This window comes from Komagataeibacter europaeus (assembly GCF_002173515.1).
GTDB lineage: Bacteria > Pseudomonadota > Alphaproteobacteria > Acetobacterales > Acetobacteraceae > Komagataeibacter > Komagataeibacter europaeus.
Map to the genome: position 1 here is coordinate 468,701 of NZ_CP021467.1, position 230,686 is coordinate 699,386.

198 protein-coding genes, 1 tRNA gene and 1 riboswitch (1 of these 200 only partly in view) are annotated in these 230,686 nt (G+C 62.1%); of the genes, 99 read left to right on the forward strand and 100 right to left on the reverse strand.

Annotation, left to right across the window (positions count from 1 at the left end; translation table 11 throughout):
- The first annotated feature begins 167 nt into the window (after positions 1–167).
- The 3 genes from S101446_RS02005 (at position 168) to ppk2 (ending at position 2,562) form a co-directional block, all read left to right on the forward strand.
- On the forward strand, positions 168–1,103 hold the full coding sequence (locus tag S101446_RS02005) for an AEC family transporter (RefSeq protein ID WP_010507513.1): 936 nt from the start codon (positions 168–170) through the stop codon (positions 1,101–1,103).
- 331 nt (positions 1,104–1,434) lie between these two features.
- Positions 1,435–1,599: a hypothetical protein gene (locus S101446_RS17945; protein ID WP_162136452.1), complete on the forward strand. Its 165-nt coding sequence runs from the start codon at positions 1,435–1,437 to the stop codon at positions 1,597–1,599.
- A gap of 39 nt (positions 1,600–1,638) precedes the next feature.
- Entirely contained in the window at positions 1,639–2,562 is a 924-nt protein-coding gene (ppk2, locus tag S101446_RS02010; RefSeq protein ID WP_053323746.1) for a polyphosphate kinase 2, read from the forward strand.
- Between the two features lie 240 nt (positions 2,563–2,802).
- On the opposite strand, the gene S101446_RS02015 is transcribed toward ppk2, so the two are convergent.
- Complete coding sequence (locus tag S101446_RS02015) at positions 2,803–4,158, reverse strand: inorganic phosphate transporter (protein ID WP_087607448.1); 1,356 nt, start codon at positions 4,156–4,158, stop codon at positions 2,803–2,805.
- A gap of 144 nt (positions 4,159–4,302) precedes the next feature.
- Positions 4,303–4,530, reverse strand: a complete 228-nt coding sequence (locus S101446_RS02020) for a hypothetical protein (RefSeq protein ID WP_010507520.1) — start codon at positions 4,528–4,530, stop codon at positions 4,303–4,305.
- Between the two features lie 255 nt (positions 4,531–4,785).
- On the opposite strand from S101446_RS02020, the gene pstC reads away from it, so the two are divergent.
- The 8 genes from pstC to S101446_RS02060 all read left to right on the forward strand — a co-directional run bounded on the left by pstC (position 4,786) and on the right by S101446_RS02060 (position 12,234).
- Complete coding sequence (gene pstC / locus S101446_RS02025) at positions 4,786–5,763, forward strand: phosphate ABC transporter permease subunit PstC (protein WP_010507522.1); 978 nt, start codon at positions 4,786–4,788, stop codon at positions 5,761–5,763.
- Between the two features lie 8 nt (positions 5,764–5,771).
- Complete coding sequence (gene pstA, locus S101446_RS02030; protein ID WP_010507523.1) at positions 5,772–6,671, forward strand: phosphate ABC transporter permease PstA; 900 nt, start codon at positions 5,772–5,774, stop codon at positions 6,669–6,671.
- Complete coding sequence (pstB, locus tag S101446_RS02035) at positions 6,668–7,465, forward strand: phosphate ABC transporter ATP-binding protein PstB (RefSeq protein ID WP_010507524.1); 798 nt, start codon at positions 6,668–6,670, stop codon at positions 7,463–7,465. Before pstA ends, pstB begins: the two co-directional genes overlap by 4 nt.
- Before the next feature lie 17 nt (positions 7,466–7,482).
- Positions 7,483–8,178: a phosphate signaling complex protein PhoU gene (phoU, locus tag S101446_RS02040; RefSeq protein WP_026018717.1), complete on the forward strand. Its 696-nt coding sequence runs from the start codon at positions 7,483–7,485 to the stop codon at positions 8,176–8,178.
- A 202-nt stretch (positions 8,179–8,380) separates the two neighbouring features.
- Entirely contained in the window at positions 8,381–9,802 is a 1,422-nt protein-coding gene (locus S101446_RS02045; protein ID WP_087607449.1) for an FAD-binding oxidoreductase, read from the forward strand.
- Positions 9,803–10,057: 255 nt separating this feature from the next.
- On the forward strand, positions 10,058–10,840 hold the full coding sequence (locus S101446_RS02050) for an ABC transporter permease (RefSeq protein WP_167376452.1): 783 nt from the start codon (positions 10,058–10,060) through the stop codon (positions 10,838–10,840).
- The gene (locus S101446_RS02055; RefSeq protein ID WP_087608802.1) at positions 10,837–11,586 is read left to right on the forward strand and encodes an ABC transporter ATP-binding protein; all 750 of its coding nucleotides are present in this window, start codon (positions 10,837–10,839) and stop codon (positions 11,584–11,586) included. Before S101446_RS02050 ends, S101446_RS02055 begins: the two co-directional genes overlap by 4 nt.
- A 45-nt stretch (positions 11,587–11,631) precedes the next feature.
- Positions 11,632–12,234: a nitroreductase family protein gene (locus S101446_RS02060; RefSeq protein WP_087607451.1), complete on the forward strand. Its 603-nt coding sequence runs from the start codon at positions 11,632–11,634 to the stop codon at positions 12,232–12,234.
- Between the two features lie 216 nt (positions 12,235–12,450).
- On the opposite strand, the gene S101446_RS02065 is transcribed toward S101446_RS02060, so the two are convergent.
- The 4 genes from S101446_RS02065 to S101446_RS02080 all read right to left on the reverse strand — a co-directional run bounded on the left by S101446_RS02065 (position 12,451) and on the right by S101446_RS02080 (position 17,088).
- Positions 12,451–14,049, reverse strand: coding sequence for a tetratricopeptide repeat protein (locus tag S101446_RS02065; RefSeq protein WP_087607452.1), 1,599 nt, complete (start codon positions 14,047–14,049; stop codon positions 12,451–12,453).
- An 89-nt stretch (positions 14,050–14,138) separates the two neighbouring features.
- A complete protein-coding gene (locus tag S101446_RS02070; RefSeq protein WP_010507537.1) occupies positions 14,139–14,537 on the reverse strand; it encodes a DUF4112 domain-containing protein in 399 nt (132 codons plus the stop codon).
- A 64-nt stretch (positions 14,538–14,601) separates the two neighbouring features.
- Complete coding sequence (locus S101446_RS02075; RefSeq protein ID WP_010507538.1) at positions 14,602–14,895, reverse strand: SelT/SelW/SelH family protein; 294 nt, start codon at positions 14,893–14,895, stop codon at positions 14,602–14,604.
- Positions 14,896–14,985: 90 nt separating this feature from the next.
- Positions 14,986–17,088 carry a catalase gene (locus S101446_RS02080; RefSeq protein WP_087607453.1) on the reverse strand — a complete coding sequence of 701 codons (2,103 nt, stop codon included), beginning with the start codon at positions 17,086–17,088 and terminating at the stop codon, positions 14,986–14,988.
- 185 nt (positions 17,089–17,273) lie between these two features.
- Between S101446_RS02080 and S101446_RS02085 the strand changes: the two genes are divergently transcribed.
- The 3 genes from S101446_RS02085 (at position 17,274) to S101446_RS02095 (ending at position 20,057) form a co-directional block, all read left to right on the forward strand.
- A complete protein-coding gene (locus S101446_RS02085) occupies positions 17,274–18,101 on the forward strand; it encodes a creatininase family protein (RefSeq protein ID WP_087607454.1) in 828 nt (275 codons plus the stop codon).
- A 52-nt stretch (positions 18,102–18,153) separates the two neighbouring features.
- A complete protein-coding gene (locus tag S101446_RS02090) occupies positions 18,154–19,308 on the forward strand; it encodes a YncE family protein (RefSeq protein ID WP_087607455.1) in 1,155 nt (384 codons plus the stop codon).
- Between the two features lie 239 nt (positions 19,309–19,547).
- Positions 19,548–20,057 (forward strand): methylated-DNA--[protein]-cysteine S-methyltransferase, encoded by a 510-nt coding sequence (locus tag S101446_RS02095; RefSeq protein WP_087607456.1) that lies wholly within the window; start codon positions 19,548–19,550, stop codon positions 20,055–20,057.
- A 13-nt stretch (positions 20,058–20,070) separates the two neighbouring features.
- Here S101446_RS02095 and S101446_RS02100 read toward each other — a convergent pair whose 3' ends face one another.
- Complete coding sequence (locus S101446_RS02100; RefSeq protein WP_208620543.1) at positions 20,071–20,688, reverse strand: acetate uptake transporter; 618 nt, start codon at positions 20,686–20,688, stop codon at positions 20,071–20,073.
- A 445-nt stretch (positions 20,689–21,133) separates the two neighbouring features.
- On the opposite strand from S101446_RS02100, the gene S101446_RS02105 reads away from it, so the two are divergent.
- From S101446_RS02105 to S101446_RS02115, 3 genes are read left to right on the forward strand one after another with little or no spacing between them, the layout of a single operon-like run.
- Positions 21,134–22,708 carry a flavin monoamine oxidase family protein gene (locus tag S101446_RS02105; RefSeq protein WP_087607458.1) on the forward strand — a complete coding sequence of 525 codons (1,575 nt, stop codon included), beginning with the start codon at positions 21,134–21,136 and terminating at the stop codon, positions 22,706–22,708.
- 29 nt (positions 22,709–22,737) lie between these two features.
- Positions 22,738–23,163, forward strand: coding sequence for a c-type cytochrome (locus tag S101446_RS02110; protein WP_019086363.1), 426 nt, complete (start codon positions 22,738–22,740; stop codon positions 23,161–23,163).
- Positions 23,163–23,672 carry a RidA family protein gene (locus S101446_RS02115; RefSeq protein ID WP_087607459.1) on the forward strand — a complete coding sequence of 170 codons (510 nt, stop codon included), beginning with the start codon at positions 23,163–23,165 and terminating at the stop codon, positions 23,670–23,672. Before S101446_RS02110 ends, S101446_RS02115 begins: the two co-directional genes overlap by 1 nt.
- 75 nt (positions 23,673–23,747) lie before the next feature.
- Here the strand turns inward: S101446_RS02115 and S101446_RS02120 are convergent, their stop codons facing one another.
- The 6 genes from S101446_RS02120 to S101446_RS02145 all read right to left on the reverse strand — a co-directional run bounded on the left by S101446_RS02120 (position 23,748) and on the right by S101446_RS02145 (position 29,945).
- Complete coding sequence (locus tag S101446_RS02120) at positions 23,748–24,206, reverse strand: c-type cytochrome (protein WP_087607460.1); 459 nt, start codon at positions 24,204–24,206, stop codon at positions 23,748–23,750.
- Positions 24,207–24,540: 334 nt separating this feature from the next.
- Complete coding sequence (locus S101446_RS02125; RefSeq protein ID WP_048851740.1) at positions 24,541–24,816, reverse strand: hypothetical protein; 276 nt, start codon at positions 24,814–24,816, stop codon at positions 24,541–24,543.
- Between the two features lie 132 nt (positions 24,817–24,948).
- Positions 24,949–25,311 carry a hypothetical protein gene (locus S101446_RS02130; RefSeq protein ID WP_019086359.1) on the reverse strand — a complete coding sequence of 121 codons (363 nt, stop codon included), beginning with the start codon at positions 25,309–25,311 and terminating at the stop codon, positions 24,949–24,951.
- 73 nt (positions 25,312–25,384) lie between these two features.
- Positions 25,385–27,385: an FUSC family protein gene (locus S101446_RS02135; protein WP_087607461.1), complete on the reverse strand. Its 2,001-nt coding sequence runs from the start codon at positions 27,383–27,385 to the stop codon at positions 25,385–25,387.
- A 252-nt stretch (positions 27,386–27,637) separates the two neighbouring features.
- Positions 27,638–29,230, reverse strand: coding sequence for a carbohydrate porin (locus tag S101446_RS02140; RefSeq protein ID WP_087608803.1), 1,593 nt, complete (start codon positions 29,228–29,230; stop codon positions 27,638–27,640).
- 196 nt (positions 29,231–29,426) lie between these two features.
- A complete protein-coding gene (locus tag S101446_RS02145) occupies positions 29,427–29,945 on the reverse strand; it encodes a hypothetical protein (RefSeq protein WP_019087333.1) in 519 nt (172 codons plus the stop codon).
- A gap of 167 nt (positions 29,946–30,112) precedes the next feature.
- On the opposite strand from S101446_RS02145, the gene S101446_RS02150 reads away from it, so the two are divergent.
- From S101446_RS02150 to S101446_RS02185, 6 genes are all read left to right on the forward strand, one after another.
- Entirely contained in the window at positions 30,113–30,655 is a 543-nt protein-coding gene (locus S101446_RS02150) for an iron transporter (RefSeq protein ID WP_019087332.1), read from the forward strand.
- A gap of 37 nt (positions 30,656–30,692) precedes the next feature.
- A complete protein-coding gene (locus tag S101446_RS02155) occupies positions 30,693–31,829 on the forward strand; it encodes an ABC transporter substrate-binding protein (protein ID WP_087607462.1) in 1,137 nt (378 codons plus the stop codon).
- Positions 31,816–32,919, forward strand: coding sequence for a FecCD family ABC transporter permease (locus S101446_RS02160; protein WP_087607463.1), 1,104 nt, complete (start codon positions 31,816–31,818; stop codon positions 32,917–32,919). Before S101446_RS02155 ends, S101446_RS02160 begins: the two co-directional genes overlap by 14 nt.
- Positions 32,916–33,710: an ABC transporter ATP-binding protein gene (locus tag S101446_RS02165; RefSeq protein WP_208620544.1), complete on the forward strand. Its 795-nt coding sequence runs from the start codon at positions 32,916–32,918 to the stop codon at positions 33,708–33,710. The genes S101446_RS02160 and S101446_RS02165 overlap by 4 nt, the downstream gene beginning before the upstream one ends.
- On the forward strand, positions 33,653–33,898 hold the full coding sequence (locus S101446_RS18315; protein WP_244184394.1) for a transposase: 246 nt from the start codon (positions 33,653–33,655) through the stop codon (positions 33,896–33,898). The genes S101446_RS02165 and S101446_RS18315 overlap by 58 nt, the downstream gene beginning before the upstream one ends.
- A 1,508-nt stretch (positions 33,899–35,406) precedes the next feature.
- On the forward strand, positions 35,407–35,907 hold the full coding sequence (locus tag S101446_RS02185) for a MucR family transcriptional regulator (RefSeq protein WP_010511846.1): 501 nt from the start codon (positions 35,407–35,409) through the stop codon (positions 35,905–35,907).
- Between the two features lie 548 nt (positions 35,908–36,455).
- Here S101446_RS02185 and S101446_RS02190 read toward each other — a convergent pair.
- Both S101446_RS02190 and S101446_RS02195 read right to left on the reverse strand, forming a co-directional pair.
- Positions 36,456–38,450 carry a M1 family metallopeptidase gene (locus S101446_RS02190; RefSeq protein ID WP_087607466.1) on the reverse strand — a complete coding sequence of 665 codons (1,995 nt, stop codon included), beginning with the start codon at positions 38,448–38,450 and terminating at the stop codon, positions 36,456–36,458.
- 92 nt (positions 38,451–38,542) lie between these two features.
- Positions 38,543–39,328 carry a sulfite exporter TauE/SafE family protein gene (locus S101446_RS02195; RefSeq protein ID WP_010510987.1) on the reverse strand — a complete coding sequence of 262 codons (786 nt, stop codon included), beginning with the start codon at positions 39,326–39,328 and terminating at the stop codon, positions 38,543–38,545.
- A 369-nt stretch (positions 39,329–39,697) separates the two neighbouring features.
- Here S101446_RS02195 and S101446_RS02200 point away from each other — a divergent pair, with 369 nt between their 5' ends.
- The 7 genes from S101446_RS02200 (at position 39,698) to S101446_RS02235 (ending at position 47,341) form a co-directional block, all read left to right on the forward strand.
- Entirely contained in the window at positions 39,698–40,021 is a 324-nt protein-coding gene (locus tag S101446_RS02200) for a hypothetical protein (RefSeq protein ID WP_019086901.1), read from the forward strand.
- A 432-nt stretch (positions 40,022–40,453) separates the two neighbouring features.
- The gene (locus tag S101446_RS02210; protein WP_244184397.1) at positions 40,454–40,660 is read left to right on the forward strand and encodes a hypothetical protein; all 207 of its coding nucleotides are present in this window, start codon (positions 40,454–40,456) and stop codon (positions 40,658–40,660) included.
- Positions 40,661–40,729: 69 nt separating this feature from the next.
- Positions 40,730–42,016, forward strand: coding sequence for an Hsp70 family protein (locus S101446_RS02215; RefSeq protein WP_087607467.1), 1,287 nt, complete (start codon positions 40,730–40,732; stop codon positions 42,014–42,016).
- A 175-nt stretch (positions 42,017–42,191) separates the two neighbouring features.
- Positions 42,192–44,123 (forward strand): CocE/NonD family hydrolase, encoded by a 1,932-nt coding sequence (locus tag S101446_RS02220; RefSeq protein WP_375138757.1) that lies wholly within the window; start codon positions 42,192–42,194, stop codon positions 44,121–44,123.
- An 11-nt stretch (positions 44,124–44,134) separates the two neighbouring features.
- Positions 44,135–45,622, forward strand: a complete 1,488-nt coding sequence (locus S101446_RS02225) for a peptide MFS transporter (protein WP_087607469.1) — start codon at positions 44,135–44,137, stop codon at positions 45,620–45,622.
- A gap of 12 nt (positions 45,623–45,634) precedes the next feature.
- A complete protein-coding gene (locus S101446_RS02230; protein ID WP_244184398.1) occupies positions 45,635–46,378 on the forward strand; it encodes a CDP-diacylglycerol diphosphatase in 744 nt (247 codons plus the stop codon).
- A 162-nt stretch (positions 46,379–46,540) separates the two neighbouring features.
- Positions 46,541–47,341: an SDR family NAD(P)-dependent oxidoreductase gene (locus S101446_RS02235; RefSeq protein WP_026018806.1), complete on the forward strand. Its 801-nt coding sequence runs from the start codon at positions 46,541–46,543 to the stop codon at positions 47,339–47,341.
- A 20-nt stretch (positions 47,342–47,361) separates the two neighbouring features.
- Here the strand turns inward: S101446_RS02235 and S101446_RS02240 are convergent, their stop codons facing one another.
- The 3 genes from S101446_RS02240 to S101446_RS02250 all read right to left on the reverse strand — a co-directional run bounded on the left by S101446_RS02240 (position 47,362) and on the right by S101446_RS02250 (position 49,998).
- Entirely contained in the window at positions 47,362–47,850 is a 489-nt protein-coding gene (locus tag S101446_RS02240) for a DUF3574 domain-containing protein (protein WP_087607471.1), read from the reverse strand.
- A gap of 84 nt (positions 47,851–47,934) precedes the next feature.
- On the reverse strand, positions 47,935–49,479 hold the full coding sequence (locus S101446_RS02245) for an FAD-dependent oxidoreductase (protein ID WP_087607472.1): 1,545 nt from the start codon (positions 49,477–49,479) through the stop codon (positions 47,935–47,937).
- Between the two features lie 132 nt (positions 49,480–49,611).
- Complete coding sequence (locus S101446_RS02250; protein ID WP_087607473.1) at positions 49,612–49,998, reverse strand: VOC family protein; 387 nt, start codon at positions 49,996–49,998, stop codon at positions 49,612–49,614.
- 175 nt (positions 49,999–50,173) lie between these two features.
- On the opposite strand from S101446_RS02250, the gene S101446_RS02255 reads away from it, so the two are divergent.
- On the forward strand, positions 50,174–50,860 hold the full coding sequence (locus S101446_RS02255) for a YfdX family protein (RefSeq protein WP_087607474.1): 687 nt from the start codon (positions 50,174–50,176) through the stop codon (positions 50,858–50,860).
- Between the two features lie 53 nt (positions 50,861–50,913).
- Here the strand turns inward: S101446_RS02255 and S101446_RS02260 are convergent, their stop codons facing one another.
- Positions 50,914–51,381, reverse strand: a complete 468-nt coding sequence (locus S101446_RS02260; protein ID WP_019087539.1) for a hypothetical protein — start codon at positions 51,379–51,381, stop codon at positions 50,914–50,916.
- A 174-nt stretch (positions 51,382–51,555) separates the two neighbouring features.
- Complete coding sequence (locus S101446_RS02265) at positions 51,556–51,921, reverse strand: hypothetical protein (protein WP_157684795.1); 366 nt, start codon at positions 51,919–51,921, stop codon at positions 51,556–51,558.
- Positions 51,922–52,163: 242 nt separating this feature from the next.
- On the opposite strand from S101446_RS02265, the gene S101446_RS02270 reads away from it, so the two are divergent.
- Positions 52,164–52,697 carry a DUF4142 domain-containing protein gene (locus tag S101446_RS02270; protein ID WP_087607476.1) on the forward strand — a complete coding sequence of 178 codons (534 nt, stop codon included), beginning with the start codon at positions 52,164–52,166 and terminating at the stop codon, positions 52,695–52,697.
- Between the two features lie 172 nt (positions 52,698–52,869).
- Here the strand turns inward: S101446_RS02270 and S101446_RS02275 are convergent, their stop codons facing one another.
- Positions 52,870–53,160, reverse strand: coding sequence for a hypothetical protein (locus tag S101446_RS02275; RefSeq protein WP_048852091.1), 291 nt, complete (start codon positions 53,158–53,160; stop codon positions 52,870–52,872).
- A 249-nt stretch (positions 53,161–53,409) separates the two neighbouring features.
- Here S101446_RS02275 and glgP point away from each other — a divergent pair, with 249 nt between their 5' ends.
- The 10 genes from glgP (at position 53,410) to S101446_RS02325 (ending at position 71,105) form a co-directional block, all read left to right on the forward strand.
- The gene (gene glgP, locus S101446_RS02280; protein WP_087607477.1) at positions 53,410–55,917 is read left to right on the forward strand and encodes an alpha-glucan family phosphorylase; all 2,508 of its coding nucleotides are present in this window, start codon (positions 53,410–53,412) and stop codon (positions 55,915–55,917) included.
- 227 nt (positions 55,918–56,144) lie between these two features.
- On the forward strand, positions 56,145–57,767 hold the full coding sequence (gene glgA / locus S101446_RS02285; RefSeq protein ID WP_087607478.1) for a glycogen synthase GlgA: 1,623 nt from the start codon (positions 56,145–56,147) through the stop codon (positions 57,765–57,767).
- 65 nt (positions 57,768–57,832) lie between these two features.
- A complete protein-coding gene (glgB, locus tag S101446_RS02290; RefSeq protein WP_048852066.1) occupies positions 57,833–60,052 on the forward strand; it encodes a 1,4-alpha-glucan branching protein GlgB in 2,220 nt (739 codons plus the stop codon).
- Positions 60,049–62,163, forward strand: coding sequence for a glycogen debranching protein GlgX (gene glgX, locus S101446_RS02295; protein ID WP_087607479.1), 2,115 nt, complete (start codon positions 60,049–60,051; stop codon positions 62,161–62,163). Before glgB ends, glgX begins: the two co-directional genes overlap by 4 nt.
- The gene (gene treZ / locus S101446_RS02300; protein WP_087607480.1) at positions 62,160–63,941 is read left to right on the forward strand and encodes a malto-oligosyltrehalose trehalohydrolase; all 1,782 of its coding nucleotides are present in this window, start codon (positions 62,160–62,162) and stop codon (positions 63,939–63,941) included. Before glgX ends, treZ begins: the two co-directional genes overlap by 4 nt.
- Positions 63,934–66,021 carry a 4-alpha-glucanotransferase gene (gene malQ, locus S101446_RS02305; RefSeq protein WP_087607481.1) on the forward strand — a complete coding sequence of 696 codons (2,088 nt, stop codon included), beginning with the start codon at positions 63,934–63,936 and terminating at the stop codon, positions 66,019–66,021. Before treZ ends, malQ begins: the two co-directional genes overlap by 8 nt.
- On the forward strand, positions 66,018–68,762 hold the full coding sequence (treY, locus tag S101446_RS02310) for a malto-oligosyltrehalose synthase (RefSeq protein ID WP_087607482.1): 2,745 nt from the start codon (positions 66,018–66,020) through the stop codon (positions 68,760–68,762). Before malQ ends, treY begins: the two co-directional genes overlap by 4 nt.
- A 163-nt stretch (positions 68,763–68,925) precedes the next feature.
- Positions 68,926–70,167, forward strand: a complete 1,242-nt coding sequence (locus S101446_RS02315; RefSeq protein ID WP_029335336.1) for an FAD-dependent oxidoreductase — start codon at positions 68,926–68,928, stop codon at positions 70,165–70,167.
- On the forward strand, positions 70,167–70,619 hold the full coding sequence (locus S101446_RS02320; RefSeq protein WP_048852071.1) for a c-type cytochrome: 453 nt from the start codon (positions 70,167–70,169) through the stop codon (positions 70,617–70,619). Before S101446_RS02315 ends, S101446_RS02320 begins: the two co-directional genes overlap by 1 nt.
- 255 nt (positions 70,620–70,874) lie before the next feature.
- Positions 70,875–71,105, forward strand: a complete 231-nt coding sequence (locus S101446_RS02325; protein ID WP_231289887.1) for a hypothetical protein — start codon at positions 70,875–70,877, stop codon at positions 71,103–71,105.
- A 104-nt stretch (positions 71,106–71,209) separates the two neighbouring features.
- On the opposite strand, the gene S101446_RS02330 is transcribed toward S101446_RS02325, so the two are convergent.
- Positions 71,210–71,515, reverse strand: a complete 306-nt coding sequence (locus tag S101446_RS02330) for a hypothetical protein (RefSeq protein ID WP_010508472.1) — start codon at positions 71,513–71,515, stop codon at positions 71,210–71,212.
- 428 nt (positions 71,516–71,943) lie between these two features.
- Between S101446_RS02330 and S101446_RS02335 the strand changes: the two genes are divergently transcribed.
- The 4 genes from S101446_RS02335 (at position 71,944) to S101446_RS02350 (ending at position 76,436) form a co-directional block, all read left to right on the forward strand.
- The gene (locus S101446_RS02335; protein ID WP_231289888.1) at positions 71,944–72,699 is read left to right on the forward strand and encodes a glycosyltransferase; all 756 of its coding nucleotides are present in this window, start codon (positions 71,944–71,946) and stop codon (positions 72,697–72,699) included.
- A 118-nt stretch (positions 72,700–72,817) separates the two neighbouring features.
- Positions 72,818–73,126, forward strand: coding sequence for a hypothetical protein (locus S101446_RS02340; protein ID WP_087607483.1), 309 nt, complete (start codon positions 72,818–72,820; stop codon positions 73,124–73,126).
- Between the two features lie 94 nt (positions 73,127–73,220).
- Positions 73,221–73,688 (forward strand): hypothetical protein, encoded by a 468-nt coding sequence (locus S101446_RS02345; RefSeq protein ID WP_048852075.1) that lies wholly within the window; start codon positions 73,221–73,223, stop codon positions 73,686–73,688.
- 402 nt (positions 73,689–74,090) lie between these two features.
- Complete coding sequence (locus S101446_RS02350) at positions 74,091–76,436, forward strand: mechanosensitive ion channel family protein (RefSeq protein ID WP_087607484.1); 2,346 nt, start codon at positions 74,091–74,093, stop codon at positions 76,434–76,436.
- 104 nt (positions 76,437–76,540) lie between these two features.
- Here S101446_RS02350 and S101446_RS02355 read toward each other — a convergent pair whose 3' ends face one another.
- Positions 76,541–77,920 (reverse strand): Nramp family divalent metal transporter, encoded by a 1,380-nt coding sequence (locus tag S101446_RS02355; protein ID WP_087607485.1) that lies wholly within the window; start codon positions 77,918–77,920, stop codon positions 76,541–76,543.
- A gap of 403 nt (positions 77,921–78,323) precedes the next feature.
- Complete coding sequence (locus S101446_RS02360; protein WP_087607486.1) at positions 78,324–79,493, reverse strand: acyl-CoA dehydrogenase family protein; 1,170 nt, start codon at positions 79,491–79,493, stop codon at positions 78,324–78,326.
- A gap of 360 nt (positions 79,494–79,853) precedes the next feature.
- On the opposite strand from S101446_RS02360, the gene S101446_RS02370 reads away from it, so the two are divergent.
- Complete coding sequence (locus tag S101446_RS02370) at positions 79,854–80,900, forward strand: aldo/keto reductase (RefSeq protein ID WP_053323068.1); 1,047 nt, start codon at positions 79,854–79,856, stop codon at positions 80,898–80,900.
- Positions 80,901–81,120: 220 nt separating this feature from the next.
- A complete protein-coding gene (locus tag S101446_RS02375; protein WP_026018670.1) occupies positions 81,121–82,461 on the forward strand; it encodes a hemolysin family protein in 1,341 nt (446 codons plus the stop codon).
- Positions 82,462–82,472: 11 nt separating this feature from the next.
- Here the strand turns inward: S101446_RS02375 and S101446_RS17950 are convergent, their stop codons facing one another.
- From S101446_RS17950 to S101446_RS02385, 3 genes are all read right to left on the reverse strand, one after another.
- Complete coding sequence (locus tag S101446_RS17950; RefSeq protein WP_010508482.1) at positions 82,473–82,673, reverse strand: hypothetical protein; 201 nt, start codon at positions 82,671–82,673, stop codon at positions 82,473–82,475.
- Positions 82,674–82,748: 75 nt separating this feature from the next.
- Positions 82,749–86,927 carry a hypothetical protein gene (locus S101446_RS02380; RefSeq protein WP_244184401.1) on the reverse strand — a complete coding sequence of 1,393 codons (4,179 nt, stop codon included), beginning with the start codon at positions 86,925–86,927 and terminating at the stop codon, positions 82,749–82,751.
- A 97-nt stretch (positions 86,928–87,024) separates the two neighbouring features.
- Positions 87,025–87,990, reverse strand: a complete 966-nt coding sequence (locus S101446_RS02385; RefSeq protein WP_087607488.1) for a hydrogen peroxide-inducible genes activator — start codon at positions 87,988–87,990, stop codon at positions 87,025–87,027.
- A 144-nt stretch (positions 87,991–88,134) separates the two neighbouring features.
- Between S101446_RS02385 and ahpC the strand changes: the two genes are divergently transcribed.
- From ahpC to S101446_RS02400, 3 genes are all read left to right on the forward strand, one after another.
- Positions 88,135–88,698: an alkyl hydroperoxide reductase subunit C gene (gene ahpC, locus S101446_RS02390; RefSeq protein WP_010508485.1), complete on the forward strand. Its 564-nt coding sequence runs from the start codon at positions 88,135–88,137 to the stop codon at positions 88,696–88,698.
- Between the two features lie 76 nt (positions 88,699–88,774).
- Positions 88,775–90,358, forward strand: a complete 1,584-nt coding sequence (gene ahpF, locus S101446_RS02395) for an alkyl hydroperoxide reductase subunit F (protein WP_010508486.1) — start codon at positions 88,775–88,777, stop codon at positions 90,356–90,358.
- 232 nt (positions 90,359–90,590) lie between these two features.
- The gene (locus S101446_RS02400; RefSeq protein WP_087607489.1) at positions 90,591–91,982 is read left to right on the forward strand and encodes an NAD-dependent succinate-semialdehyde dehydrogenase; all 1,392 of its coding nucleotides are present in this window, start codon (positions 90,591–90,593) and stop codon (positions 91,980–91,982) included.
- 44 nt (positions 91,983–92,026) lie between these two features.
- Here the strand turns inward: S101446_RS02400 and S101446_RS02405 are convergent, their stop codons facing one another.
- From S101446_RS02405 to S101446_RS02420, 4 genes are all read right to left on the reverse strand, one after another.
- On the reverse strand, positions 92,027–93,481 hold the full coding sequence (locus tag S101446_RS02405) for a glucoamylase family protein (RefSeq protein WP_408884641.1): 1,455 nt from the start codon (positions 93,479–93,481) through the stop codon (positions 92,027–92,029).
- A gap of 241 nt (positions 93,482–93,722) precedes the next feature.
- Positions 93,723–95,237 carry an efflux transporter outer membrane subunit gene (locus S101446_RS02410; RefSeq protein ID WP_232272598.1) on the reverse strand — a complete coding sequence of 505 codons (1,515 nt, stop codon included), beginning with the start codon at positions 95,235–95,237 and terminating at the stop codon, positions 93,723–93,725.
- A 5-nt stretch (positions 95,238–95,242) separates the two neighbouring features.
- Entirely contained in the window at positions 95,243–96,778 is a 1,536-nt protein-coding gene (locus S101446_RS02415) for an MDR family MFS transporter (protein ID WP_087607491.1), read from the reverse strand.
- Positions 96,775–97,938 carry an HlyD family secretion protein gene (locus S101446_RS02420; RefSeq protein ID WP_087607492.1) on the reverse strand — a complete coding sequence of 388 codons (1,164 nt, stop codon included), beginning with the start codon at positions 97,936–97,938 and terminating at the stop codon, positions 96,775–96,777. The genes S101446_RS02415 and S101446_RS02420 overlap by 4 nt, the downstream gene beginning before the upstream one ends.
- 116 nt (positions 97,939–98,054) lie before the next feature.
- Between S101446_RS02420 and S101446_RS02425 the strand changes: the two genes are divergently transcribed.
- A complete protein-coding gene (locus S101446_RS02425; RefSeq protein ID WP_087607493.1) occupies positions 98,055–98,696 on the forward strand; it encodes a TetR/AcrR family transcriptional regulator in 642 nt (213 codons plus the stop codon).
- A 33-nt stretch (positions 98,697–98,729) separates the two neighbouring features.
- Here the strand turns inward: S101446_RS02425 and S101446_RS02430 are convergent, their stop codons facing one another.
- The 4 genes from S101446_RS02430 to S101446_RS02445 form a co-directional block, all read right to left on the reverse strand.
- On the reverse strand, positions 98,730–99,338 hold the full coding sequence (locus tag S101446_RS02430; RefSeq protein ID WP_087607494.1) for a YceI family protein: 609 nt from the start codon (positions 99,336–99,338) through the stop codon (positions 98,730–98,732).
- Positions 99,339–99,393: 55 nt separating this feature from the next.
- Positions 99,394–100,224: a DODA-type extradiol aromatic ring-opening family dioxygenase gene (locus S101446_RS02435; RefSeq protein WP_087607495.1), complete on the reverse strand. Its 831-nt coding sequence runs from the start codon at positions 100,222–100,224 to the stop codon at positions 99,394–99,396.
- 239 nt (positions 100,225–100,463) lie between these two features.
- A complete protein-coding gene (locus S101446_RS02440; protein ID WP_010508498.1) occupies positions 100,464–101,627 on the reverse strand; it encodes an OprO/OprP family phosphate-selective porin in 1,164 nt (387 codons plus the stop codon).
- Positions 101,628–101,809: 182 nt separating this feature from the next.
- Positions 101,810–103,744, reverse strand: a complete 1,935-nt coding sequence (locus S101446_RS02445) for an N-acyl-D-amino-acid deacylase family protein (protein WP_087607496.1) — start codon at positions 103,742–103,744, stop codon at positions 101,810–101,812.
- Positions 103,745–103,974: 230 nt separating this feature from the next.
- On the opposite strand from S101446_RS02445, the gene panS reads away from it, so the two are divergent.
- Positions 103,975–104,895, forward strand: coding sequence for a ketopantoate/pantoate/pantothenate transporter PanS (panS, locus tag S101446_RS02450; protein WP_087608804.1), 921 nt, complete (start codon positions 103,975–103,977; stop codon positions 104,893–104,895).
- An 18-nt stretch (positions 104,896–104,913) separates the two neighbouring features.
- Here panS and S101446_RS02455 read toward each other — a convergent pair whose 3' ends face one another.
- Positions 104,914–105,102, reverse strand: a complete 189-nt coding sequence (locus S101446_RS02455) for a hypothetical protein (RefSeq protein WP_010508502.1) — start codon at positions 105,100–105,102, stop codon at positions 104,914–104,916.
- A 17-nt stretch (positions 105,103–105,119) separates the two neighbouring features.
- On the opposite strand from S101446_RS02455, the gene S101446_RS17585 reads away from it, so the two are divergent.
- Complete coding sequence (locus S101446_RS17585; protein ID WP_157684797.1) at positions 105,120–105,410, forward strand: hypothetical protein; 291 nt, start codon at positions 105,120–105,122, stop codon at positions 105,408–105,410.
- 99 nt (positions 105,411–105,509) lie between these two features.
- The gene (locus S101446_RS02460; protein WP_087607497.1) at positions 105,510–106,526 is read left to right on the forward strand and encodes an LLM class flavin-dependent oxidoreductase; all 1,017 of its coding nucleotides are present in this window, start codon (positions 105,510–105,512) and stop codon (positions 106,524–106,526) included.
- Between the two features lie 144 nt (positions 106,527–106,670).
- Here the strand turns inward: S101446_RS02460 and S101446_RS02465 are convergent, their stop codons facing one another.
- From S101446_RS02465 to S101446_RS02505, 9 genes are all read right to left on the reverse strand, one after another.
- Positions 106,671–107,600: a 2-hydroxyacid dehydrogenase gene (locus tag S101446_RS02465; RefSeq protein ID WP_087607498.1), complete on the reverse strand. Its 930-nt coding sequence runs from the start codon at positions 107,598–107,600 to the stop codon at positions 106,671–106,673.
- A 31-nt stretch (positions 107,601–107,631) separates the two neighbouring features.
- Entirely contained in the window at positions 107,632–108,387 is a 756-nt protein-coding gene (locus tag S101446_RS02470) for a 2-keto-4-pentenoate hydratase (RefSeq protein WP_087607499.1), read from the reverse strand.
- A gap of 175 nt (positions 108,388–108,562) precedes the next feature.
- A complete protein-coding gene (locus tag S101446_RS02475) occupies positions 108,563–109,570 on the reverse strand; it encodes an ABC transporter ATP-binding protein (protein WP_167376411.1) in 1,008 nt (335 codons plus the stop codon).
- Positions 109,567–110,598, reverse strand: a complete 1,032-nt coding sequence (locus S101446_RS02480) for an ABC transporter ATP-binding protein (RefSeq protein ID WP_087607501.1) — start codon at positions 110,596–110,598, stop codon at positions 109,567–109,569. Before S101446_RS02480 ends, S101446_RS02475 begins: the two co-directional genes overlap by 4 nt.
- The gene (locus S101446_RS02485; protein WP_087607502.1) at positions 110,588–111,559 is read right to left on the reverse strand and encodes an ABC transporter permease; all 972 of its coding nucleotides are present in this window, start codon (positions 111,557–111,559) and stop codon (positions 110,588–110,590) included. Before S101446_RS02485 ends, S101446_RS02480 begins: the two co-directional genes overlap by 11 nt.
- Complete coding sequence (locus tag S101446_RS02490; RefSeq protein ID WP_048851904.1) at positions 111,556–112,557, reverse strand: ABC transporter permease; 1,002 nt, start codon at positions 112,555–112,557, stop codon at positions 111,556–111,558. The genes S101446_RS02485 and S101446_RS02490 overlap by 4 nt, the downstream gene beginning before the upstream one ends.
- Before the next feature lie 365 nt (positions 112,558–112,922).
- Positions 112,923–114,251: an AGE family epimerase/isomerase gene (locus S101446_RS02495; protein WP_087607503.1), complete on the reverse strand. Its 1,329-nt coding sequence runs from the start codon at positions 114,249–114,251 to the stop codon at positions 112,923–112,925.
- Positions 114,244–115,104, reverse strand: a complete 861-nt coding sequence (locus tag S101446_RS02500) for a glucose 1-dehydrogenase (RefSeq protein ID WP_010508514.1) — start codon at positions 115,102–115,104, stop codon at positions 114,244–114,246. The genes S101446_RS02495 and S101446_RS02500 overlap by 8 nt, the downstream gene beginning before the upstream one ends.
- 66 nt (positions 115,105–115,170) lie before the next feature.
- Complete coding sequence (locus S101446_RS02505) at positions 115,171–115,572, reverse strand: hypothetical protein (protein WP_053323055.1); 402 nt, start codon at positions 115,570–115,572, stop codon at positions 115,171–115,173.
- A gap of 252 nt (positions 115,573–115,824) precedes the next feature.
- Here S101446_RS02505 and S101446_RS02510 point away from each other — a divergent pair, with 252 nt between their 5' ends.
- Positions 115,825–116,304 carry a GAF domain-containing protein gene (locus tag S101446_RS02510; RefSeq protein ID WP_053323054.1) on the forward strand — a complete coding sequence of 160 codons (480 nt, stop codon included), beginning with the start codon at positions 115,825–115,827 and terminating at the stop codon, positions 116,302–116,304.
- Between the two features lie 59 nt (positions 116,305–116,363).
- Here the strand turns inward: S101446_RS02510 and S101446_RS02515 are convergent, their stop codons facing one another.
- The 6 genes from S101446_RS02515 to S101446_RS02540 form a co-directional block, all read right to left on the reverse strand.
- Positions 116,364–116,696 carry a hypothetical protein gene (locus S101446_RS02515; RefSeq protein WP_087607504.1) on the reverse strand — a complete coding sequence of 111 codons (333 nt, stop codon included), beginning with the start codon at positions 116,694–116,696 and terminating at the stop codon, positions 116,364–116,366.
- Between the two features lie 164 nt (positions 116,697–116,860).
- The gene (locus tag S101446_RS18585; RefSeq protein WP_010508518.1) at positions 116,861–116,995 is read right to left on the reverse strand and encodes a hypothetical protein; all 135 of its coding nucleotides are present in this window, start codon (positions 116,993–116,995) and stop codon (positions 116,861–116,863) included.
- Positions 116,996–117,339: 344 nt separating this feature from the next.
- The gene (locus S101446_RS02520; protein WP_019085467.1) at positions 117,340–118,368 is read right to left on the reverse strand and encodes an MYG1 family protein; all 1,029 of its coding nucleotides are present in this window, start codon (positions 118,366–118,368) and stop codon (positions 117,340–117,342) included.
- A gap of 497 nt (positions 118,369–118,865) precedes the next feature.
- Positions 118,866–120,323 carry a phosphomannomutase gene (locus S101446_RS02525; protein ID WP_087607505.1) on the reverse strand — a complete coding sequence of 486 codons (1,458 nt, stop codon included), beginning with the start codon at positions 120,321–120,323 and terminating at the stop codon, positions 118,866–118,868.
- A gap of 291 nt (positions 120,324–120,614) precedes the next feature.
- Positions 120,615–120,980, reverse strand: a complete 366-nt coding sequence (locus tag S101446_RS02535) for a hypothetical protein (protein ID WP_019090861.1) — start codon at positions 120,978–120,980, stop codon at positions 120,615–120,617.
- Between the two features lie 279 nt (positions 120,981–121,259).
- The gene (locus tag S101446_RS02540) at positions 121,260–121,961 is read right to left on the reverse strand and encodes a pirin family protein (protein ID WP_053323052.1); all 702 of its coding nucleotides are present in this window, start codon (positions 121,959–121,961) and stop codon (positions 121,260–121,262) included.
- Between the two features lie 188 nt (positions 121,962–122,149).
- On the opposite strand from S101446_RS02540, the gene S101446_RS02545 reads away from it, so the two are divergent.
- Positions 122,150–123,067 (forward strand): LysR family transcriptional regulator, encoded by a 918-nt coding sequence (locus S101446_RS02545; protein ID WP_087607507.1) that lies wholly within the window; start codon positions 122,150–122,152, stop codon positions 123,065–123,067.
- A 22-nt stretch (positions 123,068–123,089) separates the two neighbouring features.
- Here S101446_RS02545 and wrbA read toward each other — a convergent pair whose 3' ends face one another.
- From wrbA to S101446_RS02575, 6 genes are all read right to left on the reverse strand, one after another.
- Positions 123,090–123,689, reverse strand: coding sequence for an NAD(P)H:quinone oxidoreductase (gene wrbA / locus S101446_RS02550; protein WP_087608805.1), 600 nt, complete (start codon positions 123,687–123,689; stop codon positions 123,090–123,092).
- 135 nt (positions 123,690–123,824) lie between these two features.
- A complete protein-coding gene (locus S101446_RS02555) occupies positions 123,825–124,511 on the reverse strand; it encodes a phosphoribosyltransferase (RefSeq protein ID WP_244184405.1) in 687 nt (228 codons plus the stop codon).
- Positions 124,512–124,603: 92 nt separating this feature from the next.
- Positions 124,604–124,891, reverse strand: a complete 288-nt coding sequence (locus S101446_RS02560) for a hypothetical protein (RefSeq protein WP_220464761.1) — start codon at positions 124,889–124,891, stop codon at positions 124,604–124,606.
- 200 nt (positions 124,892–125,091) lie between these two features.
- Positions 125,092–125,295: a TOBE domain-containing protein gene (locus tag S101446_RS02565; protein ID WP_010508531.1), complete on the reverse strand. Its 204-nt coding sequence runs from the start codon at positions 125,293–125,295 to the stop codon at positions 125,092–125,094.
- A gap of 156 nt (positions 125,296–125,451) precedes the next feature.
- Entirely contained in the window at positions 125,452–126,258 is an 807-nt protein-coding gene (locus S101446_RS02570; protein ID WP_087607509.1) for a family 1 encapsulin nanocompartment shell protein, read from the reverse strand.
- A gap of 1 nt (position 126,259) precedes the next feature.
- Positions 126,260–127,297, reverse strand: coding sequence for a Dyp-type peroxidase (locus S101446_RS02575; protein WP_039794233.1), 1,038 nt, complete (start codon positions 127,295–127,297; stop codon positions 126,260–126,262).
- 320 nt (positions 127,298–127,617) lie between these two features.
- Between S101446_RS02575 and S101446_RS02580 the strand changes: the two genes are divergently transcribed.
- A complete protein-coding gene (locus S101446_RS02580; RefSeq protein WP_087607510.1) occupies positions 127,618–128,340 on the forward strand; it encodes an aspartyl/asparaginyl beta-hydroxylase domain-containing protein in 723 nt (240 codons plus the stop codon).
- A gap of 357 nt (positions 128,341–128,697) precedes the next feature.
- Positions 128,698–129,894, forward strand: a complete 1,197-nt coding sequence (locus S101446_RS02585; RefSeq protein WP_087607511.1) for an MFS transporter — start codon at positions 128,698–128,700, stop codon at positions 129,892–129,894.
- 90 nt (positions 129,895–129,984) lie between these two features.
- On the opposite strand, the gene S101446_RS02590 is transcribed toward S101446_RS02585, so the two are convergent.
- Positions 129,985–132,081 carry an acyltransferase family protein gene (locus tag S101446_RS02590; RefSeq protein ID WP_087607512.1) on the reverse strand — a complete coding sequence of 699 codons (2,097 nt, stop codon included), beginning with the start codon at positions 132,079–132,081 and terminating at the stop codon, positions 129,985–129,987.
- Positions 132,082–132,374: 293 nt separating this feature from the next.
- Between S101446_RS02590 and S101446_RS02595 the strand changes: the two genes are divergently transcribed.
- The gene (locus tag S101446_RS02595) at positions 132,375–133,157 is read left to right on the forward strand and encodes an alpha/beta fold hydrolase (RefSeq protein WP_087607513.1); all 783 of its coding nucleotides are present in this window, start codon (positions 132,375–132,377) and stop codon (positions 133,155–133,157) included.
- Between the two features lie 14 nt (positions 133,158–133,171).
- Here the strand turns inward: S101446_RS02595 and S101446_RS18320 are convergent, their stop codons facing one another.
- The gene (locus tag S101446_RS18320) at positions 133,172–133,330 is read right to left on the reverse strand and encodes a hypothetical protein (protein ID WP_010508539.1); all 159 of its coding nucleotides are present in this window, start codon (positions 133,328–133,330) and stop codon (positions 133,172–133,174) included.
- 222 nt (positions 133,331–133,552) lie between these two features.
- Entirely contained in the window at positions 133,553–134,218 is a 666-nt protein-coding gene (gene tmpT / locus S101446_RS02605; RefSeq protein WP_087607514.1) for a thiopurine S-methyltransferase, read from the reverse strand.
- A 255-nt stretch (positions 134,219–134,473) separates the two neighbouring features.
- On the opposite strand from tmpT, the gene S101446_RS18325 reads away from it, so the two are divergent.
- From S101446_RS18325 to S101446_RS02630, 5 genes are all read left to right on the forward strand, one after another.
- Positions 134,474–135,421: a hypothetical protein gene (locus tag S101446_RS18325; RefSeq protein ID WP_244184407.1), complete on the forward strand. Its 948-nt coding sequence runs from the start codon at positions 134,474–134,476 to the stop codon at positions 135,419–135,421.
- A 188-nt stretch (positions 135,422–135,609) separates the two neighbouring features.
- Positions 135,610–136,665: an NAD(P)-dependent alcohol dehydrogenase gene (locus S101446_RS02615; protein WP_087607515.1), complete on the forward strand. Its 1,056-nt coding sequence runs from the start codon at positions 135,610–135,612 to the stop codon at positions 136,663–136,665.
- 78 nt (positions 136,666–136,743) lie between these two features.
- Complete coding sequence (locus tag S101446_RS02620; RefSeq protein ID WP_087607516.1) at positions 136,744–138,126, forward strand: MFS transporter; 1,383 nt, start codon at positions 136,744–136,746, stop codon at positions 138,124–138,126.
- Complete coding sequence (locus S101446_RS02625; protein ID WP_087607517.1) at positions 138,123–139,094, forward strand: AraC family transcriptional regulator; 972 nt, start codon at positions 138,123–138,125, stop codon at positions 139,092–139,094. The genes S101446_RS02620 and S101446_RS02625 overlap by 4 nt, the downstream gene beginning before the upstream one ends.
- 198 nt (positions 139,095–139,292) lie before the next feature.
- On the forward strand, positions 139,293–140,246 hold the full coding sequence (locus tag S101446_RS02630) for a DMT family transporter (RefSeq protein ID WP_048849899.1): 954 nt from the start codon (positions 139,293–139,295) through the stop codon (positions 140,244–140,246).
- A 28-nt stretch (positions 140,247–140,274) separates the two neighbouring features.
- On the opposite strand, the gene S101446_RS02635 is transcribed toward S101446_RS02630, so the two are convergent.
- From S101446_RS02635 to S101446_RS02645, 3 genes are all read right to left on the reverse strand, one after another.
- Entirely contained in the window at positions 140,275–140,865 is a 591-nt protein-coding gene (locus tag S101446_RS02635) for a cupin (protein WP_167376453.1), read from the reverse strand.
- Positions 140,866–140,956: 91 nt separating this feature from the next.
- Positions 140,957–141,598 carry a Crp/Fnr family transcriptional regulator gene (locus S101446_RS02640; protein WP_087607519.1) on the reverse strand — a complete coding sequence of 214 codons (642 nt, stop codon included), beginning with the start codon at positions 141,596–141,598 and terminating at the stop codon, positions 140,957–140,959.
- Between the two features lie 264 nt (positions 141,599–141,862).
- Positions 141,863–142,516 (reverse strand): TetR/AcrR family transcriptional regulator, encoded by a 654-nt coding sequence (locus S101446_RS02645; protein ID WP_220464760.1) that lies wholly within the window; start codon positions 142,514–142,516, stop codon positions 141,863–141,865.
- 892 nt (positions 142,517–143,408) lie between these two features.
- Between S101446_RS02645 and S101446_RS02650 the strand changes: the two genes are divergently transcribed.
- Positions 143,409–144,221: an HpcH/HpaI aldolase family protein gene (locus S101446_RS02650; RefSeq protein WP_087607520.1), complete on the forward strand. Its 813-nt coding sequence runs from the start codon at positions 143,409–143,411 to the stop codon at positions 144,219–144,221.
- Between the two features lie 408 nt (positions 144,222–144,629).
- Here S101446_RS02650 and S101446_RS02655 read toward each other — a convergent pair whose 3' ends face one another.
- The 6 genes from S101446_RS02655 to S101446_RS02680 all read right to left on the reverse strand — a co-directional run bounded on the left by S101446_RS02655 (position 144,630) and on the right by S101446_RS02680 (position 152,400).
- Positions 144,630–145,898, reverse strand: a complete 1,269-nt coding sequence (locus S101446_RS02655; protein ID WP_244184410.1) for a c-type cytochrome — start codon at positions 145,896–145,898, stop codon at positions 144,630–144,632.
- A 2-nt stretch (positions 145,899–145,900) separates the two neighbouring features.
- Positions 145,901–147,676, reverse strand: coding sequence for a GMC family oxidoreductase (locus S101446_RS02660; RefSeq protein WP_019085439.1), 1,776 nt, complete (start codon positions 147,674–147,676; stop codon positions 145,901–145,903).
- 62 nt (positions 147,677–147,738) lie between these two features.
- Positions 147,739–148,464, reverse strand: a complete 726-nt coding sequence (locus S101446_RS02665; RefSeq protein WP_087607522.1) for a gluconate 2-dehydrogenase subunit 3 family protein — start codon at positions 148,462–148,464, stop codon at positions 147,739–147,741.
- A gap of 207 nt (positions 148,465–148,671) precedes the next feature.
- A complete protein-coding gene (locus tag S101446_RS02670) occupies positions 148,672–149,859 on the reverse strand; it encodes an SMP-30/gluconolactonase/LRE family protein (protein WP_244184413.1) in 1,188 nt (395 codons plus the stop codon).
- Positions 149,860–149,955: 96 nt separating this feature from the next.
- Positions 149,956–151,326: an MFS transporter gene (locus S101446_RS02675; protein ID WP_019085436.1), complete on the reverse strand. Its 1,371-nt coding sequence runs from the start codon at positions 151,324–151,326 to the stop codon at positions 149,956–149,958.
- Positions 151,327–151,491: 165 nt separating this feature from the next.
- Complete coding sequence (locus tag S101446_RS02680) at positions 151,492–152,400, reverse strand: LysR family transcriptional regulator (RefSeq protein WP_087607524.1); 909 nt, start codon at positions 152,398–152,400, stop codon at positions 151,492–151,494.
- A 150-nt stretch (positions 152,401–152,550) separates the two neighbouring features.
- Here S101446_RS02680 and araD point away from each other — a divergent pair, with 150 nt between their 5' ends.
- The 4 genes from araD (at position 152,551) to S101446_RS02700 (ending at position 156,664) form a co-directional block, all read left to right on the forward strand.
- A complete protein-coding gene (araD, locus tag S101446_RS02685) occupies positions 152,551–154,314 on the forward strand; it encodes an L-arabinonate dehydratase (RefSeq protein ID WP_167376454.1) in 1,764 nt (587 codons plus the stop codon).
- A gap of 166 nt (positions 154,315–154,480) precedes the next feature.
- On the forward strand, positions 154,481–155,350 hold the full coding sequence (locus S101446_RS02690; RefSeq protein ID WP_244184415.1) for a DoxX family protein: 870 nt from the start codon (positions 154,481–154,483) through the stop codon (positions 155,348–155,350).
- A 291-nt stretch (positions 155,351–155,641) separates the two neighbouring features.
- Positions 155,642–156,121: a GlcG/HbpS family heme-binding protein gene (locus S101446_RS02695; RefSeq protein ID WP_232272556.1), complete on the forward strand. Its 480-nt coding sequence runs from the start codon at positions 155,642–155,644 to the stop codon at positions 156,119–156,121.
- A gap of 57 nt (positions 156,122–156,178) precedes the next feature.
- On the forward strand, positions 156,179–156,664 hold the full coding sequence (locus tag S101446_RS02700) for a GlcG/HbpS family heme-binding protein (RefSeq protein WP_087607527.1): 486 nt from the start codon (positions 156,179–156,181) through the stop codon (positions 156,662–156,664).
- A gap of 234 nt (positions 156,665–156,898) precedes the next feature.
- On the opposite strand, the gene S101446_RS02705 is transcribed toward S101446_RS02700, so the two are convergent.
- From S101446_RS02705 to S101446_RS02725, 5 genes are all read right to left on the reverse strand, one after another.
- Positions 156,899–158,215: a carbohydrate porin gene (locus S101446_RS02705; protein ID WP_235450240.1), complete on the reverse strand. Its 1,317-nt coding sequence runs from the start codon at positions 158,213–158,215 to the stop codon at positions 156,899–156,901.
- A gap of 631 nt (positions 158,216–158,846) precedes the next feature.
- Positions 158,847–159,626, reverse strand: a complete 780-nt coding sequence (locus S101446_RS02710) for a glucosamine-6-phosphate deaminase (RefSeq protein ID WP_087607528.1) — start codon at positions 159,624–159,626, stop codon at positions 158,847–158,849.
- Positions 159,617–160,747 (reverse strand): anhydro-N-acetylmuramic acid kinase, encoded by a 1,131-nt coding sequence (locus S101446_RS02715; RefSeq protein ID WP_208620545.1) that lies wholly within the window; start codon positions 160,745–160,747, stop codon positions 159,617–159,619. The genes S101446_RS02710 and S101446_RS02715 overlap by 10 nt, the downstream gene beginning before the upstream one ends.
- A 179-nt stretch (positions 160,748–160,926) precedes the next feature.
- Positions 160,927–161,859, reverse strand: a complete 933-nt coding sequence (locus S101446_RS02720; protein ID WP_087607530.1) for an N-acetylmuramic acid 6-phosphate etherase — start codon at positions 161,857–161,859, stop codon at positions 160,927–160,929.
- 96 nt (positions 161,860–161,955) lie between these two features.
- Positions 161,956–163,140: a serine hydrolase domain-containing protein gene (locus S101446_RS02725; RefSeq protein WP_087607531.1), complete on the reverse strand. Its 1,185-nt coding sequence runs from the start codon at positions 163,138–163,140 to the stop codon at positions 161,956–161,958.
- Between the two features lie 265 nt (positions 163,141–163,405).
- Here S101446_RS02725 and S101446_RS02735 point away from each other — a divergent pair, with 265 nt between their 5' ends.
- Positions 163,406–164,869, forward strand: coding sequence for a sodium:solute symporter (locus tag S101446_RS02735; RefSeq protein ID WP_087607533.1), 1,464 nt, complete (start codon positions 163,406–163,408; stop codon positions 164,867–164,869).
- Between the two features lie 31 nt (positions 164,870–164,900).
- Here S101446_RS02735 and S101446_RS02740 read toward each other — a convergent pair whose 3' ends face one another.
- Positions 164,901–166,646, reverse strand: a complete 1,746-nt coding sequence (locus S101446_RS02740; RefSeq protein ID WP_087607534.1) for an oleate hydratase — start codon at positions 166,644–166,646, stop codon at positions 164,901–164,903.
- A gap of 243 nt (positions 166,647–166,889) precedes the next feature.
- Between S101446_RS02740 and S101446_RS02750 the strand changes: the two genes are divergently transcribed.
- Positions 166,890–168,314, forward strand: coding sequence for a DUF2252 domain-containing protein (locus tag S101446_RS02750; protein WP_087607536.1), 1,425 nt, complete (start codon positions 166,890–166,892; stop codon positions 168,312–168,314).
- 58 nt (positions 168,315–168,372) lie between these two features.
- On the forward strand, positions 168,373–168,726 hold the full coding sequence (locus S101446_RS02755) for a hypothetical protein (protein ID WP_157684798.1): 354 nt from the start codon (positions 168,373–168,375) through the stop codon (positions 168,724–168,726).
- Between the two features lie 44 nt (positions 168,727–168,770).
- On the opposite strand, the gene S101446_RS02760 is transcribed toward S101446_RS02755, so the two are convergent.
- Entirely contained in the window at positions 168,771–168,956 is a 186-nt protein-coding gene (locus S101446_RS02760) for a hypothetical protein (RefSeq protein ID WP_087608807.1), read from the reverse strand.
- Positions 168,957–169,260: 304 nt separating this feature from the next.
- Positions 169,261–170,238 carry a ribonucleotide-diphosphate reductase subunit beta gene (locus S101446_RS02765; RefSeq protein WP_010510467.1) on the reverse strand — a complete coding sequence of 326 codons (978 nt, stop codon included), beginning with the start codon at positions 170,236–170,238 and terminating at the stop codon, positions 169,261–169,263.
- A 360-nt stretch (positions 170,239–170,598) separates the two neighbouring features.
- Here S101446_RS02765 and S101446_RS02770 point away from each other — a divergent pair, with 360 nt between their 5' ends.
- Positions 170,599–171,651, forward strand: a complete 1,053-nt coding sequence (locus S101446_RS02770) for an NADP-dependent oxidoreductase (protein WP_087607538.1) — start codon at positions 170,599–170,601, stop codon at positions 171,649–171,651.
- Between the two features lie 74 nt (positions 171,652–171,725).
- Here S101446_RS02770 and S101446_RS02775 read toward each other — a convergent pair whose 3' ends face one another.
- Positions 171,726–172,973 carry an alpha/beta hydrolase gene (locus S101446_RS02775; RefSeq protein ID WP_244184420.1) on the reverse strand — a complete coding sequence of 416 codons (1,248 nt, stop codon included), beginning with the start codon at positions 172,971–172,973 and terminating at the stop codon, positions 171,726–171,728.
- A gap of 535 nt (positions 172,974–173,508) precedes the next feature.
- On the opposite strand from S101446_RS02775, the gene S101446_RS02780 reads away from it, so the two are divergent.
- A complete protein-coding gene (locus S101446_RS02780) occupies positions 173,509–174,405 on the forward strand; it encodes a fructose bisphosphate aldolase (RefSeq protein WP_019087524.1) in 897 nt (298 codons plus the stop codon).
- A 243-nt stretch (positions 174,406–174,648) separates the two neighbouring features.
- Here the strand turns inward: S101446_RS02780 and S101446_RS02785 are convergent, their stop codons facing one another.
- Positions 174,649–176,094, reverse strand: coding sequence for a helix-turn-helix domain-containing protein (locus S101446_RS02785; RefSeq protein ID WP_048851982.1), 1,446 nt, complete (start codon positions 176,092–176,094; stop codon positions 174,649–174,651).
- Positions 176,095–176,358: 264 nt separating this feature from the next.
- Here S101446_RS02785 and S101446_RS02790 point away from each other — a divergent pair, with 264 nt between their 5' ends.
- The 8 genes from S101446_RS02790 (at position 176,359) to S101446_RS02825 (ending at position 185,142) form a co-directional block, all read left to right on the forward strand.
- The gene (locus S101446_RS02790) at positions 176,359–177,285 is read left to right on the forward strand and encodes an AMP-binding protein (RefSeq protein WP_087607540.1); all 927 of its coding nucleotides are present in this window, start codon (positions 176,359–176,361) and stop codon (positions 177,283–177,285) included.
- 367 nt (positions 177,286–177,652) lie between these two features.
- Positions 177,653–177,841, forward strand: a complete 189-nt coding sequence (locus S101446_RS18730) for a hypothetical protein (RefSeq protein WP_157684799.1) — start codon at positions 177,653–177,655, stop codon at positions 177,839–177,841.
- A gap of 281 nt (positions 177,842–178,122) precedes the next feature.
- Positions 178,123–178,578, forward strand: a complete 456-nt coding sequence (locus tag S101446_RS18170) for a hypothetical protein (protein WP_157684800.1) — start codon at positions 178,123–178,125, stop codon at positions 178,576–178,578.
- A gap of 107 nt (positions 178,579–178,685) precedes the next feature.
- Entirely contained in the window at positions 178,686–180,050 is a 1,365-nt protein-coding gene (locus tag S101446_RS02805) for a neutral/alkaline non-lysosomal ceramidase N-terminal domain-containing protein (RefSeq protein WP_244184425.1), read from the forward strand.
- Positions 180,051–180,107: 57 nt separating this feature from the next.
- Positions 180,108–180,326, forward strand: a riboswitch (cobalamin riboswitch).
- Between the two features lie 119 nt (positions 180,327–180,445).
- A complete protein-coding gene (locus tag S101446_RS02810) occupies positions 180,446–182,545 on the forward strand; it encodes a TonB-dependent receptor plug domain-containing protein (RefSeq protein ID WP_087607543.1) in 2,100 nt (699 codons plus the stop codon).
- A 13-nt stretch (positions 182,546–182,558) separates the two neighbouring features.
- A complete protein-coding gene (locus tag S101446_RS02815) occupies positions 182,559–183,383 on the forward strand; it encodes an ABC transporter substrate-binding protein (protein ID WP_087607544.1) in 825 nt (274 codons plus the stop codon).
- Positions 183,384–183,415: 32 nt separating this feature from the next.
- On the forward strand, positions 183,416–184,387 hold the full coding sequence (locus tag S101446_RS02820) for a FecCD family ABC transporter permease (RefSeq protein WP_087607545.1): 972 nt from the start codon (positions 183,416–183,418) through the stop codon (positions 184,385–184,387).
- Positions 184,384–185,142: an ABC transporter ATP-binding protein gene (locus tag S101446_RS02825; RefSeq protein ID WP_087607546.1), complete on the forward strand. Its 759-nt coding sequence runs from the start codon at positions 184,384–184,386 to the stop codon at positions 185,140–185,142. Before S101446_RS02820 ends, S101446_RS02825 begins: the two co-directional genes overlap by 4 nt.
- A gap of 144 nt (positions 185,143–185,286) precedes the next feature.
- Here the strand turns inward: S101446_RS02825 and S101446_RS02830 are convergent, their stop codons facing one another.
- From S101446_RS02830 to pxpB, 6 genes are all read right to left on the reverse strand, one after another.
- A complete protein-coding gene (locus S101446_RS02830; protein ID WP_048851976.1) occupies positions 185,287–186,489 on the reverse strand; it encodes a pyridoxal phosphate-dependent aminotransferase in 1,203 nt (400 codons plus the stop codon).
- A gap of 136 nt (positions 186,490–186,625) precedes the next feature.
- Complete coding sequence (locus tag S101446_RS02835) at positions 186,626–187,804, reverse strand: MFS transporter (RefSeq protein WP_157684861.1); 1,179 nt, start codon at positions 187,802–187,804, stop codon at positions 186,626–186,628.
- Between the two features lie 149 nt (positions 187,805–187,953).
- Positions 187,954–188,877 carry a DMT family transporter gene (locus S101446_RS02840; RefSeq protein WP_019085520.1) on the reverse strand — a complete coding sequence of 308 codons (924 nt, stop codon included), beginning with the start codon at positions 188,875–188,877 and terminating at the stop codon, positions 187,954–187,956.
- Between the two features lie 174 nt (positions 188,878–189,051).
- Positions 189,052–189,819, reverse strand: coding sequence for a LamB/YcsF family protein (locus S101446_RS02845; RefSeq protein ID WP_087607548.1), 768 nt, complete (start codon positions 189,817–189,819; stop codon positions 189,052–189,054).
- Positions 189,816–190,826, reverse strand: a complete 1,011-nt coding sequence (locus S101446_RS02850; RefSeq protein WP_087607549.1) for a 5-oxoprolinase subunit C family protein — start codon at positions 190,824–190,826, stop codon at positions 189,816–189,818. Before S101446_RS02850 ends, S101446_RS02845 begins: the two co-directional genes overlap by 4 nt.
- The gene (pxpB, locus tag S101446_RS02855; protein WP_087608809.1) at positions 190,823–191,503 is read right to left on the reverse strand and encodes a 5-oxoprolinase subunit PxpB; all 681 of its coding nucleotides are present in this window, start codon (positions 191,501–191,503) and stop codon (positions 190,823–190,825) included. The genes S101446_RS02850 and pxpB overlap by 4 nt, the downstream gene beginning before the upstream one ends.
- A 356-nt stretch (positions 191,504–191,859) precedes the next feature.
- Here pxpB and S101446_RS02860 point away from each other — a divergent pair, with 356 nt between their 5' ends.
- The 5 genes from S101446_RS02860 (at position 191,860) to S101446_RS02880 (ending at position 196,651) form a co-directional block, all read left to right on the forward strand.
- A complete protein-coding gene (locus S101446_RS02860) occupies positions 191,860–192,615 on the forward strand; it encodes an SDR family oxidoreductase (protein WP_087607550.1) in 756 nt (251 codons plus the stop codon).
- A gap of 5 nt (positions 192,616–192,620) precedes the next feature.
- Positions 192,621–193,058, forward strand: coding sequence for an acetyl-CoA carboxylase biotin carboxyl carrier protein (locus S101446_RS02865; protein WP_053323028.1), 438 nt, complete (start codon positions 192,621–192,623; stop codon positions 193,056–193,058).
- Positions 193,055–194,422 (forward strand): acetyl-CoA carboxylase biotin carboxylase subunit, encoded by a 1,368-nt coding sequence (gene accC, locus S101446_RS02870; RefSeq protein WP_087607551.1) that lies wholly within the window; start codon positions 193,055–193,057, stop codon positions 194,420–194,422. Before S101446_RS02865 ends, accC begins: the two co-directional genes overlap by 4 nt.
- On the forward strand, positions 194,419–194,877 hold the full coding sequence (locus S101446_RS02875; protein ID WP_087607552.1) for a biotin/lipoyl-containing protein: 459 nt from the start codon (positions 194,419–194,421) through the stop codon (positions 194,875–194,877). The genes accC and S101446_RS02875 overlap by 4 nt, the downstream gene beginning before the upstream one ends.
- 283 nt (positions 194,878–195,160) lie before the next feature.
- Positions 195,161–196,651, forward strand: coding sequence for an aspartate ammonia-lyase (locus S101446_RS02880; protein ID WP_244184427.1), 1,491 nt, complete (start codon positions 195,161–195,163; stop codon positions 196,649–196,651).
- A 5-nt stretch (positions 196,652–196,656) separates the two neighbouring features.
- On the opposite strand, the gene S101446_RS02885 is transcribed toward S101446_RS02880, so the two are convergent.
- Complete coding sequence (locus S101446_RS02885; protein ID WP_010509378.1) at positions 196,657–197,595, reverse strand: LysR substrate-binding domain-containing protein; 939 nt, start codon at positions 197,593–197,595, stop codon at positions 196,657–196,659.
- Positions 197,596–197,970: 375 nt separating this feature from the next.
- Between S101446_RS02885 and S101446_RS02890 the strand changes: the two genes are divergently transcribed.
- Positions 197,971–200,451 (forward strand): TonB-dependent receptor plug domain-containing protein, encoded by a 2,481-nt coding sequence (locus S101446_RS02890; RefSeq protein WP_026019808.1) that lies wholly within the window; start codon positions 197,971–197,973, stop codon positions 200,449–200,451.
- Positions 200,452–200,549: 98 nt separating this feature from the next.
- On the opposite strand, the gene S101446_RS02895 is transcribed toward S101446_RS02890, so the two are convergent.
- Positions 200,550–200,855, reverse strand: coding sequence for a plasmid stabilization protein (locus S101446_RS02895; RefSeq protein WP_087607554.1), 306 nt, complete (start codon positions 200,853–200,855; stop codon positions 200,550–200,552).
- Between the two features lie 464 nt (positions 200,856–201,319).
- Between S101446_RS02895 and S101446_RS02900 the strand changes: the two genes are divergently transcribed.
- Complete coding sequence (locus S101446_RS02900) at positions 201,320–202,918, forward strand: B12-binding domain-containing radical SAM protein (protein WP_087607555.1); 1,599 nt, start codon at positions 201,320–201,322, stop codon at positions 202,916–202,918.
- A gap of 162 nt (positions 202,919–203,080) precedes the next feature.
- Here S101446_RS02900 and S101446_RS02905 read toward each other — a convergent pair whose 3' ends face one another.
- Both S101446_RS02905 and S101446_RS02915 read right to left on the reverse strand, forming a co-directional pair.
- Positions 203,081–203,851, reverse strand: coding sequence for a CatB-related O-acetyltransferase (locus S101446_RS02905; RefSeq protein ID WP_010509383.1), 771 nt, complete (start codon positions 203,849–203,851; stop codon positions 203,081–203,083).
- Positions 203,852–204,346: 495 nt separating this feature from the next.
- Positions 204,347–204,421: transfer RNA gene (locus S101446_RS02915), tRNA-Val, on the reverse strand.
- 194 nt (positions 204,422–204,615) lie between these two features.
- Between S101446_RS02915 and S101446_RS02920 the strand changes: the two genes are divergently transcribed.
- Positions 204,616–205,461 carry an N-formylglutamate amidohydrolase gene (locus S101446_RS02920; protein WP_087608810.1) on the forward strand — a complete coding sequence of 282 codons (846 nt, stop codon included), beginning with the start codon at positions 204,616–204,618 and terminating at the stop codon, positions 205,459–205,461.
- A 38-nt stretch (positions 205,462–205,499) separates the two neighbouring features.
- Here the strand turns inward: S101446_RS02920 and S101446_RS02925 are convergent, their stop codons facing one another.
- From S101446_RS02925 to S101446_RS02945, 5 genes are all read right to left on the reverse strand, one after another.
- Positions 205,500–205,862 (reverse strand): YidB family protein, encoded by a 363-nt coding sequence (locus S101446_RS02925; RefSeq protein ID WP_019085504.1) that lies wholly within the window; start codon positions 205,860–205,862, stop codon positions 205,500–205,502.
- A 216-nt stretch (positions 205,863–206,078) separates the two neighbouring features.
- Positions 206,079–206,765, reverse strand: coding sequence for an NUDIX domain-containing protein (locus S101446_RS02930; RefSeq protein ID WP_087607556.1), 687 nt, complete (start codon positions 206,763–206,765; stop codon positions 206,079–206,081).
- Between the two features lie 45 nt (positions 206,766–206,810).
- Entirely contained in the window at positions 206,811–209,762 is a 2,952-nt protein-coding gene (locus tag S101446_RS02935; protein ID WP_087607557.1) for a glycosyltransferase, read from the reverse strand.
- Positions 209,763–209,812: 50 nt separating this feature from the next.
- Complete coding sequence (locus S101446_RS02940; RefSeq protein WP_010509390.1) at positions 209,813–210,319, reverse strand: aminoacyl-tRNA deacylase; 507 nt, start codon at positions 210,317–210,319, stop codon at positions 209,813–209,815.
- Between the two features lie 93 nt (positions 210,320–210,412).
- Positions 210,413–211,105 (reverse strand): YoaK family protein, encoded by a 693-nt coding sequence (locus S101446_RS02945; RefSeq protein WP_244184428.1) that lies wholly within the window; start codon positions 211,103–211,105, stop codon positions 210,413–210,415.
- 914 nt (positions 211,106–212,019) lie between these two features.
- On the opposite strand from S101446_RS02945, the gene S101446_RS02950 reads away from it, so the two are divergent.
- Both S101446_RS02950 and S101446_RS02955 read left to right on the forward strand, forming a co-directional pair.
- Positions 212,020–213,369, forward strand: coding sequence for an amidohydrolase family protein (locus tag S101446_RS02950; protein ID WP_053323023.1), 1,350 nt, complete (start codon positions 212,020–212,022; stop codon positions 213,367–213,369).
- A 159-nt stretch (positions 213,370–213,528) separates the two neighbouring features.
- Positions 213,529–214,677: a BMP family ABC transporter substrate-binding protein gene (locus S101446_RS02955; RefSeq protein WP_087607559.1), complete on the forward strand. Its 1,149-nt coding sequence runs from the start codon at positions 213,529–213,531 to the stop codon at positions 214,675–214,677.
- Positions 214,678–214,805: 128 nt separating this feature from the next.
- Here the strand turns inward: S101446_RS02955 and S101446_RS02960 are convergent, their stop codons facing one another.
- From S101446_RS02960 to S101446_RS18335, 5 genes are all read right to left on the reverse strand, one after another.
- Complete coding sequence (locus S101446_RS02960) at positions 214,806–216,173, reverse strand: amidohydrolase family protein (protein ID WP_087607560.1); 1,368 nt, start codon at positions 216,171–216,173, stop codon at positions 214,806–214,808.
- A gap of 298 nt (positions 216,174–216,471) precedes the next feature.
- The gene (locus S101446_RS02965) at positions 216,472–217,047 is read right to left on the reverse strand and encodes a cupin domain-containing protein (RefSeq protein WP_087607561.1); all 576 of its coding nucleotides are present in this window, start codon (positions 217,045–217,047) and stop codon (positions 216,472–216,474) included.
- A gap of 53 nt (positions 217,048–217,100) precedes the next feature.
- Positions 217,101–218,234 (reverse strand): PQQ-dependent sugar dehydrogenase, encoded by a 1,134-nt coding sequence (locus S101446_RS02970; protein WP_053323019.1) that lies wholly within the window; start codon positions 218,232–218,234, stop codon positions 217,101–217,103.
- A gap of 29 nt (positions 218,235–218,263) precedes the next feature.
- Positions 218,264–220,759: an HWE histidine kinase domain-containing protein gene (locus S101446_RS02975; protein WP_244184436.1), complete on the reverse strand. Its 2,496-nt coding sequence runs from the start codon at positions 220,757–220,759 to the stop codon at positions 218,264–218,266.
- A complete protein-coding gene (locus S101446_RS18335) occupies positions 220,756–221,070 on the reverse strand; it encodes a hypothetical protein (RefSeq protein ID WP_231289923.1) in 315 nt (104 codons plus the stop codon). The genes S101446_RS02975 and S101446_RS18335 overlap by 4 nt, the downstream gene beginning before the upstream one ends.
- Positions 221,071–221,245: 175 nt before the next feature.
- On the opposite strand from S101446_RS18335, the gene S101446_RS02985 reads away from it, so the two are divergent.
- Positions 221,246–223,801: an EAL domain-containing protein gene (locus S101446_RS02985; RefSeq protein ID WP_019091839.1), complete on the forward strand. Its 2,556-nt coding sequence runs from the start codon at positions 221,246–221,248 to the stop codon at positions 223,799–223,801.
- 350 nt (positions 223,802–224,151) lie between these two features.
- On the opposite strand, the gene S101446_RS02995 is transcribed toward S101446_RS02985, so the two are convergent.
- Entirely contained in the window at positions 224,152–225,468 is a 1,317-nt protein-coding gene (locus S101446_RS02995; protein ID WP_244184438.1) for a serine hydrolase domain-containing protein, read from the reverse strand.
- Between the two features lie 174 nt (positions 225,469–225,642).
- Here S101446_RS02995 and nagA point away from each other — a divergent pair, with 174 nt between their 5' ends.
- From nagA to S101446_RS03025, 5 genes are all read left to right on the forward strand, one after another.
- Complete coding sequence (gene nagA, locus S101446_RS03000) at positions 225,643–226,749, forward strand: N-acetylglucosamine-6-phosphate deacetylase (RefSeq protein ID WP_010509416.1); 1,107 nt, start codon at positions 225,643–225,645, stop codon at positions 226,747–226,749.
- A 323-nt stretch (positions 226,750–227,072) separates the two neighbouring features.
- On the forward strand, positions 227,073–228,401 hold the full coding sequence (locus S101446_RS03005) for an ATP-dependent DNA helicase (protein WP_087607563.1): 1,329 nt from the start codon (positions 227,073–227,075) through the stop codon (positions 228,399–228,401).
- A gap of 127 nt (positions 228,402–228,528) precedes the next feature.
- Positions 228,529–228,771 carry a hypothetical protein gene (locus S101446_RS03010; protein WP_010509420.1) on the forward strand — a complete coding sequence of 81 codons (243 nt, stop codon included), beginning with the start codon at positions 228,529–228,531 and terminating at the stop codon, positions 228,769–228,771.
- Positions 228,772–229,874: 1,103 nt separating this feature from the next.
- On the forward strand, positions 229,875–230,501 hold the full coding sequence (locus S101446_RS03020) for a helix-turn-helix domain-containing protein (protein ID WP_087607565.1): 627 nt from the start codon (positions 229,875–229,877) through the stop codon (positions 230,499–230,501).
- A 23-nt stretch (positions 230,502–230,524) separates the two neighbouring features.
- Positions 230,525–230,686: the beginning of an EAL domain-containing protein gene (locus S101446_RS03025; RefSeq protein ID WP_087607566.1), read on the forward strand. 2,160 nt of this gene lie beyond the right edge of the window; 162 of the gene's 2,322 nt are visible here — the first part of the coding sequence; it begins with the start codon at positions 230,525–230,527; its stop codon lies beyond the right edge, outside the window.

Sequence of the window (230,686 nt, forward strand, 5' to 3'; positions counted from 1 at the left end):
AATATAAGGTACGCATTTTTTATCCGCCTGCCACCGCACCTTTCCCGCATGGGGAAGTGGCCTGCGCCATTATCAGGACCACCCGTGCCGCGCGGCAGTCGCCATCGCCATTCATGCCCGTTTTTTCCTACCGCACCCATCCGTAAGCCACGGGATAATCAAACTGTATGCTTTCGACCATCATTGCCGCCATGCTACCCCTCGTCGTGGTTTTCCTGCTGGGCTACCGTGCCGGATGGCACCATGACTTCAATGGGGAGCAGGTGTCCGTCCTGAACCGGATGGTCATGCTCTACGCCTTTCCCCTCAACCTGTTCGTGGGCATCGCGGGCATGCCGCGCACCATCCTTGCGGGGCAGGTGCCGCTGGCGGCATCGGTATTCGGGATCATGTGTGGCAGTTTCGGCGTGGCATATATCCTGTCGCGCCACGTGTTCCGGCGCGATGCGGCGGCGTCAGCCCTGCAGGGACTGGCCATGGGGGCGCCATCGGTTCCCTTCATCGGGTCGGCCATGCTGCCGGTACTGGTGGGGCATGCGAGTACATCCGTGGCCATTTCAGCCGCCGTGTTCGCCATGGTTCTGGTCCAGACGCCGGTCTGCATGGTCATGCTGGCCAAAAGCACACATGCGGGACCACCCGAGCAGGCGCGGCTCTGGCCGCAGATCATTGCATCATGCAAGGAGCCTATTGTCTGGGCCCCGATTGTCGCGACCCTTCTGGTCGTATCGGGTATCCACCTGCCCGGATCGCTGCTCAGGGCAGGGGAACTGCTGGGCAATGCGGCGGCGGGGGTTGGCCTGTTCGCATCGGGGATCGTACTTTTCCTGCAGCGGGTTTCGGTAACATTGCCGGTGGTGGCCACTGTTGCGGTCCGGAATATTGTCATTCCCGCCCTGTCGTGGCTGCTGCTGACAGCGCTGGGTCTGCCGCATGAGGCGATCCGTACCGCCGTGCTGGCCCTGTCCATTCCGGTGGGGACGGTCGTCGTCATTCTTGCGGTACGTTTCGGAACGGATGAGCAGGAAGCCGCATCGACCCTGTTCCTCAGCGCCGTGGTGTCGGTCCTGACGATGGCGCTGTTCATTGCCTGTGTAGGATAGGGATGGAAAGCGCGGCTATTCCTTATGGATAGGGACGTGGCTGCGAATTGTCCGGCTTCCACAAAATCACCGATCACAGGAACCGGATGGTCAATGCGGTTCTCATCTTCAGATATTCTGCAATCATAAGAAAGTTTTTGGTGAAGCTTCTTTCAAAAAGTTTCAAAGAACACTGCCTGTTTGAAAAAAAAGGCAGCACCCGGAAACTTTCGTTTTTATTTATACTTGATCGCAATGCAATTTAATCAAATATTCATATTATATGTCATGTGCTGTTCTATACCTTTCCATGCCTATGATCTGAATAGGCATCTGGACAGGAATGGAGATCATGAAACAGGATTCCGAACCGAAGTCGCCGCATATTCATGAAGAATGGCAGCCTGCGCTTGTCCTAGTGTGGAAAGATACACGGGGACAGGCAAAGCGGGCATTACCGTCCGCCCCACCTGAAATAATGGAAGAAGACGAAGATTATATCCATGATGAATTCTGATGTTCTTCCTCCCTTTCATTATCAGGAAACCAGATGGCAATGACCCCCGACATGACCGAACTGCCCGCCAGTGACAAGGCATCATGGGAACGCAACCGCCTGCGTGCGGAGGTTCTGGATGATATTGATGAAGAAATAGAACTTGAACTGGATGATGCCCGCCTGGGTTCGGACAAGGACAACGGCACGCCTGATTTCCGGCGGGCCTATTTCCGTGAACTGCTGTCCCTGCAGGGGGAACTGGTCAAGTTGCAGGACTGGGTCAAGGAAACCGGGCACAGGCTGGTGGTGATCTGTGAAGGACGGGACGCGGCGGGCAAGGGGGGCGTGATCAAGCGTATTACCCAGCGGCTGAACCCGCGCATATGCCGTGTCGCCGCCCTGCCTGCCCCCAATGACCGGGAACGCACACAGTGGTATTTCCAGCGTTATGTCAGTCACCTGCCGGCAGCGGGGGAAATCGTGCTGTTTGACCGTAGCTGGTATAACCGCGCGGGCGTCGAGCGGGTCATGAATTTCTGTACCGATGATGAATACGAGGAATTCTTCCGCTCCGTTCCCGAATTTGAACGCATGCTGGTGCGTAGCGGGATACAGATTGTCAAATACTGGTTTTCCATTTCCGATGATGAACAGGAACTGCGTTTTCGCGCCCGTATGGAAGATCCGCTGAAGCAGTGGAAACTCAGCCCCATGGACCTGGAAAGCAGGCGGCGGTGGGAATCCTATACGCTGGCCAAGGAAATCATGCTGGAACGTTCAAATATTGACGAAGCACCATGGTGGATCGTTCCGGCTGATGACAAGAAGAAAGCGCGGCTTAACTGCATAAGCCATCTTCTGTCACAGGTGCCCTATCATGACGTAAGCAAGCCCGAAGTGCGGCTGCCCGAACGTGTGTACAGTCCGGACTATATTCGCCAGCCCGTGCCTGACACCATGATCGTGCCGCAGAAATACTGAATGCGGGCATAAAGCATAATAAAAGTTCCCTGATGCCGCCTTTTTTCAAAAAGGCGGCGTTCTTTGAAGATTTTTGAAAAAAACCGTCACCAAAAACTTCTTTATGATTGCTGAATGTTTTCCGGGCCAACTTTTCAAACAGTCCCTAAGGGACGCAAGTTCCTTATTCTGTTGCTGATATAAAAAACCGGGGCTGCGCATCATGCGGCCCCGGTTCTTTTTTGCCTGTGTCAGGCAGGATCATGCATTGAGAATATAGAACAGTCCGGCCGCAAGTGTGATGGTCACCGGCAGGGTGCAGACCCATGCCAGTGCGATCTTGACCAGCATGCCACGATTGATGCCTGAACCGGACCCCAGCATGGTGCCCGCGATACCGGCGGTGATGATATGTGTCGTGCTGACCGGCAGGCCGGTATAGCCCGCGGTTGCGATCAGGCCGGCCCCCACCAGTTCGGCGGACGCGCCCTGTGCTGGCGTCAGGTGTGTATTGCCGATTTTTTCACCCAGCGTATGCACGATCCGCTTGTAACCGATCATGGTGCCGATACCCAGGCACAGCGCGCTGAGCAGACGCACCCACCACGGCGCGTATTCCACCACCGGACGCATCTGGTTGCCCAGCACCTTGGCCTGTGCGCGTTCATGGGTCGAGGCGGACGGGTTGGCTGATACGGCCTTCAGTCCCGCGACGACTTCATACATGTCCGCGCGCAGGACGGAGGGGACAACATGCGCCGCATCGGTCCGGGACAGGCGACCCACCGCGGCAATTGCCTCGTCACGCAGGCCGTCATGGTCATACTGTTCGATCAGTGGCGCGGCGCTGGTGGCGTATTCCGCGACATGGGGAATACGCGGCGTGCTGTCGGGGGCCAGGGCGAAGGTGGTGGGCAGGATGCCGATGATGGTCAGCATGATCAGGCCGATGCTTTTCTGCCCGTCATTGCTGCCATGGGAAAAGCTGACGCCGGTGCAGGTCAGGATCAGTAGGCCCCGGACCCAGCCGCGTGTCGGTTTGTCACCCTGTGGCGGCTGGTAGAGTTCGGGATCATGGACAAGATGCTTGATGATGAAATACAGCCCACCCGCGCCAACCAGTCCCATCAGGGGGGAAATGGCCAGTGCCCGCAGGATTTTCCATATCTGTGACCAGTCAACGCTGTTGCCCAGGTCACGCGTATGCAGCAGTGCATCCCCGATGGCGATCCCGATCAGCGCGCCGATGACGCAATGGGAACTGGAATTCGGGATGCCGAACCACCATGTAAACAGGTTCCACGCCAGCGCCGTGCCAAACAGCGAAATAAGCATCGGCACGGCCGGGTCACCATTGGGGGGCGAAAGAACATCCGCCGGCAGCAGTTCAACCAGCCCGTAGGCCACGCTGATCCCGCCCACCAGCACGCCGACAAAATTCATGCACCCCGACCAGATGACGGCGGTGCGGGGCCTGAGTGATCTGGTATAGATGACGGTCGCAACGGCATTGGCCGTATCATGGAAACCGTTTACGAATTCAAAGATGCAGACAAGCGCAAAGCATATGACCAGTGCGATGATGGAAAAAGCCGAATAGGGCGCGAAGTGGAGCATGAAACAATACACCAGTAAGTTATTGCTTTGCGCACCATAGATAACAATAAATAAAAATATAATATGTATTGTACTTATTTAATATAATATTCACATTTCAATAAAAAATGGAAATATCGCCTGCAATCCACGCGGGGAAGGGCTTCAGGCCCGCAGGCGTGTGGTTTCCATCGTGCGCGTGGCCTTGGTGCGACCAAGTCGGAAGCGGCTGCGGGCCTGCGCCACGGCAGCTTCGAACGTGGGCAGGATATCTCCGTCCATTTGCGTTACACGTTCATGCATGGCACGGAATTCATAGGGCTCATCGGGACCGTTGTGGAAAACGATACCAACAAAGATCCCATCGATTTCAATAACGCTGGATTCAAACATAAGGCTGATTCCTGCCTGTTTTCCCATAAGAGCGGGTGTGTGCAACACCGTCCCGATGTGGGTGCTATGCAGTAGTTCGCGTGCGCGGGCAACCGGAAATAGATGAACTTTATATGACATGCGCAAATATACATATTGGCGTGCATGTAATGGTGGGTGTCATAAAAACTTCATACAAAACAGATCAGGTTATTATTGCCATCGTTCGCCATGGCGGCCTAGTTCTGCTGTTGTGTCATATACATCAGGAATTACATGATGGAACTTCCATCCACCATTACGCCCGGCGATGGCGCCGCAATGGACAGGAGTGCGCGCGGGCGGTTGGGCGACCTGGTTTTTGGCATGATCGCCCGCCTGGCCGGATGGTTCATCCTGCTGGTCATGGCGGGCATTGTCATTGTGCTGGTCAGCGGGGGATGGCGGGCATTTTCCACCTTTGGCCCCGGCTTTTTCACCAGCACGGCATGGAACCCGATTTCAAACCATTTTGGCGCAGCGACCTCCATTTTCGGCACTCTGGTCACCACCCTGATCGCCCTTGTCTTTGCCGTGCCGTTTGCATTCGGCGTGGCGTTCTGGCTGGTGGAAATGGCCCCCCCGGCACTGGCGCGGTTTATCGAAACCGCCGTGCAGCTTCTGGCCGCCGTGCCTTCCATCATATTTGGCATGTGGGGTTTTTTCATCGTGGTGCCGTTCATGGCCCATTACATTGAACCCACGGTCACGCGTTACCTAGGCCATGTGCCCGGCATCGGCCTGCTGTTTCGCGGTGCGCCCTATGGCACCGGACTGCTGAGTGGCGGGCTGATCCTGGCCATCATGATCACGCCCTTCATCTGTTCGGTCATGACGGATGTCTTCGTCTCCATTCCCGCCGTGCTGAAGGAAAGCGCCTTCGGCCTTGGCGCCACACGGTGGGAGGTAATGCGCCAGGTCGTCCTGCCGTGGTCGCGGCAGGCGGTCATGGGCGGCATCATGCTGGGCACCGGGCGCGCATTGGGTGAGACGATGGCCGTGACCTTCGTCATTGGCAACAGCAACCGTATGGGCTGGTCGCTGTTCGCGCCGGGCAACACCATCGCCTCGCTGATCGCGCTGGAATTTCCCGAAAGCGCGGCAGGCAGCCTCAAGCTGTCCGTCCTGCTGGCTCTTGGCGCGATCCTCATGATCATTTCATTCATTACCCTGGCCTGTTCGCGCATTTTTCTGCAGCGCGGCACGGCGAACTGAGGAAGTCCATGATGGCATCCCCGAAATCGCAATCTATTGACGCCGGCGGGTGGCAGCGCGGCGGTGCGCAGGCCGTGCGGCGCAGGCTGGTTGAACGGTTTGTCAGCCTGCTGTGCAATCTGGCGACGGTTATCGTGCTGTTCGTGCTGTTTTCAATTTTATGGACACTGGTGACGCGTGGGGCAGGGGGGCTGTCGCTGCCGACCTTCCTGCATAGTACGGCCGCCCCCGGCAGCGGTGGCGGCCTGGCGAACGCCATTATCGGCAGTTGCGAACAGACCGGCCTTGCCGCCCTGATCGGCACGCCGATCGGCATGATGGCGGGGATCTACCTGTCGGAATTCGCCCAGGATGGGCGGATTGTCTCACTGGTCCGGTTCGTGTCCGACATGCTGCTGTCGGTGCCGTCCATTCTGGTTGGGCTGTTCATCTATCTGATCTTCGTGGAACCGGCAGGGCATTTTTCCGGCATGGCGGGCACGCTGGCGCTGGCGGTCCTGTTCATTCCCATCGTCGTCCGCACGACGGAGGACATGCTGCGCCTTGTTCCCCGCGCCATGCGTGAAGCGGCCTATGCGCTGGGCGCGCCGGGGTGGCGGGTGATCCTGAATGTCTGCCTGCGTTCGGCACGGGGCGGCATCATGACCGGCATCCTGCTCGCACTGGCGCGGATATCGGGCGAGACGGCGCCCCTGCTTTTTACCTCCCTTGGCAACCTGAACTGGTCCACCAGCCTCAATGCGCCAATGGCCAGCCTGCCGGTCACGATCTACCAGTACGCCGGGTCGGCCTATGATGACTGGGTGCAGATGGCATGGACCGGAGCGTTGCTGATTACTGTCGCGGTGCTTGCGACAAACATCCTTGCCCGCTGGTGGCTGACGCGTAATGGATCTGCACAACAATGAACAAAATCATCATGGATGACACGACGGGCCGCGATACGCTGCAGCCGGCGCTGGCGATACGCAACCTGAATTTCTGGTACGGCAGCAACCACGCGCTGAAGGACATATCGCTGGATTTCCCGATCCATCAGGTCACGGGCATGATCGGGCCGTCGGGCTGTGGCAAGTCAACGCTGCTGCGTATCCTCAACCGCATGTATGACCTCTATCCCGGCCAGCGCGCGACGGGGGAGGTGCTGTTTGACGGGCGCAACATCCTCTCGCCCGGTCTGGATGTGAACGTGCTGCGTTCGCGCATTGGCATGGTGTTCCAGAAACCCACGCCGTTTCCCATGTCCATCTACGACAACATCGCCTTTGGCGTGCGGCTGCATGAACGCCTGTCGCGCACGGAGATGGACCAGCGCGTAGAGGGGGTACTGCGGCGCGTGGCGTTGTGGAACGAGGTCAAGGACCGGCTCAATGCCTCCGCCGCCGCCCTGTCGGGCGGGCAGCAGCAGCGGCTGTGCATTGCCCGCACCATTGCGACACGGCCCGAGGTCATCCTGCTGGATGAACCGACCAGCGCGCTCGACCCGATTTCCACCGCGCGGATCGAGGAACTGCTGGATGAACTGAAGCAGGAATTTTCCATCGCCATCGTGACGCACAACCTGCAGCAGGCAGCGAGATGCGCGGACCGCGTCGCGTTTTTCTACATGGGCGAACTGGTGGAGGTGGACACGGCGGACAAGATGTTCACCGCCCCTCATGCCAAACGCACCCAGGATTATATTACCGGCCGCTTCGGCTGAGAGCGAAAGCAGTAACGATGCCACATGAATCCGTACATACGGTCCAGAGTTATGAACAGGAACTGGAACAGCTCCGTTCGCTGGTAAACAAGATGGGTGGGCTGGTGGAACGGCAGGTGGCGCAGGCCATTACCGCCGTGGTCGAACATGATGAGGAAGCGGCCCTCGACGCGCCCGAAATGGACCCGCAGGTTGACGAACTGGAACGCGAGACCGAGGCACTGGTCATTCGCCTGCTGGCGCTGCGCGCGCCGATGGCGGGCGACCTGCGCGAGGTTGTGGTCGCGCTGAAAATATCGGGTGATCTTGAACGCATCGGGGACTGCGCCGCCTCCATCGCGCGCCGCGCCATGCGCAATGAACTGCTGTCCTGCCCCATTTCGCTGACGGGATTGCACAGCATGGGGCGCCTGGTGCAGGAAAATCTGCGGCGCACCATTGATGCGATGGACCAGCGCGACCCGGAACTTGCGCGTATTGTCTGGCATTCGGATACGGCGGTGGATGAACTGTATGTCTCTCTGTTCCGTGAACTGGTGACCTATATGATGGAAGATCCGCGCAATATCGGCCCGTGCGCCCATCTTTTGTTCATCGCCAAGAACCTTGAGCGCATTGGCGACCATGCCACCAATATTTCAGAACGCGTCTATTACGCCGTAACCGGCAACATCCTGCCGATCGTGCGGCCGCGTGGGAAAACGTTTGACTGAGAACAGTCGGCGTCATGGCGGCGGGACAATGCTGGCGGGTCGGGGGAAGCCGCCCTGCGTTCCATGATGGGTACAGATCCTGCCGCTGCTCCCGCCTATGTCATGTGCGGCATGTGCCACAGGGGCGCAAGGGGGCATGGTCATTGCCGTATGTGTTGTTACAATGGCATTTTGCTGTGTTCTGACCGGATGGTTCCCTCGCATGACTGACTGCCCTTCTTCCCCCGCTGACCGTCTTGACGGCGTGCTGGCCACCCTGCGTGAAAATGGCCTGGCGGCGCGTATCAGCACGTCTCCCTCCGTGCTGGAAGCCCATAGCCATGGGGAGGCCATGGACGCCGCGCGCCTGCCTGCCGCCGTGGTATTCGCGGAATCGACGGATGATGTCGCAACCGTGTTGCGGGCCTGCCATGCCCACCGGGTGCCTGTCGTGGCCTTTGGCGCCGGGACATCGGTGGAAGGGCACGTCACCCCGGCGGAACATGGCATAAGCCTTGACCTGTCGGGCATGACGGACATCGTGGAACTGAATGCCGAGGACCTTGACTGCCGCGTGCAGGCCGGTCTGACCCGTCAGGCCCTGAATGCGCAGATCCGCGATACGGGCCTGTTCTTTCCGGTTGACCCGGGGGGCGAGGCCACGCTGGGCGGCATGTGCGCGACCCGGGCATCGGGCACGGCGGCGGTGCGCTACGGCACGATGAAGGAAAATGTCCTTGGGCTGACGGTCGTGCTGGCGACGGGGGAGGTGATCCGTACCGGTGGGCGCGTGCGCAAGTCCTCCACCGGATATGACCTGACATCCCTGTTTATCGGGTCGGAAGGCACGCTGGGTATCGTAACCGAGGTCCAATTGCGCCTGCATGGCCGGCCCGAAACCATTTCCGCTGCCGTCTGCCAGTTTTCCGACCTGAATGACGCCGTGCAGACGGCCATTGAAATCATTCAGTGCGGCATTCCCATTAGTCGCGTTGAACTGCTGGATGATGTGCAGATGGCTGCCTCCATCCGTTATTCCGGCCTGACCGGGTATGAACCGCTGACCACGCTGTTCTTTGAATTTGCGGGGGCACCCGCCGCCGTGGCGGAACAGGTCACGCAGACCGAGGCGATCGCCCTGTCCAATCACGGCCTGTCCTTTGCCTGGGCTGACACGGCGGAAGAGCGCACGCGGTTGTGGAAAGCCCGGCATGACGCGTTCTGGGCAGCCAAGGCGATCGAACCGACCGCGCGCGTCATTTCCACTGACTGCATCGTGCCCATTTCCCGCCTGGCGGAACTGATTGCGGGCGTGCGGGAAGATATTGCCCGATCCGGCCTGCGCGTGCCCCTGCTGGGGCATGTGGGGGATGGTAATTTCCATGCCCTGATCATTACGGACCATACGCCAGAGGGTTATGCCCGCGCACTGGATCTGGACCGCAAGATCGTGTTCCGCGCCCTGGCGCTGGGTGGATCATGCAGCGGGGAACATGGCGTGGGCATGGGCAAGCTGGAATTTCTGGAAACCGAACATGGTGATGGCACGCTGAGTGTCATGCGCGCGCTGAAGAACACCATGGATCCCCACCATATTCTTAATCCCGGCAAGCTGCTGCCGCCGGGGCGTGTGTATCAGGGCTGATGCAGGCTGCCTCCCTTTCCCTGTCATTGGGGGAAGGGCGGTGAAAGTCGTATTTAACGATATTAAATGTGGAATATAAAAACACGAATTGATCATATAATTCCATATAAACACAAAAATAGTTGTATTAATCGTATTTTCCTTCATATTGCGGGGATTGGGTGAGGCCGTTTCGCACGCCCATTGCATGAAGGATCGGCGCATATGCCCGTCACTGTCATTCCCTCCGCATCCGTCCCGTGGCATGGGCGCACCATGCTTCGCCATGTGGATGCGCACACCTTGCTGCGTTATGCCTCACCGGTCATTCTGGTGCTGTTGTGGCAGGGGGCGTGTTCCACCGGGATGGTGTCCACCCGGCAGGTGGCGTCCCCCATGCAGGTCATCATGACGGGGTGGGGCCTGCTGCGTGATGGCACGCTGGGTGCAAACCTTGGCGTATCCCTTGTCCGCGCGGCGACCGGCCTTGCCATTGCCGTGGTTCTCGGGGTGGGATTTGCGCTGATATCGGGGCTGTCGCGACTGGGCGAGGATATTGTCGATGCCCCGCTACAGATCCTGCGCACGCTGCCCGCCCTTGCCATGGTGCCGCTGTTCATCCTGTGGTTCGGCATTGGGGAGGTGCCCAAGATCGCCCTTGTCGCACTGGGGGCGACCTTTCCCATCTATCTCAACCTGCACAAGGGGATCCGTTCGATTGATCCCCGCCTGCTGGAAATGACCCGTACGCTCGGCCTGTCGCGCCTGCAGACCATCCGCGACGTGATCCTGCCCGGTGCGCTGCCCGACCTGCTGGTGGGGCTGCGTTTTGCGGTGGGCATGTCATGGCTCATGCTGGTGGTGGCGGAACAGGTGAACGCCGAAAGCGGGATTGGCCACATGATGATGGAGGCACAGGATTTCCTGCGCACGGACATCATCATGGTGGGATTGGTGATCTACGGCCTGCTGGGCCTTGTGTCGGATCAGGTCGTGCGCCTGATGGAGCGTGCGTTGCTGTCATGGCGGCCGGTTCACCAGCGGGGGCAGGGGGCATGAACGCCGTGGTCATGCCGGACGGGATGCGTGATGGCGTCGCCCCCGCGAATGGCGTTGTTGCCATAAATGGCCTGACACGCCGTTTCGGGCGCGGGCCTGCGGTGCTGGACAGTCTTGACCTGACCATTGCGCCAGGGGAATTCATGGCCTTGCTGGGTCATAGTGGTTCGGGCAAATCCACCCTGCTGCGCACGCTGGCCGGTCTTGATCCGGTCAATGAAGGCACGTTGTCCCGTCCCGATGCGGTTTCGGTCGTGTTTCAGGACGGACGCCTGCTGCCATGGAAGCGGGTGTGGGAAAATGTCGTGCTGGGGCAGACGGGGGCGGACCGACGCGATCGGGCGATTGCGATGCTGGAGGAAGTCGAACTGGGCCACCGCGTGGATGCATGGCCGCTGACGCTGTCGGGTGGGGAAACACAGCGTGCCGCGCTGGCGCGCGCGCTGGTGCGCAGGCCAGCCTTCCTTATGCTGGATGAACCGTTTGCCGCCCTTGACGCGCTGGCACGGCTGAAGATGCAGCGGCTGGTGTCGCGGTTATGGGCACGCCACGGCTGCGCGGTGCTGCTGGTCACGCATGATGTGGATGAAGCCCTGATGCTGGCTGACCGTGCCATTGTGCTGGACCGTGGCCGCATCCGCACCGATATGGCCATTGCCCCTGAACGCCCGCGCCATCATGCCGATCCGGGTTTCATCCACCTGCGTGGCGTATTGCTGGATGCGCTGGGTGTGCAGGATGATTAGGCGCGCCCGCATGCTTCCACCCCTTTTTAACCATACAGGCCTGACATGACCAAAGCTCCCGAACGTGTATCCAATACCCCCGTGGACCGCCTGATCCTTGATCGCTGGTCCCCGCGCGCCTTCACGCCTGCCCCGATTGACGAAGCGACGCTGCTGTCCTTCCTTGATGCCGGGCGGTGGGCGCCATCCGCCTATAACGCGCAGCCATGGCGTTTCATTTACGCCCGCAGGGATACGCCGGACTGGGAGCGTTTCCTGTCATGGCTGATCCCGTTCAACCATGCCTGGGCGCAGAATGCGTCGGCGCTGGTCTACGTCGCATCCCATACCGTGACCGGCGGTGGTGCTGCCGAACCCGTGCCTGCGCCCACCCATTCATTCGATGCGGGTGCGGCAGCCGTGCTGGTGCAGCTTCAGCTTAGCCAGGCCGGATGGGCGGCCCATCCCATCAGCGGGTTTGATCATAAACAGGCACGTTCCGGCCTGGAACTGCCCGATGATTATGCGCTGAATGCGGCCCTCGTCATCGGACGGCAGGGGCAGGCCGCCAGCCTGCCTGAATCCCTGCGCGCGCGGGAAGTCCCGTCCACCCGCAGGCCACTGACGGAAATCGCCTTTGCCGGGCGCTTTCCTGAATCCACACCCTGAAGTGACTGTTCCATGCCTGTTCCACCGACAGATGAAGTCGGAGGAACAGGTTCCAGTCCGTATCCACCTGATCTGTAGCCGTAACATGGGTCATTCCCATAATGCCCATGACAAGCATCAACCTAGAATAACATCCTATTAACAGTATTCAACACATTAATATTATAATACCGGATCCGGTAGCATGGAACAGGTGGCCGTAGCCATGTCATGCCGTTATCCGGTAACCGGGTGATTGTTTCCCCGCCGCGCGGGTGGGAAATCGCGCTTGGCCAGCACGCTGCATAACCGGTGGACCACGTCGTCCCACATTCCGCTGTTGATCTGGCGTATGATGCGCAGGGTGGGATACCACGGACTGTCCGTGCGGTCCGAAAGCCAGCGCCAGCAGTTATCGAACCGGTCCAGCAGGATGACGGGACACCCCGTCGCACCCGCCAGATGGGCCACCGACGTATCAACCGAAACCACGACATCCAGCCCCGCGATCAGGGCAGCCGTGTCATCCATGTCCCGCACGCTTTCCATCGGGTCATACAGGCGCATGCCTGCGGGCATGTCGTGCATCTGCCGGGCGTAGACGCCTTTCTGCAGGCTGACCAGACTTATGCCCGGCATTCCGGCCAGCGGCGCGAATTTGCGCAGCGGGATCGACCGGCGGCGGTCCATGGCATGGGCGGCGGGCACATCCGGGCGGCTGGCCCCACCCCAGACCAGTCCCACGCGCAGGTCCGTGCCGGTGGGCAGGAACGGCGCCCATTGCCGCACCAGTTCGGGACTGGCGCGCAGGTAGGGCACGTCCGCCCCCGCATGGCCAGGCGTGTTGCGCAGGACATGCGGCAGGCTGAGGAAGGGACAATACCAGTCATGCGGTGGCAGGGACACCTGTTCACTGAACACGCGCCGTATCCCACCCATGCGCCGTATCAGGCCGTGCAGTGTCTCGGGCGCCTGGATGCTGACCTGCGCGCCCATGCCCACCAGCACGGGCACGAAGCGCAGCATCATCAGCATGTCTCCCAGTCCCCCTTCGCGGGTAATCAGGATGGAGCGGCCATGCAGGTCGGCATCCGGTGGCAGGACAGGCAGCATTTCATGTTCGGGCAGGCGCTGGCGACCGGGCATTTTCCGCCGCCATTCATATTCCGCCCAGCCTTCGGCCATGCGGCCACTTTTCAGCAGTGTCAATGCATGGTTCATGCGCAGGCGCGCATCATCCGGGCGCAACGCCAGCGCGCGCGAATGGGCCTGCAATGCCGCATCCAGCCGGTTCCATGCCCCCAGCAGGTGGGCAAGGTTGGCCTGCGTCATGGCGCTGTCGGGATGGTGTTGCACGATGTAATGCAACAGGTCGTGCGCCGCCGCGAATTCGCCCTGTTCCATCAGGGTTATGGCCATGAGGTTGCCGGTACTCAGCTGCGCGGGTGACAGGGCCAGACCTTCGGCCAGCACTTCCTGCGCTTCAGCCGTCCGGCCGCGCTGCAGCAGCAGTTCCCCCAGCATGTCATGCGTGCGGATATCCTGCCGCGCGCGCTGCCGGACGGCGCGCAGGACCGCTTCGGCTTCATCCACCCGGTCGTGTGGCAGCAGCAGGGCCAGCATATCGTATGCCGGGTGGCGTGCGCCGGGATTGGCTACGGCCTGGCGGCACAGCAGGCGGGCGGCTTCCTGCACGCGGTTGCATCCCGCATGGGCATGGGCCAGCAGGATCTCGACACGGGGGGAGGCGGGGCAGTCCTCCAGCATGGCGCGGGCATGGGCGAACTGTCCCCGCCGCAGCAGGTCGAATGCAAGCGTCAGCGTATGGTCAGCCATGACGGATGGAAAACCGGAGCGGGGAAAAATGGATCATGCCATGTTGTGTATTATATCAGGCCCGGCATGCAAGTGGCCGCCCGCCACGGTCATGGCGTCCGGGGTGTGGACAGGCCGAAATGCTGTTCCAGCAGGGCGACATTACGCAGGTCGGCCTTGAAGGCGGTGTCAAACACATCCCCCAGAACCGGCACGAGGTCGGCCAGGGCTTCCACGATGATATTGCCCATCATGCGCGCAAGTACCGGTCGGCCCACGCCCAGATGCCAGCTTTTCCACACGATATAAAGCGAGGGCAGGAGCATGATCACCGTTCCGCCCACCGGCAGCAGCCCGATCAGCGTATCCAGTCCCCAGCGCGCCTTCGTGCCGGGAATGCGAAAGGCGGCGTCCAGCAATGTTGCAAGCCTGCGCAGGCGCGCCACTTCCTGACGGATATCATGGGCGTTGGCGCCATGCGTGGCATTGGGGGCGTATGATGTGATCATACCCGTTATTATGGGGTGGGCAGGGGGGCGTTACAATGCGCGGCAAGGGGGTCGAGGAGCGTTTTTAGCGGTCGACATGGCCCATGTCGCGATCCGGCGCGATGATGTCACGCACGCGCTGCTTCAGCTCCTTCGGGCCCGGAAAACCGCCGTCGCGCTTGCGTTCCCACACGCTGTGGCCATCAACCGTGATTTCAAAATGACCGCCGCCGCCGGGGACAAGGGTCACGCTGCCAAGATCCTGACCGAAAGTGGACAGCAGTTCCTGCGCCATCCACCCCGCCCGCAGCAGCCAGTTGCACTGCGTGCAGTACGTGATGGAGACATGGGGACGATGGACGGCTGGGGCGTCGGTCATGGGGCGGGCTCCTGCTTGTGGCAAGGCCGGGCTGGATCTGCCCGGCTGCCCCTTCATTGTGGGGGTGTGGGGCAGCCGGGCGCAAGGGGGTCAGATGGCGTGGACGTGACCCTCGCGTTCCCACAGCCGCAGTGCGCCGCAGGTCTGGATGAAACCGGCCGCGTCCTGTGCGCCATGCACGGCGATCACGCCCCTGTCGCGTGCCTTGGGGTGCAGTCCCGCCGCGGCCAGCACGATTTCGGCGGCATCGTTATGCGCAATGAACTTGGCATGGGCGAAGGCGTCGGAAATGAAGTCGCGCATGGTGGCCTCGTGGCGCAGGACATTGGCCCCTTCGACCGTGGGCAGCAGGGCCACGGCGTCATACAGAACGGACGGACCGCCATTGATCTTCTGCTGCGCGGTCAGGTCGTGGCCCGCGCTGTCCTTCAGGCCCCCCACGGTGGGGGCGATCAGTTCGACCGTGGCCCCCGCATCCTCGGCGGCGTCGCGCAGGGCGGCCAGCAGGGTGGCATCGACCCCGTCCGTTACGACAATGCCCAGCTTGCGACCGGCAAAGCTGTCCGGTCCGTTTTTCAGGATGCTCAGCGCGGGTGATGGCTCCAGCCCCTCGACCACGGGCCGCGCGGCGGGTGCCGGTGCGGGCAGGGGCGACAGGCCCAGCCCCTTCGCTACCCCCTTGGCCAGTTCCTGATCGACATGCAGCAGATGGCTGACCATGCGGGCGCGGATGGCGGGGGTTTCCACCTTGCTCAGCTCAAACACGAACGCATCGCGGATATGCGTCTGTTCCACCGGGGTCTGGCTGATGAAGAACTGGCGCGCCTGGCTGTAATGGTCGGCAAAGGATTCCGAACGCTGGCGGACTTTCTGGCCCGACACCATATCGGGGTACGACCTGTAACCATCCACGCTTTCACGCGGGCCACCGACGGGCTGGGACCATGAATTGGGTTCGTAATTGGCCCGGCCCTTCGGGTTGTGCATGGCCATGTGCCCGTCCTGCTGGAAATTGTGGAACGGGCATTTGGGCGCGTTTATGGGGATATGTGTGAAGTTGGGGCCGCCAAGGCGCTTGGTCTGGGTATCAAGGTAGGAAAAATTGCGCCCCTGCAGCAGCGGGTCATTGGTGAAGTCGATTCCGGGCACGACATTCTGGGTGCAGAAGGCGACCTGTTCGGTCTCGGCAAAGAAATTGTCCGGCATCCGGTCCAGCACCAGCCGACCCACGCGGCGGACGGGTACCAGTTCCTCGGGTATCAGCTTGGTGGGGTCGAGGATGTCAAAGTCAAAACTGTCGGCAAAGTCATCATCAAACAGTTGCACGCCCAGTTCCCATTCCGGGAAATTGCCGCTGCTTATGGCCTGCCACAGGTCACGGCGATGGAAATCGGGATCGGCGCCATTGATCTTCAGCGCTTCGTTCCACACGACCGACTGCAGGCCCAGCTTCGGCTTCCAGTGGAACTTGACGTAGGTTGAACGGCCTTCGTCATTGACCAGCCGGAAGGTATGCACCCCGAAGCCTTCCATGAAGCGGAAGGAACGCGGGATGGCCCGGTCCGACATGGCCCACATGACCATGTGCGTGGCTTCGGGCGACAGGGATACGAAATCCCAGAAATTGTCATGCGCCGTCTGCGCCTGCGGGAAATCGCGATCCGGTTCCTGCTTGGCCGCGTGGACGAAATCGGGGAACTTGATGGCGTCCTGTATGAAAAAGACGGGAATGTTGTTACCCACAAGGTCCCAGTTGCCCTGTCCTGTATAAAGCTTGACGGCAAAACCGCGCACGTCGCGCACCACGTCCGCCGATCCCTTGTTGCCCGCAACGGTGGAAAACCGGACGAAGGCGGGCGTGCGTTCGCCCACGTTGCCAAAAATATCGGCCTTGCAGACATCGCTCAGGCTGTCGGTCAGTTCGAAATAGCCATGCGCGCCATAGCCACGGGCATGGACCACGCGCTCGGGGATGCGTTCATGGTCAAAATGGAAGATTTTTTCCCGGAAATGGAAATCCTCCATCAACGCCGGGCCACGGGCGCCCGCGCGCAGGGTGTTCTGGTCATCCGATACCGCGACACCCTGCTGGGTGGTCATGACGGGGGTATCGCCGCCTGCCGTCTGGTGGGTTTCACCCCCCGCGCCGGTATGCGTGGTGGAGGAGGTGGGGGAATGGGGTGTCTTTGCCATGGCGTGGGTACATATCCGTGCAGGTGAGTGCGGGAAAAAACAGGGGTGAGGGAGAAGGTACGGTTTTTCCAACGGGCATGGGCGGACAGGGTTTCATTCCCCCGCGCCATGACAGTTGCCAACTGCCTGCGTACAGGGCAACAGGAGCGGCATGTGTCATGCATCGTTGTGGGGATGGCTGCCGTATGCGTATGTTCTCTGGTTTCCTGTCCGGGCTTTCGCTGGCGCTGGCGTTGCATGCCGGCGCGACCGCGCATGCGGCGGCGCCCGACACGGTCGATTTCGCCGACCTGACATGGACCGAAATCCGCGACGCCATCCACGGGGGTGACACCACCATCATCATTCCCGTCGGCGGCACGGAACAGAGCGGCCCCTATATCGCGGTAGGCAAGCATGACGTGCGTGCCATGATCCTCGCGCGGCGCATTGCCCGTGATGCCGGTCATACCCTTGTCGCGCCAGTGGTGGCGTACGTACCCGAAGGCGGCACGTCGCCGCGCACGTCCCACATGCGTTTTCCCGGCACGATCAGCATTGCCCCCGCAACCTTCCGTGCATTGCTGTCGGATGCGGCGGAAAGCTTCCGGGTGCAGGGATTCAGGCGCGTGGTGCTGATTGGCGACCATGGTGGCTACCAGAAGGACCTGCGCACGGTGGCGGATACGCTCAACCGCCGGTGGCATGGGCAGGGCGCGCATGTCCTGTATGTCGCGGGTTATTATGACGTGGTGCCCGGCGCCTATGCCACCTGGCTGCGCCAGCATGGCCATGCGGCGGAGGTGGGAATGCATGCCGACCTGTCCGATACATCGCTCATGCTGGCGCTGGACCCTGATCTGGTGCGTACGCAGGCCCTGCGGGCGGCGTCCCTGCCCACCGCGGCGCAGGGGGTGTATGGCGGTGACCCGCGACAGGCCAGCGCGGCGTTGGGGCAGGCAGGGGCCAGCATGCAGGTGGCGGCGGCCGTGGCGGCCATGCAACACGACCCAACAGGACAGAATCCGCACTGATTGCACCAGCGGCATGGCGTGCTATAGGGGCCGCAAGAAACAGGATCACACTATGATACAAAAGAAAAAGCTGCCGGTTCTGGGGCTGGGCATGCTCCTGCTGCTGGGTGGCAGCGCACTTGCGCAGGTCGTGGATACTATTCCGGGGATGCCCCCCGTGGTGGACCCGACCAACATCTATACCGAAACCCGGGCCGGGAACCTGAATCCCGAAGTGGCGAAGGATCCGCCGCGCATCTACGTGCCCAACCTGCGGTCAAACAATGTATATGTGATCGATCCGCAGACGTATAAGGTCATCGCGCGGTTCAAGGTGGGCAAAAGCCCGCAGCATGTCGTCCCGTCATGGGACCTGCGCACGTTGTGGGTCACCAACAATGCGGAAGGCACGACCGAGGGCAGCCTGACGCCCATCGACCCGCGCACCACGCAGCCCCTAGCCAATGTGGCGGTGGATGATCCGTACAACATGTATTTCACCCCCGATGGCAAATCCGCCATTACGGTGGCCGAGGCCCGTCAGCGGCTGGATTTTCGTGACCCGCATACAATGGAAATGCAGGGTTCGGTGTCGGTCCCGCAGTGCAGGGGGGTCAATCATGCCGATTTTTCCATTGACGGGCGCTATGCCATTTTCACCTGTGAATTTGGCGGCTATCTGGCCAAGGTCGATACCGTCAATCGTACGCTGATCGGATACCTGAAGCTGTCGCGTGGCGGCATGCCGCAGGATATCCTGACCGCGCCGGACGGCCACAAATTCTATGTGGCGGACATGCATGCCGATGGTGTGTTCGTGATCGATGGCGATACCTTTCGTGAAACGGGTTTCATTCCCACCGGTATCGGCACGCATGGCCTGTATCCCAGCCGTGATGGCACAAAGATGTACGTGGCCAATCGGGGATCGCACAAGATCCATGGCCCGCCGCACAGCAAGGCTGGTGGTGTCAGTGTGATTGATTTCGCAACGGACAGGGTCGTGGCCAACTGGCCCATTCCCGGTGGCGGCAGCCCCGACATGGGTAATGTCAGCAATGACGGCAGGACGCTGTGGCTGTCCGGCCGGTTTGATGATGTCGTCTATGCCATCGATACCACCACAGGCGCCATGCGTAGCATCCCCGTGGGGCTGGAACCGCATGGTCTGACCGTGTGGCCGCAGCCGGGGCGGTATTCCGTCGGGCACACCGGTATTCTGCGCTAAGGGACCGTTTATAAAAATCATTGTTAAATGGAAGTTTCTGGGTGCCGCCTTTTTTCAGAAAGGCGGCATTCTTCGAAGCTTTTTGAAAACAGCCTCACCAAAACCTTCCGGATGACGCGACGGTTCAGGGATGACCTGTTCCAGGCACGTCATCCCTGTTGTATCCTTGGGCGTGGATGCGATAGGGTCGTGTCCTACAGGGAGGTCTCCCGGTCATGAAACCAGCGTCGCCCGCCGCCATGCCTGCCCGGCTTGTCATGGGCCAGTCCGCCCTTGGGGCGGTGCTGGTGGCGATGGGGGACGAAGGCATTGTCGCCATCATGCTGGGTGATGATCCGGAATCCCTCCATCACGCGGCATTGGCCAGCTTTCCGGGTGCCCGCCCGGTGCATGACCGGATGGCGGATCGTACCCTTGCGGCAGTGCTGGCATGCATTGATACGCCATGGACGTCGCCTGACCTGAAGCTGCATATCCAGGGCACACCATTCCAGCAGCAGGTATGGCAGGCGCTGCGTGCCATACCGTGCGGGAGTACCATGACCTATACGGAACTGGCGGCACGGATCGGCAGGCCGGGCGCGGTACGGGCCGTGGCGGGGGCATGTGCCGCGAACAGGCTGGCGGTGGTCGTACCCTGCCATCGCGTCATACGCAGTGATGGCAGTCTGTCAGGGTATCGCTGGGGTGTCGGGCGCAAGCAATGGCTGCTGGAACGTGAACGGGCCGGAATGCCACCTGACAGGTAAATCCGGTCGGCGTTCAGGAAATATGAACCACGAGATCGTCCTTGTGCGGGATCTCGCCGGGGGCGTGCGGCAACCCGACCGGCAGGACGGCGTGGCCAAACTGGATTTCAAGAATCTCGCTGGCCGCCAAGTATATCGCACTCAGGCCACAGAGCAGCCCATCATATCCCGCGACAATGCCCAGCATGGGTCGGCCAGATATCTCCGCACAGCCAAGCAGGACAAACAGCAGCGTCAGGCTGAAGAACACGACCTGATGCATGCGTGAGGCCGTCAGTGACCCAACCGCTATGATGGCCGTGAACAGCGCCCATACCCACATGTAGCTGCCCATCAGCGCAGGGGAGGATTCAGGTGCAAGCCCCCAGTGTGGCAGGAACAGCAACACAGCCAGCGAAATCCAGAATGCCCCATAGGCCATGAAGGCCGTCATGCCAAACGTATTGCGGTTGCCATATTCCAGCACCCCGGCAATGAACTGCGTCATGCCGCCAAAGATCAGGCCCATGGCCATGATGGCTGAACCCATTGGCACGATCTGCGCATTGTGCAGGTTGAGCAGGACAGTGGTCATGCCAAATCCCATAAGCCCCAGTGGGGCGGGACTGGCGTTTGCGTGGTTGGGCGCCATGCCGGTTTTCCGTTCCAAGATGGATGAATTATGACAAACCATGTCACTACCGTCAGGGCGGGGATATTAAAATATGGCTTACCCTTCGCCGGTCATGAACGGCATGCCAATGCGCGGCGGCGGACAGGGTTCCCTGTCCGTGAAAACATGGACATGAAATTACAAACATGACTTTAGGGATTTCATATTTCATATCCGGCATAACCGAATACAATAAAATGTTCCGGATATGAAAAAACATTTATTATTTTGCGTTTACTGCATATGAAATCAGGAAATATAATATAAAATATCAGGATAAATCATATTTTTAAAAACAATCAGTATTGTATATAAAGCAAAGACATTGTGTTTCGGCCGGGGATCGTTCCGGTCGGGATATGGTGCAGCCGGAAAGGGCTGTTAAGACAGGCTATTGTTTTCGTTGATTTCCTGGGATTGATTGATGACAGACTCCCATCCGCCCAAGACCCCCACGCGCAGGCAGCTCCTGACCCGGATCGGCACGCTTGCCGGTAGCGCGGCACTGTATCAGGCCATGACCACCATGGGGCATGCGCAGGGGACGGATTTCACGGCGCCACCAGTCCTGTCGGGTGCCAGACGCGGGACGCGCGTGCTGGTGCTTGGCGCGGGACTGGCCGGAATGCTGTCCGCCTACGAACTGCGCAAGGCGGGTTACGCGGTACAGGTCCTGGAATTCCAGGGGCGAAGCGGGGGGCGCAATATCAGCCTGCGTGGCGGCGACACGGTGACCGAACTGGGTGGCGCCGTGCAGAAGGTCGGTTTCGCATCGGGCAACTACATCAATCCCGGTCCATGGCGCATCCCCTATCACCATCAGGGCCTGTTGCATTACTGCCGGGAATTCGGGGTGGAACTGGAACCGTTTGTGGAACTGAACCATAATTCATGGCTTCATTCCTCCACTGCGTTTGACGGAAAACCGGTCCGCTACCGTGAATTTTCAAGCGATTTCACCGGCTTTACGACCGAACTGCTGGGCAAGGCGATCGACCAGCACAAGCTGAATGACGTGGTGGACGCGGATGAACGCGAACACCTGCGCACCGCCATGGAACAGTGGGGCGGGCTGGACCCGGATCTGACCTACCGCAAGGGCGACACCAGTTCCCAGCGTCGTGGATATACCCGGCCGCAGGGTGGCGGTATTGACGGCGCGCCGATCCCCTCCGACCCGTTTGCGCGCAGGGATGTGCTGCGTTCGGGGCTGTGGACCTGGATGGCTTTCCACGAACGCCTTGAAATGCAGACGACCATGTTCCAGCCCGTGGGTGGCATGGACATGATCGGCAAGGGGTTCAACCGCCAGGTGCATGATCTGATCACCCTGAACTGCAAGGTTACATCCATACAGCAGGACGAACACGGCGTGCGGGTCATGTATGATGACATGAACCATGGCGGCGTGGCGCGGCAGGCGCAGGCCGATTACTGCGTCTGCACCATTCCGCTGTCCATCCTGTCACAGATGGATGTGCAGGTCAGCGCGCCGCTCAAGGCCGCGATCATGGCGGTGCCCTATGCCTCTTCGGTCAAGATGGGAATGGAGTTCAGGCGTCGCTTCTGGGAGGAAGATGACCAGATCTACGGCGGCATCAGCTTTACCGACCAGCCGATCAGCCAGATTTCCTATCCCAGCCATGGCTATTTTTCCCGTGGGCCAGCGGTCCTGCTGGGGGGCTACATGTTTGGCCCCGCCGCCTTCGACTTCGCGGGCATGACGCCACAGGCACGCCTGGAACAGGCGCTGGCACAGGGCGAGGTCCTGCATCCCGGCACGTATCGCAAGGAATTTTCAAACGGCGTCAGCCTTGCATGGAGCCGCGTGCCCTGGGCGCTGGGCTGCTGTTCAATGTGGAGCGAGCAGGCCCGCAAGACCCATTACAAGACGCTGTGCACAATGGATAACCGCATCGTGCTGGCGGGCGAACATGCATCCTATGTCGGATGCTGGCAGGAAGGGGCCATCCTGTCCGCGCTGGATGCCGTAACCTAACTGCATAAACGGGCACAGGGGGCCAGCTGATGCGCCGGATCATATGCCTTTCCACCCTGCTTGCCCTGCCGCTGCTGGCCCCGTCCGGTACGGCGCATGCCGACAGCGCCAGCGCGTTCGAAGGCACTGTCCAGCCCATGGCGACGGGAGAGGACGTGTACCACCACGTCTGCCAGGGCTGCCATATGCCCGATGGCAGGGGCGCCGTGGGGGCGAGCGCGCGGTTCCCGGCACTGGCCGGTAACGCCAGGCTGCAGGTCAGCGCCTATCCGATCTATGTCATCATGAATGGGTATGGCGGCATGCCATGGTTTTCGGAAATGTTGACGGACCAGCAGATTGCCGGTGTCGTGGGCTATATCCGCACGCATTTTGGCAATAACTATACCGATCCCGTGACCCCGGCTGATGTAACGCCCCAGCGGCCAGCCATCCCGCCCAAGGAGATATATTGATGCCTGACATGAAAACAGCCCTTGCCGCACTTGCGCTCATGACTGGCGTGGGGGCTGCGCTGCCCGCGCATGCGGCGGATGGCATCGTGCGCCACCCGGAAAAGGATTTCCCCATTTCCACCGTGATCGAGGTGCCGGCAGGGGCCTCGACAATTTATCTAAGCGGTGAGGGCGCGCCAATACAGGATAAAAAGGCCGACCCGCATACAATCGCGGCCTATGGCGATACACGCACCCAGACCCGCGCCGCCCTGGAATCCATTCAGGGCGAACTGAAAAAGCTGGGTCTGGATCTGGGCGATGTGGTCCAGATGCATGTTTACATGGTTGAGGATCCCAAACTGGGCAAGCTGGATTTTGACGGGATGATGAAGGCCTATACCCAGTTCTTCGGTACGGCGAAGCAGCCGAACCTGCCCGTCCGTTCCGCTTTTGGCGTGGCCCATCTGGGCAACCCGGGCTGGCTGGTTGAAATCGAGGTCACGGCCGTGCGCGCGCCGGGCCGGTAAAGCCGCCTTCGGCCCCGTGCCACGGCATGGGTAACAGAAAGGGGGACCAAGTCATGGTCCCCTTTTTCATATCTGTCAGGGCAGCGGATGCTGTGCCTCAAGCGCCTTGCGCTTTTCCACCATGGCGGATGGGGTGATGGACTTCTTCCGGCCCGCAACAACGTCATCCACACTGAAAATCGTGGCATCCGTCCCACCCGGCAGCCCCGCCACATGGTTGAGGATGGCGGCGATCTGGTCATCGGGCAGCATCTTGAAGGATGGCATGAACCCGCTATAGGCATTGCCCCCCGCCGTAATCGGCCCCATGAGGCCATTCAGCGCAACACCCACGATGTACTGTTTGCCCTCCGGCGTACTGGCAATCCTGTCCACCCGTCCGGCCAGTGATGGAAACTGCCCCGGCACGCCCAGTGCATTGGCCTGGTGGCATACGCTGCAATTTGCCAGGAAAAGCGTCGCGCCATCGGCGGCCAATGCGGACCCTGTCGGCATGGACAGCCAGAATATCACAGCCAGCAGTCGTTTTTTCATGGGGCATTCCCTGATCTATCCCGTTTCCGGCAGCTTATCCTACCGCATGGGGCCGACATATCCCCGGTGGGCAATGAATGAAAAAAAGACGGGGCAGTCAGTCATGCCTGCTGTTCATGGCTTCATGCAGGGAAATATGAAGCGGTAGGGCGCGGCAGATAAAAAAAGGACGCCCCGCCGAAGCGGGACGCCGAGTTTAGGGATTGGGAGACGTTGTGGTGTCACGAGATCCACATCCCATTAACTGCACTTGCGGATAATAGTTTTCCTAAAACCAAATTAATGAAGAAAATATTTTGTGCATGATATGTTCTGTACTGGCGAACATCACGCATCATGTCCCGTGCAGCATGACAAACTGCCGGGCGAAAGGCAGCATGACCGCAATGCTCAGCAGCCCGAATATAACGGTCATCCCGGCAAAGGTCGCCATGTGATGGGGATAATCCTCGGTATATAACAGGCCGCAGACCCAGAACACCACGGCTTCCACCGCCAGGCCAGTGCCCAGTACCGGGACATGGAAAAACGACCCGGCCAGCCACCATGCGATCGCCCCCATCACAACGACACCCATCGTCGCACGGAACAGGAACTGGATTGCACGCATGTCTGTCGCCGGGCCTTGTGATCGGGAAGGAAACGTCACGTAACCGTGATTCAGGGCACAGGATGCCCGTTTCCATGCCGATGGGCAACCGCAGGCAGCAGGCATGGCCGACTGCCTGCGGGGCAGGCGTGATTACTGCGCGGCGGGGGCGGCGGCCGGTGCCGTGCCCGCTGCCGGGTTATCGGCCGTCATCTTGCCCGGCGTGGTCGAATGTTCGACGTCATACGCGGTGGCCTTGGCTTCATAGTTGCCCTTGGCGCCGGGGTGTTCCTGATCATACAGGGCGGCCTTCGCCTTGGCTTCCTTGCGGTATTCGTGACGCTTGTACATGCCCGTCACGCAACCGGCGGCGGCGCCGAGTACGGTGTGGTGGTTGGCCACATGCCCGCCGACCGCACCGACGGCGCCGTATTTCAGGCAGCCACCGGGTTCGGCATGGGCGGCGGTAGCACATGTGATGGCCGCGACAGCACCCAGAAGAGCGATTTTACGCATTGATGTCATCCTTTTTACATACAGGTCGGTCTGATATTCAGGGCATATCCGATACGAAATATTTTGTCACCTTTTACGCCATGATATCCGGATTTTCGTGCAGGCCGGCGGTAATGATATGCAGGCAGGCCAGCACTTCCGCCATCTGCGCCCTTGCGGGCGGGGTTGTGGCGCGTGCCTGTTCGTGCTGCGTCCAGGCCAGTACATACGGGATCATGGCGGTCGCCTGTCCCCTGTCCCATCGCGCCAGGAACAGGGTCACGATCCGTTCGACACGCGGGGATAACCGACCGTCACGGACCAGTTCACGCAGACGGATGACATAGACGCCAACCGTCATGGACGTGATCTGCCGCGCGACACAGGCGCCCAGAACGGGTGGGGGCAGGGCATTGGCCTGAAACAGGATGCGTACCAGGCTGGTGGCACAGCTGGCCAGCCAGGCGGTCGCATCCGTGCGCGTGCCCGTCCGCGCCAGGTGACGCAGGCGCAGGCTGACCCATGCCTCCGTCCGGCGGACATGCACATCCATGCGGAACGGTACGACCAGCCGGTAGGTCAGGAGTACGAAAATGATACTGGCCAGAAACGCCATGGTATTGTTCAGGAACGAGACTTCATCAAACCGTCCCTGATTGATCGGCCCGATCAGCACCGGCAGGAACATGTTGAAGGAAAAGGCATAACCCGCAAGCTGCGGCCTGCGGGCCGCAAGTCCCCCGACCGTCATGGGCACCAGCAGGACCATCAGCAGGATCTCCGGCGCGGTAATGGCTGGAATGACCCATAACGTAAGTACCGCCGCCGTGGCAGCGCACCACAATCCCCCTTTCAGGAACGGGGTGGTGGCGACCAGCGGGTTTTCGCGCGTCGCCATCAGGCCGTAAATCAGGGCGACAAAGGAAATGAATGCAGGCCCGTGATGCCATGCGGTAATTTCCCATGCAAGACACGCCCCCATGATGGCAGCCGCCGCGCGGAGGCCGTTGTTGACCGCCTCACGCATGTGGCGGCGCGATGTCAGGCTGAAACGGAACCGGTCCCCGCGTGGCGCGGTAGTGCAGGCGGTTATCTCGCTCCTGACCCGTGTGGCTTCCGACAGCAGTGCCGTGGTTACCGGCTGCCATTCCGGGCTGTCCGCCGTATCGGTGGCGGGCCTGGGGGCATTATTGCGGATCCATGCGGCAAGGGCCTGTTCGGGTCGCGCGTCGTCGCCGTGCGGCGGCGCGGTCATGCGGGGATGCAGGATCTGCAGCGCGCGCGCCTGCGCCAGCATGACCAGCATCCCCGCCAGTGCGCGCCGGGCATGGTCGCCCACGTGGTTGCGTGGCCCCAGTTCCAGCGCGCTGAATTCGATCTGTCCACTAAATGTCACGATCCGTTTCAGCAGGGTGCCGGTCACGGCCTGCTGTTCCGGGTCGGCCGATGCGCCGGGGTGCCGGGTGATCGTGGCACAGGTGGCGCGGAATGTATCGGCCAGACGGTCCAGAAGCTGCTGGCGGGCGCGTTCCACCATGCGGGGCATGAACAGGACCGCCAGAACCGCTTCGCACAGCACGCCCAGTATGATGTAGCTGCTGCGCGCGACACTTATGGCAAAGACATCATCAGGTTGCGCAATGGCCCCCGTGGCGATGATGGCGGATGTAAATCCCGTCAGTACCAGTCCGTAAGCCCGGTACTGGTCCAGCAGCGTCGCCAGTGCGCAGCACAGCCCGATCCACAGGGAAAGGCAGGCAAAGAACAGTCCCGGCGCCTGCGGGAAAGCCGCCATCAGGGTAATGGCCGCGACACTGCCCACCAGCGTGCCGAAAATTCGCCACCGCGCCTTGGACAGGCTTTCCCCGCGTGAGGACTGCGCCACGACCCATACGGTCAGTGGGGCCCATTGCGGGCTGTCCAGTTCCATCCACATCGCGATCAGCAGCGAAATGATGGCGGCGAACGCTGTGCGTACCGCAAACGCCAGATCAGGCAGGGCTGGCGCATAAATCCACGAAACGCGCCTTACTTGATGCATCAGCACGCTGGTAATGCGCTCAGGCAGGGGTAAAGTTGCGGTCCGGGCCCCCATTTCGTTCAGCCTTTTACATCATGGTCAGGATGCGCATTGCCCATGCGGGCTTTGCCGTGGCGGAACATGGCGGCGGCGGGGCCGACGGGTCCAATCGTTTGTTATGATATTTTGATAAGTAATATTTATGAAAAAGCCCCTGACGGGATTCAGGGCATGGATCATGCGGCGTATGACGGATACGGGGGCCGTATAACCGTCATGCGATGCGGAACCGTATGGTGTCAGCCTGCCATGGGAACAGGCGGGTATTCAGAATGTAATATTGCTGTGCAGGCCGAAGATCGCCTCGTCGCCGGTGCGGCGGTATGGGAAGGACGGGTCGGCACCGCCGCCGGCGGGGTGCCAGACGTACTGGAAGTCGGGCTGCATGACCAGCCATGGCGTGACCTGCGCCTGATAGGTCAGTTCAAGGTGGTTTTCGTTGCCCTGCACCAGCGAATGGCTGTCGCGGTCGAACTGGCGCTGCCCCGAACTGGCGCGGCCGATGCCCCAGCCCAGCCCGATCGTGTCGTTGTCGCGTCCCCTGAACGGGGCCTTCAGGTTCAGCCCCGCGTCGATGGCGAAGCTGATCATGTTGCGGTCGCCCCCGTTGCCCGTGGCGCGCACGAATGCACCCAGCGAGCGGGGGGATGTCAGCGAAGGCCGCCAGATCATCTGGTCGATGATGCCATAGACCATCCAGTTGCCCCGGTCCCATCGCGGGGTCAGGTCGGCCTGCGTGGCGCTGGCGTTCAGCGTGGCCGCCCCCAGTGAACCGCCGCGCTGGTTGTAGCGGTAGTCGGCGAATTTCGCGGTATCGTAGTATCCACCCAGCTTGTACACCCCCGGCAGGCCGGGATTTTTGGTCACGTTGGACATGTCGGCCGGCTGCGGGTTGAGCGCGTACTGCAGTTCGGTGATCAGCAGCGCGCCGTTGCCCATGTTGAAGTTCGTGCCGTTGGCGCCGTCATAGGTCTGGCTGGTGGGATCGGAACTGAAGCCGCTGCCAGACCCGGTGGCCTGCTGGATGGGCAGGGAATTGTAGCGGTTGCCGGGCGGGTTGTCGTCGGCTGCGGCGAACATGAAGGTGAATTTCTCGCTGGGGCGGTAGCGGATGCGGATGGCGGGCGAGGACAGCGGCCATGACGGCCCGCCGCCATACAGGTTGACCGAAGGGGCCATGGGCCAGCCGAAATTGGCGTTCAGGTACAAAGACGCGTAATCACTGACCAGGAATTCGGTATCAAGGTCCTGCTGGCCGATCTTCACGTCCAGCTTTCCCTTGAGGAAGGACTGCTGGTACCACAGTTCGAACAGGCGGGTGGAGCGGTCGGCCTCGAACCCGCTTATGGGGTTGAAGTTGTTCAGGTGGTCCTGCGAGATCGAGCGCCCGCGCGTCTGCAGCGCGCTGACGTTGAACAGGCCGCCCTTCAGCCCGAACAGCTTTTCGGTATCGATGGTCAGCGTCGGCATGGTGACGCCGTCATAGGCGGGGCCGGTGCCCGAACCCTGCCCGTCGCCATTGGTGCTGGGCGTGCCGCCGGTGCCGTTGCCCCAGACCTCATCGACTTCCTGTATGTCGAAGGTGATGCCGTGTTTGTAAAGCCACGGCCGCGCGCCCCACATGTTGCCCAGCAGGTTGCCGCTGGTGTCCAGCCTGTCCTCGCCCCCTGCCGCGACCGCGGCCTTTTCTTCCGTATCGGCCTGCGCGCGTTCCGAATCACGCACCGTGGCCGGGTCGATCTGCTGGATCAGCGGGGTGGAATTGCCCAGTCGGGCGCGGTCTTCCTCAATCTGTGTCTGGACCTGTGCAAAGCCTGTCGCGGGCAGGGCCAGCCCGAAACATACGATACATGATCCCATGCGCAGACGCCGCCGGGCGGTGCTGAAGGAAAGGGCGGGAACGAAAAAGCTCGATCCCCTTAATATATGCCGTGAATGGGAAAGGGTCATGATATCCGCCGCAACTGAGAATCAGTATCAATAAGAATGACTCTCAATTACATTTTGACGCAAACCCGTCAATCACAAGCATCATGCGTATTTTGCAATGCTGATCTCAGCGCAAGAAAACTTTTGGTACACCTTCACTATTCAGGCATGACATGATCATAACGCCTGTCCATAGGGACAGCGAAATACTTGCCCCGACCCGGCCACGTAGTGAAATGACCGGATTCCCCCTGAGTACCGACAGGTAAACCGAACGGTGGCACCACATGGCGTTCAGCATGGCCAGCGTGATCAGCAGCAGCTTGGGTGTCAGATACGCCCGGCTGCCGATATGTACGGGATCGTAGAAGAACAGCACGATACCCGTGACCATGGCGATGGCGAAGGCAATGTGCAGCGGACGCACCATCAGTTGCGCCGTGGGGGCCAGACGGGGCGCCATGCGGGGATTGAGGATCCCGAGGTCAAACAACATGTCCATCCCGAAAAACAAGGCCATGCTGACAATGTGTACGATGCGGATCAGGTAATGGACCGGCTGCAGCCAGAAGTGCAGCATCCGGCTGTCCATTGCGATCAGGACCGCATAGGGCAGTCGCATAAACGCGAGGGGATGGCTGATCATGGCAGGTAGTCTCCGTGTGTATCGCACAGCACATACCATCCGTTGACAGTGATAACAATTATCATTATCAGATTTGTGAAATCAGCCGGAAGGGGATCTGTAATCTGGTCATGGGATTACTGAAGGTTAAAAAATAAAACAGGCGCCCTGACCTGATGTTCAGATATATGGAAACAGTCATCATGAAGAAAAAGTGTTCTATACTGGCGCTGGCCATCGCGGCCCTGCCTGTCGGTGTCACGGCGGCACAGGCGCGTGAATATCCCATCGGTGGCCCCGTTCAGGCGCATGACATGGAAATCGCGTCCAGCTACCTGACGGGTATCATGGTGGATCCCATGCCCGCCGGCATGACCGACAATACCAAACCCGACACCATCCATCTTGAAACCGACGTCCACGCCACCGCTGATAACGTATGGGGATATCCCGATGGCGCATGGGTGCCGTATCTTACGATCGGTTATTCACTGACCAAGGACGGCACGCCGTGGAAGGCTGAAGGCACGATGCACTTCATGACCGCCAAGGACGGCCCGCATTATGCCGATAACGTGCAGATGGACGGCCCGGGCCGCTATACGGTCGTGCTGACCTATTCCTCACCCGAACAGAGTGGCTTCCTGCATCACGTGGACAAGGAAACCGGCACGCCGGGGTTCTGGAAGCCGTTTACCGAGAAGTTCAATTTTGCCTATCCCCAGAAATGATGTCCCTGGGGGTAATCATATAGATCGGAGCAGGGTGATGGGACGGATACTGGATAACTGGCGTGTGCTGGCATGCGGGGTGGTGGCGGTCATGGGCCTGTCGACGGGACTGCCTGCGGCACGGGCTGAAACCGTGACCGACCTTGCCGGCCGCAAGGTGGACATTCCGGCCAGTGTCCACCGCATCATCCTGGGGGAAGGGCGTCTGGTCTATGCCCTTGCCCCACTGGAAAAGCAGCACCTGTTTGACCGGATCGTGGGATGGCAGGGAGAATTCCGCGGCGCGGATACCCAGAGTTACGATCAGTACGTCGCAACCTTCCCACAGGCGGCCAGGGTGGCGCTGATTGGCAAGACCACGGCGGATACGGTCAGTCCCGAACGCGTGCTGGACCTGCACCCCGACCTTGCGATCCTGACGGTGTCCGGCCATGGGCCGGGGGCGGCGAGCGAACTGGTCGCGCAACTGGAAAGTGCGCATGTGCCGGTCGTCTTTGTCGATTTCCGCGCCGACCCGCTGCATGACACCGTCGCATCCATGCAGATACTGGGCCGGGTGCTGCACCGGGAGCAGGAAGCCGCGGATTACCTGTCCTTCTACCAGTCGCACCTGAAACACGTGACCGACCGGGTGGCGTCATTGCCTGAAGCGCAGCGGCCCCGGGTCTTTATCGAAATGCTGGCCGCCATGCGCGAAAGCTGCTGCCATACGGCGGGCAAGGGCAACATGGGCGCGTTCATTACGGCGGCCGGTGGCCAGAATATCGCAGCGCCCCTGCTGCCGGGATATATCGGGGACATTGATCTGGAAAAGGTCATTTCCGCTGACCCGGACATATACATAGCCGACGGCACCAAGGGGCCGAAGGCCAGCGGGCCGGGCCTGCGCATGGGGGCGGAGGTCACGCCGGAAGTCGCGCGCGCGTCCCTGCGGCGTGTAACCGACCGTCCGGGCATTTCCAGCCTGCGTGCGGTCACTACCGGGCATGACTACGGCATCTGGCATTCATTCTATGATTCGCCGTACAACATCCTTGCGGTCGAGGTCATGGCGAAGTGGTTCCATCCGGACCTGTTTGCCGACCTTGATCCCGATGCGACGCAGAAGGAACTATATGACCGCTTTCTCCCCGTCAGGCAGGAAGGGACATTCTGGATCAATGCGCATCCCTGATGACGTACCGGCAAGCACGCCCACCCTCCCGTCTTCCGACCTGTCGGGTTATGCCCGGCAGGTGCGTGGCGCCTATCGCATACTGCTGCGACGGCGGTTGGGAATCCTGGCGGTCATTGCCCTGTGTATCGTCGCTTCGGTCGTGCTTGATTTCTGTCTGGGGCCATCCGGGCTGTCGGTGGGGGCGCTGATCCATACGCTGCTGCACGCGCGGGATGTATCTGCCGGGCAGAGTGTCATTGTCTGGCAGATCCGCCTGCCTTACGCGCTCATGGCCGTATGTGTGGGGGCGGCGCTGGGGCTGGCCGGGGCGGAAATGCAGACCGTGCTGGCCAATCCGCTGGCCAGTCCGTTTACGCTGGGGGTTTCGGCCGCGGCGGCGTTCGGGGCCTCACTGGCCATTATCCTGCAATGGCGTCTGCCCGGCGTGCCGGATGCATGGGTAGTGTCGGCCGATGCCTTCGTGTTCGCCATCGGTTCCGTCCTGCTGCTGGATATGGTGTCACGCAGGCGCAACGCGGGAACGGGCACGGTTGTGCTGTTTGGCATTGCCCTGGTATTCGCGTTCCATGCACTGGTTTCCCTGTTGCAGTTTGTCGCCAATGAAGACGCGCTGCAGGATCTGGTGTTCTGGACCATGGGCAGCCTGACGCGGGCGACGTGGCCCAAGCTGGGGCTGCTGGCGGCGGCCTGCGTGGTGGTGGCGCCGCTTTCCTTTCGCGCCGCATGGAAACTGACCGTGCTGCGCATGGGGGAAGAACGCGCCGCCAGCCTCGGGGTGGACGTGCCACGCGTGCGGCGGGGTGCGTTGCTGCGGGTCAGCATCCTGTCGGCGCTGGCGGTGTCCTTCGTGGGAACAATCGGGTTTGTCGGACTGGTCGCACCCCATATCGCCCGTCGCCTGCTGGGGGAGGACCATCGTTTCTATCTGCCCGGCAGCATGTTTGTTGGTGCGCTGGTCATGTCGCTGTCTTCGGTGGCGGCGCGCAACATCATGCCCGGCGTGGTGATCCCGACCGGTATCGTGACGGCGCTGGTGGGCATTCCGTTCTTCCTTACCATTATCCTGCGCCGGCAGGGGCTTTCATGATGGATGGCCTGTTCGCGGAACATGTAACCGTAAGATATGGCCGACGCACCGTTCTGGATGACCTGACGGTCGGCCCGTTTCCCACGGGAAGGGTATCTGCCCTGCTTGGTCCCAATGGCAGTGGCAAGTCCACCCTGCTGCGTGCCATGGCGGGATTGGGGGAGGCGACGGGCCGGATCATGCTTGGCCCGGATGAACTTTCGCGCATGTCGCTGGCGCAGCGGACACGGCGTTGCCTGTATTTGCCCCAGACCCTGCCGGCCACTGTGCATCTACAGGTGCTGGAATCGCTTCTGGCTGCCCGGAATGCCACGGGCGTAATGCCCGGGGTTTCGGGCGGGGATGAAATCGACGCGGCGTTGCGCATGCTGGACATATTCGGCATCGCGGATCTGGCCATGCGGTACATGGATGAACTGTCGGGCGGGCAGCGCCAGCTTGTGGGGCTGGCGCAGGCCCTGGGGCGGCATCCCGACGCCCTGCTGCTTGATGAGCCGCTCAGCGCGCTTGACCTGCATCACCAGTTTGCTGTCATGGAGGTGCTGCGGCGCGAGACGGAACGGCGCAACATCGTAACGGTCATGGTATTGCATGACCTGAATATTGCCGTACGCATGACGGATTATGATGTCATCCTGCGCGCGGGTAAAATCATCGCGGCCGGGGGGCCGTGTGATGTCATTACACCCGATACATTGCGCCAGACCTATGACATTGTCGCCCGCGTGGAAACATGCAGCCGGGGACTGCCGCATATCATGGTGGATGGACTGGCGCCTGTAAATCACTGACCGCGAGGCAGAACCAACAGTGGCCATTCTCGATAGCCGGACCTTGCGCCCGACGCCGGAAGGCGGACCATCGCGCCGGATATGATGGGGGCAAACGCAAAAAGGGATCAGAGTTGCATATGGCGGTGGACACGCTGGGGCACCTGCTGGCCCTGCATATGACGTCAGCCAATCGGGATGGCCACTGACGATAGCGTTGAACAGGCTTATGTTGATCTGGGCCATACAGGCAAAAAGCCTGTCGAGGCAGCACGGGTCCACGATATCGCCGTTGAGGTCATGAAGTTGCCCAAGGCTAGACGTGGCTGCGTCCGGCTGACACGCCTATGGGTTGTCGAGCGATCTTTCGCATGCGTCACTTGCTGTCACAAGGTCATCACGAATTGCGAGCGTTATGCTTCAGCATTCGAAGGATGTAATATTCAGGTTCCATTCGTCCCTTCGGCACGACACTGTTGTACGATTTTCGGCAAGCTTCCAGCGTCATGAAATCGGCATGACGTGGCAGCGTATTCCCGTCGAACCAGGGGAAGGCCATGCAGCCTGTGGGCAATGGCTGACAGGGTATGCCCCAGATGCTTTCCGGTACGGATCCGGAACATGGGGGCCGGTCAGATATTTCCATAAACAGGCGGGATGTAATCAAGGACTGTCGCAATATAATAACATGAAAAGATGGCTACCGCGTTCGTGGCTGCCATTTCCATTGCGACCAGTTGAAAACTGGACCGGTTGTCAACAGGGTCAGGGCTGACAGCCACATTGTCCATGGAGCAGGAATGGAAAAAGCAGGATGGAATGACATCATCCTGCTTGTTTTGTCTATTCATGCATCATCATACGGGTATTGGAATTGGCGTATAGGCCACCTGCCACAGTCTGTTACTTTCGACTGGGGTTGGCCGACATATCAGCCAGACCGGAACATGGCGAACAGATATGCATGATAACATATACACAACCACGGCGTGTATTTCTGAAATAAATGCAATGATGGCGAGGTCTGGTTCTGCAATAACGGAATGACAGCATGTATTATGATGCAGATGCGTGCGGGATATGGTCCGTAGGATTCATGCCATGCAGTTGCGGATCATGCTGGAGGACGCATGGTAAGCGCCAGGCCAGAATATGAATATACATTTAAAATAATATGTAATTATAGAAAAGTTACTGGTTTTGTCGCGTTTTATTTTAATTATTATTTATAAAATCATGCACATAAATATATATTTGTATAAAAATAAAAATTAAATGACTTCATGTAATTCAAATTCCGCAGGTTATTTACTTCTGCCTATAAGGTTTGTTTTTATTTTTTCCATCGAGCATGATCGATGAACAGGTCGGATATTCTATATGATGTGCTTATAAAACAATGAAAATTCATTAACAAAAATCAGTAAATTAGGGATCTGAAATGCTATTTTTTCCAACTCTCCAAACAAAAAATTGCATATGATCCGTGAATGCGATAATGGGTGGATTTATTATTGGGAAACCGTGCTTGTCCGAACACAGAAAGGCGTACTGATATGTAACCCATGCAGGCATTGCTGCGTATGTGCGTGTAATGGGTATGATATAAAAAATATGCATCAAAAGGCTTTGTTGTGGTTGCATAATAGACGCATGATTATTACTGATAGGGCAGATATGTCCCTGGACGGCAATCTACAGAGGAAAGATACAGACATTGGATAATAAAGATCTCCCGCATACCGAACTGGTATCCATGACGACAGAGATCGTGGCCGCGCATACCAATCATAATACCGTTGGCATCGAGCAGATCCCCACCCTGATCGAGACGGTTTATACTGCGCTGAAGGGGCTGGGCGCCGAAAAGGCGGTTGAACCCGCCCCGCTGCAGCCGGCCGTGCCGATCAAGAAATCAGTATTTCCTGATTACGTGATCTGCCTGGAAGACGGCAAGAAGCTGAAGATGCTCAAGCGTCACCTTCAGACGGCATATGGCATGACGCCGGAGCAGTATCGTGAAAAATGGGGCCTGCCCGCCAATTATCCGATGACCGCGCCCAATTATGCCGCGCATCGCTCATCCCTTGCACAGAAGATCGGTCTGGGTCGCAAGGTTGTGGTTGAGCCGGAACCCGAAGTCGCGGCGGAAGCCCCGGCAAAGCCCGCGCGCAAGACCCGTGCGCGTCGCAAGAAGGGCGCTGACGCACAGGCGTAATGGATACGCCGCATGATCACAAACACCCAGCCTGTTCGCAGGCTGGGTGTTTGTATTTTCAGGGAAGATAAAGATATTTCGCCATATGTAATGACAGGTGAAATATTGCATTTCCAACCTGTCATGAATGCATGTCGTTGTCCCGCCGTCCACGGGGCCGGGCCAATCATCCCCGTATAAAGCGCGATCCTGTGGGTGAAGACCATCATGCAGGGCAGGGGCATGATGGCGTCTGTATTGGCATGTATATTGTAACGATATGATACACGGTACAAAAGACTGTTTGAAAAGTTAGCCCGGGAAACATTCAGCAATCATAAAGAAGTTTTTGGTGAAGCTTTTTTTAAAAACTTCGAAGAATGCCACCTTTTTGAAAAAAGGTGGTAACCAAAAGTTTTTATTATTTTTTATCAATGATTTGTTTTCAAACAGTCTCTAATTACCGTCTGGCCATGTCATGTTTGTGGCGCGTGCAATAAGCCGGTCGGGAAACAGGTATTCGGTCAGCGGAATGTTGTATCATCGTGCCCGGCTGGTCGTGCATTATCTTATTTCAGACGGCGTATGTTATCGCTGCGGTCCGGGTCGGGCAGGATATGGTCGGGATCAAGGATGACCCTGTCGACAGCCGGACCGCCGGGGAAGGTCGCCGTCACGGTATCGGTCAGGTGCCAGCTTTCCGTTGGGATGACCTGATCGAGATGCGTGCCGTCAACATATTCCAGCCGTAACGTGACAGGCAGCATGAGCCTGCCCTTCGTGCGTATACGGACCTGTGTACCCTGGCGGGCATCATTATTGACATGGGACAGGCCGGATATACCGTAATCCGGCCAGTCGTTTTCAAAATACCAGCCACGCCAGAACCAGCCCAGATCTTCCCCGGCTTCACTTTCCATCAGCCGGAAGAAATCCGACGGGGTCGGGTGATGGTATGCCCATGCCTGGATATAACGGCGGAAGGCGGTATCAAACCGTTCCGGCCCCAGTATCTGTTCGCGCAGCAGCATCAATCCGTACGCGCTTTTGAAATACGTGACCGGATGCCGGTATTCTTCTGGCACCAGTTCCGCAGGTGTCATAAGGGGCGGTGCCTTCGGGTCTTTCAGCACCGCAATGATGTCGTCGGCGGGCCTGCCGGTCAGGGGCGCGAATTCCGCGTCATGCTTGGGCGCGTATTCCCCATGGTTGAAATGCCGGGAAGCATAGGCGTCGATGAAGGTATTGAACCCTTCATCCATGAATGCGTCACGCCGTTCATTACTGCCCACGATCATCGGGAACCAGTCATGGCCCAGTTCATGCGTGGTGATCCAGAACAGCGTATCGTTCCGGTCTTCCCACCCGTCAAAGACAATGCCGGGATATTCCATGCCCGCCCCGTGGCCCCCCACATTGACGGCATTGGGCCAGGGATAGGGGAACCACTGGTTGGAAAAGTATTCAATGGCATGCTTGACATATTCGGTGGAACGGTCCCATGCCTGCGGCCCGCTGCCTTCACGCGGGTAAACCGACATGGCCAGGCGTGGCACGGGCTTCCTGCCCGGTGCCGGATGCACGGGGGGCAGGTCAATGCGCGCCGCATCCCACAAAAAGGCAGGGGAGGCGGCAAAGGAGACATCACGCGTATTTTCCATATGGAAATGCCATGTCTTTTCCCCCGTACGGGCCGCATGGCTTGTCGGGTCCGTCACGTCGTGCGCCGTGCGGATCATGACGGTCCGGTCGCTGCGGGCCGCCTGCGCCAGACGGGCGCGTTCGGTCCGGGTCAGGACGTCACCCGGGTTGAGCAGCGCGCCGGAACCGACCACCGTGAAATTCCACGGCACCGTGACGCTGTAATCAAAATCGCCGTATTCCAGATAGAACTCCTGCCCCAGATAGGGCAGCGTGTCCCATCCCCGATGACTGTCATAAACGCACATGCGGGGATACCACTGCGCGATTTCGTACATTTCGCCATCCCGGGCGGGTGTCACCGCCGTGCGGCCGCCCCATGGGCCGGGAACAGTGTAATGCCAGCGGATGCGGATCCGGACCTTCTGTCCATGCGTCAACGCCATATCAGGCAGGACAAGCTGCATGCGGGTATCGGATATGCGCGGCGGCAGTGGGATTTCGTGCCCGTGGCGCATGATGGCGACGGAATCGATCACCATGCCCCCTGTCGTATGGGGATGGCGTTCGGGATTGGCGAAGCCCGCGCGGGAATGGGGCCGATAGATGTTCTGGTCCAGTTGCAGCCACAGCGTATCAAGGCTGTCGGGGCTGTTATTGGTGTAGGTCAGCGTTTCCTCACCCGACAGGACATGGGTGGATGTATCGATACGGGCATGGATCATGTAATCCGCCCGGTTCTGCCAGTAATCCGGCCCCGGCAGGCCGGAACCCGAATTGTAGCGGTTGGGCGCGGCAGGCAGGGACAGCGGGGCGAAGACCTGTCGCATGTCCGTTGCGGCCGGCGCAGGGGCCGCCTGCGCCCCGATGACCGCACAGCACCCTGCACAGGTCAGGATGATCGCCAGCTTTCCGTATGCCATTACCCTGCCTTCCGCCTGTTATGGTTGCGGTAGGGTAATGGATGGTGCCCGAAGCGCAAGGTGCTGGGGGGCACCGTGCGTGGCGCAGGCCCTCAGATAACCTTCAGGCCAACTGTAACAAGGATCGCGGCCAGTATGATGCGCTGCACCCGGTCGGGAACAAGCCCGATGCACAGGCTGCCCAGTATGATGCCCGGAATGGATCCGCACAGCAGCGAAGTCAGCAGCGGGATATCAATATCCCCGATCCACCAGTGCCCCATGCCCGCGATGGCCGTAAGGGGTACGGCATGGGCAATGTCGGAGCCCACCAGCCGGCGGATTTCCAGCGTGGGATACAGAAAGATCAGCGCCGCCATGCCAATGGCCCCCGCACCGACCGAAGACAGCGTGACCATGACACCCAGCACCGCACCCAGCAACGTGGTCAACTGGCCGGTCATGGCGGGGGAAACGCTGCCGGCCTTCTGTCGCGACAGCATCTGCAGGCGGTGGCGGAACAGCACACTGGGGGCCGTGATCAGCAGCGCTATGCCCAGCGCCACCGAAATCACATGTGTCACCTGCGCCGACGGACTGCCCGCCCAGTGCAGGGCTGCGATCGTAAGCAGGGTGGCGGGTATGCTGCCCAGCGCCAGCCGTCCCACCACGCGCCATTCCACCGACTGGCTGCGGCCATGCACCAATGTGCCCACCGTCTTGGTCAGGGCCGCATACAGCAGGTCCGTGCCCACGGCGGATTGTGGATGGACCTTGAACAGCAATATGAGCAGCGGGGTCATGAGCGACCCGCCCCCAACGCCGGTCATGCCAACAAGAAAGCCGACCCCGAGGCCAGACAGCACATAAAGCAGGTTGATCGATTCAGTCAGATGCATGATGGGGGGCTTCATGGTCCAATGGTTGCGGGTCTGGGGTATATGCAGTCCGGCCGCCGCGTCGGGGGCGCCTGTCTATCCGTTCCTGCTCGTTTTGCATCTAAATTATACTAAAAAATTAAGTGATTTATGTCGGGTAGTTGCAATTGTTTATGTGTAATTTTCATGAAGCACAAGCCGGTTTGGTGATATGGAGCGGCCATATTTTTGCATATAACCCGAAAAAATACGCAAAATCCCTGTTATGCGGCAAAGGAGAGATAATTTGCGGAGGCCGGTTGGATAATCCGGCCGGAAAATGTCTTCCGTGTCGTCGCAACCTGCCTTCATCATGCCCGTTGCATGGGGAACCATTCAGGAAAACATGCCATGTTCAGCAGACAGATAATGGCGTCCCCCTGGAATTCCGTTCCGGCGCGCCCGCCCGCAAACATGCCGCCACCCGTGGATGATCCCGATCATGGTGAACCCGATGAGAAGGAACCACTGGACCGGCCGGAAAAACATTTTCCCGATTATGATGAGGACGAACCCATCGACCCTGACAAGGACACGCTGGTCGAACCGCTGGAACCCGATGAGGAGGATGAAGGCCCTGTCACGGACCGTGTCCGTACGGTGATGTGCGCTTGGCTCCATGCTCCATGCAGGGGCAGGACGTACCGCTGGGGAATGCCGGATACGCTGCGTTGAAAATGCAATGCCCCGCTGTGCCACCGTGCGGAATACACGCAGCATCTGCAGGCCGCTCCGGCAATCTGCCCCTGAAAGTTGTCCTGCCGCCGGACGCGTCGCGTATGATGCACCGTAGCGGATATGACAGATGCGACGGACGGGAAAACGCGCCATGTAAGACAGTTTCCTTCGTGGCCGCACATTATACAACCGGATAGAGGCATTCTGTCGTTATTGATCAGCAATAAACAACATGAAGAAAAAAGGAAAATACTGGCGCCCACGACCCCGCCCCGTTACGGCCCGTGGCTGCGGACGGCGCCCCGACGTGGCGGATGGCTTCCAACACGGGCGGTCCTGGGGTACAGCAGGCAGGCATTCCCATGCGCGGGACATGGCTTACGGGTGGTGAAAAGGCGAGGTCACATGATGGAACAGAAACTCCGGCAGATGAACGGGGACCGAACATTGCTGATGAACGCGGGCGCCTTCGCGTGTGTCGTCGCGATGCTGGGAATAGCGAACCTGGTCTGCCGTTTCGTGCTGCATACGGATGTGGTGTTCCTCATGCCATGGCTGGTGGCGGCCACGGGGCTGTATTTTTTCCTGCCGGCACTCATGCTGTGGCTCATTACGGGCCGTCCGTCCGGTTCCTGAACCGGGCACGGCGTGCAAAACAGGGCCAGACGGATGGACATGCAGCAGGCACATGCCTATTGAGACGGTATGTCTTCCATCGGATCCAACCGGAGCGTGCGGCTCGGTATAGATTTCGGCACGACCAATACCGTCGTGGTCGTGCTGGATGCGCAGGGGCGGCCCATGCCCGCGCGTTTTTCCTTTCCCCATCATCCCCCATCCGAAACATGCCGGTCGCTGCTGTGCCTGTGGCGTGAGGAAGGCATGCCGGGGCGGTCATCCCTGCAGGAGGCGATCGGGGCGGCGGCGATCGACGCCTATCTGGAAGACCCGGCGGACAGTCGGCTGATCATGTCCATGAAATCCTATCTGGCGCAGGCGTCTTTCCGGCAGACCCGGCTTATGGGACAGGTCATGACGCTGGAAATGCTGATCGCCAGTTTCCTGGCATGCCTCATGCGCACGATCGACGTTGACCCGGCCGATGTCACCGCAACGGTGGGCCGCCCCGTGCATTTCGCGGGTGAACGGCCCGATGATGCGCTGGGTGAACAGCGCCTGCGTGACAGCTTCCGTGCGGCGGGCTTCCATCATATCGACGTGGCGCTGGAACCCGAGGCCGCGGGCTGGCATTTCGCCCGGCGGCTGGATGCGCCCGCGACCGTACTGGTGGGGGATTTTGGCGGCGGCACGAGTGACTTTTCCATCCTGCGCTTTGACCCGGCCAACCTGCGCAACGCCACCCCGCTGGGATATGCCGGTGTCGGCATTGCGGGCGACCAGTTCGATTACCGTATCATCGATAATGTCATTGCACCCGAACTGGGCCGCCATGCCACCTATCGCGTCATGGGCGGGCAGCCGCTGCCGGTTCCGGCCGAATGGTATGCAAGCCTTGGGCGCTGGCACCGCCTGGCGCTGATGCGCACCCCCCAGACCCTGCGTAACATCGCCGATGTCGCCCGCACCGCGTCCGAACCCGACAGGCTCCATGCCCTGATGCGCATCATTGATGAACAGCAGGGACAGGCGCTGTATCGCGCGGTGGGGGCGGCGAAACGGGACCTGTCCACCGCCGGGCGCACGGTCCTGCGCTATGACCACGGTGACGTGCATATAAACCGGGAAATCACGCGTGCTGAATTCGAAGGCTGGATCGCACCCGACCTGAAGCAGTTTGACGATGCCGTGGGGCTGGCGCTGGAACGGGCGGAACTGCCCGCCACGGCCATTGACCGCGTCTTCCTGACTGGGGGCACATCGTTCGTGCCCGCCGTGCGTGACCTGTTCAACCGGCGTTTCGGGGCGGAGCGCGTGGACATGGGCAATGAATTCGTCTCGGTCGCGGAGGGGCTGGCCCTGATGAATGCCTGATGGCAGCCGCCTGCCGCGTATTCCCGTCATTGTGTGTGTTTACAACTGTTTCCGCCCTCACTTATTGTTATCAAGCAGTAACAAACAGGACCGCGCTTGGCGGTAGTGGAGTGGAATTGACGTGAAACGACTTTCCTGGCGGCATGTACCTTCCCTTGCGATCATGCTCGCCACCATGGCGTCGGGCGCACCGGCGGGACAGGCCCATGCGGCACGGGACGCGGGGGCTGCCCCGCAGGCGGCCGATCCGTCCGCGCTGAGCGTGCAGACCGGCAGCGACATCCCCGCCCATGTGACCTTTCCCACCAGCGCGCGCAATTACATCAAGCGCGATGTCATGATCCCGATGCGCGATGGGGTGAAGCTGCATACGGTCATTGTCATTCCGCGTGACGCCACGAACGCGCCCCTGCTGCTGACCCGCACGCCCTACCATGCGTCCGAACGGGTGAACCGCATTACGGACGCGCCCGATATCCGTTCCATCCTGCCGCAGGGTGATGATGCGTTTGTCGAGGCAGGCTATATCCGCGTATTTCAGGACATCCGCGGCAAATACGGATCGGAAGGGGACTATGTCATGACCCGTCCCCCGCGTGGCCCGCTGAACCCGACCCGCACGGACGAGACGACGGATGCGTGGGATACCATCGAATGGCTGGTCCATAACGTGCCGCAGGGAAACGGGCGGGTGGGGATGCTCGGCTCGTCCTATGAAGGGTTCACGGTGGTCATGGCCCTGCTGGACCCGCATCCCGCGCTGAAGGTGACTGCCCCTGAAAGCCCCATGGTCGATGGCTGGATGGGCGATGACTGGTATCATTACGGTGCGTTCCGCCAGGGCGGCCTTGATTATTTTCCCGAACAGATGACCGAACGCGGCGAAGGCCATACCATCCCGCGTGTGGGTCAGGATGATTACAGCAATTTCCTGTCCGCCGGGTCGGCGGAACAGTTCGCGCATGATGCGGGTCTGGATCAGTTCCCATGGTGGCAGCGTATGCTGGCCCATCCGGATTACGATGCGTTCTGGCAGCAGCAGGCCCTTGATCAGCTTCTGGCGCGCCACAGGCTGACCATCCCGACATTATGGGTGGAAGGGCTGTGGGACCAGGAAGACATGTGGGGCGCGATCCACGCATGGCAGGCGGTGCAGGCCACCCATCCCACGGTCCCCAATGTCATGGTCATGGGGCCGTGGCGGCATAGCCAGGTCAATTACGATGGCTCATCCCTGGGGCCATTGCACTGGAATGGCGATACGGCGTCGCAGTTCCGCCACGACGTGCTGCGCCCGTTCTTTGACCAGTATTTGCGCGCCAACGCGCCGGCGGTCCACCTGCCGCAGGCCATCCTGTACAACACCGGGCAGAACCGGTGGGATTACATCGACCACTGGCCGCAGGCCTGTGACGGGCAGTGCGCGCATCCGCTCCAGCCCCTGTTCGTGCAGGCGGATCACGGACTGTCCACCCATAAGCCCGGACAGGGGGCGCAGGCATCAGACCGTTATGTGTCCGACCCGCAGCATCCGGTACCGTTCCTGGCCCGGCCCTTTTCCTTTGTAACCGATGGGGACCGCTGGAAGACATGGCTGGTGCAGGACCAGCGATCGGCAGAAAGCCGTCCCGATGTCCTGACCTATGAAACCCCGGTCCTGACCACGCCCGTCCGGGTCAGTGGCGTGCCGGTGGCGGACCTGTATGCCGCCACCACCGGGTCGGATGCGGACTGGGTGGTGAAGGTGATCGACGTCAACCCGCCCACCACCGCCGACCGCCCCGAAATGGGGGGGTATGAACTGCCGGTATCCATGGATATCTTCCGTGGGCGGTACCGCCATGACTTCGCGCACCCGACCGCCATTACCCCCGGTCAGGTGGAGCGCTACCGCTTCACCCTGCCGGTCATCAACCACGTCTTTCAGCCGGGGCACCGGATCATGGTCCAGATCCAGTCCAGCCTGTTCCCGCTATATGACCGCAACCCGCAGAAATTCGTGCCCAGCATCCTTCAGGCGCGCCCGCAGGATTATGTCGCGGCGACACAGGACATCTATCATGACCCCGACCATCCTTCCGCCGTCTGGCTGCCCGTACTGCCCTGAGGTCAGGCTGGATGCATGATCCCGACGCCACACTGTCCCGCGTGGACCGTTCCGCGGCGTTTGGCGTCGTGCTGGCCATGGAAACATGGGAACGGTTCGGCTTTTACGGCATGCAGGCGATCCTGCTGCTGTACATGGTCCAGAAACTGGGCCTGCACGATACGCAGGCCAACATGTTGTGGGGCAGTTTTTCCGCCCTGACCTATGCGGCACCCGTGGCGGGCGGGTGGCTGGGCGATCGGGTCACGGGATCGCGGCGCACGATGGTGGCCGGTGGCATTGTCCTTGCCCTGGGGTATCTGCTGCTGGGGACAGCGGGGGGCAGTGCGCGCGCGCTCTATCTCGCCATGGGGGTGATCGTGGTCGGCAACGGCCTGTTCAAGCCCAATTCGTGCAACATGGTGACCATCATATACCGTGGGCAGGACCAGAAGCTGGATGTGGCCTTCACGATCTATTACATGGCGATCAATGTCGGTTCGACATTTTCCCTGTTCCTGACACCATGGCTGCAGCAGGCCTATGGCTGGGGGGCGGCGTTCGTGTCCTGTGCCGTGGGGCTCGGGCTGGGTACGGGCTGTTACTTCCTGCGTCGTGCGCGGCTGGCCCGTACCGGAACGGACCCGGATTTCCGTCCCGTGCCGGCGTGGCGCGTGCTGGCGGTGATTGCGGGAACGGGGGCTGCTGTCGAACTGGCGGCGCGTGTTTTTGCATCCACCTCCATTCAGGGGGGACTTGTCGTTGCGTCCGGCATCCTGATCCTGCTTGCGTGGGTCATGGTGTACAGGCGTGCGGCTGCGGCGGAGCGCCCGGGACTGAAGATCATGTACCTGCTGACGTTCGAGGTGGCGCTGTATTTCATTTTCTACCAGCAGATGGTGACATCGCTCACCCTGTTCGCCCTGCGTAATGTCGGCAAGGATTTCATGCTGGCGGGCGTGCACCTGTTTTCACTTTCGGCGGGGCAGTTCCAGGGTTTCAACCCGTTATGGATCATGGCGGGCACGCCATTGCTGGTCGCGCTCTATGGTGCGTTGGGGCGGCGGCATATCGACATGGGTATTGCGGTCAAATTCATCATCGGTTTCGGGTGTGTGACCCTGTCGTTCCTGATATGGTGGGGCAGCGCGGCCCTGTCGGCGTCGCCCCTTGTCTCGCCATGGGTGATGCTGGTGGGATATGGCCCACTTTCACTGGGGGAACTGATGATCAGCGGCCTTGGCCTTGCGGCAATCGCCCGTTACGTGCCCGCGCGTATCAGCGCCTTCATGGTGGGGTGTTATTATGTGCTGATCGGGTTCGCCATGTATGTCGGCAGCCTTGTCGCCAACATGGCGGCGGTCGATGTACCCGATCCGATCCGCATGGACGCCGCACGGACATTGGGGATCTACGGTGACCTGTTCCGGTCCCTGACCGGCCTTGCGGCGCTTGCCACACTGGTCTTTGCCCTGCTGCTGCCCCTGGTCAGGCGGTGGGAACGCCAGCAGGCGGGTTGAGGGGGCCTGTGCATGAAACGGATGCTGTGGGGCGCGGGCGTGCTGGCGGGGGTGCTGGTCTGTGCCCGCCTGGTGGCGGGCGGGCATTCCCCCGATGCGTTATGGCATATCGTGCATGAACAGTGCGTGGCGCATGCGGATGGCAACCCGTGTGAGGAAACCGACACACATGCCGGTTATGCCGTGCTGAAGGACCGTGTCGGGACGGGGCAGTACCTGCTGATCCCGACACGGCGCATTACAGGCATGGAAGATCGCGCCATTACGCGTGGGGATGCGCCGGATTACGTTGCCTATGCCTGGCGGCAGACGGCGCGCGTCAACCGCAGGCTGTCCCACGCCCTGCCGGGGGAGGACATGTCCCTGGCCATAAACTCGGTCTACGGGCGCAGCCAGAATCAGCTTCATATTCATGTTGACTGCATCCGTCCCGATGTCCGGGCGGCGTTGCAGCATGCGCTGCCGCGTCTGGGCGCGCGATGGGCTGCCCTGCCGCTGTATGGCCATGCCTATCGTGCCCGTCTGGTCGATACGCCCGACCTGTCGGGCGTGCGGCCTTTTGCGCTGCTGGCGCGGGACATGGCCGACCCCGCGCGGGAAATGGGACGGCATACGCTGGTGATCGCGGGTATCAGGCAGGCTGATGGACGGCAGGGTTTCGTGATTCTTGATGACCATGTCGATCTTGTGCATGGCGACCGTGCATCGGGGGAGGAACTGCAGGACCATACCTGCCAGATCCAGTCGCAACCCTGAATGCGGGGTTTCATGATCAGGTCCCATTCACATTTTCCTGTAGCCGGACCATATTGAACCGGCTAGGTCACAAAGACGTTGCAACGTCCGGTGCCGACAGGGCAGGACGGGCGTGCTGTCCTTTCTTTTCAATCCGGGCCCTTTGTGATCAAGGAAACATATATGTCTGGTGTTCCCCATCCGTTTTCAGGAAAAGTGGCTGTCGTAACAGGTGCGGCGGGTAATATCGGCCTTGCGACGGCAGGCCGTCTGGCCAGCCAGGGCGCCGATCTGGCGCTGCTGGATGTCGATGCCGCCAAGCTGGAACAGGCACGCGCCTCGCTGCTGGAACATGAAGTGCGCATCAACATCTATACCTGTGACGTGACGGACAGCGAACAGGTCCGCCAGACGGTCGAAACCGTGGTGGCGGAACTGGGTCAGATCGACTTCCTGTTCAACAATGCGGGCTATCAGGGGGCCTTCGCGCCGGTGCAGGATTATCCGGAGGCGGATTTCGCCCGTGTCATGCAGATCAACGTGGTTGGCGCGTTCCATGTGCTCAGGCATGTGTCGCGGCACATGGTTGCGCGCAAATTCGGCCGTATCGTCAATACGGCCAGCATGGCGGGCGTGCAGGGACCGCCCAACATGGCGGCCTATGGGGCATCCAAATTCGCCATCATTGGCCTGACCGAAGTCGCGGCGAAGGATCTTGCCCCCTACAACATCCGCGTCAATGCCATAAGCCCCGCCTTCATGGGACCGGGTTTCATGTGGGACCGGCAGGTGGAATTGCAGGCAAAGGCGGGAAGCCAGTATTTCTCCACCGACCCCAAGGAAGTGGCGCAGCAGATGATCGGCAGCATTCCCATGCGCCGTTATGGCAACATCAACGAAATTCCCGGTGTGGTGGCGTTCCTGCTCAGTGATGATTCCAGCTACATGACCGGGGTCAACCTGCCCATTTCCGGCGGTATCTGACGCGTCTTCCCGGCAGGCTGTCAGAAGGCGGCACAGCCTGCCGTCATGACCACGCCTACGGCCTGCTGTTGGAAGCGGGTGCGGTAGGCCTGGCGGATGGCGTCAAGCCGATCAGCCAGATCGGGGGCGGGTGGGGTCACGATCCATACGATCCGTCCGGGTTCATGCCCGATCCGTCCGCTTTCGCGATCCTGCCACTGTCCTTCCGCCCGCAATACCGACAGCCCGGAAGGAAAGCGCGGGGTCAGGGTATCGCGCATGAAACTGTTCCATTCCCGCCTGGTAACGCGGCCACCATGGGGGCGGCGCAGGCCGAACAGAAGCGATATCTGCACATCCGGCCGTGCATGCAATGCAGCGCAGGTCGATCCTGTCGCATCAGTCGTCACGGTCGGGGCAGGCAGGTCGCGCGACATGCCGGGATGGTTTCCCCCCATTACGCTGAATACCGTCACCAGGACCGGAATGATACGCCGGCACGACCGTTGCGGCGTGATGGATGCCGTCATTACCTGTTTCCCCCGCACAAGACTGTAGGCTGTGGGGCAGGGTAGCCTGTTCCGCGCCATCCAGCCAGTGCGGGAAACGGCGCGTTACAGCGTGCGACGCAATACCAGTTCCCCCGTTTCCCGTGGCCTGCCGGCGGTAATCACGCCCACACGGCGTGCGCCATTCCACTGGGTGGCCATGAAATTGAAAGCGTCCAGATCCCCGTCGATGGTGACACGGTCAAAGGGTTCCTGATACCCGACATATTCCAGCTTCCTGCCAAACTGCAGGGTCCAGAACCACGGGATTTCCTCAAACCGGCCGGGCTGTTTCATAATGGCTCGCGCCGCGACGCGACCGTGTATCTGTGCCGTGCGCCAGTGCTCGATCCGCATGCGCCGGCCCTGGTGCACAAAACGCGCAATATCACCCACGGCATAGACATGCGGGGCCGCCTGCATCGCGCCATCCACGTCAATGCCGCCATCGGGGGCCGTGGCCAGTGCGGGCACGAACCCGGTGGCCGGACGCACCCCCAGACCGGCCACCACCATATCGGCCAGCAGGATACGGCCATTATCCAGCGTGACCTGCCGTTTGCCACCCCGTTCCGCAATGGCGGTGACGCGGTGGCCGCCAATGTAGGTGACCCCCTTTTCCTGATGCAGCCTGCGCAGGCGCAGGCCAATTTCATGGCCCAGCGCCTTTTCAAACGGAACGGCGGTGGCGGATATGACCGTGACCTTCGCACCGGCCTGGTTCAGGGATGCCGCGGCCTCCATCCCGATAAAGCTGCCGCCGCACACAACCACGTGCCGGTCCGTGATATTGCGTGTCGCCAGTATGGCCTGCGTGTCCGCCTGGCTGCGCAGCGTGAATACGTCGGGCAGGTCATGGCCCGGCACATCAAGCATGCGTGGCGCAGCACCGGGCGCCAGCACGACATGATCGCCAGTCAGTTTCCGTCCATCCGACAGTTCCACCGTGCGGGTGGCGGGATCGAACGCCGTGACCCGCGCCACCACCCGGTCTATGCCATGGGTCTCGTAAAAACCGGCCGGACGCAGGGGAGGCGCGCGGTTGCCCTCCTCCTTTTCCGCCAGAACCGTCTTGGTCAGGGCGGTGCGGTCATAGGGTGGCGCTGTCTCGTCGCCAATCAGGGTGATCCGGCCTGCAAAGCCGAATTCGCGCAGGGATACGGCCGCCGTGACACCAGCCGCACCCGCGCCAACAATCACCACGCCCTGATCGGCGCCAGTCGGGACAGGTGTGGGCAGGGGCAGGGCAACAGGCTGGATCTGGATCCGTCCGTCCACCAGTCGCGTGGGATAACGGGGCAACGGATCCAGCGCCAGTGGTTCGATCAGGCCGCCGTCATTCAGGTCAAAAACGGCCTTGTGCCAAGGACAGACCAGTTTGCCCGCGCATAGCGTACCCTGTTCCAGCGGTGCGCCCTTGTGCGGGCAGGTCGCGGCAAAAGCCCGTACCTGCTCCCCCTGCCGCACGACCAGAAAGGACCGGTCGCCCACCTGCATGCGGCGTGGGGCGGCATCCGCCAGATCCGCCAGTGGCATGACATCATGCCATGGACTGTCCTGACCGGGAGATGAAGGGTTGCGGATGGCGGAAAGTGTGGTCGCCTGCTGCATGGCGCGTCTCCTGCATTCCGGTGCCGGGCGGAAGCAGGGACGCGTACCGTCGCGGCAGATGGGTATCAGGGATCAATACGCCGCGTCGCGGTGAATGTTCCCCTGATGCCGCAATTGCCGCGCGTGTCGTTCTTACGCTGGCGGGACGCGATACATGGCACACAGCTTGTTGCCGGTCGGGTCACGCAGGTAGGCAAGGAACAGGTCACCGGATTCATGGTGACGGATGCCCGGCGGGTCTTCGCATGTCGTGCCGCCATTGGCCACGCCGGCCGCATGCCATTTGCGCACGGCGTCTTCCGAACGGGCGTGCAGCCCGATTGTCCCGCCATTGGCAGCCGTTGCGGGCTGGCCATTGATGGGCTTGGTCACGATCAGGCGGCCGGTGCGATCGGCGTAAACCAGCCGGCCCTTGGCATTGATTTCCGATGGCGGCACATCAAGGGCTTCAAAAGTACGGTCATAGAATTTCTTCGAGGTTTCAATATCGTTCGAACCGATTACGATATGGGTAAACATGAAAGTTTCCTCTGTTCTGTCCGGCCGCGATCATGGCATAGGCTGCGACAGGGCGGCAACCGTGTCCCGGTGGGGAATAAGCGTGGACCGGGGAGCAATTTTTTGTAACAATACCGGATGGGGTCAGCGATCGGGCTGACCAGTGACCTGACACGTTTGCTGAAAAAGGAAAACCATGCGTCTTATTGCTTCACTGGCCGTCGTGACCGGACTGGTTGCAGCACCACTTGGCGCGCATGCGGCATCGCTGCATACCGACTGGGAAAAATACAAGGTAACCCGTGCGTTCAATCATCTGTCCGCTGATGGGCAGCGTGCGATGGCTGATATCCTCAATGCGAAGCAGATCCTTGACGGCGGACAGACCGACGCCGCCATTCCCGCATTATATGACGCGACAAAGCGCCTGACCGCAGCAGGCAAGGCGAACAACAAGTTCATGGCCGCTGAAAACAGCCTGCAGCCCGCGCCCCAGCATCCCGCGCCCAACGGGCATGTCGCGGGCACGACGCCGGTTGCATGGGTGCCGGTTGGTGGTGAAGTCATCGGTAGCGAAACGCTGGCACCGGAAAAGAAGGCGGCCATTTCCACCGCCAATACCCAGCTGAAGGCCGGCAAGACACAGCAGGCGGCGCAGACGCTGCAGGTCGTGGCGGAAGATGCCGACTTCATCATGGCGATCACACCGCTGGACCAGACGCTGGGTGCGGTCAACCGCGCCACCGTCTTTACCGAAGCCCGTCACCCGAAGGAGGCATCGGCAGCCCTGCAGCAGATCATTGACAATCTGGTCTTCGTTTCCGAAGATTTTGCGGAAACCGCCATTCCCGACCAGGGGCAGCCCGCCCCGGCCAGGAAATAACAGACAGGCTACCGGATGCCGCGCCATGTGCGGGGCATCCGACGCGGTGGAGGTCACTCATCTCCACCAACCTTTTTCTTTTCGCGTTCGGCATCCACGCTCATGCGCTGGAATACGCCAAGCGACACGACAATCAATGTCGCGACAACCAGCAGGCTGGCGGGATACAGTATATCGGACGGTTCGCTGGTATTGGTTTCAAATACACCCACCAGCCCCTCTATGAACACGGCAATGATGATGGTGGTAATGAACTTGGTCAGGCTGGCGCGGGCTTCGCCCAGGCTTTTCTTGCCACTTGTCTGGATAACTTCCTCCTCCACAAAATACTTGGCCACGTCAAAGACCGCGACGGCAATAACGACATAGCTTATGGCCTGTAATATGGCGTTCCGGCCCGCGTGCCACGAATGGCCCAGCGCGGACAGAAGGTCGATCATTCCGAATGTCAGAAGCAGCAGCGCAAGCAGCATGAGCATGACACTGGCGCAGGCAAAGGCGAAGCGTGACAGATGTTGCATGGACGGGTTCCGTCATTCCTGTATGGGGTGGCAGTTCACGGTCCGGCAGTGATCATATGAAAACGGGATTGCGTCCGCACACGGCAACGACCGTGCAGGCATGACCTTTTCCTCACATGCTGCGGGCATGTAATGGTTTCAAGGCATGGGCAGGTCGTCGCCTGTAATTTTATATTATGAATTCGATATATAATTCATGAATTCAGAAGGGAATATTATTTTTTTATTTTGCATGGCGCGGCCGGAACCGCCTGCATCCTGTCCCGTTGATCTGTTCACAGCGTGCAGTTTCAGGATTGCTTCCCACGACGGGCCCAACGGGCCAGGGGAAAAACAAGGATCCCCATGTGCCGCTGTAATCTGGAAAGCCGGGAAAGGTGAACGATCATGGTTTATCGCATCGATCCGCACGAACACACCAGTATCATCACAATAACCCATGCCAACGTCCGTGGTGACGGGTGATCCGCGCACAATCCCGGCCATTTCATCAATAATCCCGAAAAGGCTGTAGCTGCCGGGCATGAAGGTGGCCGGCATGGCCATGCCCGGTGGTATGAAAAAACCTTGAACATGACAGGTGCAGCCTCCACGGGTTCCGCTTTCCCGCGTGCGGACGGTCAGGCTGGCCGGACCTGCTGATGTGGTTTTCAGCCATCTTGTGTGTCCGCCATGAACGCTTGGTCCGTGGAAAAACAGGGGCAGGGGCCATTTCCCGTCCGCCGCGATGATGGCCTGCCCGCATGGAACGTGCCCGTTCCGAAATATCTGGAGTAAGCCAAATGAAAAAAAGCACAATACTGATGCTGGGGGTGGCTGTATGCCTGTCCACGCCCGCCATGGCGCAGTCCATACCGGAAAAGTCAGGGATCAATTCCCTGATGGGTGTCGCACCGCGCACGGAAGATTTTGTCAAGATCGCGACGATCAGTGACATGTTTGAAATCCAGTCCAGTGAACTGGCGTTGCACAGCAAGGATACCGCCCTGACGGAATTCGCGACACGAATGATCGCGGACCACAAGAAGACATCCGCCGCCCTGCAGGATCTGCTTCATAGTGGCAGCGTGCAGATACAGCAGCCTACCGCACTTGATGAAACCCATCAGGACGAACTGGACAAGCTCAAGACCCTGCATGGACGTGATTTCGCCCTGCAGTACAGAAGCGACCAGGTATCAGCGCATGAAGATGCCGTGTCCCTGTTCCGGCGTTATTCTGAAAATGGTGAAAATGCCAGCCTGAAGACATGGGCGGCCAATACCCTGCCAACACTTGAAAACCACCTGCAGGCGGCAAGGTCGCTGCCGCAATAGGCGACGGGACGCCGTGGTTCCGTCCTGCTGTTTTTTTCGAAATGATCTACCCTGCCGGGTGCAACTTTCCACAATGCATGCTGTTGAAGTCGGATATCCGGTAAAGGATGGTTCCAATGAAGTATTCATCAAATGGAAATCCGCGGGACGGACGTGCCCCTGTCGATCCCACTCATGCGCCGCCATTCACGACGCCCGAGCAGAAACGGCATGGTTTTATTGTCGGCTGCATGGTCGTATTCTTCGTTACGCTGATCGCGATGGTCTGCTGGTTCTTCCCGCAGATCCCGCTTCCCAGATTCTGACATGCCACCATGAACACGAAAACACGCATGCCCTGAATGCCGGTCCGATATGGGCCGGCATTCGTTTCAGGGGCTGTTTGAAAAAAGGCAGCATCCAGATTTTCAACAGGTCTGCCCTGCAGCGTGCTGACCGCACGCCCGGTCTCGAACACATCCATCCCGCCAGGATTATGCCACAGCCCCGGCGATATGGGGGGCGGGAATGTGTCCTGCCATTGCGGTCTTGCGCATGCGCGACTATGGGCGGGACGCCGCGCCATTCACCGCCACGGGCGGAAACGTGAGTGCGCCGGGCAGTCCCGTGGCGCTGCTTCATGCAACCGCCCTGTTCAGGGGGCGTTGGCGGCAGGCCACGTCATGACGGGTGCCTGCCGCCAGCGCACTGGTCCCAGCAGGAATGTAGCGCCATGGGCGATATGACGCCATCATGCAATACCGATGATGAACAGGCAGTGACCGATCTGGCGCTTGACCTGCACTGGACATGGAATCACGCCACCGACCGGCTGTGGCGCCAGCTTGCGCCTGATATATGGGACCACACGCATAATGCATGGACCGTGTTGCTCAACACGCCGCGCAGTCACCTGCGCAGCCTGCTGGCGACACCGGATTTTCGTGACATGCTGGCGCAACTGGTGCAGGCCCATGCCGACAGCCAGAAAAAACCGTCATGGTTCACGCAGGCCAGCACCATGACCCCGTCACCGACCATTGCCTATTTCAGCATGGAATACATGCTTGACGAGGCCCTGCCCATCTATTCCGGGGGATTGGGCAATGTGGCGGGGGACCAACTGAAGGCCGCCAGCGATCTTGGCGTGCCGGTGGTGGCGGTGGGGCTGCTGTATGCGCAGGGGTATTTCCGGCAGGGTTTTTCCCCGACCGGCCAGCAGGAAGCCCTGTATCCCATTAACGATCCCGCCCAGCTGCCGCTGACACCGGTATGCGATGGCAATGGTGACCGGTTGCGCGTACCCTTCCGCATTGCCACGGGCCAGGTCTGGCTGCGCGCGTGGCGGGCGCGGGTGGGGCGTACGGCGCTTTACCTGCTGGACACCAATGATCCCGACAATCCCCCGGATATCCGCTGTATCACAACACAGCTTTATGGTGGGGATGATATCCTGCGCCTGCGTCAGGAACTGGTGCTGGGCATAGGGGGATGGCGGTTGCTGCGTGTGATGGGGCTGCGGCCCGATGTCTGCCACCTGAATGAAGGCCATGCCGCTTTTGCCGCGCTTGAACGCGCATGCGGCCTGATGGAGGATCTGGGCATTTCCTTCGCCCATGCCCTGACCATCGCCCGCGCGGGCACGATCTTTACCACCCATACCGCAGTCCCCGCAGGATTTGACCGCTTTGCCCCCGAACTGGTGCGGCGGCACCTGGACTTTTATGCCCGCCATGACCTCCGCACCGATATTGCCGAGATCCTTGCGCTGGGACATGATGAGGGCGCATCCCCCGATACCCCCTTCAACATGGCCTGGCTGGCGCTGCGTGTCAGTGGCGCGGTCAATGCCGTCAGCCGCCTGCATGAACAGGTCAGCCGCAGCCTGTTCAACCCGCTGTTTCCCCGCTGGCCACAGGTCCAGGTGCCGGTATCCCATGTCACCAATGGCGTGCATGTGCCGACATGGGATAGTGCCGCTGCCGACGCGTTGTGGACCAGTGCCGCGGGCAAGGACCGCTGGCTTGGCACGCTGGAGGACGTGGAACATGGCATCCGCGCCATGCCCGCCCATGACCTGTGGCACAGCCGCATGCAGGCCCGTGCGGCGCTGGTCGGGTTCATTGCGAACCAGCACGGCGCGCGTTCATGTTTCGCGGGCGGACAGCATGATTGCGGCATGCCGCCGCCACAATTCGATCCCGCTGCCCTGACCATCGGTTTCGCCCGCCGCTTTGCCGCCTACAAACGCCCCGACCTGCTTTTGCATGATCCCGGCAGGCTGGCCCGTATCCTGACCAGTACGGACCGCCCGGTGCAACTGGTGATCGCGGGCAAGGCGCATCCACGCGACATGGCGGGTCAGGCCCTGATTGCACGGTGGATGGATTTCATCCGGCGGCCTGACCTGCACGGGCGGGCAACCTTTCTGGTGGATTATGACATGTCCATCGCCCGACGGCTGGTGGAGGGGGTGGACCTGTGGGTCAATACACCCCTGCGCCCGTGGGAAGCGTGCGGCACCAGCGGTATGAAGGTGCTTGTCAATGGTGGCCTGAACGTGTCGGAACCCGACGGGTGGTGGGCTGAAGCGGGGGCGCCGGATGTTGGCTGGGTCATTGGGGATGGCACGGATCATGGCGAAGGTCCCGCGCGTGACGCTTATGATGCGGATTGCCTGTACGCCCTGCTGGAAAACGAAATCGTCCCCCTGTTCCATCAGCGTGACGGGGCGGGCATTCCGCAGGGATGGGTTGCGATGATGCGTGAAAGCATGGCCCGGCTGACCCCGCGTTTTTCGGCCAACCGGGCGGTCCGTGATTACACGCGGCGGTTCTACCTGCCCGCTGCAGCCGCCTGCCGCGCGCGTCTGGCTGACGGTGGGGTGAAGGCGGCCGACCTTGGGCGCTGGCGGCAGGCGCTGGCGGCGGGGTGGCATGAAATACGCTTTGGCGCGCTACGGGCCACGCGCGTGGCGGACCGCTGGCGCATCAGTGTTGATGTGTATCTGGGGGCGATTGCGCCGGACATGGTGCAGGTGCAGCTTTATGCCGATGTGACGGCCGGGCCCCCGGTCATCGTGCTGATGACACCGGCGGCGGGCGGGGCGGATGGGCAACTGACCTACAGCGCGGAAGTGGATGCAGCGCGTCGTGCCGCGGATTATACGCCACGGGTCGTGGGCTTTCACCCCGATGCCGCCATTCCGCTGGAAGCAGCATTCATTACCTGGCAGAAATAGGCGCGGTCCCCGCGCGGAGAAATAATAACGGCAGGACTATATTCAGCGGTGCCGTCACATAATTGCCATTTTCATTATATTCCGGACTTCTGAACAATATTCGGAAGTAATGGCCTGCCGCCCCGCGATCACATAACCGTGTTGGTGAGACCATGCAGTCCATGGCCCGTTAACTGCCTAGAACCAGAAAATATGACCGGTTTTTCCCCCTGCAAGGAAACAGGCCGATGGTCCGTGCGGTTACCACCTTCTTTTCCCCGATCCGGCTGCTGTCTGTCACGGCGGAGATGTTTCCCTTCGTCAAGACCGGGGGCCTGGGTGACGTGGCGGGTTCGCTGCCTGTCGCCCTGGCCCCGTATGGTGTCATGGTCACGACGCTGTTGCCGGGATACCCCGCCGTCATGGCGGCGGCGCGTGAACGGCGGCTGGTCGCCCATGTGGACAGCCTGCTGGGACACGCGGTTACGTTATGGTCCGCAACTGTCGCGGGGCTGGACCTGCTGATCGTTGACGCACCTGAACTGTTTGACCGCCCGGGCAATCCCTATATGTGCCCTGACGGGCAGGACTGGCCTGATAACGGTATCCGTTTCGCGGTCCTGTCGCGCATGGCCGCCGATATCGCGCAGGGCCGCATCGACCGGTACCGCCCCGATATCGTACAGGCGCATGACTGGCAGGCGGGACTGACGGCGGCCTATCTGCACCATGACAGCATTGCATTGGGAACACCCCGCACGCCGGTGGTCCAGACCATCCACAACCTTGCATTCCAGGGACGTTTTCCCGCCACCTGCCTGGCGCAGTTCGGCCTGCCGCCCGAAGCGTTCTCGATCGAAGGGTGCGAATGCTATGGCGCGATCAGCTTCCTCAAGGCCGGGCTGTATCATGCCGACCGCATCACCACCGTTTCCCCCAGCTATGCGCAGGAAATCCAGACGCCCGAAGGTGGCATGGGGCTGGATGGCCTGCTGCGCCATCGCAGCGACAGGCTGGAAGGGATCCTGAACGGGATCAACACCGACATATGGAACCCCGCCAGTGACCCGGCAGTACACTTTCCCTACGGGGTGGGGGACATGACCGGGCGCGCGTTCAACAAGCGCGACCTGCAATCGGAATTCGGCCTGTGGGCGGACCCCAATGCCTTCGTGATCGGTATTGTCAGCCGTCTGACCGCGCAGAAGGGCATCGACCTGCTGGCCGATGTGATGGCCCGGCTGCTGGTGGGCAATACCCAGATCATCGTGGTGGGGGAAGGGGACCGGGATATTGAACGCAGCCTTGTCGCCCTGCAGCGGCAGTTCCCCGGACGGTTCGCGTGCCGTGTCGGATATAGCGAAGTTCTGGGCCACCGCGTGCCGGCGGCCGTGGACGCGCTGCTTATTCCCTCGCGCTTCGAACCCTGCGGGCTGACCCAGCTTGGTGCGCTGCGTTACGGGGCCATACCGATCGCATCGCGCGTGGGGGGCCTTGCGGACACCATTGTGGATGCCAACCCCGCCGCACTGGCGCGTGGCGGCGCAACGGGGTTCCTGTTCGCGCCCGTGGATGGGGAAACGCTTGTCGCGGGCGTCAACCGCGCACGCATGCTGTATCGCCGCAACCGGCAGGCCTGGCGCCAGCTTCAGTACAATGGTGCGGCGTATGACGTGTCATGGAATGACAAGGCCGGACATTACGTCACGCTGTTTGCCGAGGTGCTGGGCGTGGACCTGTCGGCGCCCGCGGTGTCCAACGTGATCAGCCTGTCCGGTGGGGCGGATATGGGCATGCGCCTGCGTGAAGGGCGCAGGCGGACCATTGCCCGGCGGCCCCCGCGCCTGTCCCGCCCGCTTGCCGCGCCGTAGCTGGCGCGCGGCCATACCTGTTCGACGGCGTCATTACATTTAAAGACAATAATAAAGGCCACGGCATGAGGATCAGGCATGATGCAGCCCACTATTCCCTTCCCGAAGGCGTTGATGACCTGGTGCATGGACGCAGCCCCGACCCGTTTTCCATCCTTGGCCGCCATAACATGGGCAAGGTCGATGTCATCCGTGTTCTGTACCACGACGCGGCCCGCGTGCGGCTGGTGGTCGAACGCCCCCGCGCGGGGGTGATGGAACGACCCATGCGACGCATGGGGGATTCCGGGCTGCATGTTGGCACGATCCCGGCGGGCGCACGCTATCACCTGAAAATCCAGTGGGCCGACGCGGTGGAGGAAACGGACGATCCCTACGCCTTCGGCCTGCTGGTGACGGACGCGGACCTGCGCCTGTTTTCCGAAGGGCGGCATCCGCACCTCGACCGCGTCATGGGCGCGCAGCCCATGGTGGTGGACGGGACGGCGGGCGTGCGCTTTGCCGTGTGGGCCCCCAATGCGCGGCGGGTTTCGGTTATCGGGGATTTCAATTTCTGGGATGGCAGGCGTCACCCCATGCGCCTGCGCCACGGCGCGGGGGTGTGGGAACTGTTCATTCCCGGTCTTGGTCCCGGTGAGCGGTACAAATTCGAGATCATGACGCGCGACGGCCATATCCTGCCGCAGAAGGCCGATCCCTTCGCCCGTTTTGCCGAACGTCCCCCCGCCACCGCATCCGTCATTGCCTCCCCCGCGCCCTTTGCGTGGCAGGACCATGAATGGATGGAACAGCGCGCGGGCAGGCAGCGCGAGGATGCGCCCGTTACCATATACGAACTGCATGTTCCCTCCTGGCGCAGGCCGCAGGGCGATCCCGACCGCATCATGACATGGCGTGAACTGGCGGCGGAACTGATCCCGTATGTAGTGGAAGCGGGCTTTACCCACGTCGAACTCATGCCCGTGATGGAATACCCGTTTGGCGGGTCATGGGGATACCAGCCGCTGGGCCTGTTCGCCCCGTCCGCGCGGCACGGGACGCCAGCGGATTTCGCGGCCTTTGTCGATGCCTGCCACCGTGCGGGCCTTGGCGTGATACTGGACTGGGTGCCCGCCCATTTTCCCAATGATGTCCATGGCCTGGTCAATTTCGACGGCTGCGCGCTGTATGAACACCAGGACCCGCGCGAAGGGGTGCACCGTGACTGGAACACCCATATCTACAACCTTGGCCGGCATGAAGTGCGCGGCTTCCTGATCGCCAGTGCGCTGATGTGGCTGGAACGCTTCCATATCGACGGCCTGCGGGTCGATGCGGTGGCGTCCATGCTGTACCGTGACTACAGCCGCCGGGACGGGGAGTGGATACCCAACATACATGGTGGACGCGAAAACCTGGAGGCCGTGGCCTTCCTGCGGCAACTGAACCAGGCCGTGCACGACACTATTCCCGACGCCATTACGGTGGCGGAGGAATCAACCGCGTGGCCCGGCGTCACCCGACCGGTGGAACAGGGCGGGCTGGGATTTTCATACAAATGGAACATGGGCTGGATGCATGACAGCCTGCGGTTCTTTGGCCGCGACCCGTTATGGCGGGGCTATCACCTGCCAGAAATCCTGTTCGGGCTGCATTATGCCTTCAGCGAGCGGTTCATCCTGTGCCTGTCGCATGACGAGGTCACGCACGGCAAGGGATCGCTGCTGTCGCGCATGCCCGGCGACAACTGGCAGCGCCACGCCAACATGCGGCTGTTCCTGGCCTTCATGTGGGCGCATCCGGGCAAGAAGCTGGTTTTCATGGGCATGGAATTCGCGCAGGAAGGCGAGTGGTCGCATGATGGCCAGCCCGAATGGCATATCCTGCCCGATCCGTTCAAGTCCGGCATGCTGCGGCTTGTGACCGATCTCAACCACATGTACCGCACGTTGCCCGCCCTGCATGCGCGGGACTGCGACCCCGCGGGCTTTGCGTGGGTCATTGGCGATGACACGGCCAATACGGTCCTTGCATGGCTGCGCTTCGCCCCCGGTCATGTGCCGGTTCTTGTCGTGCTCAACATGACGCCGGTGGTGCGCCATGACTACCGCGTGGGCGTGCCGGTGGGTGGATCGTGGCGCGAATGCCTCAATTCCGACGCCACCGCATATGGCGGCAGCGGGGTGGGCAACGGGGGTTACGCCATGGCGACGGATCAGGCGGCCCATGGGCATCCGTGTTCGTGCGTCCTGACGCTGCCGCCGCTGGCTGCCCTTTACCTTCATCCGGCGGGAGACGGGTCATGATGCGTTTTCCGTCCTCGCTCCTGCCCGGAACGCCCGCGCGCCTTGGCGCGCACTGGGATGGCATGGGGATCAATTTCGCGGTGTTTTCCGCCAACGCGCAGCAGGTTGACCTGTGCCTGTTCGATCCGCGCGACCGGCGCGAGATCGCACGTTTCCACCTGCCCGAATACACCGATGAAGTCTGGCACGGCTACCTGCCGGATGCGGAGCCGGGGCTGCTGTACGGCTTTCGCGCCTTCGGGCCGTATGACCCGGTCAACGGGCACAGGTTCAACCCCCACAAGCTGCTGATCGACCCGTATGCCCGTCGCCTGACCGGCCCGATTTCATGGTCGGACATGCAGTTTGGCTACCGGCTGCATTCACCGCGCGCCGACCTGTCGTTCGACCGGCGCGACAGCGCGCCCTACATGCCGCGCTGCGTGGTGGAAAACGATGCCTATGAATGGGAAGACGATGTCCTGCCCCGCGTGCCATGGGACCGCACCGTCATCATGGAAGCCCACGTAAAGGGGTTGACCATGCGCCGGGAAATGGAACGGAACCCGCAGCCCGGCACGTTCCAGGCGCTTGGCGCGGCGGAAATGATCGCGCACCTGCACCGGCTGGGCGTCACCACCATCGAACTGCTGCCCATCCAGTGCTTCGCACCCGAACGCTACCTGCTGGAACGTGGGCTGACCAATTACTGGGGCTACAACACGCTGGCGTTTTTCGTGCCGCATGCGGGCTACCTCGCCAACGGTTCGCCGCATGAACTGCGTGCCGCGGTCCGCAGGCTGCACAAGGCGGGGATCGAGGTGGTGATGGACGTGGTCTACAACCACACCTGCGAAGGCAGTGAACTGGGGCCGACCCTGTGTTACCGGGGGCTGGACAACGCCACCTATTACCGCCTTGTGCCGGGGAATGAACGGCACCTGATAAACGATACCGGGTGCGGCAATACGCTTAACCTGTCGCATCCGCGTGTGTTGCAGATGGTGCTGGACTCCCTGCGCTACTGGGCGAACGAATTCCATATCGACGGCTTCCGCTTCGATCTTGCGCCGGTGCTGGGGCGCGAACCGTACGGCTTTGACCCCGGATCGGGTTTTTTCGATGCGATCATACAGGATCCTGTCCTGTCCGAACGCAAGCTGATTGCCGAACCGTGGGATCCGGGTCCGGGTGGGTACCAGTTTGGCAATTTCCCCCCCGGCTTTGCCGAATGGAATGACCGGTTCCGCGACACCACGCGCCGCTTCTGGCGGGGGGATGCGATGCAGCAGGGCGAAATGGCGGCCCGTATCGCCGGGTCGGGCGACCTGCTGGACAAGCGGGGGCGCAGGCCATGGAGTTCGATCAACATCCTGACCACCCATGACGGGTTCACGCTGGAAGACGTGGTCAGCTACGCCGGACGGCATAACGAGGCCAACAAGGAAAACGGGCAGGACGGCCACGCCGAAAACTACAGCGCCAACTGGGGCGTGGAGGGACCAAGTGACGATCCCGCCATACTGGACCTGCGTGGCCGCGTGCAGCGCGCCATGATGGCGACCCTCATGCTGTCCCATGGCACGCCCATGCTGCTGGCGGGTGACGAATTCAACCAGACGCAGAACGGCAACAACAATGCCTACTGTCAGGACAACGACATAAGCTGGCTGGACTGGAGCCGTGCGGACACACCTGCGGGGCAGGTCATGACCGGGTTCGTGGCCCGGCTTGTGGCGCTGCGCCGGGCGCATCCCTCGCTGCGGGCGGCGCGTTACATGCATGGGCGGCATCATCCACTGCCCGACCTGCCCGATATCGGCTGGTTCCGCCGCGACGGTTCCCCCATGGGACAGGAACAGTGGGGCGAGGAAGCCTTCCACCTGCTGGGCGTGCGGCGCGCCAGCATGGAGGCGGACAGCGTGGACATTACCTACATGCTGCTCAATCCCGGCGGGAATGACATTCACGCCACCCTGCCGGGACCGGCGGGACGGTGGACGCTGCTGCTGGACACCACCCGGCCCGAACAGGCGGAAACGGCGCTGGATGAGGCGGCGCATGATGTCGTCGTGCCCGCGCATGGCCTGGTGCTGCTGTCGGTCATGCCCGATGCGGGGGACGCGCCATGAACCGGTATTTCCAGCACCCCCGCCACGCCGGGGCCACGGTGGTGGACGGTGGACATACGCGTTTCCGCCTGTGGGCGCCGTCATGCGATACGGTGGCGCTGGAGGTGGAAGGCCATGCCCCGATGCCGATGTCACGACGCAAGGGGGGATGGTATGAATGCGTTTTTCCCTGCGGTCCCGGCGCGCGCTACCGCTACCGTGTCGCCCCGGACCTTGCGGTGCCTGATCCCGCGTCGTGCTACCAGCCCGACGATGTGCATGGACCGAGCATGGTGGTCGATCCCGGCGCCTATGACTGGCAATATCCACGCTGGTCCGGGCGGCCCTGGCATGATGTGGTGATTTATGAACTGCATGTGGGGCTGATGGGCGGGTACGAAGGCGTGGCGCGCGAACTGCCCCGCATCGCGGCCCTTGGGGTCACCGCCATCGAACTCATGCCCCTGTCGGAAATACGGGGCGGACGCAACTGGGGATATGACGGCGTGTTCCCCTATGCCCCGGAATCCGCCTATGGCCATCCCGATGACCTCAAGGCGCTGATCGACGCGGCGCACGGGCTTGGGCTTATGGTGTTTCTTGACGTGGTCTACAACCATTTCGGGCCGGACGGGAATTACCTGGCGGGCTATGCCGCCCCTTTTTTTCGTGCCGACCTGCCCACGCCATGGGGGGCGGCCATTGATTTCCGGCAGGCCGCCGTGCGGACGTTTTTTGAAGATAACGCACTGTACTGGCTGATGGAATTCCGTTTTGACGGATTGCGGCTGGATGCGGTGCAGGCCATTGCCGAACGTGACTGGCTGCGTGAACTGCCCGCGCGTATCCGCACCCGCACCGAACCGGGGCGGCATGTACACCTGATCGTGGAAAACGAAAATAACGACGCGGGCCTGCTGCGCGCGGGCTATCGCGCCCAGTGGAATGACGATGCCCATAACGCCCTGCATGTGATGCTGACGGGGGAGGATGAGGGGTATTACGCCAACTTTACCCCCGACCCCACAGCCGCCCTGGCGCGCGTGCTGGCGGAAGGCTTCGCCTTTCAGGGAGAAATCTCGCCCGTCACCCACAGGCCGCGTGGCAGCCCGAGTGGCGACCTGCCGTCCGACCGGTTCATCATCTTCCTGCAGAACCATGACCAGATCGGCAATCGGGCGCTGGGTGAACGGCTGGGCGTCCTGGCCCCGGAACCGGCATTGCGCGCGGCCTACGGGCTTGTGCTGCTGTGTCCGCAGATCCCCATGCTGTTCATGGGGGAGGAATGGGGATCACGCCAGCCCTTCCTGTTCTTCACCAGCCATACGCCCGGCCTGGGCCGGATCGTGCGCGACGGGCGGCGCAGGGAATTCGCGGCATTTTCACATTTTGCGTCAGAGAAGATGCGTGACACCATTCCCGACCCCAACGCGCCGGAGACCTTCGCCGCCTCCTGTCTGCACGAGGCGGAACGCGACGCGCCGGACCATGTGGCGTGGACCGCCTTCATCCATCACCTGCTGGCGCTGCGCCGTCGCTGGATCATGCCCCGCCTGTCCGGCGCGCACGCCATCGGGGCGCAGGTGATCGGGCCAAGGGCAGTGGTGGCACGGTGGCGCATGGGCGATGGCACGGTGCTGGGCATTGCGCTCAATCTGGGGGATGTCCCCGTTGCCATGCCCGATGCGCCACGGGGACAGCGGGTGTATATCCTGCCCATGTCGGAAACCGACGGGATTTCAGGCGTTCTGCCTGCCTGTTCCGTCATGGCCTGCCTTGCCGAGGTGTCCGATGAATAACCGCGACCTTGTCGATCGCGCCCGCCATGCCGGGCTGAGCATGCGCTGGCGTGACGCGGCGGGGCAGATCCACCGCGTCTCCAACGAAAGCGTGCGCCGCCTGCTGGCGGTGCTGGAGGGGCATGGCGGTCCCGCCGCCGCCGGACTGCCGCCCATGGTGGTGACGATGGTGGGGCAGGTCACCCCGCTGGTCCTGCCTGAAAATACACAGGCCGCCGATTTCCGCATCGAGATGGAAACCGGGGAAGTGATGGAGGGACCGCTGCGCCGCATACGGGGACGGCCCGCGCTGCCACCATTGCGGGTATGTGGTTATCATCGCGTGTCCATCGGGCCGCATGCCACGACCCTCGCGGTGGCTCCACAGGCCTGCCCGACTGTTGGCGCGCGGATGGATGGGGCGGGATCTGGCCGGCCATGGGGGCTGGGCGCGCAGGTCTACAGCCTGCGCACGCCCGGCGATGGGGGCATGGGCCATCTTGGCGCGGTGGCGACGCTTGCGCGCCTTGCGGCGGCGCGGGGGGCGGATGCGCTGGCCATAAGTCCGGTCCATGCCATGTTTGCCGCACGTGTGGGGCAGTACAGCCCGTATTCGCCATCCACGCGCCTGTTCCTCAATGTGCTGCTGGCGGACCCGCTGGCGGTATTCGATACCGCGACAGTGCAGGCGGCGGGACTGCGGAACGGCAAGGCCTATGTCGATACGGTCAGGATGCTGGAAGATGCGCCCCTGATCGACTGGCCACAGGCCGCCACCCGGCGTTACGAACTGCTGCGGCGGCTATATGATGAACGGATCGTGCCCAATCCCCCTGCGGAGCTTGCGCAGTTCCGGACGATACATGGCGCGGCACTGGAACAGCACGCCGTGTTTGAAACCCTGCATGCCTATTTCACCACCCGGGGTGGGCGTGGCGGGGACTGGCGGCAGTGGCCACTGGCGATGCGCCGCCCCGACAGCCCGGAGGTGGCGCGTTTTGCCTACGAATTCGCCCATGACGTCAGCTTTCATGTGTTCGTGCAGTGGCTGGCCGCCAGAAGCATGGAACAGGCATGCGGTGCCGCCCGCGCGGCTGGCATGCGCATTGGCCTGGTTGCCGACATGGCGGTGGGTGTTGACCCCACCGGCAGCGAATGCTGGGCGCGCCAGCAGGAATTCCTGGTGGGGGCGTCCATCGGCGCGCCGCCCGATGCGCTGAGCCCGGTGGGGCAGGACTGGGGGCTGACCACCTTTTCCCCCGCCGGGTTGCAGGCGGGCGGCTATCGCGCCTTTATCGACACGGTGCGCGCGGGGTTGGCGCATGGGGGCGGGCTGCGCATCGACCATGTCATGGCGCTGGAACGGCTATGGATCATACCGCAGGGCGGCACGTCGGCCGAAGGGGCGTACCTGTCCTTTCCCGTGCGTGACCTCATGCGGCTTGTCGCGCTGGAGGCGGCGCGCGCCAACGCCATCGTGATTGGCGAGGATCTGGGCACCGTCACCGCCTCCTTCCGGGCCGTGGCGCAGAAACACGGGATCATGGGGATGAACGTGCTGTTTTTCGAACGCACGCCACAGGGTGCGTTCAAGCCGCCGGGGGCATGGTCAACCAATGCGACCGCCATGACCACCACGCATGACCTGCCCACCGTGGCGGGCTGGTGGCAGGGGACCGATATCGACTGGCGCGTGAAACTGGGGCAGATGGCGCCGGGCGTGGATGGTGTCACCCTGAATGACGAGCGCGAGAACGACCGCACCGCGCTGTGGGCGGCGATGATGGCGCAACGTGATGCACCAACGCCCGCTGCCCGGGCCATGCGCAGGAAGTCGCCCGCGACAAAACCGCCCGCCACCGCCGATGGCGCCGCAAAGGTCGTGGATGAAGCCATAGGCTTTGTCGCCCGCGCGTCATGCCCGCTGGCGGTCATTCCGGTGGAAGACCTGCTGGGCCTGAATGAACAGCCCAACCTGCCCGGCACCACGACCGGCCACCCCAACTGGCGCAGGCGGTATCCGGGCATGACCGCGACCCTTCTGTCCGGTGTTGCGGCGCGCCGGCGTTTCGGGCGCCTGCGGGCGGGGCGGTCGTCATGAACAGCCGCCACGGCGCGCCATCCGTGCGGGCGACGTATCGCCTGCAGTTCCGCGGCGGCATGACGCTGGATGGCGCGACGGCCCTTGTGCCGCAGCTTGCGCGGCTGGGCATAAGCCATCTCTATGCCTCGCCACTGTTTGCCGCCACGCCCGGTTCCACGCATGGTTATGACACGATCAGTTATGACCGGATCGATCCCGCGCTGGGGGACGAGGCGGCGCTGATCCGGCTGGCCGCGCGGCTGCATGCCCATGGCATGGGACTGATCCTGGATATCGTGCCCAACCACATGGCGGCGGACGCGCGCAACCCGTGGTGGATGGATGTGCTGACATGGGGGCAGGCGTCGCCGCGCGCCAACTGGTTCGACATCGACTGGGACGTGCCGGACCCCGATCTGCACGGGCGTGTCGTGCTGCCTTTCCTTGACCGTCCGTTTGATGATGCGCTGGCGGCAGGCATGCTGGCGCTGCGCCATGATGGGGAAAGCGGGCTGTTTTTCATCCAGCACCATGACCATCGCTTTCCGCTCCGTCCCTGCGGGTATGCTGCCCTTCTGGCGGCGGTCGATGCGCCGGGGGAACTGCTTGCGGCCTTTACCACCGTGGCCATGCGCGCAGGACCGGGGCGGGAGGCTGATGCGGCGCTGGACAGGCTGCGGCAATGGGCGGCGACCGACGCGGGAAGGGGGGCCATGGCCCGTATCGCCACGCTTCATGATGGCGCCAGCCTGTCGGGCCGCACACGCCTGATGGACGTGCTGGCAGGGCAGGCATGGCAACTGGCATGGTGGCGCGATGGGGCGTCCCGCATGAACTGGCGGCGGTTTTTTGATATTACCGGCCTTGTCAGCCTGTGCGTCGAACGTGAAGAAGTATTCGACGCCGTGCATGATTATGTTCTGTCCCTGTACCGGCGCGGGCTGGTTGATGGCCTGCGGGTGGATCATATCGACGGGCTGGGCGCACCCGCCATCTACTGCCAGCGCCTGCGCGCCCGGCTGGATGCCCTGACACCCGACCGGCCCGGGGACGTGCTGCCGGGCGGGGCGGTGTATGTTGAAAAAATCCTGATCGCGGGGGAAGAACTTCCCGCCGCGTGGCCGGTTGACGGCACCACCGGCTATGACTTCATGGACCAGGTATCAGCCGTGCTGCATGACCCCGACGGGGCCGGAGTGCTGGACCGGCTATGGGCCGGGTGTGGTCCCGATGCCCGCCCCCTTGGCCCGATCGTGCGGGCGGCGCGCACCTATCTGCTGGAGCATGTCTTTCGCGCGGAATTCGGCCATCTGGCCACGCTGCTGCGCCGTTGCCTGCCTGATGAGGACGGGTCATGGGCGGGACAGGACATCCGGCCCGTGCTGGCATGCCTGCTGCTGCATTTTCGTCCTTACCGCACCTATTTTGGGGATGAGGCGGTGCAGGACCATGCGGCGGACCGCCTGATGCTGGATGCGGCGGAAACGGCAGCATGCCAGACCATGACCGGGGAGCAGGCCATGGTGGCGGCGGACATCACGCGCCTGCTGTCGGCCCGTCCCGAACAGGCGCCGCCCCCTGTCGTGCGTCGGATGCAGCTGGCGTCTGAACACCTGACCGCGCCACTGGCCGCCAAATCCCTGGAGGATACGGCCTTCTACCGTTACGGCCGCCTGCTGTCGCGCAACGAAGTGGGATCGGACCCTGCAGTACTGGGCCTGACGGTTGCGGCCTTCCACGCCTGTTGCCTGTCCCGCCAGGCGCGGTTTCCCCATGCAATGCTGGCGAGTGCGACCCACGACCACAAGCGCGGGGAGGATGCCCGTGCCCGCCTTGCGGTACTGAGCGCCATGCCCGAGGAATGGGAACGGCAGGTGCATGACTGGTTCGCCCATAACGGGGCGGCGGGCAGGCACGGCCCCGACCGTATCGATGAACTGATGCTGTACCAGACGCTGGTGGGGGCGTGGCCGCTGGAACCGTTTGCGAATGAGGCCGAACGGCTGCATTTCCGCAGACGCATCCGGCAATGGCTGACCAAGGCCCTGCGTGAAGCCAAGCGCCACAGCGGCTGGATCAGTCCCGATACGGCATATGAGGACGCCTGCGCCGGTTTTGTGGACCGCCTGCTTGATCCCATTGTCTGTGCATCCTTCCTGCAGCAGATGGCGGGATTTGTGGACCGCATCGCCCCGGCGGGTGCGCTAAACGGCCTTGCGCAGACGCTGCTGCGCCTGACCGCACCGGGGGTGCCGGACCTGTATCAGGGGTGTGAGTTGTGGGATTTCAGCCTTGTCGATCCCGATAACCGCGCCCCGGTCAATTTTGATTACCGTGCCGGACTGCTGGAACACGCCACTAGTTTTGCGGCAGCCGCGGCCGACTGGCGCACGGGACGGGTCAAGCAGGACATGATCCGCCGCATCCTGGCGTTCCGCCAGAATTATCCCGACCTGTTCACATCTGGAACCTATGAACCGGTAGGGATCAGGGGACGGGACCGCGCCCATGCCATTGCCTTCCTGCGGCGGCATGGGGGGATCAGCCTGCTGGTCGTGGCATCCCGCCTGCCACAGGCGTTGGGGGTGCGGGCCACGGACCTGTCGGTGGGGCGCGATGTTGACCTTGCGCTTGAACTGCCGCGCCTGCATGGGCCGTGGCACAGCCTGCTGGGGGATGTGCCGGGGCAGGTGACGCATCCGTTCATGCGCGGGCAGGTGCCGCTGGCCTGTCTTGTTCACCACGCGGCGGGGGAATAACGCGGCAGCCTGGCCATGCCGGTGAGGGCGGATCTTGCGTCCGGGCGGGAATTTTGTATCCTGTTATGTTTCAGATGCTTGTGCGATGGCACGGGCACGGACAGATACAAAAGGCTGGAACTTGACCGGTTTTGACGACAACCAGAAAATCAGGCGTTCTGGCCTGAAACGCAGGGACCTGTTTGCCGGTTCCCTGGCTTTTGGCACCCTTGGCGCGCGCGGCATGTGGAATTCCGTGCCCGCCGCCGCAGCCGCCCTGCAGCGCACAGCTGTCGGTGGCACCGTGCCCCGGCTGGTGCCCATGCGCGCCCATGCCGACCAGATCACCGATATCAAGGTCTGCCTGCGCCCGTTCCGTCCCGCCGGTCCCCGGCTGGATGTCGAACGCGTGGGTGACAAGGTGGTCATCCATAATTATGGCCATGGCGGCAGTGGCTGGTCCCTGTCGTGGGGATCGGCCGATATCGCGGTGGGCAAGGCGGCGTCGCTGTCGCCGCGGCGGATCGCGGTGGTGGGCTGTGGCGTGATCGGCCTGACATCGGCGCTGAGCGCGCAGCGCGCGGGCTTTGATGTTACCATCTATACCCGCGACATGCTGCCCCATACCCGTTCCGTTCGGGCCAATGGCAGCTGGACGCCGGATTCACGCATCGCGCTGACCGCCCCCGCCGGGCCGCAGTTTGCCGAGGTGTGGGAACAGATGGCCCGTTATTCATGGAAAACCTATCGCGACTATCTTGGCCTGCCGGGCAACCCGATTGATTTCCGTGACAACTACACGTTATCGGACACGCCGTTTGAAGAAGGCCCCGAACCCGAGGGCCGCACGGGACCGGGGGATTACGCATCGACCGGAATGCCGCGCGCGACCAGCGAATTCGCGACATATGGCGACCGGATCAGGGACATCATTCCCGCACCAGAACTGCTGGCCAGTCAGGATAATCCCTTTCCCGTCGCGTACGCGCAGCGTGCGCCGATGATGATGTTCAATTTCGGCGCGTACGGGCATCTGCTGCTGTCGGAATTCTATCAGGCGGGCGGCAAGGTCGTGATCCGTGAATTCCATACGCCAGCTGACATGAAATCCATAGCGGAACCCGTCATCATCAACTGTCCCGGCTATGCCGCGCGGGACCTGTGGGGGGACAGGACCCTTATTCCCGTGCGTGGGCAGACGACATGGCTGCCGCCCCAGCCGGATGTCATGTACGGGGTGGAATACAAGGGGGCGGCAGCCCTGTCCAAAAGTGACGGGCTGATGATCCAGGCTGTTGACCTGAATAATGTTGGCGAAATGGAAGGGGTCGGCAACAGCTTCGAGCATGCTGACCGCGCTGAATCTGAAAAGGCGATTGCGGTGTTTGAAAACCTGTTTGCACGCTTTCCCGCGGGGCGTGGCTGATGCGCGGGCGGGGCCATGCCTGCCGCGCGGGCCTTGGGGCCGGGCTTTTGCTGGCGCTGGTGCATGTGGGCGCACCCACGGCCAGCGCGGCGCCGGCACGGACCGTATCCTACTACACCACGGAACAGGCCCAGCGGGGGGAGGGTGCGTACCAGCAGTTCTGCGCGGTCTGTCATGGCGCCAGCCTTGCGGGGGCGTTTGACGTGCCGCCGCTGAAGGGCCGGTTCGTCACCAACTGGTCCGGCGCCACGCTGGATCGGCTGTTTGACTATATTTCCAGGGCCATGCCGCTGTTTTCCCCCGGCGCGCTGACACCGGCGCAGAATGCCGACCTGGTTGCGTTCATTCTGCGTGAAAATGGCGTGCCTGCGGGTAAGGTGGACCTGCCGGCCACGGATGCCGCGCTGAAAACCATGATGTTTCCCGTCATTTCCGCTGACAGGGTGAAATAACCCGGGCATCCCGCCACGTGTGTGCATGGGACGTGGCGGGATAATTTGTTTAGAGATCGTTTTGAAAGCGGCTTGCCCAGAAACATTCTTCTTTTCAAACGGTCCCTTACTTCGGATCACAGTGTGGGGAGAAAATGTAATCTTCCCGAACTTATGCTAATATCTGGCGTTGGGTGCGTGTGGCAGGCTGCTACAGCGTTCCCACATACCTCGTGACAGTTCCAGTACCCACCATGCAGATGCAGGGAGATGGACATGACGAAGTCAGATTACACCGTGAATAATCAGGAACTTGAGACACGGGCAATCAGCCTGTGGAACAAGCAGCATCCCGACCGCCCATGGCGGCGGCTAAGTAACCTGCACCGCTATCGCCGGTCCACGCACGCGCTGCAGGGCATCCCGGCCTTTCCGGAAGAACAGGCGCAGTTCCGGTTTCTTGCATCACATGGCATGGGCCTTTCACAAGGCAAAAACTGCATGTAATCCTGCGGCGCGGGCAGGGGGCATGTCCGCATGCGCCTGTCGGCCATAGTGGATCGTGACGATACGGGTGGGGGCAGTCATGCCCCCACCCGTTTTCTGTATGGTCAGTGCAGGGCGGACGGACTGCGCAGGGTCTGGTGATTGGTGGACATGCCAGGGTGGTCCGGGCTTTTGTTGCCTGCGGGCTGCTTGGTCAGGGGCTGATCGGGCTGCTGTTGCTGCCGGGCCGGATCGACCTGTTCCGGCAGTGGTTCCGTCTTGCGGGAATAAGGTTGTGCCCGTTCGATCGAGGACGGCGAATTGCCGCCTGGCTGGCTGACATTCCTGTCCTGCGGGTGCTGCTGGGCCATGGCGGCCGGAACGGTGGCCAGCGGCAGGCATAGCATGAGTATTGCAGGAAAATATCGCATTGCGTCATGTCCCTGAAGATATCTGGAGGGAGGAGCGAAAAACCGTCATCCTCCCCCGCTTTCCTGTCGATAGCGTGCAGGCATATGAACAGTTCCGGACCGCAGGCTGTTTTATTGTCATTTTTACTGCCTGGCGTCTTTATGCCATTCCGTCCCGTACTGAAATAATTTGAAACTTCAATGAAGGTGGAATGTTATAACCCGGATCACGGTGTTCAGGCGCAACGCAGGGCCGATCAGGTACATGCCAGTGCCTATATGAAATGCGCATGACGGAAGTGTGCATGTTTGTACGGTCATGACGCATATGGTGAAAAGGGAGTGCGCACATGCCGAAGGGACATTCTACCCAGGCGGACTTTTTTGATTCCGATTTCTGTCAGCATAAGAATTTCTGGCAGAAACGTAAGGTTTCCGTCCTGACTGACATGCTGTTTGATATTCACAACACGAAATTCGCCAGGCAGGTCAGGCGTATTGCGACACGCCACCCGATCCGCAAGGTGCTTGTCACATCCGTACAGGTTCCCAGACGCGGCAGGAAGCTTGATAAAGTATTCAGCCGGTTCATGAATACACGGCACACCGTTGACTTTGCCCCGGTCCGCATGGCACGTGGCCGCGGCAAGTTCAGTAACATCAATACAGCCCTGTCGAAGGTCAATCTGCCTGATTACGACTGGGTCGTGGTCACGGATGATGATGTAAACCTGCCCCCCCGGTTTCTGGACATGTTCATTCCACTATGTGAAATCATGGACCTGAAGATATCACAGCCCGCGCATCGGTATCATTCCTATACATCCTTTACTTTCAATTACAGGAAATGGAACAGCATTGGCCGTGTAACACGGTATGTGGAAGATGGCCCCGTTACGGCATTCCACCGGGACGCCATGGCTTACCTGTTTCCTTTTCCCGAATTACGCTGGGCATGGGCGACCGATATCGCATTCTGTGATGAAGCCCGCAGGAATCACCACAATGTCGGTATTGTCGATTATACGGCCATTGAACATCTCAAGCCCGCCGGGCATGATTATCCCGTAAGGGAAGCCACGGCCGAGGCCCGTGCCTTCCTGTCGCGCCGGTCATTGCAACCTGACCGGCAGGACCTGTTCCGTGATACGGAAATACTTCGCCATATCGGCAACGGATGCCTGACATATGACGTCATGATGTAAGGGGGCATATCCCTGCATTGCCGGTCAATGCTGGTCGTTTTCATGAATTCCCTTTATGGCAATCCGCACGGGATGACCATGTCGCAATGGCATCCGCAGTTTTCGTGAAGGATTGACCATGCCCCCATTGCATGATGATGCCCTGTCCCCGGCCGAACAGGCGCAACTGGGCATGCATATCTGGCACAATGCCTTTTGCGCTGCCCTGCTGGATATGGATGCGGCGCAGCGCAGGACCCTGCTGGCCCGGCTGGAACGGCTGGGCCAGACAATAGAGCGCGGCAAGCATACGCCCAGCCGCGTCAATACCCCCGCCGCGCGCGATCATGCCCTGAACCTGGTCCGGCAGGCCGTGAGGGAGGCCGAAAACCACATCCCCCCGCTGCGCATACCCCAATGGTGTCGGGATGTCCCTGATTGTGACTGATCGTGCATAAGCGTCTTTTCCTTGTTGCTGATTGTCTGCGGGCTGCAACTGGCCCAGTTTGACATTGTAATCATGATGGAAAAGAGGATTTGACGTGATTGACCATGATCTGCAGGGGGCGATGCTGCGCCGCATGGCCGCCAACGGGGGGACGGCCAATCTGGCGCCCGAGCACGATGCGGATGCCGAACGCTGCGCCCGAAACCTGCTTGATCTGGAATTGCAGGGACTGAGCAAGGGGGGCGTCAGCATTACCCCGGATGGATTGCGGATTACGGGGGACAGCACCCTGACCAATGCAGGACGTGCATATCTGGACCGTCCGGACGATATGCATGTGGTGCTGGATGGTCCCGACACCGTAAAGGCCCTGCATCAGCGTATTGCAGGCGATCCCGATCTGTCGGACACGGAACGGCATGACCTTGCCCGTTCGCTTGACGGCATGCATCCGCTGACGTTGAAAGCCTTTGGTCAGGAACTGCTGGAACGCGCGGTATCACACGGGTCGGATACGGTATCACTGTTGAAAAAACACGCGGCCCCCAGGGACAAGCCGTAAGCGCGGCCGTCTTTCATGCTGGCCCGCGCATGGAATTATTTATTTCAAAAGCAAATATAAGAAAAAACGTATGAAAAATTAAAACATAAGTCTTATTTAAATAAAAATTAAGCATGACAAATAAAAGTCGATTGCCGCAAGTAAATTGTAAAAAGGTAGGCGGTTTCTTGCATATCAGGTCGGCTTCCCTGTCTCTGCGCTTTTACAGCCATCTCTGCAATAACGCAGGATGATTGCCTGAAATGGGAAAATATCGTGCCGTGTTTACATGGCAGGTATTCATGATCAGGCAGCCGGGATGGAAGGGGAACAATGCGGCACTTAACCGATACTTGCCAACGGGGCGGCAAAGGCCGTTTCCTGCCGGGGTTCTGGCGGGTTGCCGTTCTGGGGTTTGTCGCAATGTGCCTGCTGGCCATGCCGGGGCATGGCCGTGCCGCCGATACGGATGCAACGCAGGGCATGACCCGTGAACAGGCGCAGCAGGTGCTGGCCGTCATGAACGACCCGGCAAAACGGGCTGAATTCACCAATACCCTGTCGGCTATCGCATCCCGGCTGCCTTCCGTCCCCGCTGCCCCTGCCGCCGCCCCCAAACCTGCCGCGGATGCCCTGTCGGTTGAACCCGATACGCTGGGCAGTGACCTGGTGCAGGACATGGGAAGCCTGCGTGGCCGCCTGATCGTGCAGGCCCAGCATTTTGTCGCCCTGTTTGGCGACCTGGTGTTTGTGGCGCACTGGACCCACACCATTTTTGCCGATCCGCAATCGCGGATGATCCTGTTTGACGCCATGGGGCGGGCGACCCTGATCCTGCTGCTGGCGCTGGCGGCGGAACATGGTTTTTCCCTGCTGCTGCGCAAGCCGCTGCTCAAGGTCACTGAACGGGCGGTCGCGACCGAACGCCGCCTGAACCTGCCCGACGCCACGGCCGCCCCGGCGGCAGCGCCCGCGACCGGGGCGACGACGCAGGACAAGGATGACGCGCAGGTCCAGCAGGGCGACATGCAGGCCCAGCACGCAACACTGCGCCTGCTGGCCCGTGTGCCGTATTCACTCATGCATCTGCTGATCAAGCTGTTGCCGGTGGCGCTGTTTTTCGCGCTTGGAACCTGTTTTGCCTATCTGCTGACCACCACGCATCAGGCCATGCTGGTCACGCTTACGCTTACGAATGCCTATGTGGTCGCCCGCGTGGTCTATCTGCTGATGGAAACGCTGTTCGTGCCGCATTCGCCCGCCATCCGGCTGTGCAGCGCCAGCGACCAGACGGCCTTCATGGTCACGCACTGGCTTAACTTCCTTGTCGCGGCACCGTCGGTCGTGGTCTGCCTGTCCACGCTGGGCGGCGTGTTTGACATGCCCGCGCGCGGGACGGAGGCAATCATCCGTTCCGTCGTGCTGATCGAACACGTGCTGGTCGCCATTTTCACGTGGCGGGTCCGCATGCATGTCGCACTGGCCCTGCAGCCGCCAGCGCGTCTGCGCACGCAGCCATTCTGGATGTTCCTGGGGCGGTTGGTCTATCTGTGGTGGGTGCCAGCCATGTTCTTCAACTTTGCGTTGTGGCTGATCTGGGCAACCCATATCCAGGGTGGCTATGCGTGGATCATCCGTACCGTCATCCTGACAACGGCTGTCGTGATCCTGTCGCGGGTGCTGTCGGTCCTGATCTTCAACCTGCAGAACCGGCTGTTCCATGTTTCCCCCGCGATGGAGGCGCGTTATCCGGGCCTGCAGGCGCGCGTGAACTATTATTACCCGGTTTCGCGCAAGATCCTGTCGTTCCTCATGTTCTTCGCCTCCGCCACGCTGTTCCTTCAGGCGCTCGGGTTGCCTGCCATCCACTTCCTGCTGCATGGCAGGCTGGGGCCGAAAATCATTGGCGCGATGCTGTCCGTCCTGGTTGCCTACACGGTCGCCATCATCATATGGGAAGCCGCCAACGCCGCCCTGCAGGGGCAGATCGCCCGCTTCGAGAATTCATCCCAGACCGGTCGGGCCAGCAGGCTGCGCACGGTCCTGCCCATTATCAAGACCGTGCTGCTGGCGCTGATCATCATCATCGTGGCGGTCACCACGCTGTCGCAGATCGGGATCAATGTCGCCCCGCTGCTGACCGGTGCGGGCATCATGGGTGCGGCCATCGCCTTTGGCGCGCAGAGCCTGGTCAAGGATTTCATCACAGGCTTCTTCATGCTGGTGGAAAACGCCATTCAGGTGGGCGACTGGGTAACCGCCGGTGGCGTGTCCGGTACGGTCGAACACCTGTCGATCCGGACCCTGCGGCTGCGTTCGGTCAATGGCGACCTGCATATCATCCCGTTTTCTGAAGTGTCGTCCATCGCCAATACATCGCGTGACTACAACCTGGTCGTGGTGGATTTCATGATCGACCTCAGTCAGGACACGAAGCAGCTTTGCGCCATCCTGCATGAGGAACTGGAGATCATGCGCAAGACGCCCCGTTACGGGCATCTCATCATGTCCGAATTCGCTTTCCTTGGTATTGAGCAGGCGGATGGAAATGGCGCGCGTTTCCTTGGTTCCGTCCGCACCGCGCCGGGGTCCAAATGGACGGTATACCGTGAATATTACAGCCGTCTGGCCGTGCGCATGAATAATGAAGGCATCAAGTTCCCGGTCCCCAGCTTCCTCAACCTGCTGGACAACGGCCCGGGGGCAGATGGCCTGAAGGTAACGGCGACCGTCCCCCCCGCGACAGGGCCACACGCGCCACAGGCCTGATCCCTGCAGGAAAGTTTCAGGGAATGCCGCCTTTCCGGAAAAAGGCGGCGCCCGGAAGCTTTTATTTCTGTCAATATTTCATGTTGCGCCGCGCGCAGCGATTGTCACGTTGCAAAAACCGTATCGTAAAGCAGCTTGAAATTCAGCACCAGAATGATGGCCGCCACCAGCCACGATAACAGGGCGAATGGGCGGGAGATGACGAATTCCCCCATTTTCCGCCGGTCGGATACAAACATTACCAGCGGGATCACGGCAAAGGGCAGTTGCAACGACAGGATCACCTGACTGGCCAGCAGCAGTTGCCCTACGCCCCTGTCGCCGTAAAGGGCCGTGACAATCACAACCGGGACAATGGCCAGCCCACGTGTCAGCAGCCGTCGCGCCCAGTGGGGAATACGCAGCCGCAGGAACCCTTCCATGATGATCTGACCGGCCAGCGTGCCGGTAATGGTTGAATTGGTGCCCGCTGCCAGCAGGGCAACCGCAAACAGGGTGGAGGCAATGCCCAGCCCCAGTACGGGGGACAGCAGGCGGTACGCGTCCTCCAGTTCCGCGACATCCTGATGCCCGGTGGTGTGGAAGGCGGCAGCCGCAACAATCAGGATGGCGGCATTGATGAACAGCGCCAGCATCAGCGCAAGGGTGCTGTCCCATGTGGCCCAGCGTATGGCATCCCGTCGCCCCGGCACGGTGCGGGGAAAGGCGCGTGTCTGCACGATGGAGGAATGCAGGTACAGGTTATGCGGCATGACCGTCGCCCCGATAATGCCAATGGCGATATACAGCATATGGCTGTTGGTCACGATCCGGGGGGAGGGCACGAACCCCTTCAGTAACGCCATGACGGGGGGCTGTGCCGCCACGACCTGTATGGCAAAGCACAGTGCAATGATGCTGAGCAGCCCGATAATGAAGGCTTCAAGATAACGGAAGCCCCGGTTCATCAGGAACAGCACGAGAAAGGCGTCCAGCACGGAAATCAGCGCGCCCACCAGCAGGGGTATGCCAAACAGCAGTTGCAGCGCGACCGCCGTGCCGATGACTTCCGCCAGGTCGCAGGCGATGATGGCCAGTTCACAGGCCAGCCACAGGACGATGTTCACGACCGGCGGGAAGTGATCGCGACATGCCTGCGCCAGATCACGCCCGGTGGCGATGCCCAGCCGTGCCGACAGTGATTGCAGGATGATCGCCATGCAGTTTGACAGCAGGATGACAGACAGCAGCGTGTAACCGAACTGCGCACCGCCCTGCAGGTCGGTGGCCCAGTTTCCGGGGTCCATATACCCGACCGAAACCATATAGCCCGGCCCCACGAACGCCATGAACCGGCGCAGCCATGATGCCCCGGCATCCGGCACCCGCACGCTGGCGAAGGCTTCGGGCAGGCTGTTGGTTTCAGCTTCCCCCGATCGGGCGAAACGCCATGCTGCGGTGGCGGGAGGGGGCGAGGCAGGCGGTCTTGCTGGCGTCATGGGCATACTCAATCGTATCCCCCATAAATATGCAATATGCTATATCACATTGCATAGGGAAATTTTATCAGCATATACCATGACATGGCGGGCATAATGTATGAAGTATAAGATCATGGAAAAGTTTGGTGATGTATTTATAAATAAATTTTCAATAAATTCGTATTCCAAGGCTGCGATTGAAAATAATAAAAGTTTATTGGACCTAGTTTTTTTAACTTGGTGTTTTTTGAACATTTTTTGGAAAAGGCTTCACCAAAAAACTTTCTTATGATTGCAGGATATTCCTCACCTGATTTTTAAACTGCCTTCAAGGAAAGGCAGCATTCCAGAATTTTTATTATTTTTTCAATTGTCCGTTTGGAAACGATCTTTCAGACAACAGGCGGACCCGGCCATATGGTGATGGTCATGAACGCTGTGGCGGTTCCGTCAGGGCCGCCCTGCCTGCCGCCGCCAACGCCACGTCGCCCTGGGGGGAGTGGATACGCGCGCAGAGCACGTTGCGAAAATGTCGTTCCAGGGGGTTATCCTCGCTCAATGCCGGGTTGCCGATCGCGGCAACGCCCAGTTCCACGGCTTTGATGGCGTTTTCCGTCACGACGTATTTGGCCAGGTTGGCTTCGGTGCCGGGATAGGTCCCATTTTCAGCCCGGTCGAGGGCCGCGTCCATTATGCTCCGGTTGGTCATCAGCAACGCGTCAATCTGTCCCAACAGCGTATGGAACCGGGGCAGGGTGGCAAGTGGCCTGCCCAGCGCCGTCGGCACGCGCGCATGCAGGAACGAAATCAGCCAGTCACGCGCGGCACGGGCCACGCCATCATACAGCGCTGCAATGGCCAGCGCATGGCCGGTAACCAGCGCCCCGTCATTGCTTTGCCACTGTTCGGGCAGTCGCAGGTCAACCAGTGCCGTCTCGGGCAGTTCGACATTTTCAAATACAAAGGTATGGCTGCCTGTCGCGCGCATGCCCATCTGGTGCCAACTGCGTTCAATGCGTACGCCCGGCGCATGCAGGTCAACCAGAACCTGCCCGACCCGTGGCTGGGCTTCATCCGTTGCGACCCATACCGTGCCCCAGCGCAGGGCGGTTGACCCGGTGGAATAGATTTTCCGCCCGTTTAGCACCACTTTGCCCGCGTCAGATGTAATGCGTGTCGCGGGCAGGCCGCCACGTGACGGGGTGCCCAGTTCAGGCTCGACCCGCAGCGCGTTGATCAGCGCACCATCGTGCAGGGCGGTTTCGGTCACCTGCCGTCGCGCGGCTTCGGGCCAGTGGTCGGATTGCGCAATCAGCATATGCTGCAGGAAATGCATGGCCATGATCAGTGCGGTGGTGGGATCGCCAGTGGCAAGGGTGCCAACCACGTCAGTCACCTGCCGCAGGCCGCCCCCCTGTCCCCCGTCCGCGCGCGCAATGGTCAGGCCCAGCAGGCCCGCCGCACGGCATTCGTCAAGGTTTTCGGTGGCGATTTCACCAGATCGGTCATGGGCGGCCGCACGGGTGGCAAAACGTGCCGCCAGTGCGTCCGGTGTCTGTCGGGTCGTCGGAACGGCAGGGGTAGAGGGTGAACCCATGGCTCAGATATCCTTGCGGCGGTTATCCATGATGGATCAGGCCCTGTGGACTTCATCACCATGTATCGATGCATGCAACCCATGCTGCGTCCGGCATCGCGCGGATCAGGCGGTGGTCTGTATAAAACGATAATTAATGTACATTTACAAAAATATCATGCGGTCCGGTTGAAATGATCGGGCATCATGTTACCGTCCAGACATGGTTCCCCATCCCCTGATCCCGCCATGGATGTGGGGAGGGGGAAGGCACGTGTCCACGCGGTCGCGCCTGCAAGGGCACGATGACTGTCATGACCGTCCATATCCCGGTTGCGCAGTGCGGGCGTGCCGGTCCTTTTTTAACCAGCAGGATTTCAGATGAAGCAACGTGAACTTGGGCGTACCGGTATCAGGGTCAGCGAGATCTGCCTTGGCACAATGACATTCGGCCAGCAGAATACGGAAGCCGAGGGGCACGCCCAGCTTGATATGGCCGTGGCGAACGGCATCAATTTCATTGATACGGCCGAACTGTATTCCATTCCCCCACGCGCCGAAACCTATGGTGCGACGGAGCGGATCATCGGCAGCTGGCTCAACGCCCGTGGCGGGCGCGAGCGTCTGGTTATCGCCAGCAAGGTTGTCGGGCGTGGCACGTCGCCATGGTTCCGCCCCGGGGGCGAGGAAACGCGCCTGACACCGAAACAGATCCGTTACGCGCTGGACGGGTCGCTGCGCCGCCTGGGCACGGATTACATCGACCTGTACCAACTGCACTGGCCGGACCGGAAGGTGGGCCTGTTCGGGGCGGGGGGCAATACGTTCACCACCGTGCCCGATGCCGAGGAGGTGCCGATTGCCGAAACGCTGGGCGTGCTGGGCGAACTGGTGAAGGAAGGAAAGATCCGCCATGTCGGCCTGTCGAACGAGACCGCATGGGGCCTGTCGCAATACCTGGCCGAAGCCCGCAATGGCGCGCCGCGCGTCGTGTCGATCCAGAACGCCTATAACCTGATCAACCGCACGTTCGAAATCGGGCTGGCGGAAATGTCGCTGCGCGAAGGGGTGGGGCTGCTGGCCTATTCACCGCTGGCGCAGGGATACCTGACCGGCAAGTACCTTGATGGCGCGCGGCCTGCCGGCGCGCGCACGACCCTGTTCAACCGTGGGCAGCGTTATGAAAAACCCGGTGTGGACGACGCCGTTCGCGCCTATGTCCAGCTTGCGCATGAATACGGGATCGACCCCGTGCAACTGGCCATCGCATTTGTCACGTCGCGTCCGTTCGTGACGTCCAACATAATTGGCGCCACCAGCACGGCGCAGCTTGAGACCATCCTGGGGGCGGAAAACGTGACCATCACCCCCGAACTGGAGAAACGGATCAACGCCATCCATCAGGTCCATTCCAACCCGGCGCCCTGAGTGACGCGCCATGGCCGCCTGGCCCGGTTCGGGGCTCAGTAACGCCATGGCGGTCTTTTCCCGCCGGGACGGGCTGCCTGCATCCCGTTATCAATATTCCGTAATGTAATATGATTGCGGGCTAACATTTCATCCAGGAACGTCAACTTAATTTCCTTATCTATGCCAGCCCCTAAAATTACGTGCTATATTGAATGGCCGTTGTTTTATGGGTGTTCCGGTGATTTTGTTTTTTTCTGGCCTGATCGCGCTTGTCCTTCTGGTCGCACTTAATATCTTCATTTCCCTGTCTGAAATATCATTTGCCGCCGCACGTGACGCACGCCTGCGTTCGCGTGCGGAAGCGGGCGATGAACGGGCCACCGCGTTCCTTAAGCTGCGGCGCAACAGCGGGCAGGTCATGACCGTGCTGCAGATATGCCTCAATGGCGTGGGCGTGCTGGGCGGCATGATCAGTTCGGAAATGATCGCGCCATCCGTCACCCATGGGCTGATGGGGTGGGGGCTGCCGGCCCCGACCGCGGAAACGCTGGCCTCGGTCTTCGGGTTCGTGCTGGTGACGGGGCTGTTCGTGCTGTTTGCCGACCTGCTGCCCAAACGTGTCGCCATGAACGCGCCCGACAAGATCGCCCTGGCTGTCGGCTGGTTTCCGGCTGCCGCGCTAAAGCTGCTCTATCCCATCGTCTGGGTGTTTTCCAAGATGTCGGACGCGATCCTGCGCGCCCTGAAGATCCCGGCGGCATCAGCGGTCGAACCGGTCACGCCAGAGGACCTGCGCGCGATCCTGGCCGCTGGCACGGCGTCGGGCGTGCTTTTGGAACAGGAACACCAGATGATCCAGAACGTGCTGGGCCTGCAGGACCGTTCGATCACGTCCGCCATGACCCCGCGTGATGAAATCGTCTTCCTCGACCTGCAGGAAACAATCGAGGAGCAGAAGACCAAGGTCCGCGCCAAGCCCTATTCACGCTATCCCCTGTGCAATGGCGGGCTGGACAATGTCGTCGGCTCCATCCGCGCGGAAGACGTGCTGGCGGCCGTGGTGGACCGTGACCCGACCCAGCCGCCCGCCAAGGGGCCGCAGGGCGCGCTGTCCAGTGGCAACGCGATCTTTCAGGTGCGGCGGGATGTCCTGTCCGTGCCCGAGACGATCAACCTGTGGGACACGCTGGCGCAGTTCGACACGCATGGCGCGGGCTTCGCGCTGGTGGTGAACGAATACGGGCTGGTTGTCGGGCTGATTACCTTCAAGGACATCATGGGCGCCCTGATGGGCGGCCTTGCCAACCCGTTCGAGGAACAGCTGATCGTGCGGCGTGACGCCAATTCATGGCTGATCGACGGCGCTGCCTCCATCGGTGACGTACGTCGCGAACTGGAGGCGGCCGATCTGGATGAAGCCGGGCCATTCGACACCATTGGCGGTTTTGTCATGCACCGCCTGCGCCGCATGGCGCGCAAGGCCGACCGGGTGGATACGCTGGGTTTCCGTTTCGAGGTGGTTGATGTGGAAGGCTTCCGCATCAACCAGCTGCTGGTCACCCGGCTGACCGGGCAGTAACCGCCACGGGGTCATGGTCGCCCCATGCCGCCCCCGCCGCCCATATAGGGGCCACCGTATCCGCGCCCGGGACCGCCATACCCGTTTCCGTATCCGCCACGGTGATAGCCGTCATACCCACCGCGGTGATGATGGTGATAGTGGCCATCATGGCACCCCGCGACGGACAGGCCGATGCTCAGGGCGATGAATAACCTGATGGAACGTGTCATGGGAAAACCCTCCATTACCTGCCGTGACAACGCCATGGTGGTGCAAAGGTTTGGGCCACGCGGCCCGAATACATGCTAGCGGCTGCGTTTGCGTACGATCAGGCCATGCATGGCCCGGGCCTTTTTCAGGACGGGCTGGAAGGTCGCGCGATCCGTCTGGGCCAGATCGGTCAGCAAAGACGTGGCTTCATGCACCGTATGCAGGGCCGTGTCATAATCCTTGTAGGTAATCAGGTACTGCGCCAGGTCGAGCAGGCACTGCGCCAGCTGCGGGCGGAATTCCTGCGGGTGGTCGATGACGAGGATGCGGTACAGCGACAGTGCTTCCTTCAGCGCCACCCGCGCCTGATCCAGCTGTTCCAGTCCGTTATGGCATAAAAAGGTCTTGTACAGGCTGTCCGCGTAACCGGCGCGGTGGCGGTCGGGATCGCTGGCATACAGCCGGGCGTAGATGGCAGCCGCTTCCTGTGCGGATTCCAGGGCGTCCGCCCATGCGGGCACGCCGCCCTGCCACTGGCACGTGCATAACCGGACAAGAAAACAGGCAAGATCGGGCAGGAACTGTTCGGGATATGAGTCGGCCAGCGTGCGGTACAGTTCCACGGCATCAAGGGTATCAGCCATGGAATCATCCCGGCCCGTCGCCGCCTGCCGCAGGCGGGGCAGGGCGCGCAGGCATTCGGCAAGCGGGGCTGAAAAATCGGCCGGTTCCTGTCTGGCCAGCCTGGAATACAGGTCGATCGCCTCCGTAACCGCCTGCAACGCGGCGGCATGCTGCCCCAGCGTGTCATGCAGGCTGGACGCACGGGCCAGGTTTGCCGCCAGCGCCGGTTCAAGCGCCCCAAGCCCGGGCGATGATATGGACGTATCCTGTTCAATCAGCCTGCGGAACCGCGATATGGCCGAGGTCGTGGACGCCAGCGAACCCTTGGTCTGTGCCAGATGCATCTGGCACATGCCCAGCACGCTGTATTTTTTGGCCAGTTCCCATTCAAGGCCTTCTTCGCCCCTGTCAATCAACTGCTGGTAGATGGCGATAATGGCTTCGGCTACCCGGCGCATGTCGTCATACTGGTCCTGGGTTTTGTAGATATAGGCCAGTATGTCCATGCTGCGCGCCAGGGCGACGTGGCGCTGGCAGTCGTCAATGATCTGTTTGTCCATGCGGCCGTGATGGACGGATATGGCACGCTGGATGGCCTGCAATGCCTGCTCGGGCTGACCGTTGTCCAACAGTTGCCGCGACAGTTTTTCCAGGCTGCCAATCAGAACCGGCGTGAAAATGGCAGGATGCTGCTGGACAAGGGAAGTAAGGTCGTCAATGGCTTCGTGCCACAGGGCAAGGTAAACTTCCTTTGCCGGGCTGTCCTCGCGTGTCATGTTTTCCAGATCGGAAAGCACCCGCTTCAGTTCGTCGGCAAATGTCCCGGGACGCAGGGCCGCGAGTTCCATCATCATGCCCAGGCCTTCATGCCATGGCGCGTAGATCTGTTCAGGCAGCCCCAGTTCCAGCGTGACCACTGTCTGCCCCAGCAGAAGGGTGGCCAGCTGCATGCGCATCTGCAGGTTGTCCGGGTTCCGGGCCACGATGTCGCGGTACAGGGCCAGTACGTCGCGCAGCAGGGAAAGGCAGTCATCCGTCCGGTCGCCCATCAGCAGGCCCGCCACATCCCTGAATGCCTCCAGCATGGCTTCATGGAATTGATCTGGGTCCTTCAGGGTCAGGTCCATGTACAGCCTGACGGCGGCAGTGCCGCTGGCGATGGCCCCGTCGTGCTGGTCCCACCTTTCCTGGCGTTGCGACAGTTCGGTCAGGATATGGGCCTGCCGGGGCGTGAAGCGCTTCGGGTCCGTCTGTGCCAGTGTGCCGTACAGGTCGGCTACCTCCTGCATGGCCTGCATGTTTTCCACCCTCAGGGCCGGATCGGTGGGGGATGAATGCATGTTGAACCGTTCAAGCTCCCGCGCCAGCGGCAAGCGGAAGATGTCCGGCCCTTTTTCCGCCAGTATCCGGTACAGCCGGATGGCTTCACGCAGGGTATGGTGACGTTCCGCTACCCGTCCCAGCGCGCCGTGGCACCGGGTAAGGGTGACAAGGCACGCCGCCAGTTCAGGCAGGCCCGCATCCTGCCGCCGCTCGGTAAACGCGAACTGGAGCGAGACGGCTTCCTCCATGGATTTCAGCGCGGCTTCGTCCTGTGACAGTTCCAGCTGGTGGCTGGCCAGCTGGTGCAGGCTGTCCGCCAGCGCGGGCTGGAACGTATCGGGGTAATCATGGGCCAGTGCCGTGTACAGGATCACGGCCTCCAGCGCGGTTTCACGTGCTTCCTCATACGCGCGCAGGCTGGCCTGGCATGATGACAGCAGCAGCAGGCTCGCGGCCAGGTCGGGCTGGAACGTCACCGGGCTTGCATCGGCCAGCCGGGTCTGGATGGCGATGGCGCGGCGCAACGTCCGCCGCGCCGCCATGGGCTGATCAAGGTCATGCTGGGCACGCGCCACCTGATACAGGCTACGGGCGCGGTAGGGGCGGAAGGTCGCCGGGTCATCTTCCGCCAGTGCGGTGTAGGCCGCCACCGCCTGCCGCGCCATGGGCTGGGCGGTAGCCGGGGCATCCAGCCCGTTATCGTACCGTGCGATGTCATGCAGGCTGGCGGCGGCGGCAGGGCGGCAGGCGGGATCCCGTGCGGCAAGGGCGGTCTGGACTGCCATGGCTTCGTGCGCCGCATGCCGTGCCTGTTCCGGCTGCCACAGGTCGGCATGGCGGTGGAACAGGGCGGTCAGCGCCCGGCCCAGCGGGGCGGTGGGGGCCGATGTTCCGTCCGCGCGCAGGCTGGCTGTCAGCCTTTCCGCCATATCCAGCGCAATGGCCTGTATCCTTGTTCCCTGCCGGGGCAGGTGCTGCGCCAGGGCCAGTAACGCGTCATGATCCGCGACGCACAGCCCGGTCAGATGTTCCAGCCAGGCAAGGGGCCGGTTGTCCCCGATCTCCCACGCGCCCTGGCAGGCGCGGACCGTTCCGGCAACCAGCGGCAGGCGCAGGGATGGGGTGGCAGGCAGCCGGTCCAGTATTTCCGTCCCCTGCGACATGACCAGATGCATGCCAAGCGCACCAGCCACCATGCCGGGCAGGGACACCGCCGTGCCGCCGTCGCATCCCGGCTGGGCCATGCGCAGGGCATGCAGGCAGGCTTCCATCCGGGCGGGCGCATCGGGCTGGCTGGCCGGGGCTTCGGCCTGCGCAGCCTGTCGCAGCGTGGCCGCATCCATGCCGCCACACAATGCGCTGATACCCGTCAGGTGCCACGCCTGCGGCCGCATGTCTTCCGGCATGCCGCCATCCGCCTGCCACAGGGCTTCGATCCGCCGGACCTCCTCTTTCACCATGCGCGACAGGAGGGACGGGATGCCGAGCGTGCGGGCAGCCAGCAGTCCCTCGCGCGCCGCGACAAACCCCAGCGCGATCAGGAACAGGGTCGATCCTTCCCGTGCCAGTTCATCCAGCTTGTGGCGCAGCATCATGGCGGTATCAAGCGGTGGCGCACTGCTGCTGGTGGCGCGATAGGCGGCGGCGAAAACCGCATATCGGGCGTCGGCCCCGGTCAGCGGGGGCAGGTCGGGCCATTGTGCTGGGGACAGCAGGGCGGGCAGGGCAGCGTCCGCCGCATTATCCGGGCTGAAGATCTCATTCACCCACAGGGTGTCCAGTCCCGCGCGTTCCAGCAGGACAAGACGCAGCGGATGGGCGGGACAGGGCTGGCGGACCAGTGCGCGCAGCCATGCCCTGACCTGCGTGGCCCGGCTGGCCGCGTTGTCGATAATGACCAGCGTGGGCTGCTGCCAGACCGTGGTGAAGGGCACATCCGGGAAAATCCCCGCCTTACCCGGCGGCAGGAAACCCGCCATCCAGCCATCTTCCCGCGCGCGGGCGGCCAGTTCGGTGCCCAGGCGCGTCTTGCCCTGTCCCGGCCTGCCGGTAATGATCTGGACCGACACGTCCCGCGTCGTATCCGCCATCCACTGGCGCAGCGCATCCAGCCGTTCCCCATGCCCCTGGAACGGAATGTCATGGCTGTTGCCGGGATGGAGGATCCGGGCCAGTGACCGCCGGCTGCCCGTTTCCGCCGGGGCCGGGGCGCAGGCGGCCAGATCCAGGGAGTGGCTGACCGGTTCCGCGGTTCCCGGATCGTTACAGATTATTTGCAGGACTGTATTTCGGGTCCGGGATTCATGCATGCGGTGATTACGGCTCATTACCTGACTATACCCATGGATGAAAAGCGCGATAAAGAGGCTTTCCCCGCTATTATGGTCCAATGCCCCTAAAAAAATATCAGCCGGCCCCCCACGGTCATGCGGGCTGGATGTGCGTCCCGTCATGCGGTGGGGGCGGGGCATCAGCCGACGTGCAGCCTTCGGGCGGATTTTCGCGCAGGAAGCGGGCAAATTCATCAAATGCCGGGCCACGCGGGTCGGATGTGCGCCAGACAAGCCCGATCGTGCGACCCGCGCCGGGCAGGGGGGTCACGGTGATCAGCCCGTCCCATTCGCCCCGGTGGCGCAGCGCCAGGCGGGGGATCAGGGAATATCCCTCACCCGCGCCAATCATGTGCCACAGCATTTCAAGGCTGGTGGCCAGGCGCGACGGGTCGCGCCGTGACGACATGCCACACAGCGCCAGCGCCTGATCGCGCAGGCAGTGCCCGTCTTCCAGCAATAGCAGGTCCGGTCCCCTCAGGTCCGGCATCGCCAGTGCCTTGCGCCGGGCCAGCGGGTGGCTGGCGGGAAAGGCGGCCAGAAACGGTTCGCGGAACAGGGGCGCGTACTGGAGTCCTTCCCCGCTGACCGGCAGGGCCGCGAAAACCACATCCAGTTCGTCATGGCGCAGCATCCGCAGCATCGTATCCGTCAGGTTGTCGGTCAGTTGCAGCTTCAGTTGCGGATAGGCCCGCCGCAGCAGCGGGAGCAGGTCGGGCACGTAATAGGGGCCAAGGGTTGCAATGATCCCCATGCGCACCACGCCTTCCAGCGGGCCGGTGCGTGCGCGCGCGGCCTCGATCATGGCGCGGGCGGCAGCCAGCACGTCGCGCCCCATCGCGATCAGGCGCGCGCCATCGGGCGTGACCGTTACATGGCGGCGCGTGCGTTCGAACAGGACCACGCCCAGCAGCGATTCCAGCTTGCGCACCTGTTCCGACAGTCCGCCCTGGCTTACGCCGCAGCGTTCCGCCGCGCGGGAGAAGTTGCGCAGGTCGTCCACCGCCACCACATATTCGATGTCGCGCAGCGACAGGCCCGAAAGAGGAATATAATTCATATCTATAGATAGGACCGATTTCGTGGCATTTGTAAAAAGGTTTTTCCGATCAGACCCATTGACAGAAACGGTTTCTCCCCATTTCGTGTTTGTGGGACAGATACCCGGTCAATAACTGACAAGCCAAAGCAAGGAGCATTCCGCATGGCACGCATCAATTCGTCTCTGAAGCCGTTCGAGACAGACGCCTTCCACAACGGAAAGTTCATCAAGGTGAGCGATGCCGACGTGAAGGGCAAATGGTCCGTCTTCTTCTTCTATCCGGCGGATTTCACCTTCGTCTGCCCGACGGAACTGGAAGACCTGGCTGAAAATTACGAGACGTTCCAGAAGCTGGGCGTGGAAATCTACTCGGTTTCGACCGACAAGCATTTCACCCACAAGGCATGGCACGACACGTCACCGGCCATCAGCAAGATCAAGTTCGTGATGCTGGGCGACCCGACCGCCCACATCGCACGTAATTTTGATGTCTATATCGAGGAAGCGGGCGTGGCCGACCGCGGCACCTTCCTGATCGATCCGGAAGGCAGGATCCAGTACATCGAAATTACCGCTGGCAGCGTCGGCCGCAGCGCCGCCGAACTGATCGCCAAGATCGAGGCCGCGCAGTACGTCGCGTCCCACCCCGGCGAAGTCTGCCCGGCGAAGTGGAAGGAAGGCGGTGCCACGCTGACCCCGTCGCTGGACCTCGTCGGCAAGATCTGACGCCCATGGCCCTGGCCCGGTCCGGCAGGACCGGGCCACCCATGCCACCTTTTCCCAAAGAGCGGAGTCCATTCCCATGTTGCAAGATCCCATCAAGACGCAGCTCAAGGGTTATCTGGCCAGCCTTGCGCACCCGATCGTGCTGGAGGCCAGCCTGGATGACACCCCCGCTTCGCGTGAGATGCATGAACTCCTGCATGAGGTCGCCGCCCTTTCGGACAAGGTGCAGGTGTCCGAGACAGGGCAGGCTACCCGGCGGCCCAGCTTCGTCATCCGCCGTGATGGCGCGAAAACGGGGGTGACGTTCGCCGCCATCCCGCTGGGGCATGAGTTCACCTCCTTCGTGCTGGCGATGCTGCAGGTCGGCGGTCACGCGCCAAAGATCCCCGATGACGTGGCGGCCCAGATCCGCGCCCTGCCGGGACCGTACAATTTTGAAACCTATGTCGCCCTGTCGTGCCAGAACTGCCCCGATGTGGTGCAGGCGCTCAATGCGATGTGCGTGCTGAACCCCAACATCCACAACGTCACGATTGACGGGGCGCTGTTCCCTGATGAAGTCGCGGCGCGCAACATCATGTCCGTGCCGCAGGTTTACCTGAACGGTGAACTGTTCGAGACGGGACGCATGGAAATCGAACAGATCCTGGCGAAACTGGATGCCGATGCTCCGCGCCGCGCCGCGGAAAAGCTGAAGGATGTCGCGCCGTTTGATGTCCTGATCATTGGCGAGGGACCCGCTGGCGCATCGGCTGCGGTGTATGCCGCGCGCAAGGGGCTGCGCACGGGGCTGCTGGGCGACCGCTTTGGCGGGCAGGTCATGGATACCGCCGGCATCGAGAATTTCATCTCCATACCCGAAACCGATGGCCCGAAACTGGCTGCGGCGCTGGAGGCGCATGTCCGGCAGTATGACGTGGACATCATTCCCGGCCAGCGCGCCAAGGAACTGTTCCCCGCCACCCAGCCCGGCGGCCTGCATGGCGTGGTGCTGGAAAGTGGCGCGGTCCTGCATTCCCGCACGGTCATACTGGCCACCGGCGCGCACTGGCGGCACCTTGGCGTGCCGGGCGAGGAGGAATACCGCAACAGGGGCGTCGCCTACTGCCCGCATTGCGATGGCCCCTTCTACAAGGGCAAGCGCGTGGCCGTGGCGGGTGGTGGCAATAGCGGGGTGGAAGCGGCCATCGATCTGGCCGGTATCGTCGCCCACGTGACCCTGCTGCAGCGCGGGTCGCACCTGAAGGCGGACAAGGTATTGCAGGACAAGCTGCATACCCTGCCCAATGTCACGGTCCTGACCGAGGCCCTGACCACGCGGATCGAGGGCAACGGCCATAATGTGACCGGCCTGACCTATCGCGGCGGCGATGGCGCGGACCACCATATTGATCTGGAGGGGGTGTTCGTGCAGATCGGCCTGCTGCCCAACACGGGCTGGCTGAAGGGCACGCTGAAGCTGAATGACTTTGGGGAAATCATCGTCAATGACCACGGTGCCACCTCGATCCCCGGCGTGTTCGCGGCGGGCGATGCGACGACCACGCCCTATAAGCAGATCGTCATTGCCATAGGCGAAGGGGCGAAGGCGGCGCTGTCCGCCTTTGACTACCTGATCCGCGTGCCTGCGCCTGCACCGGAAAAGCTGGTTACGGCCTGATGGGAAAGTAATAAAAGTTTCCGGGCGCCGCCCTTTTTTCAAAAAGGCGGCGTTCTTCCTGGCTTTCCGGAAATGGTTTGGTGGATATCGACATGTGCAGATACCACGCAACCCCGACGCCTTCATGCCGTTCTGCACGCACAGGCGGCATGAAGACGGCGTTGGCCGGTTAAACGCAACGCCGCTGCATGGACCACGCCTGTTGCCCCAAGATCCGGATGGAGACAGGCCAATGGCGTACAAGACAGTCAATCCGTTTACCAATGAGACCATTGCAACATTCCCCGACCTGACGGATACGGAACTGGCGCAGAAGCTGGACCGTGCCCAGGCGACATACAAGGAATGGTCGAAACTGCCTTTTGCCAAACGCGCGGCCATCGTGGGGAAGGCTGCCGACCTGCTGCGCACGCAGAAAGATAAATATGCCCGCCTGCTGACGCTGGAAATGGGCAAGCTGTACCGCGAAAGCCTGGCGGAAGTCGAACTGTCCGCCGATATCCTGCAATATTATGCCGACAATGCCGAAACCTTCCTTGCCCCGCAGAAGCTGAAGGAAAAAAGCGGGCGCGGGGATCAGGCGATGGTGGTCAGCCAGCCACTGGGCATCCTGTTCGCCATCGAGCCATGGAACTTCCCGTATTATCAGCTTGCCCGCGTGGTGGGACCGCAGTTCATGGCGGGCAATGTGGTGGTGGTCAAACATGCTTCCAACGTGCCGCAGGCGGCGGCCGCGTTTGAACAGCTGTTCCGTGACGCCGGTGCGCCGGAAGGGCTGTATACCAACCTGTACGCCACCCGTGACCAGTTGGGCAAGATCATTGCCGATGACCGCGTGATTGGCGTCGCCCTGACCGGTAGCGAGGGGGCAGGCGCCATCGTGGCGTCACAGGCGGGCAAGGCGCTGAAAAAGACCACCATGGAACTGGGCGGCAGCGACGCCTTTATCGTGCTGGAGGATGCCGACCTTGAAAAATCCGTGAAATGGGCGGTCTGGGGGCGCATGAACAATGGCGGCCAGTGCTGTGTCGCGGCCAAGCGCATCATTGTGGCCGATCCGATTGCCGATGCCTTCCTGGACCGCTTCGCGACCGAACTGGGCAAACTGGTGCCCGGTGACCCGATGGATGAAAAAAGCGGTGTCCCGCCCCTGTCATCGCAGGGGGCAGCCGACCAGCTGAATGAACAGGTGGAACTGGCGGTAAAGAATGGCGCGAAGGTCATGCGTGTCGGTCCCACGCCGCCCAACCGGGGCGCGTTCGTGCAGACGAGCATCCTGACCGATATCACGCCCGACAACCCGGTTTTTCATCAGGAACTGTTTGGCCCGGTCGCCATGTTCTTCCGTGTCCGTGACGAGGCGGAGGCCATCGCCCTGGCCAATGACAACCCGTACGGGCTGGGTGGTTCGGTTTTCACGTCCGATACGGCGCGTGGCATCCGGGTGGCCGAACAGATCGAGACGGGCATGGTCTATGTCAACCATCCCACATGGACGACATCCGACCTGCCCTTTGGCGGGGTCAAGCGGTCGGGGTTCGGGCGCGAACTGTCATCCATGGGCATACAGGAATTCGTCAACAAGAAGCTGATTGACGTCGTGCCGATCGATGCCGGTCCGTAAACCTGTCGAAAGAAGTTTCTGGTGAAGCTTTTTTCAAAAACACATTACGACGGATTGGCCGGGGCTGCCGGTCCCCGCGCGGCATCGCTGGCTGGCGCCGTGGGGGACGGCGGGGCAAGCTGTGACGTCCGGGTATCCCGCCCGGTGGCGGTGGCAGTCGGGGCAGGCAGCCACCCCCCTTCAAATCCCGCGCGTTCCAGTCCCGCGCGGATATAGGGGTTGCGCTTCATCACGTTCCACACCAGCCCGCTGCGCCAGTTTTCGATCATGAGCAGGATCGGCCCCTGATCGATGCCCAGATATTCCCGATCGGTCCAGAAGGCCTGCCCATTGCGGAAACTGGGGTTGAACGCATCCACGAAGCCATACCGGCCGTAGATGTTCTGCCCGTACCGGTTTTTCATGTTCCGCAGCGTCGGCAGCACGATTTCAGGCGCGAACGCAATGGAGCCGGCGGCGGCGGTGGGGGCTACGGTGCCATCATCCTGCGTGTAGTCGCGGCCCGCGCCACGGGCGGAATAGGACAGGAAATGCCGTGACTGCCCATTGATCTGCCGGGTCATGTCACCGGGACCGTCACAGGCGGTCAGGCCCCACATCGTTGCACTGTAATCCTGCCACTTGCCGGGGTTGGCAATGGCATAGGCCCGCTGTGCATAGACGGCACGACGGCTATTTTCAAAATAATCGATCTGTTTTTCACGCGTCCATGCGTCCTGCACACCACGGAAATCGATCCATGCATGGGTGTACTGGTGGCCGAACAGGGGCGCGAAGTTCAGGAAGGTCTGGCCATAATAATCCCCCCAGCGCTGGTTGTTGGTGGCCAGCCATGCCTGCCACGACGCAGGCGCCAGCGCATGGGTGGGGGAACCAAGGCCAAGGATGTAGGCCATCATCCCCTCGTTATAGCCTTCCCAGTAGCTGGGGATGAAGGCGTGTTCGGGACTCCATCCCATGCTCAGCCGGTTGTCGGGACGGGTCATCCACTGCCAGTTGACGCGTTTGTACAGCTGGTCCGCCAGGTTACGGATCTCGGCTTCGCGCGGTGTCTGGCGGTCATAATAGGACTGGGCGAACAGCACGCCCTGCATCAGGAGTGCGGTGTCGATGCTGGACAGTTCGATATCGTGGTTGAACCGCAGGCCCGTCCCCTTGCCGAGGAAATGGTAGTAAAACCCCTGATACCCCATCGCCCCGTCGGCGGTGTCGTTCTGCGGGCCGTCCATAAGGTAATGCAGGGTGGCCAGCGTCCGGTTCGCGGCCTGCGCGCGGGTGACATAGCCCCGGCTGGCCCCGATGCCGTAGGCCGTCAGCCCGAAGCCGATGGAGGCCACGCTGCTCAACGTCTGGGGGGATGGATAACGGTCGGGGACCAGCCCCGTTCTTGCATCCCCCGCATCCCAGAACCAGCGGAAGGTCCGGCGTTCCAGATCATCCACAAGGGCATTATCCGCCGCACTGGTTGATACATGGGGAACGGACGGGCTTGCGGCCACGTTGCCTGCAACACCATCCACGGCATATGCACACAGCCCGGGAGCGGACACGGCAAGGATCAGCGCTGACAGGAAGGCACGCGCGTGCCCACCCCCTGGTCGAGATCGCAAAGTTCAGTCTCCCGCCCGTGGTCGTTCAACCCTTATGAATTCAGATCGGGACGGTGGCAATATCCACGCAGGCGCAAGGGGGCGGAAGTTTCATTGCGAAATGTAACCGACGCAACCGGACGGAACGTGCTTAACGCCCTGCTGTCCGGACTGCGGCAGCCGACGGGGCAGGGGATTCCCAGCCAAGGCCAAGCGCCTTCTGCACGGCAATATAGTCATTGGTCATGCTGGCCTGCGCCTGTGCCTGTTCCTGTTCGATCTGGACGCGCTGGCGTTCCACATCCAGCGCGTCAATGACAGACAGGGTGCCCGCGCGCTGGCGCTGCCGGGCCAGTATCCATGACCGGTCCGACGCCCCGCGCGCGTCCTGCAGTTTCAGCACATACTCGCGCTGGTGGCCAAAGCGGGACAGCGCGCCTTCCGCATCCTGCAGCGCGGACAGGACAACCCCCTGGTAATGTGCAAGGGCCGCGTCGCGCCCGCCCCTGGCTTCGCCCACGCGCGAATTGGTGCGGGCGAAGTTCAGGATGCTCCATTCCAGCGTCGGCCCGCCCATGTAGGAAAAGCTGTCGCCTGAAAAGAAACGCTGCCCGTTGGCGGCGGTGAAGCCAACCGTGCCGAACAGGCTGATCTTGGGAAAATACTGTCCGATGGCCTGACCGATCTGGGCATTGTTGGCGGCAATGTCACGTTCGGCCACGCGTATGTCGGGCCGCCTGCGCAACAGGTCGGCGGGGTTGCCCACGGGCACAACCGCAGGTGGCAGGGGAATGGGAACGGGCGCGGACAGTTGTGCATCAAGCTGTCCCGCCTCACGCCCGGTCAGGGTTGCCAGCGCGTCCATATAGCTGGCCTGCTGCGCCTGCATCGGGGCAATGGCGGCCTGGACCTGTGACAGCTGGCCCAGGAAGCGTTCCACGTCTTCCTGCGATGCCGTGCCCTGCATCCGGCGCTGGCGGGTCAGGTCCAGCATGTTCCGTTCAATTTCAATGGTCCGCTGCATGAGCGCAAGCCGGTGCTGCACGCCGCGCAGGCTGACGTAATTGCGCCCCACGTCAGCCGCCAGCCGGACCCGGGTATCGGCCAGCTGCGCCATCTGGGCCTCGCTTTGCGCGCGCGCGCCCTCATACCCGCGCCGGTTGCCGCCAAAGGGGTCGATTTCCCAGCTGGCGTCAAAGCCCGCGCCATAGGAATCCGATTTGATGGCGGGCGGCAGCGCCATGGCATCCGGCTGCCCGCTGCCGCCAAGGACGGATGTGATATCGCCCGTCGGCAGGCGCGTGCGGTCCCAGAACGCGGCCATGCCCCCACCGGGGAAGAACCCGGCAAAACGTTCGCGCTGGGTCGCGCGCGCGGTATGCAGCCGGGCCGCCGCCTGCTTCATGTCGGGGCTGTTGCGCAGCGCGGTGGTGACCAGATCCGTCAGCACCGGGTCATCCAACCCTTCCCACCAGTGCGACAGCGGGGCCTGCGTGGTGGTCAGCGCAGGATCGGCGCGATGGAAGGCGGCCGCGTGTTCGGCCACGGGGGCGACATGGGGCGGTCCCTTGTAATCGGGGCCTACGGAACACGCCGCAAGCACCATGGCCAGGGCCGCGCCAGCCGCAGGGCGGCGGGCGTGACGAAGGGGAAGGAAAGGGGTCATGTCTGTCATCCCACCGTCATGCCGGTATCTTTGGGCATTGGCTTGATAAGGAATACAAGCGGCATCATTACCAGCAGGGCGATGCCGAATATCCAGAACAGGTCGCCATAGGTCATAACGGTCGCCTGCCGGGCAATCAGCGCGCTGAGACGCGCCAGCCCGTAATGCTGCACGAATTCCTGCCCCAGGGGGGAATTGGCGGTGACCGTTTCCTCGATGCGGGCGGTATGCAGGTCCATCCTGCGGTCATGCAGTGTCGCCACCGCCGCCAGCCCGAACGAACCGCCAAGGTTACGCGCGGCGTTGAACAGCCCGGACGCATCTTCCGCATACTGTATGGGCACGGCGCTGGTCGCCGCCTGATTGAGGAACAGCAGCGAGAAGAACTGCGCAAACCCGCGCACCACCTGCGACCAGAAGAAATGCGGCCCCGCGCTGTCCGGTGACAGATGCGCGTTCATGAAACAGCTGACCACATACAGGAACATGCCGAACGCGATGGCCAAGCGGATATCCAGCTTGCGCACCAGAATGGGAAACACCGCCAGCATAAGCAGGGTGGGAATGCCGCTTATGGCGGCCACCACACCGGACTGTTCGGAATTGTAGTCGGGAACGGCAGCGAGGAACTGCGGGATCAGGTACAGGATGCCATACAGCGCGCCCCCCACCCCGAGGCTGAGGACAAACACCCCGAAAAAGCTTTTCTGCAGCAGGATTTTCAGGTGAATGACCGGCTGGCGTGAACGGAACTGCCCGATCACCAGCAGGATCATGCCGATGGCGGACATGATGCTGAGTTCACGGATCATGTCGGATTCAAACCAGCGTTCGCGCTGCCCTTCCTCCAGCACCACCGTAAGCCCACCCAGACCCAGTACCAGCCCCGCCAGTCCGTAATAATCGGTATTGCGGAATTCGCCCCAGTCAATTTTACCCGCAGGCAGGCCGACAAACAGCAGGATGCCCAGCCCGATACTGATGGGCAGGTTGAGGAAGAAGGCATAATGCCAGCTGAGGTTTTCCGTCAGCCACCCGCCAATGACCGGCCCGATCACCGGGCCAAGCACGGCGGTCATGCCAAACAGGGCAATGCCCACCGGGCGCTGGGCCGGCGGCAGGCGTGTCGCCACGATGGTCATGGCGGTGGGGATCATGGCCCCGCCGGTAAAGCCCTGTCCCACGCGGCCGATGATCATGTGCATGAGGTTGGGCGACAGTCCGCACCACATGGAAAAGATGGTGAACAGCACGGCGGCGATCAGCAGGAAGTTGCGTAGCTTGAATATGCGCTCGAACCATCCGGCCAGCGGGATCATGACGATTTCAGCCACGAGGTAGGCCGTGGTGACCCATGTGCCCTCGCTGCTCGACGCCCCGATTTCCCCCTGGATGGTGGGCAGGGCCGAATTGACGATGGACGTATCCAGCGTCGCCATCAGCGCGCCAATGGTGCCCGCCGCCACCGCCAGCCATGCCGCTGCATCCGCTTTCTGCGGAACGGCGGCGGGGCTGTTATCGTCTGGTGGCTGCGTGCTCACGACCCGTTACCGGCGGGGGCAGGGTCACGGACGGCCACGGACGTATCCACCGCCGCCGTAACCGACAGGCCGGGGATCAGCACAACGCGCTGTGCCGCATCGAGCTGGATATGGATGCGTACCGGCACGCGCTGCACCACCTTGGTGAAATTGCCGGTCGCGTTGTCGGGCGGCAGCAGGGCGAACTGCGCGCCCGTGCCCGGTGCGAAGCTTTCGACCGTTCCGTGTATCGTCTCGCCCCCCAGCGCATCGACCGACACCCTGACCGGCTGGCCCGCGCGCATGCGGCGGATCTGCGTTTCCTTGAAATTGGCCACCAGATAGATGTCCTGCACCGGCACGATGGTCATCATGTGCGTGCCAACGGCGGCATACTGGCCCACGCGGGCGCTGCGGTCGCCCACGCGCCCGTCCACGGCGGCACGGATTGTGGTGGCGTCCAGATCCACCTGCGCGGAACGCTGCTGGGCAATCGCCTGTTCAATACGGGCCTGTGCCTGCAGGATTTCGGCACGAAAGGTTGCGATCTGAAGCTGCGCCGATTTCAGGGCGGCGGTGGCCTGCGCCAGCTGGGCATGGGCCTGCGCGCTGCTGTTGCGCAACTGGTCATAATGTTCGTTCGTTTCCGCGCCCGTGGCGGCCAGCGCGCGGTAGCGGGCGACCTGCCGGTCCGCAAAATCGACCTGGGCCTGTGCTGCGTCGCGCCGGGCCTGCGCCTGTGCGATTTCGGCATCCTGCGCATCGATCTGGGCCTTGGTCTGGATGACCGCGGCATTGCCCTGGTCAGCCAGCGCGCGGGCCTGTTCAAACCGGGCGCGGGGGTCGCGTTCATCCATGCGTACCAGCACCTGCCCCTTTGTCACCGCCTGGTTTTCGGCCACCAGCACCTGATCGACAAAGCCCGCCACGCGGGTGGACACCGTAACCTGATCGGCCTGCAGGTACGCGTCATTGGTGGACTGGATGAACCGCCCATGCAGCCACCACTGGACCAGCCACGCGATGAATGCGACCACGGCGACACCCGCGACGCATGCCACAATCAGTTTGCGTATGGCGGCCTTGCGCGGGTCAGCCGGCTTTTTCGTATCGGGCTGTGGCGCGCCGGACGGGGCGGGCTGGCCTGAGGGGGACGGGTCGGTCGGTGAGGTATCAGGCATGCGCCACCATATATGGAACGGTTCGGTACGGTTTTGTTAGGTGGACAGTTCCGCGTGGTCAAGCCACATATGGCCGCGCAGTTGCGGCAAAACATGTTGGGGACGGGAAAGTTGTAATGTCGACCATGCTGGGCAAGCCGCGCCGTTCAGGCCGCCCGACGCCCGAGGAGTCCGCCCGGCTGGACCGCTACCTGCTGGACGTGGCGGGCAGGCTGTTCATCGCCAATGGTTACGCCGGGACATCAATGGGACAGATCGCGCGCGCGGCGGGCGCCAGCAAGCAGACGATCTATCACCGTCATCCCTCCAAGGAAGCCCTGTTCAAGGCGGTCATCACGCATCTCAGCGCCTCGCTGCTGGAACGGGATACGCAGGCCGCGCTGCTTGATCCGTTGCAGGCGCTCAAGGACGTATGCCGGATGCTGCTTGATTTCATCATGCGGGAAAACGTGATCGCCACGTACCGCATGATGATCGCGGATGGCTACCGTTATCCCGGCCTGATCGACCATGCCATGGATGAAATCGTCGCCCCCTTTCACGGTCGGATCACGACCCTGCTGACCGCCGCCGTGGCGGCAGGGCAGATCCGTGGCGGCACGGATAATGAAAACACGTCCCGCCTGCTGACCGGGATCATGACCGGATGGCCGATCCAGCAGCGCCTGCTGGGGCGTGAACCCCTGCATGACGCGGCGGCACGCGCCGCGTTCATGGAGGCGGCATGGTCCATGTTCCTGCGCGGGGTGGCGGATTGAGGGGCAGGACACGGCACATCCGGCCCGGCGGGGTCAGTCCTGTTTTTCAAACGCACCGGCAATGGTCAGGGTCACGTCATCCCCCACCATCGGCAAATAGGTCCTGATCCCGAAGTCACTGCGACGGATGCCTGCCGTGGCCGAGAACCCGACCGTGTAGACCTTGTCCAGCGGGTTGACGCCCGCGCCGATGTAACGCGCATGCAGCACGACCGGCCGTGTCACGCCATGCAGCGTCAGGTTGCCGGTAATCGTGGCATTGTCCGCGCCACCGGGTACGACCGAGGTGGACGTGAACGTTGCGTTCGGGTAGCGGGCGGCATCAAACCAGTCAGGATCCTTCAGTTCCCCGGTCAGCCTGTCGCTGGGCGTATGGATGCTGCCGACCGGCACGCTGACATCCAGCCGGGATGCGGCCGGGTGGGCGGGATCAAGCTGCAATGTGCCGCTGACACCTGAAAACATGCCGGAATAGGGTGTGAACCCCAGGTGCAGCAGGGAAAAGATGATCTCGGTATGTTCGGGTTCGACCCGGTATCGTCCGGCCTGCACGTCATGGGCGGGGGATGCCGCCAGTGCCGGGGCGACAGGCAGCGCCAGCAGGCAGGCGGCGGTCATGCCATTCAGAATGCTTCTGTTCATATTGCAGTGCCCTCAATGGAGGAAAACGGGGGAGGCGGCAGGACCGTCACCCCCATCAGCCAAACCGGAAGCCCGATAGCGCCTTGCCCATGACGGTGTCGCTGTAATCGCGCACGCCCCGGTCGGCCCCGGCCGCGCCCGCAGCGAACATGAGCGGCAGCAGGTGTTCAGGCCGGGGATGGCAGATTCGTGCGCCCGGCGCGTGGGTCCACTGCGTCAGGGCTTCGGTCCGTATGTCCGGCGGGGATTCCACCGCATGGGTCAGCCATGTGTCGAATTCACGCGATACGGCGTTGGATTGCGGGTTCTGCCCCATGAGGTGATGCAGGTTGTGATATGTCATGCCCGTACCCACGATCAGCACGTTCTGCGCGCGCAGCGGCTGCAATGCCGCCCCGGTCCGTATTTCCAGCGCGGCGTTCAGGTCGCGCTGCAGCGACAGTTCGACAATCGGGATATCCGCCTGCGGGAATGCCAGCATGAACGGTATGAACACGCCATGGTCAAACCCCCGCCCGGGGTCCTGCGCGCTGGTGATGCCCGCCCCGTCCAGCAGGGCGCACACCTGTGCCGCAAGCCGGGGCGAACCCGGCGCGGGATAACGCAACTGGTATGTATGGGGCGGAAAGCCGGAATAATCATAGATCAGTGGTGGGTGCGCGCCGGATGTTACCGTGGGCACCCCCGTTTCCCAGTGGCTGGACATGACCACGATCGCGTCGGGCCGCCGGGGCAGGGTGGCGGCCACCCCGCGCAGGTAGGCCGCCATATGGTCCCATGTATCCGGCCAGTCCATGAAGAAGCACGGTCCCCCGCCATGCGGCAGGAACAGGACCGGCTGCCGTGGCCGTGCCGTGTCATTCCGGGCGCCGGGTTGCTGTTCCATGCCGGTTATTTCCCTGTCGTGGTCATTAGACGCTGTTTGAAACCGAACAATTGATAAAAAACAATAAAAGTCTTTGGGTGTCGCTTTTTTCAAAAAGGCGACGTGCCTCGAAACGTTCCGGAAGCAGCTTCGTCAAGAACGTCCTTATGATCTGTCCACCCCTTCGTACTGGCAGCAACGTCTGGCTGGCCGAGGGGATCGTCAGGCTATCGGGAAACTTTCATATTCGGAACAGTCCTTTAGAATTTTATCTGGAACATCGACATGACCGCATGGAAATGTTCGGCTGATGGCGTGCGCGTGACCTGCCCGTATTCATACTGCACGGTCGTGCGGATGATCCCCGTGGGCCACCAGTTCACGGCCAGTGACCCGGTCTGCTGGTCGCCGCCATGTATGGGGCCGGATTCAAGGTCGGCCTGTGAATAGCGGGCCGCGACTTCCAGCACGCCATAGCCGTTGCACAGCACGCTCTGCTTCCTGTCACATGATGGGGAGGAAAACGCCGCCGTGCGTCCCTTCCACTCCCGTTGCCTGCCATTGATGGTGTAGCCAAGCTGTCCGTACCATCCGTGAAAGCGTAGCTGCTGGCTACTGTTGCTGATGTGGCTGTTCAGCAGGATGTCATAGGCTTCGCCCTGGAACAGCAGTCTTTTCCATGACACCGCGGCCTCCACCCCGAAGGCGCCCGCGCTGTCGGACAGGATCTTCCCTGTATCGAGGTATTTTGAAACCGTCCCCGGATTGATTTCAGGATTATCGGACAGTGACAGCGCCGGGGCGGCATTGCGTGCGGAAGCCGGGCGGAATATCCATTCCCCCGAAACCCCCAGGTGGAACAGCAGGGCGCGCGTCCTGACCGGCAGGCCGACAAGGCGGAAGGCCATGGCGCGCTGGTTGCCGTTTTCGCCCGGCCCCGCGGTGCCCGCAGTGGCGGACAGTGCGAAATGATAGCGTTTCCCGTAGGTTTCCGCCTGCACGGCCTGCCGTTCGATACCCGTGGCCAGGTTGCGGGTCAGGGTGGAAATGCTGGACCGTTCGATAAAGACGGTATCGCCCTGCGCCTGCATGGATTCAAGGCCGAAGCTGGGTTTGAAAATCCCCGCCGTAAATACGAAATGCCGCAACCCGACATAGGAAACCTGACCTTCAAACAGGCGCATTGGCCCACCGGGCGCGGGTCCGAAATCCCATATGGCCCCGATTTCGACCTGTTTGTGGATATTCAGCCGCACGCCATTGCGCAGGCGCGCGCCCCGTGCCCCCGTCCCCGGATGGCTGGGGGAGGCATTGGCGAACCCGCCCATGTCAAGCTGGTCCGTGGCATAGGGCTTTATGGTCACGCCATGCAGGTCAATGGTGGGCACGGTCTGGGCATGGATGGGGACAGCGTACAGCAGCACGAAGGCGCCTAACGCGGACCCGGCTTGCAATCGGCATGACAAGGGATGGTAATCTCCACGCAATGCTTGGGGGCGCACCCGCAGCCCCATAGCATGGACAGACGACGGGAGAGGCCATCAAATATGCGCGGGTACGTGTTGCCTGTTGGGAAACAGGGGCGCGTGGACAGGCAGGCAGGCAGTCATCCGGTCGCGCTCACCTTATCTGCGCAATCCGGCGACCGGGCGTGCAGGGTGGTGCGTTCATCCGGGTGGTCTTTCGCACGTATGACCCGGCCAAAGGCCGTCTGGCCAAAGTCACGGGTGTACGCGCCATCGGTCCATGCCGTCCGGCCCGCGACCACGACATGGCGGACGACACCGGGCGGCCGGTTGATGACCTGACGGCAGCCAAGGGCACTGCGATGGACGAATTCATAGGTTTTTTCCGGATCCCACCGCCGCAGGGCATCTGGGTCGATCACGCACAGATCCGCCTGCGCGCCTACCTTCAGCACGCCTGTATTGAGGTTGAAAAAGCCAGCGGGCAGGCCGGTCAGCCGATGGACGGCAATGGCCACCTGCCGCGGCCCGTCAGGCTGGGCGATTTTCAGGGTCCGCAGGTTTCCGTCATAAAAGGCGATATTGGCCAGATGCGCGCCGCTGTCATTGAATCCCGGCAGCGTATGGGGGTTGAACAGCAGCTTTTTCAGCGTGGCCGGATCGCGGTTGGCAAAGGTCGTCTCCCACCGCAGGTCCGTATCCCATTGCCGCAGCAGGTGGATGAAAAAAGCGGCGTCATCCTCGATGGGATTGGGAAAGGTCGTGAAAAACGCGGCTTCTTCCGTATTGACCGCCCCATGGCGTCCCTTCGTCGCCTGCCACTGCCGCAGGCGGTGATAGGGGTATTGCAGCGTTTCGCCCTGCCACAGGGGCAGGGGGCATTCGGCCACCTTCATATCCGCCAGGCGCCGGGTCAGTACCGTGTCCTCCAGCCGCAGCAGTCGCCGCAGCCGTGCAATCGACCATCCCGTCCTGCCCTTCAGCCACATTGCGCGGAAGGACGCGATCCATTGCGGGTCATCCAGAATACGCAGCCGCCCCGCCTGGTCATCGAGTTCCAGTTCATTCAGGGCGCGCAGTTCGGGTATTTCGTCCGCTATGGGGTTGATCGCCCCGTCGCTCCATATCCGGAACGTCCCCGACAGCACCTGAAAACGGAACATTCCGTCCAGCAGGCGGGAATTGAGGATGGCGGACAGCGTAAGGCACATCCTGACCGCGGCGCGGTTGGTCCACAGGTCGATCGCCGCCAGCACCGTGGTGCGCAGCGGGCGACCGAACAGCCGCCCGCTGGTCAGCAGGAAGGTGCGCACCGCTTCGATGATATCATCCTTGGGCGGGGTCGCCTGCCACACGCGCCCGTAGCGGCGGACGACATTGGCCAGCTGCGCCAGTTCGCGGTAGCTGGCGTACTGGGTCGGGATCTTGCGCTTCTTGTGCGGGTTGTTCGCCAGGAAATGAAAGGGCAGGGCATCGGTGGAAAAACCGGCGTAGCCCTGCGCCATGCCTGCATCCACCAGACGTTCCATCTGCGCGCGTTCGCGCTTTGTGGGGGGACGGGTAATGGACTGCTGCAGCCCCATGACCGCAATGCGCAACATGGAATGGGGAATGAGCGGGACAATATTGGCCCCCAGCGGCAGGCTGGAAAGATGGTCCAGATATCCCTGTGAATCCGTCCATGTGCAGGCATCGGCCACGCGGGCCAGCACGGGCTTTGGCATGTTTTCCACCCGGGCGAAGCAGTCCACCACGGGATCTTCCCCCGCGCTGCGCTGGTGGCCATAGGTGATCCCGATGGAACAGTTGCCGATCACCACCGTGGTGGTGCCATGGCGCACCACTTCGGGCAGTTCGGGGGACAGTTCCAGTTCAAGGTCCAGATGGGTGTGGATGTCCAGCATCCCCGGCATCAGCCACAGGCCGGTGCAATCCACCTGTGTTGCGTTTTCATCCCAGTCCAGCGATGGGCCGATTGCCGCGACCCGGCCACCGGATACGGCAATGTCGGAAATGACAGGATGGCTGCCCGTGCCGTCAAAAAAAAGCGCGTTGCGGTAAACGGTATCGGGCACGCATGTCTCCCCATGTCGGAACGTGGGCACGCCGGGACCCCGTGCCGCACAGTCACGATAACAGCCCGGCGGGGGGAAGGTTGCGTGCCGCGATGCGGGGAAGGATCACAAAATCATCCACCACCTGTCGCGTGCTCTGGCCATATCGCCAATCGATGCGTATGCAGGCATCCCGCATGAACGGGCAGGAAAGCGCAGGGTGGACATATGCCGCATATACGGAACATGACATGGTGGCCCTGACACGGCTGTTTCCGCTATGGGCGGTCCTTGTCTCGGCCGTGGCGATTGCATCTCCCGCGCCGTTCCTGGCATTGACGCCTGCCATAACGCCACTGCTCGCCTTCATCATGTTCACCATGGGCGTGACGCTGACGGCGGGGGATTTCATGCGCATCGCGCGCAGGCCGCTGCCGGTCATTGCCGGCGTGGTGCTGCACTATCTCGTCATGCCGCTGGCGGCATGGGGGATCGCGCATATGCTGGGCATGCCGCCCATGATCGCCACCGGCATGGTGCTGGTGGGCTGTGTTTCCAGCGGCACGGCGTCCAATGTCATGATCTACCTGTCACGCGGGGATGTGGCGCTGTCTGTCAGTATCAGCACGCTGTCCACGCTGGTCGGTATCGTGGCGACCCCGGTGCTGACACGGTTTTACGTCTCGGCCGGCGTCAGTGTCGATAGCTGGGGACTGTTCCGCAGCATTGTCGAAATCGTGGCCCTGCCGGTCATGGGGGGCGTGGTGGTCAACACCGCCTGTCCCCGTCTGGTCCGGCGGGTTGAGCCGGTGCTGCCGCTGGTAGCCATGGTGTCGATCATGACGATCATCGGCAGCATCGTGACGGGCGTGCGCCCGTCGCTTGCGGCGGTGGGGCCGCTGGTGCTGCTGGGGGTGGTGCTGCACAACGCGATCGGACTGCTGGGTGGGTACTGGGGTGGCCGCCTGCTGGGCTTTGACGAAAGCGTATGCCGCACGTTGGCGCTGGAGGTCGGCATGCAGAATTCCGGCCTGGCCGCGACGTTGGGGCGGCTGTATTTCTCCCCGCTGGCGGCCCTGCCGGGGGCGGTATTTTCCGTATGGCACAACATATCGGGATCAGTCCTGGCCGCGCTGTGGGCGGGGCGGCCCCCACGCGACGGCCGCCCGTGACCCCATGCGCCGTTACCATTATGGCGGCGGCGCGTTACCAGGCGTATGCAGCAACAAAAAAAGGGCGACGACCAGCAGGATGATCGGCAACAGGCCAAGGCCGTTGAAGCCGGTTCCCCTCGGCCCGCCATACCAGCCTGAGCGGTAACCATAGCCACCTCCGCCAATGGCGAAGATGATGAGGGCAATGATAAGAAGGGTCAGCATGGGATATACTCCACGAAATGCCTGCTGGTCCAACGGGCCATCGTGGGGATGGTTCCTGTATTCATGGGCGTGTACGGCAGGCGGAAGCAAGAAAAGCCATAAATAAAACCGCACAGGTCGCGCCATGCATCCTTGTGCCGCTGGATAGGGTGGTTTTGCGCCCCGATGCCGTGGCGCCGGATCTTCCGGCCTGCGTTGCTACAGGGATGTTTGTGGTAAAGCCTTTTGCAAAAAACTTCTGGAAACGCCGTCTTTTTGAAAAAAGGCGGGATCCGGCAAACCTTTCTTCTTTTTTCCTTGATGAATGATCATGCAACACCTGTCCCGAACAGGCCCCGAACTGGATTTTACGCCGTTTCGCTCCATATCTTCCTGACTGGCTGTATCATTCGTGCTGAGGTAATGGCGTGATCCCGTTTTCCGTACTTGACCTTTCCCTTATTACGCGCGGCGGCACCGCGGGCGACGCCTTCCGCAATACGCTGGATCTGGCGCAACTGGCCGATGATCTCGGGTTTGCGCGATACTGGCTGGCTGAACACCATGCCATGCCGGGCATTGCGTCGGCTGCCACGGGCATCCTGATCGGGCAGGTGGCGGCGGCGACACGGCGCATTCGTGTTGGCGCGGGCGGCGTCATGTTGCCCAATCATTCCCCGCTGGTGATCGCCGAACAGTTTGGTACGCTGGAAACCCTGTTTCCCGACCGGATTGACCTTGGTCTCGGTCGTGCGCCGGGGGCGGACCAGCGCACGGCCCGCGCCCTGCGTCGCGACCCGCATGCGCCCGAACGCTTTGCGTCCGACGTAGTCGAACTGCTGCATTATTTTGAACCGGCCGACCCCATGGACACCCATATGGTCCACGCCATACCCGGCACGGGCCTGCGGGTGCCAGTATGGCTGCTGGGGTCGTCGCTGTTTTCGGCGGTGCTGGCGGCGCGGCTTGGCCTGCCATACGCCTTTGCCTCGCATTTCGCACCGGGCCAGATGGCGGAGGCGATCAGCCTCTACCGTGCCCGCTTTGAACCCTCGGACCGTTGCCCCAAGCCCCATGTCATGCTGAGCGTGAACATCATTGCGGCGGATAGGGAAGAAGAAGGCGCGTTGCTGGCCACCTCCCTGCAGCAGTATTTCATTGCCCTGCGGCGGGGACGGCCCATTGCCTTTCCCCCGCCCGTTACCGATACCACCGGCCTGTGGTCGCCAGCGGAACAGGCGATGGTGGACCAGACCCTGTCATGTACGTTTGCAGGTTCACTCCAGTCCATCACGCCACGGCTGCGTGATTTCATTGGCCGGCATGAACCTGATGAGCTTCTGGTTGCGCTGCCCATTCATGACCATGCACTGCGGCGACATGCCCTGGAACTGACCGCTGCCATGCAGGCCACGCTATCGTCGGGTTTACACGTCAGTCCCTGAAGCATCCTTCAGATCAAAACGAAGTTTTTGGCGAAGGTTTTTTCAAAATGCTTCGAAAGACACTGCCTTTTTGAAAAAAGGCGGCACCCGAAAACTTTTATTTTTGATTTCTTTTCAAACAGTAATCCGGTTTTGAAAACCTGTTCAGACCACCGGCGTCAGCAATGGCCTGCCCGCGAAATGGGCAGCAAGATTTTCCACGACCAGCTTTCCCATCGCCATCCGGGTTTCCACCGTGGCGCTGGCGCGGTGGGGCTGCAGCACGGTACGGGATGAGGTCCGCAGCCCCTCGGGCACGTCGGGTTCATGTTCGAACACATCCAGCCCCGCGCCCCTCAGTGTTCCATCCGCAAGGGCTGCGACAAGGGCGGTTTCATCCACCACCGACCCGCGCGCCACGTTGACCAGCACACCATCCGGCCCCAGTGCATCAAGGACCTGCCGGTTGACCAGATGCCGCGATCCCGCCCCGCCGGAGGCCGCCACAACCAGTACATCGCTGTTGCGCGCAAGGGTCGGCAGTTCCGGCACGAAAGTATAACCGGGCAGGTTCTTGTCACGGCGGTCGGTATAGGAAACCGGCATGCCGAATGCACTGGCGCGTGTCGCCACGGCCTGTCCCACATGGCCCATGCCCAGTATGCCCAGCCTGCGCCCCGATACCCTGTGGCCCAGCGGTGGCGCGGGCCTGCGGCCCCATCCGCCATCACGCACGTAGCGGTCCGCCGCCGGCAGCCCGCGCAGCAGCGACAGCAGCAGGCCCATGGCCATGTCCGCCACGTCATCGGTCAGTACGCCCGGCGTGGTGGTGACATGGATGCCGCGTCGCTTTGCTTCATTCAGGTCAACGGCGTCCGTGCCAATGCCGTTGATGGCGATGATTTCCAGATGGGGCAGGCTGTCCATGACGGCGCGGGGCACGCCCGTGCCGCCGCCGGTCGCGATACCGCGTATCAGTCCGGCGATTTTCTCCAACGGTTCACCGGCTGTCGGCCGATGGACGGTATAGGCCGCATCAAGCTGTTTCTCGATTTCAGGCATCATGGGTTCAAGCAGCAGGATATCGGGCTTCATGTCAGACCTTTCGTACGGGGGGCGAGGGGGCTCAGGCCAGATGGGCGCGTACCGCCCCCAGCGCGGGGAAGCTGGCTTCGACATCCGTGCCGTGTGCGACGAAAATGGTGCCAGTGGTGGAACCGGTTGTCACCACGCAGCCCGCACCAATGCCCATGCCGCGACGTGCGGCATGATTGGCCAGCCAGACAAGCATGCGCAACGGGTCGCCTGCCGCGTTGCCGCCGATATGATCCACCGCGACCTTGCCATTGATCCGCAGCACCACGCGTTCGCGTACCGGATCAAGCGTGCGCCACGCGGTGGTGCCGGGGCCTACGATCATGGCGCCATGGCTCTGCTGGTCGGCGGCATGCAGCAGTTTATGCAGTGATCCGGGCCGGGCGAAGCGGGTATCGAGGATCTCGATCACCGGGTGGGCCGTGCCAATGGCGTCCAGTACCTCGTCACGTGTCCATGGCGCGGCCCGTGGGGGCAGGGCGCGGGCGAAACGGTAGCCGATCTCGGCCTCGACCCCCAGGTGGCGGCACGTATCCGCCGGGACCGTGGCGCCATCACTGAAAATGGTCGCGGTATGGATGGGCGCGCAGGCGGGTTCGGCATCCGGGCTGGATGCGCCTACTTTCCACCCGCCAACCGGGCCCAGGGATCGTCCCACCGTATCCTGCACGGCATAGGCTTCTGCCTCCGTGGCGGGTACCAATGCCCCGTCCACGCTGGCGGGCGGTGGCAACTGGCCGCGCCGTACGGCAAGGAGCAGTTCAGGCAGGCTGGTGCTGGCAGGCATGAAAATGGGATCCCCCCGATACGGTCATGACCCCGGCACGATGGCACATCATACCCCCGCACGCCATGCCAGGGCCGGGGACGTGACCTGTGGTCTTGGTCAGACGCGTCGTGAATTATCAAAAGTTTCGAAGGACGCTGCCTTTTTGAAAACAGGCGGTGCCCAAAAACTCTTATTATTCATCAACGGATCCGTCACGATGGGGCGCAAGCGGGAAATGGCACGCCGCTTCGTGGCCGGGGCGGATGAAATGCAGGGCGGGCGTCTCCGCCCGGCAGCGGTCCTGCACATATGGACAGCGCGTATGGAAGCGGCATCCGGCCGGGCGGTTGACGGGGCTGGGTATGTCACCCCCCAGCGGCGGCGGGGGCGTGGCACCCACCACGGGGCGGGGCACGGCGGCGGTCAGGGCCGCGGTATAGGGATGGGCGGAGCGGTGCAGCACGTCATCCGTCGCCCCGATTTCAACAATCGCGCCCAGATACATGACGGCCACGCGGGTCGAGACCTGCCTGACCACCGCAAGGTCATGCGCCACGAACACGTAGGTCAGGCCCAGCCGTGCCTGCAGGTCGGCAAACAGGTTGACGATCTGGGCCTGCACCGACACATCCAGCGCGGAAACCGGCTCATCCGCCACCACCAGGCGGGGGGACAGCGCAAGCGCGCGGGCAATATTGATGCGCTGGCGCTGGCCGCCGGAAAATTCATGCGGATACCGCGCCAGTGCAGCGGCAGGCAGGCCGACCAGATCCATGAGGTCACGTACGCGCCGTTCAATGTCCACAGCCGACCGCCTGCGCCCATCCGGGCCGCGATGGACGCGCAGGGGTTCGGCCAGCAGGTCCCCGATACGGCGGCGCGGGTTCAGGCAGGCGCTGGAATCCTGAAACACCATCTGCATGCGGGGCCGCAGCGGGCGCAGGCGGCGTTCAGGCAGGGTGGTGATGTCGCGGCCTTCAAACACTATCTGTCCCGCCGATATGTCCGTCAGCCGCAGCATGCATCGTCCCAGCGTTGACTTGCCGCAGCCGGACTCTCCCACCAGTCCCAGCATCTCGCCCGGCATGACCGACAGGGATATGCCGTCCACCGCCACCAGATGCCGCCCATGCCCCACGTGGTAGGTCTTGGACAGGTTGCGCACCACCATCAACGGGGCAGGGGCCGGTGTATCGTTCATGGGCATGCGTCCCCACGGGCAACCGTGCGCGGCGGCAGGGGCGTGCCCTCGGCTGGCAGCACGCAGGCGGCCGCATGGCCGGGGCCAAGCGGCACCAGCGCGGGCGGGGCTGCGGTGCAGGTGGCATGGACATGCGCGCAGCGTGGGCCGAAGGCGCAGCCGGGCGGGCGGTCCGCGGGCACGGGCGGCGCACCGGCAATGGCAGGCAGGCGATCGGGCCGTGGACCATAGAGCGGCGGGATGGAATCCAGCAGGGCGGCGGTATAGGGGTGGCCGGGATGGTCAAAGACCCGGCCCGATGGCCCGGTTTCCGCCACCCTGCCGGAATACAGCACCAGCGTGCTGTCACAGGTCTGGGCCACGACGCCCATGTCATGTGTAATCAGCAGCACGGACGATCCATGTGTTGCGCGCAGCGAACGGATCAGGTCAAGGATCTGTGCCTGCACCGTCACGTCCAGCGCGGTTGTCGGTTCATCGGCGATCAGCAGCGTGGGGTTGCATGACAGCGCCATGGCGATCATCGCGCGCTGCCGCAGGCCGCCCGATAACTGGTGGGGATAGCGTCGCGCCATGCGTTCGGGGTCGGGCACGCCCATTTCACCCAGTATCCGCACCGTACGCGCCCGTGCCTGCGTGCGGGAGACGCGTTCATGGGCGCGGATCTGTTCATCAATCTGCCAGCCGATGGTATAGACGGGGGTGAACGCCGTCATCGGGTCCTGGAAGATCATGGCGATGTCGCGCCCGCGCAGGCGGCGCATCTGCCGTGGCGGCAGCCCGACCAGTTCCCGCCCGCGAAAGCGCACCGACCCGCTGACCCGCACCCCCGGCGTGTCAATCAGGCCCATGATCGCCATGGCGGTGACGGACTTGCCGGACCCGGATTCCCCCACCAGCCCCAGTATCCCGGCCTCCGGCAGGCTGAAGGAGACGTGCTCGACAATCGGCACCATGCGCCCGCGCGCGGGAAAGCCGACACACAGGTCACGGACGTCCAGAAGCGGGGCGGGGCGGTCAGCGGGCATCACGCACCCTCGGGTCAAGGAACAGGTAGATCACATCCACCGCCGCGTTGGCCAGCACCACGAACACGGCGGAATACATGACGGTGGCCATGATGACCGGCAGGTCCAGCGTGGTCAGCGCGCGATAGGTCAGGCGACCGACGCCCGGCAGGCCGAACACCACTTCCGTCAGCAGCGCGCCACCGCCCGCCAGCTGCGCGAAATCCATCCCGAACAGGGAGACGAATGTAACCATGGACGTGCGCAGCCCGTGCCACAGCAGCACGCGCGCGGGTGACAGGCCCTTGGCGCGCGCCGTGCGCATGAAGTCCTCCCCCGCCAGGGTGACAAGGTCGGTGCGTAGCACGCGGCTGTATATGCCGATGAACATGATCGCCAGCACGACCCACGGAATGACCAGTGCGCGGAACCACCCCAGCGGGCACTGGCTGAAGGGTATGTAGCCCAGCCCCGGCACCCATGAAAACAGCCATGTGTCGTGATAGCGGTTCTGGGTGATCAGGTTGGCGACTTCCCCCAGCCAGAACACGGGAATGGAAATCCCCACCAGCCCCAGCATCATCAGCCCTCGGTCCACCCATGTATCCTTCATGGCGGCGGCCACCGTGCCCATGGCGATGGATACCGTCACCCAGATGAACGCCGCCCCGCAGACCAGGCATGCCGTGACGGGGGCTGCCTGCATGATCTCGGGCACCACCCGTTCGCCGCGGTTGGCATAGGATGCAAGGTCGCGGGTGATGAACAGCTTCTTCATCATGATCGCGTACTGCACCGGCAGCGGGCGGTCGAAGCCGTATTCATGGCGCACCTTTTCCATGGTCTGTGGCGATGCGTTCCGTCCGGCAATGCGCGCGGTCGGGTCCGCGCCGGGTGTTGCGAAAAAGATGCCGAACACAAGGACCGACACGCCAAACAGCACCAGCAGCGTCTGGCCCGCGCGGCGCAGCAGGCCGGTCATGAACGCCGCCCCCCGTCACGCACGTCCAGCGCATCACGCAGTCCGTCACCAAGGATATTGAGCGCCAGCACCACGGTCACGATCGCAATCCCGGGCGCCACGGCCACCATGGGCCGGGTATAGATCAGGCCCTCGCCATCCTGGATGATGGTTCCCCACGAAGGCTGTGGCGCCTGCACCCCGAGCGAGAGGAAGGACAGCGCACTTTCCGCCAGCAGCGCCAGCGCCATCAGCAGCGGGCCGAGCGTGACCAGCGTGGTCATGACATTGGGCACGATATCGCGCAGCATGATCCGCCATCCCGGCACACCCAGACAGCGCGCGGCCGTCACGAATTCCGCCCGCCGCAACGCCATGACCCGCCCGCGTATCGGGCGCGCGGCATAGGGCACGTAAACCAGCGCGATGATCATGACGGGAATGAACAGGCTGTCCGCCCGCAGCACGAACGGGCCAAGGCGCACCTGCTGGCTGACCATGACAATGGAAAGCGATATGGCGAACAGATAGACCGGCACGGCCCACATGATGTCCATGATCCGGGACAGGACAGTATCGACGATCCCGCCGAAAAACCCCGCGACAATCCCCACGCCCGCCGCCAGCAGCAGGCACGTGATGGCCGCCCCGGCCGAGATCAGCAGTGAATTGCGGCCGCCATACAGCAGGCGCGCCATCACGTCGCGCCCCTGGCTGTCGGCCCCCAGCATGTAGGTCGTGCGCCATGTCGGCCCGATGGGGCTGAGGCCAAGGTGCAGCGGATTGTCATTGGGCTGCATGATGTCCACGTCCCGTCCGTCCAGCATGATGGTGCCCGCCACGGTGGACTGGAACGGGTTGGTCCGGGCAATGGCGTGGGCGTAGAACGGGGCCAGCAGGCACGCAGTGGTCACCGCCACCAGTACGGCCAGCGCCACCATGGCCGACGGGGTGCGCACAAGGTTGCGCGCGGCCTGCCGCCATGGGCCGGGGGATGCGGGCTGGGTCTGGGCGGACATGATGGTATGGCACTCAGAAACTTGGGTCAGGACACGAATGCAGGGTGGCATCATATCCCCCGCTTGCGAAGGGGCTGTCACGACCCGGGCCATGTTTTATCCGATTTTGCCGGCCGGTCGGGCATGACGGGCGGGAGAACCATGTTCCATGATGGACAAGGGCGACGTGCGCCCGGAACAGTCGCCACAATTCCCGTGGTTGCAGCGGACGGGCCTGACCCTTTCGGGCGCAGGCGGGTCTGCAGACTGTCTGAAAAGTTGGCCCGGAAAACATTCAGCAATCATAAAGAAGTTTTTGGTGAAGCTTTTTTCAAAAAGCTTCGAAGAACGCTACTTTTTTGAAAAAATGCGGCACCCGGAAACTTCTATTGTTTTTGGGATGTGCCAAAATAATTCGGGATTTCAGGCGTATCACGCGCCATGCCATGATTTTCCAGCAGGGCGACAGCGGTGGCGAAGCTGGGCGCAAGTGGCAGGAGCGGGGTCATGGTCGCCTGCCATGCATGGTACAGGTCGGCCTTGCCTTCATACACCACGGCGGATGGCCGGTTGTCGCGGTCCAGTTCCTGTATCCACCCGCCATGCCTGCGGTCGATCATGAAGGTGTCGATATAATCCCACAGCGTGCGGTACCACTGTTCGTACCGCCGGTGGCCCGTGCGCTTAAGCAGGGCGGCGGCGGCCGTCATGGCCTCCGCCTGGCACCAGTGGGGACGGTTATGGACCACGGGTTCATGGTTCCAGTCGATCGTATAGATCAGCCCCGGCGCGCCATCACGCGCCCATCCTGCCGTCATGCCGTTGTGGAACATCTCGGTGGCGTCTTCCAGCAGCCATGCGGGCGCACGGCCATCGGCGCGCAGCAATGCGGCTTCCAGCTTCAGCAGCAGGTGCGCCCATTCCGTGAAATGGCCCGGCGTCATGCCATAGGGGCGTAGCGGGTCAGCAGGGTGGTCACGGTTGTAGTCGTCCAGCCGTCGCCAGTTGCGGTCGTAGTGTTCCGGCAGGCTGTAACCCGCATCGCGCGCCAGTGTATGGATGAAGCGTTCGGCCACGCGCAGGCCCCGGTTGCGCCAGATCGGGTCGCCCGTCACATCGGCCACGGCCATGCAGGCTTCCAGCGAATGCATGTTGGCGTTGGCGCCCCGGTAATCTTCCTCATCCGACCAGTCGGCGGCGAAGCTTTCGCGGAAAACGCCTTCTTCCTCGCTCCAGAAATGCCGTTCCCAGACCGCAAGCGCCTTGTCCAGCAGCCTGCGCCCGCCCGCAATCCCCGCCACGGTAGCCGATGATGCAGCCAGCACGACAAAGGCATGCAGGTAGGCCTGCTTGCGCCCGGCATCCGGCGGTTGCCCCTCGGTCGGCGGGGTCAGGAACCATCCGCCATTTTCATGGTCCGCCAATGGTCCCAGCAGGGTGTTGACCCCATGGGCCGCCAGCGGTCCGCAACCGGGCAGCCCACGCTCCGTCGCCACGGCATAGACATGGGTCATGCGTGCCCCCAGCGTGGCGTCGGCGCTGGCGCCGGGCGGCAGGTTGCCCCGGTCGTCCAGCGCCGCGAAGCCGCAGGCCACGCGGGATGGCCTGGAAAAATCCAGCAGTCGCTGCCCCTGCATGTCCAGCCAGCGCCGGTGGGGCGAACGGCGCAACCACGAGGACGCCGGCACCATCAGCGCGGGCAGGGCTTCACCCATTGACGATCATGCCCCCGTTCACGTGCAGCGTCTGTCCGGTCACGTATGATGAATCCTTTGCCGCAAGATAGACATAGGCCGGACCAAGCTCGCTGGGCTGACCGATGCGGCCCATGGGCGTATCCTTGCCAAGGTTGGCCACGGCCAGCGGGTCGACCGGCCCCCAGCTTGCGGGTTGCAGGGGTGTCCAGACCGGACCGGGGGCGACCGCGTTGACCCGTATGCCCCTTGGCGCAAGCTGCAGCGCCAGGGCGCGGGTAAAGCCCATTTCCGCCCCCTTGGTCGTGGTATAGGCGACCAGTGATTCATTGCCCGCGAACGCGTTGACCGAGGACGTGTTGATGATCGCGCTGTCCGGTCCCAGATGCGGCAGGGCCGCGCGGGTCAGGTAGAAATAGCCATTGATGTTCACGTCCATGTGACGTTGCCAGGTTTCGTCCGTAATATCGGTCAGGTCGCTGCTGACGTACTGGACGGAGGCGTTATTGACCACGATATCCAGCCCGCCAAGGGCCCGCACCGTGCGGGCCACCGCGTCATCGCATGCCGTGCTGCACGATACATCGCCACGTATGGCCAGCGCGCGCCCTCCTTCGGCTTCGATCAGGCGCACCGTTTCGTTGGCGTCCTCGTCCTCCTCCAGGTACACGATGGCGACATCGGCCCCTTCACGTGCGAAATGCACGGCGGCGGCACGCCCGATGCCACTGTCACCACCGCTGACCAGCGCCCTGCGTCCCTTCAGCTTGCCGCTGCCCATGTAATCGGCGCGGATATGTTCCGCCGGCGGGTCAAGCAGGCGTTCAATGCCGGGCTGGTGGGGCTGGCTCTGTGCGGGAATGCTGTGGGGCATGCGTGGACTCCGTCATGTGGATTGCTGGATGTGCCCGTACGGGCGCGGGGAAGGGGAAACCGTCCATCATGCGCCCATGCCCGCCTTTTTCACCGCGTGCGTACAGGCATCATGTCGCGCCGGGATATCGAGGTCAGTCATGCGCGGCATGTTGCCGCTACCGGGTTGCAGGACGCCCACCGTGCCATAGGCATAATCCATATTGCCGTGTTCATCGGGCGGAACCGCGCCGGTGCTACGGATCAGCGTATTCATGAGCGGGGTCGCACCTGCATGGTCAGCCAGGCCATTTTCAATGCAGAAATTCAGGTAGCCCGCCAGTCGCGCGCCCGGTGCCGCGTCGATCATGGCCTGTGGCGTCGCGGAAGGGGGCATGGCCATGTCGCGCGCCATGGCGGGCAGCATGCCGCCCCCGAACAGGATGCCCAGCGTCATGGCGGGCAGGGTGATGACTGGACGGTACGACATTCGTGGCATCCTTCTGGCGGGACGTGAAATGACGTGGTGGTGTGAAATGGTGCGGTCCGTGGGCCATTACGGCCATCATGTGCCGCGCATTAAACCCGCGGCAGGGCGGCAGGTTGCATCAGGCGGGCGGGACGCTGGCTGCCCGTGGTGGTCTGCGGTCTGTATGGCCGGGCGGATATCGCCTATGTCATGGGGATGGGAGAACGGGCGTCGTGTTTCGTTCCCGGATATGGTGCAGGAAGGACAAGACCGATGACCGCCCCCCAAAAACGCCTGGGTGCGCAGGAACTGGTTGCCGCCGTGGCATCAGTCGTGGCGAACGAACCGGACATGATCGCGGACATGGCCAATATCGCGGCCATGATTTTCGAGGCGCTGCCCGACCTGAACTGGGCGGGATTTTATATCTGGAAAGAAGGCCAGCTTGTGCTGGGGCCCTTTCAGGGGCGCATGGCCTGCACGCGCATCGCCTATGGCAAAGGGGTGTGCGGGACGGTGGCGCGGGAACGGCGGACAATTATCGTGCCCGACGTGCATGCCTTTCCCGGGCATATCGCCTGTGACGCGGCCTCGGCTTCCGAAATCGTGGTGCCGGTCATTGCAGGCGACCGGCTGCTGGGCGTACTGGATGTCGACAGTCCGGTGCGCGAGCGTTTTTCCGATACCGACCGGATCATGCTGGAAAAGATCGTGGATCTGCTGGTGCGTGCCATCCCGGTCGGGACAGCATAGGAAACAGGCGAAAACTATCCGCCCGGCCCATGGCCGGGGCGGGCGGAAAATGGATCAGATCAGGATTTTCCGTAACTGATGTAGTCGGCCAGTTCACCCAGCAGGCTGTCAAGGAACGTGTGCGGCTGGGGCTGGTCCGGCGTGGTTGTGGTATCGGCGGGCGGGGCCGGGTTCTTGCCCGATGCAAGCTGCCACAGATATTCCGCCCACAGCCGTTCGGCCTGCATGGAAACCGCCGCCTTGCGCAGGTTGTCCAGTGCGCTGACCGCATCCGTATCGCCGCGCTTGACAAGGGGGACCAGTGCTTCGGCCGCATCACTGACGCGGGCCTGGCTGTCCTCAATGTGGGTGCCCAGCGTGAAGTAGGCTTCGGCAATGGTCTTGGTGTCCATGATGTGATCTTCCTCTCCGGGCTCAGGGGCATGAACTTAACCCAGCCCTGCCTGCGGCGCCAATCAGGGGAGGTATGCCCCGCACACGCCATGCGGCGACGGGGCGGGGAGATGAAAAAGCCCGGCCACAATGTGCCGGGCTTTCATGGTGCGGGCGTGGTGTTTCAGAACAGGAATATCATGGCCGTTGAAAGGGCGAATGCGGCGGCGATCAGTGCCGGTCCCGCAATATCCCATCGTGAAAGACGTCCGGTCGGTGCTGTGCCAGCAAGGCGCTGGCGGCGCAGGTGTATCCACATTGCAGCCTCCGTCAGAAGCAGTCGGGTCCATCTGGCTGGACCGTCATATGAAGATAAACGACAGCCATAGTGCGAGCGTAAGCAGGACCATGCCAATGCCAACCATATCGATGACATCGGGATTGGTGCGGTAGCGGGTTCCCCTGTCCATGGCGACCTCCTGGTCCGGGTGGTGGAAAACCACCCGATGAAGGCGATGTAGGCAGGCACGGGTCGCCTTAACAGGGGCGGGACAGGCCCGCAGGCGGGGGATGATCCTGATGACCCATCACGTTTGCGGCATCTGCCCCGTCAGGCCGCGCCGCATGCCGTATCAGCCTGACAGCGGACGGGTACGGGCGGGATCAGTCCCCGGCCTGTTCCAGTTCATCATTGATCTTCAGCGCCAGGCGCGCCATCTGCAGCGCCCCTTCCTTGCTGCCCGCGCCACAGATGAAGCGCGCGGGATGGGCGAATACCGCGTCAGGCACGCCGCATACCCGGGCCAGTTTTTCCCCATCCAGTCCACGCCATGCTTCAGGCAGGGAGACACGCTGCCCGAAATCGCCGCGCACGGGTGGCACCGCCTTGACGTTCCAGCGGTCGGGGGCGGCAGGGGAGACAACATAGACGACGGGCAGGTCATTTTCGAAAATGACCTTCTCGGTCGGCATGCCCGTATCCATCAGCAGGATGCGCTTGTCTTCGGCGGCTTCATAGGCGGCCATGACCCGGTGGGCGGCCTTCAGGCTGGCGCGCACGCGGTCCACCGCATTGACCAGATGGGAGGCCACGGTCGTCGCGGCATTGGCGAAGCCCAGCGTCTCGCGCCGCCGTGCTTCCTCCGGGCCATACAGTTCGGTGGTGTCCCATGCCGGACGGCAGGACGATACGATATCGGCCAGCGACAGCCTGCCCATTTTCACGACGCCATTGTCGTCCTCGTCAATCGGCAGGACCAGTGACCTGTCCAGGGCCTGCCATATGGCGGCAATGTCCGCTTCATCCACCTGCGTCTGCACGATATTGCGGATGGCGGCGACCCCGTAATCCTTCCACAGCAGGCCTGCGGCGCTGTAAGGCGTTCCGTCATCACGCAGGGGCTTGTCCTTCATGTGATGGTCATAACGGCCCTTTGCCGGGTCATACTGGCCGCCTACGTCAAACACGATATCGGATGCTGCGATCCGGTCGGGGGAACGTGAACGGATGAATTCCAGCCGGTCGGCAGGTCCGTCACCCAGAACGCGGGCGCGCAGGTCACCTTTGGGCGCAAGGGCGTAGTGAAGGATGACATATCCCAGTGTTTCATCAACGTGGAAATTCCCCGAATGGGTCAGCGCCCGGACGGGGGCGGCTGCGTTGTCAAGGCCAATGGGGGTATGCTCGGACATGGGAAACCTGCTGATGGACGGGAATGGAATTCTGATATGCCCCCCTCATGCCGCAAAGGCCGGCCCAAGACAACCGGCTTCCGCACCATGCTGTCCGTGTCAGGTGCAGGGTAAAAATCCCGCATGTCAGGCCATTCATGGCGACATATCGCATGAATGGCCGATGGCGCCGCAATCAGCGCCTGCCTGGAAAAGCCTTGCCGGAAACGTTCTCATGATTGCCGGGCTGACCATTAATATGCACCACGGACATCCTGCGGATGATGTTTGCCGCGTTGCTGGTCTTCATGCCAGTACACCGGATGGTCCCGGTGCGGGTCACGGCATCCCGCAAGGCAGATGATGATGGCACAGGCCATGACTATCCGGGAAATATGGTGCATGACTGGCCCCCTGATGCCGCGCCTTTGCAACGCCGGCACAGGGGGAAGGTTTGACGGGGGAAGAAAGGCGATATGCCCCCCCGCGGTTCAGGATGGATGCGATCGGTTGCCGGGTTACGGCGTATCGCGCCATGTGCTGACGCCGTCCATGCCGGTTTTCAGCAGTTCCGCCGTGCGTTCGGGGCTGTCGCCCTCCACATAGACCCGCAGTTCCGGCGCATTGCCGGAGGGGCGCAGGTGCACGATTTCCCCGTTTTCGAACGTCATGCGCAGGCCGTCCGTTTCATCGACATGCGCAAGCCCGCCGCAGGCATCCTGCAGGCCCAGTGCGGCGGCCCCGTTTGCCGGATCCTGACGGAGTGCGGCAATCCGTGCCTGGCTCTGCGCTGTCGGCATTTCCTTCAGCCGGTCACTGAGTGTGAAGCGCCGGGGCAGGGCGGCCACAAGCCCCGCCAGATCCACCCCCTGCTGCCGTGCCGCGACAAGGGCGCAGATCATGGGCAGGATGGAATCCCGCGTGGGCAGGGCCGCAAGGGTGAGCGCGCCCCGTGTCACGTCACTGGCCAGCAGGAAGCCGCCATTGGCTTCATACCCGACGGAGGGCAGCAGCCCTGCTTTAGCCGCGTCGGTCATGGCCGCGACGACAAAGGGGGAGCCGATGCGGGTGCGCCGTATGTCACGGGCAAAACCGGCCTGTTCCAGCGCGGTGTTGCTGCTGACCGGCGTTGTCACGGCGGCGGCGCCAAGGAAACGCGCGGCAATGATCCCCAGCACATCCCCCCGCAGCCAGTTGCCATGCCGGTCCGCCAGCAGGGGGCGGTCGGAATCGCCATCGGTGGTCAGGATGGCGTCCAGCGTGCCGTCGCTGGCCCATTCGCGGGCCAGGGCGGCATCTTCGGGGCGCACGGCCTCGGTATCGACGGGAATGAACGTGTCCATGCGGCCCAGTGGCACGGCGGTGCCGCCCAGTGCCTCGACAATTTCCACCATCACGTCACGCCCCACGGCGGAATGCTGGTAAATGCCCAGTTTCAGGCCGGACAGGGCATCGGGGCCAAAGAAATCACGGTAACGGGCGACAAAGCCCGGAACGACATCGGTTATGACCGGCAGGACGATATCGCGCACCAGCGCCCCGGTCGTGTCAAACCAGCCATCGGGCAGGGTCACGTCCTCCTCCCGCATGGCGGCTTCGTCGGTCTTGAGGAATTCGCCACGCGCGCGGTTGAACTTGATGCCATTGCGATCAGCCGGGATATGGCTGCCCGTCACCATGAGGGAGGGGATACCAAGCGTGAACGCATGCAGGCACAGCGCCGGTGTCGGTACGAACCCGCAGAAAACCGGCACACCCTCCATATAGGTAATGGCCGCGACACAGGCCCGCAGGATGTGTGGCGTGCTGGGGCGCAGGTCGCCTGCCACCGCGACCGGCGTGCCGGGCGCGAATTCACCCAGGCTGGCCAGATGCCTGAGATAGCCCACCGTATAGGCGAAGCAGACGGAATCCGTCATGGCGGTCACAAGGCCACGCGCGCCGCTGGTGCCGAAGGCAACACCGGACTCCTTCATCCACTGGGCTATTTTCATGTATTTCTCTCACAGCTATGACGGGGCGGACGCATGTTGACCTGTTGTCTGTCCGGAGTAAACACATGCGGACGACAGGGTTGGCATACATGACCATGCCTGCCCGCCATGGTGGCCGGCAGGCTTCCGCCCGTCATGTCCTGCCATCTTTTTTCCATCCGGATCATGCCATCCAGCCAATCATGGAAATGCGGCCGGAAAAAGCCCTGTTTCCATCCGGTGCGCATGACATGTATCAGGTCATGCGCGGCGCGATGGGAAAGGGGGCAGGGATCAATCCAGTGTCGCCGGCACGACGGCCACACCGGCCCCGGGGCATGATTTTGCGATCTGCATGCGCTGGATGGCTTCCATCTTGCCCTTTTCGCGTGCCAGAACGCCGGCCACGTCCGACCCGGTCATTTCAGACAGCGGCACGCCCAGCGCCAGCACGCCCCACGTATCGGTCTTGTGCGCCCGGCGCTGCTTGTTGGTCAGGGCTTCCAGCGTGTCGCCCTCCTTCAGTTCCTCCTGCCCAAGCTGCTGGCAGTCCATGCTGGAATAGGCGGTATCAGGGATATAGGTGGGCTTGACATCCTTCGGGCTGGAAGCGCACCCGGCCAGTACTGCAAGACCCGACAGGGCCAGAACCTTTTTCATTACATTCTCTCCAGAAACGGAGAGGGTTTGTTACATGTCGTCACATTGTCAGGTAGCCGCAAACTGCATGGCTGTGACGCGTGTATCAGCGTCCGGCACGTGGAAAAAAGCGTCATGTACCATGCCGGTTTATAATGAATCGCTGTTTCCGGCCCCCTGCGGGGCCATGGCACATGCATGGCCACGGCAGGGCAGGGGGACGGCATGATGGAAACGTCGTTTATATCAAAATCTGTCAGCGGTGATGCGCCGGATTGCTGGCCTCTTCTTCCTATCTGATCACGTGGCGGTATCGACCAGCACGATTTCACTGTCCTCCAGCGCGCGTACACGTAGCGTCTCGGTGGCGGAAATGGCGGCGCCGTCGCGTTCGTGTACCGTCGTGCCCTCGATTTCCACACTGCCGCGTGCGGGCACCAGGTAACCAAGCCGGTCCGCGCCCAGCGGGTAATCGACAACCTGCCCCTTCTTCAGCGTGGCCCCCAGCACGCGGGCGTTGGCGTTGATCGGCAGCGCGTCATCATCCCCCGCATGGCCCGAGGCAAGGACCACGAACCGTCCCGCCCGGTCGCCCCTGGGAAAGGACCGCGTGCCCCATGACGGCGCATGGCCCGCACGGTCAGGCATGATCCAGATCTGGAACAGGCGGGTGGCCACGTCCTCGCGGTTGTGTTCGGCATGGCGGATGCCGGTGCCGGCGGACATCACCTGCACATCGCCCGCATCCGTCCGCCCGGTATTGCCAAGGCTGTCGGTATGGGTGATCGCGCCTTCGCGGATATAGGTAATGATTTCCATATCCCGGTGCGGGTGGGTGCCGAAACCGGTGCCGGGGGCGATCATGTCGTCATTCCACACCCGCAGCGCGCCCCAGTTCATGCGGTCGGGGTCATGGTAATGCGCGAACGAGAAATGGTGGCGTGCATCCAGCCAGCCATGGTCGGCATGGCCCAGCTGGCCAAAGGGGCGAACTTCAATCATCGGGTTTTCTCCAGTTGGCTGCGTTGACTATGGACACCACGTTAGCGCCCGACCGGCATCGTGAATATGGAAATGAAGGAAACCTATCGTTTCCATTTGTTGTCCATAGGCCATCATGCGGAGGGAGACATGCCGGGGCCGATAAGATATGGAAACACGCACTGGGAATCATTGCGTGGGATTGTGCAATGCGGCTGCCTGATTTCGAGGCATGGGCCATTTTTGCAAAAGTGGCGGAACGCGGTTCGTTTGCGCGCGCGGCGGAGGACGTCCAGCTGTCCAAACCCACCGTGTCCAAGGCCATAGGCCGGCTGGAGCAGTCGCTGGGCGTCGCCCTGTTCAACCGCAATTCACGGCAGATGTCGCTGACCGAGACGGGGCGGATGCTGCTGGGTCATGCCAACCGGATCTTGGCCGAAGCCGAGGCCGCAGAAATGGAAGCACGCGGTGGCACGCTGGCGCCATCGGGCCTGATACGGGTTGCGGCCCCCATGGTTTTCGGGGTCCGGCATCTGGCCCCGCTCCTGCCGGATTTCCTTGTGCGCTACCCTGAAATCGACATTACCATCGACTATAGCGATGCCATCGTGGACCTTGTGGCGGGGGGATATGACATGGCGCTGCGCATTGCGTCGCTGGCGGATTCCGCCCTGCTGGCGCGGCGGCTGTGTACGGTGCGGCTGCTGCTGGTGGCCACGCCGGGATATGTGGAACGGATCGGCCACCCCGATGATCCCCGTGCGCTGGAGGGGCACAGGAGCTTCGTTTACACCAATACCTCCGCCCCCGGCATGATCCGCCTGCAGCATGAGGGAAACGGGCGGGAGTTCGTCCTGTGCCAGACCGCGCGGCTGCGCGCGGATAATGCCGAAACCTTCCTGCCTGCGCTTGAGGCCGGTCTGGGCTTTGGCCTGTTTCCGGAATTCATGGTGTGGGACGGGCTGAAATCGGGCAGGCTCACCCGTCTCCTGCCCCGGTGGGCAGCCCCGCCCGTGGCCCTGTACCTGGTGACGCCCGGCAGCACCCTGCGGCCCGTGCGGGTCACGGCCTTTATCGATTATCTGGCGGGTGCGTTCGCGCACCCGCCATGGGCACGTCATGACTGACGGACCGGGCGTGTCGTATGGATCAGGCAGCCAGCTTCTTCGCCAGCCCCGCCACATGCTGCCCCAGGAAACGCGCGCCATCCAGTTCGGTGGCGCTGGGCTGGCGTGACCCGTCGCCCGCGGCGATCGTGGTGGCGCCATAGGGCGCGCCGCCGGTCACTTCATCCACCTTCATCTGACCCTGAAAGGTGTAGGGCAGGCCGGTAATCACCATGCCATGGTGCAGCAGGTTCGACATGAGCGAATACAGGGTCGTTTCCTGCCCGCCATGCTGTGACGCGGTGGAGGTGAACACCGCGCCCACCTTGCCCACCAGCGCGCCCTTCAGCCACAGGCCGCCGGTCTGGTCCCAGAAATTGGCCATCTGTGACGGCAGCCGCCCGAAACGCGTCGGCGCGCCGACAATGACTGCATCATATTTCGGCAGTTCCGCCGTGGTGGCGATGGGGGCGGCCTGTTCGGTCTTGAAATGATGGGCTTTCGCCACGTCTTCCGGCACCAGTTCGGGCACGCGTTTCACGTCCGCCTCCATCCCCGCCGCGCGAACCCCTTCGGCCACGGCATGGGCCATCGTTTCGATATGGCCGTAGGTGGAATAATACAGTACGAGAACCTTGGACAATTTCGTAATCCCTTGCTGTGTCATGGACTGTTTCCCGCAGGAACCTTCCTGACAATACGTCGTGCAGAAGGACTGCATACGCCAAAATCGGAAATGCTCCGTTTCCCGTCTTTATGTGACGCGCGCAGCCCGGGATCAGGTATCGGCAAGGGGCCGCCAGCCCGCTTCGGTGCGGCCAAACATGGGAATATGCCCAAGGGCATGCACCAGTCCGGGCATGTCGGGGCCTGTATGTTCCAGTTCGGTCCGCCATGCCCAGCCTTCGGTCAGGACCGCCGTGACGCCCACAACCCGCGCCTGGACCTTCTGCATGAGGCGGATGGCCGCCGCCGCCGTCCGGCCGGTGTTCAGCACGTCATCCATGATCACAACGCGCCTGCCGCGCACGCGCTCGACAAGGGCGGGATCAAGATACAGGTGCTTGGCCTGATCGGGACTGGTGGACGATGTCAGGCATTGCGACAGCGCACTGTCGTACCAGAATTTGCGCGAATGCCCCAACGCGACATAATCATCAAACCCCAGGTTTTCCGCCACGGGTCGGGCATAGGCCAGTCCCATGGTCGGCACGCCTACAATTACCTCCGGTTTCAGTTCCTGCACCATATCGGTCAGCAGGCGGATCAGTGCGCGTTCGACGGCAAATCCCGTCTGGTTGGACATGAGCAGCGCAATGGCCTTTTCCCCGCCCGGCAGGGGACGCAGCGGCAGGACCAGTGTCGATCCATCCACCAGCCGCACGGGATAGCTGTTGTCGTGATCCATCTGGTGTTCCGGCATGGAATGCGCATGCCATTGGGCGTGATAGGGGGATATGTGCACGAATACGTTCCGGTGGTTGGGGCTGTCTGGGCAATATCTGCCTGCATGCCACGATATCCGGACGGTTTCCGGCGCGCCAGTCCCCTAGCGTGTTATCGCCACGCGCCGCTTTCGATCATGCACTGCGTGTAGAAATTACGGCGCGAGGATCTGCTGATGCCGACCGTCACACTTTGCGTGGTGACGTTATTCAGCCCACGTCCGGCGCATTTGGCGTCAATGTTGCGATAGGCGCTGCTGTCGGGCGGCAGGACGGCGGCATGGCCATGTATATAGCCCATTTCCGTGTTGACTTCCTGCACGTGGCGGCTGGCTGTCGGGATATGGATACGGTACGACCGGGCCTGTGCCGGGATACAGGTAGTGATTGCCAGCAGCATGAATATGCCGGAACATGCGATTTTCAGGGGCACAGGGGCATTACCTTAAAGGTTTGTTGATCGCAGGTTATGCGCGCAACATGGCCAGCCTGTGTTCTGATCCTGTCTTTTTGTATCCCGCAGGTTAGGGATTGTTCATGTCGGGAAAAGGCGGTGCGCCGCCCACCCGTGGGGGCGGACGGCGCGCGGGTCCGTGACCCTTACACGCCCACCATGACATCGGATGCCTTGATGATGGCGGTCGCCTTTTCACCGATCTTCAGCTTCAGGTCGGCAACCGCTTCATTGGTGATCGAAGCGGTGATGATGGCGCCACCAATGTCGATGCTGACATGGGACGTGGTCGCCCCCTTGGTGATGGCCGTGATCTTGCCCGCGATCTGGTTCCGTGCGCTGATCTTCATTTTCCGTCATTCCTTTTACGTTTCGTCGTACTGGCTGTAATCACGAAACGGGCAGAAAATCAAACCATGGCCGCCATATTCCATCCAGGGAAATGTCGGGCGGCTGCCGTGGTTCGGGCCGCCAGCCGACATGGCCCCTGGTGGAATGGGGCGGGGTTACGCAGCCGCGTGCCTGATCACGACCGAGGCTTCGGTCGTCAGCACGCGGAAGGTGAAGCTTTCCTGCAGGTACAGCTCCACCGACGTGGCGGAATGGCTGCTATAGCCGATGGAGACATCCTGCCCGATATCCAGTTCAAAATCACCGCCACGGGTGGACAGGATATAGGCCCCTTCAATGGCCGGGGCGCAGATGATCCTGCCCTCGATCATCCGTTCCAGGTGGCGCAGGACAGGGTAGCCATCCTCGCTCCCGCCGCTGACGGCGGCAAACGCACGCGCACCCAGCACCACCGAATAGGGGCCGTTTACGCCTGCGATACGCAGTTCATTCAGGCCATCGGCAATGATGGCGGGATAGTCGCGGGGGGAGGCGGGCAGCGAGAACTGGCCGTTGGATGTATCCTGTGCAATGCCCCGGATCCCGGCCGCGGCATAGCCGTCGAATATCGCGCGGTCCTCGGCATAGGCGATCTTCCTGGCCGCGTCCTTCAGGGGCTGCCAGTCGGAATCCAGCGCGCCGCGTTCCACATCGTCAATGGCATCGCGGCTTAGTGAAAACGGCACGCGCAGTTCCACCAGGGGCAGGACCTTGCGCTGCAGCGCCTGCACCCCGTCCGCCGGGCTGTCGATGCGGGCCGTATGGCCGGTATCCACGGCGGCAAGGCCGACACCACGGGCTTCGGGCACGTCCACGACGCGCCGGCCGGCCAGGTAGCGGCGCAGCGTGCGGGATGCTTCCTGTTCGATATCGGCCCAGGCAGCGTCGGAAATGGGGGCAAGGTTGCGGTGCAGGTTGTTCATGTCAGACTTCTTCCTTCAGTGACCCGATGCCAAGTGAACCATCGGGTGTGGTGGGCGGGCTGGCCGGTGTGTCTTCGGTGCTGTCCGCAGGGGCCGCCGCTTCGCCATATGTCGGGGCGGCGTCCAGGAAATCGGCGGTGGGAATGAAAAACAGCACGCCCGTTACCGCGCGGCTGACATCCAGCAGGCGGTCGTAATTGCCCGGCGGGTTGCCAATGAACATGTTGTCCAGCATCCGTTCCACACGGGTGGGGGTTTTCGCGTAGCCTATGAAATAGGTTCCGAACTCCCCCTTGCCGACTTCGCCAAAGGGCATGTTGTCGCGCACGATCTGCAACTGCTCGCCATTTTCCTCGATATTGGTCAGGACATTATGGGCGTAGCTGGGTTTCGCGGCTTCGGGCAGTTCAATGTCCGACAGCTTCCTGCGGCCAATGATCTTTTCCTGCTGCTCGACGGGAATGGCGTCCCATTTTTTCAGGTCATGCAGGTATTTCTGGATGATGACGTAACTGCCGCCTGCAAAATCGGGATCTTCGTCACCAATGACCGTCGCATCGGTCGCGGCCTGGTTGACCGGGTTTTCCGTGCCATCGACAAAGCCCAGCAGGTCGCGGGCATCGAAATACTTGAACCCGTGGACTTCATCCACCACCCGCGCCACGCCGTCCAGACGGGCGGTGATGGCGGTTGCCAGTTCAAAACACAGGTCCATGCGCGTTGCACGGATATGGAACACCAGGTCACCGGGGGTGGCGGGGGCTTCATGCACCCCGTGGATGGCGCGGAAGGGGTGGAGTTCCTTGGGTTTCGGCCCCTTGAAAACACGTTCCCATGCATCCGACCCGATACCCGTGACACAGGACAGCCGCCCGTCGGGAATGCGGAAACCCACCCCGCGCACCAGCGCCGACAGGTCACCATACAGGTTACGTACCGTGGCGCCATCATCCCCGTCGCCGGGGTCCAGCGTGAAGATCAGGAAAATCGCGGCGCTGGTCAATGTGGTGTCAACGGGCTGTGGTGTAGCTGAAGGCACGCCTTACTCCCTGCATGGCGCCATGAAGAACACGCGACAGACCCGGCGCGTCGTAGGTCTGCGATCGGAGGCGGATTCTATACGCTTCACGCGTCGCGCAAAAGGTCCGCCATGATGAATTCTTCCTGTGTTCCGCCGTGGCATGATCCGGATGCATCCCAGAAGCCCGTCCGGGCGTTGGCATGTGGTTTCCCGCGTCCATGCGGGAATACCGCGCCCCGCAGCCCGAAAGGCTGCCCTGCCGGGGCATGGAGGGAAGGGATTGTTCATGCCTGGTTGGCTGAAATATATTTTCTCCGCCTCGGTCCAATTTCAGGGAAATGCATGTGGTGAAAAAGAAGACCCTTTATCATTTGACCAAGAACCTGCGTGACAGGATTGATACCTTCATCATGCGGTTTTCCATGCTGCCGGATCAGGCCCTCTTTGATCCCCACGTCATGCAGTGGGTGCGTGACCTGGAACAGAACTGGGAAAGAATTCGTGACGAGGCGCTGCAGATGGCCGCGACCGACATTCCATCTCTTGGGGACATATCGCCCGATCACGGGCGTATCGCCGCCGACCGCCGCTGGCGCTCCTTCTTTCTGGAAGGGTACGGTTACAGGCGTCAGGAAAACCGGGCGCATGTACCAACGACCGCGGCACTGATCGACCGGATTCCCAATTTATGTACCGCCAGCTTTTCCGTGCTGGAGGCAGGCTGCCACATTCCCCGCCACCGGGGCATGACCAAGGGCATGCTGACCTATCATCTGGCGCTGCATGTCCCCGCTGACCGGGAAAACTGCTGGATCCAGTTCGAGGAGGGCGACAGGCTGCATGTGTGCCCATGGACCGCGGGCAAATCCATACTGTTTGATGATACCTACAACCATGAAGTGTGGAACAACACGACCGACACCCGTTATGTCCTGCTGATTCAGGTCAGGCGGCCCTGCCGGTGGCCGGCGCGCCTGCTGATGGAGATTTTCTTTCTCGGCGTCCGGTATTCACGATTTGTTCAGGATATTCGCAAAAACCTGGATCGACGGCAGGCGTAACCCGCGCACCCCCGGCATTATCCCGTGGACCCGGCCCACGGGGCGGAAACATGCCACAATGTACATGACCCTGCGCATACTGGCCGTAAGGTGATTGCACGTGGCACGGGATCGCAATTCATGTGGGCCGCATGATGCGATGGGGCTGACCCGGCAAACCGAAAAGACGGCCATTTTTCATCTGGTGCCAGACGGGTTTTCAGCCCGGTTTTCCCCGGTTTTTTGCCGGGGCGTTTCCGCACTTGAAATTTTAAGGGCGAAACAGGGAATACGCCTGTTCCATCGGGATGCGGAAAGTGCCACAAGGCGGCGAAAAACCGCCGCCATGATACATGGCGCAACCCAGAGCAGGTCATCATGTCGTTCAAGACACTTTCCAGGGGCGCCGTGATCGGGTTGTGCGCCCTTTTCGCCTGTACCTTTACAGCCCTGACCAGTGAAGTCGCCCCGGTGGGCATCCTGATTGAAATGGCGCGGGATTTCCATATTCCCGAAGGGCAGGCCGGGCTGTCCGTCAGCGCCTTTGCGATGATGGTCATGATGGGCGCCATACCGCTTACGATCATGACGGCGCATATCGACCGCAAGCGGCTCGTGCTGCTTTCCCTGCTGGGCTACGTCATATCCAATCTTGCGGTGACGGTGGCGCCGACTTTCCTTGTGCTGTGCGCGGGACGTCTGATCGGGGGGCTGGCGCATGCGCTGCTCATGTCCATTGCGGCGGCCTATGCCGCACGCCTTGTGCCACAGGACATGACGGGACGGGCCATTTCATTCGTCTATGGCGGGACATCGCTGGGCATGATCCTGGGGGTGCCAGGTGCGGCCGCGATCGGGCACCTGGCGGGGTGGCGCATGGCCATGGGCGTCATGACCGTGCTGGCGGTGATCCTGACGGTGTGCATCGCGTTCTTCCTGCCGCCGGTCACGTCGTCGGTGCAGGTCCGCGAAGGGCTGCCTACGATCGGCGGTCGTCGGGCCATGCGGATATTTCTTGTCGTCGTGCTGGTTGATGCCGTGTTCTTCTTCGCCCATCACCTGCTTTACACATACATTACGCCCTTATTGCTGGCGCATGGCCTGTCGGTGGGGACGCTCAGTATCGCGCTGTTGCTGACGGGTGGTTTCAGCATCCTTGGCCTGTGGGGCGCGGGGCAGGTCGTTGACAGCAAACCCGCCGCCGGACTGCTGGGCAGTGGGCTGGCCATGCTGGTGGGCATGGGGCTTATGTACGGGCATGTCCTGTCGGGCTGGATGGCGGTTGCGGCGGTTGGCCTGTGGTGTATCGGCTATGCCGCCATCGTGCCCTTTGTCATGTCGGGTGCGATCCGTGCGCGCGCGACACGGCCCGATGTTGCGGGTGCTGCGATCAATGCCGCGTGTAATGCGGGTATCCTGGCGGGATCCGCCGCAGGGGGACAGGTCCTGTCCCATGGCGGGTTTGCCATTCTGGTCCCGCTGTCCTGCGGCATGGTGCTGCTGGGGATCGTGCTGGCGTTCTTCAACCCTGCGGCCTTTCCCCGCGCGCTGGCCCCTGCCGATCGCGAAGGATAGCCCCGGAAAGACCAAAGTTTTCCGGGTGCCGCCTTTTTGCAAAAAGGCGGCGTTCCTTTTCATGACAGACACGTGGACGCACGGCATATGTCAGTGAATGGCGACCTGTGTCGCATCGGATACGGGCAGTGGCGTCGTGGGGATGGGGGGCTGTGCCGCGATCCGGGCCATGGGCTCGCCCATGACAGGCAGCAGCCCATCAAGTCGCGCCAGCAGGAAATCGGCCCCCGCGCGCGACAGGTGCTGCGGGTCGACATAGAACGGATTGTCCCCGTTGCGGAATTTGCATCCCGCAGGGGAACATAATCCGTCAGCCAGCGCGAAATAGCTTACGTCCTGCCCGTCCGCCACCGCACGGCGCACCACATCCGCGACGGGTTGGGCGGGCACGGTGAGAAGGGCTGGGGGCGCGACCTCGCCAACTGTCCGGAATGACGGGTCCAGCATGTGTTCGGCATGCAGGCGCATGGGCATGAACGCGGTCACCGCTTCCTTGGCGGGATCAAAACGGAACTGGGGCACGTCCCCCAGCACGACGACATGCTTGTGTGCATTGGCCAGTATCTGCGTTGTATTGCGTAACGCGACATCCAGCCGGGCAAGGCTTGTGGCCACGCCATGGTCCGCCATGTCCTGCGGGTCGGCATAGGCATCGCGCCCGGCATCCCCGGCAAAGGGGGCGGCCCAGTATCCCGCCAGCACGACGGTCTGGACACGCGGGTCATGCATGACGGCGGCAAAAGCCTGTGCGTTATACGTCGCGCACTGCATGGCATGGCCGGGATGGGTGGGCATGAGCCGCGTGGTTCCCAGCAGGGGCGGGCAGGAGGATTTCGTGAACTGCACGAAATCAAAACCCGCCCGGTCCGCCATATGGGACAGGGAAGCGGCAAGTGCGGATGCATGACTGTCCCCCAGCAGGGCGACGCGCGGGCGTCCCGTATCATGCACGCAGCGTGGCGACAGGTTCAGGCTGGCCACCCCGTAATTGGCCAGGCAGGGTTCGCCCCGTCCTTCCGCCAGAACCTGTTCCGCAAGGGTCAGGGCCGGGTCAAAACGTTGGGACAGGCCATTGGATATGTAAACCACCGCCAGCACGCTGATACCCAGCGCAAGGCTGCCCGCGTACCGCGTCACGACGACAGGGGCGCTGCCACTTCCACGCCGGAACGGCTGTTCGATATAGCGCCATGACAGTGCGGCCGGCACCAGTGACACGATCCCTGCGCCCGCCAGCAGCAGCGGCGACGGCGCGCGTGCCGAACACAGCCAGACGAACGCCATGAGTGGCCAGTGCCACAGATACCATGAATAGGATATGCGCCCGATCCATATGAAGGGCCGCGTGGACAGGATGGCGCGGTTGACGAAACTGCCATCCGACAGCAGCAGCGCCAGCGTGCCGCCAACCGGCAGGAGGGCGGCCAGACCGGGAAAGGGCGTATGTTCATCAAAAATGATTATTGACAGCCCGACAAGAAAAAGCCCCGTCCAACCAATTAAATGATTGACGGGGCGGGGAAAGGACAAAGCATAATTCGATTTTGCTACGGCCAGGAACGTACCCATGCCCATTTCCCACGCCCGCGTGGGCAGCAGGTAGAATACGGCGGCCGGCCACCGGCCCAGCCCGAACTGCGCCATGCATAGCGAACCAAGGCACAGCGCCCCGATCACGCCCAGTACATAAACGTGTCGCCACCGGCCGATCAGAAGTAAAAGCACGGGGAAAAACAGGTAGAACTGTTCCTCCACCCCCAGGGACCATGTCATGAGGAACGGGTTGAGATGGGCGTCAGGGGAAAAATAACTGATCTGTTTCCAGAACAGTATATTGGACCACCCAAGTAATGCGCTTATGGCCCCCAGGCTGGTCTGGCGCAATTCCGCCGGACTGGAAAACAGCAGGCCCGCCAGCATGACAGCGGCGATGATGGCCATGAGGGCCGGCAGGATACGCCGGGCGCGCCGGGCGTAAAACCCGACGAAGCTGAAAGTTCCCAGCCTGACATCCCTGTAAACGATGCCACCGATCAGAAAACCGGAAATAACAAAGAAAATATCCACGCCAACAAATCCCGACTGTACGGGATAGACGCTGGCATGAAACAGAACGACGGCCGTTACCGCGATTGCGCGCAGGCCATCAATATCGCGCCGGTAATTGGCGTGCAGATTCAGGCTCATGGGGGAGATCACCCTATAGGAAGCTGCGTGAAACAGATTGGGGGTGACCTTGCGATCCCACACAATTTGTCAATGTGAATAAAAAGTAAATGGGGTTGCCGGTTTCATGGAATGTATCATTTTTTTACAAATAGAAACAGTTGTGTCTGGCCTGCATCAGAATGCAGCGCAACAGGGCAGGTGTTGCGACTATGTGCATGTGACCCACCCCACAGAATTATGAAAGGCGGGAATGACCCGATCCCCCTAATATATCCCGATATTTCAGGAAAAGAACCGGAGCCCACGATACCATGCTGCTCAACACCATCGAACTTGGCCCTGAAAACGGCGACCTGTCCCAACCGCCCGTCGTATTCCTGCATGGGCTGTTCGGACGGGCACGCAATTTCGGCTTTTTCCAGCGCCGTATTGCCGCAAACCGCCGTACGCTGGCGCTGGACCTGCGCAATCATGGCGCCAGCCCGCATGGCCCGATGGACTATCCGGTCCTTGCTGCTGACGTATGCGAAACACTGGCCGCTCATGACGCATTGCCCGCCACCGTGGTGGGGCATTCGATGGGGGGAAAGACCGCGATGATGCTGGCGCTCAGCTTTCCTGCCGAGGTGCATTCGCTGATGGTGGTGGATATCGCACCGGGCGAGGGTGGCTTTTCGCAGTCCCATGAACTGGCCCGCAGGCTGGCTGGACTGCCGCTGCCGGATTTTCTTGACCGTGCGGGGGCGGAAGCGTGGCTGGGTCAGGTGATTGCCGAAAAGCCCGTGCGTGATCTCATGCTGATGAATCTCGACCTGGGGGAAAAGCCACGCTGGACCATCGGGCTGAAGGACATTGCGGCATCCATGCCGGCCATAATTGGCTGGCCTGATGTCCTGCCCGGCGCCCGTTATGATGGACCGACCCTGTTTGTGGCGGGTGGACGCTCACATTATATCCAGCCCGACAACTATCCCGCCATGCGCAGGCTGTTTCCACATTACCGGCTGGAAACCATACAGGATGCCGGGCATTGGGTGCATGCACAGTCGCCGCAGGCGTTCCTGACCGTGCTGGAAAATTTCCTGCAGATCTGAATGGCGCGCTGTATTCAGTGATCGATGTGGGGGCCACGGCTCCAGTGCTGGTCGGGGTTGCGGTAATCTGTCGTCGTGCCCTCGTCACGATAGGGGTGGTGGGGTTCGGGACCATAGCAGCCTGTGGCGGACAGGGTGATGAGGATGGCGAAAATCCTGATGATGTGGCGCATCGCAACCTCCTGCGGATGCGGCCACAACGTAAGGGCGATCGGGAAGTTTGCCCGGTTGGCATAATATGGCGCGGGCGCAGGAATGTCTGGGGCGGAACCGGGAGAGTATTCCGGTATCCTGTCCATGAGACATCTGGCGAATGCAGAAAGGTTTTTGGCGAAGCTTTTTGCAAAAAGCCTCGAAGGACACCGTCTTTTTAAAAAGGCGGCGTCTGGAAACTTTTATTTTTTCGTCAATGCGCCTGACCCGTGGCGCGGTTTCATGATCCACACGCTTTCCGTCGCGGGGCAGATCCCCTTCAGGCCGCCCGGCACGGCTTCGTGCATCACGCGGTCAAGGGTAAACGTATCACCATAATAGTGCTGCAGCGCATTTTCATCGACCGAAAACGGCGGCCCCGCTTTGCGTGACTGGTCATATTCCATGCTGACCAGAAGTTCAGGCGCAGCATCGGTAATGGTTACAAGATGCCGGGCATAGGCCATGCGGGTGGGGGCGGGCAGGGCAATAAGCGCCGCACGGTCATAGACGGCATCAACATGACCCAGTTCCGCCTGCGTCAGATTGAAAATGTCGCCTGCCCAGATGCACAAATGCCCTGCCTCGTAGCGTACCAATGGGCCAGCGGATGAAATGCGTGGCGCAAGCCCCAGTTCGGAAAAAAGCCCTGTGACGGCAATCGGGCTCAGTTCAATGCCCGCCACCTGACAGCCGTGTTCAAGCAGCCAGTGAATATCACGGCTTTTCCCGCATAATGGTACAAAGACGCGCGCGCCCGCAGGCAGGCGCAGGGCCGCGAAATTATCGGTCAGCAGGGGATTGGGCCGTGGTTCGTGAAAGCCGATTTCATTACGCTGCCATTTGTCATGCCAGAATGTTTTGTCCATTGCGTCGTGTGCCCCCAACCCGCTTCATATCCACAATATGGCAGCCATAATACCGCTATCCCCACGGGTGCGAAAGACAGGCCCCGTGACCCGTGTCGGATTGCGCCAGTGGGGGAATTATGGTTTCCACACACCGTCAACCCTGCGTTCAGAACTGATGGATCGGTGCGGATACACAACAGGAATATCTGGTATCAATTCTGTCTGGTATTTCTGGCTACGATCGGGACAGTTGGCGGGTGTCTGTATCTGTTTGTGGTACTGGTCGATCCATGGGGCGGACTGCCCCTGTCATTGCCGCTGCACCGCTTGCCGGTGACCAGCAACGCGCGCTTTACCATGCCCATGCTGGCGCAAAAGCCAGGGTTTGATTCCGTCATGCTGGGTACATCAACGGGCCGTCTGATACGGCCTGCGGTCATGGATGGCCCATTCGGGGCGCATTTCCTTAATATGGCGATGAACAATGCCCAGCCCCATGAGCAGTACCGCCTGCTGCGTGAATTCATGCATTACCATCCCGACCCGAAGGTCGTGATGGTCGATATAGACCGTTCATGGTGCCTGTATGGTCCCAAACAGGTGCCGCTGAACCCGGAGCCGTGGCCTGACTGGATCTATCAGGAATCCCCATGGATGGGTTACCTGCACATGGCCAACCTGTATGCCCTGCAGGAAGCCGGTAATGAATTCATGCTGCAGGTCGGGCTGCGCCATGAACATTACGGGGAAGACGGCTACACCAATTTCGTGGGGCAGGATGCCAGCTATACCCGTGCGCGCGTCGACAGGGTGTTTGCCCGGTGGGGGCCAGACCATATGCCGCCGCCGCCCGGTCCAGTGGCTGCCGCCCCGGCCATGCAGATGTATCTGCCCCTGATCCTGCATGCCGTGCAGGATACGACATTACGTATCATCTGGTTTCCGCCGGTGCAGGCCATCCGGCATAACCCGCACGGGTCGATGTATGACGCCATGTTCAGCGCCTGCCACCGTTATGTGGCGTCGATTGCCGCAAACATGCCCAACACGCTGGTGATCGATTTCGACATTCCCGGCCCCATCGTCAATGACCGTGACATGTTCTGGGACCCGATCCATTACCGGCTGATGACAGCGGACCGTATCATGAAAGATATCATTACGGCGTTTCATGACCGGGTGTATCAGTCCGCGGACTATACTGTCATATCGGGACCATAGGGACCGGCCAGGCAGGACGCTGCGCGTCACGAATGCGTGACGTTTCGCCGTTTTCTGGCGGAAATGCACGGATGTCAAAAAAGTATCATTTTCCGGCAAAAGACAGGCTAGACGCGATACCGCCCGGTATTCTCATATGATTTCGCCAAAACAAGAAGAAGGGGCGCCCAAAGGGCGTCAGGAAATAAATGGCGGAAGCTCTGGTCCTGGAACGCCAAGGCGTTCTTTCCATCCGTGATATCGACCTGCCACAGGAACTCGGGCCTGATGACGTGCGCATCAGGATCCATACAGTCGGGATCTGTGGCAGTGATGTCCATTACTACACGCACGGGCGCATCGGTCCCTTTGTCGTCAATGATCCGATGGTGCTGGGGCATGAAGCGGCCGGTACGGTCATTGAAACCGGATCGCGCGTCAGAAACCTGAAAATCGGTGATCGCGTCTGCATGGAGCCGGGCATTCCCGACCCCATATCGCGGGCGTCGCGCATGGGGATCTACAATGTCGATCCCGCCGTGACCTTCTGGGCCACGCCGCCGGTCCATGGCTGTCTTACACCCACGGTTGTCCATCCGGCAGCCTTTACCTATCGCCTTCCCGATAACGTGTCCTTTGGTGAAGGGGCAATGGTCGAACCCTTCGCCATTGGCGTGCAGGCCGCGGTCAAGGCTGCGATCAAACCCGGTGATACCTGCCTGGTCACCGGGTGCGGGCCGATCGGGCTCATGACCGCGCTGGCTGCACTGGCGTCCGGGGCGGGGGTGGTGTTCATATCCGACCTGGCGGCGCCGAAACTGGAAATCGCCGGTCGCTATGACGGGATCGAACCGATCAATGTCCATGATGAAAATCCGCGTGATGTCATCTCGCGTCATGTCGGTGCCGACTGGGGCGCCGATGTGGTGTTCGAGGCCAGCGGCTTTGCCGGTGCGTATGATGATGTCCTGTCATGCGTGCGTCCGGGCGGGACGGTCGTGTTCGTGGGCATGCCGGTGGAAAAGGTGCCCTTTGACATCGTGGCGGCACAGGCGAAGGAAATCCGCATGGAAACGGTCTTCCGCTACGCCAACGTGTATGAACGCGCCATCGCCCTGATCGCGTCGGGCAAGGTGGACCTCAAACCGCTTATTTCAGAAACGTTTGCCTTCACACAGGGGGTTGCGGCGTTTGAACGTGCGGCGTCGGCCCGTCCGACGGATGTAAAGCTGCAGGTCATGATGCCGGGGGCAACCCGCACCTGATCACCTGCGTGGTGTAACGCCACTTACGGCAGGCAGCCTTCGGGTTGCCTGCCCAATAAAAACAAAAGGCATGAAAAAATGAATGCCACGAACAATGCCGCCAGTCATGGCGGCGCATCCATTCCCCCCGCATCCCCGATCATATGGGGCATGCCGGTGGTGCTGTTCTGGGGTTATATCGCGGTCGCGCTGTATATGACCGGCGACGGGATCGAGGTCGCGTTCCTGTCCAAATACGTGACGGGCATAGGATTTTCCGCCCGGCAGGCGGGCCTGCTGTTTACCGTGTACGGGGCGACGGCGGCAGTGGCAAGCTGGCTGTCCGGCGTGCTGGCGGAGGTATATGGCCCCCGGCGGATCATGGCCATCGGGACGCTGTGGTGGATCGCGTGCCATGTCGCGTTTCTGTCCGGTGGGGTCATGCGTCATGACTTTGTGCTCATGCTGGTGTTCTACGGGCTGCGCGGGTTTGCCTATCCACTGTTTTTCTACGCTTTTTTCTTCTGGATCGTGCAGCGTACGCCTGACCACCGGCTGGCGTCCGCCATTGGCTGGGTGTGGTCCATGTTCACGATCGGCTATGGCATTATCGCATCCTTCCTGCCCAGCTTCACCATTCCCGCCATTGGTTTCCTGCCAACGTTGTGGATGTCGCTGGCATGGGTTGCGTGTGGTGGCCTGCTGGCGTTTTTCGCCATACGCGATGACGCGCCCGCCGCGATCGACAGTGACGCAGGGCGCAGCCTGCGCCACCAGATGACCGAAATCAGCCGGGGCCTGACACTGATCGTCCATAACCGCGATATCGCGCTGGCACTGGTCACGCGGATCATATGCAACCTGTCGCTGTTCGGTTTCCCGGTGGTGATGCCACTGTTCTATACTTCGGCCGAAGGCGGGTTCACCATGCCGCAATGGCTGCGCATATACGGCATATTCTTTGTGGTGCAGCCCTTTACCAATGTCATGTGGGGTATCGTCGGGGACCGGATCGGCTGGCTGCGGCAGATGCGCTGGGCCGGTTTCGTGGGCTGCGGCATTGCCACGCTGGCGTTCTACTACCTGCCGCACGCGGTCCCGGGCAACATGGTGGTGGCCATCTTCGCGGCCCTGCTGTTTGCGCTGACGATCACGTCCTTCGTGCCCATGGGGGCGATCTTTCCCATGCTGGCGCCCGACCACAAGGGGGCGGCGGTATCGGTACAGAACCTTGGCGGCGGCCTGGCCAATTTTGCGGGGCCGGCACTGGCGACGGTGCTGGTGTCGGGATATGGCACGCAGGGCGTGGTGGTGGCGTTTGCGGCGCTGTATTTCCTTGGCGCGGTGCTGACGGGATTCATCCGGCTGGTGCAGCCCCGTGGCGTCCATGCCATGGATGTCGCCTCCAGCGCCAAGGCGCAGGCGGTGCGTGACGGGCTGGATGCCAACCATGTGGCTCCGTCTCCTACGCTGGCGGAATGATGCCGGCCCGTGTGGGGGAAGGCCGCGCGGTACACCCCCCGGTATTCGAGGTCATACAGCCCGGCCCCCGGCAGAGCTTTGTCTGGCACCGCCATGACTACCCTGCGGCCTGCGCGCGATGGAACTATCACCCTGAATATGAACTGCACCTGATCACGACCGGGACGGGCCATTTCATGGTGGGGGATTTTCTGGGCACGTTCGCCCCCGGCCATCTGGTGCTGGTGGGACCGGATCTGCCGCATGGATGGTTCAGTGACCTGCCGGCGGGCGGGCGGATCGAAGGGCGTGATATCGTATTGCAGGCCCATGATGACTGGCTGCGACAGCTGGTTGCATTGTGCCCGGAACTGGAAACAGTGTCCGCCCTGCTGGCGGATGCGCGGTATGGGGTCGTGTTTACCGGGCCGGAGGTGCCTGTGCTGGGCGCCCGGCTGGCGGCGATGGGCGGCATGAGCGACGCCGCGCGCCTTGCGGCCCTGATCGGGCTGCTGGCGGGGCTTGCGGCCTGCCCGCGCCAGCTTCTGACGGGCATCACCCCGTTTGGCGGGGAAGGGCAGGCAAGGGTCGCGGACCGGGATCTTGAACGCATGGACCGGGTGATCCGGCACCTGCTGTCAGTCGGCCCGCATGATATCCGACAGGCAGACATGGCCCGTCAGGCCGGGTTGAGCGGACCTGCGTTTTCACGCCTGTTCCGTCGGGCGACGGGTACGACCTTTGTGTCCTTCATGCGCAGGCTACGGGTCAGCCGCGCCCGCCGCATGCTGGCGGAAACCGATGCGTCGATTGCCGAAATCAGCAGTGCCGCGGGCTTTGCCAACCTGTCCAATTTCAACCGGCAGTTTCTGGAGATATGCCATACCACGCCACGGCGCTACCGTCAGGATGTCCGCAGCCTGAGCCGCGTGGACGACCCGGTGGCCCGCGCCGCTACAGGGGCGGCCCATCCCGGATTGACCGGTTGATGAATTGCAGGCATTGGCTGGCCGGGGGCTTTCCCGTGGAACACGGTATGTGTCCGCTGTTCTGAAAAAGGGCATGATATTGCATCATGATTTCTGACACAGGTGGCGCGCGGGCATATCAGGTCGTCTCAATCCAATGTTGGCCCTGGCCTTCTTTTGCATCCATAGTGCAGGCTCCTTCGGCTACGGGCAACGCAGATGAACATGTCTTTCTTTACTTCGGGGATGATGCTGGCCTTTGCGGCATATTCCTCCTTTTCGGTCAGTGACGCGTATTCGAAACTGCTGGCCGGTCAGCTTGATCCGTTCGAGGTCGCATTTTCGGGCGGCGTGTTCGGTTTCCTGATCATCCCGTTCATCCGCAGGCCCAATGAATCCCTGCGCGATATCTTTTCCCCCCAGCGTCCGGGCATGTGGGTGGTGCGGGCGATCGCCATCTTTGCCTCCACCGCTGCCAGCGTCGAAGCCTTCATGCTGCTGCCCATGCCCGAGGCGCTTTCGCTCATGTTCCTCATGCCGTTTTTCGTGACGGTCCTGTCGGTCACGCTGCTGCGTGAAAAAGTCTCGGGCTGGGCATGGCTGTCGGTTATCCTGGGGTTCGTGGGGGTGCTGATCGTGCTGCGGCCCGGCGTGCGGGCGCTGCACCTGGGGCATCTGTGCGCGGTGATCGCGGCGGTGGCCAATGCCGTCGGCGTCATTGCCTATCGGCTGGCGGGCAATAATACGCCACGGCTATCACTGTTCGGTTCCAGCCTGTTTGGCCCGCTGGTGGGTGATGGGCTGCTCATGCTGGGGCACGCGCACTGGCCGCATGGGCTGAAGACGTGGATGTTCCTGTTCGGTTACGGGTTTCTGGCAGCACTGGGCCAGTTGTTGATGATGATGGCGACAGCCCGCGCACCCGCCAACCGGGTGGCCCTGCCGCAGTACAGCCAGATGCTGTGGGCGGTGGCGTTCAGCTACTTCCTGTTTCACCAGCCGCTGGATAACTGGACGATTGTCGGCATTATCGTCGTGACCCTGTCGGGCATGCTGAACTGGATCCGCCAGCGTATCCATTTCGAGCATCTCGCCATGGAAGAGTGGCGGGAGCGGCGTCGGCACATGCACGATCCCGCCGGGGCCACGACCGTTCAGGTGCCCATGAAATAACCTGATCCATCCGGGGCAGGCTGCCCCGTCAGTAACGCCATTCCCGCGTCGTGGGGCCACGTGTCCCCATGACCGGGTCGGACGCGGGAAAGGGCAGGGACGCCAGCCGGGCACGCTGTGGCCCGTTGGGAGCCTGGCGCACGATGTCGAAATCCTGCCCCGGCGGATATGCCCCCACCACCGCGAAATCAGGGCTGGAGTCCATATTCATATGACCCGTGCCCGCGGGTAGCAGGGCGATGTCGCCTGCCCGGACTTCCACGTCCCGTGCCCCCGCGCCACCCAGCATCAGCCGTGCATGCCCGCCATAAAAGCCCAGGACCTCATGCCCCATGGTATGATAATGATGAAAGGGATAGACCCCGTTGCGCCATTGCGGCGGCCAGCCGTTGCGCTGGAACAGGCTTTCGAAAATCGCCGCCGGGTCGTCCCCGCTTATGGGCAGGGCATTGCGGTACACGATGACCGGCAGCTTCGGGTTATTGGGCACCCAGTCATTGGCGCGCAGGATGAAACTTTCGATCCGGACCGGTGTCGCGGCAGCGGCGGCCCGGATACGCCCGCCGCCCAGTGAAAGCCCCAGTCCCGTCAGTATGGAATTGAAGGAACGCCGTTCCATCATGTTGCCTCCATCTGCCACCATTGCGCCAGTAACCCGACAGTATGCACATGACCGCTGCCAGACAAGGGAAGCCTGCGCGGCCTGCTGGTCAGATGATCGCCCCGATCCGGTCGCGGTCTATCTTTATACGCTGGGCGGACAGGCGCTGTATCAGGCCCATATCCTCAAGTTCCTTGAGTGTCCGGCTGGTGGTCTCGATGGCGAAACCCAGGTAGTCGGCGATATCCTTGCGGTCCATGGCCAGTGTCAGGATATTTGACCCACGGTCGAAAAAATCCGCCTGCCTGCTGCATTCCAGCAGGAAACCGGCCAGCCTCTTGACCACAAGGGGATAGGTCGCCAGCAGCAGGTGACGCTCCGCCATTTTCGCATAATCCAGCGCCTGTCGTAAAAACAGTGTCTGGATGCGGGGATGGATCTGCACCAGATCCTTCAGCGCGGAATAGGAAATCTGGAACAGGTATGTATCCACAAGGGTAATCGCGGATGTGTGGTACGCCCCGCCTTCCAGGTTGCCAAACATGTCATCGGGCCATAGGAAGGCGAAAATCTGGTTGCGCCCGTCCTTCAGGTGGTGTTCCAGGCGTACGGCGCCCGAACGGATGCGATAGATGTAATTTCCCGCATCCCCCTGTGCATAGATGCGGCGCTTGGCGGGCCGGTGTATTCTGGTCGAGATCGCATTCAGCGCCTCCCGCTCCGCACTGGTCAGTTTAAAGCTACTGAACATTATGATTATCTGTTTCTCTATCGTAATAATTCATGATGTATCCATCATGAATCGCCGTATCGACCGAAATCCGGAACCGGCCCATTTCCCGACCATGCGAAGGGTAAAGAGGGACCGGCTATTCTGAATTATATATACGATACCGTTCCGTATCGCAATATCACATGGCAACGCCCCATAAAAAACGGCCGGCGTGACCGGGGCTCAATCAGGGAAAAACAGCCGGGGCCGGGCGGTCTTTCATGATCCGTGGCAGGGGCGGTATCAGGGGGCGGCGCGCCTGATGCCTGATAGGAAGATCTGCCATGCCCGTTCGAAAAAGCGGTGGCGCGCCTGCGGGTCAAGCAGCTTGTTCTGGCCCAGCAGGGTATTTTGCAAGGGCCAGCCAAGGACAAGGCCCATCAGGACGCGCGTGGTTTCTTCATGGTCGGTGGATTCAATGTGTCCCGCATCGGCGGCGGCCTTCAGCAGACGGCCGATTGTTGCGACAAAGGGTTCCACGCTTGTCGCCATCATGTCGTCAACCACGGAAGGGATGCGGTGCCCGTCCGCAATGACGATCCGGTAGGCTTCCACCGTTTCGGGACGAAGCATGAAGTCCAGGAAGAACTGGGCGATTTCCTTCGTCGCCAGCAACGGATTCCTTGAAGAAGCCTCGACCGCGCGGGCTTCCTCCAGCAGATGCCTGCCACGTGCGGCCACCACCGCCTTGAACAGGGCCGCCTTGGAGGAATAGCGCCGGTACAGGCTGGCCTTGCTGCATTCCGCGACACGGGCAATCTGTTCAAGGGATGTCGCGGCATAGCCCTGTTTTACAAACAGCGTGGTTGCGACTTCAAGCACATGCCGGTCAAGCTGCGCCGATCCTTCTGGTGTCGGGCGTCCCCCTGTATGGGGCGGTCTTGGTGGTACAGGCATGCTTCCGTCCTCAACTACGGTCGATCAGTCAGGATATGTCCGCGCCCTACGTCGTTTACAGGCCGGCGCACAGCATATCCGCATCGGGATGCCAGAACTGGCGTTTTCGTTCAAACGGTCATTGCGAATGGGTGGTCTCCGGCAGATGGAAGGAAAGGCGGCCAGTCTGGCCTGACACCCGCGCGCCACGGGCATTTTCCATGACAATGCCTGCCGTGCCGTGATGTATTCATTTCGCCCACGGTCCCACGAAAAGAACCGCGTCAGCGCTGAAAGACGTCCCCGGCTGGACAATGGCGACCTGCGGTTTCCGGGAATGGCGGGACCAGCGATTCCATACGCAACATAAGTTGATAATATAATAAATGCACAACATTACCTGCAGATATAAAAAGGATTTCGTGGCCCGGACTGGTGTTTACATGGACATTGCACAGGTCTGGATGAACTGATGGCGCGCGGGTCGCGAACGTCGCAACGCATGCCCGGTCCGCTGCGCTACCGGGTCATGATCTTTCCAGCCAGGAGAACGACAGGACGGCACAGGGCCATCCTGACCGGTTCAGGGAAATATGCCTGTCGTAGCAATGGACGGATCCATGTCCGGGGCAGGGCAGGCAGGAAACCGTACGGTTTTACTGTAATGGGGAACGCGAAACGCCTGTCCGCCTTTACTGTAATGGCGATCAGGTCAATCGCCACGCATCGTGTCAAAAACAATAACAGGGACCGAATATGTACACGAATTTCGGATTGTCCATTGATGGTGAATGGTATCATGGCAGTGGGCGCGCGTGTCGGCGACGCCTGCTTTCCCGGCACGGGCCGGAAGGGGGAAGCGGGGGCATCGCGGGTTATCTGGATGTAAAACTGGCACGGATGGTGTTCTGACATGATCCCCAATCGACTCAAGCAGCTCTGGGCCGAGGGGAAACCCACGCTCAATGGCTGGTGTTCCATCGGTAATCCCTTCACGGCCGAAATCATGGCTGCACAGGGTTATGATTCCGTCACCATCGATGCGCAGCATGGGGCGCTGGATTATTCCAGCGCGCTGCCCATGATGCAGGCCATGCGTGCATCCGGCGTCGTGCCCATGGTCCGCGTGCCATGGATGGAACCGGGTGTCATCATGAAAATGCTCGACGCCGGGGCCTATGGCGTGATCTGCCCCATGGTGAATACGGCGGCACAGGCGGCCGAATTCGTAAGCTATATGCGCTATCCCCCGCATGGGCAGCGCAGCTTTGGCCCCACACGGGTTTCGTTTGCTGCGGGCAGCAATTATGCCGGGGCGGCGAATGACGAAATCCTGGCCTTCGCCATGATCGAGACACGACAGGGACTGGACAACCTTGCGGAAATTGCCGCGACCCCGGGCCTTGACGGCATTTATATCGGTCCTGCGGACCTTACGCTCAGCCTGGCGGGCGGGCGCCTGCCCCCGGGGTTTGACCGCGAGGAGCCGGAAATGATCGAAAACCTGCATAAAATCCTGACCGCCTGCCAGGACAGCGGCATTCGCGCCGCCCTGCATTGCGGTACGCCGGAATATGCCGCCCGCGCCATAGGCTGGGGGTTCAACATGACCACCGTATCGGGCGATTCCCGGCTGCTGGCCGCCGCCGCCGGGGCCAGTGTCGCGCAGTTTCGCAGGCTGGTCAGTCGTGACAGCGTGATGGTGGCGCAGGGCGGGGCATACTGATCGCCCGTATTCCCTGCCGCGGGGTGCGCATATCCGGTGGGCGTGAGCCAACCTGATCGCACCCCGCACTGACTACATGATGATAACGGGTATCTGTGCATTGATCGTATGCCTCCGGTCCCGTGATTTCAGGCTGCCGGAAGGCGGGTCATGGCGAATGAAAAACCTGTTCCGGCATTGTGAATAGGGAACAGGGAAACACTTCATGAAAGCCCGCCTGAAAGGTCAGGAAATATCCATGGATCATAAAGAAGTTTTTGGTAAAGATTTCTTCAAAAATCTTTGAAAAATCATGCTTTTTCTAAAAAATGCAGCGTCCGGAACTTTTATGAACGCGTTATTTTCAAACAGTGTCCAAGTATAAAATGCATCCACCCTTTCAGGCAACTGAAAGGGTGGAAACGGTGGTCAATGCCAGACCACCTGCTGGGCATCGATGGCCTTGCGCGCCCGTCCGACATCGCTGGCCAGAACCGCGGGGGCCGCGTTGCCCATGCTGTTGCGGATATAGGTCAGGATGTTGGCAATCTGGTCATCATGCAGTTTCCAGCCAAAGGACGGCATGGCGGCCCCGGTCGGGTTCGCGGTCGTGACAGGGCCATCGGTACCCCGCAGCACGATGTTGATCAGGCTGTCCGGGTTGGGCGCGTTGACTGCAGGATTGTGCTGCAGCGTGGGGATCATGTTCGCAATGCCCGCGCCGTTACTGACATGGCAGGCGCTGCACTGCACGGTGAATTCCCGTGCCCCCGCCATCATCTGCCGGTTGCTGGCGGGCAGGGGGGCGGGCACGGTCACCGTGCGCTGCGGCAGGGACTTGAAATAGGCGGCAATGGCCTGCAGGTCCGCTTCCGTCAGGTGCTGGGTGGAATTTTCGATCGTTTCCGTCATCGGTCCGGACGACGCCGTATGGCGGTTGGTGCCAGCGCGCAGGTAGGTCACGATATCATCAGCACTCCATCCCCCCAGCCCCGTATGGGTATTGTTGCTCAGGTCCGGGGCATACCATCCCTGCAGCGACGTACCCTGATAGGTGGCGCGTGTATCGCCGCCAAAGGCGTTCTTGGTGGTATGGCAGGTGCCGCAATGCTCCAGCCCCTCGACCAGATAGGCCCCACGATTGACCTGCGCGCTGCGGGACGGATCGGGGGCAAAGGCGGACCGGTCGAAAAACAGCATGTTCCACCCGATCATGAGTGTGCGGATATTGTATGGAAACGGCAGCTTGTTCGTGACAACCCGGTTATTGACCGCCGGGATCGTACGGATATAGGCCCACAGATCCGCAATGTCCGTATCCGTGATCTTGACGTATGCGGTATAGGGCATGGCGGGATAGAGGTACCGGTCCGGGCTTTTGCCATGCCGCACCGCTCGTTCGAACTGTGGCTGCGTCCATGACCCGATCCCTGTGTCCCGGTCCGATGTAATGTTGCTGGAGGTGATGATGCCAAAGGGGGTTTTCAGGTCCAGCCCCCCCGCGAATGGCCTGCCGCCGGGTGCGGTGTGGCAGGCCAGGCAGTCGCCCGCGATCGCCAGATAGCGGCCGCGTTCGACCTGTGCGTCCGTGCCCCCGTCCTGTGCCTGCGCGCCGTGGGCCAGGAAGGTGACAGCAGACAGGAGCAGTCCACCACGCATGCAGGTGCGCAGTGCGGTGCGAAGCAGGTTTCTTGCCATGATCATAGCCTTACCAGCGGGCCGGGGTTCTTGAGGTACAGGTCCCTGATCGCTTTCGCGGTCCACAGGGTCGTGGCCCCCACGGCGACGGTCGGGTTGTAGCCGGCATTATTGGGGAAGGAGGACGCACCGATCACGAACAGGTTGGGGATATCCCAGTTCTGCTGGAAGCGGTTCTGCACGCTGGTGCGCGGATCCTCGCCCATGACGACACCGCCCTGCACATGCGATGAATCCCACGGCGTATAACCGGAATAGGGACGGTCGGCGAAGGAATCCCCCCCGACCTGCGTTGCCCCCATCTCACGCGCGATTTCAACGCATTTGTCGCGGATGAACCGGCCCGAACGCCGGTCATTCTCGTTATAGTCAAACGTAATGCGCAGCAGCGGCTGGCCAAAACGGTCCTTGTAGGTCGGGTCAAGGTCAAGGAACTGCTCGCGATGGGCGAAGCTGGTGCCCTGTCCCTGGATCTGCGCGTAATTCTGGTAACCCTTCCGGAAGGCCTGTTTCCAGCCCTTGCCCCATTGCGGGCTGCCCTGCGGCAGCAGCCCCGCCATGCCGATTGGCAGCCCCTGATTGCTGAGCGACTGGATACCCGCCCCCCCGATAAAGCCCAGACCCGTATGGTCGAAATTGTCACCGTTGAAATCGTCGATCTGGGTCGCAAGGGCGCCGGTGTTCATGAACGGGTTGAGGTACTCGTTTTCAAAGAACATGAAGCCCCAGGACAGGGTCTGGAACGTAAATGCCCGCCCGACAACACCCTGTCCCGATGCGACATCATACGGCGTGCTGATGCCTGAAAGCAGCAGCAGGCGTGTATTGTCCAGCGTAAAGGTCGCGGTAATGACAATATCGGCGGGCTGTTCGCCAGTATTGCCGTCGGAATCCACAAATGTCACGCCCGTCGCCATCTTCCTGTCCGGCGTGGTGTTGATGCGTATGACCTCGCATTCCGTGACAACCGTGAAGTTCGGGCGCTGCATCAGTACCGGCAGGATGCAGATGTTTGGGCTGGACTTGGACCAGTTGCCGCATCCGTACAGCTGGCAGTACCCGCAATAGGTGCATGGCGCCAGGTTCAGACCCAGCGCATTCTTGTAGGGCGCGCCAATCATGGCCGATGGCACGGGAAAGGGATGATACCCCAGCCGCGTCGCCGCTTCCGCAAACAGGACGTTGGCGCGCGAACGTTCCAGCGCGGGGGTGGGGTAGGGGCTGGTGCGCGACCCCTCAAACGGGTTGCCGCCGGGCTGGCGTTGCCCGTTGATGACGCCCGCGGTCCCCGACGTGCCCGCGATCTTCTCGAACCGGTCATAGAAGGGTTCAAGGTCGTCATAGGTCACGCCCCAGTCCTGCAGGATCAGGCCATCCACCAGTTGTCCCGCGCCATAGCGCTGCATGACATGGCTGTAGGGCTGGTGATCAAACGGCAGCCACCGCCAGCTTGCGCCCGCCCAGTGCGTGCCAGCCCCCCCTACGTTATTGCCCAGCGTCAGATTGTGGTATTTGCGCATGGGCAGCGCGGTCTGGCCCACCTTGTTGCGCACGGTATAGGTCTCGGTTACCGGGGCCTGCAGGATGTCCTTGCGCACGGACCCGCTGAGTTCATCGGGATCGCGTGTGGTTGGAAAGCTGGTTGAGGTATCGCGCCATGCCCCGCGTTCGATCGCGACCACCTTCAGCCCCGCGCGGGTCAGTTCTTCCGCCATTGTGGAACCGGACCAACCCAGCCCGACAATGACCACATCGGCCTTTGGCCTTTTGTAATTCATTCAGGTGCACCTTGGTTTTTATTATAATTGTGCTGCGCATTGCCATGCCGGACAGGGCGCGGTCAGGCGCGACCCAGCAGGCTTACGGGGTGGACATCAATCTTCTTGCCCCGTTTTGATACGATCCAGTCGCGGTAGTCATAAATCGCGCCGGGAAACCCGACCAGCTTCCAGCCCACCATGTCGCGGTTGCCGCCGTACATGGGATCGGCCAGGTAGCCTTCACGCACGTTCTGCAACAGCAGCACGAAGAACTGGTCTGATTTCAGGGTCTCGAATGCGATCGCGCCACTTTCGACACTATGAAGAAACGTTATTTTCTGTTCTTCGGACAGTTCAGTAAATGATCTGTCGAATTTCGCATGCACGGCATGTTCAAATTCAACCAGTCCCTTGCGGTAGATTTCCGCAGGCGTCATGATGCCTTGCGGTCCCTGCTGGGGCAGTCCCTCGACAACGGGGCCAAGTTTGTAATCCTTCGCCGCCGTGCCGTAGGGACCGGCCAGCTGGTGGTCAAGGAAGGTCACGCAGCCTGCTTCGGTCGCACCCATCCCCAGTTCATCAGCGGGGATCAGGACATCGAATATGGCGCCCACCAGTTTTGCCTCATCCGGTGTCAGGTACACCAGCCGGCTGCCATCAACCACCGACAGCGGCGGGGGCGGCGTGGCCCGCCAGGCACCCGTGCCGCCAACATAGGTTTTGGAATAGGCCGGTTTGTAAATGGAGGCCAGCGTGGAGGTCGCCATCAGTACCAGCCCCCCCTTTATTACGTCACGCCGCTTCATTGTTTTCTCCTGACAGGCATTGCCGCCATGGGCATGGGACGCGCGTGCAACGGGCCATTTTTCCGCGGGACCGTGTTTCAGGTGCGCAGGCTAAGGCACACCAGAAAAAGCCCGTCCGTGCGGAACCTGTTCACTGGCGTTACTTTTTCCCGGTGGCGCTGTCCTGTATAAACGTATCGGGTGTGTAGTAATTACATGGAAACCAGATCACAAACTGCTCACCACGCCACCCAGCCTGTGCCCGTCCAGCGTGTCGGGCAGCGCGAAGCCAAGGCTGATGAAGGGCAGTTTCAGGGCATTGACGCCTGCATTGTTCGAAGGCAGCCGTTCCGTCTGGGCAACAGGCACCAGCATGTGCCGGTCGGCCGTGATGAACAGGGCGTCACCGTCAACCAGGCGTGGATCTTCAAATAACGTAAGCTGTTTCTTTTCCGGTGTCAGGACGACAATCCGTCCATGTTCGGCATCGGCATAGTAAAGGTTGCCCAGCGTGTCGATTGCCGTGCCCATGATCGTCGGCAGGTCGATGACCTTCTCGATCCGTCCCGCCCGCTGGTCATCGGTCAGGCTGGCATCAAGCAGGATATCGGTCGGGATCCGGCGCAGCGGGCCGGACGGGGTGGAAAAATAGAACCATTTCCGGTCCGCCGTGATTTCCAGCATGTCCGAATGGACCAGCGGGCGCTTGCCTGTACTGTCGCGCAGAATATGTCCGTCGCGTCCACGCAGCGGCTTGTCCGGCGTTGCGCGCAGCAGCTTGTATTCCGACAGCCTGCGCACGGTTTCCCCGCTGCGCATGTTATGGATGATGATGCCGCCCAGACCTGAATCGGTCACGAACATGAGGTCGCCCGCAATGCGCAGGTCATTCATGGCCGAACCCGGCGGCAGGATGTCGTCACCCCAGCGCAGGACCTGCAGCACCCTGCCGTCACGGGGATCAAGCTGCACCAGCTTCTGCCCGCCCGGCACGGATGCGCCCCTGGTCGGGTCGATGCCCTGATCGACAACCCACAGCGTGTCGTCGCTGAAGATATGCAGGCCGTTGACCATGACGAAGGCACTGGCCGCATCGGCGCCCGGTTTCCACGTATTCCAGCTTCCACCCGGAAACGGCTGGAGCGCGCCGTCGGACGCCACGCGGAACACGCTGGGCGTATCCGCCATGAGATCCCACCGTGGCGCGCCAAGGAACAGTGTCCCGTCACGTGTCGCGGCCACCGCATTGCACAGATAGCGCGGGGAGGAGGCGATAACGGTCGCATGAATGGACGCCGCCACGGCCTGTGGCATGCGGGCGGCTTCAAATCCCGCCAGCGCCAGCCCACCGGCCAGGCCACACAGGGCGGCACGCCGGGACAGGCCGTGGCCCATGGCATCGGTAACGTGTGTCATGAAGATTTTCTCTTGCTTATTGTTTGTTATTACTTGTGTCTTTATTTGTATAATTTGTCTCTACACAATAAAGTGCAGGGATGCGATGCAACCGGTTCACACCGGCAGGGAAAGACGCCTGATCTTCCCGACCACGAACAGGTACAGCAGGATCGCCACGACGCAGTGGCCCGCCACAAACAGCAGCGCACCGTTATAGGATTTTGTTATTGCAACGATATAGCCGATCACGATGGGGGTCACGATACCGGCGATATTGCCGATCCCGTTGAAAATGCCCGCCGCCAAGCCCGGCGTTTCCTTCGGTGCTATGTCGGAAATCACCGCCCAGCCAATGGCGGCGACCCCCTTGCCAAAGAACGCAAAGGACATGATGAGGACAATCACCCACGCGGACTGGACAAAATTGCACAGGCAGATGGTGGACGCGATCGCCATGCCCACGACATAGGGCGTCTTGCGCGCGACGTTTTCCGATTGTCCCCGGCGCAGCAGCATGTCGGACAGCGCGCCCCCCGAAATTGCACCGGCCAGCCCGCACAGCGCGGGCACGCTGGCCGCCAGCCCGGTCTGCGTCATGGACAGCCCGCGTGACTGATGCAGGTAAAGCGGGAACCACGTCAGGAAGAAATACAGGATGGCGGTAATGCAGTACTGCCCCCCGTACACGCCCACCAGCGTCCGGTCCGTCAGCATGAAGCGCACCTGCCGCCATGTCAGCGGCCTGCGCACCCGCATGGCGCGGTCATCAATGTCAACCAGCGCGCCCCCGGCGCGGATGAATGCCAGTTCAGCGGCATTGACGCCGGGATGGCTGGCGGGCGGCCGCATGCGCATGAGCCATGCGGCCGCCAGTACCACGCCCGCGACACCCATGACGGCAAAGATGTATTCCCAGCCGAACTGCTGGGTAATCCACCCCATGAGCGGCGCAAAGAACGCGACGGCGACATACTGCGCCGAATTGAAAATGGAGGTGGCAAGCCCACGCTCCGCCGTCGGGAACCAGCTGGACACGATACGGCTGTTGGCGGGAAAAGTCGGTGCTTCCACCAGTCCCAGCCCGGCCCACAGCACGAACAGCACGGGAAACGCGATGGCGTGCGGGACATGGCCCACGCCTGCAATCAGCAGCGTACACACCGACCACGCCAGCAGGCTTGCACCATAGACGCGGATGGAACCAAAGCGGTCCAGCAGCCACCCGCCGGGCACCTGGTTCATGACATAGGCCCAGCCGAAGGCGGAAAATATGTAGCCCATGGCCACTGGTGTCAGCCCGAGGTCATGCGATATCGATGACCCCGCGATGCCAAGTGTCGCGCGATCGCCATAGTTGATTGCCGTGATGATGAACAGGAACGCAAGGACACTGTAACGGATGGCGGTGCGTGGGGCTGCACGGGACGCGCCTGCGGCGATCGGTGCATGTGTGGCGGTGGGGCCTGTGGTTGGCCCTCTTGTCATGGTCACCCTGTTTTCTCCCTCGATACGCGGACCGGTGCGGTGGGCCGGGGTCGTGCCCGTCTGCCTTGCGACCGCATCGGGTCCAGTGCGCAAGGGAACGCGTGAAGAAGGCGGGAAGTCCAAAACAAACTGCGCATGGATTGATGCGCCGGCGGCATCACCCCGTCAGGGCAGGGGCGGCGTCCGCGCTTCGCTGATCCGCGATACGGTATCCATGACATTGCCCAGCACCGGGCTGACATCCTGCGCGCGGTGGACCATGAACAGTTCGGCGCTGATGTTTTCGCCAAACCCCAGCGGGCGGTAGATGACATTGTCGATACCAAGCCGCGACGCCGATTCCGGGATCAGGGCGATGCCCACCCCGGTCCTGACCATGGACAGCAGGGCATGGATCTGGGTCAGGTGATGGATCAGGCGGGGCCGGATATGCGCGCTGACCAGCAGGCGCTGCACCAGGTCGTGGAAATAACCGCTGCCCAGGATCGAATACATGATCAGGTCCTGCCCCTCCATGTCCGCCGGTGTCAGCGCGGCCCGCGTGGCCAGCGGGTGATCGTGGGGCAGGGCGGCGACCATGGGTTCGGCCCGGACCCTGCAGGCGCGGGTTTCCTTTGCTTCGAATGGCGGGCGGACGAAGGCAAGGTCGATCCGGTGGGAGGCAAGGGCCGCGATCTGGTCGCGCGTGACCATTTCCTCCAGCGTCAGTTCGATATCGGGATAGGTCGCCCGCAATCCCTGGATCAGCCGGGGCAGGAAGTCATAGCTGCTGGAGGGCGTGAACCCGATCGCAACCTGTCCCAGCGCGCCGCGCCGGGCGCGGCGGGCCAGCAGGACCGCATCCTGTGCACTGCGCAGCAGGCGGCGCGCTTCGGGCAGGAAGATCGCGCCCGCAGGCGTCAGCCGGACGCTGCGGCTGTTGCGTTCCAGCAATTCAACGCCAAGTGCGTGTTCCAGCAACTGGACCTGCCGGCTCAGCGGTGGCTGGGTCATGTTCAGCCGTACGGCCGCACGCCCGAAATGCAGTTCCTCCGCCACCGTGACAAAACACCGGACCTGCGTGAGCTGAAGCATTGATATCAATCCTGTCTCAATCCATGCCGTATCTAATCTGGACACGCCTGACCTGTCTTGCCCTAACTGCAGCAGCAAACACCCTTGTTATCAGGCCATTGTGACCGAACGGGGCGCAGGGAGAACAAAAGCATGACGGAAGACGCCGGGATGCAGCCAGACGGCGGGAACGCGGCGGGACAGGGCAGGCGCAGGCTGCGCAGCGAGCGGTGGTTTGGCCCGGCCGACCTGCGCAGCTTCGGCCATCGTTCCCGTGCGATGCAGATGGGCTATGACCCGCAGGACTGGGAGGGAAAGCCCGTCATCGCCATCCTGAACACCTGGTCCGACATCAATCCATGCCACATGCATTTCCGCCAGCGCGTGGAGGATGTGAAGTGGGGCGTGCTGGAAGCGGGCGGATTTCCCATGGAGCTTCCCGCAATCTCGCTGTCCGAGAATTTCATGAAGCCCACCACCATGCTGTACCGCAACATGCTGGCGATGGAGGCGGAAGAACTGCTGCGCGCCTACCCCGCTGATGGCGCGGTGCTGATGGGCGGGTGCGACAAGACCACGCCCGGCCTGCTGCTTGGGGCGACCAGCATGGACATTCCCGCGATCTATGTGCCCGCAGGCCCCATGCTACGCGGTAACTGGCAGGGCAGGACGCTGGGCTCGGGTTCGGATTCATGGAAATACTGGGATGAACTGCGCGCGGGCAAGATTACGCCCGCGGACTGGCAGGGGGTCGAGGCCGGTATTGCCCGCAGTGCTGGCACCTGCATGACCATGGGCACGGCCAGCACCATGACCGCCATTGCCGAGGCGATCGGCCTGTCCCTGCCCGGGGCAAGTTCCATCCCGGCAGTCGATTCCAACCATATCCGCATGGCCAAGAGTTCGGGCCGGCGCATTGTCGATATGGTGTGGGAAGACCTGAAGCCGTCGAAAATTCAGACCCGCGCCGCCTTTCGCAACGCCATTGCGGTGGCCATGGCCATGGGGTGTTCGACCAATGCCATCATACACGTGATCGCCATGGCGCGGCGCGCGGGCGTTGACATCGGGCTGGACGATTTCGACCGCGCCAGCCGCGAGGTCCCGGTGATCGCCAATGTGCGGCCAACGGGCACGACCTACCTTATGGAGGATTTCTACTATGCCGGTGGCATCGCCGCGCTGATGAACCGGATTTCCAGCTTCCTTGACCTGGACTGCCTGACGGTGACCGGCCGCAGCGTAGGCGAGAACATCCGCGATGCAAGGGTCTGGAATGATGATGTCATAAGGCCGCTGGACAGGCCGATGTTCACGGGGGAGGCGGGTGGCGCGCTGACGGTCCTGCGTGGCAATCTTGCCCCCGATGGCTGCGTAATGAAACCGGCCTGCTGTGATCCGAAATTCCATAAGCACCGGGGACCGGCGCTGGTGTTTGACGATTATCCCACCATGAAGAAAGCGCTGGATGACGAAACGCTGGACGTAACCCCCGATCATGTCGTTGTGCTGCGCAATGCAGGCCCGCTGGGTGGCCCGGGCATGCCGGAATGGGGCATGCTGCCCATGCCCAAGCGCCTGGTCAAGGAAGGCTACCGCGACATGCTGCGTCTGTCCGATGCCCGGATGAGTGGCACCAGCTATGGCGCATGCATCCTGCATGTTGCGCCCGAAAGCTATGTCGGTGGCCCGCTGGCGCTGCTGGAAACGGGGGATATCATCGCGGTGGACGTGGCGGCGCGTTCAGTCAACATGGAGGTATCCGACGCGGAACTGGCCCGCCGCCGCGCGGCGTGGAAGCCGCCCGCGCCGCGTTACGGACGTGGATATGGCTGGATGGCCGCGCACCACATGCGGCAGGCGAATGAAGGATGTGATTTCGACTTCCTCCAGACCGATTTCGGCCCCCCCGTGCCCGAGCCGGTCATTTATTGACCGTCCCTGCGAACCCGGTCCGCCGTTTCGATCGTTCAGCATGCATGACGCAGTAACGGAGACATCAATACACATGACAGGCCGGGCGGGCACATGACCCCGCCCATGGCCCGAAAAGAACTCAAGCACGGTTCGACACCCGTCAAAGAAGAAAAACAAGATGTACATGAAGTCGAATACGCTCCCTCCATCCTTCGCGGCAATGCGTCCGCGCCTTGTGCCCTACTGGCTGCTGTGGCTGGCGCTGGCCGGCACGACCGCGGCCATGGTCTATTCGTCCTTTGTCGTGCCGGTCATACCGGACCTGGCCTGCCTGTCCACCATCGGGCTTGACGGTCTTGCGCTGGTTGTCACGGTTGTGGTGATGCCGCGGAATTTTGTCGTCGGTTTCCTGACATCGCTCCTGCCGTTCGTGATCAGCTGGCGGGTGGCGGCCATTCATGGGTCGGTGCCGGGCATGGCGTGCGCCACCGCCACCTTCATCATCTATCTTTTACTGTATGCGGACTGCATGGTCCATGACTGGAAGGCATACGGTACTGGCGGGTGGAATGAACACCTGCAATGGCAGACGGCAATACTGCGTATATATTTCGGTTTCGACATGGTGGGGCATTTTGCCGAAAAACTTTTTGCCGGAATCAGTTCATTCCATCACATGGAACAGGTCTTTGTCGGATTCGGGTTCCCGCCCGACGGGCAGGCGGTCATTATTGGTGGATTGTGCGAACTGTCGGTCGCGATTGGCGTGGGGATGGGTTTCATGACCCGTCTGGCCGGGATGGGCGGGGCGCTGTATTACCTGATCGCCAACCATTACGGCCGGCATTTCGGCGACGGGTTCACGTGGAACAATCCCCCCGTGGGCGGCTGGGAATACCCGATGCTGATGATCGTGGCCTTTGCCAGTTTTTCGGTTGCGGGGGCGGGGAAGTTCTCGATTGACGGCTGGCTGGTCGCCCGTGGCCTGATGCCAGGGTTCCTGCTGCCGTTATGTGTATCCGCCAGCCCCGATCATGTGCGCCGGGATATCTGATTCGGGTGGGGACGCCTTTCAATACTTGTCCTGTCCACTTCTTTTCTGTTCCCGGTCGGCGTGTTTTTATTGGAACAGGTGATGTGGTCTATCACATGCGCGCGAGTTATTAATTGTTATTTGTCTGCGCGCAAAAAACTGTAATAGAGTGTTCCATGCGATATGACATGGCTTCTATCGTATAATCTGAACTGAACGACGTCTTTATTTCCCCGATATGGATCGGTCTGGCCGAACATGAAGCGTCGTCAGGGGTTCAATAATAACATTGAGAATAAGGTAACCCTTGAAATGAAGCATCTGCTTAAAGTCCTTGCGGTGCTGGCGTCGTGCGCGACCCCCGCACTTGCGCAGCCGTCATCTTCCTCTACTGCGCCGCAGCTCAACATCACGACCGATGCGGCAATGGACATGGCGCATTATGCGGTTGGCCTGGCGGAAAACCGGCACCTCAAGCTTTGCATAGCGGTCGAGGACACGGATGGAAACCTGGTGGCCTTCATCCGCATGCAGGGCGCCTATGCCGGATGTGTGGAGGCTTCGATCGCAAAGGCGAAATCGGCGGCACGGTTCGCCCGCAACACGATCGAGTTCTTTGACGCCGTACGCACGCAGAACCTGCCCATCGGCTTTGTCCCCGGTATCCTGCCATCCGCCGGAGGCGCGGTTTTCAAGCAGGGTGATGTGGTCGTCGGCAGTATCGGCACCAGCGGCGACACCAACGAAAATGAACAGGCGCTTGTTGTCGATACGGCCAAGCATTTTCACTGAAATGGCCTCTCCCAGGTAAAAAAACAGTATCCAGACAATCTTGCATCAGGATCTCCCATGAAAATCAGACATATCGGGCCGCTGGCCGTTCTGGCGTGCTTTCCTGCCTTTGGCGCGGCACGCGCCGATGATGCCAAGTTGCTGACCCGCCCGCAGCTAAGCAACGCCGGTGCGAAAAGCCTGCTGAATGCAGCCGAGGAGGAGGCGCGGCAGAAGGGCATGCAGGTCAGCATCGCGGTGGTGGATGCATCGGGCAGGCTGCTTGCCTTCACCCGCATGGATGATTCACAGACCGGCACGGATGAGACAGCCATAAAGAAAGCCCGCACGGCCGCGCTGTATCATTCACCAGGCAAGGTACTGGCCCAGCGCATCAGCCAGAACCAGGCATTTCTGGCGACATTGCCCGGCATTACGGCCGTGCCCGGATCGTGTCCGGTCATGAGTGGCAAATACCTCATCGGGGCGGTTGGGGTCAGTGGGGCGACGGACGATCTGGACAATGCGGTCGCCACCGATACGGCAAACGGCTTCCATTCGTAGGAAATAGTCCGGGCCGGATGGCCCGGTAATTTCAGACAGCAAAAATACAGGCGATCCTCCATGACAGGAAGATGGCCTGTATTTTCTTGAAGACTGTCTGAAAAGCCGGTTTTTGTGAAAGTGCGCGGATCATGAAGGATTTTTCAAAAAGCGCCGAAGAATGCCGCCTCTTTGGGAAAAGGCGGCGCCCAAATACTTCTGTTCCTTTATGAATGATTTGTACTGAAACGCGATTTAGAAGGTAAAGCCTGTTTTCATACCGACAACCGTGACCGTGCTGCGCTGCGTATAACCGCCCGGATTAACCCAGAACTGGACGTTCGGTTCGATATAGACCCATGGGGTGAACTGGATTGTATAGTCTGTTTCAATGGCAAATTCCGAATTCCGTCGCGGCCCCTTTTTACCTGCCTGATACCATTCCAATGTCGCAAGGCGTGAATTGACGTGATTGGTGCCAACCGCAAGTGTTATGGCGTCATGCCTGCGCCATGGCAGCCCGAGATAGCGCAGGCTGCCTGTTACCTGCGATGAAACAGGGCTTGTTTCCTTGTCAACCATGGTCAGCGTGACATAGGCGGTCAGGCCCTGCACGACCACTGCGTCCTGTCCGGGTTTTTCGGTAAAGGTGCCCGTCAACTGCTGCTGGAACCATAGGTAACCACCATGGGAACTGCCCCGTTCCAGCATTGGCAGTCCGCCGGTAACCGCAGGCTGCCCGTTGGTCGCCAGTAAAATATCCGGTGCGCTGGCGGTATTGATCCACCCGCCAATGCGGTACACCCCCGGATAACGGTGCGGTCCCATATGCAGGCGCAGCCCGGTTTCGAATGGCAGCAGGGCGCCGGTTGCCCCATGGACGTAACCAAGGAAAAACTTGTTATCCAGGTTGCGCATGTTCTGTTCATAAGCACCTGCCTGCAGGTACCACAGGGGACTGTTGTATTTGAGGTATCCACCCCAGGTACTGACAGGCCAGTTCAGCCAGCGATTGCCATCCATGTTGCCCGTTGTCGCGCCGCAGAAGTAATTGACCATTGTCAGGCAGGGCACATTGTCAAAATCGGCACCGGTTGGCAGGCGGCCGATCTTGAAACTGAAGTGGTCGCCCAGTTTCTGGTTATACCACAATCCGGTCAGCCGGGTGGTCTGCCCACGGCCCCATACTTCCTGTGGCTGTTGCAGGGTATACAGGCCCGCCCTTGTGATCAGGTTGCTGCCCCAGCGGCTGGTAAAGGTGAAATTGAAGGTCGCCCCTTTCCATTTCACCAGTTTTTCCGCGTCGATATCCATAATCGCCGCGATCTGGTTGGTTTCGGCCGCGGTGCGTCGGTCGCCACCGGTCGCATTTCCGGCAGTTTCGTTGGTCCATGCCGCCGCCAGATCTATTCCCCTGTCACGCAGATAGGTTCTGTACCCACCCCAGTCTCCTGTCATGGTTGAAGCCGGATGCTGGGCACTGTTACGCAGGGCGTAACTGGCATCATCGCCCTGGCTGCCGTTTGCAACGCCATTGGCGGGTGCATCCTGCGCGCTGATCACTAGATACATGGAAAAACCGAAATATAATATCGCGAATTTTCCACGTCCATGCGTAAAATATTTCATTGTACGGCCACTGGCATATTATTGGTTTTATTTGTGTGGCGTTTAAACGGTTTTATACGGACGTAGTTTTTTATTTTATATATTAATTTATCGTGCGCCGTGCTGTATGAATTTTCACTTGTGTTTTTTTGGAAACATTATTTGCGCAATGGCGTTCCTGCCATCAGGCCGTGCGATTTGCAGGAAAAGTTTTCCTGCCCCGGACCCGTCCATGTAACAGGTCACAGACCACGGAAAAGTTTTTGGCGAGGCTTTTTCAAAAAGATCCAGAATCTGGTATCGTCGCAAAAAAACATGGCGTATAAAACTTTTATTGTTTTTGCTAAAAATTATTTTGTAATTTATTTATAATTTATAAACTTGTTATTATAAAGTAACGATTATGAGGTAGGTTCCTGCCATGCACAGGCATGCAACCCATGCCGCCCCAGCCATTGGAATATGCAGGTCCGGACAACATGAACTGAAGACGCTCTGTAATGAAGGTTTTTGTAAAAAGCTTCACCAGAACCGTCTTCATGATGCACACGATGTAGCAGGCAGCCGCCACGACCGTTTCCGGCACCCGTGGGGTTCAGTGGCGGGGCGGGATGAATTCCGCCATCCATCGGCATTCATCCGACAGGTCCATGGCTGCGTCTTCATCCAGTACGAATGTGCAATCGGGATGGAAATGCAGTGCTGAGGCACTGGTCATGGGCGAAATCGGCCCTTCAGTCACGCGGGCAATGATCGCAGCCTTGCCGGGACCTGTCGCCAGCAGGACAGCGCGCCGGGTCTCCAGAATTGTGCCGACGCCAACAGTCAGCGCATGCTGCGGCACATCATCCGGGCAGTCGCCAAACATTTCCGCATTCTGGGCACGCGTGGCCGGGGCAAGCCTGACACGGCGCGTGCGGGATGCGAAGGAGGAAAGGGGTTCGTTAAAACCGATATGGCCGGTATGACCGATCCCCAGCAGTTGCAGGTCAATGCCACCCGCGGCACGGATTGCGGTTTCGTACCGTGCGCATGCCGCCGTGACATCGTCGGTATCACCGGGGGGCAGGTGCGTCTGCGTGGGCAGGATATCCAGATGGCGGAACAGGTGGTGCTGCATATAGGCACGGTATGACTGCGCGGTCCGGGCAACCGGCCCGCAATATTCATCCAGATTGAACGTCGTGCAGTCTGCGAGGTTGACCGGCCTGTCGTGCATGCGGCGGACAAGGTGGCCATAGACCCGTTCCATCGTGCGCCCGGTTGCAAGGCCCAGCACGGCTGCCGGGTTTTGCGCGCAGCACGTATACAGCATGTCCGCCACATGGGCGCAGGCAGTATCCTGATCCGGTGCGATGACAAGTTTCATGAACATCTCCCGCTGGTTGCATGGATCCACGGTGGCACAGGCATAAGCCCCGCACAGGTCAGGCGGCCACCGGACAGGCCATCCGGCCCGCCCGTGATCGTGGGTGCGGATAATGGCAGGCCGCGTGCGCTGCGTGCGGCCAGGAAACCGAAACATTGCGCCTCCAGCGCATCCCCGTTCCAGCCAAGGCGGTCCACGGCCTCGACCGGTGCGCCCAATGCCGCCTGCAATCCCTGCATCAGCACAGGATTATGCCGCCCTCCGCCACAGACATACCAGCGCGCGGGCCTTGCGGGCAGGGGCGTGCGCCGGACGGCTTCGATGGTAAAGGCGGCCAGTGTCGCCGCGCCATCGGCCGGGGTGCAGGCGGCCACCCGGTCAAGGGCCGTGGCAAAACTCTGGCGGTCCAGCGATTTGGGGGCAGGGCGGGCAAAATAGGGATCGGTCAGCAACTGTTCCACAATGGCCCGGTCGGCCGTGCCCGCGCGCGCCAGTCCGCCATCAACATCGCAGGCCGTGCCGGTATGGCGCATGGCCCAGTCATCCAGCAGGGCATTGCCCGGCCCGGTGTCACAGGCATGGATCGTATTGTCCGCATCAATGAACGTGACATTCGCAACGCCGCCGATATTCAGCACGGCGACCGGTCCCGGCACGTCATGCAGCAGGGCCGCGTGAAACCACGGCACCAGTGGCGCGCCTTCGCCGCCTGCCGCCACATCGGCGCTGCGGAAATCATGGATGACAGCCACCCCGGTCGCGCGGGACAGCAGTCCGGCATCGCCTATCTGCCATGTCTGGTGGCGTTGTGGCGCATGCAGGATGGTCTGGCCATGGAACCCGATCAGGTCGATATCCGGCACCAGGGCCTGCAACTGCCGCACCGCGTCGATGTGATGGCGGGTTATCGCGTGTTCGACCGCTTTCAGTTCGGGATCATCAGGGGACAGGGTGGGCGCATGGTCCAGAATCCCCCGCGCGCGCTGGCGCAGGGCCGCCGTGTAGGGCAGGCTGATATCCGGGCCAAACCGCGCGATCCGTTCACCATCGGTATGGATGATGGCCGCGTCCACGCCGTCAAGTGACGTGCCGCTCATAAGGCCGATGACCGTAAGCATGGGCTTCATGCCCGTTCCTCCCGCGTGCAGCATTTCACCATGCCATCATAACGAACAGGGCGATGGGACAAAAACGTGATGTCCGGCACCCGTCCATCATGCCGCGTGTATCCGGGCGGTCCGGGACTGCCTTTCAGAACGCCTCAAAGAATGCCGTCTGCTTGAAACGTTGATTCCCGGACACTGTTTTACGGCGTGGCAGGGGTGCTGTCGTCCTGTCCAAGAACCGAACGCAGGTTGCCGCCATGCGCTGCAAGCAGTGCCTCGATCTGATCGGCGGGAATGCCCGAACAGATCATGACGGCCCGTTTGACATTGAACCCCGTTGCCGCCAGCGCCTGTTGCGCCTTCTGTTCGGTGCTGCCGGTCAGGTTGCGGACCATGCGGCACGCCCTGTCCCGCAGCTTGGCATTGACGACCCGCATGTCCACCATCTGCCCGCGATAGGCATGGCCCATACGGATCATGAGCGTTGTGGAAATCAGGTTCAGGGTGGCTTTCTGCGCCGTGCCGGCCTTCAGTCGCGTGGAACCGGAAATGACCTCCGGCCCCGTCACCACCGCAATGCCCTGTTCCGCCACGTCCAGCAGCCTGCCGCCGCGATTGCATGCAATGCCGATGGTCAGGCTGCCCGCCGCACGCGCAGCCGCAAGGGCTGCGCAGGTATAGGGCGTGGACCCACTGGCCGCGATGCCCAGTACCACGTCATCGGGACCGGGATTGTGGGCCAGTATGTCCGCGCGGGCCACGTCCTCGCGGTCCTCGGCCCCTTCCGCCGCCTGGTACACGGCGTCATGCCCGCCTGCCAGCAACAGCACGAGCCGCCCCGGTTCCCAGCCGAAGGTGGGCAGCAGTTCCACCCCATCCTGCATGCCGATCCGCCCGGACGTGCCCGCGCCGACATAGAACAGCCGCCCCCCCGCCAGAAGCCGGGGTAGGGCGCTGCCGACCGCGCGTTCCAGTTCCGGTGTCGCGGCGCGGACGGCGGCGATGGCGCTCATCTGTGATTCCACCAGTGCATCCAGCACGGAGGCAACGGGCCAGATATCCACATCCGCATAGCGGGGATCCTGTCCTTCTGTCGCGATGAGGGGGGTGGGAACGGTGCTGTTCGGGGACATGTAACCTGACTTGTCTGCAAATGAGTGAAAAATGCTTCACCAGAAATTTTCATATGATTGAAAGATATGACCTGATCCGACTTTTCAGGCAGTCCTTCAACCCCGTGACGGGATCAGCGCAAGGGCTGCCGCCGTTGCCACGTCATGACGCAGGCGCACGACGTTGCCATGGCCATCAGGATGCAGGCGGCTGGTCAGGATCAGGACATAACTGTCGCTGCCGGGGTCCAGCCACAGCGACGTGCCGGTAAAGCCGGTATGGCCGAAGGAACCAACGGGAAACCTGTCCCCCCGGACGGAGGAATAATGCGTGGCGATATCCCACCCCAGTCCGCGCAGGTCGGTCCTGCCCTGTGGCTGTTGTGCCGTGGTCATCAGCATGAGTGTATCGGGTCGCAGCGGATAGGCCGATGGCCTGCCCGCGCGCCGGTCCAGCAGGGCCTGCGCGTACAGACACATGTCATCGGCGGTGGAAAACAGGCCCGCATGTCCTGCAACCCCGCCCATGCGCCGGGCCGAGGGATCGTTGACCCGTCCACGCAGCATCTGGCCCCGTTCATCGGCCTGGGTGGGGGCGATGCGGGCGGACCATGTACCGGGCGGCAGGAACCGTGATTGGCGCATGCCCAGTGGTGCAAGGATAAAGCGCGTGGCATAGGCATCCAGCGTCATGCCGGTCAGTTTTTCGATCAGGAAGCCCAGCGTGATGAAGTTGATGTCGCTGTAGACGAAACCGCTGCCCGGTGGCTGCGCGGGCGCGGTTTCCATGGTCAGGCGGAACGCGGCGTCACGTCCCTGCCACGGGTGGGTCAGGTCCAGGTCGGGCGGCAGGCCGGAATAATGGATCAGCAACTGCCGGATGGTGATGGTGGCTTTCCCCGCGGCGGCAAATTGCGGCAGGTAGCGCGAAACCGGGTCATCCAGCCCGAAGCGGCCCTGTTCCCATAACTGCATGACGCCGGGCGCGGTAATGACCGGCTTGGTCAGGGATGCCATGTCGAACACCGTGTCCCATGTCATGGCTTCGGGCACGGGCGTTACGGCACGCCTGCCATACACGGCCCGGTGCATGACCTGCTGGTCGTGGCCTATGGCACAGACAACGCCGGGCGCTTCCCCCCGTGTCACGGCCTGTTGCAGCCTGCGGTCCACATCGCGCATGTCCGGTGCAGGTGGCTGGCCCGCATATGCGCGCGGGGCGGTGGCGGCAAGGGTCGCGGCACCGGTCAGCATCAGGACATGACGGCGCTTCAGCCGGGGGGCGGCTGGAAAAACATGCATGTTGCAAAAGGCCCGTTAAAAGACGGCATGCCGGATGCCTGATGCGCGGACGATACCATTATCCCGCCCGCAATGACAATGATCCGCCCCGGCGCGCCGAGCAGGGACGTGGGAAAAGCCATGGCATGACGGCGTTGGAACATCCCTGACTGGTTTCTGCGCATGATGGGAATGCGCAGGCCGTCCCGGTTTCCGGGTCGTCCGGGGCTTTCATATGGCTTCGGTCTGGTCATATGGTCTTTGTCTGTTACGTGATGGAACCCGTATGCCCGCAATCGATCTCTCGGTTATCTGCATCTATTGTCTGACCCTGCCATTCATTGCGTTCGCCCTGTCGGGGCGGCAGGATTCCGTTTCCAGCTATGTCGGGGGCAGGCATGACCTGCCGTGGTGGGCCATCTGCCTGTCCCTGGTCGCGACGGAAACCTCCACCCTGACCATCATCAGCATACCCGGCATCGCCTATGGCGGGGGCATGGTGTTCGTGGGGCTGGGGGTGGGGTATGTCATCGGGCGGTCGCTGGTGGCGTGGCTGTTCCTGCCCCGTTATTTTTCCGGGCATGCCGGTAGCGTGTACCAGTATCTGGGCCGGCGTTTCGGGCAGGCGATGGAACGTACCGTCTCCGTCACGTTCCTGGTCACGCGCGTGCTGGCCGAGGGGATCAGGCTGTTTGCGGGCATGCTGCCGGTTGCCGCCATCCTGTCCGTCATGGAATTCCCGCTGCCGCAATGGCTGGTCATGGTGGTGATCGTCGGGCTGACGCTGGGGTACACGATGCTGGGCGGCCTGCGGGCCGTGGTCTGGTCCGATGCGATACAGCTGGTTGTGTATGTTATGGGGGCGGCTGCCTGTGTCGCGTTGCTGTACCACCGTGCAACGGACATGCAGATCCATATGCTGCGCCATTCCAACCGGTTTCACCTGTTCCACAGATCCCGCCTGTATTTCCTTGATCCCTATACGCCCTGCGCCGCCATGATCGGCGGGGCGATCATGGCCATGGCGTCACACGGGACGGACCAGCTTCTGGTGCAGCGTGTCCTTGCGGCGCGAAGCCTGGCGGATGCCAGAAAGGCGCTGGTGGGCAGCGGTGTCATGGTGGGCTGCCTGTTCGCGCTGTTGTCGCTGGTGGGCATGCTGCTATGGGCGCGTAATGATGAAAGGTCGCTGGCCGCCATGGGGCTGACGACATCGGACGCGCTGTTCCCGGATTTTATCGTGCATGGCCTGCCGCAGGGGCTGGCGGGACTGCTGGTTGCGGGCCTGCTGAGTGCCACGATGGGATCGCTTTCCGCCACCCTCAACGCCATGACCAGTGCGACCCTGCTGGATTTTGCCGCCCCCTGCCGGACCATGGCGCGGTGGGCGCGCCTGTCGCCACTGGGCTTTGCGCGGCTGGTGACCGTGCTGTGGGCGGTCGTGCTGGTGCTGGTGGCGCTGGGGTTCGCACGCAGCAATGGCCCGGCGGTGGTGTTCGGCCTGTCGGTGGCGTCATGCGCCTATGGGCCCATGCTGGGGGTATTCGTGTTCGCCCTGTTCAGCAGGCGGGCGGACAGGCGTGATGTGCTGCCTGCGTTCATCGTCACGCTGGCGGTGATGTGCGGTGCCATGCTGTTCTGGCGGCCCCATGGCCATGCCATCGCCTTTACGTGGCTGGTGCCGCTGGGTGTCGCCATCATGCTCGCCTGCGGGGGGCTTGCGCGTGGCATCCGGCAGGGACGGGCGTAACCCGGAGCCCGTCCTGCCGCGCCCGGCGGGATCAGATCAGCCCGTAGCGTTCCAGCAGGGTGTCCACTTCCGTCCCGCCCGCCAGGTGATGGATCAGGGTCGAGGCCGGTATTTTTTTCCCGTCGCGCATTTCCGCCGCCGCCTGCACCAGCATGCGCACGTCATAGACGCTGCCAAACACTTCGGGCACGGCGCGGTCGATATCCAGCAGCGTATAGACTGCCTCCATCGCGGTGCGGACGGAATATTCGGTCGTGAACACCGTATCGCGCGGGGTTTCGGCAAACTGGCCGAGGAAGGCGAGGTTGACGCTGCCATCGGGCACCACCTTCGGCCTGTCGCCCACGGCGCGTGGCATGAACTGCGCGGTGATGAAGGGCATCATGCACGGGTGGGTGATGGCGCCCGTGGCGGCCATGTCGTCAATCTCCGCCTCCGGCACGCCCATGTGGAACAGCCATTCGCGGGTGATTTCCTCACCCGTGCAGTCCTGCATGGGTTTTTTCACGTAATTGCCCGGCACGTCGCTGAACAGGCCATACAGCCATGCCACCATCTGCCCCTTCGGCTGGCCCTTGAAGTGTGGCTGGCGGCTGACGACCCAGCTCATCAGCCACGCGGAGTCCGCGATCGTGACCGGTCCCCCCGTCACGGTGCGCCCCGAAAAGGGATCGCGCCCCGTCACCCTGTGCACAAGGGCCGGGATGCGGGCATCCAGCGTGGTGACGGTGGCGGATTCCCAGCGCGATTTCGTGGTGTCGCCACAGAACACGTCCGGCTGGCCAAAGGCGGGATCCTGTGCCGCGATATTGCGCCATAGCTGCCAGACATTCCCCTGCGCGATCGTGGCGTCAATCGGCGCGGGCGTATGGTGGTCGCCCCAGCGGGAGTTTTCCACCATGGAGCCATTGGTGACGAACACCAGGTCCCGCCCGCCGACCGCGATGCCGCCCGCCGCGCCGTTTTCCAGCCAGTCGATATGGGTCGCGACCTTCTTCACGCCTGATGTATCGACGCGCACATTGGTCACCTGCACGCCGTGACGGAACGCCACGCCCTGATCGGCCAGCCATGTGGCCAGCGGCAGGCTGAGGGATTCCTGCTGGTTGAAGCGGGTGAATTTCAGCGTATGCAGGTCCTTCAGGCCAAGGATCTGGTGTACGAAACGGGCAAGGTAGCGCTTCATCTCGATCGCGCTGTGCCATGTCTCGAACGCGAACATGGACCGCCAGAACAGCCAGAAATTCGATTTCATGAAATCGGCGGACAGGACATCGCCGATCGTCTTTCCATCCAGCTTTTCCTCATCCGTCAGGACAAGGGAAATGATCTCGCGCCGTGCCTTCCCGGTCAGCTTCAGGCTGTCGCGGTCGGGCAGGGGCTGCCCGCGCCCGCACATGGCCCGGACCGGGCTGGAGGACGGATCGACGCGGTTAAGGCGATAGAACTCATCCAGTACCGATGCATCGGGCACCTCCAGTGAGGGGATGGAGCGGTACAGATCCCACAGGCACTGGAACTGTTCCTCCATTTCCCGGCCGCCACGGATCAGCCAGCCGGTTTCGGCGTTGCCCGCGCCATCCAGCGCCCCGCCATTGGCGTCCGATGCCTCCAGGATGGTAATTCTTGATGGCGTCATCCCCGCATCGCGGATCAGGAAGGCGGCCGCGGCCATGCCGCCAAGGCCGCCACCCACGATCCATGCCGACCGGGTGTCGACGCCGGCCGGTTTTTCGGGGCGGACGAAGGCTTCGAAGTTACTGTGGGCGTAGCGCATGGAATTTCTGCCTCTTCTGGGGCCGACCGTGGCCCGGGCGGTTGGTCGGATTCAAAACCCTGCCGTATATAGCAGGTCTTTATGAAAATGCCGTCGTTGATGTGCATCAATCACACAGTGGGTGGCAGGGATGCGGAAACGGCCCGCGTCCGGGCCGCCATGGCCACCGTCGCGATGCGGGGTGCGGGGCACGGCATTGACCACGGTACTGACACAGTATGTTAAAAAAGGTATTGTCATGGCATGGATCATGAACATGCCGCCATCCGTACCATGCAATGGGACCATCGCAGCCTTGACCGCGCGCAGCGTCATGCCCGCGGCGTGGCCCTGCGCCGCAGGACGATGCGTGCCCACCATGCGCAATGGCATGCGCCAAAGCGGCGGCCCGACCCGGTCGACCTGCTGGTCCGGCAGGGGGAAGGCCGGATACGCGACCTGCTGCCGGTGCGCTATGGGCGGATGATGGCCTCGCCTTTCGCGTTCCTGCGCGGGGCGGCGGTGGTCATGGCGTCCGATCTTGCGCATACGCCCGCAGCGGGGCCACGCGTGCAGGCATGCGGGGACTGCCACCTGGCCAATTTCGGCAGCTATGCCTCACCCGAAGGCACCCCGGTTTTCGATATCAACGATTTTGACGAAACGCTGCCCGCCCCGTTTGAATGGGACATCAAGCGTCTTGGCACGTCACTGGTGCTGACCGGGCGCGAGGGCGGGCTGTCGGAAAAGAAGGCGCGTAACCTGGCGGTATCCATGGCGCGGACCTATGCCGTGGAAATGAAGCGGCTGGCCGTGCTGTCCCCGCTGGAGATATGGGGCAATCCCATTGACCTGTCCGCCGCCATTGCCGCGTTTTCGGACCGGCATGCGCGGGCGCGGGCCGAAATCCTGCTACGTGAGCGCATGGACAGCGCGCGCTGCCATTATGGCCTGATAGATGCGGATGGCGGCCTGCCATCGCTGCGCGAACACCCGCCGCTGGTCATGCGGCTGCCCGCGCATGAGGACACGATCCGCCATGCCTTTGCCCGCTACGTCGCGACACAGCCGGCCGAACTGGCGATCCTGCTGGACCGCTACGTCCTGCGTGACGTGGTTTTCAAGGTGGTTGGCATTGGCAGTGTCGGCACCTTCTGCGCCATCGGCCTGTTCGCCACGCCGGATGGGGAGACGCTGCTGCTGCAGATCAAGGAAGCCCAACAGTCGGTGCTGGCCCCCTTTGCCGGGGCATCGCTGTTCCATAACCAGGGGCAGCGCGTGGTGGTCGGCCAACGCATCATGCAGGCGGAAACGGACATATTCCTGGGGTGCACGCATACCCGGTCCCGGCCAGATGCGGACCCTGTTACACCGGACCTGTCGGGGGCCGGGCGGCAGTTTTATGTCCGCCGCCTGAAAGATGCCCGGCTGGCAGCCATCGGTGCGGATGTCACGCCCGAAGGACTGGCCGATTACGCACGATTATATGGCACGACGCTGGCCCGCGCGCATGCGCGTTCGGGGGATGGCGCCTTCATCAGTGGCTATCTGGGCAAGGGCCATGTGTTTTCTGATGCCATAGGCTGTTTTTCCACCCATTATGCGGACCAGACGAAGGCAGACTGGGTACGGTTCACGCAGGCCATCAAGGCCGGAAAAATACCGGCTTCCCATGATGGTAATTCTTGATAACCGTTCCTGAACGATAAACCGGGAACGTCAGAACAGCTATGACAGGGATAACGGTATGAAGGCAATCCATCTTCTTTGCAGGCTGGAGGGTGGTCGCCCCCGAAATATCAATAAGGACAAAGCCACCGGGATGGTACATTCAGGTAACTGGGACTTTATGCCTGAAGAAGCCGAAGAACTGGTGGGAGGCTGGATTTATCTGCATGAAAAAAAGGCGGAACCGTCCTATTATGGGGGACAGGTTACAGGTTGGTACAAGGCGCAGGATAATACGGTTGCCCGTACCAATCGGATCAAATTTATTTTCAGACCCGTACTCGAAGGCAAAAACGTCAAATGGCGCGGCCAGTCTCACGTGATGGCATGGACGGGCGGCGTTGTAAGGGCTGATTGTCCGCATGAGAAATAGGGGTATTTAGCCGATAATCTGTCGCGGGCCAGATGGCGCGCACCTCACCACCCCATATCGCCCGGACCACCCCATCCACCACCCAGACTGCCCCAGCCGCCCTGCGGGCCACCATTGCCGTTGTCATAGGCGGCGCGCGCGTTACGCTCCATGCGTGGATCCCGGTCAGCGCAGGCGGTCAGGGACGTGACAAGGGCGAGGGCGGCCAGCAAGATCATGGTGGGTTTCATGGGGTTTCCGTTGTCAGCATGCACCGTCATGCGTTGTATGTATGAATACACACCACATGCAATGACGCATCGGTGGATGCCAGCCATGAAACCCTGCAGACGGCAACCCTGAAAAGGGGCGTTGCGGCAGGCTGAATGGCACGGTGTGCCGATGCGGTGGCATGGCCCGCCCATGGGGCCATGATCCGCATATCAGGCGGTTTCCCCTGCCATGGCAGGGAAAGACGGAACTCTGCGAGGGCATGCGCCAGTCATGTCGTCCGCGCCCCGCAGGTCCGTGGCCCTGGCCTGTATCCGGAATGCGTCAGGCGAATGCTTCGTCCCATGTCCCGAGTGTTGCGCCGCGGCTGTATTCCGTGGCCCGATTTTCGAAGAAGTTGGCGTGTTCCACCGCATTCATCATCTCGTCAATCCACGGCAGGGGATTGCTGGGCACGTCATAGATCGGTTCCAGTTCCAGCCCGATCAGGCGCCGGTTGGCGATGAAGCGGATATACTGCTTGACCTCGGCCGCCGTCAGGCCATTCACCGGGCCCATGCGAAAGGCGAGGTCGATGAAGCGGTCCTCGTTGGTCACGATCTCACGGCAGGCCAGGTGGATGGCATCGGCCACAGCGGGCTTGTCGATCTGGTGGCCGAATTCCTGCATGTAGGTCTTGAACAGGCGCGTGATGGATTCGACGTGCAGGCTTTCATCGCGCACGCTCCACGTCACGACCTGCCCCATGCCCTTCATCAGGTTGTGGCGGGGGAAGTTGAGCAGCATGGCGAACGACGCGAAAAGCTGCAGCCCCTCGGTAAAGCCCGCGAACACGGCCATGGACAGGGCGGTGTTGTAGTGGTCGTCCATGTTGAACCGCTGCAGGAATTCATGCTTCGCGGCCATTTCCTCATATTCAAGGAAGGCGGCATATTCGGTTTCCGGCATGCCGATGGTGTCCAGCAGGTGGCTGTAGGCGGCCTGGTGGATGGATTCCATGTTCGTGAACGCCGACAGCATCATGCGCACTTCGGTTGGCTTGAAGCGTGGCATGTACAGGTCGATGTACGCGTTTTCGACTTCCGTGTCCTGCTGGGTAAACAGGCGGAAAATCTGGGTGACCAGATATTTTTCCGTCTCGGACAGGTTGTTGTTCCAGTCCTTCACGTCATCCCCAAGGGGGATTTCCTCGGGCAGCCAGTGCAGGGACTGCTGGGTTTTCCATGCCTCGAACGCCCACGGGTAGCGAAAGGGCTTGTAGACCGGGCTGGGGGAAAGGAGGTTGGGTGTGTCTGTACTCATGATTTCCCTCCTATAACCCAAAAATCGCCACCGCTGTATCCTGTTTTGAGGTTGCCGGACGATGTCACCGGAACCGGGGGCAGGGAAGGGCGGAATACGCCTGAAACTGCTTGATCATACAACCGGATTTTCTGACTGATGGCGATCTGTGGCCTGATTTTCACCCATGTAATTATCGCATGTAATATTGATGATATAGCCCGTTTCCGGGAAAACAGATGGCTGCGGCAGGGATTGAAACCGTGGACCCCGGCATGACATAGTATGAGAACAATAATCAGAACAGTGCGTTAACCGTCATTGTCGGCCCGGTCCCGTTCACCCGGAATCAAGGGGGCGGCCAGATTATGGAGCAGTTTCATGAACAGTCCTGACATGCCGCAAAACCGCCGGATCGTGCTGGCGTCCCGCCCATCGGGTGCGCCGACCCTGGCCAATTTCCGTCTGGAACGGGTTCCGGTTCCCCGTGCGGGTGCGGGACAGGTGCTGCTCAAGACGCTGTGGCTGTCGCTGGACCCCTACATGCGTGGCCGCATGAGTGCCGCGCCATCCTACGCCCCGCCCGTCGCCGTGGGGGATGTGATGGTGGGCGGAACCGTGGCGCGGGTTGAACAGTCGGGGGTGGAAGGATACAGGCCGGGCGATATCGTCCTGTCCTATGGTGGATGGCAGGATTATGCCGTGTCCGACGGGACGGACCTTATGGTCCTGCCGGCTGGCATGTCCCACCTGTCACGCGCGCTGGGTGTTCTGGGCATGCCCGGTTTTACGGCGTGGTATGGCCTGTTGAAAATCGGTGCGCCCAAGGCGGGCGAAACCGTGGTGGTGGCCGCTGCCAGCGGACCTGTCGGGGCCGTGGTCGGGCAACTGGCCCGACTGCATGGCGCAACCGTGGTGGGCGTGGCGGGCGGCCCGGAAAAATGCCGTCGCGTGCGTGAGGAACTGGGGTTTGACGCCTGCCTTGACCACCGCGCCCCTGATTTCGCGGCCCAACTGGCGGCTGCATGCCCCAGGGGCATTGATGTCTATTTTGAAAGCGTGGGCGGCAAGGTGTTTGATGCCGTCCTGCCGCTGCTCAACACATTCGCGCGTATCCCGGTCTGTGGCCTGATCGCCCACTATAACGACAGCGTGTATGACGGGGGTGTCAACACTGATCCTGGACCCGACCGGCTGCCAGCCTTCATGGGGCAGATCCTGATCCGTCGCCTGCGGGTGCAGGGATTTATCATTCTGGAACACTACAGCGAATTTTACGCCGAATTCCTGCACGACATGCAGCCACTTGTCGAAAGCAGGAAAATCCGTGTCTTTGAAGATATCGTGGACGGCCTGGAAAATGCCCCCGCGGCCTTCATCGGCATGCTGGAAGGGAAAAACAGCGGAAAACTGCTGGTAAAAGTCAGTTCATGAACCCCGAAGGGGCCGCCACCCCATTTGCGCGGCGTTCCGACGGATACAGGCTGGCCAACCCGGTATTTCCCCGATCAGTCCCGTTGCGGGACATAGCCCTGCCATAACCACAACAGGGCTTCGGGCAGGGTCTGCGCGATTGTCGGACCATCCACATGCCCCGCGTTGCGTGACAGGACGAACTGGTAGTCATATCCTTTCGCCGCCAGGACGCGGGCCATGTTTTCACTGGCCAGCACCCAGTCATGCATGCCATCGGGCATGGCGGGCGCGGGATAGAACAGGTCCCGATCACCCGCGGCAAACCAGAACCGGACCGGCTTGTGCGCGGCATTGGGCACCAGCGCCGCCCCCGGCTGGCTACCCGTGGCGGCGGGGTTGCCCGCCCAGGGGGAGTGATACTGCCACGCCCCGCCCGGCATGGCCGGGTCATGTGGCCACTGCTGGTTGGTCAGGGTCGGGGAATAGGCCAGCACGCGGCGGTACAGGTCGGCATGGAACCATGCCATGCCAAAGGCCGCGCCGCCGCTGGAACTGACCCCCATCGTGGCCCTGCCATCGGGGTCATGGGTCAGGCTGACGCCTGCCTGCCGCTGGGCCAGGGGCAGGACCTCGCGTTCAACCCATTCGGCATAGGTGCCCGATACCGTATCATATTCCAGCCCGCGTTCGCTGCCCTGCGCATCCTGTCCGCCCGCGCCGATGCCAATGGCGATGATGGGGGGCAGGCGATGGCTGTTGATCAGCGCGTCCAGGGCGGCAAACAGGTCCCGGCCGGGATAGAAACCAGCCGCCCCGCCATCGCCAAAGACAAGGAACGGTGCCTTGGTGCCGGGTTTGTACTGCGCGGGCACATAGACATCCACCTGCCGCATCCATGGGCCGGAATGGCTGCTGGTCAGGCGCAGGTCGGACGGGTCGCCGGGGGCGGAACGGGCTGTATAGATCGCGCCATTGGGGCAGCCATCGGGGTCATCGCGCACAATGCCGGAATTGAACAGGACGCTCTGGCTGGAATTCATGGTGAAGGAGACCACACGCCCATGCGGCGCGGTGCGGGCTGCCGCGAATTCCGGGGCGGCCATATGGGTTGGTCCCAGCACGAAATTGCCATTTGTCGCCAGTGGCGGGACGGTGCCATCCGGCAGGTCGCGCGCCGGGGGATAATGGGCATCATGCGGGTCGCGCCGGGGTGTCCCGCCATCAGGCGCAAGCCCGGACAGGTCGATAAAGAACGGGGCCTGTGGGTGCGTGGTATTGGCAGCAGGCGGGGTGGGAACATGCACCGACTGGCAACCGGCCACGGCAGGTGACAGCTTCATGGCAAGACAGCCCAAAGCCAGAAGGGGAATGAAAAACCGTGTCCTGAAGCCTGCCGTCAACCGTCCGTATCCCGTTCCGTGCTGAAAATTGCTCATGCCCCAGTCAAACACGGGCGATGATCCATATCCACCCCCGGTTTCAGGGTTGTGCGTGTGGCATTCCGGGGTCGTGGCAGGCGGGAAACAGACGCCCCATATCAGCCATCTTCCCCTGTTTGCACCATGATGGCCGATGCCATCCGTCGCATGGCCTGATGTATGTCATTGCAGCATGTGACGGGCGGCCCCATATCAGGGATGATGGTTTTTTTCATATGATGCAGGAGGGAACTGCTGGCGCAAAGATCAGTCATGTCCCGGCTGCCTGTCGCATGCGGGGGTACCGGCGCGGGCAGAAAACCGGTTGCGTGATTTTTGTATTTACGTCCATTCCCCCGCATTTTAACTTATTAATCAATGCATACCCGGGACATTATCCCTGATGTCCGATCATCGCCTTGGTGGTATATAAATACTGAACATAGGATAAATAAAAATGCCTGTTGAGCAGATGCGCAAGAACATGTCGGAGAACGCGGGTTTCATCGCGGCCCTGGACCAGAGCGGGGGATCAACACCGGGGGCGCTGCGGCATTACGGCATACCGGACAGCGCCTACAGCACCGATGCGCAGATGTTTGCCCTGATGCACGAAATGCGGGTCAGGGTCATTACCGCCCCGGCCTTCACGGGCAAAAGCATCCTCGCCGCCATCCTGTTCGAGCAGACCATGAACGGGCTGGTCAAGGACACGCCGGTTCCCACCTACCTGTGGAAGGAAAAGGGCGTCGTCCCCTTCCTGAAGGTGGACAAGGGGCTGGAGGCCGAAGCGGGCGGCGTGCAGATGATGAAGCCCATCCCCAACCTTGAACCCCTGCTGGACCAGGCGATCAGCAAGGGCATCTATGGCACGAAGGCGCGTTCGGTCATCCGCCTGGCCGAGCGTGAGGGTGTCGCCGCCATCGTGAAGCAGCAGTTTGCCCTGGCCGAGCAGATTGCGGCCCGTGGCCTCGTGCCCATCATGGAACCCGAAGTCCTGATCAAAAGCCCGGACAAGGCAGGGGCGGAAGCCCTGCTGCATGACGAACTGCACCGTGGGCTTGATGCGCTGCCCGGTGACTATCAGGTGATGATCAAGGTCTCGATCCCCGAAAAGGCCGATCTTTACCTTGACCTGATCAGGCACCCGCGCGTGCAGCGCGTCGTGGCGCTGTCCGGTGGGTATCCACGTGATGAAGCGTGTCAGCGGCTGGCGAAGAACCATGGCATGATCGCCAGTTTCTCGCGCGCGCTGCTCGAAGACCTGCGCTACACCATGACGGATGCGGAATTTGACGCAGCCCTCGCGAAGTCCATCGAACAGATCTTCAAGGCATCCACGCAGAAGGCCTGATGACCCCGTTTCCCTGTCCCTGCCAATACGGTGGGGACAGGACATGTGACAGGCGGCTTCCGGTATTACGGAAGCCGTTTTGTATTTGTCCCCCGGATGACTTTTTCTAACATACTGAAATTATAAAAGTTTTTGGTGAAGCTTTTTTCAAAAAGCTTCGAAAGACGTCGCCTTTTTGAAAAAAGGCGACACCCAGAAACTTTTCCTATTTTTTATCAACGGGATGTTTTCAAACAACTTCCTTTACAATGCCGTGCGATAGGGCGCGATGCCGCGTCCCTCGTTATCAATATCGACACGGTGCCCGACCATCGGCAGCGCGCGGTGATGGCAGTTTTCGCGCGTGCAGGCACGGCAGCCCGGCCCGATGGGAATGATCATGCGCGGGTCATTCAGGTCCAGACCGGCGGAATAGACAAGGTGCCGGGCATCCGCAATCGAACAGCCCAGAACCACAGCCGTAAGGCGCGGGCGGTCAAGGTAGGATATGCTGCTGCGCCCCACTGTCCGCGCGATGTTGAGGTACAGCGCGCCATCGGTTGTCTGGGATAGCTGGACCTGCACCTGCTGGGGCGTGCTGAAGGCGCGGAAAATATTCCATAGCGGGCAGGGGCCGCCGAAACGGGACTGGGTAAAACGGTTCGCGCTGAAGCTTTTCAGGATATTGCCCGCGATATCCGTCTTGAGGAAGTAGAACGGAATCCCCTCGCTTCCGGGGCGTTGCATGGTGCTCAGCCGCTGGCAGGCCTGTTCGAAACTGACCCCGAAATGACGCTGCAACCGTTCCAGGTCATGGCGCACGTCACGGGCGGTTGTCCGGAAACGTTCATAGGGCAGCAGCAGCGCACCGGCGAAATAATTGGTCAGGTAGACGCGCGCCAGTCCCCTTGCCTCGGTTTCATGCAGGCGGGAACGGCGGATCGTGCGGGCAAATACCCCCTGGTGTTCAAGCTGCCCCAGTGCCTGCGCCATCCAGAACGTGCTGCTTTCCGACGGGATGATGCGTGACAGGAACAGGGTGCGGTGCCGTCGGTCCATGTGCCACATCAGGCCCTTCTGCCCCAGGCCAAGGTCGATTTCGGTGCGGATGCCATGCCGGTCCAGAAGGTAGCGGGTCAGTTGTTCGCCCGGATTGCCTGCATCAAGCCGCATCTGTTCGGCCTGCCGTTCGGCCGTGCGGTCCACCTCATCAAAATAGTTGCGCTGGGCCTGCACCCAGTCATTGACGGCTTCGTAGGGTTCCACCCGGTCGGGCGCATCCCGCACCCCGCCGTGTTGCGGCAGGTCGGGGCCGATCAGGGGGGCGGCCGTATGTTCCTGCCGTAGCAGATAGGCGCGATAGAGCCGGATGAACTGTGTGCACAGGTCGGGTGCCACGCGCATCGCCGCCTGAATGCTGTCCAGCCTTACCGCATCGGCATCAAATACCGGATCAGCCAGTATTTCACGCAATGCCTGTATGCCGCGTGTTTCTTCAGTATCGCTGAAATAATCCACGCCAACGGAAAAGATCTCACACAGCGCATCAAGCAGCGTCAGCGGCAGGGGGCGGGCGTCATGTTCGATCTGGTTCAGGTAACTGGCGGATATGTCCAGCTTCCGGGCCAGTGCGCTCTGTGTCATGCCGACACGGGTGCGCTGGTGGCGGATACGCGATCCGGTAAAGGTCTTGGTGGCGGGTTTTTTCATCTTTGCAATCTTTGCAATCCGCTTCGTGGTGTTCGCTCTTTTAAACGGCAAAACGTCTTCCGTTTGCAACCGGGATTTGTCACAGTCCCCATCAACAAAAACAAGAGCAGTAAAGACGAACGCCAGGGTCGGGCAAGAATAAACATAATAACTGCCGTTTCAGGCACCCGATACCCCGGGGCGATTGACATGCAACATCGCCGTTGACTGACTGCAGCCCTGCATGGCGCTTCGCGCATGCACTGAACGCCAAGGAACACGACCATGACCCATATGATGCATGATAACGTTTCCATTCTGTCAGCCCCTGCCATGGGGCGGGCATTTCCACCAATGACGGGCCATGCCGTCCTTCATGGCATGTCATCGTCGCCCGCGCACGGGCAGCGCATGCTGAATATTTCCGCCCTGTGCGTGGACCGCCATCTGGGGGACCATGCGGACAGACCCGCCATATCCGGGCAGGGGACCGATATGCAACCCGTGTCCTATCGCGACCTGCATGAACGTGTCTGCCGCCTTGCCAATGCCCTGACGGACCAGGGGGTGCAGCGTGGCGACACGGTGGCGATCCATCTGCCCCTGATGGTGGAAAGCGTTGTTGCCGTCCTGGCATGCATCCGTATTGGCGCGGTGCATGTCGTGCTGCCAGCCGTGCTGGGCGCGCCGACCCTGGGCGAACGCCTAGCTGATTGCGGTGCGGTTGCCGTGCTGACAGGGAATGGAACCGACTACGACACCCCCCTGAAGGCCACGTTGGACAAGGCATTGCACGCGGCAGGTTCCCGTTGCCGGGTCAGGCTGGTACTGATCGTCACGGCAGGGGATGCGGAAATCATGATGAAGCCGGGACGCGATCATCACCATGATGCCGTTGTGGACTGGTACGAACCTGATTACCCGCCCGAGGCCATGTATGAAGATGACCCGCTGTTCCTGCTCTATCCCGCGGGCAGGACAGGCCGGTGTCACGGCGTGACGTATACGGCAGGGGAGTATGGCCGCCTGATATCCTATACAATGGGTATGCTGTCACCCCCCTCTGGCGATGCCGGCATTCCCGGCGTCCTGCTTGCAATGGCATGGAATACGGGACAGACCGCCCTGATCGTGGGGGTACTGGCAAAAGGGGACGCCATTACAATTCATGGACATGCCCGTGCGGCTGCGATGCCGGCCAACTGTTTTTAAACAGTTCTGGTCGCAAATTCCGGAACGTGAAAATCAATGCCTGCGCCTCTCCGTTTTTTACGGAGAGGCGCTATCTGTTAAGGTGCCGTGAATATCAATCAGTCATGATTACTGTATCAGGCTAAGCTTTTTGCTCCGGGACCGTTCCGCCCATCTTACATTGTCTTCACGGATAATTTCTTCACCAACTGGGTGTCTTTGACCGGATCTTCGTCGCCCTGACAGAACAGACAGGCCGTTCAAAGCGCCTGATGATCGATGCGACACACCTCAAGGCGCACCGGACATCGGCCTCCCTGCTCCAAAAGAGGTTTTTCCCCGCCATATCGGGCGGACAAAAGGTGACCTAAACTCAAAACTCCATGCCGTGTGCGATGGTCTGGGCCGCCCTGTCCGCCTTCATCTGACTGCGGGACAGGTCGGTGACTTCAAGGGCGCAGACGTGCTGCTGGCAGATCTCTCTGACGAGACAGAAGAAGTCATCGGGGACAGAGGCCATGACGGCACATGCGATGGCGCTGGCGATTGGACAGACCAGAAACCGGGACCGTCCTGACTGGTAGATCAGCCTGTTAGGAAATATTTCCCATAATCATGTCGGGTATTCACCTGTTTTTTTGCAGGGGGTTGCGGCACGGCCTGCAAATGTCTGGGTGCCGATCCGTACATTCCTGAATATACACCGAATATCAAGAATATTCCCCGATATGGTTACGGTGACGTAATTACCATTATCTGGCGCCGGACCTGTCTGATACGGTTTATTACATCATGAAACCTTACATTCATGGTCGTGCGGCATAATGTATTAGGGGTCGAATTAAAGGATATCATATTATGAAGCGTTCAATTCTTTTCGCACTGGCACTTGGCGCCTCCCTTCCGCTGGCAGCACATGCCCAGTCCAATGACTGGAACCAGGGCGGTGAACAGGGCGAACATGGTGGTCGCGGCGGCCATGGCCATCACGGCGGTCGCCATAACGGGGGCGAAGGCAACCGTGGCGGCCAGGGTGGCGATTACCAGCGTGGCGGTGACCAGAACGGTGGTCAGGGCGGCGAACGCGGTGGTGAACACGGCGATCGTGGCGAACGCGGCGGCGAAGGCCGTGGCGACCGGAACGGTGGCTTCGGTGGTCAGGGCAACCGCGGCGGCGACAGCCAGAATGGCGGCTGGGGCGAACATGGCGGTGGTCGTGGTGGTGAAGGCCAGAATGGTGGCTGGGGCGAGCACGGCGGCGGTCGCGGTGGTGACCGCAACGGTGGCTGGAACCAGAACAGCGGTTCCAACTGATCTCCCTGCTACCCGAAAGGCCCGGCATATTGCCGGGCCTTTTTTTGTTACAGATGGACGCACTGATATCGTGCCCGTCATACGCAACGGATAAAGGGGACAGGATCGTGCCATCCAGACGGGATTTCATGGCGACCATCGCCTCTGGCGCCCTTGTGGCGCTGGGTGCGGGACCGGTACGCGCCGCCACGACCGGGAAACCGGCGTTTCGTGCGGGCAGCGGGCGGGCCGATATCGTTTTCCCGTCCGGCCGGTTTCCCATTGACGGCTTTACCGGACAGCACGACCCGCTGGCCGTGCGTATCGTGCTGCTGGATGACGGGACAACCCGGCTCGCCATTGTCGTGGTGGACCTGACATCCATCTCCGGTGAACTGATCACCGCGATCAGGACCATCGTGACGGATGTCGCGGGCATTGCCACCCCGGACATCATTGTCAGCGCCAGCCACACCTTTTCCGCGCCGCACATATTCGCAGCGGGGCAGGCGCCGCCGGGCACGGACATGAAAGCCAATGCCGCCGCATGGCAGGCGGTCATCCAGGCCGCGCGGCAGGCCGCGACACGCGCCCTTGCGTCCCTGCAGCCCGCGCGCCTGGGTGCCGGGCAGGGAACAAGCCGGGTCAGCGTGAACCGTGACGTGCGGACCCCGTATGGCTGGTGGCTGGGCGCGGATGACGCGGGGGATACGGACCCGACCGTAAGCGTGCTGCGCATTGACCGGCTGGACGGCAGGCCGCTGGCGATCATGACGAATTTTGCCGTGCAGTCCTCGGTCATGGACGGATCGGTCACCAGCACGGGCGGCAGGCTTGTGACGGCCGACCTCGCCGGTGCGGCCATGCGGCATGTCGAGGCACGGTACGGCCCCGACGCCACCGCCCTGTTCATGGTGGGGGCGGCGGGCGATCAGGCCCCCTATCTTCAGGCCAGCCGTCCCGTCGTCAATGCGGATGGCAGGGCGGCCCGGATTGACATCCATGAAGCCGGGTTCGCGATTGTCGACCTGCTGGGCGCGCGCCTTGGCACGCAGATTGTCGATGTGGCGGAACGGATCAGGGCCGTCGATGCACCGACACTCGACATCCGGCGGGAAAGCATACAGGTGGCGTCACAGGCGTTCTCGCCCCGCACGGACCGCGCCACGGGGCCGGTCACGACATTTTCCTATGATGCGGGGCCGCCGGTTGCGCTGCCCGTGGTGCTGGTCCGGATCGGTGACCTTGCGCTGGTGGGCGTGCAGCCGGAACTGGCCGCGGGCCTTGGCGTCCGGATCCGCGCGCATTCGCCCTTTGCGCATACCATGGTGGCCACGATGGTTGATGGCGGGGCCAAATACATGCCCGATGCGCGCAGCTATGACCGCCATACCTACGAAGCGCGCAGCTCCCCCTTTGCCAGGGGGGCGGGGGAAGCCGCCTGTGCCCGGATCGTGGCATTGCTGAAGCAGGCCCTGCCTGCCGCCCGGTAACGGCCGCCAGCGGGCATGGGGCGTAAGGCAGCCCGGGTTGACAGGACCGCCCCGCACGATCAGAACCGTGCCGACGGTTTCCCCCTGCGGGGGGATGAAAAGGGAACGGGGTGCGGATTGCGATCCAATGCCCCGGCTGTCCCCGCAACTGTAAGCGGTATGTCCTTGCATTGCCGGATGTCATGGTCCGGGCCACTGGAAACTGCGGTTTTTCGGGAAGGTCGTGCAGGATGCCACGCCGTGAGCCAGGAGACCTGCCGTCATAGTGGTTGCGACCGGGAACTGTCTGGCGGGGTGTCCTGACGGTGTGGCGCCACGGATTTCCCTACGGACCGGAAACCGTGTGGTGGCACGCTCTCGTGGCAACGATGATGTGACCGCGAGACCTGAACCCGATGATCCTTTTCCGTAATCTGCTGATTGCCTCCACCACATTGATGACAATGGGGGCGGCGGTGGCGCGCGCTGATGCCCCTGCCGGGCAGGGCGCGCCACAAAAGCAGCCCGGCCGCGCGCATGTGGTCAGGGATCAGAAACCGAAAGCTGCCGTTCCACCGGGCGATGCGGGCCTGCCCGAACTGATCAGCGTCAGCGCCGCCCGCAGGCCCACGGCAGCCGATGACATCGGCACCAGCATGACCATCATCACCGAACGGCAGATCCAGACCCAGCAGCGGCGCAGCCTGACGGACATCCTTGCGCGCCAGCCGGGGCTGAACGTGGTGCAGACGGGCGGGCCAGGTGGCACGTCGTCCATTTTCATGCGGGGCAATAACGCCAACGAGGTCAAGGTCCGCCTTGATGGCATGGACATCAATGACGGCAGTTCCACCAGCGGCCTGTTTGATGCCGGGGCGTTCGTGACCGACGGCATGGGCCGGATCGAGATCCTGCGTGGCCCGCAGAGCGGTCTGTACGGCGCGGACGCCATGGCCGGTGTCATCGACATCACCACCGCACGCGGACAGGGTCGCTTCAGGCCGTTTGTCCGGATCGAAGGCGGTGGCTACGGCACGTTCAACCAGACATTCGGCGCGCGCGGCAGCCGGGGACGGTTTCATTACAATGTGGAATTTTCCCATTACCGCATGGACGGGTTCCATAATATTCCGTCCTATATCGAACAATATTATGGCGCCAGCCAGCAGCAGAGGCATGAAGGCAACCGCGATGACAACCGTGGCGTCAACACCCGGCTGGGTTATGACGTCACCCGCAGTTTCGACCTGGGGCTTACGGCGCGGCTGATACAGGACAACAACCATTCCTATTCGGTGTATGACCTGCAGAGCGAAAATCTGTACGGTGACAGAGGCGTGCGGGAACAGACCACCCGGAACGAGGCTATCGTGCGCGGGACGGCGCATCTGGTATCCTTCCACGGCCTGTTCGATCAGGTGCTCGGCCTTGGCTACATGACCAACCGCAACCGCTGGACGGAGACGGGCACAAGCTACGGCAGCCCGGTCAATCCCGATCCCGATTATTACCGGTCGAGCCGACTGAAGGTGGACTGGCACGGCACGTTCAATTTCAGGCAGTATGGCCAGTTGCTGATCGGGGCCGAGCATTTCCACGACACGTTCAATACCAGCCATACGGCGTCCAGCATGTGGGATAGCGGATACGATACCTCCGCCAGCATGGATACGACCGCGGGCTACGGGCAGTATCAGGGGAACTGGAACCATATTCTGTACGGCGCAGCCAATATCCGTTACGACGCCAATTCACGCTACGGCAACCATGTGACATGGCGCGTGGCACCCGCGATCCATGTGCCGGGCACCGGCACCATCATCAAGGCCAGCGCCGGTTCCGGCTTCCATGGACCGTCATTGTACCAGCTGTTCGCAAGCCAGGTGGGCGCCGGATATTCGGAAAAGGGCAATCCCAACCTGAAGGCGGAGCAACTGATCGGCTATGACGCGGGTGTTGAGCAGAAACTGCTGCATGACCGTCTGAATTTCGGCGCAACTTGGTATGACAACCGGGTCAGGAACCTGATCCAGTCCTCGCTGTCGATTGATTCGTCATATGACTACAACTACTCCTACGCCAATGTGGCGAAGGCGCGAATGTATGGTGTGGAAGCCTTCGTGAACTGGAAGGCGCTGCGTACCCTGGAATTCAACCTCAGCTACACCTGGACCCATGCGCGCGATGAAACGAACCACGACGAACTGCAGCAGCGTCCGCAGCACAAATTCAATTTCAACACGACATGGACCCCCATCCGCGACCTGACATTTTCGGGCAACATCCTGTACACCAGCGGCTGGCGCGACCTGCCGGTCATCGGTAGCGAGACATGCAGCACATGCGCAAAAGGGCATGGGTATTTCACCATCGACGTGGCTGCCAGTTACAGGATCAACCGCTATGTTTCCGTCTATGCCCGCGCCGACAACCTGCTGGACCGCCAGTTCGAGGAACCGATCGGGTACCTGCAGCCCGGTCGCGCCGGTTATGGCGGCTTCATGCTGAATTACTGACATGAAGGGGGTTATGGCGGGCATTGTCGCGGGTCTTCTTGTCTGTGCCCCGATGGCGCGGGCGCAGTCCCTGCCGCGCGTGGTGTCGCTCAATGTCTGCACCGACCAGTTATTGCTGCTGCTGGCCGGACCGGGGCAGATCGTGGGCGTGACGCCGCTTGCGCGCGACTGCTGGAATGCCGTGCTGTGCGAACAGGCGCGCAATGTGCCGATCCTGCGCCCCACGGCGGAAAATGTCGTGGCGTCCCACCCTGATATCGTACTGGGGGAGACCTATACCGCGGCTGTCGCCATTCAGGCCGCGCGTGAATGGGGGGCGCGGGTTGTCGTCCTGCCGCCCGCGCAGGCGCTGGCGGATATTCCCGGCCAGATCATGACGGTGGCGAACGCCATTGGCGCCGGCGCACGGGGGCGCGCGCTGGCCGGGGATTTTGCCCGCCGCCTTGCATCCCTTTCAGCCAATCCCGGTCCCGCCGACCCGACAGCCGCGATCTACGCCGCCAATGGTTTCGTCACCCGCGCGGGGTCATTGCCCGATGATGTCCTGGCCCATGCTGGCCTGCGCAATTATGCAACTGTCATGGACCGGCAGGGGACGGCCCGCTTTTCCATGGAGATCCTGATCGCGCACCCGCCCGACCTGCTGGTGCTGGACCGTTCGGGGCAGGGCACGTCCCTGGCACAGTCCATGCTGGATCATCCCGCGCTGAAACAGGCCTTTGCCGGGCCGCACCATCTGGATCTGCCCGCCCGGCTGTGGTTGTGTGGCCTGCCGCAGACACTGGACAGTGTCGCCATGCTGCGTGCCGCCCGCGACAGACTGGGGACCATCCGGTGAAACCTGCCCCTAATGCCCTGTTACTGAACATCATGCTTCTGGTGGGGGTGGCGGGCCTGTCCTGCGCGTCGCTCATGTGGGGGGAAACCCGTGTCATGTTCGCGCATGCGCTGGCGGACCTGCTGGCGGGGCGGCATGGCGCGGGTGCCGTCATCGTGGGGCAGCTGCGCCTGCCGCGCACGCTTCTTGCCATCATGGTGGGGGGAACGCTGGGCCTGTCGGGGGCGGTGTTGCAGGGGTACCTGCGTAACCCGCTGGCCGATCCCGGTATCCTGGGGGTATCGGGTGGCGCGGCGCTGGGGGCGGTCAGCGTGTTCTATACCGGCCTCATGCAGGTTTCCATCGCGGCCCTGCCGCTGGGCGGGCTGACGGGGGCGCTGTGTGCCGTGGTCGTCCTGATGGGGCTGGTGGGACGGGGCGGCACGCTGGTGCTGCTGCTGGCGGGGGCGGCGCTGAGCAGCTTTGCGGCGGCCCTGACGGCGCTGGTGCTGAACCTTGTGCCCAGCCCCTATGCATCATTCGAAATCATGCACTGGCTCATGGGATCGCTGACGGACCGGACCTTTGCCCATGTGTGGATCTGCCTGCCGGGCGTGGCCTGTGGCACGCTGCTCATGCTGTCGGCAGGGCGTGCGCTGGATGCGCTGACACTGGGGGAAGACGTGGCGGAAAGCCTTGGCTTCCGCCTGCACGGGGCATGGGGCATCCAGACGCGTATCGTGCTGGGGGCGGCCGTGGCCGTGGGGTCGTGCGTGGCGGTGTCGGGCGCGATCGGCTTTGTGGGGCTGGTGGTGCCGCACCTGCTGCGGCCGCTTGTGGGGTATCAGCCATCGCGGCTGCTTGTGCCGTCCTTTCTGGGGGGCAGCATGCTGCTGCTGTTGGCGGATATGGTGGTGCGTGCGGTCACGGTCGGGCCTGAACTGCAACTGGGCGTGTTGACGGCGCTGGTGGGCGCGCCGGTTTTCCTTGCCCGCGTCATCATGCTGAAAAGAACCGTGCCATGACCCTTCTGCAGGCACGCGACATCTCGCTCAGGCGCGGGGACCGGGCGGTTGTCGCCGCCGCGTCGCTTACGCTGGCGCGGGGACGGGTCATTGGCCTGATCGGGCCGAACGGGGCGGGGAAAAGCACGTTCATGCGCATGCTGGCGGGATTGCAGCCCCCTGATCGCGGGCATATCGCGCTGCTGGGCCATGACATGGGCCGGATCAGCCCGACGTTACGCGCCCGGCAGCTTGCCTTCGTGCCACAGCAGGGCGAACCGCCGCCGCCCATGCCCGTGCGCGCGCTGGTGGCACTGGGGCGCCTGCCGCATGGGCAGGTCAACGCGCAGGCCGCCCGTCATCCGGCGGTGGCGCGTGCCCTGGCCGCCACCGGCCTGCTGGACCTGTGCGCGCGCCCGGCCAGCCATCTGTCCGGTGGGGAACGGGCGCGCATGAACCTGGCCCGCGCGCTGGCGACCGACACGCCGGTCATGCTGGCCGATGAACCGATCGCGGCACTCGACCCGGCGCATGCCCTGTCGATGATGCGGCTTTTCCGCCAGCAGGCGGGGCAGGGGAAGGGCATTGTCGTCGTGCTGCACGATCTGGTCCTGGCGACCCGGTTCTGTGATGAACTGGTGCTGATGGACAATGGCGCCGTCATCCGTCATGGCCCGGCCACGCAGGTGCTGGATGATGACATCATGCGCACGGTTTACGGGGTAACGGTGCGGCGGGTGGACGGCGCTGTCCTGCCATGGGCGCTGTGCCGCTGACAGCCGTCGCATGATCCGGGCGATGGACCGCAGGCGGGGTCATGCAAGGCCGCGCCATTTCCCGCGCAACGCAGCCGCATGACCATAAAAAAGACCGGGGCACCATCCGGATGCCCCGGCCTTTTCCCGGATACGGGTCCGGCCTTACTTCAGGCCATCCACGAAGGCCGCGATGCGACGGCAGCCTTCGCGCAGGGTATCCGTGTCGGTGGCGTAGGAAATACGGAAGAACGGGCTCATGCCATAGGCCGCGCCCTGCACGGACGCCACCTGCTGTTCTTCCAGCAGCGCCATGACGAAATCGGCGTCGGTCGCGATCAGGCGGCCACCGGCCGAGGTTTTGCCCATGCACCCGCTGATGTCGGGATAGACATAGAACGCGCCCTGCGGCGTATGGCACTGCACGCCCGGAATGGCGTTGAGCAGGGAGACCACCAGATCACGCCGCGCCTGATATTCCGCCGCGCGGTCCTTCAGGAAATCCTGCGGGCCGTTCAGCGCGGCCACGGCGGCGGCCTGCGCCAGCGTGTTGATGCCGCTGGTGGACTGGCCCTGCATGTTGTTCATGGCAGCAATCAGCGCGCGGGGACCGCCGCAGTAGCCCACGCGCCAGCCGGTCATGGCATAGGCCTTGGACACGCCGTTGACGGTCAGGACACGGTCCTTCAGCCGCGGCTCGACCTCCGCGATCGTGCAGAAGGTGAAGCCGTCATAGATCAGGTGTTCATAGATGTCATCGGTCATGATCCAGACCTGCGGGTGCTTCAGCAGGACGGCGGCGATGGCTTCCATGTCCGCGCGCGGGCAGCATGCGCCGGTGGGGTTGCCGGGGAAGTTCAGGACCAGCCACTTGGTCTTTGGCGTGATCGCGGCCTCAAGCGCTGCGGCGGACAGGCGGAAACCCCCCTCGGCAGGGCAGGGCACGGACACGATGGAGGCCCCGGCCAGGCGGGCGATATCGGCATAGCTGATCCAGCTTGGCGTGGGCAGCACCACCTCGTCACCGGGGTTGATGGTGGCCATCATGGCGTCATAGATGATCTGCTTGGCGCCGTTGGCCACCAGGATTTCATCCAGCGCGTAATCAAGGTGGTTTTCGCGCTGGAACTTGCCCTGCACCGCCTTTTTCAGCGCGGGCTTGCCATCCTGCGGCGGGTATTTGGTGTCACCCGCGCGTGCTGCGGCAATCGCGGCGTCCACGACATGTTCGGGGGTGGGGAAGTCGGGTTCGCCCGATGACAGGCTGACGATCTTCATCCCTTCCGCCTTCAGCATCGATGCCTTGTCGGTCATCGCGGCGGAAGCCGAAATCCCAATTCCATTCAGTCGATCCGCAAACCCAGGCATCAGACGTTCTCTCCACTTCTACTCATGCAACAGGACACTATGCTCGCCGCGCATCGTAAATCGTTTCGACGCGGCTTAGATACCGACGAAAATCATCTGGCCCCATACAACAATACTATGAAAGCCGGACAGCACCTTACCCCGCCTGCCCATCCATGCGGATCGGGTTGCGCACCATGGCCAGTGACAGCCCGGCTGCGATGACCAGGGCGGCGGCGCACATGTACCATGCCATGTCGAAACTGCCGGTCCACGCCACGATATACCCGGTCAGGATGGGCGACAGCAGCCCCAGCGAATTGCTGCATGTCAGCGTGACACCGGTCACGGCACCCATTTTTTGGCCGTCTTCCACCATGTCGGTCAGCAGCGCGGTATTGGCGCCATTGGCCGCCATAAGGCAGGCCAGCGCACCCGACAGGACCAGCAGGATGGGCATCATGGTATGGAACTGCGGCAGCAGCCCGATCGTGGCGGCCCCGATAAGGCAGGTGGCGACAATAAAACGCCGCGAAGGCGGATGAATGCCATTGCGGAAGACCACATGTTCCAGCACCCGCCCGATAATGACCGCGCCAACGGCCGCGACCAGGTAGCACAGGGCCGTACTGTTGCCCGTGCCGGTGGTGTTGATGTGCAGTTCATGGATCAGGTACAGCGGCATCCACGACATGACCAGGAAGTTCAGGTAATTCTGCGTACACTGCACCACCAGTATCCCCAGGAAGGAGGAGGAGCGGAACAGGTTCCTGATTTCCCGCACCGTGATGGGCCTGCGCGGGGCGGCATCGGCCTTCTGCGCCGGGTTGCGGTACACCAGCCACCACACCAGCGCCCACGCAATGCCCACCGCGCCCAGCGCCATGAATTCGCACCGCCACCCGAAAAAGGTAATCAGGTACGCCCCCGCGATCGTGCCGCCGGCCAGGCCAAGTTGCATGCCCGTCAGCAGCACGGTCATGACCGACCCGCGTTCGCGTGGCTGCGCCCAGTTGCGCACCACGGTGGCGCCCACGCCAAAGGTCGGGGCCTCCCCAACCCCCAGCAGCACGCGCGTCAGCAGGAACTGCGTGATGTTCTGCGCCATGCCGCCCAGCAGCATGGCGAACGACCATATGCCCACGGCAAGACTGCCGATGGCGCGCGCCCCAACCATGTCAAGCACGATGGTCGAAGGCAGGTTGAGCAGGAAATATGACCACAGGAAGCTGGATGAAACCCAGCCCATCTGCACCGGCGTCAGGGAAAACTCCCTGCCCATGGACGGCAGGGCGATGGACAGCGCGGCGCGGTCGCCATAGCTGATGGCGTACATCAGGAACACAAGAAAGAAGAACACGTAGCGGGCCGGAATTGCGCGCCCGCTGCGTGCGCCGTTGGTCGTTTCACCTGTTGTCACGCTACAGGACTCCTGGTGTGCCGTGAATGACGATTGGGTGGGGCCGCCACGCGCGGGCCATGGCGTCATGGCGGGGTGCCGGTGGCCGCGTCCATCGTGCCTTCCGCCACGGCTTTCTGCTTCGCGGGGCGATCATGGCGCAGCATCCACACGCCGGAACCGATGATCAGCAGCCCGCCCGTCACCATGGCGATGCCGGGTATTTCACCGAACCCGAACCACCCGATCAGCGCCGCCCACAGCAGCCCGGAATAGGCAAAGGGGCCAATGGCGGATACCTGCGCCGAGGCAAAGGCCTCCGTCTGCAGGACCTGCGCGATCCCGGCGAAGGCGCCGACGGCGACAAGGCACGCGGCTTCGGTCATGCCGGGCGTGGTCCAGATGAAGGGCAGGGGCAGCGCGGTCATGAGCGTCATGAGGATCGCCTGCCACAACGCGATGGTGGTGCTGGCTTCGGTGGCCGAAAGCTGGCGGATCTGCATGGTGGTCAGCGCACCCACCGCCCCCTGCGCCAGGGCTACGAAATAGGCCCAGCTTGGCACCGCGCCGCCCGCGCCATGCAGCAGCCCCTTGCCAAGGGCGACCACGATCACGCCCGAAAACCCGATCGAGACCGCGATCCAGCGCTGCAGCGATGGCCGTTCATGCAGCAGCGGGATGGACAGCAGCACCAGGAACAGCGGCTGCGTGTAGGACAGCACCTGCTGTTCGGCCAGCGGCAGGCGCGTCACGGTAATCACCACCATGATCATGCTGATCAGGCCAACGACCGAACGCAGGACATGCCCGCCAAAATGGTGTGTTTTCAGGATAATGCCCGTGCGCGACGCGATCAGCAGTACGAAGGGCAGGGAAAACAGGTTGCGGAAGAAAATGATTTCCAGCGCGGGCAGCGACGATCCGGTCAGTTTCTGCAGGGCATTGAGGGCGGCGGTAAAAAATGTTGCCGATGCCAGAAGAAGGGCGCCACGTTTCAGGTCATGCTTCATTTTGTCCGTACCTCAACTGCACGACATGGACGGGAGCGCGCTTCATGAAGGATCAGTCCGGCCGGTCATCCCCGCCTGTTTCACGTTACGACACCGTAACGCATGGGGCATGTTCCGGGTCATAGGAGTTCGTTGCGGCGCAATAGGAAATTCTTATGGGTGCGGGGCCGGGGATCAGTCCCCAAGCTGGCAGGCAGGTGTCAGCACGCCGCCGCTGGCCACGATTTCCGCGCGGATGGCGCGCGCCAGTTCCAGCGATCCGGGCGTGTCGCTGTGGACCAGGATGGACTGCGCCCTGACCGGCAGGCGCTTGCCGTCGATGGTCGTGACCGACCCGTCGTGCAGGAACTGCTTCACGCGCGCGCGCACGCCCGCCAGATCATGGATCACGGCGCCCGGCTGCCCGCGCGGGACCAGCGTGCCCGCCGTGGTATAGGCCCGGTCGGCCAGAAACAGCGTCCGGGCCCGCAGCCCGGCCTTTTCCGCCGCGCGTTCGGTTGCCTGGCCGGGCATGCAGAACACGCTCAGGTCCCGGTCAAGGGCTGCAATGGCGCGGGTCAGGCGCAGGGCGAGGGCTTCATCCGCATTCGCCATGTTGCCGAACGCCGCATGGTAGCTGACATGGGTGACGCGGTGGCCATGGCGGGCGGCAATGCCCTGCAACGCGCCGATCTGGTAGCACATCATGGATTCCATGTCCGCGTCCGACACGGCCATGTTGCGCCGCCCGAAACCCATGAGGTCCGGCAGCCCGGGATGCGCGCCGATGCCGACCCCCTTTTCCTTCGCCAGACGTACGGTACGGTCCATGATGGCGTAGTCACCGGCATGGAACCCGCAGGCGATATTGGCCGAGGACACGGTGTCCATCAGCCCGTCGTCATCGGCAATGCGCCAGCGGCCGAAGCCTTCGCCCATGTCGGAATTGAGGTCGATCTTCATGCCCTGTCTCCAGACCTGATGCCCGCGCGGCAGCGCGCGGATGTACGGTAACGGTCAACCATCATGTGCAGGTCGTCCAGATAGGCATCGACCGGTCGCATGGCGGCGACACCTTCGGCAAAGCTGCATTCGTGGAAGCGGATGCGCGTGCCGATGCGCGCCTGCGCCAGCCGCCACAGGTCGGCTTCGATCACGGTGGCGATGCGGGGGTAGCCACCCACGGTATTGGCGTCGGCCAGCTGCACGATCGGTTCCCCCGCCGGGGGCACCTGCACGATACCGGCAATGACACCGTAGGAACGCAGTTCAACCCGATGGTGCAGTTCCAGCGGCGCGCCCGACAGGCGGTAGCCCACGCGGTTGCTCTGCGGTGTGATGCGCCACGGGGTGTCCCACAGGCGCTGCCGGGATTCGGGGGTGAACAGCTCGTAATCGGTCGCCGGCATCGCGCGCAGGTGGATGACCTTCGCATCATCCCCGCAGGCCACGGTATCCAGCACCGCCGCGGGCGGCAGGGCGCCGTAGCCCGACACGTCCAGCGTGGCCCCCGTGGTCTGCAGCGTGTCACCCGCTTCCAGCGGGCGACCGTCCAGGCCACCAAAGCCGCCACGCAGCTGCGTGCTGCGCGATCCCAGCACCACGGGCACTTCAATCCCGCCCGCTATGCAGATATAGCCGCGCGCGCCGGTTTTGGGCGGCCCCACGCGCAGCACCTGTCCCGCCGCCACCGTTTCGACCATCCATGGCAGGATGGTGCGGCCATCGATTTCGATTGCGGCATCAATGCCCGTCACCGCAAGGCTGGCCGGCGCGTCAAAGCGCAGGACGAAGGGATAGGTCTGCAGTTCGATACAGGCATCATCCACCGGGTTGCCCAGCAGGATATTGCCCACCCGCAGCGCAAGGGCGTCCATCACGCCGGATGTGCCCACGCCAAGGTTGCGGTAACCGGGACGGCCCAGATCCTGCACCGTGTTCAGGGCGGATGTTTCAAGGATGGTAATCACAGCGCGATGCTTTCGGGATAAAAGCGGATGCGGTCGCCAATGGCGAACAGGGCCGGTGGCTGCCTGCAGGGATCGAACAGGGTAATCTCGGTATACCCGATGGAATTCCACCCGTTCGGCCCGGTCAGCGCGGAAATGCCCGCCTGCATGCCGCCAATGGTAACGGTCCCCGCCGGCATGTTCAGCGATGGCACGGTCTTGCGCGGGGTGGCGATGCGCGGGTCCAGCCCGTGCAGGTAGCCAAAGCCCGGCGCGCTGCCTATGGCGCACACGGTGTATTCGCTGCCGTGGTGGATGGCGATCACCTCCTCCGGTGGCAGGCCCGCATGGGCGGCGACGGCGGCCAGGTCACCGCCCAGTTCGCCGCCATAGCGCACGCCGATTTCAAACAGGCGCCCTTCGATATGCCGTTCGGGCAGGGTATCCCATGCATGGCGCAGCCAGTCGGCCACGGCCCGCGGGCTGTCGGGCGGGACAGCGAAGATCAGCATGAGGTTGGTCACGCCGGGAATGAGTTCGCATACGTCGGGCCGTGCCTGTGCCGCGTCCATCAGTGCCCAGATCCGGCGCTGGTGGGCCATGGTGAAGTCCCCTGGCGCCTCGAACAGCATGGCGCGGGTGCCGATCATGCTGATGGTGGGCACGGCATGGGTATCGCGCGCCACGTCGTTCTTCATATCCGTGTTCAAAATACACAGTCCCTGGAACAGTGCTGGTCATATCCCGGAAAATGGCGGGATCCGGTATCGCGCCCGAAGTGTCGCAATACAGGTTTCGCGGCATCTGGTGCCGACCCGGAAAGTAAGGCCGTTTGCGTAACGATGACCAGTGCAATTCTGGTTGTATGGCTATTGGATAATCTTATGGATCAGGATGATAACCGGGCCATCATATATTGTTATGGCGTGAGAACGAAGTGCTCTTGGCGCTGGTCGCGCCGGGCCGGTAGCATGTAGTGAATAGCTGAGCATCCGGCAGCCGTTGTGGCGCCGGGTGGGATTAGTTTCTCTGTTCAGGATCGGGTTTTCTTACCATGAGCAACCAGCCGTACCGTACCGCCCTCGTCACCGGCGCATCCTCCGGCATTGGCGCGGAAATCGTCCGCCGCCTGTCAAGGGAAGGGATCGAAGTGCATGCCCTGGCGCGTGACGCGGCGCGGCTGGAACAGCTGTCGCAGGAAACCGGGTGCGTCGTGCATGCCGTCAGCGTATCCGACCAGGCGGGGATCGAGGCGCTGGTAAGCGGGCTTGAGATCGACATCCTGGTCAATAACGCCGGGCAGTCGCGCACGGGCAACATCACCAACACCACGCCCGAGGATATCGACGCGCTGGTTGACGTGAACCTGCGCGCGGTGCTGCAGCTGACGCGGCTGGTGATCGCGGGCATGATCAAACGTGACCGTGGGCATATCGTCAACATCACCTCCATTGCCGGGCATTACGCCTTTGCCGGTGGCAACACGGTCTATCACGCCACCAAGGCGGGCGTGCATTCCCTGTCGCAGCAGCTGCGCTGTGACCTGTTCGGCCACCATATCCGCGTGACCGAAGTCTCCCCCGCGCGTTGCGAAACCGAAGTGTTCGGCCGCCTGATCGGCAACATGGAGGAGGCGAAGAAGCGTTTCTTTGATGAATATGAATCCCTGCTGCCCGAGGATATCGCCAACTCCGTCGCCTTTGCCGTTATGGCGCCGCAGCGCATGAATGTCAGCTTCATGGAGGTGCTGCCGACCATGCAGGTGGTGGGCGGCCTGAACTTCGCCAAGAAGACGTCCGGCGCGGCGTAAGACCGGTGGATCTCACGCATGTCAGGCGGCTGATCGACCTTGTGGCCCATGCCCCGGTCACGGAGCTTGAGGTTGAGGAAGGCGGCTGCCGTATCCGCATCACCCGTGGTGGCGGCGCGCAGCCTGCCGCCACGCCCGCGCCCGCAACCGCCGCCGTGGACACGGGCATTGCGCCCGTGGCCGCGGCCCCCGCGGCGGCGCCGGTGGCGGACGCCGTCATCGCGGCCCCGTCCTATGGTGTGTTCCATCTTTCGCCATCGCCCGGCGCGGCCCCCTACGTCACGGTGGGCCAGGACGTGGCGGTCGGGCAGGAAGTGGGACTGGTCGAGGCCATGAAGGTGTTCAACGCCGTCCGCGCCACGCAGGCTGGCAAAATCGCCGCCGTGCTGGTGGAAGACGGCACCGAAGTGGAGGCGGGGACCCCCCTGTTCCGGCTGGCATGAGTGAGACCCCACGTTTCAGCCGCGTGCTGATCGCCAATCGTGGCGAAATCGCGCTGCGTATCCAGCGCGCCTGCCGCCAGCTCGGGCTGGAGACGGTGGCCGTGTATTCCGAAGCCGACGCCGACAGCCGCCATGTGCAGGAGGCCGATGTCGCCCTGTGCATCGGCCCTGCCGCCGCCGCGCGCAGCTACCTTGACGCCGACGGGCTGCTGCTGGCCGCCCGCCTGACCGGGGCGCAGGCCATCCATCCCGGTTATGGCTTCCTGTCGGAAAATGCCGATTTCGCCGATGCGGTGGAGGCGGCGGGCCTGACCTTCATCGGGCCGACGGGTGCGTCGATCCGCATGATGGGCGACAAGATCACCGCCAAGCGCGCCATGCGCGACGCGGGCGTGCCCTGCGTGCCCGGGTCGGACGGGCCGCTGCCTGCGGACATGGACGCGGTGAAGGCGATTGCGTTGCAGGTGGGCTTCCCGGTCATTGTCAAGGCATCGGGCGGCGGTGGCGGGCGCGGCATGCGCGTGGTCGAGTGCGAGGCCGACCTGGCGCAGGCGGTCGCACTGACCGCCAAGGAAGCGCAGCAGGCCTTTGGCAACCCGACGCTGTATCTTGAACGCTTCATGCAGAAGCCGCGCCATGTCGAGATACAGGTGCTGTGTGACACGCATGGCACGGCGTTGTGGCTGGGCGCGCGCGACTGTTCGCTGCAACGCCGCCACCAGAAAGTGCTGGAGGAGGCCTCCGCCCCCGGAATCGCACGGCAGACGATTGCCGAAATTGGCGAACGCTGTGCCGAAGCCTGCCGCCGCATCGGCTACCGTGGCGCGGGCACGTTCGAATTCCTGTATGAAGACGGGGTATTCGCCTTCATCGAAATGAATACCCGCGTGCAGGTCGAACATCCGATCACGGAAGAAACGACCGGCATCGATATCGTGGCCGGGCAGCTGCGCATTGCGCAGGGCGAGCCGCTGGGTGTCGCGCAGGCTGACATTCCGCTGCTGGGGCATTCCATCGAATGCCGCCTGAATGCGGAAGATCCGTTCACCTTCATGCCATCGCCGGGTACCATCACGCGCTGGGACCTGCCCGGTGGGCCGGGTATCCGGGTCGATACGCATGTGGTCGCGGGCTATACGGTGCAGCCTTATTATGACTCGCTGATCGGCAAGATCATAAGCCATGGCGCCACCCGTGCCGAAGCCATCGCGCGGATGCAGGTGGCGCTGGCGGAAATGAAGGTGGAAGGGGTGTCAACCAATATCGCTCTGCACCGTGACCTGCTGGCGGACCCGGATTTCCGGCGCGGCGGGGTGGACATCCACTATCTTGAACGCTGGCTTGCACAAAGGACGGCCCCATGAACAACCGGTCCGAACAGTTGGTGCCGCATTTCGACCGCCTGCCGGAACCCGAACAGATCACGCAGATGGCGACATGGCTGGCCCAGGCGGGGCTGGACAGTCTGGAACTGACGAATGAGGCAGCCGGACTGAAGCTGCGCATCCGCGTGGGACAGGCGGATGCGGGCCTGCCCGCGGCGCAGGCCGCAGTCCCCCAGGCGCATGCCGGGGCAGGGCATGTTGCGGTCAGGACGCCGTATTTCGGTCACCTGTGCCTGACCCATCCATTGCGCGACGCGCCTTTTGCCCCGGTGGGGATGAAGGTGGCGCAGGGGGATGTGGTTGCGCTCCTGACACTGGACAGCCTGCAGGTCCCGGTTTCCGCGGCAGCGGCGGGGACGGTGGTGGATGTCGTGGGCCAGCCCGGCGCGCTGGTCGGATATGGCGCGACCGTCATGCACATCCAGCCCGACTGATACACACCGGCCGGATACCGTAGCCGCGCGGGCAACAGTATCCGGCGCTTCAGGCACGCTGTTTTATTGACGTGATGCGGGCGGCATGCGCAGGATTTCAGGGATGGCGCGGTTATCGTGGCCTCCGGTCCGGTATTGCCCTGCCTGAAAAGTCAGGCCGGGAAGCATCCCGCAATAATAAGGAAGTTTCTGGTGAAATTTTTTAAATAAAGGCTGCACCCGGAAACGTTTGTTCGGTTGTCTTGAAATAATATTTTAACCAGCATAGGCCGGAATGATGAATATGCCCCCGTCGGCACCAGACGCCGCAACCTGCACCCCCACGGCCCCGACCAGGCCCGTGGGGCCGGAGACGGCAGTGCCCGGTCAGCGCATCGAGCGCGACCTGCTGGGTGAGGTCACCATTCCCCCCGGCGCCCTGTGGGGTGTGCATACGAAACGCGCGCTGGATAATTTTCCCATTAGTGGCACGCCAATCGGCACGTTCGGGGAACTGGTGCAGGGACTGGTGACGGTCAAGCAGGCGGCGGCACGGGCCAACCTGGCGCTGGGTTACCTGGACCGCACCCGCGCCGACGCCATTGAGGGCGCATGCCGGCGGATACTGGAAAACCCGGCCTGCCGCGCGCAGTTTGTCGTGGACGCCATGCAGGGCGGGGCGGGCACATCGACAAACATGAACGCCAATGAGGTCATCGCGAATGTGGCCCTTGGCCTGCTGGGGGAAAAGCCGGGCACATATGCCGTGCTGCACCCCAATGACCATGTCAACATGGCGCAGTCCACCAATGATGTCTATCCGACGGCGCTCCGCCTGGGGCTGCTGCTGGCGGTTGACCCGCTGCTTGATGCCCTTGGGGGGCTGCACGGGGCGCTGGATGAAAAGGCGGAAGCCTTTGGTGCGATCCTGAAGGTCGGCCGCACGCAGTTGCGCGATGCCGTGCCCATGACCGTCGGGCAGGAATTCGGGGCGTTCCGCACGGCGATCGCCACGGAAATCAGCAGTCTGAAAGCCCATGCCGCAGCGTTCGAGCGGGTCAATCTGGGCGGCACGGCCATCGGGACGGGGCTGAATACCGACCCGCGTTATGCATCGACCGTCATGGCGGAACTGCGCCGCCTGACCGGGCGGCCCATGGTCAGCGCGCCGGACCTGATCGAGGCGACATCTGACGTGGGCGCCTTTGTCCTGTTTTCCGGCGTGCTGAAGCGCCTGGCGCTGAAACTGTCGAAGATGTCCAGCGACCTGCGCCTGCTGTCCAGCGGGCCACGCACGGGACTGGGTGAAATCGTGCTGCCGGCGGTGCAGGCGGGATCGTCCATCATGCCGGGCAAGGTCAACCCCGTCATACCCGAGGCCGTCAATCAGGTGGCCTATCTGGTCGCGGGCCATGACATGACCATTACCATGTGCGCCGATGGCGGGCAGTTGCAGCTGAATGCATTTGAACCGATGATCGGCTACTGCCTGTTTACATCCATCAGGACATTGCGCGCCGCGATCGAAACCCTGACCACGCGCTGCATCAACGGCATTTCCGTTGAACGGGCGCGGTGCCAGTACCTGTCGGACATCAATATCGGCATCATCACGGCGCTGGTGCCGGTGCTGGGGTACGATACGTGTTCGACCATCGCCAAACGCGCACTGGCGGAAAACCGTAGGGTGACGGACCTGATCGTGGAGGAAAACCTGCTTTCTCCCGAACGGCTTGCGGCCCTGCTGCGGCCCGATGCGCTGACCAGCCCCAACGTGGGGTTGCAGGCGGGCTGAACCCCTCAGCCGAAAGGCTGGGCGCCCGGCCAGTTGTGCGAGGCCGCCATGGCCTGGGCCAGTTCGATGAGCAGTTCGCGCACCGCGACGGAGGCTTCCGTTTCGGGAATGATTTCAGGAATGCACAGCGACACGTCTTCCTGAATGACCGGGTTGCGTAGCGGGTAAATGCGCGAACGGCCGGGCACGACAATGCGACTGGCGACGGACCAGGGCAGGATGGTGCTGCCGATGCCTTCTTCTATCGCGCCCTGCAGGGTAATCAGGGCCTCGATCTCGGCGACGATGCGCGGTTCAAGCTGCTTGCGCATGAAGGCCATGTCCACGCTCTTGCGGACAAAGTTGTGCCGCGGCGGCAGGAGCAGGGGCGTGTCGGCTATGTCCACCAGTTGCACCGCCCCGGTTTCATCCTGCGGGAATTCCAGCCCGTGGGGGGCGAGCAGGAAGAATTCCTCCTTCATCAACGGGGTGAAGATAACACCCTTGATCGGCCCCGCGCCGTGGATGACCGCCATGTCCAGCCGCCCGGTCATGATCAGTTCGCTGTAGATGTCATCAAAGCTTTCGGTCAGGTGCAGCGTGATGTTGGGCAGGCGCGCGCGCACGCGTTGCAGCAGCTTGACCGACAGCGTGGACCCCGCGCTGTAGGGCGACAGCCCGACCGACACCTTGCCCACCAGCGGCCCGGCCCCCTGGGTTATTTCAACCATGGCCCGGTCGAACTGTTTGGTCAGGGTCTGCGCATGCCGGTACAGTTCGGACCCAGCCGTGGTGGGCGTGACGCCGCTTTTGCTTCTGATGACAAGTTTCTGCTTGAAGGCGTTTTCAAGCGTGGCCAGCTGCTGGCTCAGTGCGGGCTGTGCAATATTCAGCAGGTCAGCCGCGCGGGAAATGCTGCCAAGGTCAATGATTTTAATAAAAGCCTGCAGTCGCCGTATATCCAACTGGAACTCCATAAATATTATAGGCCGGGGGCTTTATTGCATTGATAATAGGGATATTTCTGAAATTGTCAATATATTGTCATGTGCGGGCATGACGTTTCGGGGAATTAACGCTTCGCGCGCAGGGGCGTGGCGGCTCGATCCATTTTCGAAACAGGATTCCTGATACTTGCAATGTATAGTGTCCAGAACGCGACACACCCGAAAACCCGAAGCGTTTTCAGTTATATAATTCATTAAATCCAAGTAAGAACCGCCACCGCCCCCGAACATATCAATAATCCATATGACGCCAAATCGTAACGAACGCGCATCATAAACCTGCACATATTCGTTACCAAACGTCCGGTTCGGGTTTCAGGGGGGGGAAGGCAGATGTCAGGCCTATCAAAGCGGAAGTTATATCTGGTGGCTGGGGTCGCGTTCGGTACATTCGTACCGGTCGTGGGTGAAGCCGCGACGGCAGCCGTTTCATCCCCTGAAAAACACTACAGGGTTGCCCCCGCCAAGAAGACGACGGTCGTAAAGCATGCCACGCCCACGGCGCTGCGCGCGTCCGGCCAGCCGGAAGTGATCCATGTGGGTGGCCATCAGACCAATTCCGTCTTTTCACCGGGCGCGGCGCGCCACAGCACCACGCAGGTAACGGTCGTGACCGGCGCGGAACTGCTCAAGACCGGCCAGACCAATGTGCTTTCCGCGCTGGCGCAGGCCAACCCCGCCATCACCACCGCAGCCCTGCCCGGTGGTGGCGCAAGTTCCTTTGTCCAGACCATGCAGCTGCGCGGGCAGTCGCCTGATGACACGCTGATCCTGGTGAACGGCCATCGCCGCCATATCGGTGCGAATTTCAATTCCAACGCGGGCACCAACTGGGGCAGTGAACCGGCCGATATCTCGCTTATCCCCATCACGGCGATCGACCATATCGAAGTCATTACCGAAGGCGCGTCCGCGCTGTACGGTCAGGACGCCATTGCCGGCGCGGTCAATATCGTGCTGAAGCGCGACACGCATGGCGGCACCATCAATTTCAAGAACAGCGGGTATTACGCGGGCGACGGGCAGGCGCTGGATGGTTCGGCCAGCTACGCCATGGCGCTGGGTAACAAGGGCGGCTACCTTGACCTGGCGGCACAGGTTACCCACCAGCTGCCCACGACGCGGGGCGGGGATTTCTATGGCACCCTGTTTGCCGATCCCACGCGCAACGCAACGGCGGACCGTAACGTGCAGCGCGGCCTGGGCCTGCCCAAGAGCACGCTTGAAACGCTGAGCGAAAACATGTCCATTCCCGTGGCGCACGGGTTCAGCTTCTACAGCACGTCCACCTTCTCGCACCGTCGCGCCAACGTGCCTGAAACATACCGTGCCAATTCGGGCGCGGATGAATGGGTCAACCCGTCGCTCTACCCCAATGGTGACCAGCCCTACATCACCATGGACCAGTATGATTTCGAGACGGATAACGGCATCCGCGCGCGCAAATTCGGCTTTGCATGGGATGCGTACGTAACCTATGGCCGCGACCAGCAGAAATACGGCACCAAGGATTCAGAAAACGCCACGATGTCGGGCGGGTCATACGTCTATGACCCGACCCAGACGTCCTTCTATGACGGTGAATCGATTTCATCCGAACTGACGACCGGGCTGCGGGGATCGCGTTCGTTCCACACCGGCCTGCTGCCCCGGGACATCAACCTGAAATTCGGCGCGGAATACCGTCACGACACCTTCCAGATGACGCAGGGTGAGACCGCGTCATGGGGCGGGCAGGGGGCAACCGATCACCCCGGCAACGTGCCCATGGCGGTGACGAACCAGAACCGCGACGTGTACGAAGGTTTCGTCAACCTGGATTTCTACATCACCAAGAAATGGGAATGGACGCTGGGCGGCCGCGTTGACAGCTACAACAACCTGGCCACCGTCGAGACCGGGTCCATCGGCACGCGTTACAACTTCAACAAGCGTTGGGCGATCCGGGCCAACATCAATTCCGGCTACCGCCCGCCCACGCTGGGTGAAATGTCCTATTTCTATTCAGCGCCCTATCCCGGTTACACCGTGGACCAGGTGCCCGCGAACAGCGCCATCGCCAAATACCTGGGCGCTGGCAACATGAAGGGCGAGTATTCGCGCAGCTATACCATCGGGCTTGATGCAACGCCGGTGGATGATTTCCACATCACGGGCAACCTGTATTACATCGCAATCAATGACCGTCTGGGCAGCACGCAGTCCTATTCGGTCGATCCGAATGACGCCACGCTGCAGAAACTGCTGGCGGCGGCCAATATTTCCAGCGCAACGTCACTGTCGTACTATGCCAACCTGTACAACACCCAGACGTTTGGCGGTGACCTGAGTGCGGATTACACGCTGCATACGCACCGGTTTGGCAAGTTCCGGTTCGCCATGGGCATCAACTTCTCCGATAACGAGATCCGTTCCGCCCGCAACAACCTGGTGAATGAATACACCAAGGAAATGGTCCTGCATTCCGCGCCCAAGAACCGCGAGCAGATCAGCGTAAACTGGCAGTACAAGAAATGGTCCGTCTTCCTGCAGGAAATGCGCTATGGCTCCATCACCTACATGGCGGCCCCGACCGGTCCCGGCGCCGTGCCGTTTGAACAGAACCCGGCCTTCATCACCAACCTGGAAGTGGACTACAAGCCCGTTCCACGGTGGACCATCGGTGTCGGCGCGAACAACCTTGGCAACAAATACCCGACCCGCATTTCCAGCGCGATCGCCAATTCGCAGCAGGGACTGGCGAAATACGCGTCCTATTCCCCCTATGGGTTCAATGGCGGGATGTACTACGTCAAGACGTCCCTCGATTTCTGATACCGCCTGACATGCAGGCACCGGCACGGCTCCCTTTCCTGATCCATCGGGAAGGGGAGCCGTTGTCGTTCTGGAAAACACGGTGTGGGGACCGTATCCTATTTCCCTTCATTTTCGCGGCGCGTTTCAGCGGCCTTCCGGGCGGAAGCCGCGCGTTTTTCCGCCGGACGGCGGGCGGTGGCCGTCCCGCCAGCGTACCCACCCCTGCGTGCGGGTTCGTGCGTTGTCGCATGCCCCCGGCCCGATCCGCTTTTCCTGCCGCCACCCGTCTCTTTATTGACGGTGGCCCAGGCGCGGCGTTCGGCCTCGTCCCCGCTGACGCCACGGGATTCGTAGCTTTCCTCGATATGTTCGGCCTGTCGCTTCTGCTTGTCCGTGTATGCGGATTTGTCACCACGCGGCATGGTCCATCCTCCCGTTGTGGGTGATTGGCGGGGCCTTGCGCGCCATATGCGGCAAAAGCTCCCCCTCCGGCATGACAATGCCGGGCCATGGAAAAAGTTTGCCTGCCCCACGCATCACATCGGCCCGCGCCGGGTCATGACCCGAAATCTGGATGAAAGCGCGGCGTGGCGGGGGCGGGATGGCCGTGCCGCACCGGCGTGTCAGGCAGGGCGGACGGGGGCTTTCATATTCCTGTTACATTTTGCAAAACGGCGATCCAACATTGCAATTGCTCCTCTATCGCTATTGTGGGGCAGGCGGTGTACAGACTCCCTTCATCCAGATGGAAGACCCACATGACGACCGTTCGCCGGAATAGAGCCATTCCAACAAAGATGGATCAGTCCGTCCGCATTCGCCCTGCCACCAGCCAGGGAGGCCGTTTCAATCAGGAAGGGGAGGCAGACCAAGGGATCTCATCATAATGACCGATACCTGCAAGGTCCTGATGATCTTCCCGCTCTTCAACGCCAATTCATTCTGGAACTACCAGGAAGCCTGTGATCTGGCTGGCGCGCGCTATCCGGCCGCACCGCTCGGCCTGATTACCGTTGCGGCCCTGCTGCCCGAAAACTGGGAAGTCCGGCTGGTCAACCGCAATACCGAGCATCTGGATGAGGCGGATTTCGCATGGGCCGACATCGTGATGACCGGCGGCATGCTGCCGCAGCGTAACGATGCCCTGCACATTATCGAAATGTGCCATGCCCATGACAAGCCGGTGGTGGTTGGCGGCCCCGATGTCACATCCAGCCCGGCGCTGTACGACGCCGCGAATTTTCAGGTCCTGGGCGAAGCCGAGGAAATCATGGTCGATTTCATCGCAGCCTGGCGCAAGGGTGACCGGCAGGGCGTGTTCGAAGCGCCGATGGGCAAGACGGATGTCACGAAAAGCCCGCTGCCCCGCTTTGACCTGCTGAAGCTGGACCAGTACCTGCATGTCGGCGTCCAGTTTTCGCGCGGGTGTCCGTTCAGTTGTGAATTCTGTGACATTATCGAACTGTATGGCCGGGTGCCGCGCACCAAGACCAATGCACAGGTCATGGCCGAACTCGATGCCCTGTACGCGCTGGGGTATCGGGGGCATGTGGATTTTGTTGATGACAACCTGATCGGCAACAAGAAGGCGCTGAAGAAATTCCTGCCCGACCTGAAACGCTGGCAGGATGAGAAGAATTTCCCCTTCGAATTTTCGACCGAGGCGTCCATCAACCTCGCGGATGACCCCGACCTGCTGCGCAGCCTGTCCGATACCAATTTCTTTGCCATATTCGTCGGCATCGAAAGCCCGGATACGGACTCCCTCGTGCTGATGCAGAAAAAGCAGAACACGCGGCGCAGCCTGCAGCAGAGCATCGAGACGATCCACAAGGCCGGGATTTTCGTCAATGCGGGCTTCATCGTGGGCTTCGACAGTGAAAAGGGCAGCGTCGCCGGAGGCATGATCGAGTGTATCGAGGATACGTCGATCCCGGTCTGCATGGTCGGCCTGCTTTATGCCCTGCCCACGACACAGCTGACGCGCCGCCTGCTGGCGGAAGGGCGCCTTTTTTCCGGCAGCGAACAGACGCAGTCGGGCGACCAGTGCACGGCGGGGCTGAATTTCGAGACAAAGCGCCCGCGTCGCGACGTGCTGAACGACTACAGGACGGTGCTTGCGGCCATCTATGACCCGGTTGCCTATTTCGGCCGTGTCCGCAGGCTTGGCCGGATGCTTGGGCGCAAGCGCGCGCACCGGATGATAAAGGGCGACCTGCGCAGCTTTTTCCGGCTTATGTTCCGTATCCACCGCGCGGGACCGGGCACGGCCGGACAGTTCTGGCGCATGATGCTGGACTGCGCCCTGCATAACCCCAGGGCGCTGCCCTATGTGGTGATGACCAGCGCGTTATACCTGCATCTCGGCCCGTTTTCGCGGCAGGTCATTGCCGAGATCGATGGCGAGATCGCGGACGTGGACCAGGGCCGCTGGCACGCGCCGCCCGTCATGCATCCTGTCGCGGCGGAACCTGTGCCCGCCTGACCCCGCCCGGCGCGGGTGTGAAAACCCGCCGCCGCATGCAAACCGGGGGCGGGAACAGCATGACGCGTCGTGGCCTGTGACGATCAGCATCACCACGCCCGTCCTGGCCGCGGCATCCGGTCATGTGCTTTCATCTGCCATATCAAGCGGCCGAGGACTTGCCTACGCCAATGTCCTCAGGGCCGGTCCAAGCACTTTTTCAAGTAATTTCCTTGGGGTCGTGTCCGAAACAGACTTCAGGTCGGAAAATCTTATTTTAGGGGGATGGAATTTTTCTATTCCTTCCACCTGGCTTTCAAACATCTGTGTAAATTCCACCGGGTCCTGCCAGTTCAGCATGTTCAGGTCCCAGTAAGCGTAATCCCACCATTTGATCTGAAGCATTTTCTCGATGATTTTTTCATCAAATCGCATCTTTATGATCCGGGCAGGATTGCCCCCGACAATTGCATAGGGGGGCACGTCCTTTGTCACGACAGACCCTGCGGCGACAACAGCGCCGTCATGGATGGTTACGCCGCCTTTTACCAGGACCCTGGCACCTATCCAGCAGTCATTTCCTATGACTATTTTTCCATATTCAGGTGAAAACGGCACTGTATTCCAGTCTTTATCCTGCTCTTTCGCAAGGTCACGATAAAAACCGTCAGTGATTACGGGACTTGACGTGACAAAGTCCAGCGGATGTCCCCTGCTGAAATCTGAAAAATTATTTGCAATGGATGAATATCTTCCAACCGAGACATTCGCGTAAATTTTGGAAAATGAATATGAAAATGCGCCACACTGGAACAGTGTATTGTGCTTGAACCCGGCATATCCTTCTATCTCGGCATCTTCATTCAGGCACCGTATATATAATTTAGCGCCATCTACTTTTATATGTCTTTCCTTCAATGCATTTATCAGTTTTTTGTTCAGTATAATTTTCATGACAGGCAATCTTTATCAGTTTTCAGATTTTATCTTGTATAATGAGACCTTACGGTCAACATCAATCATGATTGCGGCCCGTTCCGCACGGGGGGGCACGCGTCATCACCCGGATGCTACGACGGTCCGGGTCAACCAGAACACCGCCGCGTTAAATCGCATGGTCCCGGTTACGCGCGCCCCGACGGCCGCGCTGATCGTGTTGTCCAATCTACTGGCTCTTTCAGGCGTACCGGAAACCGGCACGGGCTTCCATCTGCTGCGACCCGGGGGGCATCTGGAAATTCGGTGTTGCGGCATCGTGACCTGTACCAACCGAATGGGTGCGGGTGCAGTATATGGAATGGCACAACGATAATCGCCATATGGCGATTATGGAAAAGGGGCGCGGACTGATCCGTGCCGGTGGGACACGACATGAACCGATCCAATCCGTCTGGATTGAAATCGTAATGGCGAACTCACTGATTTTCATGGGGTTTCTGACCGGAGCGGTGGTGGGCGCAACAGGGATTGAACCTGTGACCCCTACCATGTCAAGGTAGTGCTCTACCGCTGAGCTATGCGCCCTAACCGCTCCGGTGAGGTGGCTTTTACTTGCCCTTTCAGGGGGATGCAACCCCTGTTTTGAAAAAAATCGCATTGACCGCAAAGCGGCCTCCTGTCCCTATGGCAGGCATGTGCTGTACTGCCTTCCCGCCCGTAGCCATCCGGGGCTGTCCGTGGCCGTTACCCGCGGAAAAAACGCCGTGACGGAACCCGCCATGCCGCCGTTTCATATCCATTGCCCCGACGGGGCGGGGACGTCCGTCATCGTGGCGTCACCGCATTCGGGCCGGAACTATCCGCCGGAATTCCTGCGCATGTCGCGGCTGGATGCGCGCGCCCTGCGGCGTAGCGAGGACTGTTACGTGGACCAGTTGTTCGCATCTGCGCCGGGGCAGGGGGCGACGCTGCTGCATGCGACCTTTCCCCGCGCCTATTGCGATGCCAACCGCGAGGCATGGGAACTCGATCCCACCATGTTCCGTGAAAAGCTGCCGGACTGGTGCAATACCACCAGCCGCAAGGTAAGGGCGGGCTTTGGCACGATCGCGCGCCTTGTCTCCCATGACGGGCCGATCTATCCCCGCCCGCTGCCCTTCAGCGAGGCCGAGGCCCGCATCCGCACCTGCTGGCAGCCCTATCATGACGCGCTGGCCACCCTTGTGGCCGACAGCGTGGCGCGGCATGGCTGCTGCATCCTGCTGGATGCCCATTCCATGCCCGTGCTGAAGGGGCGGGGCGCGCAGCCGGATTTTGTTCTGGGGAATGCGTGGGGCACGGCGTGTTCGCCGCAACTGACGGCGCTGGTGGAACGTACATTGCTGGCGCATGGGTATAGTGTCGCGCGCAATGTCCCGTTTGCCGGCGGTTACGTCACCCGCCATTATGGCCGGCCGCGCCGGGGCGTGCAGGCGCTGCAGCTGGAAATCAGCCGGGCGCTGTACATGGATCAGGATACGCTGTTACCGCATGCAGGCTTTACGGCATTGCAGGCCGTGCTGGGGGATCTGGTGGTCCGTCTGGTGCAGTATGGCGGCATGCCGGGGCAGCAGGCGGCGGAATGAAAAAGGCCGGGCATGATACCCGGCCCTCCTGTCGCACGTCAGGCGGTCTTGGTGGGCACCGCGCCCTGCGGCGTCTGGGTATTGACGGCTTCGGGCAGCAGGTGGGCCAGAACCGGCAGGATGGTGGCGGCTGGCAGACCGGTCTTGTCCACCATGGCCTGCACCTGCTGGCTGCTGAGCAGGCTGCGCAGTTCATCGGTGGAAATGGGCAGGTTATGGCCATCACCGATCCACGAACGCACCTTGTCCCCCAGTCCGGCCTGTTCCGCCTGCGTCACCAGTGAACCGATGGTTGCGGGTGTCAACAGCTGCGACAGGTAGGAATGCACCTGCTGCGACAGGCCCGACGCGCCCGCCAGGTCGCTCAGCTTGCCCATGACGTCATTGAAGATACCGCTCATTCTGCTTTCTTTCCCGTCTCTCGTATATGTGGGATCCCGACTATACTACACGACATACAGTTATAGGAAATTTATATAAACACAGGCCAAAAAAAAGCGGTGCATATGCACCGCTGAGTTTAGGGAGGAAACGTCCAAGAAGCAGTTGCACAAGGCAGTCTGCTTCCGCCCCTTATGATTGCCCTCACGGGGTTGTGTCAACAAAAAAAGCGGCGCTTACCGACGGGCCTGATACATGTGCCATGAAAGCAACGTTTTCGCGTCCGTCATGCCGATATGCGGCACCGCCGACAGGTCAATGACCCGCAGGTGGATATATTCATGTTCCCGCGCAACGCCGGTCTGGCGGTCGCACAGGGCCTGGGCCAGTGTCTCATTTATGTTCAGTTCGGCGTAATACAGGCCGATCGCCTCGTCACAGCCGCCGGGGGACAGCCAGACATCGGTCAGCTTCACCAGATCCTGCGCGCGCACCTGCAGGTCGGCGCCCACTTCCTCCGACAGTTCACGCACGGCGGTGCTGACAAACGCGCCACCATCCAGCATCCCGGCGGGCAGCGCCAGCAGGTCGGGGCGCGCCACGGGTACCCGTGCCTCGCACGTCAGCACGGTGCGGTCGGGATAGCCCGGGCATTTCAGCACCAGCAGCACCGATACGGAATCCCCGCGCAGCAGGGCCAGGCCGGGCACGCGGTTGCCTTCATGCAGAGCGTCGGCCTCGACCAGTATGAACCCCATGCGCCGCGCGTCAAAGGCAATGGCGTCGCGCACCAGCACATGGCGCAGGGTGAAGCGCGTGCGCATTCCGTCATGCCACCGCCGGAAATGCGGCGCGGCCAGCACGCGCGCCTGCAGGGCCGCGTCAATGCCGGGGGCGAAGGATATATTGTCCATCTGGTCCATGGTTTCCGGTTCCTGTCGGTTGGGCGCCGGAAACAGGCCCGGCCACTAGCCTCGCGTGAATACGGCGTCCATGATGGTGGCTACCGCGTTGCGGTAATCCTGCGGGGCGTGTTCGGTCGTGATGCGTGTCAGCGCATTGTCGCGCACCGTGTCCCATAATGCCTGGTCATGATAGAGGCGCACGACCTGACGCGCAAAATCCGCGGGATCGGTGATGCTGGCGCACAGCATGTCCTGCCCGTCGCGCCACCCTGCCTGCCGGCATAACAGGTGCGACCCCACGACCGGCAGGCCATTGGCGGCGGCTTCATGCAGCTTGTAGGCAATGCCCGCGCCGTAACGCGTGGGGGCCACGAATACGCGGTGGTGGTCGTAGACCGGGGCGGTATCGGCCACGCGGCCCAGCATGCGCACGTTGGGATGGTGGCGCAGCGGGCCAAGATCCACGCGCGGACTGGCATGGCCACACACGCTGAAACGGATGTCAGGCCCCAATTGCGCCACCAGCAGCGGCAGGACCTGCCCGCTGAACCATGCCAGTGAATCAAGGTTGGGGGAGGCCATGTCATGCACCGCGCCAAGGAACAGGATATCCCGCCGCGCCGCCCATCCCGGCCCGGTAGCACGCGGCGCCTGCACATGGCCCAGCACCGACACGTTATCAAATCCGGCGCCGCGCAGCAGGTCGGCCTCCGCCGTGTTGACCGCCACCACGCGCTGCGCCACGAACAGCGGACGCAGTTCATCCGCCAGTCGCGCGTCCAGCGGGCGCGAGGGCGTGATCGCGTGCAGGCGGTCGTATTCCATGTCCCGACAGGCGGCCAGTGCCTCGGTATCGACCACGATGCGCCCGGCGGGAATGTATGACGCCGCGTCGTTCAGGATACTGGCCACGCGGGCGGCGTTGTGGGTGCGGGCGATCCATATCGCATCGAAACACCCGCTGCGCGCGCGCAGGAAGGCGGGCAGGTCGGGCAGTTCACGGTCGTGAATGACTTCCACGTTCTCGGGGAAGGCCGCCGCCCGCGTCGCGGCGTCCTCGATCGGGCGGAATATGGGATAGATCGTGACGTGGTAGCCAAGGCCGGCCAGCGTGGTCACGATGTCATGCGACCGGGTGAAGCCCGAACCCAGGTGACGCAGCGGCAGCCTGTCCTCGATGAACAGGATATGCCGTCCGTCATCCGCATGGCGTGCGCGGGCCTCGTTCGGGGCATGCCGCAGCAGCCTGCGCCGCAGGCCGGATGCGTGGCGGCGGATGAACAGGTCGCTGTTGCGCGCGATCAGGCGCGACGCGCTGGTCCCGTCCGACGTGCCGCATTCGTAATGGACCAGGCAGACGGCCGGGTCATACAGGATCCGGTACCCCAGCGCGCGGATGCGTACGCACAGGTCGGTTTCCTCGAAATAGGCGGGGGCGAAGCTTTCATCAAAACCGTCCAGCACCTGCGCCACCTCGGTCCGGACCATCAGGAACACGCCCGAACAGAAATCCACCGCGCGCACGAAGCCCGCTTCCGGCACGCAGGGGTGGGCGTCGCGCATGTAGCCCTGCACCGACCCGTCGCGCCAGATCATGCTACCCGCTTCCTGCAGCATGCCATGCGTGCGGATGACGCGGCCGCCAACCGCGCCCGTCGTCTCGTCCGCCATAAGCCGCGACAGGGCGTTTGCAATCGCGCCGTACTGCAGGTCCACGTCGTTGTTGAGGTACAGCGTTGCCGGCGCCCGCACCCGGCGCAGGGCGGCGTTGCACCCGCGCACGAAGCCGATATTGCCCGCGAAGCGCAGCACCTCGATCCCGCGCACATGGTCCTCGATACCGGCAACACCGTCACGCGACCCGGAATCCACCACCACCACCTGCATCGGCCCGTGGTAATTCGCCCGCAGCGAGGCGAGCGTGGACATGGTCAGTTCAAACTGGTCATGCGCCACGATGATGACACTCAGGGCAGGGGGGGCGTCGGTGGTGAAATCAATCCGCCCATCCAGCAGCAGCGGCAGGCGGGCGGCGCACATGTGGCGGAACAGGGCGCGGGCCTGATCTTCCGTGACCTGTGGCGGGGGTGGCGGTTTCAGGTCGGGGCGGGCCGCCAGGTAATGGCCCAGCCCGTCACGCGCGCGGCGTCCGGCGATATCGGCCTGCACGCCGGGGTCGCGCATGTAGTGCGCAAGGTCCAGCGTGGAACACGGCTTGCGCTGTTCATGCACCCCGTCGCTGAGGAAGTGGGCATAGCCGTTGCGCAGCGCCCCTGCCTCGATCGCGGCCTGCACGTCGGGGTTGACCATGGCGTAGAAGGATTCGGAAAAGAACGGTCCCGGGTCGAACGCCTGCGGCGTGGGATTGCACAGGTAATGGTGCAGGGCGCTGCGCCACAGGCCCTGCGTGATTTCGGCATGGGCTTCGGGATAGGCCTGCACATACCATTCCGCATCGAAATACAGCGATACGCTGCGGCACGGCAGGGCATCCATGCCGCGACGCAGATAGGCGGCAAAGGGCCGACGCGTGCCGTCCTGGTCGCATTCCGCCAGCAGGGCAATGCAGGTTTCGGGGTCGAAAAAGCATGACCCGCCGCGCATTTCCCCATCACCCACGCGCAGGTAATGGTCATAGGCGTTGCGGTAACCGCCCGCATCCAGCGTCGCGGGCGTTATGTCGGGACAGGCCGCCAGATAGGCGCGTTCATCAAACAGCCAGTGCGGGTTATGGGTGCGCGCGCCCGCGTTCAGGTAGTGGTCGAACCCGCTGCGCCATGTCCCCGCCGTGACCTGTGCCGCCACGTCGGGATAGGTGGCGCGGTACCATTCCTCATCAAAAAAGGGGTTGGGCGCATGCCCCAGCGCCACGCCATGCGTGTCATGGAATTCCCGCGTCTGTTCCACGGGAATGTCCATGAGGTCCAGCATCGCCGCGTAACGGGCGCGGTACCATGCGGGATCGAACGTGGCCCAGTCATCAGCCATTTCCGCATTGTTTGAGGAAACAGCCATCGTGCATCCTGTCCCTGTTCTGTTCAGGGACGGGTTATGGACGCCAAAGGTTAATTTTTGATTGGTTCCGCCGGGGCGGGGGCTGCTGAAATATCGGCCACGCGTGCCGCCACCACCTTCTGCGCATCAGCGGGGGCAATGCGTACCACCAGCCCCCGGTCGCCCGCGTTGACATAGACATGCGGGCACGCCATGGCATCCGCCGACAGGATGACGGGCAACTGGTGTTCCTGACCGAACGGGCTGGTCCCGCCGGAGCGGAACCCGGTCAGTTCCGCCGATTTTTCCGGGCTCATCATCCGTGCGTTGCGGCCGCCGAACAGGGCCGCGACCTTCTTGAAATTCACCTTGTGATCGGCAGGCACCACCAGGCACGCCGGCGTCTTGCGGTCTACTTCCACCACCAGCGTCTTGAGCACGCAGCCCGGGTCCGCCCCGATGGACTGCGCCGCCTGCATCCCGATCAGCCCGCCGCCGGGCGCGTATTCATAATCATGCACCGAAAAGGGCACGCCGCTGGCGGTCAGGAATTCGGTGGCCTTTGTCTGTTTTGTCACGTGATGCTCCCGGCTTGTCGCGGGCCTGCCCGCATTTCCCGCGCCAAGGATAAAATAGCACCGGGTGCCATTGCAAGCACCCGCCCCGGCGGGTCAGCGCCGCATCGCCCGCCACAGCCCCGGCAGCGCAAGGGCCACCAGCCCGAACCCCATGAACACCAGCACCCGTACGCCGCAGCCACGGTATCCCGCCGCCCCCATGACCCCGCCCAGCACGAAACAGGCGATGATCGCCCCATGCAGCCGCAGCCGTTCGCGCACCCGCGCCGCGCCGGGGTCGAGCAGCCATTGCCCCAGTTCCATGCCAAGGTCGGTCAGCATGCCGGTCATGTGGGTGGTGCGTACGCGCGCGCCGGAAATATGGGTGACGGTGGCGTTCTGCAACCCCATCAGGAAACCCAGCCCATAGCCCAGGCCGCCTGCCTCCATCCATGCGGGCAGCACCCGCGACAGGATGCCAAGGGCGATCAGCAGCGCACCCTCCAGCGCGATGCTCGCGGCATGGACCGCGGGCAGGCCGTGCCTGCGGCCCATGCCCACCAGCACGGCCGCAATACACCCGCCCGTGACAAACGCCACCAGCACGCCCGCGCATGACAGCACGGACACCATGCCCCCGTCGCCCACGCCCACGGCCAGCGCCGACAGGTTGCCGGTCATGTTGGCGGTGTAATACCCGACGGCCAGAAACCCCGCCACGTTGACCGCGCCCGCCACCGCCGCCAGCGTGCAGCCCAGGCGCAGGTCGGTGCCGATACTGCGCGTTGCCCCTTCGTGAACCAGCATGCCCCTTGTTTCCATTGATGGCGGGAGGGTTCCCGCCCTGCATGATGGTATCCGCCACGGGGCAGGGGGAATGCAACCCATGCACACGACACAATGCCTCCTCCGATCACATAATGGGGAGGGCAGGGCGGATGCATGAGAAATTACAACCTGTGGTTACGCGCCTGACATATCTCATAGATATTTATTATAGATTTCTTGAAGCATGGCGCCCCGTCCCCGGCCATCCGGCGGAAAGGGGCCGCCTGCGGGACAATCCTGTTTCCGGCGATCAGGAATGTGTCAGGATCAAGGCATTGCGCAACTTCGCAACACTATGAAACATTAAGTACCCGATGGCGGCGTGATTTACATTTTTTAATATAATGATTACAGAAAATCACAAATGACCAATACCCCATACCGGTTTGACCTGACAGGATGCGTTCCAGTATTCGCTCGCGCGGGCATTCTTACCTACGGGATTAGGAAATAATACCTACAAACGGCATGATAACTGCAGGTATTCTTGTGATGTAATCATGTTTTAACCGGAAGTTAAGTTTATCAACCTATCAGGATAAATCTACGTTTCCGACCACTTGTCACCCGGCGGAGGGAAAGTCCTTACTCCTTTTGGTGTACATAAATGATACTTTTAGTTAATTGTTTGTAATCAATACAGCCGCCACGGCAACTCCACTGCATCCGGATGCATTGTTTTTTCACAATCCGAGGTTGTTTCTGCTGATATTTCCCCGCACACCCGTATCTATACATATGGACAGCCGCGCGTGATGGTGGCATGTTCCCGAAAAACAGTTAAACAACTTAATTAAATAGTGATTGGTTCAGTATTTACGTGTCCAGCTTCCCGGCATGTCGGATTTCCCCCCATCCCGCATGCATCGGGGCTGGAACAGTATGGTTAAGTAATGATCGATATTCTGATTTGTGATGCCCACCTGTATATTGACCGCGAATGGGAAATTCCCGGCGGCTGGATCGCCATTGAAAAAGATCGCATCCATTCCGTCGGTGGACCCGGACAGCCACCCCCGCCGGCCGCGCGCGTCATAAGCGCGCACGGCCGGCTGGTCACGCCCGGACTGGTCAATGCGCACCACCATATGTACCAGAACCTGACGCGTTCCTACGCCCCCGCCACGCGGATGCGCCTGTTACCATGGCTGCAGACCCTGTACCCGCTATGGACAGGGCTGGATGCGGATAGCGTATTCACCTCAAGCTATGTCGCCATGGTGGAACTGCTGCTGGGGGGGTGCACTACCTCCATGGACCATATGTACGTCCACCCCCGGCCCCGGCTGATCGACGAACAGTTCCGTGCGGCGCGCGAAATCGGTTTCCGCTTCTATGCAACCCGTGGCAGCATGACGCGCGCGCAGGAAGATGGCGGCCTGCCCCCCACCGCCGTGGTGCAGGACGAGGACACGATCATGGCCGACTGCGAACGGCTGGCCAGCGCGTACCATGACCCCGGCCCGGGCGCCATGGGGCGGGTGGCGCTGGGTCCGGTTTCGCTGTTTTCTGCGTCCGAAGGGATCATGCGTAAATCCCTCGCCATGGCCGAACGCCTCGACCTGCGCCTGCATACCCATCTGGCCGAAGACATGGAGGAGGACGATTACTGCCTGAGCCTGTACGGCTGCACCCCCACCGAACAGTTCGAGCGCATGGGCTGGTCATGTCCGCGCACGTGGATCGCGCATTACATCTACCCCTCGTCATCGGAAATCGACCGCATCGCAGGCGCCGGGGTCAGCGTGGTGCAGTGCCCCAGTTCCAACATGATGATCGGCGGTGGCAGCGCCGATGCGCTGGACATGCGCGAACGGGGCATCCGCGTGGGCCTGGGCTGCAACGGATCGGCCACGACGGACCATGCCTCCATGTGGATGGAAACGCGCAACGCCATGCTGCTGGGCCGCATAAGCCACGGCCCGCAGGCCATGGGCGCGCGTGAGGCACTGGACATGGCAACCCGTGGCGGGGCTGCCTGCCTGGGCTGGGAAGACGAGATCGGGCACCTGCGCCCCGGCGCGTGCGCCGATCTTGTGATCTGGCATGCCAGCGACGTGGCGCTGGCGGGTGCCCTGACCGACCCGCTGGAGGCATGGCTGCGCTGTGGCCCCACCGTGGCGGGAACCACCATCGTGGCGGGGAAGGTGCTGGTGGAAAACTGCGAACCCACCATGGCGGCCCTGGGCGATATCCTGCGTGAACATGCGCGGCAGGCACGGCGGATACAGCGACTGGACTAGATCACCCGATGGCTGGCTGATGCAAAAGGGGCAGGACGGCGCAGTCCCCCCTTGTGCCTGGCGCACGCATGGTTACCATGCATCCCGGGCATGCGGTCAGCCGGATGCCCCGGACGGGACGGTCGCGCATCGTCCGCCCATTGCCATAGGACTACATGCATGACCCTGCCGCGCCGGCAGCTTCTGGCCACTGCGGGGGCCGCGTTTTCCACCGGGTTCCTGCCCCGCAACGGGTGGGCGGCTGCCCCCACGGCCACCGAACGGCTTCTGGCGGGTCTTGCCGCGCCCTATGCCAACGTGCCGCCCATGCCCCCCGTGGCGGAGCAGGACGCCCTGCTGGCGCTGGGCTATGTCGGGCCCACCAGCGATGGCGGCTGGACCGAAATGCACCATGTGGCATTGCAGGCCGTGCGCCGGACCTTTCCAAAACTGCGCACGGTCTATGTGGAGAGCGTGCCGTACTCCGCCGACGCCACGCGCCTGCTGCGTGAATTCGTGGCCGAGGGCGCGCAACTGGTCATGACCGGCGCGGATTACGGGGACTTCCTGACCGATGTGGCCGCGCGTGCGCCCGAAACCGCCTTCATGCAGTGTGACGGACGCCCCCTGCGGGGCAATGTCAGCTGGTATTACATCGCGCACTGGTATGTCAGCTACGTGATCGGGGTGGCGGCGGGCCTGCTGAGCAGGGATGGAAAGCTGGGCTTCATCGCGTCCTTTCCGCTGCCCTCGGCCTATGCCGGGGCCAACGCGACGCTGATGGGCGCGCGCAGCGTCAACCCCGACGCCACCATGCAGGTCATCAGCATCAATGCATGGTTCGACCCGCAGGCCGCCATTCAGGCCGCCAACGCGCTGGCGGACAAGGGGTGTGACTTCCTGTTCGGCATCATGGATGAAGCGGGCTACCTGCACGTGGCGCAGGAACGCGGACTGTGGGCGGCGATGTGGAACAAGGACATACGCCAGTTCGGTCCGGATGCGTACGTGGCGTCGGTCGTGCTGGATTTCACGCAGTTCTACATTGCGCAGGTGCGCGCGCGTCTGGCGGGCACGTGGCGGCCGATCCCGCAACTGCTGATGATGGGGCAGGGCGTGGACCGCGACCCATGGGGCCAGCGCGTGCCGCAGGCGGTACGCGACCAGGCCGACGCCGTGCGCGCGCGGATCATGGGGGGCTGGTCGCCGTTCAACGGTCCCATCCATGACCAGCATGGGCAGTTGCGCGTGGCCGCGGGGGCGACGATGAACGACCTTGAACTATATGACTGGAACTGGGCGGTGGACGGGGTAAGCGGCCTGCCCTGATCCCCCCCCGTGCCGATCAGGCGTTCCGGGCCATCCAGGCCGGCTGGAAAACCATATGCCGACAGGCAGCGTGCCCCTGTTACCGTGTCATTGTGTCACCCTGTCGGCATATGGCCGATTTTACGCTTTCATGACCCATGCACCTTCCGCCCGGCCACCCACACGGTGTGGATGTTGGGCCTGCCGATGTTGCACAGGATCTGCTGCACCACGTCCTCCGCCACGCTGTCCGGTTCGCCATGGGTGGGGGGCAGGATGTTGCTGCCGGGGGCGGCGCGGTCGATCAGGATGGCGTCAAATGCCTGACCGGCCGCGAACTGACCGGCGTCAACGCCCAGTGCCGCAGTCCCGCCACGGGTGGCCAGCCACAGGGCATTGGTAAAGGTCAGGCGTGAACCGGGCGCGCCACGCGTTGCTGCGGGCCGGTCGGGATCGGTGCCGCTATCCAGCATGCGGGCGGCCGTCACCGCCATGGCGGCATTGACCGCGACGGAAGGGGAATACCCGCCCGAAATATCCGTGCCCAGCCCCACATGCACGCCTGCCTGCCACGCCCTGCGCAACGGCAGCACCGCACCGGCGAAATAGGCGTTGGAAATGGGGCAGTGCGCAATGGCCGCGCCGCGTGCGTGGACCAGCGCCATGTCATCGGCTGTCATGAAGCATGAATGCGCCAGCACCGTGCCGCGCCGCAGCAGGCCGAAGCGGTCCAGCGCCACGGTATCGTTCACGCCGGTCCGCTGGCGGACATAATCATGTTCCCAGTCACTTTCGGAACAGTGGGTCTGGATCAGGCAGTCCTCCGCCGCTGCAAGTGCGCCCAGTCCCCGCAGCAGGCCGTCCGTGCAGGCCGGGATGAAGCGTGGCGTGACCATGGGGCGCACAAGGGCCCCTTCGTTATCCGGCAGGGTACGCACGGCATGGATGAAGCGGCGGGTGGCGGCCAGCGCCTGCTCCACGCTGGCATTGCGATAGGCGGGGGGACACAGCGCCGGGTCATCCATCGCCACCAGCCCGACATGGGCGCGCAGGCCGTGGCGCAGGCAGGTGCGCGCCAGCAGCAGGCTGCTTTCTTCATGAATGGTGGCGAAAAACACGGCGGTGGTGGTGCCGTTGGCCAGCAGGGTGCGGACCATTTCATCATAGACCGGGGCGGCAAAGGCGGGATCGGCAAAACGGGCTTCCAGCGGGAAGGTCCGCTGTTCCAGCCATTCACGTAGCGGCAGGTCCAGCGCCCGGCCCATCTGTGGCCATTGCGGGGCGTGGACATGCAGGTCGGCAAATCCCGGCATGAGCAGTTGCGCGGGCGAAAGTGCGTGCACGGCCATGCCATGGCGGGCGGCGTGGTCCAGCACCCGGGCCGCCATGGGGGTGCCGGCGTCATGCCGGGCCACGATCCTGCCATCCGCGCCCACATGCACCACGCTGTCCGTCATGGTGGCCCGGTCGATGGCGACCGGATTGACGACATGACCGCGGATAACGAATTCATCCATGCTGCAACAGGATCCCCATATTACGAAAACGAATTATTATTTCCGTAAAGCACCTGTCTGCACAGCCCAAAAATCATCCCTGCAGTACGTGCGGGCGGTGAAAGGGGCAGGTGTGCGGGCAAACTCCACGACCATGGGGAAACATGTTGAAAATAAAGGAGGAATACGGATCTCCCGATTTTTTCCACAGGGTTATCTTTCTCCCTATCCCCGGAATCTGTGGATAAAGCGGGGCGGCGTCTCCCGAAGTTTTTTGAAAACAGCTTCACCAAAAACTTCTGCCATTTTTTCAGGCCGTTCAGTGATACCGGCAGGGCTGGTTGATGACCGGTTCATTGGCAGACTGAATGACCATCAGCGTCACCGGCCCGTTGCCGACATTGCCCGCGTCATGCCCCTTTTTGCCCCGGTACGGGCCGTTTTCCATGGGGCGCACGCCCTGGTCCTCGCCAAACAGGATGTCACCCGGTCCCATCTCCACCCGCGTGCCGTCCATGGCCCGGACATACCACCGGCCCTGCAACGGCACGATCCACTGGGGCTTTGGGTCGGGGTGCCATGTGCCATCCCAATGCGCGGGCTGCACCGTTACCATAACGGTCGCGACCTGTGGCGCCATCGGGTCCTGCCATTGCGGGCCTGCGGGCGGGGACATGCTTTTCAGGAAAAAATCATGCAGCGGGCAGGTGGTGATGTGGCTGACGCCCTTGTCATCGGTCCATAAATGCCGGTACGACCGCTGTGGCGGGGCGGGCTGCGTGGTGTCGGGCAGCACGGCGGGATGGGGCGATGCCGGCGGCACGGCGGCCATGGCGGGCGCAAGGCCCAGCAGGGTGACAAGGGCTGCGGAATATGCGGCGGCGCGCGGGAACATGGCGGGGGCCTCCGTAACAGTTAAGGAAAAACGGGGCGCGCGCCCCGTTACGGTCAGTGCGCGGGGGCGGCGTCCCCATAGGTCAGGCGGTAGATGGCGCCCGACATGTCATCGCTGATCAGCATGCTGCCATCGGGCAGGGGCAGGACATCGGCCGGACGGCCCCATGCCCGCTGCCCCTGCCGGAAGCCGCTGACCAGCACGGTGGGGGGCTGGGGGTGGTTTTCCGCGTCAAAGCTGACGCTGACCACCTGGTATCCCGATAGCTGGCTGCGGTTCCATGACCCGTGTTCGGCAATCATCAGGCTGCCGTGGTAGGCGGCGGGGAATTCCATGCCTTCATAAAACCGCAGCCCCAGGGCCGCGACATGGGCGCCCAGCAGCAGGGCGGGCGGGGTGAATTCGCTGCACGGATGCTGGCTGCCGAACTGCGGGTCGGGCACGTTGCCCTGATGGCAGTAGGGGTAGCCGAAGGACTGCCCCGGCACGTCCACCCGGTTCAGTTCATCGGATGGCACGTCATCGCCCATGTTGTCGCGCCCGTTATCGGTAAACCACATGACCCCCGTGCCCGGCTGCCACGTGAAACCGACCGAGTTGCGGATGCCATACGCCACGTCGCGGCGGTCCGCGCCACTGGCGTTCATGGAAATGATGCGCCCGAATTCGTGGCCCACGTCACATATGTTGCACGGTGCGCCAATGGGTACATACAGGCGGTTGTCCGGCCCGAAGGCAATGAACTTCCATGAATGGTCGCCGGGGCGGTAGGGCAGGTTGTCGGCCACGACCTCCGGCTTTGGCGGGTCATCCAGGTGGTCCTCGATATCACGCAGCACGACAATGCGCCGCATGTCGGACACATACAGGTCGCCATCGTGGTAGGCCACGCCCACCGGCAGGTCCAGCCCGTGGGCGATGGTCTGCACCCGCACCGTCCCGCCGCCATCCACCCCGCTCAGGGCATAGACATTCCCCGCCGCCATGCTGCCGACGAATATGGTGCCCCGCGCGCCACGGACCATTTCACGCGCGCTGGGCACATGGTCGGACACGACGCTGACATGGAACCCCGGCGGCACCTGCAACAGGTCCGTGCGCGGGGCGGCCAGCGCGGCGGCGGCCGGGACCACCAGGGCCGCGACAAGGGCGGCGCCGCCCATGAAGGCTGCGGGAATACGGGACATCTGGCGGCTCCTCGGCGCGGGGGGCGTGATCACGAAACAAGCTGGCGGATGCGTTCGGCCAGGGCCGTGGCGGAATACGGCTTGCGCTCCACCGGGACATCCCGCAGGTCGGGGGGGATCATGGTGCGGTCGGCATAGCCGGTGGCGAAAATGAACGGCACGCCACGCGCGCGCAGCATGTGCGCGACCTCGATCGAGTTTTCGTCGCCAAGGTTGACATCCAGTATCGCGACATCCGGCACGCGGGTGCGGATGGCGGTCAGCGCTTCATATACCGACGCCACGGTACGGACCTGCCCCAGATTGCTTTCCTCGATCGCCCATTCGGCTTCCATCGCAATCAGGAACTGGTCCTCGACCAGCAGGATATCGGCGTCGGTCACTTTCTTCTCCTTTCCCGGCGTGGGGGATGCGGCGGCCGTCACATCCTGCGCCACAGGTGGCGGGGCGGGGTTCACGTGGCGGGCGGGCAGGTCCATGACCACCTCCAGCCCGCCGGGGCGGTAGTTGATGTGCGCGCGGCCCCCCAGTTCATGCGGGAAGCCGCGTTCGATCAGGACGGAACCGAACCCCCGGCGCACGGGCGGCGCGATGCCCGGCCCCCCGCTTTCGCGCCATGCAATGCGCCATTCATCCGCCGCCGCGTCATGCGACCACGAAATGTCCAGCCGCCCATGTGCATGGGCCAGCGCGCCATATTTGACGGCGTTGGTGGCCAGTTCATGCACCACCAGCGCAAGAACCGACAGCGCGCGGCCGGTCAGCCAGACGGGTGGCCCGTCGCATGTGATGAAGCAACGCTCGCGGTAGGGGGCAAGTTCCGCATCCAGCAGCGCGCGCAGCAGGCCGCCGCCCTCGCTGCGCACGGCCTGGTCATGCGCCAGCGCCAGCGCGCGGATGCGCCCGCGCAGCCGTTCGGCATGGCCTTCGACCGTACCGCCGGGTTCCAGCGGCTGGCTGACCAGTGACTGCACCACCGACAGGATGTTCTTCACGCGGTGGTTCAGTTCCTCGTTCAGCATGCGCTGGCGCAGGTCGGCGGTGGCGCGTTCAGTCAGCTGCAACTGGTGGTACGCGCCCATCACCTCGATCAGGGCGGAGCGGACAAGGGTCGCCGCCTCCATGTCGTCACCCGACCACGGCAGGCATTCCCCCGTGACCTGCTGGGTCCAGATGGCAAAGCTGGTGCGGGGGCCGAAATACCCGTCCTCGGCCTGCTGGCTGGGGCGGTCGGCGGGGTCGGCGCCCCATTTCAGGGTACGCACCACCTCGCGCCGGAACACCAGCAGGTAGTCGCCCGGCTGCGAGGAAATCGGCACGACCATCACGCCTGCCGCCTGCGCGGCATAGGCCGCCGCGTCGGGCACCTGCGCCGACAGGCAGGTGGTATGCCAGATCTGCGTGCCCGCGCACAGGCGGGCCAGTCCCAGCAGCCTGTCCATTGCTGCGGGCGGGGGATGCACGCCATGCAGGGTCCATTGCCCGCCCACCCACAGCGCCGCCCCGTCGCACTGCACGAAGGACAGCAGGTCCGTCAGGTGCGCCATGAGGTAGGACGGCATGTCCGCCACCGGGGCCGCGCCCTTCAGCAGCGTCTCGATCAGGGTGTGGGTCTGCCGCGTCATGGCCAGCCGCTTGGTGCGCAGCAGGTTGGTGATCTGCAGCGACAGGAATTCACCAAACATGCGCGCCACGATCCGCTGGCTCATGTTCATCACGTGCGGGCTGCAGTGGTGCCCCGCGATCATGCCCCACAGCCGCCCGTCAACCATGAGCGAGACGGACACGCACCCCGCGACCCCCATCGTGCGCAGGTAGTCCGCGTGGCTGGCGGTGGCCGCGCGCAGGTGGGCATGCGACAGGTCGGGCGGCGCCATGCCGGCGGGCGAGATGAGGGGGATGGGAACCGCCCCCACGTCACCGATCACGCGTATCAGGTTGGTGCTGTACAGCCTGCGGGCGGGATCGGGGATGTCGCTGGCAGGAAAATGCTGGCCCAGGAAGCTTTCCAGGTTGGGGACGTGGTATTCGGCCGCGACCTCGCCCGACCCGTCTTCGGCAAAGCGGTAGAGCATCACGCGGTCGAAATGCAGCACGCCCGCGAACAGCCGGACCACGGTGCGGAACAGGCGGTCGAAATCCGTGATCTCACGGATCCGGTCGATCATGGTGCGCAGCAGCGACAGGTGCGCCCCGTCCCCGTCCGGGTCGGCGGCGGGTTCCCATTCCAGCAGGATGTCCGGCCCGGCGGTATGGATGGCGATGTCATAGCGCCTGCCATCCGGCGCGTCCTGCCCGAAGACAAGGGCGGGCCGGCGGTGGGCTTCCCCATGGGTGGCAAGGGCGTTGCGGATGTTGTGGGTCGCCTGCCGCCCCACCACGTCGCGCAGCAGCAGCCCCGCCGCCAGCCCGTCGCGCCCAAGGCAGCGCGGCGCGTTGGCGGACCAGCGCACGATGCGTTCCAGCCGCGCGTCACACGCCAGCAGCCAGCCATGGGGCTGGATATGGTCGGTGGCCCATTTCATGCCACGCGCCCCCATGCCCGGAACCGGGCGGCGGCATGCGGCTTCCCGGTGGCTGTCATCATCGCATGATAGGTCCGTGTCAGTACCATGCCCGCTCCTGCCATGGCCGGGGCGGGTGCGGGCTGCACCTGACCGGCCGGGGTTGCGCCGACCCGCACGGCCCCGGCGGGGACGCGTGATGGAAGGCGACGCAGCATACCCCCATGGGGCACGGCGCGACAGCTTACTTTTACATACCTCACTTTTATGTAAGGCCGCGCCACCGCCCCCGGCGCGCCCGTGACCGGCGCGGCATTCAGGGGTGAATACATGAATGTGTAATACAATATTTTATATATACTTCCATATACTTTTTCTTAACCCCTGCATGTGCATGAAACATCATGCTGGCTGTCGCTTATTGCAGTGGCCCGGACGGCTTCGGCCCGACGCCATACTGCAGCTTCATCCCCGTTCGTTTCCAGTCAGCAGGAGACCAGCAGCCCGATGCCCCGCGACATGATAGATGACATGCAGGTAACCGTCCTTCCTGCACTGGAACAGACCATCCTTGGTGTTGTCCTGATTGATGAAAACAACACCATAACCTTCTTCAACCGTGCGGCGGAAGGGTTGTGGCACTGCGCGCGCCAGGACGTGATCGGGCGTAACGTCAACGTGCTGGTGCCGCGCAACATCCGTTCCACGCATGACGACCTGATCCGCCACAACCGCGAAACCGGCATCAACAAGATCGTCGGCACCAGCCGCGAGGTCCTGGTGGAACGGCTGGATGGCACCAGTTTCTGGGCCAGCCTGTCGCTGTCGCGCATCGCGGTGGATGGCAAGATCGGCTACATGGCGCTGATCCGCGACATTTCGCAGGAAGTGGACGACCGTGAAAAGATCCGCCTGCTGTCGCTGGTGGTGCGCGAAACCGACCGTGGCGTGGCCATCCTGGACCCGGAATTCCGCATCATCTACGTCAACCGCGCCTTTAGCGACATGTTCGGCTTTGGCCCCGAACGGGTGACGGGGCACGGCCTGTCGGTCATCCTGGCGGGGGATACGACGGATATCGGCATCCTGAACAAGCTGCACGAAGGCGCGCGCAACGCCCGTGGCTTCACGCTGGAAATCCGCGCCCGCCACGCCAGCGGCCGCGACATATGGGTATCGGCGGCGATGAACCCCGTGTTCAGCGAAAGTGGCGAGATCGAGAACATTGTCGTCGTCCTGACCGACATTACCGAACAGCATTTCCTTGACAGCCTGCAGCGCGACACGCTGGAGGCGATATCCAGCGACCTGAGCCTGCATGAAGTCATGGACTTCATCTGCCGCCGCATCGAACACTACATTCCCGACGTCATGCCCGCCATCTACCTGGTGGAAAAGGACGAACACCTGAAATGCAAGGGCCGCGCCAGCCTGCCCCTGTCGCTGGTCAAGCTGTATGACACGCTGCCGATCGGGGACGGGGCCGCGTGTTCGGGCATTGCGGCCGCCACCGGCAACGTGACCGAATGCGACGACATCGCCCACGACCCGCGCTGGCAGCACTTGCGCGAACAGACGCTGCATAACGGCATCAAGGCCGCGCGCGCGACGCCCATCATCCTGCGCAACAACCGGGTGGCGGGGGTATTCACGTGTTATTCACGCACCGACGCGCTGCCCGACACGGCATGTCAGAAGGCGGTGGCCACCAGCCTGCACCTGTGCACGCTGGCCATTGAACGGCACGAGGCGAAGGAACACATCAACCGCCTGTCGGATTTCGACCTGCTGACCAGCCTGCCCAACCGCCGCTGGCTGCGCCAGAACATGGCCCGCATCCTGCGCCGCCACGTGCGCGGCAACCTGATGCTGCTGACCGTGGGGGTGGATAACTTCAAGCATATCAATGATGTATTTGGCCACACGGCGGGCGATGAACTGATCGCCCACATCGCCAGCCAGCTGCGTGACGTGCTGACCATTGACGACACGCTGGTGCGCAGCGGGGGGGACCAGTTCACCATCGTCACCAATGGCGAACAGCAGCATGCCTCCGCGCTGAGCGCCACGATCCTGCGCGTGCTGGGCAAGCCCACCCATATCGGCGCCGTTCCGGTCAGCCTGTCCGCAAGCCTGGGCGTGGCCGTCCACCCCGAAAATGGCGAGGACGGGGACACCCTGCTGAAAAATGCCGAGACCGCCATGTTCCAGGCCAAGGCGAATGGCGGCGGGCACTGCTGCTTCTTCAGCCCGCGCATGAACCAGCAGGCCAGTGACCGGCTGATCCTGGCCGCCGCGTTGCGCGACGCCATCGCCCACGACCGGCTGCGCCTGTTCTACCAGCCGCAGGTCCATGCCCGCAGCGGCCAGCTATATGGGGTGGAGGCGCTGTCCCGCTGGATCGACCCGTCGCTGGGCTTCGTCTCCCCCGCGCGGTTCATTACCGTGGCGGAGGAAACCGGGCAGATCGAGGCCATTGGCAAGTGGTCCCTGCGCGCCGCCTGCATGCAGATGGCGCAGTGGATGCGCGACGGGGTGGACGTGCCGGTGGTGTCGGTCAACCTGTCACCGCTGCATTTCCGTGACGAAACGCTGCCGGAATTCGTAGACAGGCTGCTGAAGGAAACCGGCATTCCGCCCGAACGCCTGACGATCGAGATTACCGAAAGCACCATGATCGACAATTACGAACGCACCATCCGCGTGGCGCAGAAGCTGCGGGAAATGGGGGTCGGCATGTCGATGGATGATTTCGGCACCGGCTTTTCCAGCCTGTCCAACCTCGCTGGCCTGCCGGTGAACGAGGTGAAGATCGACCGCAGCTTCATGACCGGGCTGGAAAGCATTGAAAAGGTCCGCGCCGTGGTCATGGCCGTGGTCCGCATTGGCCAGAGCCTGGGCATGACCGTGGTTGCCGAAGGGGTCGAGCATGAGGAACAGCGTCGCCTGCTGGCGGACATGGATTGCGACGTGCTGCAGGGCTACATGTTCTCCAAGCCGCTGCCGGCGGAAGAACTGGCGGCATGGTTTTCCGCCTACCAACCCGCCGGCATGACCGTGTAACCACCATGGGGCCGGTCATGACGGCATGGCCCGGATGACACACAGTGCGGGAAACCGCCATGGTTTCCACGCCACGATCCATCGGTCTTCGTCTTTCCGGTTGGGGCAAGACACCCGGTCACGTCCCACGCGCCATGGCGGTTTACGCATGTGTGTGCGGGAAAATTCCCTTTCTGCCCGCCGGTACACGGCGTGATGGGCTGTGGTGCTTACCCGCGGCCGGGGGCAGGGCGCCCGTCCCATTGCCCGGACGGACCACGAAGCGGTGCGGCCCGCCACCCGCCATCAAGGGTCCAGCCATCCGGGCGGGGAGACATGTAGCCGTCCTCCGTCCAGGCGCCCGGCATGGGTCAGGACGGCGTGCAGGGATGACCACCCACCTGTGCCATGATCTGGTCAATGACATGGTAATCCACCGTAAGGGCGGCGGCGTCATCATCGGATTTCGGGGTGGCGGACAGCACAACCGCCGTCATGTCATTGCGCGGGTCGATCAGCATGAACTGCGCGCCCAGGCCGATTGCCGCCATGCGGTGGCAGCTTTCGCCACTGGCATACCAGAAGCTGCGATACCCGCCATGTTCAAAGCCGGGAAAGCCCTGCGTGATTTCCGGCCCCTGCCGGTCACGCGCCCAGACAGCACGGTCCGCGCGGTGATACAGGGCGTCAATCGCCGCATCGGGCACGACCTGACGGCCATCGACCCGCCCGTCATGCAGCATCATCTGCGCAAACAGGGCCATGTCGCGCAGGGTGGCGTTCATCCCGGCAGAGGCATAGGCTTCGTGCGATCGGTCCAGCACGTAATACGCATCATCACGCGCGCCCATCGGCATCCATATCTTTTCCGTCAGCAGGGTGGACAGCGGCTTACCCGTCGCACGTTCCAGCACCCACGCCACCACGTTCGCCCCCTGATCCAGATACAGGAAATGTTCCCCCGGCGGCCCGTGCGGGTGGTGCAGGGTGGCCAGCCATGCATGCAGGTCACGCGGGCTGTCGGGGTGGGGCGGCAGCCAGCCACCCGCGCGGTCGCTGTCTTCATAATCCAGCGCGCCATTGGCTTCGGATTCAAAGATCCGGTCCGATATCTGCATGTCCAGCGCCTGACGCAGGGTGGCGCCATCGTAATTCGTCCCGCGCATTTCCGGCAGCCATGACGTCAACTGTCGTTCGGGATCAATCGTGCCCGCGGCAATCAGGATTTCAGCCAGCGTGCCAACCATGGATTTCGACATGGACATGATCAGGTGCGGTACACGTTCCTGATCGGCGCGGGCGTACCATTCCACCACCGGCCTGCCATGCTGCATCACCATGAACGCATCGACATGGTTGCGCGACAGGACCTGCGCCAGGGGTTTCGCCCGGCCGCCTGCGTGATCCGTAACCCGCCATTGCGTGGCCGGGCGGGCAGGGGCGTCGGGCAGGGGTTGTGGCATCGGGGCATGGGTAATGCCAGCGCTGGGAAATACCTCGCGCATGTGCCGCCACGACCATGTGTTGTATGGCCCCCAGTACCAGTGCGCCAGATCAACCTGGCCTGCGACGGATGTATCATGATCCGTCGCGGCCCGTGCCGCCACCGGCGACAGGGCAAGGGTCAGGCCAGTGCATAGAAGGCGCAGGGAAAACCGTAATCCGTGCCTGTCACATCGTCCGCGCATACCGTTATCTTTTCCCGCAATGATGCGCAGACGGTCCTGAATTTCCGTTTTGTTGTCAATACGTATCATTTTACGGAATGCCCGCGACATATCGGGCAGGTTATGGCATCCGCCGCGCCAACGCGGTAACACGCACAGACAGCCTCAACCAGAGCGAACAGGGAAAGCAGCACCGTGAATATTGATGGCCACATCGTCCTGCCAGACCGGGTCATGCCGGGTCGTGTCGTGTTCGATACCTCAATTACAGATGTGCGGCCCCTGTCGCACAACGTGCCCGACCGTTACATCCTGCCCGGTTTCATTGACGCCCACGTTCATGGCGGCGACGGGGCGGACACCATGGATGGCATAATGGCGATCCGGCACATGGCGATGTTCCATATGGCGCAGGGCACCACCACGCTGCTGCCGACCACCATGACCGCCCCGTGGTCGGACATAACCGATACGCTGCGTGCGGTGGTCGATGTCATGCGCAACGGGACGCAGGGCGGCCCCAGCATTCCCGGCGCGCATCTGGAGGGGCCCTTCATCAACCCCCACCGGCGCGGCGCGCAGCCCGCGCATACCCAGCTGCCCACGCCCGCGCGGGTCAGCGCGGTCATAAAGACCGGGGCGGTCAGGCTGGTGACGCTGGCGCCGGAAATGGAACATGCCGATACCGCCATCCAGCAGTTCATACAGGCGGGCATACGGGTCAATATCGGCCATACGCAGGCGGATCATGAACAGGCCGAACGCGCCATATGCCGCATATGTGGCGGCGGTGGCGTGGCCGGTGGCACGCACATGTTCAACGCCATGCCGCCGATCATGGCGCGCGCGCCGGGCCCGGCCACGGCGCTGATGTGCAGCGGCGACGCCTATGCCGAGATGATTTTCGACACCCATCACGTCCATCCCGCCCTGTTCCGCCTTGCGCACCGGGTCATGGGGCAGCGGCTGGTTTTTGTTACCGACGCCATGCGCGCCACCGGCATGGGCGATGGCCCCAGTTCGCTGGGGGGACAGGATGTAATGGTGCAAGATGGCGTGGCCCGCCTGCATGACGGGACGCTGGCGGGCAGCGTGCTGACACTGGACCAGGCGCTGCGCAACGCCATTCAGGCCGGCGCGTCCCTGCCGCAGGCGGCGGCGCTGGTCAGCACGCATGCCGCCAACTGGCTGGGACTGCATGACCGTGGCGTCATCATGCACGGACGCCGGGCGGACATGGTGGTGATGGGACCGGACCTGACGGTGCGGGAAGTCTGGGTCGCGGGCCGCCGCAGCGCCTGAAACCTTTATTTTTATCAGTCTATTGTCGCCTGTCGGTTCATGTTCGCCAGTGCCATCTGATCGCCATTTTCCGCATGGCGGGACAGGGATGGCCTGATATCCCGACTGATGCAGCGGCACAGGATGCCGGGCCTGGCATGCGCTGTAATGGCCGGGGGTTCCCCATGTGACAGCAGCAATGCGCTTACGTAGGGAGACGCGCATTTCCACTGGCCCGATGGGGTGGGGCGGCCTAATACTCGTCCCCATCGCATCAACGGATCAAGGATCACCCCCGGCCCGATGGCCCCGCATGCCGCTTACCCTTTTCGCAGGTCCGTCCCATGTCGCGTCTGGAACTGACAACGTGCCAGGAACGCGCGCTGGCGGAAATCCTGACCGCGCGCACGACCTGTGCTACGCACCTGCTGACCGGCTATGCCGGCACGGGCAAGACCACGCTCATGCAGCGCGTGGCCCGTGCGCTGCGCAAACAGGGGGCGGAGGTGGTCTTTACCGCCGCGACCCACAAGGCCACCGCCGTGCTGAAGGCGCGCGTGGGCAGCCTTGCGCCCTGCCGCACCATCCATAACGTCCTGTCGCTGCAGCCCGGCACGCAGGATGGCGGGCGCGAGGTGCTGCAGCGCGCCGACCGGCCCGAACCGATTACGGCGGATGTCATCATCATCGACGAATGTTCCATGGTGGGATCGGAACTCATGCGCTGGGTGCGTGAACTGGTGCCCGACCGTTTCGTGCTGTTCGTGGGCGACCCGGCACAGCTGCCGCCGGTGGGGGAGGCGATCAGCCCGTCATTCGCCATCCGGTCGGCCTCGCACCTTGAAACGGTGGTGCGGCAGGCGGCGGGCAACCCGCTGGTCGCCGCCGCCACAACCATACGTGAAAGCCAGGGCGGCCCGCTGGACTGGTCATGGTGCCGCGCCAATCACCGTGACGGCGCGGGCCTGTTCGTGCCGCGCGCGCCCGATGCGTGGATGCAGCGTGCCTTTACATCCGATGAATTCCGCGCCGACAGCGACGCCTTCCGCTACCTGTGCTGGACCAATGCACGGGTGGAGGCGGTCAACCGCATGGTGCGCCGCTGGGTGCATGGCGGCGAGACGCCAACCCCCTTTGTCGCGGGCGAACGCGTGATCGCCCGCGCCCCGGTCATGGATGTGGAGGGGCGGCGCGTTGTCGTCGCCACCAATGAGGAGGCGGAGGTGATCGACATCCGCCCCGCCATCCTGCGCCATGCCTTTCCCGCCACGTCAAAGGTCGCGGGCTGGACCACCGAACTGCCGGTGCATGACGTGGTGCTGCGCACCCTGCCGGGGGAGGAAGTGCCCGTGCCCATCCTGCGACCCGGCGCGGACATGGCGGCCATCGAACGCCGCCTGCGGCGCGAGGCGGTGGAAGAACGCGCGCGCTGGCAGCACCGTTTCGTGTTCCGTCGCGGCATCGGGCGGCTGCAGGCGGTCTATGCCATGACCGTGCATACCGCGCAGGGCAGCACGTTTGGCCGTGTTTTCGTGGATATAGGCGACATTACCCGTCGGGCCGCGACCAACGTGCTGGAAACACAGCAACTGCTGTATGTGGCGGCTACGCGGCCATCCACCGCCATGATCCTGACGGGGCTGCCCGGCCATCCGCCACCGGGAAAGGGCTGAGGACAGCGCGTATCCGATGGCCTGGCCGGCATTGATACGCCGGATAGATAGAAAATATTTCAAACTGTGTATTGATACCGTGTGGTGGACGCTCAACATATGGTGATATCATAAGGAGTTATCTACCATGAGCGAACATCGCGTCCCGCATGCGGCCGGTTCCATCCACGATCTGGTGCGCAAGGCCACGCATTCCCCCGCCATCATGACGAAAGCGGAAACCATCCGTCTGGCCGAACACGTCCTGAAGGGCGGCGAACACGCCACGGAAGAAGAACAGGCCATCGCCAAAAGGGCCGCCCTTGACCCCGAAGGGGTCAATGCCTCCGAAATCCAGCTTCTGGGCAAGCGCGCGGCTGCGAAGAAGTAAGCTGCCTGTCCTGTCGGGACGGTATCAGGCGGGTGCGCAGGCGCGTACCCGCCTGATTGCGTTCGGGCGGGGCGGAAAAGCAGGGCATCGCGCCCCGGCCCGTGACGGTCGCCTTCCATCCCCCATAATCCCCCGTTCGGGTGCCCATTGCGCATCCCGGTTCGCCATCCTTCGGGGCGATCTGTTCCGTACCCATGACGGGGCGGATTTCGTGTCCTTTCCCTTCGGGCCAGCGCCGGGGAAACGGTGCGTCCATGTAAAAATCGGGCATGACCCCGTGATTATGATGGGCTGAAAACAATTTTTTTTCATAGGCCTATCATATCTTTTACCTAATTATTTCAAAACATTTCAGTATACTTTCATGAAATATTAAACTGTCAGCGTAATATTCATGGCTCATGCCCACTGCATGAAAGGCATATCAACGTGCATCCGCCATCCCCCATACCGTGGGGCAGGGCGGAAGTAAAAAAGTGGAACAGCGTGCCCGCCTGTCCCCGCACCGGCGGCACCATTATTTGAACATCCCGGCCTTTTACACTGACCACGCGGGTGTAGGCAGGCCGCCCATCCCCTTGCCATCGGCCGGGGGACACCGGGCACACAGACCGCACCGGGCGCACCGCGCCCGTCTGCAGCAGGCGAGGCAACACACTGGCACCGTACCCTACCGGGCAACAGGCCCCGCGGTGCAAGGGGAGATGAACGACGTGATCCATTCCCGGACGGATCGCGGGAAACCGGGAATAATCCCCCGGTCGCCATCACCGGGAAATGGTAATGCAGCCGTGGCGTGATCCGGACCATGCGCGGGCGGGCAGGGGGGAGAATATCCACCCCCACCGGCACCAGGCCCGGCCGTGCGGGCCAGCGCCCGGACCGCGCCGTGGCGGGAACACGCCACCATGCGGCCAGAATGGCCAGATACTTACAGGGCAGGGTGCGGCAGTTATCCGACAATTACGCAAAAATATAAGATGTACGGATATATAAACAATTGCGTCTGTTTATTCTGCATGCATTTTACAAATTAACTTATGGCAAAAAGATGTCATTAGTCAGAACTGTCGCAGTCCTGTCGGGAACAGAAAAAGATAAAGATGCCTTTAACGCAGCTTCATAATCCCTTGGCCGGGGTGGAACGCCATTATGTGAACCGTCAGGAGTTCATGACGGAAAGCATGCCGGCCAACATGCATTTCCATGTGGTCAGTGGTGGGGCGCGCCTGTTCAAGTCACTTCCGGACGGGCGGCGGCAGATCATCGGTTTCGCCCACAAGGGGGACGTGCTGCCTGCCTATCCATGCACGCATTACCACTACAGCGCCGAAGCCATGCACACGCTGCGGGTGACGTGCGTGCCGACACCCTACCTGCGGCACCTGCACGAAACATCGCCCGGCGCCTGCGCCGCGTCGCTGCACACCGCGCGGCAGGTGCTGGTGGGGCTGCATAACCGGTTGCTGATGCTGGGGCGCCAGACCGCGCGCGAACGGCTGGCCGCCTTCCTGGTCGTGCAGGGGACCCGCATGGGACGGGGCGCGCTGTGGCCCGTCGATCCCGCCATTTCCCGCGCCGACATAGCCGATTTCCTTGGCCTGACGACCGAGACGGTCAGCCGCCTGCTCAGCGCCTTTCACCGGGAAAAGCTCATTTCCCGGCAGCGGCGCGCCATACATATCCTCGACCTCGACCGCCTGCGCGCCATCGTGGCCCATTCCGAATGAAAACGAAGAAAGATAGCCAGCCGATGTCCGACATAACCGCCCTTACCACCGAAATCCTGCTGCCCGCGCTGGAACAGGCCATAGATGCCACGGTCATCATCGGTCAGGATAACGAGATCATTTTCTACAACCACGCGGCGGAAGCCCTGTGGGGCATCCCGCGCGCCGAGGTCATGGGCCGCAAC

Excerpts from the sequence above, each read along its gene's own strand:
- S101446_RS02165 (WP_208620544.1), top strand. The coding sequence starts at position 32,916 with ATGATGGATGGCCTGTTCGCGGAACATGTAACCGTAAGATATGGCCGA.
- S101446_RS02760 (WP_087608807.1), bottom strand. The coding sequence starts at position 168,956 with ATGAAACCCACCATGATCTTGCTGGCCGCCCTCGCCCTTGTCACGTCC.
- S101446_RS02665 (WP_087607522.1), bottom strand. The coding sequence starts at position 148,464 with ATGAAGCGGCGTGACGTAATAAAGGGGGGGCTGGTACTGATGGCGACC.
- S101446_RS02700 (WP_087607527.1), top strand. The coding sequence starts at position 156,179 with ATGAAAATCAGACATATCGGGCCGCTGGCCGTTCTGGCGTGCTTTCCT.
- S101446_RS02570 (WP_087607509.1), bottom strand. The coding sequence starts at position 126,258 with ATGAACAACCTGCACCGCAACCTTGCCCCCATTTCCGACGCTGCCTGG.
- S101446_RS02690 (WP_244184415.1), top strand. The coding sequence starts at position 154,481 with ATGAAGTCGAATACGCTCCCTCCATCCTTCGCGGCAATGCGTCCGCGC.
- S101446_RS02950 (WP_053323023.1), top strand. The coding sequence starts at position 212,020 with ATGATCGATATTCTGATTTGTGATGCCCACCTGTATATTGACCGCGAA.
- S101446_RS02695 (WP_232272556.1), top strand. The coding sequence starts at position 155,642 with ATGAAGCATCTGCTTAAAGTCCTTGCGGTGCTGGCGTCGTGCGCGACC.
- treZ (WP_087607480.1), top strand. The coding sequence starts at position 62,160 with ATGAACCGGTATTTCCAGCACCCCCGCCACGCCGGGGCCACGGTGGTG.
- S101446_RS02765 (WP_010510467.1), bottom strand. The coding sequence starts at position 170,238 with ATGAGTACAGACACACCCAACCTCCTTTCCCCCAGCCCGGTCTACAAG.
- S101446_RS02660 (WP_019085439.1), bottom strand. The coding sequence starts at position 147,676 with ATGAATTACAAAAGGCCAAAGGCCGATGTGGTCATTGTCGGGCTGGGT.
- S101446_RS02060 (WP_087607451.1), top strand. The coding sequence starts at position 11,632 with ATGACCAAAGCTCCCGAACGTGTATCCAATACCCCCGTGGACCGCCTG.
- ppk2 (WP_053323746.1), top strand. The coding sequence starts at position 1,639 with ATGACCCCCGACATGACCGAACTGCCCGCCAGTGACAAGGCATCATGG.
- S101446_RS18585 (WP_010508518.1), bottom strand. The coding sequence starts at position 116,995 with ATGTGGATACACCTGCGCCGCCAGCGCCTTGCTGGCACAGCACCGACC.
- S101446_RS02150 (WP_019087332.1), top strand. The coding sequence starts at position 30,113 with ATGGAAACAGTCATCATGAAGAAAAAGTGTTCTATACTGGCGCTGGCC.
- S101446_RS02160 (WP_087607463.1), top strand. The coding sequence starts at position 31,816 with ATGCGCATCCCTGATGACGTACCGGCAAGCACGCCCACCCTCCCGTCT.
- S101446_RS02465 (WP_087607498.1), bottom strand. The coding sequence starts at position 107,600 with ATGAAGCCCGATATCCTGCTGCTTGAACCCATGATGCCTGAAATCGAG.
- S101446_RS02580 (WP_087607510.1), top strand. The coding sequence starts at position 127,618 with ATGCATGTGGTGAAAAAGAAGACCCTTTATCATTTGACCAAGAACCTG.
- tmpT (WP_087607514.1), bottom strand. The coding sequence starts at position 134,218 with ATGGACAAAACATTCTGGCATGACAAATGGCAGCGTAATGAAATCGGC.
- araD (WP_167376454.1), top strand. The coding sequence starts at position 152,551 with ATGCAGCCAGACGGCGGGAACGCGGCGGGACAGGGCAGGCGCAGGCTG.
- S101446_RS02215 (WP_087607467.1), top strand. The coding sequence starts at position 40,730 with ATGTCTTCCATCGGATCCAACCGGAGCGTGCGGCTCGGTATAGATTTC.
- S101446_RS02710 (WP_087607528.1), bottom strand. The coding sequence starts at position 159,626 with ATGTTCATGAAACTTGTCATCGCACCGGATCAGGATACTGCCTGCGCC.
- S101446_RS02485 (WP_087607502.1), bottom strand. The coding sequence starts at position 111,559 with ATGACCGGCCTGCTGCGCCGCGCGGGCCAGACGCTGCTGGTGCTGTTT.
- S101446_RS02230 (WP_244184398.1), top strand. The coding sequence starts at position 45,635 with ATGAAACGGATGCTGTGGGGCGCGGGCGTGCTGGCGGGGGTGCTGGTC.
- S101446_RS02050 (WP_167376452.1), top strand. The coding sequence starts at position 10,058 with ATGCTTCGCCATGTGGATGCGCACACCTTGCTGCGTTATGCCTCACCG.
- S101446_RS02920 (WP_087608810.1), top strand. The coding sequence starts at position 204,616 with ATGCCGCCGTTTCATATCCATTGCCCCGACGGGGCGGGGACGTCCGTC.
- S101446_RS17585 (WP_157684797.1), top strand. The coding sequence starts at position 105,120 with ATGCCTGCTGGTCCAACGGGCCATCGTGGGGATGGTTCCTGTATTCAT.
- S101446_RS02425 (WP_087607493.1), top strand. The coding sequence starts at position 98,055 with ATGTCGACCATGCTGGGCAAGCCGCGCCGTTCAGGCCGCCCGACGCCC.
- S101446_RS02380 (WP_244184401.1), bottom strand. The coding sequence starts at position 86,927 with ATGAGCCGTAATCACCGCATGCATGAATCCCGGACCCGAAATACAGTC.
- S101446_RS02740 (WP_087607534.1), bottom strand. The coding sequence starts at position 166,646 with ATGCGCTACGCCCACAGTAACTTCGAAGCCTTCGTCCGCCCCGAAAAA.
- S101446_RS02625 (WP_087607517.1), top strand. The coding sequence starts at position 138,123 with ATGATGCCGGCCCGTGTGGGGGAAGGCCGCGCGGTACACCCCCCGGTA.
- S101446_RS02680 (WP_087607524.1), bottom strand. The coding sequence starts at position 152,400 with ATGCTTCAGCTCACGCAGGTCCGGTGTTTTGTCACGGTGGCGGAGGAA.
- S101446_RS02890 (WP_026019808.1), top strand. The coding sequence starts at position 197,971 with ATGTCAGGCCTATCAAAGCGGAAGTTATATCTGGTGGCTGGGGTCGCG.
- S101446_RS02595 (WP_087607513.1), top strand. The coding sequence starts at position 132,375 with ATGCTGCTCAACACCATCGAACTTGGCCCTGAAAACGGCGACCTGTCC.
- S101446_RS02455 (WP_010508502.1), bottom strand. The coding sequence starts at position 105,102 with ATGCTGACCCTTCTTATCATTGCCCTCATCATCTTCGCCATTGGCGGA.
- S101446_RS02130 (WP_019086359.1), bottom strand. The coding sequence starts at position 25,311 with ATGCGTAAAATCGCTCTTCTGGGTGCTGTCGCGGCCATCACATGTGCT.
- S101446_RS02930 (WP_087607556.1), bottom strand. The coding sequence starts at position 206,765 with ATGGACCAGATGGACAATATATCCTTCGCCCCCGGCATTGACGCGGCC.
- glgX (WP_087607479.1), top strand. The coding sequence starts at position 60,049 with ATGATGCGTTTTCCGTCCTCGCTCCTGCCCGGAACGCCCGCGCGCCTT.
- S101446_RS02100 (WP_208620543.1), bottom strand. The coding sequence starts at position 20,688 with ATGGCGCCCAACCACGCAAACGCCAGTCCCGCCCCACTGGGGCTTATG.
- S101446_RS02320 (WP_048852071.1), top strand. The coding sequence starts at position 70,167 with ATGCGCGGGCGGGGCCATGCCTGCCGCGCGGGCCTTGGGGCCGGGCTT.
- S101446_RS02585 (WP_087607511.1), top strand. The coding sequence starts at position 128,698 with ATGTCGTTCAAGACACTTTCCAGGGGCGCCGTGATCGGGTTGTGCGCC.
- S101446_RS02845 (WP_087607548.1), bottom strand. The coding sequence starts at position 189,819 with ATGAAGATCGACCTCAATTCCGACATGGGCGAAGGCTTCGGCCGCTGG.
- S101446_RS02775 (WP_244184420.1), bottom strand. The coding sequence starts at position 172,973 with ATGAAGCTGTCACCTGCCGTGGCCGGTTGCCAGTCGGTGCATGTTCCC.
- S101446_RS02020 (WP_010507520.1), bottom strand. The coding sequence starts at position 4,530 with ATGTTTGAATCCAGCGTTATTGAAATCGATGGGATCTTTGTTGGTATC.
- S101446_RS02210 (WP_244184397.1), top strand. The coding sequence starts at position 40,454 with ATGAACGGGGACCGAACATTGCTGATGAACGCGGGCGCCTTCGCGTGT.
- S101446_RS02515 (WP_087607504.1), bottom strand. The coding sequence starts at position 116,696 with ATGGACACCAAGACCATTGCCGAAGCCTACTTCACGCTGGGCACCCAC.
- S101446_RS02960 (WP_087607560.1), bottom strand. The coding sequence starts at position 216,173 with ATGGATGAATTCGTTATCCGCGGTCATGTCGTCAATCCGGTCGCCATC.
- S101446_RS02755 (WP_157684798.1), top strand. The coding sequence starts at position 168,373 with ATGAAGGCAATCCATCTTCTTTGCAGGCTGGAGGGTGGTCGCCCCCGA.
- pstB (WP_010507524.1), top strand. The coding sequence starts at position 6,668 with ATGAACAAAATCATCATGGATGACACGACGGGCCGCGATACGCTGCAG.
- S101446_RS02005 (WP_010507513.1), top strand. The coding sequence starts at position 168 with ATGCTTTCGACCATCATTGCCGCCATGCTACCCCTCGTCGTGGTTTTC.
- S101446_RS02355 (WP_087607485.1), bottom strand. The coding sequence starts at position 77,920 with ATGCCCATGACGCCAGCAAGACCGCCTGCCTCGCCCCCTCCCGCCACC.
- S101446_RS02620 (WP_087607516.1), top strand. The coding sequence starts at position 136,744 with ATGAATGCCACGAACAATGCCGCCAGTCATGGCGGCGCATCCATTCCC.
- S101446_RS02430 (WP_087607494.1), bottom strand. The coding sequence starts at position 99,338 with ATGAACAGAAGCATTCTGAATGGCATGACCGCCGCCTGCCTGCTGGCG.
- S101446_RS02135 (WP_087607461.1), bottom strand. The coding sequence starts at position 27,385 with ATGGGGGCCCGGACCGCAACTTTACCCCTGCCTGAGCGCATTACCAGC.
- S101446_RS02110 (WP_019086363.1), top strand. The coding sequence starts at position 22,738 with ATGCGCCGGATCATATGCCTTTCCACCCTGCTTGCCCTGCCGCTGCTG.
- S101446_RS02075 (WP_010507538.1), bottom strand. The coding sequence starts at position 14,895 with ATGACCGACGCCCCAGCCGTCCATCGTCCCCATGTCTCCATCACGTAC.
- S101446_RS02495 (WP_087607503.1), bottom strand. The coding sequence starts at position 114,251 with ATGGGTGAAGCCCTGCCCGCGCTGATGGTGCCGGCGTCCTCGTGGTTG.
- S101446_RS03005 (WP_087607563.1), top strand. The coding sequence starts at position 227,073 with ATGTCGCGTCTGGAACTGACAACGTGCCAGGAACGCGCGCTGGCGGAA.
- S101446_RS02840 (WP_019085520.1), bottom strand. The coding sequence starts at position 188,877 with ATGAAGCATGACCTGAAACGTGGCGCCCTTCTTCTGGCATCGGCAACA.
- S101446_RS02925 (WP_019085504.1), bottom strand. The coding sequence starts at position 205,862 with ATGAGCGGTATCTTCAATGACGTCATGGGCAAGCTGAGCGACCTGGCG.
- S101446_RS02810 (WP_087607543.1), top strand. The coding sequence starts at position 180,446 with ATGATCCTTTTCCGTAATCTGCTGATTGCCTCCACCACATTGATGACA.
- S101446_RS02945 (WP_244184428.1), bottom strand. The coding sequence starts at position 211,105 with ATGCTGGTTCACGAAGGGGCAACGCGCAGTATCGGCACCGACCTGCGC.
- S101446_RS02245 (WP_087607472.1), bottom strand. The coding sequence starts at position 49,479 with ATGCAGCAGGCGACCACACTTTCCGCCATCCGCAACCCTTCATCTCCC.
- S101446_RS02560 (WP_220464761.1), bottom strand. The coding sequence starts at position 124,891 with ATGCTGCTGGCAATCACTACCTGTATCCCGGCACAGGCCCGGTCGTAC.
- S101446_RS02835 (WP_157684861.1), bottom strand. The coding sequence starts at position 187,804 with ATGTACGCCATCAGCTATGGCGACCGCGCCGCGCTGTCCATCGCCCTG.
- S101446_RS02830 (WP_048851976.1), bottom strand. The coding sequence starts at position 186,489 with ATGCCTGGGTTTGCGGATCGACTGAATGGAATTGGGATTTCGGCTTCC.
- S101446_RS02225 (WP_087607469.1), top strand. The coding sequence starts at position 44,135 with ATGCATGATCCCGACGCCACACTGTCCCGCGTGGACCGTTCCGCGGCG.
- S101446_RS02195 (WP_010510987.1), bottom strand. The coding sequence starts at position 39,328 with ATGCATCTGACTGAATCGATCAACCTGCTTTATGTGCTGTCTGGCCTC.
- S101446_RS02120 (WP_087607460.1), bottom strand. The coding sequence starts at position 24,206 with ATGAAAAAACGACTGCTGGCTGTGATATTCTGGCTGTCCATGCCGACA.
- S101446_RS02655 (WP_244184410.1), bottom strand. The coding sequence starts at position 145,898 with ATGGCAAGAAACCTGCTTCGCACCGCACTGCGCACCTGCATGCGTGGT.
- S101446_RS02770 (WP_087607538.1), top strand. The coding sequence starts at position 170,599 with ATGAACAGTCCTGACATGCCGCAAAACCGCCGGATCGTGCTGGCGTCC.
- S101446_RS02275 (WP_048852091.1), bottom strand. The coding sequence starts at position 53,160 with ATGGATGTGTTCGAGACCGGGCGTGCGGTCAGCACGCTGCAGGGCAGA.
- S101446_RS17945 (WP_162136452.1), top strand. The coding sequence starts at position 1,435 with ATGAAACAGGATTCCGAACCGAAGTCGCCGCATATTCATGAAGAATGG.
- S101446_RS02790 (WP_087607540.1), top strand. The coding sequence starts at position 176,359 with ATGACCCATATGATGCATGATAACGTTTCCATTCTGTCAGCCCCTGCC.
- S101446_RS02475 (WP_167376411.1), bottom strand. The coding sequence starts at position 109,570 with ATGAACGATACACCGGCCCCTGCCCCGTTGATGGTGGTGCGCAACCTG.
- S101446_RS02750 (WP_087607536.1), top strand. The coding sequence starts at position 166,890 with ATGGATCATGAACATGCCGCCATCCGTACCATGCAATGGGACCATCGC.
- treY (WP_087607482.1), top strand. The coding sequence starts at position 66,018 with ATGAACAGCCGCCACGGCGCGCCATCCGTGCGGGCGACGTATCGCCTG.
- S101446_RS02140 (WP_087608803.1), bottom strand. The coding sequence starts at position 29,230 with ATGGGATCATGTATCGTATGTTTCGGGCTGGCCCTGCCCGCGACAGGC.
- S101446_RS02635 (WP_167376453.1), bottom strand. The coding sequence starts at position 140,865 with ATGGAACGGCGTTCCTTCAATTCCATACTGACGGGACTGGGGCTTTCA.
- S101446_RS02785 (WP_048851982.1), bottom strand. The coding sequence starts at position 176,094 with ATGAAAAAACCCGCCACCAAGACCTTTACCGGATCGCGTATCCGCCAC.
- S101446_RS02875 (WP_087607552.1), top strand. The coding sequence starts at position 194,419 with ATGAACAACCGGTCCGAACAGTTGGTGCCGCATTTCGACCGCCTGCCG.
- S101446_RS02255 (WP_087607474.1), top strand. The coding sequence starts at position 50,174 with ATGCGTCTTATTGCTTCACTGGCCGTCGTGACCGGACTGGTTGCAGCA.
- S101446_RS02500 (WP_010508514.1), bottom strand. The coding sequence starts at position 115,104 with ATGCCCCACAGCATTCCCGCACAGAGCCAGCCCCACCAGCCCGGCATT.
- accC (WP_087607551.1), top strand. The coding sequence starts at position 193,055 with ATGAGTGAGACCCCACGTTTCAGCCGCGTGCTGATCGCCAATCGTGGC.
- S101446_RS02370 (WP_053323068.1), top strand. The coding sequence starts at position 79,854 with ATGAAGCAACGTGAACTTGGGCGTACCGGTATCAGGGTCAGCGAGATC.
- S101446_RS02240 (WP_087607471.1), bottom strand. The coding sequence starts at position 47,850 with ATGACGGCATCCATCACGCCGCAACGGTCGTGCCGGCGTATCATTCCG.
- S101446_RS02420 (WP_087607492.1), bottom strand. The coding sequence starts at position 97,938 with ATGCCTGATACCTCACCGACCGACCCGTCCCCCTCAGGCCAGCCCGCC.
- S101446_RS02045 (WP_087607449.1), top strand. The coding sequence starts at position 8,381 with ATGACTGACTGCCCTTCTTCCCCCGCTGACCGTCTTGACGGCGTGCTG.
- S101446_RS17950 (WP_010508482.1), bottom strand. The coding sequence starts at position 82,673 with ATGACACGTTCCATCAGGTTATTCATCGCCCTGAGCATCGGCCTGTCC.
- S101446_RS02510 (WP_053323054.1), top strand. The coding sequence starts at position 115,825 with ATGACCGCCCCCCAAAAACGCCTGGGTGCGCAGGAACTGGTTGCCGCC.
- S101446_RS02735 (WP_087607533.1), top strand. The coding sequence starts at position 163,406 with ATGCCCGCAATCGATCTCTCGGTTATCTGCATCTATTGTCTGACCCTG.
- S101446_RS02270 (WP_087607476.1), top strand. The coding sequence starts at position 52,164 with ATGAAAAAAAGCACAATACTGATGCTGGGGGTGGCTGTATGCCTGTCC.
- S101446_RS02815 (WP_087607544.1), top strand. The coding sequence starts at position 182,559 with ATGGCGGGCATTGTCGCGGGTCTTCTTGTCTGTGCCCCGATGGCGCGG.
- S101446_RS02065 (WP_087607452.1), bottom strand. The coding sequence starts at position 14,049 with ATGGCTGACCATACGCTGACGCTTGCATTCGACCTGCTGCGGCGGGGA.
- S101446_RS02070 (WP_010507537.1), bottom strand. The coding sequence starts at position 14,537 with ATGATCACATCATACGCCCCCAATGCCACGCATGGCGCCAACGCCCAT.
- S101446_RS02535 (WP_019090861.1), bottom strand. The coding sequence starts at position 120,980 with ATGAAAAAGGTTCTGGCCCTGTCGGGTCTTGCAGTACTGGCCGGGTGC.
- S101446_RS02895 (WP_087607554.1), bottom strand. The coding sequence starts at position 200,855 with ATGCCGCGTGGTGACAAATCCGCATACACGGACAAGCAGAAGCGACAG.
- glgP (WP_087607477.1), top strand. The coding sequence starts at position 53,410 with ATGGGCGATATGACGCCATCATGCAATACCGATGATGAACAGGCAGTG.
- S101446_RS02715 (WP_208620545.1), bottom strand. The coding sequence starts at position 160,747 with ATGAAGCCCATGCTTACGGTCATCGGCCTTATGAGCGGCACGTCACTT.
- S101446_RS02905 (WP_010509383.1), bottom strand. The coding sequence starts at position 203,851 with ATGAAAATTATACTGAACAAAAAACTGATAAATGCATTGAAGGAAAGA.
- S101446_RS02645 (WP_220464760.1), bottom strand. The coding sequence starts at position 142,516 with ATGCCTGTACCACCAAGACCGCCCCATACAGGGGGACGCCCGACACCA.
- pxpB (WP_087608809.1), bottom strand. The coding sequence starts at position 191,503 with ATGAAGAACGACGTGGCGCGCGATACCCATGCCGTGCCCACCATCAGC.
- S101446_RS02325 (WP_231289887.1), top strand. The coding sequence starts at position 70,875 with ATGACGAAGTCAGATTACACCGTGAATAATCAGGAACTTGAGACACGG.
- S101446_RS02880 (WP_244184427.1), top strand. The coding sequence starts at position 195,161 with ATGCCCCCGTCGGCACCAGACGCCGCAACCTGCACCCCCACGGCCCCG.
- S101446_RS02970 (WP_053323019.1), bottom strand. The coding sequence starts at position 218,234 with ATGTCCCGTATTCCCGCAGCCTTCATGGGCGGCGCCGCCCTTGTCGCG.
- S101446_RS02825 (WP_087607546.1), top strand. The coding sequence starts at position 184,384 with ATGACCCTTCTGCAGGCACGCGACATCTCGCTCAGGCGCGGGGACCGG.
- S101446_RS02095 (WP_087607456.1), top strand. The coding sequence starts at position 19,548 with ATGCCTGCCCGGCTTGTCATGGGCCAGTCCGCCCTTGGGGCGGTGCTG.
- S101446_RS02155 (WP_087607462.1), top strand. The coding sequence starts at position 30,693 with ATGGGACGGATACTGGATAACTGGCGTGTGCTGGCATGCGGGGTGGTG.
- pstC (WP_010507522.1), top strand. The coding sequence starts at position 4,786 with ATGATGGAACTTCCATCCACCATTACGCCCGGCGATGGCGCCGCAATG.
- S101446_RS02200 (WP_019086901.1), top strand. The coding sequence starts at position 39,698 with ATGTTCAGCAGACAGATAATGGCGTCCCCCTGGAATTCCGTTCCGGCG.
- S101446_RS02675 (WP_019085436.1), bottom strand. The coding sequence starts at position 151,326 with ATGACAAGAGGGCCAACCACAGGCCCCACCGCCACACATGCACCGATC.
- S101446_RS02525 (WP_087607505.1), bottom strand. The coding sequence starts at position 120,323 with ATGAAGGAGTCCGGTGTTGCCTTCGGCACCAGCGGCGCGCGTGGCCTT.
- ahpC (WP_010508485.1), top strand. The coding sequence starts at position 88,135 with ATGGCACGCATCAATTCGTCTCTGAAGCCGTTCGAGACAGACGCCTTC.
- S101446_RS02860 (WP_087607550.1), top strand. The coding sequence starts at position 191,860 with ATGAGCAACCAGCCGTACCGTACCGCCCTCGTCACCGGCGCATCCTCC.
- S101446_RS02965 (WP_087607561.1), bottom strand. The coding sequence starts at position 217,047 with ATGTTCCCGCGCGCCGCCGCATATTCCGCAGCCCTTGTCACCCTGCTG.
- S101446_RS02630 (WP_048849899.1), top strand. The coding sequence starts at position 139,293 with ATGAACATGTCTTTCTTTACTTCGGGGATGATGCTGGCCTTTGCGGCA.
- S101446_RS02335 (WP_231289888.1), top strand. The coding sequence starts at position 71,944 with ATGCTGTTTGATATTCACAACACGAAATTCGCCAGGCAGGTCAGGCGT.
- S101446_RS02330 (WP_010508472.1), bottom strand. The coding sequence starts at position 71,515 with ATGCGATATTTTCCTGCAATACTCATGCTATGCCTGCCGCTGGCCACC.
- S101446_RS02360 (WP_087607486.1), bottom strand. The coding sequence starts at position 79,493 with ATGGGTTCACCCTCTACCCCTGCCGTTCCGACGACCCGACAGACACCG.
- S101446_RS02115 (WP_087607459.1), top strand. The coding sequence starts at position 23,163 with ATGCCTGACATGAAAACAGCCCTTGCCGCACTTGCGCTCATGACTGGC.
- S101446_RS02190 (WP_087607466.1), bottom strand. The coding sequence starts at position 38,450 with ATGGCATACGGAAAGCTGGCGATCATCCTGACCTGTGCAGGGTGCTGT.
- S101446_RS02260 (WP_019087539.1), bottom strand. The coding sequence starts at position 51,381 with ATGCAACATCTGTCACGCTTCGCCTTTGCCTGCGCCAGTGTCATGCTC.
- S101446_RS02820 (WP_087607545.1), top strand. The coding sequence starts at position 183,416 with ATGCTTCTGGTGGGGGTGGCGGGCCTGTCCTGCGCGTCGCTCATGTGG.
- S101446_RS02015 (WP_087607448.1), bottom strand. The coding sequence starts at position 4,158 with ATGCTCCACTTCGCGCCCTATTCGGCTTTTTCCATCATCGCACTGGTC.
- S101446_RS02090 (WP_087607455.1), top strand. The coding sequence starts at position 18,154 with ATGATACAAAAGAAAAAGCTGCCGGTTCTGGGGCTGGGCATGCTCCTG.
- S101446_RS02125 (WP_048851740.1), bottom strand. The coding sequence starts at position 24,816 with ATGCGTGCAATCCAGTTCCTGTTCCGTGCGACGATGGGTGTCGTTGTG.
- S101446_RS02105 (WP_087607458.1), top strand. The coding sequence starts at position 21,134 with ATGACAGACTCCCATCCGCCCAAGACCCCCACGCGCAGGCAGCTCCTG.
- S101446_RS02650 (WP_087607520.1), top strand. The coding sequence starts at position 143,409 with ATGATCCCCAATCGACTCAAGCAGCTCTGGGCCGAGGGGAAACCCACG.
- S101446_RS02540 (WP_053323052.1), bottom strand. The coding sequence starts at position 121,961 with ATGATTGAAGTTCGCCCCTTTGGCCAGCTGGGCCATGCCGACCATGGC.
- S101446_RS02545 (WP_087607507.1), top strand. The coding sequence starts at position 122,150 with ATGCGGCTGCCTGATTTCGAGGCATGGGCCATTTTTGCAAAAGTGGCG.
- S101446_RS02995 (WP_244184438.1), bottom strand. The coding sequence starts at position 225,468 with ATGCGCGGACGATGTGACAGGCACGGATTACGGTTTTCCCTGCGCCTT.
- S101446_RS18335 (WP_231289923.1), bottom strand. The coding sequence starts at position 221,070 with ATGTATTCACCCCTGAATGCCGCGCCGGTCACGGGCGCGCCGGGGGCG.
- S101446_RS02565 (WP_010508531.1), bottom strand. The coding sequence starts at position 125,295 with ATGAAGATCAGCGCACGGAACCAGATCGCGGGCAAGATCACGGCCATC.
- S101446_RS02670 (WP_244184413.1), bottom strand. The coding sequence starts at position 149,859 with ATGACACACGTTACCGATGCCATGGGCCACGGCCTGTCCCGGCGTGCC.
- S101446_RS02340 (WP_087607483.1), top strand. The coding sequence starts at position 72,818 with ATGCCCCCATTGCATGATGATGCCCTGTCCCCGGCCGAACAGGCGCAA.
- S101446_RS02720 (WP_087607530.1), bottom strand. The coding sequence starts at position 161,859 with ATGTCCCCGAACAGCACCGTTCCCACCCCCCTCATCGCGACAGAAGGA.
- S101446_RS02235 (WP_026018806.1), top strand. The coding sequence starts at position 46,541 with ATGTCTGGTGTTCCCCATCCGTTTTCAGGAAAAGTGGCTGTCGTAACA.
- S101446_RS02480 (WP_087607501.1), bottom strand. The coding sequence starts at position 110,598 with ATGCCCGCTGACCGCCCCGCCCCGCTTCTGGACGTCCGTGACCTGTGT.
- phoU (WP_026018717.1), top strand. The coding sequence starts at position 7,483 with ATGCCACATGAATCCGTACATACGGTCCAGAGTTATGAACAGGAACTG.
- S101446_RS02080 (WP_087607453.1), bottom strand. The coding sequence starts at position 17,088 with ATGGCAAAGACACCCCATTCCCCCACCTCCTCCACCACGCATACCGGC.
- S101446_RS02220 (WP_375138757.1), top strand. The coding sequence starts at position 42,192 with ATGGCGTCGGGCGCACCGGCGGGACAGGCCCATGCGGCACGGGACGCG.
- S101446_RS02400 (WP_087607489.1), top strand. The coding sequence starts at position 90,591 with ATGGCGTACAAGACAGTCAATCCGTTTACCAATGAGACCATTGCAACA.
- S101446_RS02935 (WP_087607557.1), bottom strand. The coding sequence starts at position 209,762 with ATGGCTGTTTCCTCAAACAATGCGGAAATGGCTGATGACTGGGCCACG.
- S101446_RS02385 (WP_087607488.1), bottom strand. The coding sequence starts at position 87,990 with ATGAATTATATTCCTCTTTCGGGCCTGTCGCTGCGCGACATCGAATAT.
- S101446_RS02705 (WP_235450240.1), bottom strand. The coding sequence starts at position 158,215 with ATGTATCTAGTGATCAGCGCGCAGGATGCACCCGCCAATGGCGTTGCA.
- S101446_RS02640 (WP_087607519.1), bottom strand. The coding sequence starts at position 141,598 with ATGTTCAGTAGCTTTAAACTGACCAGTGCGGAGCGGGAGGCGCTGAAT.
- S101446_RS02505 (WP_053323055.1), bottom strand. The coding sequence starts at position 115,572 with ATGTCGTACCGTCCAGTCATCACCCTGCCCGCCATGACGCTGGGCATC.
- S101446_RS02145 (WP_019087333.1), bottom strand. The coding sequence starts at position 29,945 with ATGATCAGCCATCCCCTCGCGTTTATGCGACTGCCCTATGCGGTCCTG.
- S101446_RS02350 (WP_087607484.1), top strand. The coding sequence starts at position 74,091 with ATGTGCCTGCTGGCCATGCCGGGGCATGGCCGTGCCGCCGATACGGAT.
- S101446_RS02780 (WP_019087524.1), top strand. The coding sequence starts at position 173,509 with ATGCCTGTTGAGCAGATGCGCAAGAACATGTCGGAGAACGCGGGTTTC.
- S101446_RS03020 (WP_087607565.1), top strand. The coding sequence starts at position 229,875 with ATGCCTTTAACGCAGCTTCATAATCCCTTGGCCGGGGTGGAACGCCAT.
- S101446_RS02615 (WP_087607515.1), top strand. The coding sequence starts at position 135,610 with ATGGCGGAAGCTCTGGTCCTGGAACGCCAAGGCGTTCTTTCCATCCGT.
- S101446_RS02975 (WP_244184436.1), bottom strand. The coding sequence starts at position 220,759 with ATGAAATGGGCCACCGACCATATCCAGCCCCATGGCTGGCTGCTGGCG.
- S101446_RS02985 (WP_019091839.1), top strand. The coding sequence starts at position 221,246 with ATGCCCCGCGACATGATAGATGACATGCAGGTAACCGTCCTTCCTGCA.
- S101446_RS02265 (WP_157684795.1), bottom strand. The coding sequence starts at position 51,921 with ATGCCGGCCACCTTCATGCCCGGCAGCTACAGCCTTTTCGGGATTATT.
- S101446_RS02490 (WP_048851904.1), bottom strand. The coding sequence starts at position 112,557 with ATGTCCGCCCAGACCCAGCCCGCATCCCCCGGCCCATGGCGGCAGGCC.
- S101446_RS02250 (WP_087607473.1), bottom strand. The coding sequence starts at position 49,998 with ATGTTTACCCATATCGTAATCGGTTCGAACGATATTGAAACCTCGAAG.
- S101446_RS02435 (WP_087607495.1), bottom strand. The coding sequence starts at position 100,224 with ATGGAACAGCAACCCGGCGCCCGGAATGACACGGCACGGCCACGGCAG.
- S101446_RS02900 (WP_087607555.1), top strand. The coding sequence starts at position 201,320 with ATGACCGATACCTGCAAGGTCCTGATGATCTTCCCGCTCTTCAACGCC.
- S101446_RS03010 (WP_010509420.1), top strand. The coding sequence starts at position 228,529 with ATGAGCGAACATCGCGTCCCGCATGCGGCCGGTTCCATCCACGATCTG.
- pstA (WP_010507523.1), top strand. The coding sequence starts at position 5,772 with ATGATGGCATCCCCGAAATCGCAATCTATTGACGCCGGCGGGTGGCAG.
- S101446_RS02470 (WP_087607499.1), bottom strand. The coding sequence starts at position 108,387 with ATGCCTGCCAGCACCAGCCTGCCTGAACTGCTCCTTGCCGTACGGCGC.
- ahpF (WP_010508486.1), top strand. The coding sequence starts at position 88,775 with ATGTTGCAAGATCCCATCAAGACGCAGCTCAAGGGTTATCTGGCCAGC.
- glgA (WP_087607478.1), top strand. The coding sequence starts at position 56,145 with ATGGTCCGTGCGGTTACCACCTTCTTTTCCCCGATCCGGCTGCTGTCT.
- S101446_RS18170 (WP_157684800.1), top strand. The coding sequence starts at position 178,123 with ATGAAGCGTTCAATTCTTTTCGCACTGGCACTTGGCGCCTCCCTTCCG.
- S101446_RS02520 (WP_019085467.1), bottom strand. The coding sequence starts at position 118,368 with ATGTCCGAGCATACCCCCATTGGCCTTGACAACGCAGCCGCCCCCGTC.
- malQ (WP_087607481.1), top strand. The coding sequence starts at position 63,934 with ATGAATAACCGCGACCTTGTCGATCGCGCCCGCCATGCCGGGCTGAGC.
- S101446_RS02410 (WP_232272598.1), bottom strand. The coding sequence starts at position 95,237 with ATGACCCCTTTCCTTCCCCTTCGTCACGCCCGCCGCCCTGCGGCTGGC.
- S101446_RS02955 (WP_087607559.1), top strand. The coding sequence starts at position 213,529 with ATGACCCTGCCGCGCCGGCAGCTTCTGGCCACTGCGGGGGCCGCGTTT.
- S101446_RS02725 (WP_087607531.1), bottom strand. The coding sequence starts at position 163,140 with ATGCATGTTTTTCCAGCCGCCCCCCGGCTGAAGCGCCGTCATGTCCTG.
- S101446_RS02590 (WP_087607512.1), bottom strand. The coding sequence starts at position 132,081 with ATGAGCCTGAATCTGCACGCCAATTACCGGCGCGATATTGATGGCCTG.
- panS (WP_087608804.1), top strand. The coding sequence starts at position 103,975 with ATGGTGGCCCTGACACGGCTGTTTCCGCTATGGGCGGTCCTTGTCTCG.
- S101446_RS02085 (WP_087607454.1), top strand. The coding sequence starts at position 17,274 with ATGCGTATGTTCTCTGGTTTCCTGTCCGGGCTTTCGCTGGCGCTGGCG.
- S101446_RS18315 (WP_244184394.1), top strand. The coding sequence starts at position 33,653 with ATGCAGCCGGGGACTGCCGCATATCATGGTGGATGGACTGGCGCCTGT.
- S101446_RS02055 (WP_087608802.1), top strand. The coding sequence starts at position 10,837 with ATGAACGCCGTGGTCATGCCGGACGGGATGCGTGATGGCGTCGCCCCC.
- glgB (WP_048852066.1), top strand. The coding sequence starts at position 57,833 with ATGAGGATCAGGCATGATGCAGCCCACTATTCCCTTCCCGAAGGCGTT.
- S101446_RS18320 (WP_010508539.1), bottom strand. The coding sequence starts at position 133,330 with ATGCGCCACATCATCAGGATTTTCGCCATCCTCATCACCCTGTCCGCC.